The 230,686-nt window shown below is 43.7% G+C and carries 191 protein-coding genes, 10 tRNA genes, 3 rRNA genes and 1 pseudogene (2 of these 205 running past the window's edge); 118 read left to right on the forward strand and 87 right to left on the reverse strand.

Annotated features, from left to right (window positions below; genetic code table 11):
* A protein-coding gene (locus ABFV83_RS16835) for a stage 0 sporulation family protein (RefSeq protein WP_349945448.1) crosses the window boundary here: on the reverse strand, window positions 1-58 show its 5' portion. 851 nt of this gene lie to the left of the window's left edge; only the first 58 of its 909 coding nucleotides appear in the window; its start codon is at window positions 56-58; its stop codon lies off the left edge, out of view.
* Between the two features lie 3 nt (window positions 59-61).
* Window positions 62-1,051 carry a DNA polymerase III subunit delta' gene (holB, locus tag ABFV83_RS16840; RefSeq protein WP_349945450.1) on the reverse strand — a complete coding sequence of 330 codons (990 nt, stop codon included), beginning with the start codon at window positions 1,049-1,051 and terminating at the stop codon, window positions 62-64.
* Between the two features lie 258 nt (window positions 1,052-1,309).
* Between holB and ABFV83_RS16845 the strand changes: the two genes are divergently transcribed.
* The 3 genes from ABFV83_RS16845 to ABFV83_RS16855 are packed head-to-tail and all read left to right on the forward strand — an operon-like array spanning window position 1,310 to window position 5,417.
* Window positions 1,310-2,938 carry a response regulator gene (locus tag ABFV83_RS16845; RefSeq protein ID WP_349945452.1) on the forward strand — a complete coding sequence of 543 codons (1,629 nt, stop codon included), beginning with the start codon at window positions 1,310-1,312 and terminating at the stop codon, window positions 2,936-2,938.
* 17 nt (window positions 2,939-2,955) lie between these two features.
* The gene (locus tag ABFV83_RS16850; protein ID WP_349945454.1) at window positions 2,956-3,987 is read left to right on the forward strand and encodes a histidine kinase; all 1,032 of its coding nucleotides are present in this window, start codon (window positions 2,956-2,958) and stop codon (window positions 3,985-3,987) included.
* Between the two features lie 2 nt (window positions 3,988-3,989).
* Window positions 3,990-5,417, forward strand: a complete 1,428-nt coding sequence (locus ABFV83_RS16855) for a hypothetical protein (RefSeq protein ID WP_349945455.1) — start codon at window positions 3,990-3,992, stop codon at window positions 5,415-5,417.
* On the opposite strand, the gene ABFV83_RS16860 is transcribed toward ABFV83_RS16855, so the two are convergent.
* Window positions 5,414-5,548 carry a hypothetical protein gene (locus ABFV83_RS16860; protein ID WP_349945457.1) on the reverse strand — a complete coding sequence of 45 codons (135 nt, stop codon included), beginning with the start codon at window positions 5,546-5,548 and terminating at the stop codon, window positions 5,414-5,416. The genes ABFV83_RS16855 and ABFV83_RS16860 overlap by 4 nt on opposite strands.
* Window positions 5,549-5,639: 91 nt before the next feature.
* Between ABFV83_RS16860 and ABFV83_RS16865 the strand changes: the two genes are divergently transcribed.
* Genes ABFV83_RS16865 through ABFV83_RS16875 form a run of 3 tightly spaced genes read left to right on the forward strand, consistent with a single transcriptional unit; the run spans window position 5,640 to window position 9,157 of the window.
* Window positions 5,640-6,617, forward strand: a complete 978-nt coding sequence (locus tag ABFV83_RS16865; RefSeq protein WP_349945458.1) for a sugar ABC transporter substrate-binding protein — start codon at window positions 5,640-5,642, stop codon at window positions 6,615-6,617.
* Between the two features lie 36 nt (window positions 6,618-6,653).
* Window positions 6,654-8,156: a sugar ABC transporter ATP-binding protein gene (locus ABFV83_RS16870; RefSeq protein WP_349945460.1), complete on the forward strand. Its 1,503-nt coding sequence runs from the start codon at window positions 6,654-6,656 to the stop codon at window positions 8,154-8,156.
* Window positions 8,156-9,157 (forward strand): ABC transporter permease, encoded by a 1,002-nt coding sequence (locus ABFV83_RS16875; RefSeq protein ID WP_349945462.1) that lies wholly within the window; start codon window positions 8,156-8,158, stop codon window positions 9,155-9,157. The genes ABFV83_RS16870 and ABFV83_RS16875 overlap by 1 nt, the downstream gene beginning before the upstream one ends.
* 69 nt (window positions 9,158-9,226) lie before the next feature.
* On the opposite strand, the gene ABFV83_RS16880 is transcribed toward ABFV83_RS16875, so the two are convergent.
* The gene (locus tag ABFV83_RS16880; RefSeq protein WP_349945464.1) at window positions 9,227-9,814 is read right to left on the reverse strand and encodes a guanylate kinase; all 588 of its coding nucleotides are present in this window, start codon (window positions 9,812-9,814) and stop codon (window positions 9,227-9,229) included.
* Between the two features lie 45 nt (window positions 9,815-9,859).
* Complete coding sequence (locus ABFV83_RS16885) at window positions 9,860-11,335, reverse strand: decarboxylase (protein ID WP_349945466.1); 1,476 nt, start codon at window positions 11,333-11,335, stop codon at window positions 9,860-9,862.
* Window positions 11,336-11,502: 167 nt separating this feature from the next.
* On the opposite strand from ABFV83_RS16885, the gene ABFV83_RS16890 reads away from it, so the two are divergent.
* Entirely contained in the window at window positions 11,503-11,733 is a 231-nt protein-coding gene (locus ABFV83_RS16890) for a hypothetical protein (protein WP_349945468.1), read from the forward strand.
* Window positions 11,734-11,827: 94 nt separating this feature from the next.
* Here the strand turns inward: ABFV83_RS16890 and ABFV83_RS16895 are convergent.
* The 20 genes from ABFV83_RS16895 to ABFV83_RS16990 all read right to left on the reverse strand — a co-directional run bounded on the left by ABFV83_RS16895 (window position 11,828) and on the right by ABFV83_RS16990 (window position 24,926).
* A tRNA-Lys gene (locus tag ABFV83_RS16895) sits at window positions 11,828-11,900 on the reverse strand.
* A gap of 3 nt (window positions 11,901-11,903) precedes the next feature.
* Window positions 11,904-11,976, reverse strand: a tRNA-Phe gene (locus ABFV83_RS16900).
* 48 nt (window positions 11,977-12,024) lie between these two features.
* Window positions 12,025-12,098, reverse strand: a tRNA-Met gene (locus ABFV83_RS16905).
* Window positions 12,099-12,144: 46 nt separating this feature from the next.
* A tRNA-Tyr gene (locus ABFV83_RS16910) sits at window positions 12,145-12,226 on the reverse strand.
* 21 nt (window positions 12,227-12,247) lie between these two features.
* Window positions 12,248-12,320: transfer RNA gene (locus tag ABFV83_RS16915), tRNA-Thr, on the reverse strand.
* A gap of 36 nt (window positions 12,321-12,356) precedes the next feature.
* A tRNA-Val gene (locus ABFV83_RS16920) sits at window positions 12,357-12,429 on the reverse strand.
* 23 nt (window positions 12,430-12,452) lie between these two features.
* Window positions 12,453-12,526, reverse strand: a tRNA-Asp gene (locus ABFV83_RS16925).
* 90 nt (window positions 12,527-12,616) lie between these two features.
* Window positions 12,617-15,509, reverse strand: a 23S ribosomal RNA gene (locus ABFV83_RS16930).
* A 468-nt stretch (window positions 15,510-15,977) separates the two neighbouring features.
* Window positions 15,978-16,095 (reverse strand): 5S ribosomal RNA (gene rrf, locus ABFV83_RS16935).
* A 97-nt stretch (window positions 16,096-16,192) separates the two neighbouring features.
* Window positions 16,193-17,724 (reverse strand): 16S ribosomal RNA (locus ABFV83_RS16940).
* The 16S, 23S and 5S rRNA genes sit together here with 8 tRNA genes alongside, the layout of an rRNA operon.
* A 373-nt stretch (window positions 17,725-18,097) precedes the next feature.
* Window positions 18,098-18,185 (reverse strand) — tRNA-Ser (locus tag ABFV83_RS16945).
* An 86-nt stretch (window positions 18,186-18,271) separates the two neighbouring features.
* Window positions 18,272-18,985, reverse strand: coding sequence for a lysophospholipid acyltransferase family protein (locus tag ABFV83_RS16950; RefSeq protein ID WP_349945470.1), 714 nt, complete (start codon window positions 18,983-18,985; stop codon window positions 18,272-18,274).
* A gap of 6 nt (window positions 18,986-18,991) precedes the next feature.
* Complete coding sequence (locus ABFV83_RS16955) at window positions 18,992-19,543, reverse strand: Fe-S-containing hydro-lyase (protein WP_349945472.1); 552 nt, start codon at window positions 19,541-19,543, stop codon at window positions 18,992-18,994.
* A gap of 27 nt (window positions 19,544-19,570) precedes the next feature.
* The gene (locus ABFV83_RS16960; RefSeq protein WP_349945474.1) at window positions 19,571-20,413 is read right to left on the reverse strand and encodes a fumarate hydratase; all 843 of its coding nucleotides are present in this window, start codon (window positions 20,411-20,413) and stop codon (window positions 19,571-19,573) included.
* 181 nt (window positions 20,414-20,594) lie between these two features.
* Window positions 20,595-21,026: an Rrf2 family transcriptional regulator gene (locus tag ABFV83_RS16965; RefSeq protein WP_054741471.1), complete on the reverse strand. Its 432-nt coding sequence runs from the start codon at window positions 21,024-21,026 to the stop codon at window positions 20,595-20,597.
* Between the two features lie 193 nt (window positions 21,027-21,219).
* A complete protein-coding gene (locus ABFV83_RS16970) occupies window positions 21,220-21,492 on the reverse strand; it encodes an HPr family phosphocarrier protein (protein WP_349945475.1) in 273 nt (90 codons plus the stop codon).
* Between the two features lie 13 nt (window positions 21,493-21,505).
* Window positions 21,506-22,942, reverse strand: coding sequence for a glycoside hydrolase family 1 protein (locus ABFV83_RS16975; protein WP_349945477.1), 1,437 nt, complete (start codon window positions 22,940-22,942; stop codon window positions 21,506-21,508).
* 32 nt (window positions 22,943-22,974) lie between these two features.
* Window positions 22,975-23,316, reverse strand: a complete 342-nt coding sequence (locus ABFV83_RS16980) for a PTS lactose/cellobiose transporter subunit IIA (RefSeq protein WP_349945478.1) — start codon at window positions 23,314-23,316, stop codon at window positions 22,975-22,977.
* Between the two features lie 22 nt (window positions 23,317-23,338).
* Window positions 23,339-24,598: a PTS transporter subunit EIIC gene (locus tag ABFV83_RS16985; protein WP_349945480.1), complete on the reverse strand. Its 1,260-nt coding sequence runs from the start codon at window positions 24,596-24,598 to the stop codon at window positions 23,339-23,341.
* Window positions 24,599-24,620: 22 nt separating this feature from the next.
* Entirely contained in the window at window positions 24,621-24,926 is a 306-nt protein-coding gene (locus tag ABFV83_RS16990; protein ID WP_054741478.1) for a PTS lactose transporter subunit IIB, read from the reverse strand.
* 226 nt (window positions 24,927-25,152) lie between these two features.
* Here ABFV83_RS16990 and ABFV83_RS16995 point away from each other — a divergent pair, with 226 nt between their 5' ends.
* Window positions 25,153-27,072, forward strand: a complete 1,920-nt coding sequence (locus ABFV83_RS16995; protein WP_349945482.1) for a BglG family transcription antiterminator — start codon at window positions 25,153-25,155, stop codon at window positions 27,070-27,072.
* A 78-nt stretch (window positions 27,073-27,150) separates the two neighbouring features.
* Here ABFV83_RS16995 and ABFV83_RS17000 read toward each other — a convergent pair whose 3' ends face one another.
* From ABFV83_RS17000 to dnaA, 7 genes are all read right to left on the reverse strand, one after another.
* Window positions 27,151-28,467 (reverse strand): hemolysin family protein, encoded by a 1,317-nt coding sequence (locus tag ABFV83_RS17000; RefSeq protein WP_349945484.1) that lies wholly within the window; start codon window positions 28,465-28,467, stop codon window positions 27,151-27,153.
* A 190-nt stretch (window positions 28,468-28,657) separates the two neighbouring features.
* Window positions 28,658-31,219 carry a DNA gyrase subunit A gene (gene gyrA / locus ABFV83_RS17005; RefSeq protein WP_349945485.1) on the reverse strand — a complete coding sequence of 854 codons (2,562 nt, stop codon included), beginning with the start codon at window positions 31,217-31,219 and terminating at the stop codon, window positions 28,658-28,660.
* Window positions 31,220-31,233: 14 nt separating this feature from the next.
* Entirely contained in the window at window positions 31,234-33,147 is a 1,914-nt protein-coding gene (gyrB, locus tag ABFV83_RS17010; protein WP_349945487.1) for a DNA topoisomerase (ATP-hydrolyzing) subunit B, read from the reverse strand.
* Between the two features lie 21 nt (window positions 33,148-33,168).
* A complete protein-coding gene (gene recF, locus ABFV83_RS17015) occupies window positions 33,169-34,254 on the reverse strand; it encodes a DNA replication/repair protein RecF (protein WP_349945489.1) in 1,086 nt (361 codons plus the stop codon).
* 8 nt (window positions 34,255-34,262) lie between these two features.
* Window positions 34,263-34,472, reverse strand: a complete 210-nt coding sequence (locus ABFV83_RS17020) for an RNA-binding S4 domain-containing protein (protein WP_054741589.1) — start codon at window positions 34,470-34,472, stop codon at window positions 34,263-34,265.
* A 53-nt stretch (window positions 34,473-34,525) separates the two neighbouring features.
* Window positions 34,526-35,647 (reverse strand): DNA polymerase III subunit beta, encoded by a 1,122-nt coding sequence (gene dnaN / locus ABFV83_RS17025; protein ID WP_349945490.1) that lies wholly within the window; start codon window positions 35,645-35,647, stop codon window positions 34,526-34,528.
* Window positions 35,648-35,905: 258 nt separating this feature from the next.
* Entirely contained in the window at window positions 35,906-37,282 is a 1,377-nt protein-coding gene (gene dnaA / locus ABFV83_RS17030; RefSeq protein WP_349945492.1) for a chromosomal replication initiator protein DnaA, read from the reverse strand.
* Window positions 37,283-37,746: 464 nt separating this feature from the next.
* Here dnaA and ABFV83_RS17035 point away from each other — a divergent pair, with 464 nt between their 5' ends.
* The 9 genes from ABFV83_RS17035 (at window position 37,747) to rsmG (ending at window position 45,570) form a co-directional block, all read left to right on the forward strand.
* Window positions 37,747-38,376 (forward strand): ECF transporter S component, encoded by a 630-nt coding sequence (locus ABFV83_RS17035; protein ID WP_349945494.1) that lies wholly within the window; start codon window positions 37,747-37,749, stop codon window positions 38,374-38,376.
* A gap of 296 nt (window positions 38,377-38,672) precedes the next feature.
* Window positions 38,673-38,807, forward strand: a complete 135-nt coding sequence (gene rpmH / locus ABFV83_RS17040) for a 50S ribosomal protein L34 (RefSeq protein ID WP_013274848.1) — start codon at window positions 38,673-38,675, stop codon at window positions 38,805-38,807.
* 75 nt (window positions 38,808-38,882) lie between these two features.
* Window positions 38,883-39,230, forward strand: a complete 348-nt coding sequence (rnpA, locus tag ABFV83_RS17045; protein ID WP_349945496.1) for a ribonuclease P protein component — start codon at window positions 38,883-38,885, stop codon at window positions 39,228-39,230.
* Between the two features lie 4 nt (window positions 39,231-39,234).
* Complete coding sequence (yidD, locus tag ABFV83_RS17050) at window positions 39,235-39,450, forward strand: membrane protein insertion efficiency factor YidD (RefSeq protein ID WP_349945498.1); 216 nt, start codon at window positions 39,235-39,237, stop codon at window positions 39,448-39,450.
* 19 nt (window positions 39,451-39,469) lie between these two features.
* Entirely contained in the window at window positions 39,470-40,750 is a 1,281-nt protein-coding gene (locus ABFV83_RS17055) for a YidC/Oxa1 family membrane protein insertase (RefSeq protein ID WP_349945500.1), read from the forward strand.
* Window positions 40,751-40,761: 11 nt separating this feature from the next.
* Window positions 40,762-41,427, forward strand: coding sequence for an RNA-binding cell elongation regulator Jag/EloR (gene jag / locus ABFV83_RS17060; protein WP_349945502.1), 666 nt, complete (start codon window positions 40,762-40,764; stop codon window positions 41,425-41,427).
* Between the two features lie 82 nt (window positions 41,428-41,509).
* Window positions 41,510-42,889 (forward strand): tRNA uridine-5-carboxymethylaminomethyl(34) synthesis GTPase MnmE, encoded by a 1,380-nt coding sequence (gene mnmE / locus ABFV83_RS17065; protein WP_349945504.1) that lies wholly within the window; start codon window positions 41,510-41,512, stop codon window positions 42,887-42,889.
* Between the two features lie 37 nt (window positions 42,890-42,926).
* Window positions 42,927-44,828, forward strand: coding sequence for a tRNA uridine-5-carboxymethylaminomethyl(34) synthesis enzyme MnmG (gene mnmG / locus ABFV83_RS17070; protein ID WP_349945505.1), 1,902 nt, complete (start codon window positions 42,927-42,929; stop codon window positions 44,826-44,828).
* 10 nt (window positions 44,829-44,838) lie between these two features.
* The gene (gene rsmG, locus ABFV83_RS17075) at window positions 44,839-45,570 is read left to right on the forward strand and encodes a 16S rRNA (guanine(527)-N(7))-methyltransferase RsmG (protein WP_349945507.1); all 732 of its coding nucleotides are present in this window, start codon (window positions 44,839-44,841) and stop codon (window positions 45,568-45,570) included.
* 88 nt (window positions 45,571-45,658) lie between these two features.
* Here rsmG and ABFV83_RS17080 read toward each other — a convergent pair whose 3' ends face one another.
* Window positions 45,659-46,606, reverse strand: coding sequence for an alpha/beta fold hydrolase (locus ABFV83_RS17080; protein WP_349945509.1), 948 nt, complete (start codon window positions 46,604-46,606; stop codon window positions 45,659-45,661).
* Window positions 46,607-47,024: 418 nt separating this feature from the next.
* Between ABFV83_RS17080 and ABFV83_RS17085 the strand changes: the two genes are divergently transcribed.
* The 3 genes from ABFV83_RS17085 to ABFV83_RS17095 are packed head-to-tail and all read left to right on the forward strand — an operon-like array spanning window position 47,025 to window position 49,273.
* Window positions 47,025-47,795, forward strand: a complete 771-nt coding sequence (locus tag ABFV83_RS17085; RefSeq protein ID WP_349945511.1) for an AAA family ATPase — start codon at window positions 47,025-47,027, stop codon at window positions 47,793-47,795.
* A gap of 2 nt (window positions 47,796-47,797) precedes the next feature.
* A complete protein-coding gene (locus ABFV83_RS17090; RefSeq protein WP_349945513.1) occupies window positions 47,798-48,742 on the forward strand; it encodes a ParB/RepB/Spo0J family partition protein in 945 nt (314 codons plus the stop codon).
* Between the two features lie 24 nt (window positions 48,743-48,766).
* Window positions 48,767-49,273, forward strand: coding sequence for a DUF4446 family protein (locus ABFV83_RS17095; RefSeq protein ID WP_349945515.1), 507 nt, complete (start codon window positions 48,767-48,769; stop codon window positions 49,271-49,273).
* A 108-nt stretch (window positions 49,274-49,381) separates the two neighbouring features.
* On the opposite strand, the gene coaW is transcribed toward ABFV83_RS17095, so the two are convergent.
* Window positions 49,382-50,248: a type II pantothenate kinase gene (coaW, locus tag ABFV83_RS17100; RefSeq protein WP_349945516.1), complete on the reverse strand. Its 867-nt coding sequence runs from the start codon at window positions 50,246-50,248 to the stop codon at window positions 49,382-49,384.
* A gap of 624 nt (window positions 50,249-50,872) precedes the next feature.
* Between coaW and adhE the strand changes: the two genes are divergently transcribed.
* Entirely contained in the window at window positions 50,873-53,488 is a 2,616-nt protein-coding gene (gene adhE, locus ABFV83_RS17105; RefSeq protein ID WP_349948941.1) for a bifunctional acetaldehyde-CoA/alcohol dehydrogenase, read from the forward strand.
* A 61-nt stretch (window positions 53,489-53,549) separates the two neighbouring features.
* On the opposite strand, the gene nudC is transcribed toward adhE, so the two are convergent.
* Together nudC and ABFV83_RS17115 are read right to left on the reverse strand one after the other, a co-directional pair.
* Window positions 53,550-54,392, reverse strand: a complete 843-nt coding sequence (gene nudC / locus ABFV83_RS17110; protein ID WP_349945517.1) for an NAD(+) diphosphatase — start codon at window positions 54,390-54,392, stop codon at window positions 53,550-53,552.
* 235 nt (window positions 54,393-54,627) lie between these two features.
* Entirely contained in the window at window positions 54,628-55,215 is a 588-nt protein-coding gene (locus tag ABFV83_RS17115) for a biotin transporter BioY (RefSeq protein ID WP_349945519.1), read from the reverse strand.
* 244 nt (window positions 55,216-55,459) lie between these two features.
* On the opposite strand from ABFV83_RS17115, the gene ABFV83_RS17120 reads away from it, so the two are divergent.
* From ABFV83_RS17120 to ABFV83_RS17155, 8 genes are all read left to right on the forward strand, one after another.
* The gene (locus ABFV83_RS17120) at window positions 55,460-70,828 is read left to right on the forward strand and encodes a doubled motif LPXTG anchor domain-containing protein (RefSeq protein ID WP_349945521.1); all 15,369 of its coding nucleotides are present in this window, start codon (window positions 55,460-55,462) and stop codon (window positions 70,826-70,828) included.
* Between the two features lie 155 nt (window positions 70,829-70,983).
* Window positions 70,984-72,318 (forward strand): NADP-specific glutamate dehydrogenase, encoded by a 1,335-nt coding sequence (gene gdhA / locus ABFV83_RS17125; protein WP_349945523.1) that lies wholly within the window; start codon window positions 70,984-70,986, stop codon window positions 72,316-72,318.
* Between the two features lie 183 nt (window positions 72,319-72,501).
* The gene (locus ABFV83_RS17130) at window positions 72,502-73,389 is read left to right on the forward strand and encodes a DUF3881 family protein (protein ID WP_349945525.1); all 888 of its coding nucleotides are present in this window, start codon (window positions 72,502-72,504) and stop codon (window positions 73,387-73,389) included.
* A 113-nt stretch (window positions 73,390-73,502) separates the two neighbouring features.
* Window positions 73,503-73,576 (forward strand) — tRNA-Arg (locus tag ABFV83_RS17135).
* A 342-nt stretch (window positions 73,577-73,918) separates the two neighbouring features.
* Complete coding sequence (locus tag ABFV83_RS17140; protein ID WP_349945526.1) at window positions 73,919-74,233, forward strand: hypothetical protein; 315 nt, start codon at window positions 73,919-73,921, stop codon at window positions 74,231-74,233.
* Between the two features lie 476 nt (window positions 74,234-74,709).
* On the forward strand, window positions 74,710-76,002 hold the full coding sequence (locus ABFV83_RS17145; protein WP_349945528.1) for a glycoside hydrolase family 125 protein: 1,293 nt from the start codon (window positions 74,710-74,712) through the stop codon (window positions 76,000-76,002).
* Window positions 76,003-76,050: 48 nt separating this feature from the next.
* Window positions 76,051-77,829: a sensor histidine kinase gene (locus ABFV83_RS17150; protein ID WP_349945530.1), complete on the forward strand. Its 1,779-nt coding sequence runs from the start codon at window positions 76,051-76,053 to the stop codon at window positions 77,827-77,829.
* Window positions 77,819-79,429 (forward strand): response regulator, encoded by a 1,611-nt coding sequence (locus ABFV83_RS17155; protein WP_349945531.1) that lies wholly within the window; start codon window positions 77,819-77,821, stop codon window positions 79,427-79,429. The genes ABFV83_RS17150 and ABFV83_RS17155 overlap by 11 nt, the downstream gene beginning before the upstream one ends.
* Window positions 79,430-79,601: 172 nt before the next feature.
* Here the strand turns inward: ABFV83_RS17155 and ABFV83_RS17160 are convergent, their stop codons facing one another.
* A complete protein-coding gene (locus ABFV83_RS17160; RefSeq protein WP_349945533.1) occupies window positions 79,602-80,510 on the reverse strand; it encodes a CehA/McbA family metallohydrolase in 909 nt (302 codons plus the stop codon).
* A gap of 15 nt (window positions 80,511-80,525) precedes the next feature.
* Window positions 80,526-80,996 carry a DUF6669 family protein gene (locus tag ABFV83_RS17165; RefSeq protein WP_349945535.1) on the reverse strand — a complete coding sequence of 157 codons (471 nt, stop codon included), beginning with the start codon at window positions 80,994-80,996 and terminating at the stop codon, window positions 80,526-80,528.
* Window positions 80,997-81,203: 207 nt separating this feature from the next.
* On the opposite strand from ABFV83_RS17165, the gene ABFV83_RS17170 reads away from it, so the two are divergent.
* The 14 genes from ABFV83_RS17170 to ABFV83_RS17235 all read left to right on the forward strand — a co-directional run bounded on the left by ABFV83_RS17170 (window position 81,204) and on the right by ABFV83_RS17235 (window position 97,862).
* A complete protein-coding gene (locus ABFV83_RS17170) occupies window positions 81,204-82,115 on the forward strand; it encodes a hypothetical protein (protein ID WP_349945537.1) in 912 nt (303 codons plus the stop codon).
* 11 nt (window positions 82,116-82,126) lie between these two features.
* Window positions 82,127-82,906, forward strand: coding sequence for an endonuclease/exonuclease/phosphatase family protein (locus ABFV83_RS17175; protein WP_349945539.1), 780 nt, complete (start codon window positions 82,127-82,129; stop codon window positions 82,904-82,906).
* A 32-nt stretch (window positions 82,907-82,938) separates the two neighbouring features.
* On the forward strand, window positions 82,939-83,865 hold the full coding sequence (locus ABFV83_RS17180) for an ABC transporter permease subunit (protein WP_349945541.1): 927 nt from the start codon (window positions 82,939-82,941) through the stop codon (window positions 83,863-83,865).
* A 38-nt stretch (window positions 83,866-83,903) separates the two neighbouring features.
* Entirely contained in the window at window positions 83,904-85,652 is a 1,749-nt protein-coding gene (locus ABFV83_RS17185; protein ID WP_349945543.1) for an extracellular solute-binding protein, read from the forward strand.
* Between the two features lie 18 nt (window positions 85,653-85,670).
* A complete protein-coding gene (locus tag ABFV83_RS17190; protein ID WP_349945545.1) occupies window positions 85,671-86,660 on the forward strand; it encodes a carbohydrate ABC transporter permease in 990 nt (329 codons plus the stop codon).
* A gap of 18 nt (window positions 86,661-86,678) precedes the next feature.
* Window positions 86,679-87,632 (forward strand): carbohydrate kinase family protein, encoded by a 954-nt coding sequence (locus ABFV83_RS17195; RefSeq protein WP_349945547.1) that lies wholly within the window; start codon window positions 86,679-86,681, stop codon window positions 87,630-87,632.
* A complete protein-coding gene (locus ABFV83_RS17200) occupies window positions 87,629-88,993 on the forward strand; it encodes a glycoside hydrolase (RefSeq protein WP_349945549.1) in 1,365 nt (454 codons plus the stop codon). The genes ABFV83_RS17195 and ABFV83_RS17200 overlap by 4 nt, the downstream gene beginning before the upstream one ends.
* On the forward strand, window positions 88,983-92,114 hold the full coding sequence (locus tag ABFV83_RS17205; RefSeq protein WP_349945551.1) for an alpha-mannosidase: 3,132 nt from the start codon (window positions 88,983-88,985) through the stop codon (window positions 92,112-92,114). The genes ABFV83_RS17200 and ABFV83_RS17205 overlap by 11 nt, the downstream gene beginning before the upstream one ends.
* Before the next feature lie 16 nt (window positions 92,115-92,130).
* Window positions 92,131-93,483, forward strand: coding sequence for a leucyl aminopeptidase family protein (locus tag ABFV83_RS17210; protein ID WP_349945553.1), 1,353 nt, complete (start codon window positions 92,131-92,133; stop codon window positions 93,481-93,483).
* A 15-nt stretch (window positions 93,484-93,498) separates the two neighbouring features.
* The gene (locus ABFV83_RS17215) at window positions 93,499-95,076 is read left to right on the forward strand and encodes a hypothetical protein (RefSeq protein ID WP_349945555.1); all 1,578 of its coding nucleotides are present in this window, start codon (window positions 93,499-93,501) and stop codon (window positions 95,074-95,076) included.
* Between the two features lie 208 nt (window positions 95,077-95,284).
* Window positions 95,285-95,758, forward strand: a complete 474-nt coding sequence (locus tag ABFV83_RS17220) for a hypothetical protein (RefSeq protein ID WP_349945556.1) — start codon at window positions 95,285-95,287, stop codon at window positions 95,756-95,758.
* A 16-nt stretch (window positions 95,759-95,774) separates the two neighbouring features.
* Entirely contained in the window at window positions 95,775-96,587 is an 813-nt protein-coding gene (locus tag ABFV83_RS17225; protein ID WP_349945557.1) for a DUF1189 domain-containing protein, read from the forward strand.
* A gap of 285 nt (window positions 96,588-96,872) precedes the next feature.
* Window positions 96,873-97,508: a DUF4317 family protein gene (locus ABFV83_RS17230; RefSeq protein ID WP_349945558.1), complete on the forward strand. Its 636-nt coding sequence runs from the start codon at window positions 96,873-96,875 to the stop codon at window positions 97,506-97,508.
* A gap of 87 nt (window positions 97,509-97,595) precedes the next feature.
* The gene (locus ABFV83_RS17235) at window positions 97,596-97,862 is read left to right on the forward strand and encodes a hypothetical protein (RefSeq protein WP_349945560.1); all 267 of its coding nucleotides are present in this window, start codon (window positions 97,596-97,598) and stop codon (window positions 97,860-97,862) included.
* Between the two features lie 71 nt (window positions 97,863-97,933).
* On the opposite strand, the gene ABFV83_RS17240 is transcribed toward ABFV83_RS17235, so the two are convergent.
* The gene (locus tag ABFV83_RS17240; protein WP_349945562.1) at window positions 97,934-98,902 is read right to left on the reverse strand and encodes a helix-turn-helix transcriptional regulator; all 969 of its coding nucleotides are present in this window, start codon (window positions 98,900-98,902) and stop codon (window positions 97,934-97,936) included.
* 328 nt (window positions 98,903-99,230) lie between these two features.
* Between ABFV83_RS17240 and ABFV83_RS17245 the strand changes: the two genes are divergently transcribed.
* The 6 genes from ABFV83_RS17245 to ABFV83_RS17270 are packed head-to-tail and all read left to right on the forward strand — an operon-like array spanning window position 99,231 to window position 105,692.
* Complete coding sequence (locus ABFV83_RS17245) at window positions 99,231-100,163, forward strand: ABC transporter substrate-binding protein (RefSeq protein ID WP_349945563.1); 933 nt, start codon at window positions 99,231-99,233, stop codon at window positions 100,161-100,163.
* Between the two features lie 25 nt (window positions 100,164-100,188).
* On the forward strand, window positions 100,189-101,091 hold the full coding sequence (locus ABFV83_RS17250; protein WP_349945565.1) for an ABC transporter substrate-binding protein: 903 nt from the start codon (window positions 100,189-100,191) through the stop codon (window positions 101,089-101,091).
* A 33-nt stretch (window positions 101,092-101,124) separates the two neighbouring features.
* Window positions 101,125-102,153, forward strand: coding sequence for an iron ABC transporter permease (locus ABFV83_RS17255; RefSeq protein ID WP_349945567.1), 1,029 nt, complete (start codon window positions 101,125-101,127; stop codon window positions 102,151-102,153).
* Window positions 102,150-103,139 carry an iron ABC transporter permease gene (locus tag ABFV83_RS17260; protein WP_349945569.1) on the forward strand — a complete coding sequence of 330 codons (990 nt, stop codon included), beginning with the start codon at window positions 102,150-102,152 and terminating at the stop codon, window positions 103,137-103,139. The genes ABFV83_RS17255 and ABFV83_RS17260 overlap by 4 nt, the downstream gene beginning before the upstream one ends.
* 10 nt (window positions 103,140-103,149) lie before the next feature.
* On the forward strand, window positions 103,150-103,971 hold the full coding sequence (locus ABFV83_RS17265) for an ABC transporter ATP-binding protein (protein ID WP_349945570.1): 822 nt from the start codon (window positions 103,150-103,152) through the stop codon (window positions 103,969-103,971).
* A complete protein-coding gene (locus tag ABFV83_RS17270) occupies window positions 103,968-105,692 on the forward strand; it encodes an ABC transporter ATP-binding protein (protein WP_349945572.1) in 1,725 nt (574 codons plus the stop codon). The genes ABFV83_RS17265 and ABFV83_RS17270 overlap by 4 nt, the downstream gene beginning before the upstream one ends.
* Before the next feature lie 92 nt (window positions 105,693-105,784).
* On the opposite strand, the gene ABFV83_RS17275 is transcribed toward ABFV83_RS17270, so the two are convergent.
* From ABFV83_RS17275 to ABFV83_RS17295, 5 genes are all read right to left on the reverse strand, one after another.
* Window positions 105,785-106,576: a response regulator gene (locus tag ABFV83_RS17275; protein ID WP_349945573.1), complete on the reverse strand. Its 792-nt coding sequence runs from the start codon at window positions 106,574-106,576 to the stop codon at window positions 105,785-105,787.
* Window positions 106,569-108,293, reverse strand: coding sequence for a sensor histidine kinase (locus ABFV83_RS17280; RefSeq protein WP_349945575.1), 1,725 nt, complete (start codon window positions 108,291-108,293; stop codon window positions 106,569-106,571). Before ABFV83_RS17280 ends, ABFV83_RS17275 begins: the two co-directional genes overlap by 8 nt.
* Window positions 108,294-108,512: 219 nt before the next feature.
* Window positions 108,513-110,177 (reverse strand): iron ABC transporter permease, encoded by a 1,665-nt coding sequence (locus ABFV83_RS17285; RefSeq protein ID WP_349945577.1) that lies wholly within the window; start codon window positions 110,175-110,177, stop codon window positions 108,513-108,515.
* A complete protein-coding gene (locus ABFV83_RS17290) occupies window positions 110,174-111,274 on the reverse strand; it encodes an ABC transporter ATP-binding protein (protein WP_349945579.1) in 1,101 nt (366 codons plus the stop codon). Before ABFV83_RS17290 ends, ABFV83_RS17285 begins: the two co-directional genes overlap by 4 nt.
* A gap of 96 nt (window positions 111,275-111,370) precedes the next feature.
* Window positions 111,371-112,459 carry an extracellular solute-binding protein gene (locus ABFV83_RS17295; protein WP_349945581.1) on the reverse strand — a complete coding sequence of 363 codons (1,089 nt, stop codon included), beginning with the start codon at window positions 112,457-112,459 and terminating at the stop codon, window positions 111,371-111,373.
* Between the two features lie 314 nt (window positions 112,460-112,773).
* Here ABFV83_RS17295 and ABFV83_RS17300 point away from each other — a divergent pair, with 314 nt between their 5' ends.
* The 4 genes from ABFV83_RS17300 (at window position 112,774) to ABFV83_RS17315 (ending at window position 118,533) form a co-directional block, all read left to right on the forward strand.
* Window positions 112,774-115,017 (forward strand): glycoside hydrolase domain-containing protein, encoded by a 2,244-nt coding sequence (locus ABFV83_RS17300; RefSeq protein ID WP_349945583.1) that lies wholly within the window; start codon window positions 112,774-112,776, stop codon window positions 115,015-115,017.
* Between the two features lie 123 nt (window positions 115,018-115,140).
* Window positions 115,141-115,704, forward strand: a complete 564-nt coding sequence (locus tag ABFV83_RS17305) for a hypothetical protein (RefSeq protein ID WP_349945585.1) — start codon at window positions 115,141-115,143, stop codon at window positions 115,702-115,704.
* A 105-nt stretch (window positions 115,705-115,809) separates the two neighbouring features.
* Complete coding sequence (locus ABFV83_RS17310; protein WP_349945586.1) at window positions 115,810-117,060, forward strand: DUF6070 family protein; 1,251 nt, start codon at window positions 115,810-115,812, stop codon at window positions 117,058-117,060.
* A 216-nt stretch (window positions 117,061-117,276) separates the two neighbouring features.
* A complete protein-coding gene (locus ABFV83_RS17315) occupies window positions 117,277-118,533 on the forward strand; it encodes a hypothetical protein (protein ID WP_349945588.1) in 1,257 nt (418 codons plus the stop codon).
* 82 nt (window positions 118,534-118,615) lie between these two features.
* Here the strand turns inward: ABFV83_RS17315 and ABFV83_RS17320 are convergent, their stop codons facing one another.
* Window positions 118,616-120,379: a BlaR1 family beta-lactam sensor/signal transducer gene (locus ABFV83_RS17320; RefSeq protein WP_349945590.1), complete on the reverse strand. Its 1,764-nt coding sequence runs from the start codon at window positions 120,377-120,379 to the stop codon at window positions 118,616-118,618.
* Window positions 120,380-120,381: 2 nt separating this feature from the next.
* Window positions 120,382-120,846 carry a BlaI/MecI/CopY family transcriptional regulator gene (locus ABFV83_RS17325; protein ID WP_349945591.1) on the reverse strand — a complete coding sequence of 155 codons (465 nt, stop codon included), beginning with the start codon at window positions 120,844-120,846 and terminating at the stop codon, window positions 120,382-120,384.
* 86 nt (window positions 120,847-120,932) lie between these two features.
* On the opposite strand from ABFV83_RS17325, the gene ABFV83_RS17330 reads away from it, so the two are divergent.
* The 3 genes from ABFV83_RS17330 to ABFV83_RS17340 all read left to right on the forward strand — a co-directional run bounded on the left by ABFV83_RS17330 (window position 120,933) and on the right by ABFV83_RS17340 (window position 123,987).
* Complete coding sequence (locus ABFV83_RS17330) at window positions 120,933-122,225, forward strand: S16 family serine protease (protein ID WP_349945593.1); 1,293 nt, start codon at window positions 120,933-120,935, stop codon at window positions 122,223-122,225.
* A complete protein-coding gene (locus ABFV83_RS17335) occupies window positions 122,203-123,207 on the forward strand; it encodes a hypothetical protein (RefSeq protein ID WP_349945595.1) in 1,005 nt (334 codons plus the stop codon). Before ABFV83_RS17330 ends, ABFV83_RS17335 begins: the two co-directional genes overlap by 23 nt.
* Before the next feature lie 276 nt (window positions 123,208-123,483).
* Window positions 123,484-123,987 carry a hypothetical protein gene (locus ABFV83_RS17340; RefSeq protein ID WP_349945596.1) on the forward strand — a complete coding sequence of 168 codons (504 nt, stop codon included), beginning with the start codon at window positions 123,484-123,486 and terminating at the stop codon, window positions 123,985-123,987.
* 146 nt (window positions 123,988-124,133) lie between these two features.
* Here ABFV83_RS17340 and ABFV83_RS17345 read toward each other — a convergent pair whose 3' ends face one another.
* From ABFV83_RS17345 to ABFV83_RS17355, 3 genes and pseudogenes are all read right to left on the reverse strand, one after another.
* Window positions 124,134-125,663, reverse strand: coding sequence for a peptidoglycan-binding protein (locus tag ABFV83_RS17345; RefSeq protein ID WP_349948942.1), 1,530 nt, complete (start codon window positions 125,661-125,663; stop codon window positions 124,134-124,136).
* Window positions 125,664-125,741: 78 nt separating this feature from the next.
* A pseudogene (locus tag ABFV83_RS17350) lies at window positions 125,742-126,314 on the reverse strand (peptidoglycan-binding protein); the annotation flags it as partial.
* Between the two features lie 166 nt (window positions 126,315-126,480).
* Window positions 126,481-126,999, reverse strand: a complete 519-nt coding sequence (locus ABFV83_RS17355; RefSeq protein WP_349945598.1) for a YARHG domain-containing protein — start codon at window positions 126,997-126,999, stop codon at window positions 126,481-126,483.
* 332 nt (window positions 127,000-127,331) lie between these two features.
* Between ABFV83_RS17355 and ABFV83_RS17360 the strand changes: the two genes are divergently transcribed.
* The 10 genes from ABFV83_RS17360 to ABFV83_RS17405 all read left to right on the forward strand — a co-directional run bounded on the left by ABFV83_RS17360 (window position 127,332) and on the right by ABFV83_RS17405 (window position 139,047).
* Window positions 127,332-128,438, forward strand: coding sequence for a U32 family peptidase (locus tag ABFV83_RS17360; RefSeq protein ID WP_349945600.1), 1,107 nt, complete (start codon window positions 127,332-127,334; stop codon window positions 128,436-128,438).
* A 14-nt stretch (window positions 128,439-128,452) separates the two neighbouring features.
* Window positions 128,453-129,430: a GNAT family N-acetyltransferase gene (locus tag ABFV83_RS17365; protein WP_349945602.1), complete on the forward strand. Its 978-nt coding sequence runs from the start codon at window positions 128,453-128,455 to the stop codon at window positions 129,428-129,430.
* A gap of 213 nt (window positions 129,431-129,643) precedes the next feature.
* Window positions 129,644-131,452 carry an indolepyruvate ferredoxin oxidoreductase subunit alpha gene (gene iorA, locus ABFV83_RS17370; protein WP_349945604.1) on the forward strand — a complete coding sequence of 603 codons (1,809 nt, stop codon included), beginning with the start codon at window positions 129,644-129,646 and terminating at the stop codon, window positions 131,450-131,452.
* Window positions 131,445-132,002 (forward strand): 2-oxoacid:acceptor oxidoreductase family protein, encoded by a 558-nt coding sequence (locus ABFV83_RS17375; protein ID WP_349945605.1) that lies wholly within the window; start codon window positions 131,445-131,447, stop codon window positions 132,000-132,002. The genes iorA and ABFV83_RS17375 overlap by 8 nt, the downstream gene beginning before the upstream one ends.
* Window position 132,003: 1 nt before the next feature.
* Window positions 132,004-132,486, forward strand: a complete 483-nt coding sequence (locus tag ABFV83_RS17380; protein WP_349945607.1) for a hypothetical protein — start codon at window positions 132,004-132,006, stop codon at window positions 132,484-132,486.
* Between the two features lie 394 nt (window positions 132,487-132,880).
* Window positions 132,881-134,314, forward strand: a complete 1,434-nt coding sequence (locus tag ABFV83_RS17385) for a radical SAM protein (protein ID WP_349945608.1) — start codon at window positions 132,881-132,883, stop codon at window positions 134,312-134,314.
* Window positions 134,315-134,616: 302 nt separating this feature from the next.
* Window positions 134,617-135,924, forward strand: a complete 1,308-nt coding sequence (locus ABFV83_RS17390; RefSeq protein ID WP_349945610.1) for an ATP-binding protein — start codon at window positions 134,617-134,619, stop codon at window positions 135,922-135,924.
* 197 nt (window positions 135,925-136,121) lie between these two features.
* Complete coding sequence (locus ABFV83_RS17395) at window positions 136,122-136,835, forward strand: LytTR family DNA-binding domain-containing protein (protein ID WP_349945611.1); 714 nt, start codon at window positions 136,122-136,124, stop codon at window positions 136,833-136,835.
* 168 nt (window positions 136,836-137,003) lie between these two features.
* The gene (locus ABFV83_RS17400) at window positions 137,004-138,200 is read left to right on the forward strand and encodes a DUF6070 family protein (protein WP_349945613.1); all 1,197 of its coding nucleotides are present in this window, start codon (window positions 137,004-137,006) and stop codon (window positions 138,198-138,200) included.
* A gap of 94 nt (window positions 138,201-138,294) precedes the next feature.
* Complete coding sequence (locus tag ABFV83_RS17405) at window positions 138,295-139,047, forward strand: bifunctional 3-deoxy-7-phosphoheptulonate synthase/chorismate mutase (protein ID WP_349945615.1); 753 nt, start codon at window positions 138,295-138,297, stop codon at window positions 139,045-139,047.
* A 13-nt stretch (window positions 139,048-139,060) separates the two neighbouring features.
* Here ABFV83_RS17405 and ABFV83_RS17410 read toward each other — a convergent pair whose 3' ends face one another.
* From ABFV83_RS17410 to ABFV83_RS17455, 10 genes are read right to left on the reverse strand one after another with little or no spacing between them, the layout of a single operon-like run.
* A complete protein-coding gene (locus tag ABFV83_RS17410) occupies window positions 139,061-139,798 on the reverse strand; it encodes an ABC transporter permease (protein WP_349945617.1) in 738 nt (245 codons plus the stop codon).
* Window positions 139,795-140,532, reverse strand: coding sequence for an ATP-binding cassette domain-containing protein (locus ABFV83_RS17415; RefSeq protein ID WP_349945619.1), 738 nt, complete (start codon window positions 140,530-140,532; stop codon window positions 139,795-139,797). Before ABFV83_RS17415 ends, ABFV83_RS17410 begins: the two co-directional genes overlap by 4 nt.
* 27 nt (window positions 140,533-140,559) lie before the next feature.
* Complete coding sequence (locus ABFV83_RS17420) at window positions 140,560-141,534, reverse strand: MetQ/NlpA family ABC transporter substrate-binding protein (protein WP_349945621.1); 975 nt, start codon at window positions 141,532-141,534, stop codon at window positions 140,560-140,562.
* 34 nt (window positions 141,535-141,568) lie between these two features.
* A complete protein-coding gene (locus ABFV83_RS17425; RefSeq protein WP_349945623.1) occupies window positions 141,569-142,153 on the reverse strand; it encodes a UbiX family flavin prenyltransferase in 585 nt (194 codons plus the stop codon).
* A 27-nt stretch (window positions 142,154-142,180) separates the two neighbouring features.
* The gene (locus ABFV83_RS17430; RefSeq protein ID WP_349945624.1) at window positions 142,181-143,059 is read right to left on the reverse strand and encodes a UbiA-like polyprenyltransferase; all 879 of its coding nucleotides are present in this window, start codon (window positions 143,057-143,059) and stop codon (window positions 142,181-142,183) included.
* Entirely contained in the window at window positions 143,028-144,758 is a 1,731-nt protein-coding gene (locus ABFV83_RS17435; protein ID WP_349945626.1) for a menaquinone biosynthesis decarboxylase, read from the reverse strand. The genes ABFV83_RS17430 and ABFV83_RS17435 overlap by 32 nt, the downstream gene beginning before the upstream one ends.
* Window positions 144,759-144,766: 8 nt before the next feature.
* Window positions 144,767-145,840, reverse strand: coding sequence for an FAD:protein FMN transferase (locus tag ABFV83_RS17440; RefSeq protein ID WP_349945628.1), 1,074 nt, complete (start codon window positions 145,838-145,840; stop codon window positions 144,767-144,769).
* On the reverse strand, window positions 145,830-146,942 hold the full coding sequence (locus ABFV83_RS17445) for a hypothetical protein (RefSeq protein WP_349945629.1): 1,113 nt from the start codon (window positions 146,940-146,942) through the stop codon (window positions 145,830-145,832). Before ABFV83_RS17445 ends, ABFV83_RS17440 begins: the two co-directional genes overlap by 11 nt.
* Window positions 146,943-146,977: 35 nt before the next feature.
* Window positions 146,978-147,964 carry a polyprenyl synthetase family protein gene (locus ABFV83_RS17450; RefSeq protein ID WP_349945630.1) on the reverse strand — a complete coding sequence of 329 codons (987 nt, stop codon included), beginning with the start codon at window positions 147,962-147,964 and terminating at the stop codon, window positions 146,978-146,980.
* The gene (locus ABFV83_RS17455) at window positions 147,957-149,975 is read right to left on the reverse strand and encodes an NAD(P)/FAD-dependent oxidoreductase (protein WP_349945632.1); all 2,019 of its coding nucleotides are present in this window, start codon (window positions 149,973-149,975) and stop codon (window positions 147,957-147,959) included. Before ABFV83_RS17455 ends, ABFV83_RS17450 begins: the two co-directional genes overlap by 8 nt.
* 282 nt (window positions 149,976-150,257) lie before the next feature.
* Here ABFV83_RS17455 and ABFV83_RS17460 point away from each other — a divergent pair, with 282 nt between their 5' ends.
* The 5 genes from ABFV83_RS17460 to ABFV83_RS17480 all read left to right on the forward strand — a co-directional run bounded on the left by ABFV83_RS17460 (window position 150,258) and on the right by ABFV83_RS17480 (window position 154,267).
* Window positions 150,258-150,623 carry a NusG domain II-containing protein gene (locus ABFV83_RS17460; protein WP_349945634.1) on the forward strand — a complete coding sequence of 122 codons (366 nt, stop codon included), beginning with the start codon at window positions 150,258-150,260 and terminating at the stop codon, window positions 150,621-150,623.
* Between the two features lie 125 nt (window positions 150,624-150,748).
* Window positions 150,749-152,158 carry an ATP-binding protein gene (locus ABFV83_RS17465; RefSeq protein WP_349945636.1) on the forward strand — a complete coding sequence of 470 codons (1,410 nt, stop codon included), beginning with the start codon at window positions 150,749-150,751 and terminating at the stop codon, window positions 152,156-152,158.
* On the forward strand, window positions 152,142-152,831 hold the full coding sequence (locus ABFV83_RS17470; protein WP_349945638.1) for a hypothetical protein: 690 nt from the start codon (window positions 152,142-152,144) through the stop codon (window positions 152,829-152,831). Before ABFV83_RS17465 ends, ABFV83_RS17470 begins: the two co-directional genes overlap by 17 nt.
* A gap of 33 nt (window positions 152,832-152,864) precedes the next feature.
* Window positions 152,865-153,335, forward strand: coding sequence for a pyridoxamine 5'-phosphate oxidase family protein (locus ABFV83_RS17475; protein WP_349945640.1), 471 nt, complete (start codon window positions 152,865-152,867; stop codon window positions 153,333-153,335).
* A gap of 113 nt (window positions 153,336-153,448) precedes the next feature.
* Window positions 153,449-154,267 carry an alpha/beta hydrolase gene (locus tag ABFV83_RS17480; protein ID WP_349945641.1) on the forward strand — a complete coding sequence of 273 codons (819 nt, stop codon included), beginning with the start codon at window positions 153,449-153,451 and terminating at the stop codon, window positions 154,265-154,267.
* 100 nt (window positions 154,268-154,367) lie between these two features.
* On the opposite strand, the gene ABFV83_RS17485 is transcribed toward ABFV83_RS17480, so the two are convergent.
* The 4 genes from ABFV83_RS17485 to ABFV83_RS17500 form a co-directional block, all read right to left on the reverse strand.
* Complete coding sequence (locus ABFV83_RS17485; protein ID WP_349945642.1) at window positions 154,368-156,182, reverse strand: HAMP domain-containing methyl-accepting chemotaxis protein; 1,815 nt, start codon at window positions 156,180-156,182, stop codon at window positions 154,368-154,370.
* A gap of 226 nt (window positions 156,183-156,408) precedes the next feature.
* Window positions 156,409-157,815, reverse strand: coding sequence for an ABC transporter substrate-binding protein (locus ABFV83_RS17490; protein ID WP_349945643.1), 1,407 nt, complete (start codon window positions 157,813-157,815; stop codon window positions 156,409-156,411).
* Window positions 157,816-157,880: 65 nt separating this feature from the next.
* Entirely contained in the window at window positions 157,881-158,696 is an 816-nt protein-coding gene (locus ABFV83_RS17495; protein WP_349945645.1) for a carbohydrate ABC transporter permease, read from the reverse strand.
* The gene (locus ABFV83_RS17500; protein WP_349945647.1) at window positions 158,696-159,559 is read right to left on the reverse strand and encodes a sugar ABC transporter permease; all 864 of its coding nucleotides are present in this window, start codon (window positions 159,557-159,559) and stop codon (window positions 158,696-158,698) included. Before ABFV83_RS17500 ends, ABFV83_RS17495 begins: the two co-directional genes overlap by 1 nt.
* A 479-nt stretch (window positions 159,560-160,038) precedes the next feature.
* Between ABFV83_RS17500 and ABFV83_RS17505 the strand changes: the two genes are divergently transcribed.
* The 4 genes from ABFV83_RS17505 (at window position 160,039) to ABFV83_RS17520 (ending at window position 163,460) form a co-directional block, all read left to right on the forward strand.
* Window positions 160,039-160,992, forward strand: coding sequence for a cell wall-binding protein (locus tag ABFV83_RS17505; protein WP_349945649.1), 954 nt, complete (start codon window positions 160,039-160,041; stop codon window positions 160,990-160,992).
* Between the two features lie 125 nt (window positions 160,993-161,117).
* Window positions 161,118-162,209: an MBL fold metallo-hydrolase gene (locus ABFV83_RS17510; RefSeq protein WP_349945651.1), complete on the forward strand. Its 1,092-nt coding sequence runs from the start codon at window positions 161,118-161,120 to the stop codon at window positions 162,207-162,209.
* Window positions 162,210-162,236: 27 nt separating this feature from the next.
* Window positions 162,237-162,449, forward strand: coding sequence for a DUF3006 domain-containing protein (locus tag ABFV83_RS17515; RefSeq protein WP_349945653.1), 213 nt, complete (start codon window positions 162,237-162,239; stop codon window positions 162,447-162,449).
* An 18-nt stretch (window positions 162,450-162,467) separates the two neighbouring features.
* A complete protein-coding gene (locus ABFV83_RS17520) occupies window positions 162,468-163,460 on the forward strand; it encodes a 3'-5' exonuclease (RefSeq protein WP_349945655.1) in 993 nt (330 codons plus the stop codon).
* Here the strand turns inward: ABFV83_RS17520 and ABFV83_RS17525 are convergent.
* The 5 genes from ABFV83_RS17525 to ABFV83_RS17545 form a co-directional block, all read right to left on the reverse strand.
* On the reverse strand, window positions 163,457-164,167 hold the full coding sequence (locus ABFV83_RS17525; protein WP_349945656.1) for a response regulator: 711 nt from the start codon (window positions 164,165-164,167) through the stop codon (window positions 163,457-163,459). The genes ABFV83_RS17520 and ABFV83_RS17525 overlap by 4 nt on opposite strands.
* The gene (locus tag ABFV83_RS17530; RefSeq protein WP_349945658.1) at window positions 164,160-165,251 is read right to left on the reverse strand and encodes a DUF4118 domain-containing protein; all 1,092 of its coding nucleotides are present in this window, start codon (window positions 165,249-165,251) and stop codon (window positions 164,160-164,162) included. Before ABFV83_RS17530 ends, ABFV83_RS17525 begins: the two co-directional genes overlap by 8 nt.
* Before the next feature lie 17 nt (window positions 165,252-165,268).
* Window positions 165,269-166,828, reverse strand: coding sequence for a D-alanyl-D-alanine carboxypeptidase family protein (locus ABFV83_RS17535; protein ID WP_349945660.1), 1,560 nt, complete (start codon window positions 166,826-166,828; stop codon window positions 165,269-165,271).
* A gap of 86 nt (window positions 166,829-166,914) precedes the next feature.
* Window positions 166,915-167,625, reverse strand: coding sequence for a TIGR01906 family membrane protein (locus ABFV83_RS17540; RefSeq protein ID WP_349945661.1), 711 nt, complete (start codon window positions 167,623-167,625; stop codon window positions 166,915-166,917).
* 20 nt (window positions 167,626-167,645) lie between these two features.
* Complete coding sequence (locus tag ABFV83_RS17545; RefSeq protein WP_349945663.1) at window positions 167,646-168,296, reverse strand: trimeric intracellular cation channel family protein; 651 nt, start codon at window positions 168,294-168,296, stop codon at window positions 167,646-167,648.
* Between the two features lie 276 nt (window positions 168,297-168,572).
* Here ABFV83_RS17545 and ABFV83_RS17550 point away from each other — a divergent pair, with 276 nt between their 5' ends.
* Together ABFV83_RS17550 and ABFV83_RS17555 are read left to right on the forward strand one after the other, a co-directional pair.
* A complete protein-coding gene (locus ABFV83_RS17550) occupies window positions 168,573-169,931 on the forward strand; it encodes a citrate/2-methylcitrate synthase (RefSeq protein ID WP_349945665.1) in 1,359 nt (452 codons plus the stop codon).
* 116 nt (window positions 169,932-170,047) lie between these two features.
* The gene (locus ABFV83_RS17555; RefSeq protein ID WP_349945667.1) at window positions 170,048-170,686 is read left to right on the forward strand and encodes a lactate utilization protein; all 639 of its coding nucleotides are present in this window, start codon (window positions 170,048-170,050) and stop codon (window positions 170,684-170,686) included.
* Between the two features lie 158 nt (window positions 170,687-170,844).
* Here ABFV83_RS17555 and ABFV83_RS17560 read toward each other — a convergent pair whose 3' ends face one another.
* The 12 genes from ABFV83_RS17560 to ABFV83_RS17615 all read right to left on the reverse strand — a co-directional run bounded on the left by ABFV83_RS17560 (window position 170,845) and on the right by ABFV83_RS17615 (window position 182,271).
* Entirely contained in the window at window positions 170,845-171,630 is a 786-nt protein-coding gene (locus ABFV83_RS17560) for a hypothetical protein (protein WP_349945668.1), read from the reverse strand.
* The gene (locus ABFV83_RS17565; protein ID WP_349945670.1) at window positions 171,623-172,237 is read right to left on the reverse strand and encodes an RNA polymerase sigma factor; all 615 of its coding nucleotides are present in this window, start codon (window positions 172,235-172,237) and stop codon (window positions 171,623-171,625) included. The genes ABFV83_RS17560 and ABFV83_RS17565 overlap by 8 nt, the downstream gene beginning before the upstream one ends.
* A 185-nt stretch (window positions 172,238-172,422) precedes the next feature.
* Window positions 172,423-173,043, reverse strand: coding sequence for a V-type ATP synthase subunit D (locus ABFV83_RS17570; RefSeq protein WP_349945672.1), 621 nt, complete (start codon window positions 173,041-173,043; stop codon window positions 172,423-172,425).
* Window positions 173,044-173,054: 11 nt separating this feature from the next.
* The gene (locus tag ABFV83_RS17575; protein ID WP_349945673.1) at window positions 173,055-174,458 is read right to left on the reverse strand and encodes a V-type ATP synthase subunit B; all 1,404 of its coding nucleotides are present in this window, start codon (window positions 174,456-174,458) and stop codon (window positions 173,055-173,057) included.
* Between the two features lie 14 nt (window positions 174,459-174,472).
* Window positions 174,473-176,239: a V-type ATP synthase subunit A gene (locus ABFV83_RS17580; protein WP_349945675.1), complete on the reverse strand. Its 1,767-nt coding sequence runs from the start codon at window positions 176,237-176,239 to the stop codon at window positions 174,473-174,475.
* On the reverse strand, window positions 176,232-176,834 hold the full coding sequence (locus ABFV83_RS17585; RefSeq protein ID WP_349945677.1) for a V-type ATP synthase subunit E: 603 nt from the start codon (window positions 176,832-176,834) through the stop codon (window positions 176,232-176,234). Before ABFV83_RS17585 ends, ABFV83_RS17580 begins: the two co-directional genes overlap by 8 nt.
* Window positions 176,835-176,850: 16 nt before the next feature.
* Window positions 176,851-177,159: a V-type ATP synthase subunit F gene (locus ABFV83_RS17590; protein ID WP_025230563.1), complete on the reverse strand. Its 309-nt coding sequence runs from the start codon at window positions 177,157-177,159 to the stop codon at window positions 176,851-176,853.
* 3 nt (window positions 177,160-177,162) lie between these two features.
* Window positions 177,163-177,594 (reverse strand): ATP synthase subunit C, encoded by a 432-nt coding sequence (locus ABFV83_RS17595; RefSeq protein ID WP_349945678.1) that lies wholly within the window; start codon window positions 177,592-177,594, stop codon window positions 177,163-177,165.
* A gap of 22 nt (window positions 177,595-177,616) precedes the next feature.
* Window positions 177,617-179,545, reverse strand: a complete 1,929-nt coding sequence (locus ABFV83_RS17600) for a V-type ATPase 116kDa subunit family protein (RefSeq protein ID WP_349945680.1) — start codon at window positions 179,543-179,545, stop codon at window positions 177,617-177,619.
* Window positions 179,546-179,561: 16 nt separating this feature from the next.
* The gene (locus tag ABFV83_RS17605; RefSeq protein ID WP_349945682.1) at window positions 179,562-180,608 is read right to left on the reverse strand and encodes a V-type ATPase subunit; all 1,047 of its coding nucleotides are present in this window, start codon (window positions 180,606-180,608) and stop codon (window positions 179,562-179,564) included.
* A 4-nt stretch (window positions 180,609-180,612) separates the two neighbouring features.
* Window positions 180,613-180,924 carry an ATPase gene (locus tag ABFV83_RS17610; protein ID WP_349945684.1) on the reverse strand — a complete coding sequence of 104 codons (312 nt, stop codon included), beginning with the start codon at window positions 180,922-180,924 and terminating at the stop codon, window positions 180,613-180,615.
* 225 nt (window positions 180,925-181,149) lie between these two features.
* Window positions 181,150-182,271, reverse strand: coding sequence for an SH3 domain-containing protein (locus tag ABFV83_RS17615; protein WP_349945685.1), 1,122 nt, complete (start codon window positions 182,269-182,271; stop codon window positions 181,150-181,152).
* A gap of 495 nt (window positions 182,272-182,766) precedes the next feature.
* Between ABFV83_RS17615 and ABFV83_RS17620 the strand changes: the two genes are divergently transcribed.
* The 5 genes from ABFV83_RS17620 (at window position 182,767) to ABFV83_RS17640 (ending at window position 185,712) form a co-directional block, all read left to right on the forward strand.
* Window positions 182,767-183,192 carry a pyridoxamine 5'-phosphate oxidase family protein gene (locus ABFV83_RS17620; RefSeq protein WP_349945687.1) on the forward strand — a complete coding sequence of 142 codons (426 nt, stop codon included), beginning with the start codon at window positions 182,767-182,769 and terminating at the stop codon, window positions 183,190-183,192.
* A 370-nt stretch (window positions 183,193-183,562) separates the two neighbouring features.
* Window positions 183,563-184,408: a cell wall-binding protein gene (locus ABFV83_RS17625; RefSeq protein WP_349945688.1), complete on the forward strand. Its 846-nt coding sequence runs from the start codon at window positions 183,563-183,565 to the stop codon at window positions 184,406-184,408.
* 239 nt (window positions 184,409-184,647) lie between these two features.
* On the forward strand, window positions 184,648-185,286 hold the full coding sequence (gene trmB / locus ABFV83_RS17630; RefSeq protein WP_349945689.1) for a tRNA (guanosine(46)-N7)-methyltransferase TrmB: 639 nt from the start codon (window positions 184,648-184,650) through the stop codon (window positions 185,284-185,286).
* 87 nt (window positions 185,287-185,373) lie between these two features.
* The gene (locus tag ABFV83_RS17635) at window positions 185,374-185,526 is read left to right on the forward strand and encodes a hypothetical protein (RefSeq protein ID WP_349945691.1); all 153 of its coding nucleotides are present in this window, start codon (window positions 185,374-185,376) and stop codon (window positions 185,524-185,526) included.
* 113 nt (window positions 185,527-185,639) lie between these two features.
* A tRNA-Lys gene (locus tag ABFV83_RS17640) sits at window positions 185,640-185,712 on the forward strand.
* Window positions 185,713-186,041: 329 nt separating this feature from the next.
* Here ABFV83_RS17640 and ABFV83_RS17645 read toward each other — a convergent pair.
* A complete protein-coding gene (locus ABFV83_RS17645) occupies window positions 186,042-187,580 on the reverse strand; it encodes an FGGY-family carbohydrate kinase (RefSeq protein ID WP_349945692.1) in 1,539 nt (512 codons plus the stop codon).
* A 147-nt stretch (window positions 187,581-187,727) separates the two neighbouring features.
* Window positions 187,728-189,272, reverse strand: coding sequence for an amidohydrolase family protein (locus ABFV83_RS17650; RefSeq protein WP_349945693.1), 1,545 nt, complete (start codon window positions 189,270-189,272; stop codon window positions 187,728-187,730).
* Window positions 189,273-189,567: 295 nt separating this feature from the next.
* Between ABFV83_RS17650 and ABFV83_RS17655 the strand changes: the two genes are divergently transcribed.
* The 12 genes from ABFV83_RS17655 (at window position 189,568) to ABFV83_RS17710 (ending at window position 201,756) form a co-directional block, all read left to right on the forward strand.
* Window positions 189,568-190,380 (forward strand): BtpA/SgcQ family protein, encoded by an 813-nt coding sequence (locus ABFV83_RS17655; RefSeq protein WP_349945695.1) that lies wholly within the window; start codon window positions 189,568-189,570, stop codon window positions 190,378-190,380.
* A 296-nt stretch (window positions 190,381-190,676) separates the two neighbouring features.
* Window positions 190,677-191,471, forward strand: a complete 795-nt coding sequence (frlD, locus tag ABFV83_RS17660; protein WP_349945697.1) for a fructoselysine 6-kinase — start codon at window positions 190,677-190,679, stop codon at window positions 191,469-191,471.
* 1 nt (window position 191,472) lies between these two features.
* Window positions 191,473-192,135, forward strand: a complete 663-nt coding sequence (locus ABFV83_RS17665) for an SGNH/GDSL hydrolase family protein (protein WP_349945699.1) — start codon at window positions 191,473-191,475, stop codon at window positions 192,133-192,135.
* Window positions 192,136-192,206: 71 nt separating this feature from the next.
* Complete coding sequence (frlC, locus tag ABFV83_RS17670; protein ID WP_349945701.1) at window positions 192,207-193,037, forward strand: fructoselysine 3-epimerase; 831 nt, start codon at window positions 192,207-192,209, stop codon at window positions 193,035-193,037.
* A 26-nt stretch (window positions 193,038-193,063) separates the two neighbouring features.
* Complete coding sequence (locus ABFV83_RS17675; RefSeq protein WP_349945702.1) at window positions 193,064-193,966, forward strand: amidohydrolase family protein; 903 nt, start codon at window positions 193,064-193,066, stop codon at window positions 193,964-193,966.
* On the forward strand, window positions 193,960-194,388 hold the full coding sequence (locus ABFV83_RS17680; protein ID WP_349945704.1) for a secondary thiamine-phosphate synthase enzyme YjbQ: 429 nt from the start codon (window positions 193,960-193,962) through the stop codon (window positions 194,386-194,388). The genes ABFV83_RS17675 and ABFV83_RS17680 overlap by 7 nt, the downstream gene beginning before the upstream one ends.
* Window positions 194,389-194,485: 97 nt before the next feature.
* On the forward strand, window positions 194,486-195,847 hold the full coding sequence (locus ABFV83_RS17685) for an amino acid permease (RefSeq protein ID WP_349945705.1): 1,362 nt from the start codon (window positions 194,486-194,488) through the stop codon (window positions 195,845-195,847).
* Between the two features lie 105 nt (window positions 195,848-195,952).
* Window positions 195,953-196,675, forward strand: a complete 723-nt coding sequence (locus ABFV83_RS17690) for a GntR family transcriptional regulator (RefSeq protein ID WP_349945706.1) — start codon at window positions 195,953-195,955, stop codon at window positions 196,673-196,675.
* Between the two features lie 30 nt (window positions 196,676-196,705).
* A complete protein-coding gene (gene frlD / locus ABFV83_RS17695; RefSeq protein ID WP_349945708.1) occupies window positions 196,706-197,491 on the forward strand; it encodes a fructoselysine 6-kinase in 786 nt (261 codons plus the stop codon).
* A 59-nt stretch (window positions 197,492-197,550) separates the two neighbouring features.
* Entirely contained in the window at window positions 197,551-198,279 is a 729-nt protein-coding gene (locus ABFV83_RS17700; protein ID WP_349945710.1) for a GntR family transcriptional regulator, read from the forward strand.
* Window positions 198,280-198,294: 15 nt separating this feature from the next.
* Window positions 198,295-199,308 (forward strand): SIS domain-containing protein, encoded by a 1,014-nt coding sequence (locus ABFV83_RS17705; RefSeq protein WP_349945712.1) that lies wholly within the window; start codon window positions 198,295-198,297, stop codon window positions 199,306-199,308.
* Between the two features lie 429 nt (window positions 199,309-199,737).
* Window positions 199,738-201,756, forward strand: coding sequence for an alginate lyase family protein (locus ABFV83_RS17710; protein WP_349945713.1), 2,019 nt, complete (start codon window positions 199,738-199,740; stop codon window positions 201,754-201,756).
* A gap of 103 nt (window positions 201,757-201,859) precedes the next feature.
* On the opposite strand, the gene ABFV83_RS17715 is transcribed toward ABFV83_RS17710, so the two are convergent.
* Window positions 201,860-202,669, reverse strand: coding sequence for a lysophospholipase (locus tag ABFV83_RS17715; protein ID WP_349945714.1), 810 nt, complete (start codon window positions 202,667-202,669; stop codon window positions 201,860-201,862).
* A 552-nt stretch (window positions 202,670-203,221) separates the two neighbouring features.
* On the opposite strand from ABFV83_RS17715, the gene ABFV83_RS17720 reads away from it, so the two are divergent.
* The 8 genes from ABFV83_RS17720 to atpC all read left to right on the forward strand — a co-directional run bounded on the left by ABFV83_RS17720 (window position 203,222) and on the right by atpC (window position 209,509).
* Window positions 203,222-203,917, forward strand: a complete 696-nt coding sequence (locus ABFV83_RS17720; protein ID WP_349945716.1) for a F0F1 ATP synthase subunit A — start codon at window positions 203,222-203,224, stop codon at window positions 203,915-203,917.
* 23 nt (window positions 203,918-203,940) lie between these two features.
* A complete protein-coding gene (gene atpE / locus ABFV83_RS17725) occupies window positions 203,941-204,165 on the forward strand; it encodes an ATP synthase F0 subunit C (protein WP_174715246.1) in 225 nt (74 codons plus the stop codon).
* A 54-nt stretch (window positions 204,166-204,219) separates the two neighbouring features.
* The gene (atpF, locus tag ABFV83_RS17730; RefSeq protein WP_349945718.1) at window positions 204,220-204,720 is read left to right on the forward strand and encodes a F0F1 ATP synthase subunit B; all 501 of its coding nucleotides are present in this window, start codon (window positions 204,220-204,222) and stop codon (window positions 204,718-204,720) included.
* Window positions 204,701-205,204 carry an ATP synthase F1 subunit delta gene (atpH, locus tag ABFV83_RS17735; RefSeq protein ID WP_349945719.1) on the forward strand — a complete coding sequence of 168 codons (504 nt, stop codon included), beginning with the start codon at window positions 204,701-204,703 and terminating at the stop codon, window positions 205,202-205,204. Before atpF ends, atpH begins: the two co-directional genes overlap by 20 nt.
* Window positions 205,205-205,209: 5 nt before the next feature.
* The gene (gene atpA, locus ABFV83_RS17740) at window positions 205,210-206,718 is read left to right on the forward strand and encodes a F0F1 ATP synthase subunit alpha (RefSeq protein ID WP_349945721.1); all 1,509 of its coding nucleotides are present in this window, start codon (window positions 205,210-205,212) and stop codon (window positions 206,716-206,718) included.
* 3 nt (window positions 206,719-206,721) lie between these two features.
* Entirely contained in the window at window positions 206,722-207,618 is an 897-nt protein-coding gene (atpG, locus tag ABFV83_RS17745; protein ID WP_349945723.1) for an ATP synthase F1 subunit gamma, read from the forward strand.
* A gap of 63 nt (window positions 207,619-207,681) precedes the next feature.
* On the forward strand, window positions 207,682-209,076 hold the full coding sequence (gene atpD / locus ABFV83_RS17750) for a F0F1 ATP synthase subunit beta (RefSeq protein ID WP_349945724.1): 1,395 nt from the start codon (window positions 207,682-207,684) through the stop codon (window positions 209,074-209,076).
* 16 nt (window positions 209,077-209,092) lie between these two features.
* Window positions 209,093-209,509: an ATP synthase F1 subunit epsilon gene (gene atpC, locus ABFV83_RS17755; protein ID WP_054741467.1), complete on the forward strand. Its 417-nt coding sequence runs from the start codon at window positions 209,093-209,095 to the stop codon at window positions 209,507-209,509.
* Window positions 209,510-209,574: 65 nt separating this feature from the next.
* Here atpC and ABFV83_RS17760 read toward each other — a convergent pair whose 3' ends face one another.
* A complete protein-coding gene (locus ABFV83_RS17760) occupies window positions 209,575-210,381 on the reverse strand; it encodes a ZIP family metal transporter (RefSeq protein ID WP_349945726.1) in 807 nt (268 codons plus the stop codon).
* Between the two features lie 270 nt (window positions 210,382-210,651).
* On the opposite strand from ABFV83_RS17760, the gene ABFV83_RS17765 reads away from it, so the two are divergent.
* Both ABFV83_RS17765 and ABFV83_RS17770 read left to right on the forward strand, forming a co-directional pair.
* The gene (locus ABFV83_RS17765) at window positions 210,652-212,178 is read left to right on the forward strand and encodes a peptidoglycan-binding protein (RefSeq protein WP_349945728.1); all 1,527 of its coding nucleotides are present in this window, start codon (window positions 210,652-210,654) and stop codon (window positions 212,176-212,178) included.
* 15 nt (window positions 212,179-212,193) lie between these two features.
* On the forward strand, window positions 212,194-213,555 hold the full coding sequence (locus ABFV83_RS17770; protein WP_349945730.1) for an MATE family efflux transporter: 1,362 nt from the start codon (window positions 212,194-212,196) through the stop codon (window positions 213,553-213,555).
* On the opposite strand, the gene ABFV83_RS17775 is transcribed toward ABFV83_RS17770, so the two are convergent.
* The gene (locus tag ABFV83_RS17775) at window positions 213,545-215,812 is read right to left on the reverse strand and encodes a HAMP domain-containing sensor histidine kinase (RefSeq protein WP_349945731.1); all 2,268 of its coding nucleotides are present in this window, start codon (window positions 215,810-215,812) and stop codon (window positions 213,545-213,547) included. The genes ABFV83_RS17770 and ABFV83_RS17775 overlap by 11 nt on opposite strands.
* 8 nt (window positions 215,813-215,820) lie before the next feature.
* On the reverse strand, window positions 215,821-216,516 hold the full coding sequence (locus ABFV83_RS17780; RefSeq protein ID WP_349945733.1) for a response regulator transcription factor: 696 nt from the start codon (window positions 216,514-216,516) through the stop codon (window positions 215,821-215,823).
* A gap of 407 nt (window positions 216,517-216,923) precedes the next feature.
* Between ABFV83_RS17780 and ABFV83_RS17785 the strand changes: the two genes are divergently transcribed.
* The 7 genes from ABFV83_RS17785 to ABFV83_RS17815 all read left to right on the forward strand — a co-directional run bounded on the left by ABFV83_RS17785 (window position 216,924) and on the right by ABFV83_RS17815 (window position 223,868).
* The gene (locus ABFV83_RS17785) at window positions 216,924-217,181 is read left to right on the forward strand and encodes a hypothetical protein (RefSeq protein ID WP_349945735.1); all 258 of its coding nucleotides are present in this window, start codon (window positions 216,924-216,926) and stop codon (window positions 217,179-217,181) included.
* 304 nt (window positions 217,182-217,485) lie between these two features.
* Entirely contained in the window at window positions 217,486-218,631 is a 1,146-nt protein-coding gene (locus ABFV83_RS17790; protein WP_349945736.1) for a glycosyl hydrolase family 18 protein, read from the forward strand.
* A gap of 89 nt (window positions 218,632-218,720) precedes the next feature.
* Entirely contained in the window at window positions 218,721-219,701 is a 981-nt protein-coding gene (locus ABFV83_RS17795; protein ID WP_349945738.1) for a leucine-rich repeat protein, read from the forward strand.
* Between the two features lie 67 nt (window positions 219,702-219,768).
* Window positions 219,769-221,088, forward strand: a complete 1,320-nt coding sequence (locus ABFV83_RS17800) for a VWA-like domain-containing protein (RefSeq protein ID WP_349945740.1) — start codon at window positions 219,769-219,771, stop codon at window positions 221,086-221,088.
* A 14-nt stretch (window positions 221,089-221,102) separates the two neighbouring features.
* Window positions 221,103-222,617, forward strand: a complete 1,515-nt coding sequence (locus ABFV83_RS17805; RefSeq protein ID WP_349945741.1) for an AAA family ATPase — start codon at window positions 221,103-221,105, stop codon at window positions 222,615-222,617.
* Between the two features lie 54 nt (window positions 222,618-222,671).
* Entirely contained in the window at window positions 222,672-222,890 is a 219-nt protein-coding gene (locus tag ABFV83_RS17810; protein WP_312440923.1) for a DUF378 domain-containing protein, read from the forward strand.
* Window positions 222,891-223,487: 597 nt separating this feature from the next.
* A complete protein-coding gene (locus tag ABFV83_RS17815) occupies window positions 223,488-223,868 on the forward strand; it encodes a zinc ribbon domain-containing protein (protein WP_349945743.1) in 381 nt (126 codons plus the stop codon).
* A 36-nt stretch (window positions 223,869-223,904) separates the two neighbouring features.
* Here the strand turns inward: ABFV83_RS17815 and ABFV83_RS17820 are convergent, their stop codons facing one another.
* The gene (locus ABFV83_RS17820) at window positions 223,905-224,474 is read right to left on the reverse strand and encodes a nitroreductase family protein (RefSeq protein ID WP_349945745.1); all 570 of its coding nucleotides are present in this window, start codon (window positions 224,472-224,474) and stop codon (window positions 223,905-223,907) included.
* Window positions 224,475-224,582: 108 nt separating this feature from the next.
* On the opposite strand from ABFV83_RS17820, the gene ABFV83_RS17825 reads away from it, so the two are divergent.
* From ABFV83_RS17825 to ABFV83_RS17855, 7 genes are all read left to right on the forward strand, one after another.
* Window positions 224,583-224,909 (forward strand): MmcQ/YjbR family DNA-binding protein, encoded by a 327-nt coding sequence (locus ABFV83_RS17825; RefSeq protein ID WP_349948943.1) that lies wholly within the window; start codon window positions 224,583-224,585, stop codon window positions 224,907-224,909.
* A 342-nt stretch (window positions 224,910-225,251) separates the two neighbouring features.
* Window positions 225,252-225,560, forward strand: coding sequence for a hypothetical protein (locus tag ABFV83_RS17830; protein WP_349945747.1), 309 nt, complete (start codon window positions 225,252-225,254; stop codon window positions 225,558-225,560).
* Window positions 225,561-225,709: 149 nt separating this feature from the next.
* On the forward strand, window positions 225,710-226,456 hold the full coding sequence (locus ABFV83_RS17835; RefSeq protein WP_349945749.1) for an MBL fold metallo-hydrolase: 747 nt from the start codon (window positions 225,710-225,712) through the stop codon (window positions 226,454-226,456).
* Window positions 226,457-226,469: 13 nt separating this feature from the next.
* Entirely contained in the window at window positions 226,470-227,282 is an 813-nt protein-coding gene (locus tag ABFV83_RS17840) for a threonine/serine exporter family protein (protein ID WP_349945751.1), read from the forward strand.
* Window positions 227,283-227,284: 2 nt separating this feature from the next.
* Window positions 227,285-227,734 carry a threonine/serine exporter family protein gene (locus ABFV83_RS17845; RefSeq protein ID WP_349948944.1) on the forward strand — a complete coding sequence of 150 codons (450 nt, stop codon included), beginning with the start codon at window positions 227,285-227,287 and terminating at the stop codon, window positions 227,732-227,734.
* Window positions 227,735-227,759: 25 nt separating this feature from the next.
* Entirely contained in the window at window positions 227,760-229,046 is a 1,287-nt protein-coding gene (locus ABFV83_RS17850) for a dihydroorotase (RefSeq protein WP_349948945.1), read from the forward strand.
* 54 nt (window positions 229,047-229,100) lie between these two features.
* A protein-coding gene (locus tag ABFV83_RS17855) for a hypothetical protein (protein ID WP_349945752.1) crosses the window boundary here: on the forward strand, window positions 229,101-230,686 show its 5' portion. It continues 34 nt past the right edge of the window; the window shows 1,586 of its 1,620 coding nt (coding positions 1-1,586); it begins with the start codon at window positions 229,101-229,103; its stop codon lies beyond the right edge, outside the window.

Below are 230,686 nucleotides of genomic sequence, written 5' to 3' on the forward strand. Positions count from 1 at the left end.
GATCAAAGTAATATATCTTTCCTGCGTTGCGGAACCGAACGCCAATTACTTTTATCATCTATTAATTCTCCTTCATAACAAGCAGCATGAGCTCCATTGCCAGTTCCATATTGACATTGGCATTCAGACGGATTCTGGCCTTGTCTATGGCCTGTAAAATCATCTCAATGCCATCATAAGCGCTGGCAGCGCTCATCTCTTTCATTGTATTATATTCTTCCCTGAAAACCAGAAGATTGATATCCTGAGTCACCTTAAACATTAAGACATCCCGGTACCACAGCTGTATAAAATCGAGGCAGTCATAGATATCCAGATTTTCATCCTTCATCTTCTTAATGTAAAAAAGCAGCTCTACAATATCCATATCCTTGATGTGCTTCAGCATATGGATCAATTCCTTATACATCAGCTGGAAATCCTCAGAGGAAGCCAGATGAATCGCTCTTCCAAGATTTCCCCTGGCAAACGCTGCATAAATCTCCGCTTTGCTCTCAGCCATGGCTAAAGATCCTGTTAAATAGGATTTTATCACCGAATCCTGCAGAGGCTTAAGCTTTAACTGCACACACCTGGAAAGAATGGTGGGCAGAAATGCCTCCTGATTGGTCGTAAGCAGCATGATGACCGCATAAGCCGGTGGTTCCTCTATGGTCTTTAACAGCGCGTTCTGAGCCTGAACCGTCATCTTTTCCGCTTCATCCACAATATAGATCTTATAATAACTGCTATAAGGACGTATCATAATGGTGTTATGGATCTGTTCCCTGATATCGTCAACGCCAATGCTTCCCGGCTTCTCATGGGCCAGATAAATCAGATCCGGATGGTTTCCGCTCATGACCTGCTTGCAGGCATGACACTGCATACATGGCTCATTCTTTCCCTTTTCACAGAGCAGGGTCATTGCAAATGCATTAGCCAGGGACTTACGCCCCATTCCCGCTTCACCTGTAAGAATGTACGCATGGGAAACATGATTTGATTCAATAGCCTTTTGCAAATGTTCTTTGATTCTCTCATGGCCGATAATATCCTTAAACCCTGGCATAGAGACACCCCCTGTCGACGTTGTCTGACCCGCTTTCCTGTTCCATTTACACCGGAAAACGAATTAAACTAATTATAACATAGAACGTTTGCCACCACAAGAATGAAGTATTGGCAAATCCTTTATCATTTTCCTTTATTCTGCTCAATTTCAACCAATATTTTGCAGTACATGAAACTTTTTGAGTTGAGATTATAGATCTGGTGAAGTATACTGAAAAGAGAAGGTAAAAATCGTATTGGATTATAACTATAGGGGATGATTTTAATTTTAGGAATAATAATTGCAGACGACGAAAAGAAAATATGCAAACTTTTAGAATATTTGATCGACTGGGATAAAATAGGGGCTAAACTTTTGGGCGTTGCTTATGACGGCATTACTGCCCTTCAACTGATTCAGGAAAAGAAACCTGATGTTCTGCTTACGGATATCCGTATGCCGGGCATAGATGGCCTGCAGCTGATCGAAGAGGGCAAAAAACAGAATCCTGCCCTTAAATGCATTATCATCAGTGGCTATAAGGACTTTCAGTACGCACAGCAGGGAATCCGGTACGGCGTGCGGGATTATTTGCTGAAACCCATTAATCAGGATGATCTGACCCGCACATTAATGAAGCTTGTCAATGAAACCATGGAGCAGAAAAGCAGCCAGGAAGCCCGGATGCACCTGGAGAAAACCGTAAAAAACTATTCCGGTGAGTTCAAACGGGTATTTTTAAAAATAACGCTGGAACAAAAACCGGAGGAAGAGCCTGAAACAGTATTAAAAGAAGTCCGGAAAATCAATACCTCCCAGGTTGCCGGACAGGGCAGCCGGTGTCTGGTTGTAAAGCCGGACATAGAATATAAGAATTTCACAAAAGACGCCTATCAGCTTTTAATTGATAAAACCATTGAGATCCTGCAGGTTGAATTTGCTTCCGATGAAGGAGAGTTAACCATTGAGGCATCCCATGAGGGCATATTTTTATTGCTTTGCCAGGAACTTTCTCACAGGGAAGAACTGCTCAAAGCCGTAAACCATGTGAGAGACCGGGTCATGGGACTTCAGGACTTATTTCCAAAGATATACTTTACAGCCATCATCACGGAACCGGTGGATACGGACGAAGAGCTTATCCGGCAGATCCAGCACAGCCGGATTGCCATGTACAACCGACTCCTTACGGATACGGATACGGTTTCAGAACTTAAGATATTTGACACCGGATCAGAAGAAAAACATGCCTTGACCCGTCAGGTTTCAAGGCTCTTAGAAAACCGGCTGGAATCCTTTGAACTGGAAGAAATAAAAAAATACGTAAATGAGGCCAAACAGATCATCCATGCAGCAAAAGACATCTCCGGCCTTGACGTAAAAATGGAACTGCTCCGGCTGGTCTGCAATTATCTGGACTGGCTGGGACAGCTTGATACCCCTTTGGACAAAAACGGGAAAACCGCTTACTTTTCCGAAATGTATGAGCACTGCATCAGCCTTGACCAGGCATTTGAACTTCTGGAAGAAACGCTTACAAAAGCCTTGTTTGAAGTTCTGAACCATTTAAAAAGCCAGGAAATAAAGCCGGTTGCCTATGCCAAACATTATATAGAAGAAAACAAAGGCCTTCATATAAAGCTGGAAGAACTTGCTAAAAACGCCGGATTCAGCTATACCTATTTCTCATACCTGTTTAAAAAAGAAACAGGAAAAACACTGACCGAATACATCCAGATGGTAAGAATTGAGACCGCCAAAAAGCTGCTGGTGGAAAAAGAACGGAGTGTAAGCGAAATAGCGGAACTGGTTGGTTACAGTGATATCAAGTTTTTCACCAAGCAGTTTAAAAAAGCGCTGGGCGTCTCTCCCAATGAATACCGTAAAATGTTTCTGGAACGATGAACCAGGGAGGCGATTCTTTGAAAAAACAATGGTTGAAAAAACAGATTATGATCTGGATCAGGGCCATGATTTCATGGAGCTGTCTTGCCCTGATCCTGTTCTTTCTGATTCTGTATAAGCCGGAACTGACAAAATCCATTTTTTATACTGTTATGGCATGGAGTATGCTGCTTTCCTTTCTTCTGCTGCTGGTTATCGGTAAGATCAGGATCTTAGAGCCTCTGGGGACTATGAGAAAAAAAATAGAATTCTTTAACAACGGGATCATTTTCACAGAAATATTCAAAAACCTGGAAGGAATCTCGCCGGATACAGATGCCCTGCTTATAAAGGTACATGCCATCCTGGACAAGGACAAAATAATGGAAAATGCAAAACAGCAAGCAAGGTATCTGGCCCTTCAAAATCAGATCAATCCTCATTTCCTCTATAATGTACTGGAATCCATACGTTCCGATGCAATTATGGCAGGAGTCCCGGAAATCGGAAAGATCACAGAGGCCCTTGCCGTATTCTTCCGCTATACAACTTCAAAAATGGAGAGTCTCACCACCCTTCAGGAAGAACTGGCCAATGTAGAGAATTATTTTTTGATTCAGAAATACCGTTTTGATGATAAGCTGGAATTAAAAATCAAACTGCCACAGGAGGATAAAGAAGTTTTAAAAACCCGCATCCCAAAACTTACCCTTCAGCCAATCGTGGAAAATGCCATTAAACACGGATTGGAGCCAAAGGTTTCAGGTGGGACCGTTGTCATTGATATCGTACACAGCGACACCATCCTTTATCTTTCCGTGATTGATGACGGGATCGGCATTGAAGAAGCAAGGCTTGGCCGACTCAATGAAAAGCTTTCCCGCATGGATACCGGGGACGGTTCCGCCAATGAAGGAGGAAAGGGAGGGATCGCCCTCATAAATGTGAATTCCAGAATCCGTCTTCTCATGGGTGACGAATATGGGATCCACATCCTCAGCACTCCCGGAATCGGAACCGAGGTATGCCTCACACTTCCTTATATGTTTGAGCAGACAGAAGGGAGATGAGGATGAAAAAAGAACTGATCCGCTATGAAAACATACACTGTTCCATGGATGGCCAGTCCTGCTTCAACGGCCTCTTCTTTCGGGCCTTTGAGGGACAGATCTGCTGCATCATCGTCAACAATGCCATTGAAAAAGAAAATTTTCTCCAGCTTCTCCGTGGAAACTTAAAGCCGGACTACGGCTGGACCTATTATAAGGGGGAAAAAATAGTATCCTCTAAAATGCAGGAGAAGATGCTAAAGCAGACTGCATTTATCGGCCGCAACAAAGGAATCTTTTCTGCGCTAAGCGTGGCTGAGAATATTTTCGTGGCCAGCGGCCGGGTCCCCTTCTGGAAGCGGGTGAATCCTCTCTGCAGACACACTCCCGGCCTTCTTAAAAGTCTGGATATTTCCATTCCTTTGCTGGATAAGGCACATATGCTGGATCCCGGCATGCAAAAACAGGCAGAATTACTGCGCGCTTTTGTCTCCGGCTGCCATCTGGCCGTTATAACGGATATTGAAGTAATCATGACGGAAGAGCAGCTTAACAACTTCTTTCACCTGGTAACAAAATTAAAGGCCCAGGGAATGAGCTTTCTCTATGTTGTAAACAGCTCCACCAAATTATACGAATATGCGGACGAAATAACCATCATCAAAAAAGGCAGAACCATGGGACATATGTACCAGGAAGATTATTCCAAATTCCAGACCTATATGGAATTATTTGAAAAGTCCCAAAAAAACACCCTGAGAAAAAATGATCTGTCCCAAAAACAGATTGATAAAAAAACGGTTCTGGAGTTTAGAAATGTAAAGCTGCCTGATCTTCCCGTATTGAATCTATCATTAAATGCAGGGGAAGTTCTTAACATTCTGGACCTGGATTCCACAGAATGCCGGAATATTCTTCCTATCCTTCAGGGAGAATGCGGATTTGAAGCCGGCAGAATTTTATTAAATGGAAAAGAATATTCCTTCCAGTCCGTTCACAAGTCCATACGGGATGGAATCGCCTTCATTGAAGCAAGACCAATGGAAGAAATGCTGTTTTCCGATATGACCATCTTAGATTACATGACTTTCATGATCCAGCGAAACAAGAAAAAATACTTCCTAAGAAAAAAATACAGAAAAATGACCCGTAACCTGTTAGAAGGGATATTCAGCGAAGAGGAATTAATGAAAAAAACCTATATGGTCAGCGATGAATGCAAATTAAAACTTTTATATTACCGCTGGATCCTTGTCCGTCCAAAGGTCCTGGTATGCATAAAACCTTTTTCATCCGTTGATTTCCAAATGCGCCAGATCACCATCAATCTGCTGAAGGAAGTTTTAAAGTCAGGAATCGCTGTGATCATTATTACAAACCAGATTGCTGAGGCTTACACCATGGAAGGAAAAAATGTCACCTTTCACAATGGAACTATTGCTATGGATTAACGCTTTTTATCAAAACCTTTTTGTATACTTAAACCATAAAAAAGTCTTATTATCTCAATTAATAAGGCTTTTTTTATTATAAAAGGGCCACTTTCGAAAGATATACCCCCATATTGCACAAAACTTACCATTGTTTACTCCTGGTTTTACTGTTAAAATAACAAACACATATCATTCATTAGTTCTATCAAAATAATTGAAAGTAAGAAGGGAGATTAAAAAATGATGAAAAGAAAAATTTTATCCATCCTGTTGGTATCCGCTATGCTGGCTTCCATGACTGGCTGCGGAGGGCAAAAAACCGTTTCAGAGTCCGGTGCAACAGAACAAGCTTCTTCTGAGAGTATTACCGTAGGTGTCATTTTAAAAACATTATCCAGTGAATACTGGGGTTATGTTGCTGCAGGTGTTCAGGCTGCATCAAAGGACTTGGGGGTTAAGGTTGATTTACAGGGTCCGGCTTCTGAAACAGCTTATGATGAACAGAACAATATGATCGAAACCATGCTCTCCGGCGGAGTCGATGCGTTTGTCATCTCTCCCCTCCAATCCGACTCCGTAGCAAGCGTAATAGGAGATGTTAATATTCCTATTATAACCGTAGATACTGACGCAGAAATAGCCGGAAAAGTCTCCTTTGTGGGAACCGGTAACGACAATGCTGCTTACCAGGGCGGATTATTTGCTGCTCAAAAAGCCGGAAAAGGTGCAAAGGCCGTTATCATCGGAGGTGTTGAGGGCAATGCCACCAGCGATGCCCGTCAGGCAGGATATACCAAGGCTCTGGAAGAAAACGGTGTGGAAATTGTTTCCGTACAATATGCCCAGTCCAATCCTGATACAGCAGCAAATGTAATGGAAAATATCATAACCGCTCAAAACGGAGACATTCAGATCGTATGCTGCCACAACGATGACACAGCTGCCGGTGCATCCAATGCCGTAAAACAGCTTGGTTTAAAGGACGTCATTATCGTTGGTTTTGACGGTAACCAAAGCGGTGTTCAGAATATCATTGACGGCAACATAACCGCCACCTGCGCACAGGCTGCTTATACCATGGGCTATAAGGCAGTTGAAACAGCCCTTCAGGCTGTAAAGGGAGAAACCGTTGAAACCTTCGTTGATACAGGCTGCGAAGTCATCACAGCAGAAAATGCAAAAGAATACTTAGAGAAACTGAAAGGCTACTTAAAATAATTCATTTGAATACGTTAGGAAAGGTTTGGCGGCATTATGAGTAATTATTTGGTTGAGCTGGAAGGTGTTACAAAACGCTTCCCTGGTGTAGTAGCAATGCGAAACATGTCGTTGCAGATCAGACCTGGTGAGATCCACGGACTGATTGGTGAAAACGGTGCCGGAAAATCTACCCTGATCAAGGTCCTCACCGGTGTTCATATTCCGGAAGAAGGCACCATTTACATTGAAGGTAACAAAGTTTCATTTAAGAACCCTAATGAAGCTGCCACTGCCGGAATTGCCTGTGTATATCAGGAATTAAACATTGTAAAGCTCCTTTCTGTCACAGATAATATTTTTATTAACAAAGCTTTAAAAAAGAAAGGCAGCCCGTTTCTGGAATATGTCAAAATGCATGAATTAGCTCATGAGGTTATGCTTTCTCTGGGTCAGGACATTGATGTAAAAAAGGAATGCGGTTCCTATGGCATGGGAATCCAGCAGATGGTAGAAATTGCAAAAGCAGTCCTGATCGATGCAAAGCTTATTATCATGGATGAACCTACCTCCAGCCTTGGGGAAAAGGAAGTGGAACAGTTAATGAAAACGGTCCGTTCCTTAAAGGAAAAAGGCATTGCGATCCTGTTCGTGTCTCATAAGCTTGAGGAGCTGTTTGAGCTTTGTGACCGTGTAACAGTCATGAGAGATGGGGAGCACATCCTGACTAAAAATACTGATGAACTGGATAACGATTCCCTGATTTCAGCCATGGTAGGCAGAACTCTGGATAATCAATATCCAAAAGTTGATACAGAGACCGGTACAGAAGCACTCCGGGTGGAACATTTAAACTCTGCAGGTGTTTTAAGGGATGTGAGCTTTCATGCAAACCATGGAGAAATTCTTGGTTTTGCAGGCTTAGTAGGCGCCGGCAGAACCGAAACATTCCGGGCAATATTTGGTGCTGATCCCTATGACAGCGGAGAGATTTATGTAAATGGAAAGAAAGTATCCATAAAATCGCCCAAAGACGGAATCCGCTGCGGGATGGCGTTTTTAACAGAAGACCGGAAAGGACAGGGGCTGGTTCTTTCTCAATCAGTCCGGACGAACCTTATTTTAAGTAATATGAGAAGCTGCACGAAAGGCCTGTTCTTTGATGAGAAACAGATCGATCAGCTGGCGGAAGAATCGATCAGCGACTTAAAGATAAAAACTCCCACTGCCGATGAGGTGGTGGGACAGTTATCAGGCGGCAATCAGCAAAAGGTAGTTATTGGAAAATGGATCAATACAAATGCAGATATCTATATATTTGATGAGCCTACCAGAGGAATTGACGTAGGTGCTAAAGTCGAAGTATACAACATAATGAACCGTCTGGTCAGTGCCGGAAAATGCGTTATCATGATTTCTTCCGAATTACCGGAAATCATAGGAATGAGCGACCGGGTGATTGTCATGAGGGAAGGAAGAATCATGGGAGAACTTTCGAAAAAAACAGATGTCCTGAATCAGGAAATAATCATGAAAGCTGCCTGGGGAGGTGAAATTTAATGAAAAATAAGAAAATGAAAGATATTTTAGGAAAGGTAGCTCCTTTACTGGCTTTGGTTCTTTTGTTCATTGTATTATCACTAGCAACAGATAAATTTTTTACCCTTAATAATATGATGAATATTCTAAGGCAAACAGCTGTAAACGGGCTGATTTCCGCAGCTATGCTGGTGGTGCTGATTACTGCAGGCATCGACTTATCCGTTGGCGCCAATGCAATCCTGTGCGCATGCATGATGGGTATGCTGAAAACATCCTTTGGTATTACAAACCCATTTATATTGATTCTGGTCTGTATCTTGACCGGTGTTTCCGTTGGCTTTTTAAATGGCATACTGCTCACAAAAATGCATCTTCCCCATCCTTTCGTTTCAACCCTGGGTATGAAAAACGTGCTTTGCGGCCTGGCTTTGCTGGTAGTCTCAACTAAAACTATCTCCGACTTTCCGGCTGCCGTTACATTTTTAGGTTCCAGCAATTTATTTAAGGTATCCGGTGGATTCTCCGGGATTCCTTTATGCTTTATAATTTTGATATTGATTTATACCGTATATCATTTCTTTTTAAATAAAACCGCTCTTGGAAGAATGATTTACTGCGTAGGCGGTAATCCGGAAGCTGCCCGCCTTTCCGGGATCAATTCCGATAATATACTGATATTTGTTTACAGCTTATCCGGATTTATGTGCGCCATTGCCGGGCTGGTTATTGTGGGGCGTTCCGCAGTGGCCAATCCTTCTGCCGCTATTTCACCATATGATACGGATGCCATTGCGGCATGCATTATCGGCGGTGCCTCCTTTATGGGAGGAAAAGGAACCATCTGGGGAACCCTGATCGGCGCCCTGATGATTTCCACCATTCGAAATGGTTTAACACTCTTAAATACTTCAAGTTCCGTACAGTACGTTGTTATCGGCCTTGTAATAATCGCCGCTGTATTTATCGATGTAACAAGAACACGTATGGAAGCAAAAGCCAAACGGCTTGCAGCTAAATAAAAGTCACCATGAAAATAAGCATGAAAGACGCTATGGAGTTCCATACCTCTTTCATGCTTATTTTAACCATTACAGCTCTGCCTTCACAGCTTTAACGACCTCATTAAGGCACGTTTCCAGCTCCTGATTGCAGAATCGCTTATGTATTCCGCACCGAACGAGATTTTCTTCTTTAAAATCCTCTTCATCCGCCAGAAACCTTCTGCAAAGCTCCTTATATTTAGGTGTCTTCTGTCCCCGTTCCCGTTTGATCGCTCTTAAAAGCCGGTCTCCATCCTCAACCTCAATATAAATAGGAAACAGTCTGTCTTCTCCAAAATAAGCCCTTGTCTTTTCATAAGATTCCAGAGTTCCTATCATCAGATATCCATTCTGCCCTGCTAAATTAATCTGTCCGTCATCAACAGTAAAATAACTCCAGGGTCCATAGACCGTTTCATACGTCCTCTCCTCAATAAGCCTGTTTTCATTCCTGAATTTCTCCAGCTTATCACTGGTGGTAAAATAGTACTCCACCCCATCCCTTTCACCATCCCGAATTGGCCTGGTGGTATATAAAACTACTTTCTTTAATTGGGGAAGCCTCTTTAAAAGTCTTTTATAAATGGTATCCTTTCCAGAAGCGCTTTTTCCCATTACATAGAATATTTTGCCCATATCATCTGCTCCATCTTTTATCCTATTTTCATTCTGTCTTGTATTTTATTTCCCATTTAGCCCAGTTTCATCAACCACAAAAAGTTCTCTGGAATTCTCATCCTCCATCCCCTGCACTGCAAGGCCCAGCTCCTTATACTTCATGATCAGATCAATGGATTCCTTTTTTAAAATCTCCCCCGGTACAACAATAGGTATTCCCGGCGGATACACGTAAACAAATTCTGCCGATACCATTCCCTCTCCGTCAGGGATTGCAATCCTGTGCCTGGGCTCATCCATGGCCTCTGCAATGGTCATCCGGCATTCCGGCATTCTCTCAAGCTCCTTAAATAAGCCGTTTGCAGTTTCACAGTCTTCCTCTGGGGAAAGCCCGGAATCAATCTGAAGCAGAGCACTGCACAGCCTTTCAAGGCCTTCCTCAGTATCAGCCAGAGTCGTTATGGCAGTTACATAGTCCGAACTGCACATTTCCATTTCCAGATGATATTCCTTTCTTAGCCTGTCATCCAGCCAGGCTCCCGATTTTCCCGTACCCCTTGTGGAAATAATGATCTTGGAACAGTCCATGTCATAGATTCCGTACATCCCCTTTTCCTGATCCGTAAGGAGCCTAAGGTGCTTCAAACCAGTCAAAGCCTTCCGGACCTCTTCTATCTTACCGGAAAAGTGCTTCATCTCTTTCAGTCCTTCTCCAGCCATATAACGTATACAGCCCTCAATACCCGCCATCAGCACATAGGATGGGCTGCTGGTCTGATACATGTGCACATAGCGGTCCAATCTCCCCATATCCACATATCCTTCCCTGACATGCATGACAGCCGTCTGAGTAAAGGAGGGAAGGGTCTTATGAAGGCTTTGAATCACCACATCTGCTCCAAGCTCGAAAGCGGAAACCGGAAATCCTCCCTCTTTCCCAAAGGAAAAGTGAGCTCCATGAGCTTCATCCACAATAAGAGGTAAACGAAACCTATGAACCACCTCTGCAATAGCCTTAATATCAGATACCATTCCATCATAAGTTGGGGATACCACAAACACCGATTGAATATCTGGATGATTCATCAACATCTCTTCTATTTTTTCCGGAAGTAATCCACCTTGGATACCAAATGGCCGTATTATTTGTGGATAAATATATTCTGCACTTAACTGATTGAGGAAAACTCCATGAAACGCAGACTTATGACAGTTCCTGCTCATAAGAATGGTTCCGCCCCTTGATACGGTCCCGCTAATGGCGCTGAGTATTCCGCCGCTGCTGCCATTAATAAGATAATAAGTCTTATGGCTCCCGTAAATCCTTGAAGCCCATTCCATGGACTCCTTTAAAATCCCTTCCGGATGGTGCAAATTATCAAAACCGTCTATCTCCGTAATATCTATGGAAAATGGATTTGGAAAATTGGCTGCAAAAGATTCCTTATACTGCCTTTTATGTCCGGGCATATGAAAGGGATAAAAATCCGATTTCCCATATTCCATTAACTTCTTTAATAAATTCGGTGTGTCATTCATAGTATGAACCGCCTTTCGCCCTCATAAACCTATGGCTCATTTCCCTGTCCTTTTTACATTCTTCTTTATAAATCGACTCTTCTAGTATAGCATCCTTATCCTCTCTTTACAATTTTTTCTCACAGCGCTATAATATAGTTTTGGAAATGAAAAAGGAGATGGTTATTATGAGATTAATCGAATTTAAAATGGAGCGCCCCGGCCTGGTAAAAGCAGGAGATGAAGTTCAGATCATAGAGAGGGAAGGAGCCAGCAGCTACAGCTATATCATTGACCCTGCCGTGGCCATGTCCGGCTGCTACATGGGACGGGACAGGATCAAATCCGATCACGGGATTGTAAAAGAAATAAAGCACAATGACCGGGGGTATTATGTGATTGTAGAATTCAATGAATAAACCTGTTTTACAAGTAACTCTGCTTTACCGGAATCCCTTCACAAATCACTGCAAAATAAAAAGCCCTGAAACATCTCTGTTTCAAGGCTTGTCCTGAGACACCGGGGACTCGAACCCCGGACAACTTGATTAAAAGTCAAGTGCTCTACCACCTGAGCTAGTATCCCATATGCCCAAAGCCGGAATCGAACCAGCGACACGAGGATTTTCAGTCCTCTGCTCTACCAACTGAGCTATCTGGGCTTATGTACTATCATTAGTACACGTTTTCTTAAAATTACTCAAAAAAAATTGCGGGGGCAGGATTTGAACCTGCGACCTTCGGGTTATGAGCCCGACGAGCTTCCAGACTGCTCCACCCCGCGTTATTTAATTATATTATATGCAGTGATTATGATTTTAATCACTAAATGGATGGAGATGGATTCGAACCATCGAAGCGTGTCGCAACAGATTTACAGTCTGCCCCCTTTGGCCACTCGGGAACCCATCCATATTTTATTAAAGTGATGCAAGCCGATGATCGGACTCGAACCGATAACCTGCTGATTACAAATCAGCTGCTCTGCCAATTGAGCCACATCGGCACAAATCTTTTCATGCGTGTTACTTGGCATACTGAATGGGACCTATAGGGCTCGAACCTATGACCCTCTGCTTGTAAGGCAGATGCTCTCCCAGCTGAGCTAAGATCCCATATACAAAATTCAGTTGTAAAACGACCCGGATGGGATTCGAACCCACGACCTCCGCCGTGACAGGGCGGCGCTCTAACCAGCTGAGCCACCAGGCCAAACCTTTTTGAAGGCTGTTGCATATACCCTCAAAACCACACATTGCTACATATCTATCTTCATCCGTTCTTCCTCTTACCTAAACCAACCTGGTTAAGCCCTCGACCTATTAGTGACAGTCAGCTCCACATGTTGCCATGCTTCCACCTCTGCCCTATCTACCTCGTCGTCTTCAAGGGGTCTTACTCTTGCGATGGGATATCTCATCTTGAGGGGGGCTTCACGCTTAGATGCCTTCAGCGTTTATCCCTTCCCGACTTGGCTACTCTGCCATGGCTTTGATAGCCAACAGATACACCAGAGGTCAGTCCATCCCGGTCCTCTCGTACTAAGGACAGCTCCTCTCAAATATCCTACGCCCACGCCGGATAGGGACCGAACTGTCTCACGACGTTCTGAACCCAGCTCGCGTACCGCTTTAATGGGCGAACAGCCCAACCCTTGGGACCTACTACAGCCCCAGGATGCGATGAGCCGACATCGAGGTGCCAAACCACTCCGTCGATGTGAACTCTTGGGAGTGATAAGCCTGTTATCCCCAGGGTAGCTTTTATCCGTTGAGCGATGGCAATCCCACTTTATACCACCGGATCACTAAGTCCTAGTTTCCTACCTGCTCCACCCGTCGGTGTCGCAGTCAAGCTCCCTTATGCCTTTGCACTCTTCGAATGGTTTCCGTCCATTCTGAGGGAACCTTTGAGCGCCTCCGATACCCTTTCGGAGGCGACCGCCCCAGTCAAACTCCCCGCCTGACATTGTCCCCCAGCCAGGTCATGGCTGCAGGTTAGAAATCCAATACCGCAAGGGTGGTATCCCAACATCGGCTCCACAGAGACTGGCGTCCCTGTTTCATAGCCTCCCACCTATCCTGTACATGCAGTACCGAATCCCAGTATCAAGCTGGAGTAAAGCTCCATGGGGTCTTTCCGTCCTGGCGCAGGTAACCAGCATCTTCACTGGTATTTCAATTTCACCGGGTGCATTGTTGAGACAGCGCTCAAATCATTACGCCTTTCGTGCGGGTCGGAACTTACCCGACAAGGAATTTCGCTACCTTAGGACCGTTATAGTTACGGCCGCCGTTTACTGGGGCTTAAATTCAGAGCTTCGCGTTGCCGCTAACCCCTCCTCGTAACCTTCCAGCACCGGGCAGGCGTCAGCCCATATACCTCACCTTTCGGTTTTGCATAGACCTGTGTTTTTGCTAAACAGTTGCTTGAGCCTATTCTCTGCGGCCTGGTTTCCCAGGCACCCCTTATCCCGAAGTTACGGGGTCATTTTGCCGAGTTCCTTAACAATGCTTCTCCCGCCGGCCTTAGGATTCTCTCCTCATCCACCTGTGTCGGTTTACGGTACGGGCACATATCACACAATAGCGGCTTTTCTTGACAGCCCCTACAAAGACTTCCCTACTTATGTTCGGTACGCGTCACACCTTCCTGTTGCTGGGCGGATTTGCCAGCCCAGCCAGTCCAGTGCTTGCCCCGGTCTTTTCATTCCCGGGTTCTTCTTCGGTTCTGTGTCCCCACAGTTCTGATGATATGCGGTACAGGAATTTCAACCTGTTGTCCATCGACTACGTCTTTCGACCTCGCCTTAGGCCCCGACTTACCCAGAGCAGATCAGCTTTACTCTGGAAACCTTAGATATTCGGCCTGGAGGATTCTCACCTCCATCTCGCTACTCATTCCGGCATTCTCTCTTCTTAACACTCCACATCTCCTTACGGTAATGCTTCTGTGCGTTAAGAATGCTCCTCTACCAATGTGTATGAATACACATTCCACAGCTTCGGTGTCGTGTTTCAGCCCCGGACATTTTCGGCGCAGGACCTCTCGACTAGTGAGCTATTACGCACTCTTTGAATGTGTGGCTGCTTCTAAGCCAACATCCTAGTTGTCTGTGAAATCCCACATCCTTTTCCACTTAACACGCACTTTGGGACCTTAGCTGGTGGTCTGGGCTCTTTCCCTTTTGACTACCCAACTTATCTCGTGCAGTCTGACTCCCGTACATCATCTGGCCGGCATTCGGAGTTTGATATTCTTTGGTAAGCTTTGACGCCCCCTAGGAAATTCAGTGCTCTACCTCCGGCAGACTAATACGAGGCTAGCCCTAAAGCTATTTCGAGGAGAACCAGCTATCTCCGGGTTCGATTGGAATTTCTCCCCTACCCACACCTCATCGCCACCCTTTTCAACGGATGTGCGTTCGGTCCTCCATTTCCTTTTACGGAAACTTCAACCTGGACATGGGTAGATCACCCGGTTTCGGGTCTACCTTTACTGACTCATTCGCCCTATTAAGACTTGGTTTCCCTTCGGCTCCACACCTTAAGTGCTTAACCTTGCCAGTAACGGTAACTCGCCGGACCGTTCTACAAAAAGTACGCGGTTCCACCTTTAACGTGGTTCCACAGCTTGTAAACACAGGGTTTCAGGTTCTCTTTCACTCCCCTCCCGGGGTCCTTTTCACCTTTCCTTCACAGTACTATGCGCTATCGGTCACTAAGTAGTATTTAGCCTTGGGGGGTGGTCCCCCCGAATTCCCACAAGGTTTCTCGTGTCTCGTGGTACTTTGGATCCTGCTCGCTGACTATTGCTTTCCCATACAAGGCTTTCACTTTCTATGGCCGGTCTTTCCAGGACCGTTCTGGTAACAAATCGTCTCACTTATTGCAGTCCATAACCCCAGTATGCACGCATACTGGTTTAGGCTCCTTCCATTTCGCTCGCCGCTACTTTGGAAATCGAGTTTTCTTTCTTTTCCTCCGGGTACTTAGATGTTTCAGTTCCCCGGGTTCCCGACGTATGGCTATTTATTCACCATACGACAACTGAGGTTTGCTCAGCTGGGTTTCCCCATTCAGATATCTCCGGATCAAAGGATATTTGCTCCTCCCCGAAGCTTTTCGCAGCTTATCACGTCTTTCATCGGCTCTTAGTGCCAAGGCATCCACCCTGTGCTCTTTATAGCTTAACCAATTCGATGTTCACCTGCGGGTGCGGGCTACTGATCTAAGATACATAGCGTTGTATCTCTGGTCTTAGGTTGTTATTTCACCGTACGTTACGGTTACTTTAACGAGTTTTGTTTGGTTACATCGTTCGATGTAACACCTCGGATGTCTTGATATTGTCTTTATACTTTGACATATAAAAACTTTATCTAGATATATTTCAATATGTGGTTTTCAAGGTACATACAAGATGTCATCAGAAGCATAATAAAACACTTCCTTTTGGCATCCTCTGACTGAAGTTTATCAGTCATTCGCTTGCTCGATGAATTCGAACCCACGAATCACTGGTAAAAACCAGCTATATAAAACAGCACTGCCCTGCTGAATCAGGTTAACACGTTCTTTAACACAGGCTTCGCTTTTCCCTCCGCCCATTGGAACATATCCGTTCTATATAAAACACTCTTCCGAGTGATTTTTTTTATGTAATCTGGCACCCACCTGCTCTCCCATGCCGTCTCCAGCATAGTACCATCGGCCGCTTAAGTCTTAACCATCGTGTTCGGGATGGGAACGGGTGTCTCCCCTAAGCGCATCGGCACCAGAAATCTTTTGTCTTTCTTGGTGTTTCTATTATTCTTTTTTATTTCTTTGAAAACCAAAGACTCAACAGTATATAAAACCCTTACTTCTTCTTCCTTAGAAAGGAGGTGATCCAGCCGCACCTTCCGATACGGCTACCTTGTTACGACTTCACCCCAGTTATCAGTCCCGCCTTCGGCAGCTCCCTCCTTACGGTTGGGTCACTGACTTCGGGCGTTACCAACTCCCATGGTGTGACGGGCGGTGTGTACAAGACCCGGGAACGTATTCACCGCGGCATTCTGATCCGCGATTACTAGCGATTCCAGCTTCATGTAGTCGAGTTGCAGACTACAATCCGAACTGAGACGTTATTTTTGGGGTTTGCTTAAGATCGCTCCTTTGCTTCCCTTTGTTTACGCCATTGTAGCACGTGTGTAGCCCAAATCATAAGGGGCATGATGATTTGACGTCATCCCCACCTTCCTCCAGGTTATCCCTGGCAGTCTCCCCAGAGTGCCCAGCTCTACCTGCTGGCTACTAAGGATAAGGGTTGCGCTCGTTGCGGGACTTAACCCAACATCTCACGACACGAGCTGACGACAACCATGCACCACCTGTCTGGAATGCCCCGTAGGGAAGGCCCCGTTACGGACCGGTCATTCCGATGTCAAGACTTGGTAAGGTTCTTCGCGTTGCTTCGAATTAAACCACATGCTCCACCGCTTGTGCGGGTCCCCGTCAATTCCTTTGAGTTTCATTCTTGCGAACGTACTCCCCAGGTGGAATACTTATTGCGTTAGCGGCGGCACCGAAGAGCTTTGCTCCCCAACACCTAGTATTCATCGTTTACGGCGTGGACTACCAGGGTATCTAATCCTGTTTGCTCCCCACGCTTTCGAGCCTCAACGTCAGTTACAGTCCAGTAAGCCGCCTTCGCCACTGGTGTTCCTCCTAATATCTACGCATTTCACCGCTACACTAGGAATTCCACTTACCTCTCCTGCACTCTAGCAACACAGTTTCCAAAGCAGTCCCGGGGTTGAGCCCCGGGCTTTCACTCCAGACTTGCATTGCCGTCTACGCTCCCTTTACACCCAGTAAATCCGGATAACGCTTGCCCCCTACGTATTACCGCGGCTGCTGGCACGTAGTTAGCCGGGGCTTCTTAGTCAGGTACCGTCATTTTCTTCCCTGCTGATAGAGCTTTACATACCGAAATACTTCTTCACTCACGCGGCGTCGCTGGATCAGGGTTTCCCCCATTGTCCAATATTCCCCACTGCTGCCTCCCGTAGGAGTTTGGGCCGTGTCTCAGTCCCAATGTGGCCGGTCACCCTCTCAGGTCGGCTACTGATCGTCGGCTTGGTGGGCCGTTACCTCACCAACTACCTAATCAGACGCGGGTCCATCTCATACCACCGGAGTTTTTCACACCGTACCATGCGGCACTGTGTGCTTATGCGGTATTAGCAGCCGTTTCCAACTGTTATCCCCCTGTATGAGGCAGGTTACCCACGCGTTACTCACCCGTCCGCCGCTCAGTCAATTCAAAATTCATCCGAAAACTTCATTTGAATTGCTTCGCTCGACTTGCATGTGTTAAGCACGCCGCCAGCGTTCATCCTGAGCCAGGATCGAACTCTCAAATTAAATGGTGTTCAATCCGGGGTCAAAATCAACTAACTAGCTAATTTATTTCCCGTTTTACTTGTTGTTTGGTTCGTATACAATTACTTGTATTCGTTCTGAATTTTCTCATTCAAAGTCATCAAACATGACTTGTTTTATTAGAATTTTCAGGGTTTTACATACTGTTCAATCTTCTGTTTTCAATGTTCTTTGTGTTGATCTGTCTTAACAGCAACTCGTTTATTCTATCACAGCGTTTCTGTTCTGTCAACACTTTTTTTATTTTCTTTTTTTCACTGTTTTTCGACAGCTGGTATATAGTATCACATCTTTATTACCATGTCAACTACTTTTTTTACTGCCTAGAAGGAAAAAATAATCATTTGGAAATGAGCGGAGAAAGAGGGATTTGAACCCTCGCGCCGGTTGCCCGACCTACACCCTTAGCAGGGGCGCCTCTTCGGCCTCTTGAGTATTTCTCCGTAGTTCATAGCTTCCATATGATGTGTCTATCAAAGAAAATCTTTTCCAGACGCATTGACAATTATACAAGATATATTTCGACTTGTCAACCTATTTTTAGATTTATTTCTTCCTGTATTTTGTCGTGTACCATTTCCGCAATCTGGATGGTTTTCATCTTCTGATAATCCTCTGCATAAACCGGCTTTAAGAAACAAACCTGCACAGTCTGTTTTCTGGAAGAGTTCTCATCAAAGGGTTTAAAACAGTCGATCAGTGCCACCGGCACAATGGGACATTTGGCATTTACAGCACTTTTAAAGGTTCCTCCCTTAAATGCCAGGAGTTTATTTCCCTCACGGCTGCGGGTCCCCTCTGGGAAGATCACAAAGTTCTTTCCCATCTTTACCTTTTCCGCCATCTTAGTTATGATTTCCATAGAAGCCCTGATGTCCTGACGGTCAATAGAAAAACCATCAAGGGCTTTGATTACCTGTTTTACTAATATAAGCCTGGCAGCTTCTTTTTTTACTACCACGCTAAAAGGACTGGGGCAGGCTTCCATAAGAGCCAGCACATCAAACAATCCCTGATGGTTTGGAAACAGGATAAAGCCATTTTCAGAAGGAAGATTCTCAACCCCCTGAACTTCTACCTTAATACGTCCTGTTCTGTTTACTGTTTTCACTACATGGCGGAGGTAATCATAGCGCTGCTCATCGCTGTGGGTATCTTTCGGAAGTCCCATCCTCCATATACGGTAAAACCATACGGGGACACGAAAAAGATTTCTTATTACCATATAAAAGATACGATTCATTTTTCTTTAATCCTCCCTGTATCTTTCTATGGCTGTTTCATATAAATTGTTTCCTTTGCTGTCTATGACAACCACCACTGGAAAGTCTTTGATTTCTAAACGCCTTATGGCCTCTGTTCCTAAATCCTCATAAGCAATTACTTCAGAGGCAAGGATGCATTTTGAAAGAAGAGCTCCGGCCCCTCCCACCGCAGCAAAGTAAACGGACTCGTTTCTTATGATAGCTTCGATGACTTCTTTGCTTCTTTTTCCTTTTCCTATCATTCCCCCCATTCCCATATCAAGAAGAAGGGGCGTGTACTTATCCATGCGGCTGGCCGTGGTCGGCCCTGCGGAACCGATGGGGCGTCCTTCCCTGGCCGGGGATGGGCCCATATAATAGATCATGTTTCCTTTTATATCAAATGGAAGACTTTCATTTTGGTCCAAAGCTTCTTTCATTCTTTTATGAGCGGCATCCCGGGCAGTATAAATAGTCCCAGTCAGATAAACATAATCCCCTGCACTCAAGCTTTTTGCATCTTCCCCGCTGATCCGTACTTTTATGTGATGATCCATGGTTTCCTCCATTCTTTGCTCCACTCATTATATAACTCTATGTGCATGCCTGTTTACATGACAGCATATATTAACTGCTACAGGCATTCCGGCTATGTGGGTCGGATAAGTTTCAATGTTTACGGCCAGGGCAGTAATCCTTCCTCCCAAACCCCCGGGTCCGATTCCAAGCTTGTTGATTTTTTCAAGCATCTCTGATTCCAGTTCCTTTATATAAGGAACACTGGACCGTTTCTCAATATCCCTGGTCAAAGCCTGCTTGGCTAACTGAGCACATTTTTCAAAGGTTCCGCCGATACCCACTCCAACGACCATAGGTGGGCATGCATTTGGCCCGGCTTCCTTAACGGCAGTTAATATGGAATCCTTTATTCCTTCTAATCCATCCGCAGGCTTTAACATGAATATGCGGCTCATGTTTTCACTTCCAAATCCTTTGGGAGCAACTGTAATATCAATCTTATCTCCGCTCACAACCTCATAATGGATGACCGCAGGGGTATTATCTTTTGTATTTATACGCTCCACCGGCTCCACAACAGATTTTCTCAAATAGCCTTCCCCATATCCTTCTCTTACTCCCTGATTAATTGCATCGGTAAGATTGCCGCCTTCTATATGTATGTCCTGCCCTATCTTTACAAAAATTACTGCCATCCCTGTATCCTGGCAGATAGGAATCATATCTTCCCCCGCAATTTTTAAGTTTTCCTTCAACTGACAGAGCACCTGTCTGCCAAGGGGAGAGGATTCTTCATCCACTGCCTTAAGAAATACCCTTTCCATATCATTTGACAGCACATGATTGGCCTCTATGCACATTTCTTTCACGTTCTTTGTTATTTCTTCAATTCTAACCGTTCTGATCATATATTCCTCCAGATATGCAGGTCCCTTTGTTTTATTTCATCATAAATGATTCTTATTGTGAAATCAAGTTCAAACACAAAATAAGGCAGGGAATGCTTTATTTATCATTCCCGGCCTTATTTAAAGGAAAATCGGTTCACTTAAAATCCATCCAACGGCTGGTTTGCTTTCATTAAGAAAATCATGCCTTAGAATCGAGGCGATTCCGAATCAGCTTTTCCTGAATATCTTTTATCGTGATTTCTTCCATTCTTCTTCTGCAAAGCTCATTTAAATCCCCATAAATTTCATCCATGACCCCTGACATTCCGGAAGCAATCATACAGGGGGTATCTACATTTCCGGATTTCCAGGAAGAAGATACAAAGGTAACATCCAAAGCATCACAAATGCTTCTTAAATTTACTTCAGAGGAATCTTTTGCAAAATGATAGCCGCCCTCCAGCCCTTCCTTTGTTGTGATGATTCCGGCCTTTTTTAATTTTGCCATCACTTTTCTTACCCGGGCAGGATTGGTGCATACATTGGAAGCCAGCTCTTCACTGGAAATGGTTGTCTTCCTCTGGTTTAAATAAACTACTCCATGAACCGCTACTGCAAACTCACTTGTCATACGAATCCCCTATTTCATAGGCATGGTTTTCTAAATGAAGTCAAACGAAATACCGACCTGACTTTGAAAATCAGCCGTTCGATGAGCCGTTAAGCAAATCGAACCTCATTTATCTGTAATTGATATAGTTTCAGTTTATATTTTATCAATTTGGCAGATCAATGTCAAGCGGACTTCCTTTACTTCATGGAATTCAGCAGCTTTTGGATAATCCAATTTTTACTATCATGTCTTTCAGCTCCTCAATCGCCTGGTTTTCATCATCTCCGGCAGCTGTTATTGTAACCTCCTCTTCCTGTCTGACTGCTAATCTCATAATAGCCAGAGGATTTTTCAGATCAGCTTCCATTTTTTCTTTTTTTAAGAAGAGATGACAGGTAAATTTCCTGGCCGCTGCTGCCAGATCTCCTGCCGGCCTGGCATGAATTCCCATTGCATCCTGAACTACAAATTCAAACTGCTTCACAAAGCACCTCCTGTTAAGCCAGATCTTCACCACCCGATGCAATCACTTTTTTCATCCATGCATAACTGTCCTTTTTGATTCTTTTTCCTGTTCCCTTTCCATAATCGTCATAATCTACATAAATAAAACCATAACGTTTGCTCATTTCGCTGGAAGAGCAGGAAACAATATCAATAGGACCCCATGCATAATAACCTCTTAGATCTACCCCGTCCCGGATGGCTTCCTTCATCTGTTCAATATGTGCCCGGAGATAATCCACTCTGTAGGAATCATGGATTTCTCCATTTTCTACTTCATCATAGTATCCCACTCCATTTTCAGTTATATAAATAGGCTTTTGATATCTGTCATAAAATTCATTTAATAAAATCCTGAGTCCAATGGGATCAATGGTCCAGCCCCACGGATTTGCCGGCAGCTGTTTATTCCTGTATACCTCATTCCCCTTCTCATAGCTTTCCTTTGAACATATCTGAGTATAATAATAAGAAAAAGAGAAAAAGTCAGCCGTATTTTTTAAATCCTCTTCATCTCCGTCTTCAAATGTAAGCTTAATATTCCAGTCTTCAAAAAAACGGAATGCATAGCCGGGATAATATCCCCGAAGCAATACGTCGGCAAAAAAATACTCCATTTGATTATGCTTCAATGCAGCCAACACATCCTCGGACTTACATGTAGCAGCATATTCCGGCCCGCCGCACAGCATCATGCCAATCTGCATCTCAGGATATTTTTCATGGGCATATTTTGTGGCCCTGGCACATGCAACCATCTCATGATGAACTGCCTGATATTTTGCAGAAAGAAGGTCATCAACCGTATCTTCTGCAATTCCAAGGTGATTAAATGACTCATGACCAATTAAGTTAATCTGATTGACAATAATCCAGTACTTCACCTTACCGGAATACCGGTCAAATACTGTTTTGCAGTACTTTACAAAAAAATCAATGGTTTCTCTGGAATACCAGCCCTGGTATGCAGTGGTTAAATGAAGGGGCATTTCATAATGGGAAATGGTGATCATTGGCTCCATGCCGTTTTTAATGATCTCATCAAATAACTTATCATAAAATTCAAGGCCTTTTTCATTTGGCTGTCCATCATCTCCCTTTGGAAAGATTCTGGACCAGTTAATGGAAGTTCTGAATGTCTTTAGTCCCAGATCAGCCAGTATTTTTAAATCCTCAGGATAGGTATGGTAAAAATCAATGCCTCTCCTTTTGGGAAATTTTTTATCACTGCTTTCTAAGGCTTCTTCTATATATGCTCTGGTTATTTCCCCATTGGAACGCTTTTCAATGGGAAGATCCTTTTGAAACTCATTAATATCTGCCAGGCAAAGACCCTTGCCATCCAGGTCATAAGCTCCCTCCAGCTGATTTGCCGCCACAGCACCTCCCCACATGAAATCTGATGGGAAGCCTTTTGGTACTTTCTTCATGATATTCTCCTTTCCTTTCTGATTTTAATGGTTTATTCCTGATTTTCCAAGCGTATCAAACGCTTTTCCCAATTTTCAAAGATTTTGATCATTTGTTTTGCAATATTGATTTCACTGTATATGGTCATTAATGTATCCTGTGCATGGGCGAAAATCAATGAATACTCTGCTTTTTCTCCTCTGGTTTCTCCCTGGATGGCATCTGTCTGGATCCGATGTGCTTCTGTAATCTTTTTCTGTGCTTCCTTCATCTTTTCATTTGCCGAAATAAAATCCTGGTCAGCAATGGCTGTCAATGCTTCCTTGCACAGTAAGCGTGCATCTCCCGCATTCATAATAATGCTCATTGCAGATTCTAGTGTTTTTTCATCCATTTTTATCACCCTTCTTATTATTCTACTTCTTTTCCGCTGCTTTTTTCTCAACTTCTACTTCCTGGCTGTCATATATACGGAAGAATGGATACCATATTACGGTTGAAAGCAATGCACATACAGCCATTAAAATAATACCTTTGATACTTCCCGTTGTCAGCCATGTGGAAATGGGGAATGGACAATACCACATATCAAAAACCCTTGTTGGAATAGGTGCAAATGGAATTACCTTTGTAAAAATCCAGACTACTGTAGGAAGTACGATCCCAATCAGCCACATAGGGATCATCATAATGGGATTCCATGCAATACATCCGAATACTACCGGCTCATTAATATTAAAAATTGCAGGGGCTAAACAGGCGCGTCCCAATGCCCTTAATTTATTGCTTTTTGCAAATATGAGCATAATAACCAACGGCAATGTACAGCCGATTCCGCCGATCCATAGATAAGCAGAATATACCGTAGGATCAGTGACCAGATTCAAAGTCTCATGGGTAGCTGTTCCGGCCGCTGCCATACTTACATTAGCAGTAATAGCCATAAGCATTGCCGGTTTATAAACCGGTGTAAGAACCCAGCTTGAAATTCCCATAGAATATAAAAAGCAAACAAGAAAAAGGGCAAGGGCAAATCCCCATGGGGTCTGCATTATATTGGAGATCGGCATAAATAACGCCAGCAGAATATTATAAAGATCAATTCCAAGCAGATCTACCAAAACCCAGAGGGAACAAACAACAATACCAATCGGCAGCATGGAATCAAACCATGCCCTGACAAAATCCGGAATCACAGAATCCTCTTTAAAAAATGAGAACTTCCCGAAAATTCCCATTATAAAACCCGTGAAGACACCTGCGGTAATCGCTACAAACATGCCTCCGGCGCCTAAAGATGCATGGGAAAACCCTGGCACACCATCTTTGATCACCTGGGGAGAAATAATAATTAAAAATGCTACTACACCGGTAAGCGCCGCAATGATCCTTTGCTTGCGCAGACGCTTTTTTTCCATTAAATTAAATGGTATTAAAAATGCAATGAACAATGACAACAATCCCATTGTCCAGCCAAACGGTGTCCAGAAATTTGGCCACCAGTCCCAGCCGAACACTTCTCCCGGAACAGTTAAAAAACAAAATATTGATCCTAACAAAATAAACGGGAGCACCTGCATGATAGAATCTTTTAAGGTCGTAACCCAGACATTGTTATTAATTTTATTCATTTTCGGTGCAAAACTGTGCTCTAACCAATGAATTAACTGTTTCATTTTTCTCCTCCTCCTTATTCCCTCAGCTCATTTCGCCAAGCAAATGATCCAGGGCCATTTCTCCATTTAATGTAGAATAATATTCCGGCTTCATTAAGATAACCTTCACATCCTTTCCGCCTGTATATTCTTCAATTTCATCCAGAATATAAGCCAGGTGAGGTCCTACCATAAGAGCATCAATTTCATCAATATAGTTCTCAATTTCACTTTCCCCTCTGGCCTTTACATTGATCTCCACTTTTCTTGCGGCCACTGCCTTTCTAATATTAGCTGCCATAAACCCGGAACTTGCACCGGATCCGCAAACAAGTAAAACATTTAACATAAATAAAATCCTCCTTTATCTGTATACTATGGTTTATGAGAAGCAGTCTGTATCCCCTCATAAAAAGACGGTGAAAACATATTTTAGTTTTCATGATTTATTTGATGTATTCATTATGACTTTTTTTTATTTATAATTCCACCAGACATTTGCACCCTCCATGTGCAAATGTCTGGTGGAATAATCCTTTCTATACTCTTATAATAGACAGAAGGAGGATTTTACTATGGGGCCAAAACTATTAAAATTAATTCGTATTATGTTGATGCATACAAACGAAATGACTGCTTCTGCTTTAGCTGCTGAAATGGGGGTATCGGAACGCAGCATTAAAAATTACATTTCAGAAATCAATGACAACCATCCTCAGACCATCCGCTCTTCCAGGAAGGGGTATTCGATCCAGGCGGAGGCCGGAAGAAAAATATTAAATGATTCCGGAACTCACATTCCCCAGTCCTCTCAGGAAAGAATGGTTTATATTATCAATCTTTTAATCAAACAGGAAGCCGGCATTGACGCATACGATTTATGCGATACCATATACATCAGCTACTCCACTTTAAAAAATGAACTGGGAGCTGTAAAAAAGAAGCTGAACCAGTTTGATTTAAAGCTTGTGAACCAAAAGGACAATTTGTCCATTGAGGGACTGGAAAAAAACAAACGCCGTCTGCTAAGCTCTATTTTATACGATGAATCCAACATTAACTTTGTAAGCCTGAAAACCATACAGCATGTTTTTCCTGATATTGAAATTGAATATATTAAAAATACATTGCTGAATATTTTTGATAAATACCAATATTTTGTCAATGACTATTCTCTGATCAATATTGTTCTGCACATCACCATAGCCATTGACAGAATCAAAAATCACAATATCAATACTCAGGATGTGAAAGAGCTGGTACAGATACGGCATCACGAATATGAGCTGGCAAGCCAGGTAACGAAAGAATTGGAAGATCATTTTCATATCATATATAGTGAAGCGGAAATATATGAACTTGCTCTTCTGCTGATTTCCAGAGCCACCACCATTGATTATAAAAGCATAACCACTGCTAATTTAGAGGACTTTATCGGCAAGGAATGCTTTGACCTGGTGGAGGAGATGATCCAGTCAGTCAATGCCTATTACTATATTGATCTATCGGAACCTGAATTCCTGATCCGGTTTGCCATTCATATTAGAAATTTACTTCAAAGATCAAAGAACCAGCAATTTTCAAAAAATCCTTTAACCGAAGAAATTAAAACTTCCTGTCCATTGATTTATGATGTCTCCGTATATTTATCCGGAATCATCAAAGACCGTACAGGGATCATCATTAATGACGATGAAATTGCATATATCACCTTTCACCTGGGGAGCACTCTGGAAGCTCAAAAAAGCCTTAATAAAAAAGTGACTGCTGTTTTATACTGCCCGAACTATTATGATTTAAATATACGTCTGACAGATACCATCAATCAGCACTTCTCCTGTGAGATGCTGATAACCAACATCATAACGGATGATACTTTACTGGAACAGGTTCCTAAATGTGATTTTATTATGTCTACGGTACCGCTTCACGGCTATTATGGAATGGATATTGTCCATATCGGAATGTTTTTTACGGATAAGGATATTTCTGTGATCAGAAATAAAATTACATCCGTAAGAATCAATAAAAGAAAAGCGACCTTTAAGAATTATCTGGAACTTCTGATTATTCCTGAATTTTTTGAAAGAAGAAATGATTTAAAAACAGAAAGGGATGCAATCGAATATATGGCTGGTAAAATGCACCGGATGGGTTATGTAAACGAAACATTCCGGGAAGATATCTACATGCGTGAAAAACTTTCTTCCACCGCTTTTTATGATTTTGCAATCCCCCATGCAATGAAAATGCACGCAGAAAAAACCGGGCTTAACATATTAATTTCTGATTCACCTGTCTCATGGAACGGAAAGCCCGTTTCCTTAATAATCATGATGTGTTTTAACAAGAATGACCGGTACATTTTTAATGAAATTTTTGAGCCTCTTACCATGATGCTCACTGACAGGGAATTGATTAAAAAACTGATCCAGGTCAAAGACCATGAAACCTTTATTCAAATGCTGACCGATAACCTGGAAGTCACCTTCTAGTACAGATTTCACAGCCGCTCATAAAAAAAGTTGTCCTGGCTTTTTAAGCTGGACAACTTTTTTATGGGTATTTTAAAATTACTTATCCTTTATCCGGACAATCGCACTCTTTATTACTTTATCATCCATTTCTGAAATGGAATAATGATTTTTTTCATCCTCCAGCTCCAATGGAAGCTGAGATTTCATTGGAATATAACCAAGTATTTCGATCAGATATCCTGACAATGTATCGCAGGAGCTTTCTATTTCCTCATGAAGCACCTCATCTAAATCATACAGGGAAATACTTCCTGCCGCTTTATAGACATTAGGTTCTACTTCTATCAGTTCCGGCTCCCAATCATCATATTCATCCGGAATATCTCCTACAATTTCTTCTATCAGATCCTCCATGGTGATAAGACCGGAAACACCTCCGTATTCATCTACCAGGATGGCCATTTTGGTCTTACTTTTTTTCATTTCCAGAAATAAATCATCTGTCTTTTTATTTTCCGGTATAAAATAAGGCTTCTGCATGATGGTACGGATATCGATACCCGCCTGATCATACTTATTCATTTCAATGATAAAGTCCTTCATGGACAAAATACCGATAATATTATCAATCTCTTCTTCATAAACCGGAATTCTGGAATGTCTGCTGTCCAATATCTCATTAAGGACCAGCTCCATGGGCTTTTTGATATCCACTGCCACCATATCCTGTCTGGGGGTCATGATTTCTCTGGCTCTTTTATCATCAAAGAGAAAAATAGAAGTGATCATATCCTCTTCGATTTTATTGAACACACCGCTTTCCCGCCCCATCTGAAGCATGGAACGGATTTCTTCCTCAGAAATTTCTTCCTCCAGATTATCTGACTTCATACCAAGAAGCTTTAAGATTCCATTGGTTGACATAGAAAGAAGCTTGATGAATGGAGCCATGGCTTTTGATACGGTGTAAATAGGGCGTACAGCGAATAAGCTGAACCATTCTGCCTTTTGCAGCGCAATCCGTTTCGGAACCAGTTCTCCAAAGACCAGGTTAAAATAAGACAGGATAATGGTTACTGTCACCATGGCAATACTCCGGCTGTAGGGGATTCCCAAAGCCAGCATCTTTCCTCCCAATACCTGTGAAATTCCTGTTGCCGCCGATGCACTGGAAAAGAAACCGGCAAAGGTTATGGCTACCTGGATGGTTGAAAGAAAACCGGTCGAATCCTCGGAAAGCTTTTGAATCAGGGCTGCCTTCTTATTTCCGCCGTCAGCCAGCATTCGGATCCTGTTTTTGTTGACTGATACTACAGCCATTTCTGCTCCTGCGAAGAACGCATTCATTAAGGTCAAAGCAATTAATAATAATATCTGTGCGGCTATCTGCGCCGCGCCTGGGTCACTGTCCAAGCTGGTATTCCTCCTTTTTTAGGACATGTTCGTCCATGCAGGATTTTCCTGCTAAATTTCAATAAAGAAAAGACTTTGGATGCAGTAAAGTTAATATAGCTGCATTCAAAGTCTTTTACTGCTGATTATTGATAGTACATATTATAATATAAAAAATTATATATTACCATATCATTGGTGTTAAAATTTTTTATTTTTCTTCAGGAGCTTCTTCATTTTCAGCGATCTCTTCAGGAATCTCTTCATCCTCCATATCCAGTTCTTCCATGCCTTCACCGTCGGACTTGCTGCCGTCATCCCGTACCTTGGCAATGCTTGCAACACTGATATCAGACTCCTGGTCAATATTCATCAGCTTCACTCCGGAAGTGTTCCTGCCTATAACAGAGATATCATTGACAGAAATACGGATCACGATGCCTTCCGTTGTGATCAGAAGGAGGTCATGGTCATCCTCAACTAACTTGGCTCCCACAATATCTCCTGTCTTTTCTGTGATCTTATAGCACAGAACACCCTTTCCGCCTCTCCTCTGAGGAGTAAATTCTTCAATTGGGGTACGTTTGCCCATACCGTTGGCAGATACGATCAAAAGCTTTGGTCCCTGGGATTCCATCTGCATGCCGATAACCTGGTCATCATCATTGAACTTCATACCGATAACACCCATGGATACACGGCCTGTTATACGGACATCCTTTTCATGGAACCGGATGCACTGGCCCTTTTTCGTTACCAGGAAAATATCCTTTGTATCGTCGGTTGCCTTAACCTCAATCAGTTCATCATTTTCCCGAAGGACAATGGCTTGGAGACCGTTCTTACGGACATTGGCATATTCCATCATCGGTGTTTTCTTTACCATTCCGTTTTTGGTTGCCATGAATAGGAACTTATCATCGTCGTATTCCTTCATAGGGATGATAGCTGTAATGCTCTCACCTGGAAGCATCTGCAGAAGGTTTACAATTGCGGTTCCTCTGGAGGTTCTGCTTCCTTCCGGAATCATATAGGTTTTTAACCGGTAAACACGGCCTGTATTGGTAAAGAACATCAGGTAATGATGGGTTGTTGTCATCATCAGGTCTTCGATGTAATCCTGGTCAATGGTCTGCATTCCCTTGATTCCCCTGCCGCCCCGGTTCTGGTTCTTGAAGTTGTCAATCGACATCCTCTTAATGTATCCCAGTTTCGTCATGGCGACTATGGTGCTTTCATCAGGAATCAAGTCTTCCATGGACATATCGTATTCATCAAAGCCGATGGAGGTTCTTCTGTCATCTCCATACTTTGCAGAAATGATGGATATTTCCTCCTTGATCACTGCTAAAAGCTTTTTCTCATCAGCAAGGATGGCTTTTAATTCTGCAATCCTGGCTTCCAGCTCCCTGAATTCGTTCTCAAGCTTTTCTCTTTCCAGACCGGTAAGAGCTCTCAAACGCATATCCACAATTGCCTGGGACTGGACATCGCTTAAGCCGAAACGGCTCATAAGTTCTGCCTTGGCTGTCTGGACATTTGCCGAACCGCGGATGATCCTGATGACTTCGTCAATATTATCTAAAGCAATGAGCAAGCCTTGCAAAATATGGGCTCTTTCTTCCGCCTTATTCAAATCGTAACGGATTCTTCTGGTAACTACTTCCTTCTGATGATCCAGATAATAATTTAACATCTGAAGGATGTTTAACACCTTTGGCTCCAGAACGCCGGAACTGTTTTTAACAAGGGCAAGCATGATCACGCCAAAGGTATCCTGAAGCTGGGTATGCTTGATCAACTGATTAAGTATTACATTGGCATTGGCATCCCGGCGAAGCTCAATACAGATTCTCATTCCGGTACGGTCAGACTCATCTCGTAAGTCGGTAATACCGTCTATTTTCTTATCCTTTACAAGTTCTGCGACTTTTTCAATGAGACGGGCCTTATTAACCATGTATGGAAGCTCGGTAACAATAATCCGGCTTTTTCCGTTTGCCATAGCCTCAATATCGCTGACACCCCTGACACGGATTTTTCCTCTTCCTGTGCGGTATGCTTCTTCAATTCCCCGTTTTCCGAGGATGGTTGCTCCGGTTGGGAAGTCAGGCCCTTTGATGATTTCAAGGATCTCCTCCATGGTGGTTTCTCTGTTTTCTTCCACCTGGTTGTCAATAATATGAACGACCGCATTGATGACCTCTCTCAAGTTGTGAGGAGGGATGTTGGTAGCCATACCAACAGCAATGCCTGAGGTACCATTTACCAAAAGATTGGGGTAACGGGCCGGAAGGACATCCGGTTCCCTCTCTGTCTCATCAAAGTTGGGGCTGAAATCAACGGTATCTTTGTTGATATCCGCAAGCATCTCCATGGAAATCTTACTTAAGCGGGCTTCCGTATATCGCATGGCAGCCGCGCCGTCTCCATCCACGGAACCGAAGTTTCCATGGCCATCCACCAACGGATATCTGGTAGACCACTCCTGTGCCAGATTCACCAGGGCTCCGTAAATGGAGCTGTCGCCATGGGGATGGTATTTACCCATGGTATCACCGACGATACGGGCACATTTACGGTGTGGTTTATCCGGACCGTTGTTGAGTTCGATCATGGAATACAGGACTCTACGCTGAACCGGCTTTAAACCGTCTCTTACATCAGGCAGGGCTCTGGAAACAATGACGCTCATGGCATAATCGATATACGATTTTTCCATGGTCTTTTTTAGGTCCACATCATGAACTTTATCAAAGATATTTGGTTCCATTTTATTTCCTCCAATTAAACATCAAGATTCTGTACGTATTTGGCGTTGGCTTCGATAAATTCACGTCTTGGCTCTACCTGATCGCCCATTAAGGTGGTAAAGGTTAAATCCATTTCGGATGTGGTGTCCTCATTCATGACGACACGCAGAAGGACTCTTCGTTCCGGGTCCATGGTGGTCTCCCAAAGCTGTTCTGCGTCCATCTCTCCAAGACCTTTATAACGCTGGATCTTATTGTTGTTGTCACGGCCGATTTCTTTCAGGATGGAATTAAGCTCTTCATCGCTGTAGGCATACCATACCTTTTTATTTTTTTCCACCTTGTATAAAGGAGGCTGTGCCAGATATACATAGCCCTCCCGGATAAGCTCCGGCATGAAGCGGTATAAAAAGGTGAGCAGCAAGGTGCTGATATGAGCACCATCCACGTCGGCATCGGTCATAATGATGATTTTATGATATCTTAATTTGCTTAAGTCAAAGTCTTCATGAATTCCTGATCCAAATGCGGTAATCATTGCCTTTATTTCCGCATTGGCATAAATCTTGTCAAGCCTTGCCTTCTCCACGTTAAGGATCTTTCCACGCAGGGGAAGGATGGCCTGAGTATTCCTGGAACGGGCCGTCTTGGCAGAGCCCCCGGCACTGTCTCCCTCTACGATGTAGATTTCGCAATTTTCCGGATTTTTGTCGGAGCAGTCTGCAAGCTTTCCAGGAAGGGCCATCCCCTCAAGGGCGGTCTTTCTCCTGGTTAAATCCCTGGCTTTTCTGGCTGCGGCTCTTGCCCGCTGGGCCAGGATGGATTTGTCACAGATGGTTTTTGAAAGGCTTGGATTCTGCTCTAAATAATAAGTGAACTGTTCTCTTAAGAGGTTGTCCACCGCTCCTCTTGCCTCACTGTTTCCTAATTTCTGCTTTGTCTGGCCCTCAAACTGAGGCTCCTCAATCTTGACGCTTATAATGGCTGTCAGACCTTCTCTGATGTCCTCACCGGATAGGTTCGTTTCATTTTCCTTTAACAGCTTGTTCTTTCTGGCATAATCATTTAAGGTGGTTGTCAGGGCACTCTTAAAGCCAGCCAGATGGGTTCCTCCTTCCGGAGTATTGATGTTATTGACAAAGCTGTAAATATTTTCTGTATAGGAATCGTTGTGCTGCATGGCTACTTCAACATAAACACCATCCTTTGTTCCTTCACAGTAAAATACCTGATCATAAAGAGAGGTTTTTCCCTTGTTTAAATAGGTGACAAATTCCTTGATGCCCCCTTCATAATGGAACACGTGCTCATGGCTTTCTTCTCTCTCATCTTTCAGGACAATCTTCAAGTTTTTGGTTAAAAATGCAGTTTCACGGAGACGGATTTTTAAGGTATCATAATCAAAGATCGTTTCTTCAAAAATATCTTTATCGGGAAGGAAGGTAACCTTTGTCCCATGCTCATCCGGACCGCAGTCTCCAATGACCTTTAAGGGGTACATGGTCTTTCCCTTTTCATAACGCTGTTTATAGACCTTTCCATCCTGGCGGATTTCTACCTCAAGCCACTGGGAAAGAGCATTTACAACAGAAGCGCCCACGCCGTGAAGGCCGCCGGAAACCTTATATCCCCCGCCGCCGAACTTTCCGCCGGCATGAAGGATGGTAAATGCCACCTCTACTGCCGGTATCCCGGCCTTTTTCTGAATTCCTACGGGGATCCCTCGCCCGTCATCCACAACTGTAACGGAATTGTCAGGATGGACAATCACCTCTATGCTGTCGCAATATCCTGCCAGAGCCTCATCCACCGCATTGTCCACGATCTCGTAAACCAGATGATGAAGTCCCCTTGTGGATGTACTGCCGATATACATACCAGGTCTTTTTCTTACTGCCTCAAGACCCTCTAATATCTGGATTTGATCTGCACCATATTCTTGACTCATATTTGCACGCTTCCTCCTGAATTAATTTTCACTGCCTACGGTACCGCTTACCACCCGGAATATCTTATCAACTGGAAACCGGTTTCTTACAAATTCTTCCAGTCCCGTACAGGTGATCACGGTCTGTATATGATTGATTCCTGCAAGTAATTGATTTTGTCTGCTGCTGTCCAGCTCTGATAATACGTCATCCAATAAAAGGATGGGATAATCATATACTGTTTTTTCTACCAGTTCTATTTCTGCAAGCTTTAAGGACAACGCCGCTGTCCTTTGCTGCCCCTGGGAACCGAACCGGCGAATGTCGATTCCGTTGATGATGAAACTTAAATCATCCCGGTGGGGACCGGTAAGCGTTGTTTTCTGCTTGATATCCTGCTGCCTGCTTCGCCTTATGACATCTTCAAACGCATCCGCCTCTACATTTGGCTCATAAAGGATGCGCAGAGTTTCCTTTTCCCCGGAAAGATTCCCGTGGATGGGTCCGATGATACCATCCAGCTGCTCTATAAATGCCTTCCGGTAACCCATCATTTCTTTTCCATATTGGACCAGCTGCATATCCCATATGTCCAGGGTTTCCTCATAATCAGGCCGGAAAGCCATATCTTTTAACAGTTTATTGCGCTGCGTCACAATCCGATTATACTGCACAAGGGAATGGACGTAAAGCTTATTTAGTTGACATAATTCCAAATCAACGAACCGGCGCCTTTCGGCCGGTCCGTTTTTTATGAGATTTAAGTCTTCCGGAGAAAAAAATACAACGTTGACTATTCCAAACAATTCACTGGCTTTCCTTATGGGAACGCCGTTTACTGCCACGCCTTTGGCTTTATTCTTCTTCAAATGCATGTCAATCCGGTATGGAATATCTTTCTTTCTGATGTTTAGCTTGATATGCGACTCATCCCTGTCAAACTGTATGATTTCCTTATCCTTGCTCCCTCTGTGGGATTTTGTCGTAGCACAGACATAGATTGCTTCTAAGACATTTGTTTTCCCCTGGGCATTGTCCCCATAGAGTATATTGGTTCCCTGACTAAAATCCATATGTAATTCATCATAGTTGCGGTAATTCTTAAGCTCTATCGATTCAATTATCATGGATGGTGTTATTCCTCGATTTTGATGGTATTACCTTCAAACGTGACTACGTCTCCGGCTCTTAATTTCTTTCCTCTCTGGTATTCTACCTGGCCGTTGACGCGTACAAGTCCATCCTCAATGACAAATTTGGCATCAACTCCTGATCCCACCATTCCGGAAGCCTTTAAAGCCTGTCCCAGCTTGATGTATTCATCCCTTAACTTGATTGTCTCCATATTTTCCTCTCTATTTTCCAAATCCCATATTTCCCTTACCAGACATGGACAGTTTAAACCGCTGCCGCATTAAAGTTGACAGGAAGGATCAGGTAAATATATTTTCCCTCTTCATCCCGGATAAAGCAAGGGGATTTGGGATTCAGCATATAAAGGGTTACTTCTTCGTCATCAATGATCCTTAAAGCATCAATCAGAAACTTTGGATTAAAGCCGATCATGATGTCGCTTCCTGTTTTATGAATCGGAACCTGGGCATTCATGGAACCAAAGCTGGAATTCATCTTAAGCTGCATTTCCTGATCTTCAATATTCATGATCAGGGGCTTCTTATCATTTTCCCTTACCAGGATGGTGGCCCGGTCAAGACAGTCTAAAAGCTCTCTTTTATTGACTGAGGTCTTTGTCTCATAATCGCTGGAAAGCATCTGGTCAATCCGGAAATATTCACCTTCTATTAAACGGGAAACAACGATGGTATCATCAAATTCGAATAAAATGTGATTGGTGCTGAAGAAAATAAGCACTTCTTTTTCATTATCTCCGCCCAGGATCTTGCTGACTTCATTTAGAGTCTTGCCAGGAACAATGACTTTTATATCATGATAAGTATCTTTTAATTCAATATTTCGGATAGAAATCCTGTGGCCATCCAGAGAAACCACCTTTAACTGGTTCCCGGATACCTGGAAAAGCTCTCCAGTCATCATCTTATTGCTGTCATTGGGGGCAATGGAAAAAATGGTCTGGCGGATCACTTCCTTTAAAGAGAACTGGGAAAGGCAGATATAATGATCCCGTTCAATATACGGAAGATAAGCAAATTCCTCCCCATCCCGTCCCTGGATATGGAATACAGAGTTTTCACAGGAAATGGTGGTGGTAAATTTCTCATCGCTTTCAATGGTTACAAGGGAATCTCCTGCAGAAGAGAGTTTTCTTACGATCTCTGAAAGCAGTTTTGCCTCAAGAGCTATTTTTCCTCTCTCCAGGATGGTTCCTTCTACCTTAGTTTCAATTCCCAGCTCCATGTCATTGGCAGTCAGTTTGATCTCTGATCCGCTGGCATCGATGAAGATGCATTCCAGGATGGACATAGTTGTTTTACTGGGAACTGCTTTCAGTACGATATTAATGCCGTTTAGGATCTCATCCTGTTTAAATGTCAGTTTCATAATTGTTGATAACTCCTTTGCTCTAGAAATTGCAATAAATAGATGGATGATATAGTTAAATTCCGTAGTAGTAGTAGTAGGGGCTGTGGGTTTGTGTAAAAGCCTTAATAACCTATATAAAGGCAGATGTTTCCATGTTCATAACGATGTGAATAACGTCCACAAAATCTAAGGAAAACTATGAGGTTATCCACATGTAGATGAGAAACAGTTTTAGGCCCTTGATTATCCACAGAAGATTAACATCTAATACACACCTTATTGTGGATTGATTTTCTTTTTCAGAATTTCAATGGTGTTATTTAAAGATTCGTTTTTGGTCATGTTTGTGGTGATTTTTTCTATGCCATGGATGATGGTGGTATGGTCCCTTCCTCCTAAGTATTTTCCGATCATCTGCAAGGGGGTTCCAACCATTTCGCGGCAGAGATACATGACAATCTGACGCGGATAAACAATTTCCTTGTTCCGTTTCTGGGAAGAAATATCAAGAGGAGTAATGCCGTAGTGATCTGCAACTACCTGTATGACAAGTTCCGGCGTGATTTCCCGCTTATCGTTGGGGGAGATGATATCCTTTAATGCTTCTTCAGCCAGTTCTACAGTGATCTCCTTATTATCAAGGCGGGAGAGGGCTACGATTTTAGTCAGGGCGCCTTCCAGCTCCCGGATGTTGGACTTTATGTTGGTTGCTATGTATTTAATGACTTCATTGTCAATGTTATAGCCTTCCATTTCCTCTTTTTTCCGGAGGATGGCCATCCTGGTCTCATAATCAGGGGACTGTATGTCCACTGTTAAGCCCCATTCAAACCGGGAACGGAGCCGTTCCTCCAATGTTTCGATTTCTTTTGGCGGTTTATCAGAGGAAATGATGATCTGCTTTTTGGCTTCGTACAAGGTATTGAAGGTATGGAAGAATTCTTCCTGGGTACTTTCCTTACCGATGATGAACTGGATATCGTCGATCAGCAGAACGTCATTGTTGCGGTACTTCTCACGGAATTCCGTAGAAGAGAAGTTATTTTTGTTACGGATCGCGTCAATCAGCTCGTTGGTAAATTTCTCGCTGGTCACGTAGAGGACCTTTGCAGCCGGATTATTTTTTAAGATAAAATGACCGATGGAATGCATTAAGTGGGTCTTTCCAAGACCAACGCCTCCGTATATGAACAGAGGGTTATAGATTTCGCCTGGAGATTCCGCAACAGCCAATGAGGCAGCATGAGCCAGGTTGTTGTTGGCACCTACCACAAAGGTATCGAAGGTGTATTTCGGATTTAAATTTGCGGTTATGATGGCAGACTGGCTGACCTGATTCATGGTATTGGTAATAAGAGTGTTGCCTGCAGGTGCGGCTGCGGCCTCTTTTTGGATCTGGTTTTCAACGACAAAATCGACGCTGCACTCAAATCCAGTCACTTCTTCTATGGTAATCTTTAGAAGAAACCCGTATTTTTTGCGGATGTATCCCAAGAATTCCACATCCGGTACCGTGACGATGACTTTTTCGCCGTTTACAGAATAAACCTTCAGCGGAAGAAGCCATGTTTTAAAAGACACGTCCGTAATTTCGTGTTCTTCTTTTAAATTCAATAAGATTTCATCCCATTTTTCCTTTAACTTTTCTAACATTCTAAGTCTCCTACGTTTATAAAAATGCAAATATGCGCATTTACCCAATCTACAGTTCATTCTATACTATTTCGAAACAATTTTCAATGATAATAGAAAAAAATTGTGGATAAGTGTGTGCAGAGGATGTGTATTGCATGTGAATCATATGTTGATAATCATCCAGAGAGATAGTTGTCCACAAAAAAGGCAGATTTGGAAAGTTATGTTATTCACATCCCGGGAGTATGGAATTTATCTGGGCTTAAAGGACAGGCCTGTGAATAAAACGGCAATTATCAAGATAATATCCATAGAGTTTTCCACAAGTTATCCCCATAATGTTGATAAGTTTATGTAAATTAACAAAATGGGAGTGAATTTACTGACGCAGATTGACGGATAGTAACTTTCTATAATATAATGCACGTGTAACCAGATGCATTGTATCTTATTTAAAAGAACAGTAGCACAGGAGGTAAAAAATGAATATTGAAAACAAAACCCGTAGCCTGGTATTGGCAGCTGTATTTGTTGCCATTATCGTCATCATGGCGTTTACGCCCTTTGGGTATATCCCTCTGGGATTTATGAACGCCACCATCATTCACGTTCCAGTCATAATTGGAGCCATTATTCTTGGACCAAAATATGGCGGATTTTTGGGAATGGTATTCGGACTGACAAGTTTGTGGAAAAATACCAATATGCCCAATCCTACATCCTTTGTTTTTTCTCCCTTTATTAAAGTGGGAGAGTACGGCGGAAATATTGGAAGCCTGATTATTTGTATGGTTCCCAGAATTCTTGTGGGAATCGTAGCCTATTATGTATTCCGTGGAGTGTTAAAAGCTCTGGGCGAAAAAAGCGGAAAGAGGACCATTGCTTTAGGAGCCGCAGGGGTTGCCGGATCATTAACCAATACTCTTTTGGTAATGAATCTGATTTACTTATTTTTCGGAAAAGAATATGGACAGGCAGCAAAAGGACTGACGGAAGGAATTTATTCCGTTATTATAGGAATTATATGCATCAACGGAATTCCGGAGGCCATTGTGGCGGGAATACTTACGGTGGCGGTTACACAGGCCTTATTTAAGGCGATGAAAGGGTAATTACTGATAATAACAGAGCCATTTCTCCACGTATAAATCATTTTTGTGGAGAAATGGCTCTTAAAGTTTCCCGGTATATGGGAGTGAATGTTTGTTATGCATTTAATCCAGTATCTGGAAAGCCCCGCTAAAGCGCCGGGAGATGGCTGGTTTTAAAAGAAAAAAATACATTTTTCCCTTGACTAACCACCTTTTGTTCTATATAATTGAAACGATGTTTAATTAAAATAGTCTCAATATGTTTCATCATATTGCCTATGATAAGCTATTGTAACAAGAGGAGGTGTCCGTAGATTATGAAGATGACGTTTCAGCCAAAAAAGAGACAGAGATCTAAAGTTCATGGTTTTAGAGCCAGAATGAGCACTCCAGGCGGCAGAAAAGTTTTAGCTGCCAGAAGAGCAAAGGGAAGAGCAAAATTATCAGCTTAATGGACCAGGCCGCAAGTAATTGTGGCCTTTTCTTTTCTCAAATTCCTGGGAAACAGGAAAAAAGGAAAACGTTTCATGAAACATTTTAATTCAATTAAGAAAAGCCGGGATTTTCAAGAGGTTTATCAAAACGGAAAGTCCCTTGCCAACAGACTTCTTGTAATGTATGTCAGGAAAACGGACAGGCCTGAAACCAGAATCGGCATATCCGTCAGCAAGAAAGTAGGAAACAGCGTTGTAAGACATCATATAACCAGATTAATCAGAGAGAGCTTCAGGCTTCATGAGGAAATGGTAGAGGCAGGATTAGACATCGTAGTCGTTGTAAGATCAGCGGCAAAGGAAGAAAATTACAAAACAATCGAAAGTGCATATCTGCACTTGTGCGGACTTCATAACATTTTAAAAAAAGAATCGAAGTGATCTTATGGTAAAAAAAATCATGATTTTGTTGATCAGAGGATACCAGAAGTATTTATCTCCTCTGAAAATAAGAACTCACTGCATTTACACGCCTACGTGCTCTCAATACGCCATTGAAGCACTTAAAAAGTATGGTGTGTTAAAAGGTACATTTTTGGCTTGCAAGAGGATACTTCGGTGTAATCCATTTGCAAAAGGCGGTTATGATCCAGTTCCGTAACAGATGAGGAGGTAGTTCATTGGAATTCTTAGTATTGACTAAGGTAGGAGGCATCTTGGGGCCGTTTGCGACCGTTCTGGGTGTAATAATGGATTGGCTTTTTAAGCTGACCAGTACATTTGGTATCCAGAATATTGGTTTATGTATTATTTTATTTACTCTTGTAACAAAGCTTCTTATGTTTCCGCTGACCTTAAAACAGCAGAAATCTTCAAAGCTTATGAGTGTTATGCAGCCGGAAATTTCGGCGATTCAGGCAAAGTATAAAGGAAAGACCGACCAGGAATCTATGAGAAAACAGAACGTGGAGGTTCAGGCGGTTTATGAGAAATATGGAACTTCCATGACAGGAGGCTGTGTACAGCTTGTCATCCAGATGCCCATTTTGTTTGCCTTGTATCAGGTTATTTATCATATTCCTGCTTATGTACAGAGCGTGAAAGCGGTATTTGAAAATGTGGTGACATCCATCAATTCCCTTGGAGTGGATCATGTTGGGATGTTGACACAGTTTGCTACAGATAATAAAGTTAATATATCAAGAATCGGAAGTCTTACAACCAGCAATGGAATGGTAGATTTCTTATATCAGTTAAATCCAAGCCAGTGGAATTCTTTACAGGGATTATTTCCTTCCATTAAGGATACCATTGCAACCAATGCAGCACAGATTTCCCATATGAATTCCTTCTTTGGAATCAACCTGGCTTCTACGCCATCCAGCGTACTGTTTCCGCCAGGAGGGGGGTTCCATTTCAGTCTTGCCATTCTCATTCCGATTCTGGCAGGTTTAAGCCAGTGGTTCAGTGCAAGGCTCATGACAGTAAACCAGCCTAAAAATGGGAATGATGAAAACAATGCCATGGCTCAGTCCATGAAGAGCATGAATACAGTCATGCCGCTTATGTCAGTATTTTTCTGCTTCACCTTTGCATCCGGTATCGGTATTTACTGGATTGCCTCCAGCGTGTTCCAGATCATCCAGCAGGTTGCGGTAAACCGTTATTTGAACCGGATTGACATGGATGATATGATTAAGAAGAATGTTGAAAAGGCTAATAAAAAACGTGTGAAGAAAGGACTTCCTCCTCAGCGCGTTGCCCAGAATGCTACAGCCAGCTTGAAAAATCTTCAGGCGGCCAATGAAAAAGAGGAAGCTGAGATTAATGCCAAGGCTGAGAAAACAAAAGAACAGGTTAAGGCCTCCAGCGATTATTATAACAGCGGATCTTCAAATCCGGGCAGCATTGCGTCAAAGGCGAGGATGGTCGAGAAGTACAACGAAAAGCACAATAAATAGGAGGGTGACCTATGGATATGATTACAGTTTCAGCAAAAACCGTTGATGAAGCGATTACAAAGGCATTAATCGAATTAGGGACAACCAGTGATAAGCTGGAGTACGAGATTGTTGATAAAGGCAGTAATGGTATTCTGGGATTTATCGGTTCAAAGCCGGCTGTCATCCGTGCAAAAAAGAAAGAAACCATGGAAGACAAGGCTATGGCCTTTCTTTCCGATATGTTCGGCGCTATGGATTTAGGTGTCCATATGGAAGCTTCTTACCATGAAAAGGAAAAAGAACTTTCCATTAACATGTCAGGAGATGACATGGGAATTTTAATTGGAAAAAGAGGACAGACCCTGGATTCCCTGCAATATCTGGTAAGCCTTGTTATAAATAAGGAAAATGAAGATTATATCAGGGTAAAGCTTGATACGGAAAATTACAGGGAGCGGAGAAAAGAAACTCTGGAAACTCTTGCAAAGAACATTGCTTACAAAGTGAAGCGCACAAGACGTTCTGTTTCTCTGGAACCGATGAATCCTTATGAAAGAAGGATAATTCATTCCGCACTTCAAAATGACAAGTTTGTTATAACAAGAAGTGAGGGAGAGGAACCATTCAGACACGTTGTTATTTCCTTAAAGAAGGATTATTCAAAAAAGGACCGGAATCAGGAAAGAGATAAATAGACAAATAACTATGAGGGGTTGAGGCTGTCGGAAGGCACCCTCGCCCCTTTTCTTAAACAGGTGTTTATTCAGGTGATTGAATATGAAGATGAATACAATAGCGGCCATCGCCACAGCCATGTCCAGTTCCGGTATCGGAATTGTAAGGATCAGCGGCGAGGAGTCATTTCAGATTATAGATAAGATTTTTAAGGGTAAGGGAAAAGGGGAGAAAAAGCTTTCTAATGAGCCATCTCATACCATCCATTACGGCTATATTTGTGACGGGGATGAGGTCATTGATGAGGTTCTGGTTCTGATCATGAGAGGGCCAAGAAGCTATACGGCAGAGGATACGGTTGAGATTGACTGCCATGGAGGAGTTCTTGTAACGAAAAGAATTCTGGAGACTGTGTTAAAGTACGGTGCCAGTCCTGCGGAGCCTGGAGAATTTACGAAAAGGGCATTTTTAAACGGCAGGGTGGATTTATCCCAGGCTGAGGCTGTTATTGATGTGATTAATGCCAAAAATAATTATGCCTTAAAGTCTTCTGTCAGCCAGCTGGAGGGAGCTGTTTCCAGGAAAATAAAGGATATGAGGGATAAAATTATTTATCATATCGCTTTTATTGAATCAGCTCTTGATGATCCGGAACACATTTCCCTGGATGGGTATCAGGAGCTTCTTTTGGAGGCAATTAAGCCTTTAAAAGAGGAACTGAATCTTCTTATTAAGTCTGCGGATAATGGAAGAGTTCTTTCAGAAGGCATTGAGACTGTTATATTAGGAAAGCCCAATGCAGGAAAATCTTCCCTTTTAAATGTTCTGGTGGGAGAGGAGCGGGCAATTGTTACGGATATTGCAGGAACCACCAGGGATACCTTAAAGGAGCAGATCAGGCTGGAGGACTTAAGCCTTAATATCATTGATACGGCAGGAATCCGGGATACAGAGGATGTGGTCGAAAGGATTGGTGTTGAGAAGGCAAGAAATGCGGCCCAGGAAGCGGACTTAATTATCTATGTGGTGGATGGGTCCTGCCCCCTTGATGAAAATGATGAGGAGATTTTAGAATTCATTGAGAACCGGAAGGCAGTGGTACTCTTAAATAAGACGGATCTTATTCCTGTTGTTACAGAGGATATGCTTAAAAAGAAAACCGGACACCAGGTAATTCCCATTTCCGCAAAGGAAGGTATTGGGATCGGGAACCTGGAGGATGAGATAAAGGCCATGTTCTATCAGGGTGAAATTGATTTTAATGATCAGGTTTACATCACAAATGTAAGGCATAAGAATGCCCTTTTGGAGGCTCTTAAGAGCCTTTCTATGGTGGAAGACAGTGTGAAAGAAGGAATGCCGGAGGATTTTTATTCCATTGATTTAATGGATGCTTATGAGCAGTTAGGGACCATCCTGGGAGAATCGGTTGGGGATGATCTGGTGCATGAGATATTCCGTAAGTTCTGTATGGGTAAATAAGGAATTTTAATGGGGAGTGATAGGAAAGGAGAATGAAATGCAGCATTTAGAAGAATTTTATGATGTTGTCATAGTCGGTGCAGGCCATGCCGGCTGTGAGGCGGCCCTGGCCTCAGCAAGGCTGGGCCTTGAGACAATTATGTTTACAGTCAGTGTGGACAGTATTGCGCTGATGCCCTGTAATCCTAATATCGGCGGCAGCTCCAAAGGCCATCTGGTTAGGGAGCTGGATGCTTTAGGCGGTGAAATGGGCAAAATTATAGATAAAACCTTTATCCAGTCCAAAATGTTAAATCAGTCAAAAGGACCGGCAGTCCATTCCTTAAGGGCTCAGGCAGACAAGCAGGAGTATTCCAGAGCCATGAGAATGACCCTGGAAAATACGGAGCATTTGACCATAAGACAGGCAGAGGTTACGGAAATCATTGTAGAGGATGGAACCCTTACAGGTGTTAAGACCCTTTCCGGGGCAGTTTACCGCTGCAAGGCGGCAGTATTGGCTACGGGAACCTATTTAAAGGCAAGGTGCATTTACGGCGATGTAAGCGAATATACAGGCCCTAACGGCCTTAAGGCAGCCAATCATCTGACTGATTCCCTAAAGGAGCATGGAATCGAAATGCTGCGCTTTAAGACGGGGACTCCTGCCAGAGTGGATAAGAGAAGCATTGATTTTTCCAGGATGGAAGAGCAGTTCGGGGATGAGAAAGTGGTGCCCTTTTCCTTTTCCACGGATAGGGAAGTTTTGGAAAAGGAGCAGATTTCCTGCTGGCTTACTTATACCAATGAAAAGACCCACGAGATCATTCGGGAAAACTTAGACCGTTCTCCCTTATATTCAGGGGCCATTGAAGGCACCGGGCCAAGATACTGCCCATCCATTGAGGACAAGGTGGTAAAATTTCCGGATAAGGACCGTCATCAGGTCTTTGTTGAGCCGGAGGGCCTTTATACCAATGAAATGTACTTAGCCGGTATGTCAAGCTCTCTGCCGGAGGATGTGCAATATGCCATGTACCGGACGGTTCCGGGTCTTGAGAAGGTGAAAATAGTCAGGAATGCTTATGCAATTGAATACGACTGCATCAATTCCATCCAGCTTAAGTCCACCCTGGAAACCCTGCCGATCAGCGGGTTGTTTTGCGGCGGCCAGTTCAACGGAAGCTCCGGTTATGAAGAAGCGGCAGTCCAGGGCTTTATGGCCGGTGTAAATGCGGCAATGAAGATACTGGGAAGAGAACAGATCGTACTGGACCGTTCCCAGGCTTATATCGGCGTTCTGATCGATGATCTTGTTACAAAAGAAAATCATGAGCCATATCGCATGATGACTTCACGGGCTGAATACAGGCTGTTGCTGCGTCAGGACAATGCAGATATCCGTCTGATGAAGATCGGCCATGACATTGGATTGATCAGCGAGGAGCAGTACGAAAATCTGCTTTTAAAGGAACGGATGATTGAGGAAGAAATCAGTCGTTTGGAAGCTGCAAATATAGGAGCATCCAGAGAAGTGCAGGAATTCCTGGAAGAAAACGGGAGCACTCCTTTAAAAACCGGTACAACCCTGGCTGAGCTGGTGAGAAGACCAGAGCTTGACTATGTTATGTTAACTAAAATAGATAAAGACAGGCCCACTCTTTCTGAAGGGGTGATGGAACAGGTCAATATTAATATTAAATACGATGGATATATCCGCAGGCAGAGACAGCAGGTAAACCAGTATAAAAAGCTGGAGAATAAAAAGCTTGATGTGGAATTTGATTATTCCACGGTAAAGGGGCTTAGAAGAGAGGCCATCCAGAAATTGAATCTGTATAAGCCAATGTCCATTGGACAGGCATCCAGAATATCCGGTGTGTCACCGGCAGATATATCTGTTTTGCTCGTTTATTTAGAGCAGCTTCGATATCAGAAGAGCCTGGAAAAGAAAGAATGAGGAATGATATATGACAGGAGCATTTGAAGAAAATCTCCGGAAAGAATTGAATTTATTATCTATAGAATTGAAAGAAAATCAAATAAATCAATTTTACAATTATTTTCAGTTGTTAGTAGAATGGAATAAATTCATGAATTTAACTGCAATTATAGAAATGGATGAAGTGATCACAAAGCATTTTGTTGACAGCTTATCCCTGATAAAAGCAGTAGAGGAGATTGGTACAAAGGATTACAGAATCATTGATGTAGGAACCGGGGCAGGGTTTCCTGGAATTCCTCTAAAAATTGCATTTCCTGATTTAAGAATCACATTAATGGATTCCTTAAATAAAAGGGTGAATTTTTTAAATGAAGTAATCAATGGTTTGGGACTTGAAAAAATAGAAGCCATCCACGGGAGGGCAGAAGACCTGGGAAGAGACACTCTCCATCGGGAACAGTATGATTTTTGTGTCTCCAGAGCAGTTGCTAACTTAAGCACTTTATCAGAATACTGTATGCCCTTTGTAAAAGTGGGAGGTCATTTTATTCCATATAAATCCGGGAAGATTGAAGAAGAGTTGGCTGCCGCAAAACACGCCATATTTTTATTAGGCGGAAGTGTGGAGGAAGTGAAAACCTTTTTATTGCCGGGAACAGATGTGGAACGGTCATTGGTTAAGATAGTCAAGAATAATGGTATCTCTAAAAAGTATCCAAGAAAAGCTGGCCTGCCATCAAAGGAGCCGTTAAAATAAAATGTTTCACGTGAAACATCCTTAAGCTGTTAGATCAATAATTGAGCAGTGGATGTTTCACGTGAAACATTATTTTTTACTATTTTGATTAAACAAAGAACATTTGAATAATACGATACAGTTCAGAAGGATTTTCCAGCTGAGGAAGGTATTTGGAGTTACCGATCAAAGAACTTTCAATGGCCGGATTATATATCTGATATTCCCGGATCATCTCGCTAATGTTTTCCATTTCACATCCCCCAATAATATAAATGCTATTATTGATTTTCTTTAAAGCATTTGCAATGTTACACTTGGTATAATTACATCTGACACTGGCATACAAGGATTTAGGTGATTCTCCTAAATGTGCTGATTCATAGTAGGCATCAACCAGTGAGGTCTTCACGGAATAAGGATTATAGAAGTTATTAGAAAATTCTTCCATAATTGCCTGTTTACTGGTAGCAATGTGGTAGAGCAGTGTTCCCAAAACAGGCAAGTCCAAAATAAATTTATAAACTTTGCCATGTTTATTTGGTATCTGGCTGCAAGACAGTAAGGTATCCGGATTAATCAGCATAATCTGATCAAATAATTCCGGTGACTGATTGCATGCCATAACAGCAAGTGGTGATGAGGAGCCGGATGCAATGACATTGGTACGATGTCCAATTTCTGATTTGATGAAATCAGAAATCATCTGAACATATAGATAGTTGGTATAAGTCAGATCCGGTTTTTCAGAGCGTCCGCATCCTAAAAGATCCACAGCGTATACGGTATACTGCTCTTTTAAATAATCTATCATTTGATTCCATTCATATCCGCTGGAACAAGCCGTTAAATCATGAATGAGTAAAAGTGGCTTGCCGGTTCCTGTTTTTGTATAATGAATATTACCAAAACGCCATTTATAGCAAAGGGATTTTGAATCGGACAATATGTTTTTGGAGGTTGCGGAATATTTAATACATTTATTTATGACAGCAGTGGCAGTAGCAGTGCTGGCTGATAAAATAAGCAAGGTTAATAATTTGTTCTTTGTTTTCATATTTTACCTCCTGAAGTGAGTTTATCTTTTCTTATTATAATATAATCAATATGGACTTACAACGCCTAACATATTAATTTATTCTTAAAACTTGGAAAAACCTTACAGATATTCTTTTTTAGTGGAAGAACTTGACCATAAACCTGTTAAAATTTGTTGGATACAGCCTTATAACAGCTAAGTATAGGAATAAAACTGGCAAAATGTTTCACGTGAAACATTTTTTGTAATTTATAGATTTTTTTTACAGGAAACCATAGGAAAAAAAAATAAAGTATGCTATACTCTACTTTGAAATGCAATTTCCGGATGTTATAACAGGAAAAGGTTGAAAGGAAAAAGTCTTTTAACCTTGAATTTGTGGATCAACTGGATAAAAAAGCATATCCCCTTGATTCATTAGGAGGCAAAATTAAAAATGGGAAGAATCATTGCGATAGCAAACCAGAAGGGCGGAGTCGGTAAAACGACTACTGCGATCAATTTATCTGCTTGTCTTGCGGAATCAAGACAGCGGGTATTGGCTGTGGATTTTGATCCACAGGGAAATGAGACCAGCGGATTGGGGGTTGAAAAAAGTTCCATTGAGCGAACCGTATACGATCTGCTGGTAGGAGAGTGTGAAATTGAAGAATGCCTGATTACCAATGTTCAGGAAAACCTGGATTTGCTTCCTTCCAATGTGGATTTAGCAGGAGCAGAAATTGAATTATTGGAAATCGAGAACAAGGAAACACTCCTCAAAACATATCTTGAAAAAATCAAGAAACACTATGATTTTATTATCATAGATTGTCCTCCGTCATTGAATCTATTGACAATTAATGCCTTAACAGCTGCAAACACTGTATTAGTACCAATTCAATGTGAATATTATGCGTTAGAAGGATTGAGCCAGGTACTGAAAACGGTAAATTTGGTAAAAAAGAAGCTAAATCCCGCCCTTGAGATGGAAGGTGTTGTTTTTACCATGTATGATGCCAGGACAAACCTTTCCCTGGAGGTTGTGGAAAGTGTTAAAAATAATTTAAACCAGAATATCTATAAAACCATTATACCCAGAAATGTCAGACTGGCAGAGGCTCCCAGCCATGGAATGCCGATTAATTTATATGATTCCAGATCAGCAGGAGCGGAAAGCTACCGGTTACTGGCGGCAGAAGTAATAAGCAGAGGAGAAGAAATATAATTATGGCAAAGAGAACGGGTTTAGGAAAAGGCCTTGGAGCAATTTTTGGAGATGAAGTAATGGAATCTGCGGCAGAGGAACAGGAAATGAAGAACCATCCAAAGCCGGAGCAGACAATTGTAAAAAAAGAAACAGGACAAGAGGAACAAGAAGCCGGAAAAGGGTTGTTCCTCAAAATATCCTCCATTGAACCGAATCATAATCAGCCAAGAATGGAATTCAGGGAGGAATCCCTCATAGAATTGGCGGAATCCATGAAAGAATATGGTGTTTTGCAGCCACTTTTGGTACAAAAAAAGGGGGATTTCTACGAAATCATTGCCGGTGAACGAAGATGGAGAGCGGCAAAGCTGGCAGGTTTGAAAGAAGTTCCTGTGGTGATCCGGGAGTACACAAAGCAGCAGTCAATGGAAATTGCATTGATTGAAAATGTACAGAGAGAAGATTTAAATCCCATTGAAGAAGCCAAGGCTTATCAAAGGCTGATGCAGGAATTTGGATTAAAGCAGGAAGAAATCGCAGCACGCGTAGCAAAAAACAGGGTAACCATAACCAACAGCATGCGTTTATTAAAGCTGGAAAAACGAGTCCAGGATATGCTCATACAAAACCAGATCACAGGAGGACATGCCAGAGCGCTTCTGGCTGTTGATGATCCGGAAATGCAATTTCAGATTGCAGGAAGGATCGTTGCTGAAAATCTAAGTGTCCGTGAAGTGGAAAAGCTTGTTAAATCCTTATCGAAGAAAAAAGAGCCAAAGGAAAAAAAGGAAGAGGATGAAAGCATTTTTCTGATATTCAGGGAATTGGAAGACCGAATGAAAACTGCCATGGGAACCAAAGTAAGCATTAACCGGAAAGACAGTAATAAAGGAAGAGTGGAAATTGAGTACTATTCTGAGGCAGAATTGGAAAGAATAGTAGAGTTGATAGAATCCATAAGATAACATCATAGAAGCGAGGACGAAAGAATGGACAACAGTATATTGAATCAGTTACCGGTTGATCCTGCTTTTTTAATAATTGGATTAGCCGTAATTACCATGATATTACTGATCGTTGTAATCATATGTCTGGTTCAGATGAGAAAGCTGTATCGCAGATACGACTATTTTATGAGGGGGAAGGATGCGGAGACCCTGGAAGAGATTATTATGGAGCAGATGGAGGATATTGCGGAGCTTAAAGCGGAAGACCGCGCCAATAAGGATTCTCTTCGTAATACCAACAAGAATTACAGAAGTGCTTTCCAGAAATTTGGACTTATAAAATACAACGCGTTTAAAGGGATGGGCGGTAACTTAAGCTTTGCAATGGCAATCCTTGACTATACAAATTCCGGTTTTGTTTTGAATTCCGTTCATAGCCGGGAAGGATGCTATGTTTACATTAAGGAAGTGGAAAGAGGAGAAACAGATGTTTTGCTTGGAAGCGAGGAAAAGGATGCTTTGGAGCAGGCATTGGGATATCATTCATAAAAACCAGGTGCGGCAAAAGCTGCACCTGGTTTTTTATAATAGTAAAAGCGTTAGAATTTTTGATCAAAATCCATGAAAGAATTGATAGAATTTTGGTTTACAATAATTCTACAAAGGTATATGATCTGAGGGGCATATAATCTGCTTCATTTCCATATGGCGTTTCTCTGCAAGTGCTGCTCCGATGGCAGTACCGTATTCCGCCTGGTCCGGTATAATGAAATGGACATGAAACATGGGCTCAAGGATTTGGAATACGTCTTTGCACTGAGGGAATTTTGCCAGATTTCCGGTCATGACAAAATTGGTGATATTGCTGTTCAGTGAAGATAAAATAGCGGATTTCGCAATAACCTGGAGTACCATATTAATGATTCCCACGGCAATATCCTCGTCGGATACAAGGTTTCTTACCTTACCGAAATTAGAGGCTGTGGCGGAAAGAGGAAGGCCGGGCAGGGGAGTTCTTGAGATATCCTGTATCTGTAAGTCAACATTGCTTATATTCCCCCGGCTTGCCAGCTCCATGATCTGGGAGATATCCTGGGTTTTAAGGAGAAGGCTTGAAAGGCCGAGGATGGTTCCTCCACCTATGCCGATTCCTCCGGTATGAGTAATTTTATCTCCGTTTACCTGGACAAGAGAGGTTCCAGTTCCCATGCTTACCACGATTAAGTCGTTCAGTCCAGTAAAATATTGTCCTCCCAGACCATTGCAGGTGAATTCGTCTACCTTAAAAGTAGGAATTCCGTATAAGGGCTGTTCTACGTAAGCGCTGCCAACCCCTGTGATCATAATTTTTTCAATTTCATTCAACTGGATGTTGTTTTCATAGATGAATTTTCCAAGAGCTCCAAACAGAGAAGCTATTGGGTTATCAGCTTTAACAAAAGTAGGAATTTTTAATTTATTATCTTGAAATCCTACAATTTTAGTTGTGCTTCCTCCAAGATCAATTCCAATTGTAATTTTCATAATTTTAAAATCCCCTTAATCTTGTATATAAAAAATATAATCTTACCTGAGAAAAAACGATGTTTAAGGTAACATAATTATATTTCAGCGCAAATATGTCTGCGTTTCTAAGGCTTACTATATCATACATGATGCGCATTGCCAAGTTTTTAAATCCGTCCAAAAGCCGTTTATCCTCCTTTTTATAAGAATAAACCGGGAAATAGATGCTCAGAATATAACTTATCTGAGCTTGCAGCGCAAGTGAAGATAAAAGGGCTGCTTCTTAGCCCGTTCATCCGATTGTGAAAACAAAAGAGTTTTCACAATATAACTTGTCTGAGCTTGCAGCGCAAGTGAAGATAAAAGGGCTGCTCATCTGATTATGGGAAGTGTTTTGGCTTCCGTTAGCATGTTTAATTAGAAAAAGAGAAGGGCGCTCAGAAATAACCTTATATTATATTATATTAAATTTTAAAATATGAGATTTGAATAAAAAATAGCTTGAACCATGTATATTTTTGTAAAATATAACATTGACAAAAAAATAACAATAGCATATAATGAAATCACGATAGATCGTTAAAAAAATATCGATATAAAAATACCTATTTAACTTATTTTAAAAATTGGAGGAAAATCATGATGGCTAAGAAAGAACAACAGGTAAGAGTTCCTGAGATCATTGATAGTGTAGATGCTCTGATCGCGAAGATGGAAGCCATGAAAGAGGCTCAGAGAGTATTTGCTTCCTTCACCCAGGAACAGGTGGATAAGATCTTTTATGAAGCAGCAAGTGCTGCCAATAAGTTAAGAATCCCTCTGGCAAAAATGGCTGTAGAAGAAACCGGTATGGGTGTTGTGGAAGATAAGGTCATTAAGAACAACTATGCTGCAGAATATATTTATAACTCCTATAAAGACACCAAAACCTGTGGTGTGATCGAAGAAGATAAGGCATATGGCATTAAGAAAATTGCAGAGCCTATTGGTCTGATTGCGGCGGTTATTCCGACTACAAACCCGACTTCAACTGCTATTTTCAAAACCCTGATCAGCTTAAAGACCAGAAATGCCATCATAATTTCCCCTCATCCACGTGCAAAGAATTCTACCATTGCAGCTGCAAAGGTGGTTCTTGATGCCGCTGTTAAGGCTGGCGCACCGGAAGGGATCATCAGCTGGATCGACGTTCCTTCTCTGGAACTGACCAATGAGGTCATGAGAAGTGCGGATATTATTCTGGCAACCGGCGGCCCTGGTATGGTAAAAGCAGCTTATTCTTCCGGAAAACCAGCCCTTGGCGTTGGTGCAGGTAATACCCCTGTAATCATTGATGATACGGCTGATATTAAGATGGCAGTCAGCTCCATCATCCATTCCAAGACCTTTGACAATGGTATGATCTGCGCTTCCGAGCAGTCTGTAACGGTTCTTGAACCTGTTTATGATGCAGTTAAAAAAGAGTTTGCAGCCAGAGGTTGCTATTTCTTAAAGGAAGATGAACTGAATAAGGTACGTAAGACCATTATTATCAATGGTGCGTTAAATGCCAAGATCGTAGGCCAGAAAGCTCACACCATTGCAAAGCTTGCAGGCGTGGAAGTTCCTGAATCCGCAAAGATCCTGATCGGTGAGGTTGAGAGCGTTAATCTGGAAGAAGAATTTGCACATGAAAAGCTGTCACCGGTTCTGGCTATGTATAAGGCAAAAACCTTTGATGAGGCGATTGAAAAGGCAGAGCAGCTGGTTGCTGACGGCGGTTACGGACATACCTCTTCTCTTTATGTAAATGTAAATGAAAAAGAAAAAATGGCAAAGCATGCAGCGGCTATGAAGACATGCCGTATCCTGGTGAATACCCCATCTTCTCACGGCGGTATCGGTGACATCTACAACTTCAAGCTTCAGCCATCCCTGACTCTGGGCTGCGGTTCCTGGGGCGGAAACTCTGTTTCTGAAAACGTTGGGGTAAAGCATTTGCTGAATATTAAGACCGTTGCTGAGAGGAGAGAGAACATGCTGTGGTTCAGAAATCCTGAAAAGGTTTACTTTAAAAAGGGTTGTATGCCTGTAGCGCTTAGTGAATTAAAGGATGTATATAACAAAAAGAGAGCATTTGTAGTAACAGACTCCTTCCTTTACATGAACGGTTATACAAAACCGATTACAGATAAATTAGATGAAATGGGTATCGTTTATACCGTATTTTCCGATGTTCAGCCAGACCCGACCCTGGCAAATGCTCAGGCAGGTGCGGCTGCTATGAAGGCATTCCAGCCGGATACCATTATCGCCTTAGGCGGCGGTTCTGCCATGGACGCAGCTAAGATCATGTGGGTAATGTATGAGCATCCAGAGGTGGACTTCCAGGATATGGCCATGCGCTTTATGGATATCCGTAAGAGAGTCTACACATTCCCTAAAATGGGTGAAAAAGCTTACTTTGTGGCCATCCCAACTTCTTCTGGTACAGGTTCTGAGGTAACCTCCTTTGCGGTTATTACTGACCAGGAAACAGGGGTAAAATATCCTCTTGCAGATTATGAATTAATGCCGAATATGGCTATCGTTGATGCGGACAACATGATGAGTCAGCCAAAGGGCCTTACAAGTGCTTCCGGTATTGACGTTATGACTCATGCATTAGAGGCTTATGCTTCCATAATGGCTTCTGATTATACGGATGGTCTTGCACTTAAGTCCATGAAAAATGTATTTAACTATCTGCCTATCGCATACAATGACGGAACCAATGTAGAGGCCAGATGTAAGATGGCAGATGCTTCCTGCATGGCTGGTATGGCATTTAATAACGCATTTTTAGGTGTATGCCATTCCATGGCTCATAAATTAGGCGCTTATCATCACCTTCCTCATGGTGTTGCAAATGCGCTGCTGATCACCTTGGTTATGGAGTTCAATGCTTGTGAAGTTCCAGCTAAAATGGGAACCTTCCCACAGTATGAGTATCCTCATACTCTGGCAAGATATGCAGAATGCGCTCGTTTCTGCGGCCTGGATGGCAAGGATGATGCGGAACTGCTTAAGAAATTCATTGCAAAAATCGAGGAATTAAAGAAGGCAGTAGGAATCAAGGCAACCATTAAGGATTATGGCATTGATGAAAAGAACTTCCTGGCTACTCTGGATGAAATGGTTGAAAATGCATTTGATGACCAGTGTACAGGCGCAAATCCAAGATATCCTCTTATGAGTGAAATTAAGGAAATGTATTTAAAAGCTTACTACGGTAAATAAGTTTAAATAGGTAGCAAAAGGCCGTACCCGAATCGCGGGACGGCCTTTTGCATTTTCTTTTTTATTTTACCTTCCCATTTTTAAATAAAAGAATCATCTCATGGGTCAGGCTTAAATTGGTGAAGTCGTCAGGGATATCCTCCGGAGCCATCCAGTCTGCTGTGGATAATTCTGTTTCATCCAGGCAGACCTGTGGAGAACCATCCAGCTGGGCCCAGTATCCGACTAAAATGGAATCACTGAACCCCCATGGCTGGTTTTTGTAATAGCGTATGTTTTTGACCCGAAGGCCTGTTTCCTCCATTACCTCCCGGTTCACAGTATCTTCCAGGGTCTCACCAAATTCCGTATAGCCTGCGATCAGGGCATACCGGGTGTATTCTCTTCCCGCATACTTGGTCAGCAGAAGCTTTCCGTTGTAAGTAACAGCCACAATGATGGCCGGAGCAATCTTTGGGTAAACGGTATTGCCGCAGGAGGAGCAGACCATGGATCTTTCTTTTTTACTTTTCATCATGGGAGATCCGCAGCAGCCGCAGAACCGGTTGGAACTGTAAAACCGGTGAAGCTGTCCGGCAGAAACAGCTGCAAAGGACACCCACATGGGCTTTAGCTCCCTTAATGCGCCTGTTTTATAAAAGAAAAGAGATTCTGTTTCTGCCAGGCTGATATTGGTTTCATCTACAAGAAAAAAATCCATCTGGTCAATGGAAAAAAGATAGTCAGAGCAGGCTATGGCTTCTTTGCTTAGGTTTTTTAAGTCTCCGAATTGGGGGATTTTTGTGGAACTCTTGTGGTCAAGGAGGAGGCAGCCATCCTGGAAGTATAGAAAATAGCTGTCCATGTGCGGCGTTTTTATCTGAAATTCGTTATGAAAAACATGGGGAAAAATATCCTGAATCATCTGTAAAGAACCTTCTTTGGCATAATTTACTTAATGAAGGCAAGCAAAGCGCGCCTTCATTAAAAAAATCAGCCATCCAGTGAGCCAAAGGCAAACTGAACTTCCTTTCTAATTATTTACATTAAAGTATTGTAATCTATTTTAAATTTCAAAATGTTTCCTGTCAAGCCATTAGAATATAGTTAAAATATAGAAAGGCCGGCGCTTTTATCAGCGCCGGCCGCAAATATATTGATCATTGCCGTAAAATGGCTTTTCGGATAGGAATTCCGGTAATAACAGCAATCACTGTAAGTACAATATCCTTGGGAACAAATGCCACTATGGAATAGGAAAATACCCCTAAGACCGACATATCACCGGATAATGCTGCCCATTGAAGACCTCCTATGGTTTCATCTATTAAGGTGCCAAGAACCGGGAGCAGGAACATAAGAATCGTGTTAAGAGTCTTGCAGCTTGTTTTCGGTCTGACGCCGCAGAGGAGTACCATAATAAGCCAGCCCCATATGTAACCGCCGGTTAGCCCCATCAAGTGTTGGAGGCCTCCTCGAAAGTTTGAGAAGATGGGCAGTCCTACAGCCCCAAGAAGGATGTAAATAAGTGTTGCTAAAAATCCCAGCCTCCATCCTAATACGGTTCCTATAAGTGCTACTCCAAAGATCTGGATGGTTATGGGAACACCGGTTGGCAAGGGGATAGATATTTGAGAAATTACGGCAAGAACTGCCGCAAACATCCCGGCCAAAACTAATTCCTTTGTTGTAATCCGTCGTTTGGCAGGGGATGAAGTCTTTGTTTGAAATGTTTTTGCTGTATTCATGAGATCAGGCTCCCTTATGTAGTATAAGATTCTACTGGAATGGTAACACATGCTAAATTGATTGTCAACTAAAAAATATAATAGGTTAACAATTAAAAAGCGGTTACAAGGAAATTTTGAAATAAACTTGAAAAAATAACCAGTCTGTAACCGTTGAGAGATATACTGAATAGATAGAAAATACAGCTTTTAACTTATTAATAGATTTTATCTTAAGATTGAAATAAATAAGGAGGGTATAAGTATGAAAGGTATAGGGAAGAAAGTGCATCGCTTAAAAAGGGTGATTGCCTGGTTGCTGACTGTTGCGATTGTTACCGGAAATATATCACAGCTTTCAGTAACTACCGCATATGCCTCGGAGACTGCTGAGCGCAGAAGTGGATCTTCTGCCAATGCAGGGAAAGCATCTCCATCGGAGGCGACTCCGTCAGAGGCGGCGAGAGTTATTGACGTCCAGGTCACTCAGTCTGCTATTGAAAAGGTTCTTAAAAAGGATTTTGACAGCAGACCGGAATTAAAGGAAGATTTGGTTCCCTTTGAAGGAGATCAAAAGGATCTGGTCATAGGAAAATTATATGAAGAACTAGAGGGAAAAACTCTGGTGCTCCAGAAAAAGGTGGGAAAAGCCATGTATCTGGTGGTGGTATCAGATACCCTGGATGGAGAACCTTTTTTTGAAGCCGATAAATCCGAACGGATCAGGCAGGAATCGATCCTTAAGAATATTCAGATCATAGGCGTCAATGGCTATAAGGACCGGGATTGCGAATTCCGGCTGCGGATCGTTGGTGACGATTTAATGATCACAGATGCCCAGATGGAAGAATTTGCGGTCATCGGGGAAAATTCACAGGAAGAAATAGAAGAAAAATCTTCCTCAACCGGGAATCAATCCGGAAGCTGGGGAAGTTCTGGAAGTTCCGGGACCGGGGAAACGGCTGCTGTAACAGAGGAAGAGGCCAAGGATCAGGAGACAGAGACCCAGGAGACAGAGACTCAGGAAACCAGTGAGGCTCATAAGAATCTTTCAGAGCCGGCTGAAGAAGCAAAAAGCCAGACCGGGGAAGTGAAAGAGACACAGAGAGAAGAGAACTCCAGGGAAACCGAGAAAAAATCAGAAAATGGAGTCAAAGAAGATAGTAAAAAAGAAGAGAGTAAAAAAGAAGAGGGCGGAAAAGAACAGGGGGAAGATTCCAATTCTGATAAATCCGGGGAAGCTCTTTCTGTAAGCAGCATCGAAATAAATGGGATTTCAATAACAAAGCATGAGGTTCCGGTTCTTTTCAGTGCTGAAAATACACTGGCAACAGCTTCTGAAGCAGATAATTATTTCAATGGCGGAGAAGATGCTGATCTTGTTTCTGCAGGGAATACGAAGGCCCTGTCAGAAGAGGAACGGGCTGCCCTGATGGGAACCGATGTTGCCACCCTGAATGGAGAAGAAAGGAAAACAAGTTTATTCTCATTTCTCAGCCAGCCATCCTTTGGCATGGTGGTCCACAGCTATGGAATGACCCTGCTGAATACAGAGGTGAACAGTGAAGGCAGGCTCAGTCCTTATGAAACGGCTTTGACTTATTATGGGCCAGATGCTGCGGATAAGAAGGATACGGTTGAAGTGAATCTGTCACAAAGCCAGACCGGTTCCATAAAGGCAGGAATTTTATATACCTATACCATCACCTATACCATGCAGGCAGCACCTCTTTACGAATATGCCGCAGGAGGAAAGCTGCCCCTCTTTGATACTTATGAGAATGCAAAAATTCTCTTCACTGTGCCTGACGGCATTGTCATAGAAGAGCGGCCCGGAAAAGTAAAGCTGGTATCTTCTGATGATGGTGGTAAGATTTATGAAATCAGCGTGGGAGATGAGCAGAATGTAATTCGTCCGGGCAAATCAGACAGCATAACCGTGAACGCCTATATTGACGGGAACGGAAAAAGAGCGGTTGGCGAGGAATTTAAACTGCCTCAGGACAGCGTTGCTTTCTATGCTGACGTTAAGGTGGCTGATAAGACAGATAAGGAGAATGTAACTTATCCTGGCAATGTTGAAACAGTCACTTATGCGGCGCAGCCAGATGATACCACACTGACTCTTGTTTCCGATGATGCATGGCATATTAAAAAGAGAGTCTATCCAACGGATCATTCTTACACGGTGGTAAGAGACGGTGCAGGAAATCCAGAATTTGTGGACATTACCTATCTGATTGAAATGGGCATGTACGGAAGCTCAGGTGACATATCCAGGCAGCCTAACGGAACCATTTACCAGACTTATGGCCGTACGGGTTTTAAGGAGGCTTCTTATAAAATTACGGATTCTCTTAAGATTCTCACGGAAAATGCGCCTGAGGCCATGAAGCCGGTTTCCGTAACGGCCAAATGGGGAGACGGATCCAACGTCAGGATGATTAACAATGGGGATGGGTCGATTACAATCAATGAGTTCAAGAATCAGGGACAGAATGATGCGGATCATATTTACGTGTCAGACTTAGCACCAACCTATAGCTCTTATCTGGTAACAGCCCGTTATCCATATGAACCATTTTTGCTGAAGTACAATGATGAACGTATTGGGAATGAGACCGTATTTACGGTCAACAATAAGGCCCGTCTGGAATATGTAAAGCTGGGAACAGATCAGTTGGTGACAGAAGACTCTGATGTAAATATTGCAATTCATGAGGTCAACAAGCCGGCAGTTATCAAGATAAAGAAGGAAATCGACGAGGGACTGGGCTTTACCCAGAAGTATGGATTGACCATGGAAAAGGAATATCCCGGGATGGCTGGCTTTGAGATCAATTCTCTGGATCCTGACAACAAGCAGACGCCTTATGACAATTATACGGTTATAGACAGATATGGTCAAAAAATTAACAATAAAAACATTGCTGTCAATCCTTCAAGCGATAAAACGGAAAGCGGATTCTATGCAACGGGGGATGATGGTTACATCCGGATCCAGGTTGATCCGGGAACCTATGTGATCAATGAAATCGCAAATCCAGTTGGAACACAATTCAGCTCCGCTAAGGTTGGAACAAAGGCGGTTGCCAAAGGGGATGATATTAAGGTCACCTTAAAGGCAGGAGAAAACGCTGAGATTACGGTGGTTAACGAAGTCATTGGAAAGGGAGCCATTGAATTTAATAAGAAGGCCCGTACCTGGAACAGTGCAAACCTTAGTGAAACAGAATTAAATTCTTTGGAAGGCGCGGAATTCATTCTTTTTCAGAAAAATGAAAATGGAAGCCTTTCAGAAGTTAAAACCGTAAAATCAGACAGCAAAGGATATGTGTTGTTTAAGCCTCTTACACCGGGCAAATACATTGTAAGAGAAAAAAGCGCTGGAGGTTATATCCTTGACAATCATGATTATGAAGTGACCGTAGAGGCCGGTAAAACATCGCCGGTAAAAGGCGGAAATAACCTCCTTGTCAACACTTTAAATGAAGCAAGGGTAAATGTGACAAAGTGGATGCAAAATGACAAAGCTGGTTATATTAAGGTACCTGGAACTTACAGGGGGGACTTTAATAATAAATTCTGGTTTGAAAAGTATGCAGAGGGAACGTGGACAGAAGTGGGCATTGGCTCAAAAACCACCTACTCTCTGGACGGTTCAAGCCAGTTTACGGCGACTCTTCCAGTCTATGATGGAAGCGGGCAGATGATTAAGTACCGCGTAGTTGAGAAAGTTCCTGACGGATATTCTGACGGGAATGGTGCCGAAGCTGGTTTTTCACAGGAAATAAAAGGGAATAAGACTTACATTTATAAGACCTTTTCCCTGGAACCTTTAAAGACTGCTCAGGTTGACTTGAAGAATAATAAAGGGGGAACCTTAAAGCTTCAAAAGGATGCCTGGTCCATCAGCAGCGAAAGCCTGAATAAGAATGATTACAAAAATGGATTTCAGTTTAAGCTTTATTATAAAGACGGAAACGACTTCACCGAAGTACTGCCAAATACGGTCTATACAACAAATAGTAAGGGAGAAATTCTGGTAAAGGGCCTTGATGTAACAAAGGACTACTACTGGTCTGAAATCAACAGCAGCGGAAGGCTGGAAGCAGATGATTCCGAGAAGATGGTAATTTCCGGAAATCAGGTTTTTATTGGGCCTTATCAGGTAGTCAGAGAAAGCGATACCACCGCAAAGGCTTATAACATTCCTCAAAAGGTACCTTACTGGCTTTATAAGGTTGATATCACAAATAAGAACAATCCCATATCAGCACAATTTAAAATAACAAGAGATGCTGATAAGACAGTAGTTTTCAGCGGTTCGGTGACCAATAAGGGAAAATATGTGATTCTTGATCCCGGAACAGAATATACCATGGAAGAAACAACGCCTCCTGCTAACTTTGAAAAAGGGAAAGACATTAAGATCACTACTCCTAATGGACCTATTCAAAAAGCGGATTTGGAACGATGGTTTACCCAGGGCAATGAAGTGACTCGCCGGACCATTGAAAATAAACCATATAAATCTGTTTCCATTAAGAAGACACAATATGATGCAGACGGCACGGCAAATCCCAGCGCACAAATACAGTTTGACGCTTATGTAAAGAATGGCAGCAGCTTTACAAAAGCAACTAGTCTGATATCCAGTGTACCGACCCAGCTTGCTCCTGGAACATATTACTTTAAAGAAGTTGTTCCTGACGGTAATATCAATCCTTATTACCTGCTTTCTGATGCTGATAAAGAGAAAGGTACCCATCCGGGTAATCCTGGTTATGAGATTTCCGGAACCGATGTATACTACGGACCGGTAACCATAACCGCAGCGTCTACAAGCAGCGAAAAGAGCCTGAATATCTTTCTGGCAGGAGAGAATAAGCCCGTAGAGAATTACAAGGATAATGGAAAAGTAGCGGTTACTAAAATGGATGCGTTAAGGGATATCCCTGTGAACGGAGCCGTTTTTGGTATTTTTAGAGCAGATAAATTTCATATAAATGATTGGGCAAACAGCATCAAAAATCCAATTGAGAAGGTAACCACAAGCGGAAGCGGCCAGGCAATCTTCAGCAGTCCAGACCTTAAGATCTTTGACAGCAATGGAGACAGGATTTCCTATGTCATTGCCGAAATAACGCCTCCGGCCGGATATCTGCCATCCTTTGAGATATTAACTACGACCTTAAAGGAAGGCAAGGTAATTACTAAGGTCAATGGAGATGATAATGGAAGTGAGCTTGTTATTAAGAACGAACCCAAGCTGACCATCCGTACCCAGAAGTATTGGAGGGATGAATGGAATTACCAGTTCTATCCGGCGAATCATGTTCTTGGAAACGTGAAGCTGGCCCTCTATAGGATAAACGCAGACGGCGTTACGGCAGATTATGTAAAAACAGAAACCACCAATACCTATGACGGAATCGCAACCTTCTATGATATTAACCGGAATGATACCTACTATGTGGTTGAGGTCCGGGTTCCCACAAAGGAAGAAACAGGTTTTGATTTTGACCTGAATATGAAGGATAAGACACCTTTAGCAGAAGGAAATGTTGAACCTCCGAAAATACTTTCTGTTTCAGACCTGGAGGCAGGTAAATACAATGCAGTGAAATATACGGGTAAGGAGCTTGCAAAAACAGCGGACTCTTTAACCCAGAATACCGATCCACTTTATAACTATAAGCCATGGGTTCAGTTTAATATATTAAAAACCTGTGATGGAAAGGCATTTGATGGAACTCCCCATACAGAGGAACCTGTCAACGGAGCGAAATTTACCCTTTATAAGATGAAGGATGATGTGAAAAATCTTTCAGGAATTCATTTAGAGAATTTGGCGAATGAAGACAGGTTTGAGAAGGTAGACAGCTATGAGAGCGGCACCCGGATCAATCCGAAGACGGGAATCAGAGAGAACGGGGAATTTGATACCGCTATTTTAGAAACCGGCAAGGTATACTGGCTGGTAGAAGAAGAGGCTGCACCGGGCTATCAGCTTCCTGGCGGACGTAAGATCGTAGCAGTATTCGCACCAAAAGATTCCGGTTACACAGGATATAATGAAATGCTTCATCTGTATGAAAATGGTCGCAATGAACAAGTCGCTGTTGTGAAAAATCAGCATGGAGATGGCCTGGGAGGCCTTGATGCATACTATTTCCAGATTGCATTAAACAAATGGCTGAAGGATTCTTCAAAGCAAAATGCAGAACCAACCCTTTTAGGTGGAGCTAAATTCCAGATATGGCTGCTGGATCCTGATAATAAAGCAAAACTGCTTCCTGTCCAGGTGGTTGAAACCGGTCTGGAATCCGACAGTGAAAACAAAACAGGCTATGCCCTTTCCAGGATGATCAACATGGGTAAGCTTAAGGCAGAGCTTGAAAGCAAGGGATTTGATAAAGCAAGTATTGAAAGGATCCTTAAGCTTGAGAATGATAATGTAAAAGCCCTCTTTGGACTGGAAGAGGTATATGCACCTTCTAAGGTCCAGATGGATCCAACTCTTCACTACCTGGAAGTGACAATTCCCAAAAACCAGGATGTCATTGATTCCCAGTATTTCTGGAAGCAGGGAAAATCAGAGAAATACCGGCTGATGAACACAGTATTGGAGGAATACCCGGTAACTCTGGCTAAATACGGATACGTACCGGATTCCAGTACCTTTGGTAAAACGGATGAGGAACTGAATTCCTTAAATATCGTAAAAACTCCTTTAAGCGGCGTAAAGTTTGAAATCTTTCAGTACCAATGGGCAAACGGCCGTTATAGTTATGTAAGCATTGGAACTTATACTACGGAAAGCAATGGCCAGATAAAGATACCCAAGGGCTTAAAAGCAGGGCGGTACCGGTTAAAGGAAACCCTGACAACGGCCCAGGAGAGTAAGTATATTACCATGTATACCGGCGAGGACCGCGAGGAAAATCTTTGGAGATACTTTACGGTGGGAAGCACACCTTCCACTGTGAACGTTTATAACCCGGAGAAGCCGGATCTTGTAATTGAAAAGACCACATGGGCAGGAGATCCTTCCATAAACCTCCAGGGGATCACCTTTACCATTCAAAAATCAGACAGCAGCGAGATCAAGGCGGCTACTGTAAAACTTGAGAATGGAAAATATGCTGCCAACTTTAAAGATTTAGACAGCGGTGTTTACACCATTCAGGCAGAAGAGTTAGGAGACGGAGTGGCAAAATCTGTGACCAGCGGATATTTTGAAACGGCATCAGTAAATGTGGGATACAAAGCAAAGGCTGCCGGAGAAAAGGTATCTCTGGTACGCGTTGGAGACAGTGTAACAGGAAAGCTGGCAACAGCTGTAGTTAAGAATCCGCGTCTGGCTGATCTTGTTATTTATAAGACAGATGCAGAAACAAACGAAAGCGGTTCTGGTATGGCAGGTGCTTCCTTTAAAGTGGAGTACTTGATGTTCCGTTCCGGTACAGATTTGATCGAAGGGGTTCTGCAGAATGTAACGGATAAAGGATATAGTAAACCAGATCGGGACTTTAAAGAAATTTCAGGGACTCTGACTGATAACAAGGATGGTTCTTATACACTAAAGAGCTGTGCGCCGGGCTGGTACCGGATCACAGAGCAGAAAGCCCCGGAAGGCTATACCATTGACGCCCAGCCGATGATTGTGGCCGTAGTGGGAGATATGGCAGGCGGATACCAGGGGATTACTCCTGTGACCTTTGAAAACAGAAAGAAAGCAGAACTGACCGTAACAAAGAAGCTTTTCTTTGGCGATGGATTCATAAATGATGAGAACATTGCTAAAAAGCTTCCGGCTGAGATCGTATTTGATATTTACACCTATTCCAATAATGCCTATAAGCAGATGTTAGACGAAAGCAACAGGCCGGTACAGGTAAAGCTCCAGAGCTTTGAAACTCAGGATGGTTATTACACGGCAAAGGGAACAGCATTACTTCCTCAGAAGCCGGAAGGCGGCGCCTATTATCTGAAGGAGCAGGAAAACTCTGACTGGATGCTTTCAGCCTTAGGTGTGGAAGATAACGGTACCCTTCAGGAAGACGGATATATTAAGGTAGGCGGAGAATCTGATTTTACTTCCAAAAACCCGGTATCCATTACGGTGAACAACCAATATGCAAAAGCAAAGATACGCCTGACCAAGGTAGATGGGACGGATCCATCAAAGAAATTAACTGGAGCAGCCTTTAAGCTGTATTCTGATCCGGAACTGACAAGAGCGGTAGGAGATTTCACAGAGATAGGGCAGAGCGGAGTATATGAAATCGTATTTTCCACCAAACTTTACAGCCCTGGAACCTACTATATAAAAGAAGTGAATGCTCCTGCAGGCTATATTGCAATCACAACAGCCATACCGGCCGAGGGCCTGACAGCAGAAACAGGAAAAACAACAGAAATTACCGTGGAGAATCAGGGCGGTATTGATTTGCAGATTACTAAATACAGTGGAAATGGAGGTTCAGAATCCCTTAAATCAGGAATCGGCTTTGAGCTTTACAGAAAGTCCGGAGGCGCCTGGAATTATGTTGGGGAAGGAACCACCGATTCCGGGGGTAAGCTTTCTTTCCGGGGACTTGAGCTGAATGCAGGTGACGCTTACGGAGTTTATGAAGTGACGAAAAAGGAAAATGGCTTTGAAACATTCCGTATGGCTTCCTTTGAAGGAGAGGCGGGGACCATCCTTCCTATAACAGCGGAGGTGGTAAAGAACGGAGAAACCAAAACCGGTCTGGATCTTTATGTTCTGACAGGAGACAATACTGTTACTCCGGGAGTATATGACTTTAAGGCCCATAACCAGGAAGCGCTGCCTTTAAAACTCATTAAGAACGATGTAAATAAATCAGATAATCCCAGCGGATCCATGACCGTTTCCATGAAGATCATGGAAAAAGAAACTGGAAAGCAGGTTGGAGATCTGGTTGCAGTACCATACGGGGAAACCGGAATTACGGTGCCGTTGTTACCGGGAACCTATGTCATCGAAGAAATGGCAGTGATCCAGAACAACCAGGGCTATGTCATTAATAAGGATGATGTCAGAACTATTTACAGGAAAGAAGTGGAAGTTAATAAGGGTGCAGTTCCGGAGCCATGTGAATTTACTAACGTAAAGCAGAAGACAGGTGTGACACTGGATAAGACATCTGTAACAACCACATTAAAAGATTTATGGTGGAATGACGGCCAGACAGTGACCTATACCTTAACGCCTCATGTGGTCAACAGCATACCATTGGACCGGTTTGTAGTAACAGATACGGGCTTAAAGATGCTGGATGCAGGAAAGACAGTGCTTTCAGAGGCTGATTACACCTACGAAAAATATACGATCACCGGGGTTAAGCCGGGAAAAGCCACGGAACAGAACCGCATTAAGGGTGCAAAGACCGGAACCATCATGGCTGATGTGACCTTCTATGATTTTAACGAAAACCAGGTAGGAGAGGTGCAGAGCGTTGCGGTATCCGGTGACGGAGAGATCGGTCTGGTAAACCCGGTAAACGGCAAAAAGGTAAAATCCTTCCAGATCAGCTACCGGGATGACACCTTAAAAGGCTCTACGGAAAACCAATATGTCCTTGGAAATGATTTTGTCCCGGGAAGCATAGAGGTTACGGTAAAGCTGAACCGCCAGGATCCAAAGCTGTCTAACGGAACCTTTAAGAAGGAAATCAAATATATCCGCAACGTGGCCGATGTGGCTATGGAATTCAGAAAATGGGATACCAACGGAACGCTGGTTCAGGGCCAGGAAATGAGTCAGGCAGAAAAGGAATGGGATATTCCGGTCGTACAAAGCCAGGCACCGACGATTTCTGTGAAAAAGAGCGTTGATCCCATTAAGGGCATACAGCCAAGTGATATCCTGACTTATACGCTTTATGTAAAGAATGATACCACAAGCAATGATCCTGATATTGTTCCAATGCAAAAACCCATTCTCATTGATTATGTGCCTCTTGGAGTTACCGTATCAGGGGAGTCAGCCGGCGAAAACCGCCTGTTAAAGGCTGTGAGCTTAAAGGATGCCCCACAGGGCGTTGCCATTGAAAAGACTATTAAAAAGATTGATCCGGAGACAGGAAGGGAGACCTTATTCATCCAGTTAAGCGGAGTTCTGGATAAGGGTGAGTCCGTTACGGTTGAAGTAAAAGCACAGATTGCGGGAAGCATTATCAATTATGGAAAGAACATTCTCAATGAACTCTATGTAACAAGTGATGTTCTTCAGCCTGCGTTTTCATTAAACCAGACAGGTGCTTCCTTTATGATCAAAACAGATTCAGGCAGCAAATGGCCCAGTGCAGACTTGCCAAGGGCTGTGCAGCTGCCGGATGAAAAGTACCGCGGCTATGGTTATGCTTCGGATTCTGCGGAGAACACCATGAGCACTGGTACCGGAATTGTCCTTCATAAAGAGGTAAAAGGAAATTTAGACACCAGATTCGTATCAGGAACAACGGTAGGAAAGGTGGAAAAGAGCGGGGAGGATACGGATCTCGCTGATAAGGATGGTACCGTATTATACCGGCTCACAGTTAATAATGCTTCAGCCACTGATTATATCACCCAGCTTCAGCTTATGGATATCCTTCCGGTTAAGGGCGACTATAGTACCGGCAATTTTGAACGGCTTAGTGATTACCGTTTGAAGTTTGAGGATATTGTGTCCATTTCCATTGAGAACAGGACAGATAACAGGGAAGGAAGAAAGGTTAATGATTTCAGCAAAGAGGTGACTTATTCTGAAAAGGCAATTAACAATAAAGAAACGGCTCTGCAAGGAAAAGACTCTCTTTTAAATAACAACAAAAACGGGTTTTGGTCTGGAAGCTCCAGTGACCCCACGGCTATCCGCATTAAGATCACTGATCCCGAATTTTACCTGGCTCCGGGAGAAAACCTGGTGGTGATCTATAAAACGGTTGTACCTTATAACACAATGAAGGAGCTGGATGATGTAGCTTACGGATATGCGGTCAATGACTTTGCTACTTCCTTCAGTTATAAGAAGAAACTATCAGATGCTGCTGATATCAAGTTCGACCAGGTACAGACCAGCAACGCAGTCCAGGTAGTTCTGGTTCCGGGAAAAGTGAAGGTATCAGGACGGATATGGATTGACGACAACAATAACGGTATACAGGATGAAAGCATTGAGAACGACCATCTCCTTACGGATTTGCTTCCGGTGCTTCAGTCAGAGTACTTTAAGGTCAGTCTGTTGAAGTACAGCAGTAAGAGCGGTGACGAGGATGTAACAGGAGCAGTAGGAGTCAGCGATGCCAGATTCCTGTTTGAAAATCTGATACCTGCAAAGCCTTTTGGAATCACTGGGTCAGGATTCACCAAGGATCAGGAAAACAGCTGGTACAGCAACCAGTCTCTGATCTTATCAAAGCTAAAGGGTGATGATCCGGCCCATTACAGGATTTATGTGACAACAGGAACCATGCCGGAGGGATATGAAGATCTGGTGTTTAAGCTGGCAAAACCAACCATGCTTTCTACCGGAGAAAATCCTGAAGCCGGAAGATCAAGGCTGCCTGATACCCTGGCAGAAGGAGGAAGCAATTACGAAGAGAGCCGGGACAGCAACTTTAAGGAGGCGAAAGGCTCTTATGCATCGGAAGACTTCTTCTTATGGTCTACAGGAAGTGACTATGATAAGACAAAGGATATCGGTTTTGTACCATATCGGAATGTAACGATTAATAAAACAAATGAAGCCGGAAATCCGGTGGCAGGCGCTCATTTCAGCGTATACGGACCGTATACCAACGAGGAGATGGAAGCATTCCGGAAAAATGGAATAAAGGATGCAGCAGTTCTTGGAAGCCCGGCAGCCCAAGGCAGTACGGCCCTGACCGGCGGCGAGGCAGCTTGGAATGCAGGTGAACTACTTTATTACCGGAATTATATCGTTGTAGAGGATGGGGCACCTGTGGGATATGAAATTGCCGGTGCACAGTCCGATGATATGGTTCCAATGGATTCCTATCAGGTGGAGGGGCAGAAGGCCTGGGAGTTACTCAGCAAGGAATTTAAGACAGCTGGAACCCCAATACCAAGCACGATAACGGTTAAGAACCGCTATGTATCCGGAATTTTGGAATTTACAAAGCTGGATGGATTGACGGAAAAGGAGCTTGGCGGAGCAGCATTCAGGATTGAGAAAAAGGGTGCTGTGGTAGAGGATGCCTGGAAAGCATTTACAGATGCCATGAAGGCGGATCCGTCATCCATGGGAGTGACAAAGGTAACTGCAACAGACAGTGCAGTAGAATTTGAGGTGGTATCTGGTAAGGTAATATTGACCGGAATCCCATACGGAACCTACACCCTGTCAGAAATCCGGGTGCCGGATGGATACGATATTACAAAGAAGCAGGCTGATATCGAATTCCGGATCGAAACCAACGGGCAGAAGGCAGTGCTTTTCAATCTTGAGGGCAACCTAATTAAGAATACCAGAACCGAATACAGCTTGAGCCTTAAGAAGGCGGATAATGCAGGCAACGACAAGGTAGCCGGAATAAAGTTCGCCATAACCGGCCCAGGAAAATATGAAAGCAGTTCATGGAACCCGTTTAGCAAAGACAGATTTAAGTTAAATGATCCGTCTGAAAGCGGATATGAAGTAAAACAGACCGATGAAGACGGACGCATTACCTGGAATCTCCCATATGGAGATTACAAAATAGAGGAGCTTGATGCAGAGGGCTATGAATCTGTGGAGCCATTTTACGTAAGAATTACTGTGGATGGAACCGTTTCTCTGTTAGATGGGGAAGGACGGGGCGAGCTTACTTTAAATAGCTCAGAACAGAACCAGATCAACCTGAGTGTTAAGAACGTGATTAAAACCGGTTCCCTTAACTTAGAAAAGATTGACGGGGAAACCAGAAAGGCCATCGGTGGAGCGCAGTTTGAGTTAAGCGGGACCTCAGTGATTGACGGGGCGTTTGCCGCTTACCAAAATCAGGTACTAGGTCTGGGAGTATCCCATATATCAACAGGAGATGAGGGCGGAAGGCTGTGGATCAGGTTCCAGGTAGATGGAGCCGGAGATTCAAAGGCCGGTCTTCTGACAGAGATCCCATGCGGCAGCTACACCTTAAAGGAGATCAAGGCACCGGAAGGATATTTATTCAGCGGCGGAAGTGAATGGACCAGAGATTTTACCATTGAAAGTGCCGAAGGCGTGAGCTTTACAGGAGGCAATGGAATCGTCAATACGCCTCATGAGCTGAATATTGAAAAACGGGATCAAATGACAAAAGAGATACTTCAGGGTGCAGTGTTTGTGCTGATGACCGCAGACGGAAAGTATGTGGCTCTTGATGAAAACAATTCTTATACTGGATTAAAGGAAAGCCAGACGGAAGGTTCCGGGTTTACTACCGGAAGCGATGGAAGAGTCACTGTAAAACGTCTCCCGGCAGGAAACTATGTTTTAAAGGAAATTGAAGCTCCTGCCAACTACGGCGTATCTGCCGATCAGGAGATTTCTGTGCTCCAATCCGGCAATACGGAGACCGTAATGGTATATGATGTGAGGAATAAGGCCAAAATACGTATTAACAAGGCTGCATCCCACAACCATGAGATGAGGCTTGACGGAGCAGTATTTGAGATTTACTCCGACAAGGACTTAACAGCACTTGCAGGCACCATGACAACTGGAAACGGCGGCATTGGGGAATCAGAAATGCTTCCTTTAGGAACTTATTATGTGAAGGAGCAGAAAGCTCCTGCCGGTTATGAATTAAGTGACAGAGTATATGAAGTGACATTGACCAGTGAAAGAGAGGCTTATACGGTTCAGGCAGACGGAAATGACTTCGTTACCGATGATTATGGAACCGGATCTCTGGTATTTGATAAGGTTGACAGCTTAACAGGAGAAGCTCTTGGGTTTGCCAGGTTCTCCCTGACCAGGAAAGAATCAAAGGTAGACGGAGCATTTGAACATTTTGCAGAAGACTTAAGAAATAAGAGCCAGGATGAGCTGGAGGTAATGGGAATTAGCGGAGTTGAGACAGAAGACGGCAAGATCCGCTTTACGGCGGTAAACGGCCATGTTGACATGAAGGGAGTCCCATATGGAACGTATACTCTTAAAGAAGAAAAGGCACCAAAGGGGTATTTGAGTCTCAATGGAAAGGCAGAGTTTGATTTTACCATTACAGAGGACCAAAGGGAAGCTGACCTTGGATACGGCAATGCGGTAATTAATGAGCGGGCTCAGTTTGAGCTTCAGCTTAAGAAAGGGGATAATCTTGGAAACACCATTAGGGGAATCCAGTTTGAGATTTTAGGCCCGGGACGGTATGAAGAAAATGGAGTCTTATCAATTTTTGGAGCGAACCGGTTTAACACTGACGCGGACTCTGATGCCGGATTGTTTACGACGGCTGAGGATGGGAGCATTCACCTGGGACTTAAACATGGTGATTACCAGATCAGGGAAATTACTTCTGACCGGTATGATTCCATTGAACCCTTCTATATCAGGATCGACAAGGAAGGCAAAGTAAGTATCTTAAAGGATAACAGCAGCGCAGTGTCCGTTTCAAATGACGCTCTTGTGACCATTGCTGTGACCAATAAGATCAGCACCGGAAATCTGGAAATGGAAAAGGTAGACGGTGAAAATACCGGAAAGAGGCTTGAGGGAGCAGAATTTGTGCTGTCGAATCTTTCTACCCTGGTTCCGGGAGCCTGGGACAGCTACCGCTACCTGGCGGCGTCAGAGGGCGCTGCCTGGACGGCTGACCAGGTGGTGGGAAATACCATTACCTTTGTGCTGAACGGAAAAGGGGTTATCACAAACCTGCCATACGGCACTTACCGCCTGACTGAGAAAAAAGCACCGGATGGGTATCTTCTGGGAACAACTCCATGGACAGCAGAGTTTACCATCAATGACTCCAATAAGGAGATTAAGTATACCACACCAGGGCTGTTTGAAAAAACCAATGGACCGATCATGAATATGCCGTCAAAGATCACTGTGGTAAAAACTAATGCAGTCTTTGCGGATGTAAAGTTAAAAGACGCCGAGTTTATCCTGAAAGCTTCTGATGGAAGATTTGTAAAGCTGGATCATGGATCCTTTGCCGGATATACGGACGACAAGGCGGCAGCAGGAAGGTTTGTAACCGACAGTGACGGACAGTTTGTAGTAAAGAGACTGCCAAAGGACACCTACACATTCCTTGAGACAAAAGCTCCGGCCGGGTATCGTATCAACAACAATATACCGCCTGTGACATTAGATGGGGTCAACAGCTTTACGATTACCGTCCAGGATGAGAAAATCAGTGGCGGCGGAGGCTCATCGGGAGGACCTTCCGGAAGGGATAATCCCGGAGGCCCTGGAGCTGCGGTAACAATCGTGCCGGACCCAATCCCGCTTGCAAACCTGCCGGGAGATGGATCTGTGGATCTGCTGATTGTTGATGACGGAAACGTACCCCTTGCCAATCTGCCTAAGACAGGTGACAGGCAAAATGCCGCTGGTAAGATGATGGCAGCCCTGTCCGGCTTTATGTTAGCTCTTTATGCGGCACTTAGCAAAAAGAAGAAGGAAAATTAATAAAATAAAGGAAATCTGTTTATTGACTTTATTAAATGAACTTGTTATAATTTTTTAGAAGTTATGACGAGGCAAAGGGGCCGGAACTTAGAAGAGTTCTGGCCTCTTTTTGCCAATTTAAGCAGTTTATAAACCAATCCAAGGAGGAAAAAAATATGTCATATGTGGATGAAGTCTATGACAGAGTCGTGAACCAGAACCCAGGGGAAGCTGAGTTTCATCAGGCTGTTAAAGAGGTGCTTGATTCCTTAAAACTTGTCATCGATGCCAATGAAGAAAAATACCGGAAGATGGGTCTTTTGGAGCGTCTTGTGGAACCCGAGAGAATTATTTCCTTCCGCGTGCCGTGGGTGGATGACAATGGTCAGGTACAGGTGAATAAAGGATACCGCGTCCAGTTTAACAGCGCCATCGGACCATACAAGGGCGGACTGCGTCTTCATCCTTCCGTCAACCAGGGAATCTTAAAATTCCTGGGCTTTGAGCAGGTATTCAAAAATTCCCTGACAGGCCTTCCTATTGGCGGCGGCAAGGGAGGTTGCAACTTTGATCCCAAAGGAAAATCAGACAGAGAGGTTATGGCATTCTGCCAAAGCTTTATGACCGAACTGTCCAAATACATTGGGGCAGACCAGGATGTTCCTGCTGGTGACATTGGAGTGGGAGCAAGGGAAATCGGATTTTTATATGGCCAGTATAAGAGGCTGACCGGCTTATATGAGGGAGTTCTTACTGGTAAGGGCCTGACCTATGGTGGTTCTCTTGCACGTACCCAGGCTACGGGATATGGTTTGGTATATATTCTTGATGAGATGTTAAAGCATAACGGCAAGGAACTGGCCGGTAAAAATGTGGTTATTTCCGGTTCCGGCAACGTAGCGATCTATGCTACGGAAAAAGTACAGCAGCTGGGCGGCAGGGTCATCGCATTAAGTGATTCCAACGGTTATATTTATGATAAGGACGGAATTGATCTTAACCTGGTTAAGGAAATTAAGGAAGTACGCCGTGGACGGATCAAAGAATATGTGGATGCCCATCCAACGGCTGTTTATACAGAAGGAAAAGGTATCTGGAGCATCCCATGTGACATTGCCCTTCCTTGTGCAACACAGAATGAATTAAACTTAGATGATGCAAAAATGCTGAAAGCAAACGGATGCTTTGCGGTTGCCGAAGGTGCCAATATGCCTTCAACCAGAGAAGCAACGGATTTATTCTTACAAAGCGGAATGCTCTTCATGCCGGGCAAGGCAGCCAATGCAGGCGGAGTTGCGACTTCTGCTCTTGAGATGAGCCAGAACAGCCAGAGGCTTTCCTGGACCTTTGATGAGGTAGATGAAAAGCTTCACGACATTATGGTCAATATATATGCAAAGGCAGCTTCTGCAGCAGAGCGTTACGGTGTAAAGGGAAATTATGTTGCTGGTGCAAACATAGCCGGTTTTGAAAAGGTTGTTGAAGCCATGACAGCACAGGGAGTCGTATAAGATAATAAGGGGCCTGTGTTTCCTGAAAAGGGAACTGGCCCCAATTTTTAAAATACGAAAATTATGCTGGCATTATCATCATTTATAGTATATAATAATCGGTAAGGCTTGAGGCGGAGTGTTCTTCGCCTTATTGTTTTCCAGAAAGTTAATTTAGAAAGACAGAAAGCAGGTGATGATCCTATGCATAAATTCTTAAGAACCATTGGTTTCAGCCTTTATCAAAAAGACAGGGAAATAGAAAAGTTATTAGATGATCTCTGTGAAGATTTGACCGGCCTGAAACGGATTCAGATTGATGAGGAATCCAATCTCTGTGAGCTTCGCAGGGAAGTGGCTCCAGGTATGGGGATTGCTATCTTTGGAGAAATGGACCGGGAAGGAAAATTTCAAAGAAGCTATTATTATCCATATTTGAAAAGCAATGATATGACATCAGAAGTAGCCTGTTCCATCCAGCGCCATACGGAGCGGGAAACTTACGCCGGCCTTTTGGATGAATATAAGGTAGGGATTTCCCTCATATTCTATATAGACAATTCCTTTGATTGCAGGGAACGGATCATTGATCATCATCCGCTTGAAACCAGGGATGTCTATCTTACCGGCCTTGCAGTAAGCGGAAAAGTCCTTCTTCCTATTCAGAAAACAGAAATACAAAGGGAAAAGGCCAGAGTGGCGGCAAAAGACCGTAATACGCTTTTAGAGGCAGCAAAAAACGGCGATGAAGACGCGATGGAGACCCTTACCATTGAAGATATTGATTTATATTCCCAGGCTTCCAGAAGGGTATTGAAAGAGGATCTGTATTCCATCATTGATTCCTGCTTTATGCCCTGCGGTGTGGAATGTGACCAGTATTCCATTATAGGAGAAATCGTAAAGATAGATGAGAAGAAAAATCAGATCACCAAAGAAGAGGTTTATGATTTTACTTTAGAGTGCAGTGATCTTATTTTCCACGTGGGAATTGCTAAAAAAGACTTGGTGGGAACTCCGGAAATCGGGCGCAGATTTAAGGGACAAATATGGATGCAGGGAACCGTGAATTTTTCTGAGCCAGTGGAATAAGTATAAAATTGTCTTGACGAAACGTCGGAATATGAATATAATAGTAGACGGACCGTAAAGGAAAGCAGAGGAGAAAATCGATTCTGCCTGTTTCTTTGCAGTTTCATATAGGAGTTTCTGTAGCTCAGCAGGATAGAGCGTCCGCCTCCTAAGCGGAAGGCCAGCGGTTCGAATCCGCTCAGGAACATCATGAAAGACATAGCTTTCCGCTAAGAGGAAGTTATGTCTTTTTTTGCTTTATAGACTAACTATGAAATTATAGAATTCTATCCAACCAAATATGCCGTTGCTTTTAAGCGTTTTACGGAATAATAAACTCCAATTTTTCACTAACCCAGCCTGTATAATTTGCCTAACAGTAAATTTTTTATCTCACAACTACAAAAGGCATATTTTTTAAGAATGGAAAAATATGTATTTTTTTGTATAAAAAAGTATGATAGTATAAAAAAGGCAAAAAATAGACGGAAATTTGTCGTACTTTTGACTATTGATTATTTATATAACGAGACTGTAGGAGGTCACCCGAATGAAAATAATAGGCGCTAATGACTTGTCAGAATATGAGATAAATAACGAATTAAGAAATGGCGGTAAATTGGTTATATATCAATTTTGCATATCCATTTTAGTTATGACATTTAAACGCGGTTCCGATATTTATCTCATAAGGGCTGGAGAAAGTGCGTTTGTAAAAGGTCTGGGATATACTTTACTTTCCCTCATATTCGGATGGTGGGGATTCCCATGGGGGCCAATATATACCATTGGTTCAATAATAACTAATTGTAAGGGTGGAAAAGATGTGACGCAGGAAATAATATCTTCATGTTGTGAAGAGTAAATGTACATAATAGGAGCATGATAAAATTAACTCCAGTTTACCGGTCAAGCAATAGAGGGCACTTGCAGCCATAAAAAATCTTTTTTTCATTATTTCAAATGAAGCAGGTACGAAGTATGGAACAGTTTTATTAGACTGTCCAATATTTCGTACCTTTTTCTATGTCTCAAACCCTGTATTTACGGGGATTTGCATACTTGCTATAAAATTAAGACCCAAATTAATGATGTTTGAACACCTTTACCCAAGTTGGATAGAACTGATTCTGAAATTCCTGATACATGAAAAAAGGCCCCCAAAATGAGGGTACACGAAGAAGACCGTAAGAGCCGTCGAAACACCAGATAAAGAATTTGTGGAATCAAAAGATATTGATGTAAAAATGAATATGTTTCACGAGAACGTACATCTTGGCTCTAGCCAACATATCGCCCCCTCTGGTATAATAAAATCACAAATGGAAAGGACGTGAACAAATGCAGAAAATGTTAGAAAAAACACCGGATATTTTATTGTCAAGGGGAGCGAAGCTAGAGGAAGAATATAAAAAGGTATATCCCGAACTGGCGCCCTTAGTAAAACAATGCTTTTTAAATACCATGGATACCACTGTAAAAAGACTGGACGATGGCAGCTTTTTTGTAATTACCGGGGATATTCCGGCTATGTGGCTGCGTGATTCAGCTGCTCAGGTAAAACCCTATATAAAATATGCCGGAAAAGACAGGGAGCTGTGTCAGATTATAAAAGGCATTATTCGGAAGCAGGCAGAGATGATCTGTATCGATCCTTATGCCAATGCGTTTAATGAGAGTGCCAACGGTGCGGGACATAAAGATGATACAAAGTTAAATGACTCTGTATGGGAAAGAAAATATGAAGTGGATTCCTTATGTGCTCCTGTTTATCTTTCCTGGCAGTTCTGGAAAGAGACAGGAGAGACGGATATCTTTGATGAGAAGTATCTGGAGATGCTTCACAATATTTTAGAAGTATTTACTAAGGAACAGTACCATGAGACATCTGAGTACTTTTTCCGAAGAACCGACTGCGTGGAAACCGATACACTTCCTATGGAGGGAAACGGGAATCCGGTAGTTTATACAGGGATGACCTGGTCTGGATTTCGCCCTTCGGATGACCGGTGTGTCTATGGGTATCTGATTCCTGCAAATATGATGGCAGTGACCGCGCTTACCTATGCGGAGGAAATATGCAGAACGGTTTATCAAAATGAGGAACTGGCCCGAAATTGCCAAAAACTTGCGGGGGAAATCAGAGAGGGTATAGAAAAATATGGAGTTGTCCATCACGAAAAATACGGCGATATCTATGCTTATGAAACAGACGGTATGGGACATCATATTCTGATGGATGATGCAAATTCCCCCAGCCTTCTGGCTATTCCTTATCTGGGCTACAAAGATGCTTCCGATGAGATTTACCGGAATACCCGCAGATTCATTCTGTCGGAGGACAATCCTTATTTTTATTCCGGTACATACGCCCGGGGCATTGGAAGCCCTCATACACCAAAAGGCTTTATCTGGCACATCGGATTAACGATGCAGGCATTAACTTCCACTGACAGGGATGAGATACTGGAATGTCTGAGAATGATAGCGGCTACCCATGCCGGTCTTAACTATATGCATGAGTCCTTTAATCCGGAGAGCCCGGAGGAATTTACAAGGGAATGGTTTGCCTGGGCTAATTCAATATTTGCAGAACTGCTGGATCAATTATCAATTCAAGGGTTCTGGTTCTGAACAATTATGGATGAATTATAATTATCTGCACCGGGAGGAAAACCTGGAATGAAATTGGAATGGATACATTCGAAGTCTATATTTATGCAGCTGGTCGTTTTTTCTCTTTTGATCAGTCTGATACCAATATTGATTGTCAGTACTTTTTTGTTCAGAATGCTGGAAAATATGGTGATAAGTGAGATGGAAGACTACCATGCTCAGATCACTTCCCAGTATACGAAAAATATAGAAGAAAAGCTGGAACAATACCAGAAGAGTTTAAGATTTATTTCCAACAATACGATGATATTAAGTACGTTGGCAGATAAGAATCAAAACCCTTATGCCAGGGGGGAGATTATCAGTGAAGAGGTAACAAAATCTCTGTTGTTGGAAAAAAACAGCGAAATCAGAAACTGTATGGTTTACTCCATGGTTAAAGAGAATCCTGTATATGGAAACAGAGCTTCTATGATAGAAGAGGCCGGCAGGGAAATATGGTATCCAAAAGAACAACAGGTAGATGAGGGGTGGTTTTCATACTTTGTCCTGGGGGATAAAGAGCCTCTTTTATCCATAGTGAAAAAGGTAGAAAAGCTAGACACGGATAGTCTGACCAGAACACAGCTGGGAATTGTAAAGCTGGATGTTTATATGACAAAATTGTTTGCACCGGCCGCTTTAAGCCATGACAGCAATGCAGCCTATGATGTGATTGCATATAGCGGGGATTCGGAGATACTATATTCCACAGATGCAGATACTGCTCCGGTTTTGCAGGAATATTTAAAGAACCATGACAAAGAAAACCCAAAGAACGGTTCCATTCAGGAAATCAACACCTACGTGGTCGAGCAGAAAGACTTAGACAGCTACGGGATGAAACTTTTGTTCCTCTTCAACAATAAGGAAATACTGGAAAGAAGAGCTGAAATCCAGTGGATGGTGCTCCCGTTGATAGGAGTGCTGATCCTGATCATCATCGGCTGTTCCTATGTGTACAGCAGAAGTTTTTCCTCCCGGATTGCCCTTCTGCTTCAGAAGTTCCGTACAGCAGAAACCGGAGACCTGACCATACAGGCTCCTATTAAAGGAAAAGATGAGATTGCAGAACTGGATCACCAGTTTGACCATATGCTGCTGAAGCTGGATCAGCTGATTAAAAAGAATTATATCCAAGAGCTGGAAAATAAGGAAAACCAGCTTCTAAATCTGCAGCTGCAGATTAATCCTCATTTTCTATATAATACATTGGAGACAATCAGTTCTATTGCAGCAGTGAAGCAGGTATTCGTGGTGTGTGATATGTGTCAGAGGCTGGGGGAGATTTTCCGGTACAGCCTGGGAAAAGATTATGGTGAGATCGTAACACTGGAACAGGAGCTGGCCCATATTAAGAACTATATTTTTATTCAAAAAATCAGGTATGGAAATCGTTTTGAGGTTTTCTACAATATTGAGGTAGATGACCAAAAGTATTACCTTCCAAGGTTTATCTTGCAGCCGATTGTGGAAAATGCGATTGTTCATGGTCTGGGTGAACTGACCAGCACAGGAACTTTTGAAATCTCTGCTTATGAAAAAGAGGATATGCTCTGCATCTGTATTGAGGATGACGGAGTGGGCATGGACAGTCAGGGTGTGGAAGCCTTAAGCGCTTATATTAACAGCACCGAACCGGATAAAAAGAAGAATAAAAGCATAGGAATCAGGAATGTAAACCAGAGGATTAAATTGTCCTGTGGGGAGCAGTATGGAATTATCATAAAAAGCCATCCGTATCAGGGCAGCAGGTTTACACTTTGTCTTCCTGTAGTCAAAGGAGGTGAGACAGATGAGGCATAATTTACTGATTGTAGATGATGAAGAATTAATACGTCAGGGATTGCGGGCACGTCTGGAGTATTTAAAAATTAATACTTGTGAAATATTTGAAGCTGCAAATGGCATGGCAGCCCTGGAGGCTGTAGAAAATCATCCGATTGATATCGTGATTACGGATATCAGGATGCCTGACATGGACGGGCTCACCCTGATTCATGAAATAAAAAAGCTTCAAAAAGACATGCAGTTTGTCGTCTTGAGCGGTTATGCAGAGTTTTCTTATGCAGAAACTGCAATTCGCCTGGGAGTAAAGGCTTATCTGTTGAAACCTCTGTCCAATGAAGAACTGAAAAAGACATTTAAGAAGCTATATCAGGATATGGAGAGGGATTCCAAAATCAGAAGTGCCATGTTTAGGCAGACGAGAATGGATCGTGAAAAGCAGGAATACCTTCAGGAAAAGGCTATCAATGCACTGCTTTTTGACACATCAGCTGAAACCATGGATTATAAGGGCTTAAGCGAAGTCTGCGGGATAGATGCCGGTGACTGCAGCAGGGATGTGTTTATGATGCTGTCTGTTATCCATATCAACGGGGAAACCTATGACAATATGAAATTTCGCCGGATGGATTGTGATTTAATACGGTTTTCTGTTCGAAATGTTTTCCTTGAACTGGAATCTTCCTGCGGAAAACAGATTGTGAACAGCCTTTCTGACAATAATCAATTGTATGCGGTCTTTTTTATGGAGGACGAAAAGAGACTGAGGAATGAAGTGGAGCGTATTTTTCTTGAGATGCGGTCTGTTCTGGAAAAGAGGATGAAAATTTATCTGACATTAGGGGTAAGCAGATACACGCTCTTACTCGGAAGAAAATCAGCTTCAGAAGCACTTGGAGCCTTGAAACAGAGAATCATTTATGGAGATTCCAATCTATACTTCTATGAAGATACCGGGATATTCAGTGAACAGAAATTTCCGGTTTCTCAAATTCATCTGCTGGATTCCTATTTGGAGAAAAACGAGATTCATAAGATAAAAAATCTTTTGCAGGAAATTTTTTCTGAAGAACTGATGCGCAAGTATGGGACGCCTTATCTGAGAATTATGTGGGTGCGGATTTTAAATGTAATTCTTAAACATTATGATAAGAAAAGAAAGGCCTCCACCATGGAAAAACTGTTGATGAGCTTTAATCTGCCGGATCAGATTCAGTCGGCTTCTGAAATTCAACAGCGTATTATCGATATCATTATGGAGTGTGTCCGTGCAGAAGCTGTGAACGACATGAATGCCAGGAGTAAAATTCAGATGGCGGTCCGGTATATTCAGGAACATTACAGTGAAAATATCGCAATCAATGATTTAGCAATGAGCTATGGTATGAGTCCAAATTATTTCTCGTCTATATTTAAAGCGGAGACCTCACAGTCTGCTGTGAATTATATTACGGAACTAAAAGTCAAAAAGGCACAGGAACTGCTTGAGAATTCGGACCTCAGCGTGGTAGATATTGCAAAGCGGACCGGATATGAAGACAGTCAGTATTTCTTCCGGGTATTCAAAAAACACACAGGTATGACTCCTCTTGGTTATCGGGAACAAAACAGGAGGTAAAAAGGAAACACCGTTAAATTATGTAGAATCTCTACTAAAAAACGGTGTTTTTTCTATTATGTCAACAACATCAGGTTTTATGAATTCCATGTCATACCTTGTAACCGCAGTTTCGGCCTTTACCATCGGTAGTAACTCTGTCTGCGTTAGTACTATGCGCCTGGCCCCATAGTCATAGGTAAATCACCGGACTTACGCACACCAGGTTTTCCAAAATCGTTTCTCTTTCGTAAAGCTTTGGAATAATTATGGTATCCTTTCCGAATTCTGTTACCGGAATCCGGTCATACAAATGACAGGTTAAGGTGGCTGAACCGGATTTCAAAGTGATGATATAATCTTCCGGCAGGACAGGAGTATATCCCGATTTTTTTGTCTGGTAAACAGAAAAATGAATCATGCCATCCTCCCTATGGATTTCCAGCAAAGGGCCTTTGCATACCCAGGTTTTTTGCGTGTGTATGGCATCTGCCAGTTCCTGGCTTACATCACCGCCTTTTTCACCCTGGATGTAGGTGGCGTAATGTCCGGAAAAAGAGCTGTTGCCATGCAGATCCATGCCGCAGGCAGCAGATAGTTTTTCACCGGAAAGTACCAGAGATTCCCAGAGCATCACAGCCTTTTCATTTACCTCATGAAGGGGTTCGGGGTTATTGAAGATCTCGATAAAATCACAGCAGGAATAGTCAGTAACAGTCATTTCAAACCGGCATCCCTGGGCAAAAGGCCAGCCATAGGAAAAGGGATGGGCGATGCCCACCAGTGCGCCTTTGGCCCGGGCAGCCAAAAAGAGCAGCTCTGGTTTGTGTTTGTTGATGTTCTCCCAGGGGACATACTCCTTTAAGTTCAGGCAGAGAATGTGCCCATAGTAGGTTGTATATTCCATGCCCGGAATAAAAGATACGGGCAGGTGTGTTTCTTCCAGAATGGCCTGGATTTTTTTATGACCGGATATGGTGTTGTGATCGGTAAGAGCAAAAGCGTCCACTTGATCAGCTGCCATCAGCTCCGTCAGTTCACGGCAGGTGCAGGAAGCATCCGATTCGTTGGTATGATTGTGTAATTCCAGTCTTTTATACATGTCAGGTTCCTCCTATTATCGTACCCTTACAGTCAGGGTGTAATCTGTGTTATCAAGGAGCACGGAAAAAGCCAGAATTGTAACCTTTAAAACTCCTTCAATGGATGCCTGCGGAATGCAGCCTTCTGTAGCTTCTTCGGGAGTAAAGTGCATATGCCTGGTGGCCAGCTGCCGGTGGATGCATCCGATGAATTCATCGTTTAACATTGCCAGCGTATGGATCTCGGTTTTCATCTGATTATAGATGGCATCCTCAAGTTCTTCCGGGGAAGCTGGGGTTAAATCATAGGCTTCTTTGCAGTAATCAAGCAGCCTTTGTTTCAGCCCGGGAGTTATATCTTCGGGAGAAAAGTGCCGGGGCCCGAAGGAAAATTCGATATCCAGTTCTTCATAGGTTTCATCCAGGCAGACAGTATAGGAAATCTGCCCCACAAAATCTTTTGACAGTTTTCCCTGGACCTGATAGACAGTTTTCATTTCATCCATAGTCGTATATCTCCATTTATATTTTTTATTGATTCCAGTCAAGAATAAGCAATCATTTTTCCAATGTCAAGCATCGGAGAACAATCGTAGAAATATCCAGTTTTTTTGAAAGTTGTGTGCATTATGAGAAAAACCATGTTTTGATATACTACATATATTGGAAGACAATCAAGAGGCCCGGGTGAAGGGCCGGAAAGGAAGCTTTATTTGGAAAAGAGAACTCTGTATAAAGAGGGAAGCTATAAAAAAGGGAATCTTCATACCCATTCTACCTGGTCGGATGGAGTGAATACTCCGGAGGAAGTGGCAAAACATTACCGCAGCAAAGGGTATGATTTTCTGGCAATTACGGATCACTGGGTGTATGGAATCCATCCTGAGCTTTGCAGGGAAGATTTTCTGGTATTCCCGGGTACAGAACTGGATATAGAACTTCCTTTGAGAAAGGATCATCATCTGGTTGGGCTGGGCTTGCCGGAAACCAACAAAATTCCGGAAGGTTATACGTTTCTGGAGGAGCGAAAGAGAAATGCCTTAAGTACCCCTGAGAGGATCATAGAATATTTTGGACAGAAGGGAAATGTCACATTATATGCGCATCCGTACTGGTCGAAAGTGGACTCTGCTGATATTAAGTATTTACAAGGCCTGATAGGAATGGAAATCTATAATCATGGATCAGAATTTGAAACAAATAACGGCAACTCGGAAACCTACTTTGACCATTTTCTCTTTGTGAGAAACAGGATTAACTGTTTTGCCACAGATGATGCACATGATCTGGAAGAACATAGTCTGGGCGGTTTTGTGATGGTTAAGGCCAGGGAATTTACTCACAGAGGGATCATGGAGGCACTGAAAGATGGCAGCTTTTTCGCGTCCGGCGGTCCACTGATCCAGGACTTTTATGTAAAAGACCAACAGGCAGTGGTAACCTGTGGAGCCTGTCAGGACATCTACTTTCAGACCCCTCACCGGGGCGGCCATCTGCACAGTGATGCAGAAACCTTAACAGAGGGGAAGTTTGAACTGAAAGGCGACGAGGAATATGTACGTGTGACGCTGAAGGATTCCCATGGGAAAAAGGCATGGAGTCAGCCTGTATGGCTCTGGTTATAGGAGGGCTAAAGATGCTGAAACTCGTAACATTTAATATAAGATGTGATTACGATCAGGATAAGGACAACAGTTTCCGATATCGAAAATCACTGATCCTGAAACAAATACAAAAGGAGAAACCGGATCTGATCTGTTTTCAGGAGGTGCTTCCTCATGTGGCAGCGTGGTTAAAGGATGTGTTAGATGATTATTATGTGGTCGGATGTGGGAGAAGTGAAACGCTGGAGGATGAACAGGTGGCTGTGGCATACAAAAAGAAGCGGCTGAATCTGATTTCCATGGAAACTTTCTGGCTTTCTTTACAGCCTTACCGGCCTGCCAGCAGATATGAAGAACAGTCAATCTGTCCCCGGGTGTGCACGGAAGTCTTGTTTGAAGATCTGGAGGAAAGACAGGTGTTCCGTCTTTTAAATCTTCATCTGGACCATCAGGGGGTACAGGCAAGAATTCTGGGACTGAGGCAGGTACTTAAAAAGGCGGAGGAAGCAAGGCTGTTTCCCGAAGCGCCTGTGATTCTGGCAGGTGATTTTAATGCAGAGCCGGATGGCCAAGAGTTTCTTGAGATAAAGCAGTGTCAGGAGTATAAGAATATCACGGAAGGGATTGGAATTACTTATCACGGCTTTGAACCGGAAGATGAACCGGAGCGCATCGACTATATTTTTATCAGAAACTCAAAAGGTGAAAGTCCCGGTTTTAGATGCCGGTCTGTGGATAAATGGGAGGAGAGGGAAGATGGCGTGTGGCTGTCGGACCACTATCCTGTCTGTGCTTTGCTGGAATGGATTTAATGAAAAGGTCATTAAAAAAGGGGGGATATTTTATGCAATATGAGCCGATAAAACAGCCGCTTGGAAAAAGGCTGTTTCGTTACTGGCCGCTGTATGCAATGCTTCTGCCTTGTATTGTTTACTACATATTGATTTGCTATGTACCTATGGCAGGCTTGGTACTGGCCTTTAAGGATTATTCATTTAAGAAAGGAATCTGGGGAAGCCCATGGGTGGGACTTAGGTACTTTAAGACCTTCTTTTCCAGCTATGACGCTCCAAGACTGGTAAAAAACACCTTAACCGTGGGTGTGATCAAATGTATTCTGGAATTTCCGTTTGCCATAATACTGGCACTGATGTTAAATGAGCTTCGCAGCATGAAGTTTAAGAAGGTTTCACAGACGATTACATATCTGCCTCACTTTCTGTCTTCGATTATTATCGTTACCATGCTGCAGAGAATTCTGGCTCCCAACACAGGTGTGCTGAATCAGGCAATTTCAGCACTGGGAGGAGATGGAAGTACGTTTTTCCTGATGGATGCAAAATACTTTTTCCGCATTCTGTTTTCTATGGATTTGTGGAGGAATATCGGATGGGATTCCATCATCTATCTTGCGGCAATCAGTTCGGTAGACACTTCTCTTTACGAAGCGTCGGAGATGGATGGCTGCGGCAAGTTAAAAAAGATGTGGCATATTACACTGCCCAGTATACGGGGAACCATAGGCCTTCTGTTCATCATGGGAGTGGGGGGACTGCTTTCCTCCGGTGTAGAGCAAATCTGGCTTCTGCGCACGCCCGGTAACATGTCCCTGGCAGATACTCTGGATGTCTTTGTACTTCGGACCGGTATTCAGGGAGGGCAGTTTGGTTATGCAACAGCCATTGGCTTGATACAGGGACTTGTGGGCCTGGTATTGGTTGTAGTATGCAATAAACTCAGTAAGAAGGTTACTGAGGTGGGACTTTGGTAAGAGCTTTATAACTATATTTTTCTAGGGAGGTATTTAATATGAAAAGGGAAACCTTAAAACGTTGGCTGGCAGTGTCTATGGCCGGAGCCATGGCGCTCACAACGCTGGCAGGCTGCAGCAGCCAGGGCAATAGCAGCAGTACTGCAAAAAGCGAAGAAAGCAGCACAGATAATTCTGATAAGCCCGATACCTGGATTGCAGACCGTACCATTACGGTTCAGGCCTATGTAAATGATATCGGGGATACGCTTCCAGATGATTTTAACAACACCGAAACAATGAAAAAGATTACGGAGCTGACGGGTATCAAACTGGATGTCCGATATACGCCCGGAGACAGTGACTCAAAAGTACTGGCTTCCCAGCTTGCATCAGGAACTATCCCGGATGTGATTATCAGCTATCTGGATGATTCCACAAGAAAGGAATTCCCGCTGCTGTATAAGGCTGCCAGGGATGGCATGTTTGCAGATGTTTCCGATTATATGAAGAACAGTAAGGTGTATTCCAAATATTATGAAGATGGTTACCTTCCTCAGGATACCCATGATAATATTGTGTTCAGAAAAAATCTGGACGGTGTCTATATGTGGCAGATGAATATAGACGAGATTGACCGTTCTCTGGAATACAATGCAGAGGAAGAATATGTGGGCGGTATGTACATCCAGTCTGCCATTGCGGATGCTCTTGGTGTTGATCCGAGAACAATTAATACACAGGACGACTTTTATAACCTGCTGGTAAAGATTAAAGAAGGCGGCTTTAAGGATGATAACGGCAATGATGTATATCCATTGGGGCCGAAATACTGGGGTGGCTCTGCAGATCCTCTGAAATTTATCACTGCCGGATATAATTGGGGTGTCAGTGATAATTATAATCTGGATACAGATGGAAAAGTAAAACACATTGCTGAAACAGATTATGCCTATGACCAGATTAACTTTGTGAGAAAGCTTCTTAACGAAGGACTTATGAATCCTGAGTTCTTTACCATGGACTCCACCCGTGCGGAAGAGGTTTCCAGAAATCACAGCTCGGCAATCATGGCAGATGTTCATAACTATGAAGAAATCGTATACGGAAGTGATGACTGGGTACCTCTTGGACCGTTGAATGATATTCAGGGAGACAACAAGGAAGTGGTACATGGCAAGTCTCACCGTGGATGTATGGCAATCTCTGCAAATGCTGAGAATCCGGAGGAGATATTCAAATTCTTTGACTGGCTGTCTTCAAAGGAAGGGCAGATCATCGCCCAGTATGGCGCTGAGGGAGTATCCTATGACATGGTAGACGGCTATCCGCGGTTAAAGGATGAGGTTGTTAAAAAATTAAATGAAGGTGATACAGATTATCTGATTAATACAGTTGGTTCCGGCCTTGGCGGTTCAGGAAATTACTTTTTTGAATTTGTGCTGACCAATAAAAACAACATTGATAACTTTGGAGAGTCACGTCCCGGTGCATCCGCAGGTGAGTCCACTTTCGCAAGAAGTGTAAAGATTGCCAGAGATTATCCGGTGGAGAAGAAACTGGTTCCCGGGCTAGATGCCACAGCATACTTATCAGCAGATGAACTGGCGGATGTTAAGCTGCAGATGGAACTTCTGGACTGGAAGGAAACCTTCATACAGGCATGCTTCGCAAAAACAGACGATGAGGTGAAATCCATTGTTGAGTCCTTCCGTGCACAGCTTAAAGCAGCAGGTGTGGAAAGATTTGAAGATCATGTGAAAAAGGTTTACGATGAAAATCCGAAATCAGTGACGTTTTATAAATAAGATATGGAGAGGCGCAAAATGAAAAAATTCAATAAGATGTGGCTTACATCCTGTATGAAAAATTCATTTTGCGTCACCCCGAAGAAAGAGGAAAGGATTGGGCAGAGAATGAAGAACTATATAAAGACGAACCCAGTGGACCGGGTAATGCAGATACTTATTTATATTATAATCATTGCACTTTGTCTGATTATTCTGCTACCGTGTTTAAATGTACTGGCTCTTTCTTTTAATGATGGAAAGGATGCCGCCCGGGGTGGTATCTGGTTCTGGCCAAGAGAATTTACATTAAACAATTTTAAAGAGGTATTTAAAGACGGAAGCATCATGAATGCATATGGCATCACTTTGGCGAGAACAGGAATCGGAACATTTTTTAGTCTGATGGTCACTACGATGGCAGGCTTTGTACTGAAACAGTATGATCTTCCCGGACGTAAGTGCATCACGATTCTGATTACCTTTACCATGTTATTTGGTGGCGGTATGATTCCTACTTATATCCAGTATAAAAATTTGCATTTGCTCAACTCTTTCTGGGTATACGTAATTCCCGGCCTGGTGAGTGTAACGTACCTTATGATGGTGAGAAGTTTCTTTGAGGGGATACCGGACAGTCTGGAAGAGTCGGCAAAGCTTGACGGATGCGGATATTTTCAGATTTATACAAAAATCATGCTCCCTTTAAGTAAACCGGTAATTGCTGTTGTAGGACTTTATACGGCGGTGAATCACTGGAACGATTGGTTTGCCGGAGCATTCTATATGAATAATACGAAGTTATGGCCGGTTCAGACCGTATTGCAGCAGATGCTGACGAAAGCCATGAGTTCTCAGCGTGAGGTTACTTCCGTGGCCCAGGCACTGGCCCATAATACGGCCTCCGTAACTTCGGATTCATTAAAAATGGCGGCAGTTGTGGTAACCACAGTACCGATTCTCTGTGTATATCCTTTTATACAGAAATATTTTGCCCAGGGCGCTATGATTGGTGCGGTCAAAGGGTGAGTGTCCAGGGGAGTGAGAATGAACGAAAAAAGATGGGATTTATACGTTTACGGTGATGTAAATATTGATATTGTAATACCAGGTGTGGAAAAGTTCCCTGAGCCGGGACAGGAGGATGAGGTTCCGGTCATGGAGACTTTTGTAGGCGGCGGAGGCGCCCTGTTTGCACTGGGCGTGGGTAAACTGGGGCTGCATCCGGTGTTCCAGGGGGAAGTGGGAGATGATTTCTATGGAGCGTTCATCCGAAAGGTATTTCGGGAAAATAATATAGACGATTCCCTTCTCCAAACAAGCAAAACACAAAAGACAGGCATTTCTTTAAGCTTTACAAATGAGAAAGACAGGTCTTTTTTAACCTATCGCGGAACCAATGAAAGCATCAATATCGATACCGTGGATGTAGAGAAGGTAAATGATGCTTCTCATATTCATGTGACGGGCTATGGGGGTTCAGCAAATCACGATTCTTATTTAAAATTCCTCCGGCGAATCAAAGAGGAAACACAGACTACGGTTTCCTTTGACGTAGGATGGGATTCCACAGGGGAATGGAAACGGGAGATTTATCAGTTGTTTCCATATATTGACGTATTGTTTATGAATGAAACAGAAGCCTGCCATTACGGGCGGAAGGATGATGCCGGAGAAGCTGCACTGGATTTTGCGGCGTATAGCGGACTGGCAGTGATTAAGATGGGAAAACAGGGTTCCATTGCCGTAAAAGGGAAAGATATTTATGAGGCAGCCGCTTATACGGTGGAGGCCATAGATACCACAGGGGCCGGAGATTCATTTAATGCGGGGTTTCTGTATGGATTTTTAAAAGGAAAATCACCAGAGGATTCTCTGCGTTGCGGGAATGGCTGCGGTGCATTGTCAGTAACTGCACTTGGAGGAAACACAGGGTTTCCCACAGAGAGCAGGCTTATGGAGTTTATACAGACTTATCAGGAAGGGAGGATGGCAAAATGAAGATTGCAGTGATTGGAGGAGCGGGCGTACGTACCGTTATTTTTATAAATGGCCTTTTAAAGCGCTATAAAAATTTGAATATCCATGAAGTTGTTCTCTATGATATCCAGGAGGAAAAGCAGAAAATTATAGAAAAGCTCTGTAAGCATGTAGTAAATCGGGAACAGAAAGATTTGAAGGTATGGGCGGTATCTGATCCGGTGGAGGCCATAAAGGGGGCAGACTTTATTGTAACGACCCTTCGTGTGGGGGGAGATTCATCCCGGGGAATAGATGAGACAGTCGCACTGGACCTGGGGGTTATTGGTCAGGAAACCACGGGAGCAGGGGGATTTTCCATGGCTGTTCGAACAATACCGGTGTTGTTGAAATACTGCGAGATGATAAAAAGACACGCACCTGAGGCGTGGATTTTTAATTTTACGAATCCCTCGGGTCTGGTAACTCAGGCGCTGCACAATGCCGGATATTCCAGGATCATCGGAATCTGTGATGCTCCAAGCAGCACGAAATTCCGCATGGCAAAGGCACTGGGAGTGACGGAAGATGAGCTTTACGTGGAATTTTTCGGATTGAATCATCTCTCATGGATTCGCAGCGTAAAAAAGAACGGGGAAGAAATCCTGCCCAAGCTTCTGGCTGATGACGGGTTTTTAAAGCGTATACAGGAATTTTCCATTTTTGATCCGGAACTGCTGCGTTCGATTGGATTCCTTCCCAATGAATACCTATATTATTACTACCATAGGGAAAAGGCACTTGAAAATATAAAAAAATCGGGAGCAACCAGAGGAAAGACGATTGAAGCCGTCAATATCAGGATGATGGAGGAGCTGCAAGCCATGGATATGGAGGGGGACCCGGAAGGAGCGCTGCAGGTTTTCCTTTATTATATGCAGCTCAGGGAAAACTCCTACATGAGCATCGAAACCGGTCTTGAAAAGCGGCCGCTGATTGAAAAGGGACAGCTTGAGGTTCCTGAGGGCATGGGGTATGCCGGTGTTATGCTGGACTGCATCGAGGGAATGCAGAGTGAAGAGGGAAAGTATCTTGTGCTTTCCGTTGAAAATAACGGGAGCATTCCGGGACTTGAAGATCAGGACGTGATTGAAACCACCTGTCTGGTATCCAGGGCTGGTATTTGCCCGGTTAAGATTGAAGAGGTGCCGGAAGAATGTTATTTATTGATCCGCCTGATTAAGATGTATGAGAAACTTACGGTAGAAGCTGTAAAAACACAGTCAAGAGAAACTGCCATCAGAGCGCTGACGCTGCATCCCCTGATAAATTCCTATTCATTGGCAAAGCAACTGGTAGATAGATACGATGAGGTGTATGGAGGAACAAAAAATGCCATTTGATTTTCACAATCGGGACAGAATGAAAAATATCATAGAGGAGTTGGAAAACCTTCGATATCGAGACAGAAAAGACCTGGAAGGGTTGTTATTATGGGAGGATAATGGGACAATAGGCAACAGAATTCCCCAAGGGGCAGGACAGCCGGTGGAAACCGGTTTTTGCTGGAAGGGCTGGGATCGTTATAACTGGCTGACTGCTGACGTAGAAATCCCCCAGGAATGGATGGATAAAGAGGTTCTGGGACTGTTTGATTTCGGTGCCAGGATCGGAACGGGAAATAACGGGGATTTTGAGAGTTTACTGTACTTAAACGGAAAGCCTTATCAGGCAGTGGATGGAAATCACCATGAAGTATTTTTGGAGCCGGCAGTAAATGGCTATTCCCAGGAACTGAAATTTCGCCTGTGGTCTGGACTAAGCGGCGGAGGAATTCCGAAGGAAAAGATGATGGAAATCCGCCAGGCGCAGATAGGAATTCTTGATCATCCCACAGATGATCTGTATTATCTGGCCAAGGCAGCACTTGAGACTTATGATTTGCTGCCAATGGGAAATGAGTATAAAGAATGGATCTTGAATACTCTGGTAAGTACTTTTACCAGGATTAACTTTACAGAGCCGGGAAGTGAAGAATTTTATGAGACTGTGAAGATAGCCTGGCAGTTCCTTGACTCAAAGATGGATGGCAGGGGAAAGCCGGACGTGAACGTAAGTCTGATCGGACATACCCACATCGATGTGGCCTGGCTGTGGCGGCTGCGCCATACAAGAGAAAAGGCAGCACGTTCCTTTTCTACCGTGAACCGGCTTATGGAGAAGTATCCTGAATATCGGTTTCTTCAGACACAGGCACAGTTATACGAGTATATTAAGGAAGATTATCCTGATATCTATACATATATTCAAAAGCGTGTGAAAGAGGGAAGATGGGAACCCTCCGGAGCCATGTGGGTGGAGTGCGACTGCAACTTAGCTTCCGGAGAATCGATCATTCGTCAGATTCTTATTGGTAAAAATTTCGTCAGACAGGAATTCAGCTATGAAAGCGAATACTTGTGGCTGCCGGATGTGTTCGGATACTCCTGGGCACTGCCCCAGATTTTAAAAAAATCGGGTATCGATACCTTTATGACCACAAAAATAAGCTGGAACGACACCAATCGTCTGCCTTATGATACCTTCCGTTGGAAAGGAATGGACGGAACGGAAGTGACGGCCCATTTTATCACAACAACAGATCCCGGAGAGGACTACTATACTTATAATGGCAATACCAGTCCGGACGCCATAAGGGGTGTATGGGAGCAGTATAAAAATAAGGATACCAATAAAGATCTGCTGATTTCCTTTGGATTCGGTGATGGGGGCGGCGGCCCGACCAGAACCCAGATAAAGCAGGCAGAAGCCGCCGGCAAGATTCCAGGTCTGCCCCATGTAAAGATGGAGATGCCTACGGAATATTTCCGCCGTCTGAACCAGACATTAAAAGAAAACCCTATGGATGGCTATATACCCGTGTGGGATGGCGAATTGTATCTGGAGTTTCACAGGGGGACCTATACTTCTCAGGCCTACAATAAGAAGATGAACCGGAAAATGGAATATCTTCTTCGTGATACAGAGATACTTTCCGTATTGGCCGGGGCAGCTGCGGGAGCACCTTATGATTATAATAATCTTTTAAAGGCGTGGAAAATTGTGCTGTGTCATCAGTTCCACGATATTCTTCCCGGCTCTTCTATTAAAGAAGTGTATGAGGACAGTCATGTGGAATACGGCCGGGCCCAGCAGCTGATAAAGGAAACCATGGAAGCAGTAAATCAGACTCTTTATGCATCGGAAGCAGGATGCTATACGGTGTTCAATAACTCCAACTGGGTGAGAAGCGGAGCAGCCTTTATCCAGATGACCGATCCAGAGCTTTCTCATTATAAAGGGCATATGGTGATAGATGAAAACGGTCAGGAAGTAAAAGCAGTGTGGAAAGAAAACGGGGTGCTTATATGGGTTTTCCAGATACAGCCATTTTCATTTTCCACTTTCCGCTTTGTGACCCCAAAAGCCGGGCACACCGGTATGGAGCTGCCAGATTCTAAGACAGGAGCATCTCAGATTGAAACGCCATTTTACACGATTTCCTGGAATGAAAAGGGTCAGTTGAACCGTATCTATGATAAAAAAGCGGAGCGGGAGATTCTTCCTGAAGGGAAATGCGCCAACGTGCTTCAGATTTTTGAAGACAAGCCCAGATGTTTTGACGCCTGGGAACTGGAGCCTACCATTGACTTAAAACGAGAGATAGTGGAGAACTGCACTGAGGTCAGTACCAGAAAACACAGTCTGGGCTGGGACGTGGAGTTTTCCTGGCTGTATCATAAATCCCAGATCCGGCAGACTATGTGCCTGTATGAAGAAAGTCCGCGGATTGATTTTAAGACAATCGTAGACTGGCAAGAGCGTCAGAAATTGTTAAAGACCAGTTTTCCCGTGGATGTGCGTGCGGTAGATGCCCGGTTTGATATTCAAAATGGAAATATCCGCAGGCCGATTACCAGGAATACGACCTGGGAGGCTGCTAAGTTTGAGGTGGCAGCTCACAAATGGGTGGATATCTGGGAAACCGGCTATGGAATGGCCGTGTTGAATGACTGCAAATACGGCCACGATGTGAAAGAGGATACCATCCGCCTGACGCTTTTAAAATCGGCAGTGGATCCTGATTATACGGCAGATCTTGGAACCCATGAATTTACGTATGCAATTCTGCCTCATGATAAGGAATGGTATGAGGCGGGCATTGAGCAGCAGGCATTTGATTTAAATAATCCGCTGACCGGAAAGCCGGGTCAAAACAGGCTGGGAAGTGAAAGCTGGATTTCATTTAATCAGGAGAATCTGGTTGTGGATGCGCTGAAACGTGAAGAAAATGGAGAACGCATCATACTTCGTTTCCATGAGTTTGAGGGCAAAAGATGTTCTGTGAAAATCAGCAGCAGACTGCCGGTAAAACAATGGTGTGAGTGTAATCTGATGGAACAGGAGACGAAGTTTAACCCGGGAGAGATTCAAGTACCGCTGAAGCCTTATGAAATAAAGACATTGTTACTGGAACTGGAATAAAGAAGGAGCCGTGAACATGAGGATTCAAATCACCTGCAGCCCGGCCCCTGAAAGCAGGAACTCACAACCGGAACATGGAGAATCACTGTTTTCTTTTTTCAGAAAGCTGGGAAAGAAAGGTGGAGGTGACTGTCAGATTCGGCTGGATCAGTTGGGGTTCACAGCGGAAGAACTGACACAGGCCGTAGAACATGGAGTCTGCGGCCTGTATGATGGGGCCTATCGCTTTAAAAAAGAGGCATTAAAGGGTCTTAACCGCAAAGAGATTTATGAGAACCGTGATGGCCTGGCTGATTATGGAGAAACCTGTTATACCCTTGTTGTGGGTAACGGTGGGGCTATTGAAGACAAATATACAGGAATATCGGATGAAATGTGGAAACAGATTCTTTTCAGAGGGGAAAACATAGGCAGATGCAAGGGATATGCCCGTACTCTGGGGAATCTACCAAACAATTATTTACATACGGAGGATCTGGTCTGCTATGCCGAAGATCTGGCGAAAAACCTTGGAGTTTTCTGCCGGACGTTAAGGAATCGGGAACTGGAAGAGTTGAACTGCGGTGGTTTGCTTGCTGTGAACCAGGGAAGCAGCCGGGAGGCAGCCATGGTGATTCTTCAGTATGAAGGACTGCCGGGAGGCGAACGGATTGCCCTGGTGGGAAAAGGACTGATGTTTGATTCCGGCGGATACCACTTAAAATCCATGGATGGTATGTGCGGCATGAAGTTTGATATGTGCGGAGCAGCAGGCGTACTTGAAGCTTTTGAAATCCTGGTACGTAATAAAGTAAAAAAGAATCTTATGGTAATCTTAACTTTGGCAGAAAATGTCATCAGCTCCGACGCGGTAAAAATGGGAGATGTGATTACGACACTGGCCGGAAAGACGGTTGAGATTTATAATACGGATGCAGAAGGACGGCTGGTGCTCTGTGACGGCATTACCTATGCGCAGCAGCAGAAAGCAGCTTTTGTCCTTGATATGGCGACACTGACTTATTCGGCTCACGCTGCACTGGGAGATTCATTTACCGGGTTGTTTGTAAATGATGAAGATTTGCTGAATCCCTGGATGGAGGCTGCCCGGGAGTCAGAAGAGATGTTTTGGAGGCTTCCCTTGAACTCTTATTATCATAAGCTTCTGGAATGGAGTACAGTCGCAGATTTTGCCAATTATGCGCCGGGAAAGGGCGCCGGAGCCAGTGTGGCAGCCTGCTTTCTGGAGAAGTTTGTGGAGCCGGGAACCCGGTGGATCCATCTGGATATGGTAGGACCATCTGTGATACGTTCTGAAACTGAGGAAATGAGAGAGGGGGCCAGCGGGGCCGGTATTATTACTATAGTGAAATTTCTGGAAAAGCAGTAAGAAAGGAAACGATAGATGGATTTTGTATTTTATGAAAAAATATCAAGGGAAGTGTTGGAGAACTATTTGTCCCGCTGCGTAACTGCAGCGGGATTATTCGAAAGCGAAACCCTTACGGATGATCTGCGGGCTATTAAAGAAATGGGCGTAAAATTTCTGGGAAGGGCCTCCGGCATTTGGTATATGCCAATGGAGGACGAGGAGCATTTCCGTCTTTCCAGGGAACTGGCCGAAAAAGTCCATGCTGTGGATCCGGACATTATTCTTCAGGCCTGTGTGTTTGAATGGATTGTGGAGCGGATGGAGGAAATCAGGATACCGGCCTATGTGTTCAAAGCTTTTGGGATGAAGCCGGAAGAGAGAACCTTTCGGATGCAGGAGGCGTTATTTACAGATGAATCCTCCGGTTATATAAGCCGCAGACAGGATCCGTCTAAAAATGGAGGTATCCCGGATCTGTCCCGCCGGGAAGCCCAGATGTGGTTTTATTACCGGGCAACCAGATATATTGACTGTGGTTATGAAGCTTTGCATATGGGACAGGTGCATTTATACACGGCTCATGATCCGGGTATGGAAAAGACAGCGCAGCTTTTTACCATGATACGGGAATATGCCAGAGTACATGGGAGACGGCGCAAGGTGCTTTTAGATGCCCACACCCATGGAGTAAATATCCGTGGGAAGCTGCTGTTTGATTATCATGCCATGCCATTTACCAGAGTTCCTCTTCTGGAAGTACCCGGAGAGAAGCTGGTGCTGGTGAGAGAGGGCTACAGTGAAGGGGGAGAAAACCCCAATGGATGGTCTGCAGGCACCATGCCTTATTTGATGGAGTATGATAATTGGGGTGGTTTAGCGGTGGAAGACCGGGATTCCTATTCAAGAGAAGAGCTGGCATGGAGGGACTGGTGGGGATATGATCAGATTGCCTGGTTTGCCAATCAGTCAGAAGAGAGCCGAAATCATTTTTTGGAGTATACTTACAAATGGACGGAGATTAATAATCCCAATGCTTACTTTGAACTGCCATTTCGCCGGATGCTGGGAGATGGGGCGGTTACAGGAATAAGAGCTGACAACGGGGAATGGGACCGTCAGAATTTTTATCAGATAAACTGGAAGAGTTCTGATTGCCCCATGGGATTCAGCCAGGAAGAGACTGCGAAGCGATTATGGGCCACTGGGCATGAACTAAGAAAGAAAGCGGCCAATCCTGAGATGCTCATCCGTTATGGAGCCGGAGAAGTCTATGATGAAGGGACTGGAATGAAGCTGCCGGAGAAAATTGTGGTATATGGAAGTTTTCAGCCTCATGTGGGTGCAGTAAAAAATGATTCCAACAGCGAAGTGACCCGGATGTATTACATAGGTGACAACACCTATACACTGTCTGTGGTGATGCCGTTTGCAGGAACCTATGATTATTCGGTAGCGACTTACGGAACGCTGTCAGCTACCTATCAGGAAGACAGATATCCCAGAAGCGGCTCAAGCAATAAGGCACATTTTACCACGGAGAAAGATAATATGGCAGTGCGTTTTCAATACCGGTTTATTACAAATGAAGTTACAGTAGAGAAGTTTGATTGAATTAATAAGAATGGCGCCGGTGCTTAAAGTGCTATTTAAAAAAATCTGAAATTATGAAAGCATGATAAGGTATTTAACCGGAAAGTAGGGGAATAAGCTGTACAGATTAAGGATTTGAACCAGCACATTAAGAAAAGCCTTTTCCTTTTATTCATCACATGATAAGATAACCATGTATAAAAACACTTAAGAGAAAGGATACATGAGTATGGGTAAAGTATGGAAAGTAAAGGTTGATGAAAAGAATTATGAGATCAAGCTGAAGGGGAGTAAGGTTCTTGTGAATCATGAAGAAAAAAAACTGAAGGACTTCCTTGTTAAGCGAGAGTGGTTTCAGGCTGCTTATGCTATAGATGTTGGCACTAAAAAGGCTTCGTTGATTGTAAGTTCCCTGATTGGGGGAACGAAGCTGGTCATTGACGGGAAAGACTGTGCAACCGGTGAAGCATATGTTCCTGTTAATATCCCTAAATGGGCATATATTTTCATGGCATTGCACTCGATAAATCTTATAAATGGTCTTTTGGGAGCATTGATCGGTATAATCGGCTGTTCTGCTACTGTTTCTATTTCTTCCAACAAAAAAATCCATATAGCCGCAAGAGTGGCCCTGGATATTGTGGTGCTGATTTTGACTTATGTTTTGGTTTTTGGAATTGGATTTGCATTAGCACAGTTATAAGGAAGGAAAGATAAAATTGAATATATTTAAGGAACTTAGATTATCTCTTTATGATTTTAAATGCTTTAAGGAATTTATAAAAAATAAACGCAGCAAGGTTTTTTTAGCCGGAGTTGTTCTTATGGTCATATATTTTTCCCTGACCATGATTGTTCCTTTTATAAAATTTCAGTTCAAAACAGGCGGATTTGTCAAAATTATAGAAGACTATGTTCCTGATTTTGAGTTGAGCGGCGGAACTCTTTGGGTTGAGAAGCCTATCGAATACGAAAAAGATGGTACGTATATTTATATAGATACGGCCCCGGATATCTCTTTTTATGATGTGGATGAGATCAGGGAATATATTTCAGATTATTATCAGGTAGTCCTGATGGATTCAGAAAAGGTCATTGTAAAGAATAAAGGTGAAATTATGGGAAGATACTTTTCCGAATTTGACATGGATTTCAGCAGGGAGACGCTTCAGCAATGGGTACCCAATGCCTATCTGATTGTAACAGCTTTTATGGTTCTGGCATTTATATTTATGACGGCGTTGTTTTTCTTTGGAGTACTGGTCGTTGCTCTTATTGGGATGATAGTTGCCTCCTGTATGAAATACCGTCTGACCTTTGGACAGTTGTATCAGATGGGGGTCTATGCCAGAACGCTGCCTTTATTGATTAAGGCAATTATGTCCTTTCTGCCGTTTTCCATACCAATGTTCGGGATCATTAATTTTGGACTTTCCGTGTTATATATTGTACTTGCCATTCAGAAGATGAAGGAGTCTGATCTGCAAAAACCCATGGAATTTGTTTCAGAACAGGGTAATTATTTTAGATAAAGATAAGGGATACTACGAATTTTTTATAATTCGCAGTATCCTGTTTCACTTCTTTGTAAGATAATGTAAATGGTAAACCACATGTCCTGTGAATCATGACCACCCGTCAAATGAGTAGTCATGATTTCGTGATTTAATAAGTTCAATTGTGCTCAAATAAAAAGTGCATCCCTGAGACGCACCTTGTGCAATATAATATCACAAACAAAAGTATAAATCCTTAATTGAATGTAAAAGAAGCAAAGGGAAAATTGGATAAAATGACAGAAAAGGAATAGACAGACAATGATAAACAGAGAAGATATGCTGGAGCTGACAAGGCGGATGACCCTTGCCCGGACATCCTTTACAAGAATCGCAGGGTGTTATGTTGATAGGGAGGGAGAGTTTGATGGGAGTTTTAATACAAACTTTTTAAAATTATCTCCATCAGAGCGAACCCAAAAATTGAAGCTGGCAAAGGAGATTCCCTTTTCTGCCACCAATGTAAACTTAAAGAAATATGAATTTCCACAAAGCATGCGAAGGCCGGGGAGCATGTGGCAGCTGCTTATGGCGATGAATGAATGCGGATTAAAAAATGATGCCCTGATGGACACATTTTATGATGTAGTCATGGAAAGCTACCATACGGATTTGGAATATGCCATTTTACTTTTCCATGATCGCTATGATATTCCGGCAAAGGCTTCAGATCAGGAGAGATTGTGGGAATCGGAAGAAGTGTTTGAATATATGATTTGTGCTATCTGCCCGTTAGCAGGGGAGTATGAGCCGGGGAAACCGGAGTGTGGATTCTTATTCCCCGCATTTACAGACAGAAGCGGGGATCTGAATCATATTGATGTATTTCAGGCAGATGGGGACCGGCCCCACAAGGAAATCCTGGAGGCATTGGGAATCAGCAGTGCCAGAACTTGAAAAGAAGTGAAAAGCCCCTCGAAATGAAACATATACCATTTCTTTAAGTGGTATTGGCTGTAATTAACGAAAGGACGATCATATAAGATGAAAAACAGAAAAACGGCTATGGAACCGGCGGATTCCCAAGTAACTGCCGGGGAAACAGGGGCACCGAAGGAATCTTCTGCAAGTCAGAATGAAACCAGGAGCGAGAAAACAGATGATAACGATCTAAAACAGGTGCAGGAAAATCAAGCTTTGGAAACAGGCAGCATCTCAGAAGAGCAGAGCAATGCTTCAGAATCAATCTATTGCATCCACCTGCCAGGGAAGTGGTCTTTATACACGCAGCTCTATCTGGGAGGTAAATGAGTCCATGGACGGATTGCAGAAATTAGTGGGGAAGCAGTCCGAAAACTCATAAGCAAGTCCTGGGCCGTCTCTTATAAATTAAAAGCCTTCCTAAATTCGCTTGGTGTAATCCCATGAACATCCTGAAAAGCGGCAGAAAATTTGGAGGCGTTTTTATAGCCGCACAGCTCCGAAATATCCCGGATACTCAAATGGTCATCAGATAAAAGCTGCATGGCACGTTTCATTTTTTCCCTGCGGATATAATCATAAAGGGGAATCTGATAAATGTTTTTAAAGCTGAGGCGTAATTTGCTCTCGCTCATGTCTGCTATTTTTGTCAATTCTTCCATTGGCGGAACCTGGAGAACATTTTCGTCAATTTTTAGTTTTACTGAGTAAACCTTTTTCTCATTTTCCCACGTTACATAATTTCTGCGGCTGTTCCTTCGCTCTGGAGTTACAGGATAGTTTCTGGCGATTGAACATAGCAGATGAAGTACCATTCCTTCAAAGGCAAGGAGGGGCATATCCGCATTGCGCACTGCCCAGCGGATCTGTTCTAATACCATCATGGTATTTGGTGAGTTGTAATGTTCTGATTCCCATGCTTTTGCATCTGAAATGCTGATTTTTGGGGCATTGTTTCTTGTTTGCAAAAAGGGTTGTAAAAAGTCATCGAAAACAAGAACACTGGTAAAGCAGGTATGGATTCCTTTGGGAAAGGTCAAATGAAATGGCTGGTGAGGATTAACCAGAACGTGGGTCATGGGGGTGAAGGTGGTTGATGCTTTGCCTTGCTGGGAATATATCATGTTGCCGCAGTCAATACAAAAGATCCACAAACATGGCTTTTTCACGTCTATGGTGTGGATGGTTTTTTTGTCTGGAGTAAACCACGCGCTGGAAACAAACAGGCCTTTTGCAGGACATGCTTCAATGATCCATCCATTGGACCAGTGGGGTGGAAAGTAATATCCGGTTCCTGGTCCGTAGGTCCGCTGATCCAGGTTATATTTTTTCGCCATGGCTCCCCATGAGGCGGCTTGATATTCATTCATTGCATGATGGCTCACTTTCTAACTTTTATACCTTCAAATTATACATGAAAGAAGAAAAAAGGACAATGGTGTAATGCTCCAATTTGGTTTATTTGTACTCCATATAGCTGAGCATAGAATGAAAAAAACATCAGAAAACAGCGAAAAACTGTGTGTTTGCGCAGTTGCATGAAAAATAAACTTCCTCGTAATGCGCTCAGGCCATATTGACGGATATTTTATATTGTGTTAGTATTCTGCTTAGTTAGTTTAGACTAACATAAAGGAAATGAAAATAAGCTCTTAAGCTGTAAGAAGGAAAATTATCACAACTTTAAGGAGAATTGATATGAAGAAAATAGGGTCCATATTTTGTTTTATGTTTGCGCTTTTGTTTACGCTGACAGGATGCAGCAGTGTAAGCCGGGAAAGCTCTAATGCGACGGACATGCACACAATAAATACAGTAATGGGAGAAATAGAAGTGCCAAAAGAACCCCAGCGTGTAGTCGTGAACTGGTACATAGGAGAGGTGCTTTCTTTAGATTTGAACGTGGTTGGATACAATGCATGGGAACAGGAGACCATGCCATTTTATGGCAAGTTCTCTTCTGATTCCAAGCTGGAACACTGGGCAGCGGAGGATATTATGGCTGCAGAGCCAGATTTGATTATTACTTATCAGACAGAGGATTTTGAAAAGTTTGGGAAAATAGCCCCGGTACTGGTCATTCCGGAAGAAAACGTAAGCTCTGTTGAGCGTCTCCGCATCATTGGAGAGGCGGCTGGAAAGTCAAAAGAAGCAGAAGCCTTGATTGCGGCCTTTGAAGAAAAGCTTGCCGCAGCAAAGGAAGAGCTGCAAAGCGAAAAATACCAGGGAAAAACATTCAGCATTCTGGAAGACTGGGGTCCATCCGGTGATTGGAACGGTGTGGCATATGAAACTGGTTCCAGAGGAGGAACTTTGGTTTACAACTATCTTGGTCTTAAAAAACCGGAGAAGCTGGAGAAACTGGTTGAAGAATCCGGCAACGGCAGAGGGACCTTAAGCTATGAGGTGGCTCATGAATATTTCGGAGATTATATATTATGGTTCCAGCAGGAAGGAAAAGAATCAGAATATGCAAAGACAGATATTTGGAAAAGTATTCCTGCTGTTGCAGAAGGCCGGATTGCAGAAATTCCGGGAAAGTATCAGGGATTGTTTTACTATTCTGATGTAGCCAGTTTATCTGCACAGTTGGATTATACGGTTTCCGCAATTCAGGGAATGTCAGAATAAAGATCAGAGTGAAGGAGCAGTTCTCATGTTGAGGCTAAATAAATATAAGGCGGCGCTTTTTATGGCGCTTGCAGTTGGAACGCTGCTTTCTGGCTGCAGTTTAAAAGCGCAGACAGCCGGTGGCGAAACAAGAGTGATAAAGACCGTTCATGGAGAAGTTGAGGTACCGGTGGATCCCCAGAGAGTAATTGCAACGTATTGTATGGGAGACGTTTTGGCCCTTGGAATAAAGCCTGCGGCAACTTATGACGCTGCGGGAAAGGCATATGAAAAAGAAGTGGCAGATTTACCGGTTTGGGACAAATTTGAAGCAGAAGAAATTTTATCTTATGATCCGGATTTGATTTTAGTAGTGAATCAGGAGCAGTATGATATTGCTTCTAAAATTGCACCTACGGTATGGCTTCCTTTTACAGAACTGTCCTTAGAGGAACGGGTCCGTTTCTTAGGGGAAGTGCTGAACCGCCAGGATGAGGCGGAAAAGGCTTTGGAAAATTTTGAACAAAAATTGAAAGAGGCAAAGGAAGAACTTGCAGAAAAACAAATTATGGACAAAACAGTCAGTATTTTCGAGAGAGAAGCAAACGGCAGCATTTGGGTATTTGGTGATAAATGGGGCCGGGGCGGTGACTTGATTTACAGCCACCTGGGGTTTAAGGCACCGGAGATCGTTCAAAATGAAATCATCGCAAAAGACCAGTACCGGGATGTGTCCATGGAAGTGATCCAGGATTATGCAGGAGACTATTTAATCCTGTCCGGAGATATTGAAGAGCTGAATGGAAACACCATTTGGGAATCCCTCCCCGCAGTAAAAAATGGTAGAACGATTCCCATTGATTTTACTCTGTTTTATGATATCGACATCTACTCATCCAGTGTACAGCTGGATTATCTTTTGGATGCGATGTTAAATATGCCTGAGTAGCTTGATAGTCATTACGGAAAGGAACAGGCTTCAATGAAAACTACATCAATAAAGCGGCGGTGGAAAGGCTCTGCCGGCTTTACTATTTATATGCTTCTTGGATTTGGACTTTTGATTTTCATGTCGGCTGCATCCATTTCTTTTGGTGCTGCCGACATGCGCTTTACCACTGCCTGGGAGGCAATCTTTCGATTTAATCCAAATTTGACAGAGCATCAGATTATTCAGACCCTTCGGCTTCCACGTACCCTGGCAGATTTAATGGTGGGGTGCAGTCTGGCAATTTGCGGAGCAATTATGCAGGGAACAACACGGAATCCCCTTGCTGACTCCGGACTTATGGGAATCAGCTCCGGAGCCACCTTTGCCATGGCATTTTGTATGGCATTCCTGCCTGGGCGCACCTATGCCCAGACTATTTTGTTTGCATGTACGGGAGCCGCGGTTGCCACAGCAATGACCTATTTTATTGCTTCTCTTGGAAAAGGAGGAATGACGCCCCAGCGTCTTGTATTGGCAGGAATTTCTATTTCCATGCTGTTTGGAGCATTCAGCCAGTTCCTCTCCATTAAATACCGTCTTGGCCATGCCCTCGCTTATTGGACAGCAGGAGGAACAGCAGGGGCCAAATGGAGCGAGCTTATGATGATTCTCCCTCTTTTTGCAGCAGGAGTGCTGGCAGCGCTTTGGCTTTCTCCATCGGTTACTGTGCTGAGTTTAGGGGAAGATGTTGCAGCCGGATTGGGGTTAAAAACCAGATTGGTCAAAGGAATTTCTACGCTGATTGTGCTGCTCCTTACCGGGCTTTCTGTCATTATCGTAGGGCCGGTTGGTTTTGTCGGACTCATTACCCCTCATATTGTCCGATATATAGTAGGGGTGGATTACCGGTATATCATTCCGGCTTCAGGGCTTTATGGTGCCTTGCTTACGGTTTTTGCGGATTTAATAGGACGATTAATCAATAAACCTTATGAGACGCCAATTGGTATCATATTTGCTGTGATCGGTGTTCCTTATTTCCTTTATCTTGCAAGAAAGCAAAGGAGGGAATTTGAATGAAAAAACAGTTCCTTTTTCTGATTATGGTAATCTTAATGGCAGTAATCGCTGTGATCAGCATTAACTCCGGAAAAATGAATCTCACTCCAGGAGAAGTTTTAAGTGTGATCACAGGAAAAGGCACCCCGCAGCAAAATTTAATTATTTTAGAATTCCGCCTTCCCCGCATTGTTCTGTCAATTCTTGTGGGAGTGGGAATGGGCGTTTCCGGTTGTATCATGCAGAGCCTTTTGCGAAATGATATGGCAAGTCCAGGTACTTTAGGAATCAGCTCCGGTTCAGGGCTGTTTGTACTGATTTTTGTGGTATTGTTTTCTGCAAAGACGGTGTCATCTGCAATTTTGATGCCATTACTTTCCTTTTTCGGAGGAATGACCGCTGCAGGATTGATTTTTCTGCTTTCTTATAGAAGAGGGAAAGACATTTCCCCTACAGGGCTGATTTTAACAGGCGTTGCACTGGGAAGCGGATATGGAGCCTTAACTACACTGCTGACCCTTAAGCTGGATCAGAATCAGATGGATTTTATACAGCGCTGGAGCGCCGGCAGCTTGTGGGGAGATGAATGGCGTTATCTTGTAATACTGATTCCATGGACATTGATTTTATGCGGATATGTATTTTATAAAGCTCATATTCTAAACATTCTTAATCTTGGGAATGAAACGGCTTCGGGCCTTGGTGCTGCAGTAAAGCCTGAATTTATCGGTTTGACCGTAGCAGCAGTAGCACTTTCTTCAGGCAGCGTATCACTGGGTGGAAACTTCTTTTTTGTAGGAATGATTTCCCCTCATATGGCAAGAAAATTGATGGGGCCAGACCATAAATGGTTCCTTCCTGCCTCCGGGCTTTGCGGTGCGATCATTGTACTGCTTGCAGATACCATAACAAGAACCATCAGCCTGGGGGCAGATGTGCCTACGGGTATTGTAATTACGGCGCTTAGTACTCCGTACTTTTTATATCTATTGGCGAAAGCAAATTAAGGAGGACCGTATGAATAGTATCACAACAAAAAAATTAGATATTGCCTATGACAACGCCATGATTGTGGAGAATTTGGATATGGTAATTCCTCATAAAAAAATCACGTCCATCATTGGTCCTAACGGATGCGGGAAATCCACGGTGTTAAAAGCCATCGGGCGCATTTTAAAACCCAAAAACGGAATGGTTTATTTAAATGGAGGTGATATCTCCATACTTCCCACTAAGGAAATTGCAAAAAAAATGGCGATTTTGCCCCAATCGCCTTCGGCTCCCAGCGGGCTGACGGTAAGTGAACTGGTTGCATATGGGCGGTTTCCTCACCAAAGCGGGTTTGGGAAATTGACGCCTGAGGATAAAAAGATTGTGCGGTGGGCAATCTCGGCGACCAAGCTTTTGGATTTGGAGCATCGGGAAGTAAATACATTATCAGGGGGACAGCGGCAAAGAGTCTGGATTGCCATGGCACTTGCCCAGCAGACAGATCTGATTTTACTTGACGAACCCACTACTTATCTGGATCTGGCTCATCAGCTTGAAGTGTTGGAGCTTTTATACGGGCTGAACCGCAGCCAGGGCTGCACCATTGCCATGGTTCTTCATGATTTGAATTTGGCGGCACGTTTTTCTGACTATATGATTGCGGTCCGGGGAGGGAAAATCATCCAGCACGGCAGCCCGGAAGAAGTAATGGTACCTCATGTTTTAAAGGAGACATTTTCCATTGATGCTGAAATTGTCAAGGAACCAAGAACAGGACGGCCTGTGTGTCTGACCTATGCTCTTTTGCATCAGGAACGTCTGTCCCATAAGGAGGCGATTTCTGTATGAGAATAGCACTGCGGATATTCCGGGAGGCAAAAAGGTACAGGATTCATCTGATCTTTGCACTTTTAGCCCTCGTGGTATCTACGGCAGCCGGGTTTTATACGCCATGGGCCTTAAGGGAATTAACGGCACTTGCTACAGAGGGAATCAGTGATTTTCAGGCTCAGGCCCTGCGTATCGGACTGTCTCTTCTTGGCGCAGCTACAATCCAGGCGGCAGGAACTTCCGCGGCCGGATATTTAAATCATTATGCAGCCCTTCACTATGTGGCGGATTTACGAAAGAGGCTTTACGGCAAGCTGCAGCATATGAGCTTAAGTTATTTTCACAAAAGCAGGACAGGCGATCTCACCAGCCGTGTCGTGAATGATGCGCTGGATGCAGAGATACTTTTGGCACATGTGATTCCGGATTTTGCAGTCAATGTTCTTACATTTATAGGAGTGGGAGCTTTGCTGTTTACGATCAATGGAAAGCTTGCCATGGTAAGTCTGGTTACCATACCTTTTCTTCTGGGAATTACCATGTGGCAGAGCCGTCATGTATCCCCTACCTGGAAAGAAAATTCCCGGGTAAGAGGGGAACTTGCCGGAAAGGTCCAGGACAATCTTTCCGGCATCAAAGAAATTCAGATTTTTAATCAGCAAAGCCATGAGGAACGTAAGGTTGCAAATCTTTCGCTTCGCCACAGTTTAGCCTATCTTCGTGCAAGCTTCTTTTTTGAAACAACTTATCCTTTGCTTGCCTTTGTCACTGCACTGGGAACGGTGATTGTGGTCGTTTATGGCGGGTACCTGGTGGGAACCGGGGAAGTGGAGATTGCAGACATTGTTGGATTTGTTATGTATCTGTCCATGTTTTATGGTCCTGTAAAAAGCTTTTCTGCTCTTGCGGAAAGGGCGGGAGAAGCCGGAGCCGGGTGTAAACGGGTATTTGATGTTTTTGATGAAATCCCGGAAGTAAAGGAAAAGAAAAATGCAAAAACCCTTAATCGGGTTCAAGGTGAAATTGTGCTGAACGATCTCTCTTTTTCTTATCAGGAAGATATTCCGGTAATGAAGAATATTAACCTGACCATTAAGAAAGGGCAGACTGTGGCTTTGGTTGGGACTACAGGTGTAGGAAAAAGTACCATAGCAAACCTGATCAACCGGTTTTATGATCCCCAGGAAGGAGCTGTTTTCATTGACGGAGTTGATATCCGGGATGTGACGCTTTCCAGTTTACGGGACAATATTTCCATGGTGTTACAGGATACATTCCTTTTTAATGGAACTGTGTATGAGAATATTGTATACGGCTGGAAAGATGCGAAAAGAGAAGATGTTATTGCAGCGGCAAAGGCAGCAAATGCCCACGATTTCATTGAAAGGATGGAAAACGGGTATGATACGTTTATCGGGGAACGGGGCGTTTTACTGTCAGGAGGACAAAGGCAGAGAATTGCTATTGCCCGTGCGATTTTAAGAGATTCTCCAATCCTGATCCTGGATGAGGCAACCTCTGCTTTGGATACAAAAACAGAAAAGGAAATACAGGCGGCGTTGAATGAGATTTCAAAGGAGCGCACCACCATAATGATTGCACACAGGCTTTCTACTACCCGTGAGGCTGATTTGATTGTAGTGCTTGATGGGACCGGTATTGCGGAGATGGGTACTCATGACGAGCTGATTGCGAAGGGAGGAATTTTTGCCCGGTTGCATGGAGCTCAGGCATCGTAGGTAATAAAAAAAGACATTACCGGTTTCCTATTTTTAAGTAAAACGGACCATGGAAGAATTTTCTACGGTCCGTTTTATGATAAAAATGGCAGCTACTTTCCTTCACCCATCTCCATAAATTTAGCCGGAGAGCAGCCGATATATTTTTTAAACACCTTTATAAAATACTTATATTCAGAAAATCCCACCATCTCCGCGATTTCATAAATCTTATACTGATCTGATTTCAAAAGCTCCACAGCTTTCTGCATCCGGTATCGGTTCAAGAAGTCATTGAAGGTGTAGCCGGTCTCGCTTTTGAATTTGGTATTTAGGTAGGTACAGGAAAGATTATATTCTTCGCTTAAATCGGTTAAGGAAAGGCGGGAAGAATAATGCTCTTCTATGTACTTTACCATGGTGCTCACGTATTTATTTTTGAAGGCGACGGTTTCAAAAATATCTGTTTCTAAAATCCCCAGTTTTTTCTTTTCCATATGGATTTGCCGGATATATCCCTTCATCCGTGTATTCGCTTCCAGCTTTTCGGTTATCTTATGAATCGCATCATAAAGCTCTGTAAAATCTACAGGTTTTAGCAGATATTCTGTGACGTCAAGGCGAATCGCCTTTTTGGCAAATTCAAATTCACTGTATCCTGATACAATAATGGCTTCATAACCGTATTCTTTAATGCTTTCTTCCAACATCTGCAGACCGTTCATGATAGGCATGTTGATATCTACTATTACGATGTCGGGTTCGTTTTCTTTGATCTTTTGAATTCCATCGACTCCGTCTATGGCTTCACCTATAACTACGCAGTTAAGCTCCTGCCAATTTACCATGAACATCAGACCTTTTCTGATGATATCTTCGTCTTCTACAAGTAAAACTTTATACATAATAATCCTCCATATCTGCCGGCATGGTAACGGTGACCCGTGTGCCGGAACCTGGCTGGCTTTCGATTGTCAGGCCATATCCGGGACCATATAACAGCCGGACAACACGATGGGAATTATAAAGACCAATATGATCCTTATATTCATCCTCCGACTCCAGTCCGGTCCGCAGACTGGCAAGGCGTTCTCCATCAATTCCGCTTCCGTCATCCTCCACACACAGCTCCAACAGATCATCATGCACGCGTCCGGTGATGGTAATGGAGATGGAGTGGGTATCTTTCATGCCGTGGACCAGGGAATTTTCCACAACCGGCTGAAGCAGCAGCTTGGGAATCCGGTATTCCAGCACTTCCTCCGGAATATCAATATGATATTTCAAACGACGGTTATAGCGCATTTTTTGTAACAGGAGATAATCATTGATATATTCAATATCCGTTCTGAGTGAGACAATGGTGCTGCCGTAATAGATGCTGTAGCGCATGAGGCTGGCGAAAGACTGAACCATATCAGATGCTTTTGCTGCATCGATCATAATTTCATACCGGAGGGTCTCCATAACATTGAAGATAAAATGAGGGTTAAATTGTTCTTCTAATTGTTTGATTTCCATGGTCCGCTTTCGCTCGGACAGTTCACTGTTATAAGTAAGCAGTTCTTCCCGCTGCATTACCATGTGGCGGTAGGCATCATCCAGTTTCTGGAATTCATCAAATACCTGAGAACGGAGCTGATAGTCCATATTGCCTTTTCCCATCTGTTCGATGGATTTCTGGAGTTCATTGATGGCCAGCAGGTTTTTCTGGGTGATGTGTTCGGTTACAGGCAGGGAAATGATCACCAGAAGGATTCCTACGATAAGCATGAATATAAAGCCGTAAAACAGCAGACTCTTTTGATATTCAATGAAAACCAGTGTATATAAGATCAGAGAACTTCCGGGAAGTGAACTTTTTTGAATGTGATAATGCTTTCCATTGACCTTTACCACATTTCCTTCCTGCCAGTCCATCCGATATTTTCCGGAAGGGTATTTGTCCATGGGGTCGGTCTGCTGGCGGCTGATAGAAAAGATAAGATTATCATACCGGTCTGTGATGATAACATCATCCAGGGGATATTCGTGGATGATCTCATAGAGGTAGGTATCCAGCAGGTCAAAAAACAGATAGCCGGCAAGTGTGCCGTCTTTTAACACGGCTTTGCCAAGAATTAAATCTCCTGCCTGTCCATGGGCATAGTTTAAGCGGCTTGGCAGTGTGAAAGTCTTTTCGGGCTGTTCCTGCATCTGGCTGATCATGCGGTGGAAGGTGTCACTTTCCAGGAAAATATCCTGATTGCCGGAGAATAGATTGCTGCTGACAATGTGTTCATGCTGATCTAAGAGTACAAAGGTAGACCGGATTGTCTGGGCATTGGTGAAGTCATAAAGAAGCCGGTTATTTGCAGTGATGGCGGCAGAGTCTGTGCTGTTAAGGGCGGTCAGCAGATCCGGGCTTTGGGAAAGATCTGCCAGTCCCTGCTGATAGAGTAGGAGCTGTTGATTTAGGATGGCGGATAGCTGAACGTGATTTTTTTTGTTGGTACCGGAGATAATCCACTTTACATTGATGAATAGGAATAAAAGCACCAGTACAAATAATAGTGAGATGATGGAAAGAGCATATTTGATGAAGGATTTTTTTATGTAGTGTTTGTATTGGTTGCTTTTCATAAGGCGGGCCTCCGAATGTATACATGGTTAATAGCTAAGGTGGTTTAGAGCGTGTGGTTATAGTTATTATACCATAAGTCCGCAGTGCAGCTCATAAAACCTGCGGTTTCATGAGCTAACGGGCATTCTCCCTATGAAATAAGCCATAAAGAGATTTTCTTATGTGCAAGCACAACGAAAATCTTTTTATGACTTATTTCGCACTGCTCATTGCTTTCGCTAAATGCTGATATCATTGCTGCCCGTTAGTTTGAAGAACAAAAGCAGCGATAGGATACTGGTCAGAGTTAGGAGGGTTGAGTATGCAGCAGCATTGCCGAAGTTGCTTCTAATGACCTCTGCATAAATAGCTACGGTCAGTGTCTGGGTCTTGCTGGTATAGAGGATGATGGAAGAACTCAGCTCACTGATTAAGGTGATCCAGCTCATAATGGCGCCGGATAATACACCGGACATCATCATGGGAACTGTAATTTTTGCAAATGATTTCGTCTCTGAACAGCCCAGACTGATGGCAGCTTCCTCCACACTGGGGCTGATCTGTCCGATTATGGCAGTACTGGAACGGATGGTGTAGGGCATACGCCTGATGGCCAGTGAGATGATGATAATGAGTGCGGTGCCGCTGAGGAGAAACGGTTTTGTGTTAAATGCATATAAAAATGAGATACCCAGTACAGAGCCTGGTATGATGTATGGGAACATGGTGACCGTATCAAGGATATTAGTCAAAAATGATTTTTTTCGTACAGTCAGGTAGGAGATCAATATTCCCAGTACCACAACCACAGCGATGGCACACAGCCCGAATAAATAAGTGTTGAGAATTGCGCCGTTGTTATTCTTTGAAAACAGTGTGTTCCGGTAGTTATCAAGAGAGAATCCTCCGGTGTATACGCTTCCTCCTCCGGTAGCCAGGAAGGAAGTGAAGATAACAGTGAGCTGCGGAAGGATGGCCATGATAACAACCAGGTATACGAACAGGTGGGATAATACATTTTTAAGACCAGTGCAGTTTTCTGCTTCCATAGGTTTTAGTGCGGTCATGGAATAAGTATAGCGGTTTCCAAGATAGCGCTGGAAGAAGAATAACAGCAGGGTGATGCCGATGATAATGACACAGAGTGCAGCAGCAAAATGGTCATCGGTATTGACCTCGCCCATAAACTGGCTGTACATCAAAACCGGAAATGTTTTATAACCTTCACCGATCAGCATAGGAGTACCAAAGTCGGAGAACACTCTCATAAATACCAGGAGGGAGCTGGCAAGCATGGTGGGCATGACCAGTGGCACGATCACTTGCAGCACTCTCTGGAGGGCACTGCATCCCAGGCTTTCAGCGGCTTCATTTAAGGAGTTATCCAGGTTTTTAAGAGCGCCTGAGATATACATATAAACCAGTGGAAAGGATTGCAGAGAGAAGACCAGTACAATTCCTGCAAATCCATAAATGCCGTTTAACTTTACATGAAACAGATTGTTTAAGATCTTGGTGATAAAGCCATTGCGCCCCAGTAACTGAATCCAGGCATAAGCTCCGATAAACGGCGGAGAAAGGTAGGACATGACGATCAGGATATTTAAATACTTACTTCCCCTGATTCGTACACTCCGCAGAACATAGGCCATGACCAGACCCAGAGCAGCCGCCAACAGGGTGGAAACAATGGTGACTTTAAAACTGTTTACCAGAGTGCTCCAGTAATATTTTCTGGCGAAGAATTTACCGAAATATGCAAGACTGAAGGAACCATCCTCGGAAAGCACGCTCTTATATAATATCAGAATTAAGGGATAGACTACAAAGATGAGAAAGAGGGCCAGAATCCCCAGTGCCATAGCTATCCAGATATTGAACTTCTTTTCGCCGGCATATCTCATACCTGATCCCTCCTGACTACAAGATTTCTATTTCCGTCTTCGGTGTAAATGTTGATCTTTTGAGGCTGCACAGCAAGACGGATTTTAGAACCATCCGGAATGATATCCCAGATATCGGAATTCTGGATGACTTCGATTTCCTGACCGTCTGCCAGGGTAACAAAATAATGGGTGGTAATGCCAAGGAATACACTGCTTTTTACTGTCGCAGGGATGCCCGCACCGTCTTTCTGGTTGATGATGAATTCTTCGGGGCGGATGGATACCTTGATATTCTGTCCGTCTTTTGCTTCCTGGCTTAAGTGATCCATGGGTACGGTATAATCCTGAATCTGAATGGAAGTCTCACCGTTCTTAACCGATGTTTTACCGGACAGGATATTGGATAAGCCGATAAAGGTGGATACAAATAAGTTTGCGGGCCGCTGATAGATGTTCTTAGGCGTATCGATCTGTTGGATGACACCGCCGTTCATGACTGCGATCCGGTCTGATACGGCCAGAGCCTCCTCCTGGTCATGAGTTACATAAACGGTGGTGATGCCTATCTGCTGCTGAATCCGTTTAATCGCATTTCTCATCTCCACACGAAGCTTGGCATCCAGGTTTGACAGTGGCTGATCCATCAGGAGAACTTCGGGATGGATGACGATTGCCCGTGCTAAGGCGACACGCTGCTGCTGACCGCCGGACAGCTTGGCGGGCATACGGTTTTTTAAATGGTCGATTTTTACGACTTTCAGGATTTCATCCACCTGGGCCTCGATTTGTGATGCAGGTATTTTTCTGTTTTTCAGTCCAAAGGCCACATTATCCTTAACTGTCATGTGAGGGAAAATGGCATAGTTCTGGAAGACCATGCCCATGTTTCGTTTGTTGGTGGGGATGTTGTTGATTACTTTCTGGTCTACCTTGATTTCGCCGCCCTCAATGCTGTTAAAGCCGATGATCATCCGAAGCAGGGTTGTCTTGCCGCAGCCGGATGGTCCCAGTAGGGTGAAGAATTCCCCGGGTTTAATGTCCAGTGATAATCCATTGATAATGGTGTCTTTTCCAAATCGTTTTATTGCATTTTCTATACTGATTGCTACGCCCATAGTTTATTTCTCCTGGTATATTCCATATTTTTTGGTACAAAAAGACTGCCCCTGACTGAGTCCCAGGCAGTCTTTTGTTTTGCTTGATGCAGTTTGTTAATCCATGGATGTTTCCATGTGCTCACTGAACCGATTAGTGATTTCTAATTTATGCTCCGCTACCCATCCCTCATCATAGTTATCAAATAATTTAATCTCACTTTGAGGCTTCATATAATCAGCCAGAGTGGCGTCTTTCCTTAAAGGTCTTACGGTCAGTGTGGAACCGACTGCATTCTGGATCTTCTCAGACAGCATGTAATCAACAAATTTCTTTGCATTTTCCGGATGCTTGCAGTCTTTTAGAATCTGTACGGATTCCCCGGGGAAGATGGCTCCTTCTACCGGGAATACAACTTCTACTGCGGCACCTTCCTTGACATAGTTGGCAGCAGGATCTTCCCAGGTCAGACCTACTACGTATTCGCCTTCAGCCACGCCTTTGTATACCTGGCTGGAGCTGTTGCTCATTTTGCCGTCTAAGTTGGCGATGAACTTGTCTACATAGGCCCATGCTTCGTCTGAAAGGGGATCGCCGTCTTTGCCCATGCCGTAGAGCATAGCCAGCAATGACTGGAATGCGGAACTGGAGTTTACAGGATCGCCAAATGCGATTTTTCCTTTTAATTCCGGATTTAATAAATCTTCGAATCCATCAATTTTCATATCGCCTTTTAAGTCTTTGTTTACGATCATAACAGTAGGATCTGCAAATGCAGGGGTAAAGTAACCGGTAGTATTTTTAAAGGCATCGATCATGTTGGCATCTTCGGCTGATACATATTCCATGAATAAGTCTTTGGATGCGGATAACATGGTCTGGTCAGCGACCCAGAAGATATCGCCAAGAGGATTGGCTTTTTCTGACTGAGCTCTCTTTAAAAGCTCTCCGGTGCCGGCGACCACCACCTCGACTTTAATTCCGGTGTCCTTTTCAAATTCCGGAATCACGGCATTGTTTAAGGATTCCCCGCGGGCGGTATAGACGACCAAAACAGGCTCTTCCTCCCCTGGTGCCTGACTGGCGGCTTCGGTTTTTCCGGTATCTGCCGGTGCTTTATGATCGGCCTGTTTCCCGGAGCTGCAGCCGGTGGCTGCCAGTGCCATGGCTAATAAGACTGCTGATATTTTTGCTGTTTTCTTCATGTGATTCTCTCCTCCCTATTGGTGTTTCACTGGTTTATCTGATAGTTTCATTTTAGCTGTGGGAACAGGAAATGTAAATCCGACAATATCACACAAAGGTGTAAAATACACAACATATGTATGATTGTTGTAATAACATTGATGTATCTGCCATGTGGTTTGTAACCGAAAGCCAGCCTGCTTAATTCCTGTCAGCTGGCTGGCTTCTTTAGCACTTGTCAAGGTAAACTTAAAGTTTGTTTACACTTTTGCTTATAAATTCTTCTTTTTATATGTAAGCGCTTATAAAATAAATAAAATCAGGAGGAAACAAAATGGCAGACATTAATGTAATTAAAGCTCAAAAGTATCTTAACGCAATGTTCGGAGGTCATCCGAGCTGGGTGGCATTAGATGAGGACGGCTATACCGGTACTGCAGTAATGCAGGGAATTATTAGAGCGTTTCAGATTCAGAATGGAATTTCCAGTATTACGGGTACAGTGGGACCGATTACGATTAACAAAATGAAAAGTTTATCAGTGATTGAAAAAATGAATCCTGATGATGAAAGTAATATTAATGTATGTCTCATTCAGTGCGCATTGTTTTGTAAAGGGTACAATGCCGGCGGTATTACAGGTATTTATTATACTACAGGCGTTTCAGCAGTTAGAAAAATGCAGGCTGATGCAGGACTTACAGTAACAGGCAGAATTGACTGGAAAGTTTGGACAGGACTTCTTTCAATGAATTGGTTTCAAAAGGTGTTTAGAGGTGACAGTACCACACGATTGATTCAGCAGCAGTTAAATAGCGACTGGTCGGATATTATTGGCGTTGGGCCTTGTGACGGAGTGGTTTCAAGGCAGACAGCTTTGTCATTGGTAGGTGCACTTCAGGCGGCTGAAGGAGTTACGACAAATCTGATTACAGATTTAAATTCTGTAAATTTTGGAGATGCAACTACAAAAGCGTTTCCTGGGAGCCTTAAATCGGGGCAGAATTCCTCCGCGTATGTACCATTTAATAAATTAGTTCAGTATGGGCTATATTTTAACGGTTATGATCCGAGAAGGTTTGACGGAATCTTTGAAAACATAACTAGAAGCGAGGTTAAAGCTTTCCAGGAATTTTATGGTCTAACGGGAATTGGGCTTGTAACAGAGGGGGAAGTCAATGTTTCTACTATGAAGTCACTGCTGACAAGTAAAGGGGATACTGGAAGAAAAGCCAAGGCCTGTGATTGTGCCACTGTGTTAAACCGGCAGCAGGCTCTTGACTTAAAAAATGCTGGCTATACTCATGTTGGACGCTACCTTACGGGTTCTGTTGGGATTGAGCACATTCCTAAGTATTTAACTCTTGAAGAGATTGGCTTTATTGAAGCGGCTGGACTTAATGTATTTCCGATTTATCAAGATGGAGGATACTATCTTAAGTATTTTCAGAATCCATCACAGGGATCGATTGATGCGCAAACAGCAGTTTTAGCAGCTGAAAGAATCGGGATTCCGGAAAATACCACAATTTATTTTGCGGTGGACTTTGATTGCTACGAATACCAGATTACTACATTCATTATCCCGTATTTTAGACGCATTAACCTTTTCTTTAATAGTGCAAAAAACAGTAAGAAATACAAGGTGGGTATTTATGCTCCCCGTTATGTTTGTACGAAGATAAATGAACAGGGATTGGCGAAAACTTCGTTTGTGGCAGATATGTCAACCGGATTCAGCTGCAATTTAGGCTTCCCGATTCCCTCTAACTGGGCTTTTGATCAGTTTAACGAGCAGCAATTTACCTCTTCACCTTCTTTTCCAATTGATAAAGATGCATATTCGGGAAGGGATTCAGGGGTTTTCGGCTTCGATAAAGTAAAACAGAAAACAGACGAAGAACTTCAAAAGGAAAATAGGGAAGCTCTATTGGAAATTGCAAGAAATCAGTATATCTATGATGTATTAGATCCACTTGGCTATATGAACAAAGCGTTGGAAGTGGGCATTACCTACAATAAAAAAATTTTGCTTGATACCTATACAGTTGGAAAAAGTGTGGTTACAATCACGGCAGCGTACTCACAAGAAATGAAAACTGTGGCAGAAACAGATTACAATATTAAAGTCGGCATTGATAATTCAGGTAGTTTAACCATGGGATGTCAGGATCAAATCAGTGAGATAACGTCCGATATTGATCTTGGTGAACTTGGAAATGGGGCTGATTTCAGCAATGTTTTGACTAGCATTGCATTATCAGTTAAATCGGGTAACATTTCATTTGGATATGATTTTTTGACACCCAAACAGATAAAAGTTACAATTAGCGTTAGTTCCGAAGACTTGCTGCCGGAAGTTCCGGGTTTGGAAGCTGGAATTACCGTACAAATAGAATTTAAAATTACGATCAATAATGATAGCAATGATCAGTTTGATGCAAAAGAATTTGCTGCTGTTGCTTTAAAGACCGTTGCTGTTGTAGCGATTGTTGCAGTAATTTGTCTTGTCGCCAGTACAGGAGTCGGCGCCTTATTGGAATTCTTAGCTAGTGGGGGATTTTTAGTGCTTGCATAATTTAAATACAGCGCAATATTCTGGTATATATGAATGTTGCGCTGTACTTTACTGCATAAAATGGATTTTTCCTTGACGGACAAGTATTACGGGCGTAATATATAGAAGTAGGAGGGTTTCTTTATGAAATTTACTCAAGCTTTTACAGCAGATACTTTAGCTAAGTTAGAGGTACTGTTTCGTGTAAGAACCGGTACAAAAGGCAAAATGATTCAATATGGTAAAAAGAGTATGAAGCTGTTATATGGGGTAATATCGGTATTATATCTTTGCACAATCTTATTCTATTTACTTGAAAATGCCATTACAAATTTTATGAAGGTATGCTTTTTTACCGCCGCCGGGGCCACGGTTTATGCAATTTTTTTATTATGGTTTAGAAATTGGAACAGAAAGAGGCTGCAGGAAGTAATTCGTAAAAAATATGGTACTCCATTTTCAATGGAACTGGAGAAAGAGCATTTGATTTATAGAGAAGTTGTATATGGCTATAAAGAGATAACCTATATTATTTTTTATGATGTTTTTATCCTTATTTATGTGAGAAAAAGGATATTGATTATTCAAAACAGTGATGGGATTTCTGATACTATTAATAAAATAATAGATGAAAATAATAATATCATGAAAATTGAGCAAAAAGCACCATTTAACTTAGATGCTTACTTTAAAGCAGATGGAATGTAAACGCAGAAGGGTGGTGAAAGACGCCTAAGTATAAATATTATGCTTGTAATAGTTAAGAGAAGAAACGACAGAGAAAGAGAGGGTAAAAGATTATGAGGTATCAGGATGAAAGAATTGAAATGGTCGATAGAAAAAGAGCGTAAAATAATAAGGGGGATTTTGATAGTTTTATGTATTGTATTGAGTATGATGCTAAAATACAATCTATCCAATAACAAAGAGGGGGAAAGTTTATCCCAGAAAGAGTTATATGAGAAAGGGTATGACCTCCCAATAAATGAAAAAGACAAAAGGGAATCGGAAAAAGAATGCGAAAAAGTCATGGGGATTGTATACAAAATATATGAAAATTCAGATAAAGGAAATTCAATAAACATTACGATTCCCGAGGAAACTGTGAAACAAATGTATGATGCCATAGCTGCTGCAGGAATCCCTGTTTCGGATAGTGGAAATAAATATGGCATGGCAAATCATAAAAAAATGGAACAGTTTTTAAACCATAGTTCCAGTGGGATAAAGTCGGAGATTGTTGTATATAGAGTACTGACAAATGGAGGCATTGCAAGGCAGAAATTTATATTTGATGGTAAGGATATGTATTCGTTATATACAAATGCTGTATGGAACAAAAATATGTTGATTTCAATTACGGCTACATCTTATACACGGATAAAAGAATGGAGTTATACAGAAAAAGGCTGGTTCCGCTTCGCATATTGTGTACCGGAGTATCCCGAGGTAACGGAAATTATGAATGGAAATATGTTAATTAGAGTAAAGCCGTTTAATAGCAAATATCAAGAGATGACTGAAAAATATCTGGTGCCTGTCAGTTATCAGGGAAATAATATGCTATGTTCAAATTGGGATGAGGAACACATGGAACATTTGGATTATACTGGACTGTTTGAATCTCTTTATTTCATAAAGTATGGGGATAAGTTACCTTTTGAACAGTATTCCTGTGGAATACCAAGAGATATGTTTGAAGATCTTATGACGGAGTACCTGCCGGTATCCAGAGAGCAGCTGGAAGAGTATGCCGTTTATAATAAAAAGAATAAAGTGTATGAGTGGGATCGATTAGGATGCGGTAATTATTCTCCCAATGCTTTTAATTTTTCATATCCCGAAGTAACAGAAATAGGGAACAATGCGGATGGAACATTAACCTTGACGGTGGATGCTGTATGTGAAGCATCTGACAATGATGATGCACTCACTCATAAGATTACAGTGAGATTGTTTCAAGATGGAAGTATAAAGTATCTTTCTAATCAGATCGCTGGAGACGGGTTGCAGCGTATTCCAGCTTACCAATACAGGATTTCAAAGATTCCAGGAGATAGCTAATATAATTGACCCAATAATTGTTGCTGTTTTTTTCAGCCGATTAAAATATCTTTTCATGGTCAGTGCCTTCTTTCTTTTCTGCACCTAATATTTTATCATAGGGCCAGTCTATTATTAAAGAAGGTAATTAAACAAGACATGTAAATCATTTTTTGTATATTAAATAAAACTTATGATGGGAAATCAAGCAAACGCTTGAATTAAGGGGGAAAGACAATGGAGAAGAGCAAGCTTTTTGTTGCAGGATTGCTTAATAGCAACTTTTTTGAAGCGTACTATATTATTGACTTGGAAAAAAAGGAAACGAAAGAAATCCTCGTTGATAATACAAAAGAACAGGAACACCTGGTGAAAATGATTGAACGCCAGTTTCCAAAGGGTAAGCTGCCCTATGGAGCTCAGAAAACTGAGCAATTTCTTCCGTACTTGATCAATCCCCATAGTTGCTATAAGGTAGGGGATAGAATGCTGTCGTTTATGCTTCAGGCCCCTTATTTTAGAGAAATTAATGTGAATTCTCTTGAAACTCGTGCGATTACATATAAAGATCCCACTGATACCATATTCAGTGCTTCTTCCATTGGAAATAGAGATGATAATTTGATTTATTTATCTGTCAATTCCTCTGATGAACGTGCTGATATTTATAATGGTAAAAAGACTGAAATGGGGTTTGACTATTTAGAATACGATGTGGAAAGGCGAAGGTTTCAAGAGCAGAAACATATTGAAAAAGGTTTGATTGATAATATGCATCAGGTAGGATACTCCAAGGAAAGATTTTTGGTATCTTTGGATATGAATATTTCTGTAAATCTTGATGTCAGTGATATGCCTGGTTTGGATAATGAAGCAGTACGGATTGAGTATAATAATGCTGATTTTCCCAAAGGAAAAATTTTTCTTTGGGATATGCAAAAAGAGAAATCACTGATTATGGAACCGCCGCTATATACACCGGCTCATGTGGAATTTGACCGGGATGACCAGTCTGTTTTTTATGTGAGCTGTCATAACATGTCAAAGTTTAAGGGCAGTATGGTACTTCACGGCCCTGGAATGATTGTGAAATATCGATATACCGATGGCATTGTTGTAAATTTAGGCTGCTTCACGGATTCCGAATTTAACCGGATAACAACTCATAAAATTTTCTATTACAATGAAAAGCCGTTTTTGGCAGTGACAGGATACCCGAATTATCTTTATATCATTGATGCGGAGACAATGGTTCTTGCGAATAAGATAAAATTATTTGAGGCAGAACCGTCAGTATTATATCAAGATGGATTGTTTCCCTGCATTGGAAACCGAAAGGCCCCTCTGTATTTACAGGTAAACGCAGAAGGGACGGAAGTATATTTGGTTAATAGTGATACATGTTTCTCTGTATTGTGGTTGGAAAGCAGTGTGAGCAGCTTTAAATACACAGAAAATAATTTTGCAGTTTCAGCCCATTTTGAAATATTTTAAAGAGGTATGATCAAAAAGGGAATTGTATTAAAAAATAGGCTGGTCTGGGGCTGAACCGGCCTATTTCGATTTTGGGCGTTATTTAATAAATCTTCAAATCGGATAATATATTTAAAGAAATTTTAGCAGCAGTGGCACCATCGCAATGATCGGTGCCTTGAATATTTGATGCAAATACATAAGTTGTACTGCTGGTTTCAACATAACCGACAAACCAGCCATTTATGAATTTACCGTTAACATTACCGGTTCCTGTCTTCCCAAAGAGTTTATTACCTTGAGAATCAGAAATAAATATAGAGTTTTTTACTGCAGCGACATTTTGAGTATCAAATCCCCAGGTGTTTTTTTGAAAATCAGTTAAAAGTTGTACCTGTTCCAGGGGAGATATTAGGAGTGATGATTCAATCCAATAGTTGGAGATACCTCCTGAAAGATCCTTATTTCCATAAGAAATCATGTCAAAGAAACTTTGCAGGCGGGAATAACCGACATTTACATCCAGATTCTGAAAATACCAGTTCACTGATTTTGCCATTGCACTTTTTAACGTTTGATTTTGATTCCAGTTATTATGGCTGTAATGTTCCCCGGACCACGCCTGTACGTTGCTGCCCGGTGTTATTATATGGTTTTCTAATGCTGCAAGTGCACTATATATCTTGTATGTAGAATCCGGTGATGTACGGACTACGCATTTGTCTGCATTATAAAGGGAGTAGGTATCATTTTGGACATTGTACAGCACAAAGCTGCCGGCATAGCCTGAAAAATAGGAGGATAGATCCACCGTTTTATAATTCAGTTCTTTTAAACTGGCGGTATCATGAGTTGCCGCTAAAAGATTCACAGATGGTGTGATGCAAAAGATGAATGCTGCTACACAAGAAACCAGGATAAAATCTTTTAGCCTATGAAAAGAGGTGTATTTTTTGTAATGTACGATAGCCAGACTTCGTCGTCTGATCTGCTGATAGGAACCGCCAATATTGTATATCGCTGAAAACGTTTGTTTTGAGACTAATTCCGCAAAGTTGATCAAAGCATTCCCATAGTCAGAATAAGCATGAGATTCAATTTTGCTCAGAACAGAAGTGTCACAGGAGACCTCCTGCACCTGGCGTAGTTCTTTCAGAAACCAGTTAATAGCTGGATTGAACCAATACAAAATTTGAATCAGGCAGATAAAGCAGTTGATTAATATGTCCTTATGGCGGTAATGCTGCAATTCATGAAGGATTATAAATCTTAGATCACTTAAAGGGATTGCTTCTAAAGTATGTCTTGGGAGTAAAATACAAGGGTTGATTATGCCGACTATGCCAGGAGTATTTAAAGAAGCAATCTTTAAGGGTATCTTTTTATTAATTCCCATTTCTTTTAAACATTGTTCTAAAAGCTGGTTGATCGAAGCGTTTTGATTAGGAAGAGCGTATTTATTTAATAAATAAATTTTATAATTCGTATATCCGGCTTTAAAAAAGGTATAGATCATACCTAAAATCCATATGAGGAGTAATAGGTTGCCTATAAACTTCCAATTCATTTGAGACATACCTTCGGAATTATCAGAGAGTAAATTTAAATTATCCTCTGAAGCATTATGGCGCTCGCCTTGAAGCAGCCTTTCCTGGGACTCCCCGGATTCAAAATAAGACTCAAAAATATTCGCATTTGTATTATGCAGGGGAATAAAAGGAAGCAGCAGTGTAATCAGCATTACTAAGCCTAAATTGTAGTGAAATCCAGGCGATAAATATTTTTTAAATATATATACTAAGAAGTAAACAATGCCTATTATGCATGTGAGTATTATGTTGCATTTTATAAAGTTTATCGCAAACATATTTATTTCCCCCTTTCCTCTGGAGAGGTGAACAATTTTTTTAAAGCTTTTAACTGCTCATCTGAAATCTTTTCACTATGCATGTAATTGGCCATAAGTGCCGACAGATTACCATCAAAATACTGTCTGAGAAAAGTACTGCTTTTGTGTTCCAGATATTCCTTTTGAGTTATGAGGGGAGTATAAACGAAAACACGGCTTTCTTTGCTATATGTGATGGCTTTTTTCTTAACTAAACGATTTAATAGGGTATGAATTGTTTCTGGAGTCCAAGCTGTAGTGGCTAAAAGTTTTTCGGTCACATCATTGGTGTTAATCGGTGAATATTTCCATATGATCTTCATAACTTCGTATTCTGCATCTGATATTTTTGTCATATCCATTCCTCCATTTTTATTACGTCTGTAATATATTATATCTTTTTTCGTTTTGTCTGTCAAACGTGTCCCAGCTTCCAGATTATTCAATTAGAACCCCCAATTGTGCTTCACTCATGGAAAAAATGTTAAGGATATATTATCGTTATAAAAAACGTTATGGAGTGAATTAAATTATGGAGCACGAAAATCCTTTGGTAGGTATGCAATGGGGTATAGACATTTATCAATATATAAAAATGTGTCACACATTAGGTGAAAATCACTTTATAGGAATAAATGGACCAGCCGGAATCGGGAAAGGAAAATTAATAAAACAGATAAGCAAAGCAATTGGCCGGGAATTTATTTCTATAGATTATCCGGACTTTGATGGAAATACCAGTTTCCCGGATACATATGGAGATAAAAATAATGCTTTATTTTATATTGAAAATACGGCGGTAAAAAATGGTATGTATCCTAATACAGTTAGCCGTTTTATTAAAGCACTTAACATGACGGGGGATTTATCAGGTGCAATATTTGTATTTTCTTCCAATGCTATTCTCGGGACAAACACAGCGTTAAATGCTGAGTTCCGGGTGTTTCTTTATGGTTGTTTATCCATGCAGGAAAAAGTTTTGTATGCTAAAACTATTATTGAAAAGTGTCAAAAAAGGTGGAATTTAGAAAATGTACATTTGCCAGATAATACTATTGAAATACTTATAAAACATTATACAAAAGAAGCTGGGATCAATTATTTATCAGTATTGATTCGAAACTTATATGAAGTCATTTATTATGAAAATAAATATGAAAAGGATAAGAACATAGCTATTACCAATAAGATGATTTTTAACATGCTGGGAAGCGGATGTTATGTATTTGATGAACAAATTAAAAAAAGATGTTTACAAGGAGTTGGCATGGCTTGGACGAAATGGGGAGGAACCCTTTTACCAATTGAAGTGGCAATCACCAGAGGGCAAGGAAATATTGATTTTTCAGGTAATATAGGGAGCCTTATGAAAGAATCTGTTCAAGTCGTTTTCACTTACCTCAAAGTAAATTGCAGTAAATGGAAGATACCTTCTAATTATTTTTATAAACATGACTTCCATATCAATATATATGAACAAGAGATAAGCAAAGATGGAGTTTCAGCTGGCTTGACTTTCTTTGTAAAGTTGCTTTGTACAATAAGAAATATGAAATTCCAGCAGCCTATCGCTTTTTCCGGAGAGGTATCATTAGAGGGCCGGGTATTAAGAATTGGCGGATTAAAAGAAAAATTGTGTACGATTCAGGAACATGGGATTAAGAAAGTTGTTTTACCAAAGCAATCATGGCCGGAATATCAATTAATTCCGGTTGAATTGAGGAACAGCTTATCCGTGAGTTTTATTGATGATTTAAAAGAACTTGAAAAAATAATATTACAGGAAATGGGGAAATCAGGTTATGGGAGAGAGTCTTTATGTTGAAATTGTTACCGCAAATAGAATGTTTGATCAAATAGCTGGTAATATATTAGGAATCATTGAATATGGAGAAAAATCAGAATTTGCCAAAGAAGCAAATACAAAGTTTTTGCCTTATCAGTTTATTCAAGTGGAGAATGTAAGTGGGAACTTCTGCGAAGTCTGGTATACAACAGAATCGGTTTATTATAAGAAAGTAGAGGGCTGCAGCGTAGGAGAAAGTGATCATTTCTGCTTTCGTACCGTCACAGTGAATGATGAGATGGGGACACATCAGCAAAATGCTAAAAACGCCTACAATCAGATTTTTCTAGAATTAAATTTAGATGTTTATCACGTTGTTCGCTTTTGGAACTATATTCCGGAAATAAACGAAAAGGGAGAAGCCCAGGAGAGGTATAAGGAGTTTTGCGCAGGACGGGAAGAAGCATTCTCAGAATTTTATCAAAAAAATGGGAAGGTTTATCCTGCGGCAACGGGTATTGGAACAAATGGAAGTAACCTGTGTATTTCTTTACTCGCAATACATAAAAGTGCGAACAGATACAATATCGAAAATCCAAGACAGGTTCCGGCCTATCAGTATCCGGAGCAGTATGGCACTTCCAGCCCCAAGTTCTCTCGTGCAACATATGTGGAACTAGAAAACGAAAAAATACTGCTCGTTTCTGGGACAGCAAGCATCATAGGAACAACTAGTGTATATATCGGGGATGCATTTATGCAAACAAAAACAACGATTGATAACATTAAAATATTGTTGTCTGAAAAGAATCTTAGAGAATATTTCATTGAATGTTCGGAGGTTCGGGCACAATTACAATATTTAAAAGTATATATCAAGAACTGGGGAGACTTCCCGATTATAAAACAAATATGTGAAAGAAGTTTTGGAAACCAGAACATCGTGTATTTACAGAACGATATTTGCAGAAAAGAATTATTGGTAGAAATGGAGGGAGTATGGATGGGAAATCCTACATAATAAAATGTGCTTTTCAAGGATCATTTTATAAATGGCAGAATGGTTGCGCCGTTCTGCTTATAAAAAGCTGGGGAAAGCGTTGATATAAAGGGGAATATTTACTCCTGTATGCGTTTTAAAGGTAATACGGATTACATGATTAGTAGATTTAGTTGAAAAGTATAATGGGTATTTTCTTGAGTGTATTGGCACAATAATGAAAATACCCATTTTTTGATTTTTTAGTTTACATTTTTATCCCTACTTCCTTCTTAAAAGTTGAAAGTAGGGATGAAAATGGGAGAAGAATGTTTTTACAAATTAGTGGAATTATCAAAAAATGATTCCGATGCTATGATGCAGTTATTGGAGGTGATGCAGCCGCTGATTAAATCATATAAGAGAAAACTGTTTTTCCTTGAAGCAGCTGATGCAGAGCAAGAGATGTGTTTAGCAATAATAGAAGCAGTAAAAAATATAACGGAGTGCAAAACAGATGGTCAATGCCTTACATATCTTAATAATGCTGTAAAATTCAGGTTTGCATATATGTGCAAAAGAAATCTGAAAAAAGAGGAAATAGAGGATTCGTATAAAAAGGATTTAGATGAAGGGGTTTATTTGGAAAAATATAAGGATATTGAAACCTTTTATGATCTGCAAAGAAAAGTAACCTGTATGAATGAAATGCAAAAGAAAATCTTGAACTATCTTCTGCTGGATTATTCTGATAGTGAAATTGCAAAGAAAATAGGGATAAGCCGTCAATATGTAAATAGAATCAAGAAAAAGCTTCTTTAATCTTTAATTATTACGTATGTAATATAAAAAGCAGGAGTGCCGCTCCTGGCATGTAGCCATAATGGCTTCATGTTATTGTGCGGCACTCTCATTTTGTTACTGTTAATTAAGTAAATACTCCCAGTCTGTACATGGAATTAAGTGCCCTAAATAGTACTTATATCTCCTTTGGCATCAGAAATTGCATCTTCCAGAATATAACCGTACGAATTGCTGCCGTTTACACCATAACCTGTAATCCTGGAATCATCTGCATATCTCCACACCTTGCACACCTTGTCAGAAAAATTCCCTTCAATGGTATAAACCTTATTACTGCTTTGATCATAACCTACTACAATGGCAGTATGTGATGCATCTGTTCTTAAGAATAGAATATCTCCATATTTCGGAAGATAACTGCCCTTAACTCCAAACCGTGATTTTTCTTTGTACCATTCCATTCCTAAAGCAACGGAAGCATATTTAGGGATGATACCATTCACATTATTCGAAGTGGCTAATAGTCCGGCCTGATAAGCACACCATGATACGAACATAGCACACCAGGGTTTCCCGTTCATTCCATACCATTCTCCGTACTTTGTGATATTATCATATTTTTCTACGGTACCACTTTCATTCAACGCAATATTTACAAAGTTCTCTAAAGAAACACTGCCTTGATAAGCATTTGCAGCATTGTACGCATTTTGCCTTCTGCTTGCATACTGATTCATTATAGAATTGTTCATTGCAGCCTGATGAAGCTTATCTAAGGAAACCTCACCATGAATGCTCTCTACAATGAGGTTCGTCTGTTTAGGGCTTTGATTATACAGATCCGCATAATAGATCAATGCTTTTTCATTGGTGATACCTTTACTTTTACCGGTTTCAATATATCCTCCCACATCGCTTTTAGCCGTTTCATCCTGTACCTGATGGCTTTCTTTTGTATTTAACAAAGCGACTAATGCCTTTTTTTCATCAGCATTTAAATAGCGCCCCTTAAATACAGATCTATCCTGGCTCAGCTCTGCAAATAAAGCAGAACCTTTCCCTAATAAATTTTCTACAAGCTGGGAATTCATAGCTTTGATATTGCATAATAAATCATGTGCACGTTCCTGGTACCACTGCAGTATGCCAATGCTAATCGGATCTTTGTCATTGATTGCAGTATAATTCCCTTCACCTCTTAAAATCACCTGGATTGCATATTCCACAATATCATTTGTTCCTGCTATTACAGGGGGGATTGGTGTTTCTGCTTTATATTCTTTTGGACTTGCAGAATATAGCATGGCAAGGGTATTCGGGCCAGCTATTCCATCAACTGATAATCCATTTATTCTCTGGAAATCCCGCACAGAGCTATATGTTCCATTTCCAAAAACACCATCTGCGGTTCCAATCCCACAGTTGTAACCTAATTCTAGAAGCCGCAGCTGTAACTTTCGTACTTCTTCTCCTGAATCCCCTTTTTTTAATACAGTTGGAGCACTATATTTTATTGCATATTCAGAATAAATCTTTTTCAAAGTTTCCGGACCAGCAATGCCGTCTTGTGCTATGTTATTGCACTTTTGGAAGCTAATTACTGCGTAATATGTGGCATTTCCAAAAAATCCATCGGCACCAGAAGCCCCACAGGAATATCCCAGTTCAATTAATCTCTCCTGCAGTTCACGCACCTGCTCTCCAGACATCCCCTTTTTAAGTAACGTTGATGAGGAATAGGGCACCGCATCAGCTGAAAATAGCTTCTTCGAGGTATTGGCTCCAATTACTCCATCCTGTGTCAGTTCGTTCTGCTTCTGGAATGCTACCACTGCGTAGTACGTTCCACTTCCAAATTGGCCATCTGCCCCTGCGGCACCGCAGGAATATCCCAAAGCAATTAATCTCAGCTGTGCTTTTTTAACATTTTCGCCCTTGGATCCTCTTGATAATACATACGAAGCCGTGTTCTGGTTATCAGGAAAAAGCAATTTCATGGTTCCGGATCCAACCATACCATCTGGGGTTAAACCATGACTGCTCTGAAAATTCAGCACGCTGTTATAGGTTTTCGCTCCCGCAATACCATCAATCGTGCCAATGTCGTACCCGGCATTTTTTAACCCCTTCTGTATGGGCATAATCTGCTCACACAACACATTCCAAGTGGAATCATTAACGATTCCTGTAGCTGTTATCCCGTTCTTATTTTGGAATCTTATAACTGCACTCTCTGTACCACTTCCATACACACCATCCGTTCCATTGGGATTAATGCACACCATACGTAATCCCTGCTGTAAGCATTTAACGTTGTTACCTGAATCTCCCTTTTTCATTAACATAGCTTTTCTCCTTTTTAGTTATACGTTTTGAATGCGCATTCAACTAATAAAAAGAGGAAAGATCAGATTTGTAAACTGCATTACTTAAAAAGGTCACTATCTAAGTTTATTACTTAGATAATGACCTTTAACCTTGATAAAATAATTTACTTTTTCAAAACCGCCATTATTCCAGTGCTGATAATATATCCACTAGCACTCGAAGATTTGCTGTCTCATATTCATTAAATACATCATCCCTAAAATCTGATGCTTTGACAGTCGGCGTATACCAAACCTGCCCCTTAAAATAATTTCCTAATTCTTCATCCATGAATATATAACCATGTCTCGCATAGATCTCGTTTTTTGCCAAATAAAGAATTACCTTCGGAAAACCTTCAAGTTCACCTCTGTCATAATATTGACTGTCAGAATTTAGTATTGGTTCAAATACTCGATCCATTCCAGTTCTTAAATTCTTCTCATCCCAAGCGACAACCTCATTCCAATATTTACTTTTACTCCTTGCTTCTTCCGTTTTAAAAATTTCTTCCTCAATTTCACTTATTTCGTCAGAATTTGCCGCAGAGCTTACCAAATCGTTGTTGTCATCAGAATGGGAAGAATTATCCTCATTTTGTATTTGGATGTCACCTTTGCTACCATCTAAAATCACCTTAGGTTCATCTGCCATAACGTCCATGCTCACTCCCGTCGTTCTTCCACAAGCCGTTAGCCATATACTAAGCAAACATAATATGGGGATAAAAAATGTTATTGTATTGTTTCTCATTCATCAGCCTTTCTTTTTATGTTCATACTTTTTATATTATGAAGTTCTATATGTGTAGGATAACTGATACAAAGCTGAAATGCAATAATAAATTTAGAATGATATATTTTTGGACAAATTAATCAATCTGCATACCTAATGAATCATTTGACATTGAAAACAACAGATTTAAAGTGTATTGATATTAACGAACCAATATGATTTATGCATAAAAGATTAAAGAAGAAAGAGGGTATGTTTGAATGAAAGTGTTTAGTGTACCGGCAGATTTTAAGGAGAAAACCATATTGGAATACAAAGAATTGAACCAAAGTCATAACAATATAAAAATAAGAGAGACATATGGACAACTCACAGAAGGGTATATGCACATGTCAGGAAGAGCAAAAAGTACCCTACCACAAATATGTATGAAAGATTTGGAAAAATATGTTGAGTTTTCAAGTAAGAATAGGATTGAATTTAACTATACGTTAAATGCTTCTTGCTTTGGAAATTATGAGTTTACTGATGAAGGTATACAAGAAATCAGAAGGCTTCTTATTGACTTGCAAAATATAGGAGTTAAAAATTTAACGTTAGCAACACCTGCAATGATTGAATTGGTAAAAAGTATTGCACCTGATATGAATATAAAGGCTTCTGCAATATGCCAAATAAATTCAGTAAAAAGAATGAAGCATTATAAAAAAATTGGTGTGGAGCGCATCGTTGTGGATCCTGATCTGACTAAAAATTTTAAAATTCTGCGCAATATGGCAGAACTAGGTGCGGATAAAATAGAAATTATAATTAATGACAAGTGCGTGAAAGATTGTCCATATAAAACATTTCATTACAATCAAACAGCTCATGACAATAGTAACAGAGCCGAAAGCTATTTTTTTATGAACTGCGGAGTACAAAAATCCCAAGATCTTCAAGCGTATCTAAATCTTAATTGGATAAGACCAGAGGATTTACATCTGTATGAAAATATGGGAATTAAGTATTTTAAGGTAGAAGGAAGAGAATTCATGCAGCATGGAAATATGATGAGGCTACTTAAGGCATATATTAATGAAAGTTTTGATGGTAATTTATTAGACTTACTTCATATATTTGCCCCCTATGATACGGAGAATCAGCCATACATTGATAACAAAGCCTTAAATGGCTATGTAGAGGGATATTATAACAATAAGGTTGTATGTGATCAACAATGTGAAACGTGTGGTTATTGCGGGGGATTTTTAAAAAGGTCATTTAGGATTCCGGAAAATATGGCGTTAGAAGCAATAGAGTATTATAACGAAAAAAATAATTTTATTCAAAGACTTAAGCATGAACCTCAAATTACAATTAGATAGGGGAGGTATGTAAAATGAAAAAAAATATAGTTATAAGAAAGGCAGACTGTTTCGATATCTTAAAATTGGTCCAAATGAGTATGGATTTTTTGTATAAGGAGCAGGGAGAAGGTCAGGTTAAAAAATACATAGACTTAAATTTAAAAATAGAAGCCTTTTTCCGCAAATATCTAAATAATAATTTAGATGTTTTTCTTGCGGAATTAGATGGCAGAATAATAGCCGCTCTCGGAACATCATATTTGACACTATTTCCGCGTATGAATTCTAGAAATAATAAATGTGCTTATCTGTTATTTGCTTATATAGAGCCTTTGTATGAAAATAAAGAATTAAAAAAAACTTTGTGCGAAGAATCAATGGAAAATGCGAAGAAACAGGGAGCAGAAGTATATGAAATTGGAGTTGCAGAAAAGGACCTGCTGAGATACAAAGCGTTAGGATTTAAAGCAAGTGGATATTCGGCAATTCATTTAATGCTGGGAGGTAATTCGGTTTGTGATAAATGGGCAGATAAAGTAGAAAAGAATATAACTCTTAGAAAAGCAATTCCCTCAGATATTCCTCAATTAGTTGATATTCGGATGCAGTTTTTAAGTGAGGTGTCCTCCGTAGAGCCAATAGAAAAATCTAAAGACTTCAATAAAAGACTAAACCTCTTTTTGGAAGAGCATTTTGATAAGGATATGGATACTTTTGTGGCAGAATTAAATGGAGAGATTTTGTCAATGTGTTTTATGCTCTATTATGACAAGATGCCAGAGCCGGGACTTGTAAATGGAAAGATTGGAATTCCCATTAATAATTATACGAAGCCTCAGTACAGAAATAAGGGATTGTCAAAAGCTTTGTTTGAGGTTTTAATAAAGCATGCTGAGAAACGGGGAGTAGAAATGTTAGAAATGGAAATTCCCGAAAATGCTATGCCCTTTTACGAAGAATTTGGATTTAAGCCAATGAAGACCATATCTGTTTCCACTTTATTAATTTAATTAAAATAATTATGGCCAGGCGAATTGCCCGGCTTTTCAAGTTCAAAGTGGAAGGCCATGGGTATTCTTTCTTTTACGCAAACAGCCGTTTTTCACAAGGCGAGGATGTATTTTTAATATTGACAATGGCGGAGAATGTGAAAGGACGTGGCTATGTAGTTAAACGGACCAGAAAGGGATTGGAGAGCAGGTAGGAATCTAAGGAGATTAAACATGCAAAAGGAACTTATGATGGGAAATCAAGCAATTGCTTTGGCGGCTATTGACGCGGGAGTTACATTTGTTTGTGGATATCCAGGTACCCCTTCTACGGAAGTGGTTGAAGCGGTTTATAAAAATAAAACGGATGATATTTATGTGGAATGGTCAGTAAACGAAAAAGTAGCACTTGAGGTGGCAGCAGGAGCGGCATATTCTGGTTATAGGTGTCTTGTCACAATGAAACAGGTAGGATTAAACGCCTGCTCGGATCCTGCTATGAATTTATCCTATATAGGGGTCAAGGGAGGATTGGTCTTAGTAGTTGCAGATGATCCGGGCCCCATATCTTCACAAACAGAACAAGATACTAGAAACTTTGCTATCTATTCCAAACTTCCATTATTAGATCCGTCTTCACCGGAAGAAGCGTATCTTATGACGCAAGAAGCATTTAATATATCCGAAAAATATAGTACACCGGTTATTCTGCGGCCAACAACAAGAGTATGCCATAGTTATGCAGGGATATATCGGAAAAAAGTTAATTTGACTACAATGGAAAAAGGATTTGAGAAGAATAATAAATGGGTATGTTTTCCTGCGTTATCCTATTTAAATCATATTAAAGTGGAAAAAAGATTTGATGACTTGAAGAAAGACTTTGATTTGCTTCCATATTATAAGCCACATGGTACCGGTAATATCCTTATTATTGCTTCTGGTGTAAATTACGCTTATGCAAGGGAGGCAATAGACTATTTGCATCTGCAGGAAGAGCAATATATTTTACTGGAAGCTGCGACCATTCCTTTGCCAGAACATAGTATAATTTCACTTCTTGGCAAGGTAGAGCGTGTTGTTGTTATTGAAGAATTAGATGCTGTAGTTGAACGCTATATTTATTATTTATATGGGAAAGCAGGTATGTCTACACATCGGATATATGGAAAGCTTTCTAAAGATGTGAAAGTTGCCGGTGAGAATACGATTGACGAAATTATTCATCTATTTCAAAAGGTTTTTAAGCTTCCAGAAATTTCGGTAAGTGAATCCGATACCAGTGAAATTATTGAAGTAAAAAAGGCAACATTATGTGCAGGCTGTTCCCATCGTGCTGCTTTTTATGCAGTTAAACAAGCAATGAAAGGTCGTAAGGCTATATTTTGCGGTGATATTGGGTGTTATACATTGGGTAAAGCAGAACCGCTAAATATGGTAGATACATGTTTGTGCATGGGAGCCGGAATTACGATTGGGCTTGGATTACAAAAGGTCAATCCAAAAGATACGGTTATTTCATTTATCGGTGATTCGACTTTCTTTCATACAGGAATTCAAGGCGTACTTAATGGAATATATAACAATGGAAATTTGATGATAATTATCTTAGATAATTCATCAACGGCCATGACCGGCGGTCAACCAACGCCTGAAACAGGGCCAATTATGTGTGAATTACCTCAAATCATCAAAATAGAGCAGGTTCTTTTTGGATTAGGTGTCTCAAATGTATCTGTAGTATCACCCTTTGACCTTCAAGCGAGTATAAGAATTGTAAAAGAAATGGCAGAGTTAGACGGGATAAGGGTAATTGTATTTCGTTCACCCTGTAAGATAAAACAAAATTCCAAATATAAAGTACTCTTAGATAAGCGTATCTGTAATGGATGTGGGCATTGTGTTAAGGAACTGGGGTGCCCGGCAATGCGTATGAGTGATGGTATCCCGAAAATTGAGGAAACGGAATGTAATGGGTGCGGTCTTTGTGCCTCAATATGCAAGCGAAAAGCGATCGTATGTACTGGAGGTAAGAATGAATGAATTTATAGTTGCAGGCATTGGAGGACAGGGAGTTATTACTTGTTCTAAATTAATATTGGAAACGGCTTTGGATAAAGGATATGAAGCGCGAAGTGCAGAAACCATAGGAATGGCACAAAGAGGTGGAAGCGTTTTAAGTCATGTACGAATTGGAGAAAAAATATATAGTCCGTTTATTCCAATAGGAAAAGTAGATGAGGTGATTTCCATGGATTCATTGGAAGCACTTCGATACCAGAATTATCTAAAACAATATGGATTTGTAGAAGCCCCAGATGATTTGATGAGCAGAGCCATAGTTTCTAAGATACCGATCAGGTCTGATATTAACATCAGGTATTATGATCTGGGAAACAAATGGGAGAAAAAAGAGACTAAAAAGAATACCAATATTATAATGTTGGGAATTGTCTTTGCTGGCGATAGATATATTATTTCCAGTAAAGATATCGAAAAGACGATTGTAAAACGATTTACAGGGGTTATACGCAGTGATGCGCTTGAAGCGCTGCATTTAGGGATAGAGCTTGCAAGGGGAGGAATCAGTTAAAATGAAGGATATTATTTTAAGAAAGGCAGATAAGGCAGATATTGAACAGCTGGTAAATATGAGAATTGCATATCTAAAAGAAGATTTGGGCGAAGAGGTAGTTAATGGAGCTTCTGGATTGGAGCATAAATTAGCAGACTTTTTTAATAAGCACTTAAATGCAGATATAGATGCTTTTATAGCAGAGTACAAGGGGGAAATAGTTTCAACCAGTTTTACAGCGTATTATTACCGGCTGCCACATCCTGATTTTCCGGAAGGAACCGCAGGGGTTCCGATTAATGGATATACAAAATCTAAGTACCGAAAACTTGGTTTAGCAGGTTCACTTTTAAAAATGTCGGCTGAATATGCAAAGAAAAAGGGCGTTGAGTTATTGAACATGGAGGTGACAAAAAAGGGATTATCGGTAAGTAAGGAAATAGGGTTTAAGGAAATAGAATATACACCAGTTCAGATGATTTTGAAGACAATAAATGAATAGAAAATTCTAAATAATCGTTGTGAATACCGTAATATTCGTATTGCATTGAATTGAGTTAGGTATTTGATATGATATTAACAACAATTAAGTTAATAATAAAGGACTTAATTGTTATAAATAAAATGATTCATTGGAGAGCCAAAAGGTAATATTTTTAAAAAGTAGTTTTTTTGTTTTGAATTGATGGATTGGAGGTGAGAATAATGACGAAGGTAAACACAGAGGAATATAAAAACATTGATCCTAATGTAAACAGTGGTTGTGATTCAGGAGCTGTTGCATGTATTTAGTTGATACGAAGACCCTACATATATAAACGTGCTTGACAATGACCATTTTATAAAGGGCAGAGCGGTTACCGTACCGTTCTGTCCATAAAAAGCAGGAGGAAAGAATGCGAGACACATTAAAGGAATTAAAAAGTAATAAATTTTTTGTTGATAATTACCACTTTTCACATAATGGTATAAATATTTTACTGGATGTTAATAACTCGGATTTTTATTCAGTAGAAGATGTATATTGTGATATCGCTGATTACCTTAGTGATGCCGGGACTACTGCTGAAGAAATTCAAGATAAATACGAAAATAAGCAGATTCAGGAGGCATTAGAAAATCTCAAAACATTCGGATTTATTTGTGAAGAAGAACCGAAATACAAAGAGATTGCAATTGAACAGGACAAAGAAGTTATAAATTTGGTTGTAAATGTCTCCCATAACTGTAATTTAAGATGTAGGTATTGTTTTGCGGCATCCGGAAGTTATAACGGCGAGCGTGATATTATGAGCCAGGAAATGGCCGATAAAACGTTGAACTGGTTTGTAAATCAGGCCAAAACGTCGAAAGTACTTAATATAAACCTATTTGGTGGAGAACCATTAACAAATATTCCATTAGTCAAATATATGGTGAAACGATGCAAAGAACTTGAGGTGGAATATGACAAAAAAATCTATATTGTAATCAGTACCAATGGAACAATTCTGAATGATGAATTAGTACAGTTGATTAAGGAAAATGATATTGGATTGCAGATTAGTATTGATGGTGATAAAGAGATTCATGATGCGAATCGGCCGGCAGCAAATGGACAAAGTTCGTATGATATGCTTGAGAAGAATGTAAAAGTTCTTTTAAATGAAGTGGATAATTCAGGTCTGATTCCAAGAGCGACTGTGGCGAAGGGAATCACGGATGTGACAAGAATCGTTAATCATATGCTTGATGATTTGCATTTCAAATGTGTTGCGCTGACTCCGGCATTAGGCTCTTACGAGGAAACTTCGTATAGGCAGGAAGATTTAGATGAATATTTTAAAAAGTACGATGTATTGGCTGAGACTTTCTTGGAAAAGTTAAGAAATGGTGAGGAGTATAATATCTATCCGTTTGTTTCTGAAGTTGATGCAGTAAGTAAAGGAATAAGAAGAATTTACGGTTGCGGATCTGGGTTGGGATTTGCAAGCGTTGATATTAAAGGTAATATTTATCCTTGCATGCGTTTTATAGGAAACGAAGATTATATTATTGGCCATGTAAAAACAAGTTTTAATGATAAACGTCATATGTTTTTTGACAGAACAGTTTATAATCGTACAAAATGTAAAGATTGTTGGGCGAGACATTTATGCGGTGGGGCATGTGTAGCAATTCAGGTAGAGTGCGGTGAAACTCTCCAATCCTCCAATCCCATGGTCTGTCAGGTGGCAAAACGTATGGCCGAATTGGCTATGTATGCCAGTTCGGTAATTGCTAAAGAAAATCTTGACTTTGATATGCATAAATTAACGGTTAATGATTTCATTCGTAGAAGATTTAGTTAATAAACATGATGGATATTTTCGTGTATGAACTGGTGCCATAACGAAAATATCCATTTTTAAATTTATAAGTTAACATAAGCCTGGGATAAACCATCAATATTTTCATGGAAAACATTGGTAAATCTGTGGTATAATTTTGAATATAAGATTTTAATATTTTCAGGGGGGTTAAATTTATGTATAAAATGGATAAGGCTTTGTCTCAGTTAGGACAATTATATTTTCTAAAGAATTTTTTGATATGTTGATAGAAAAATCATCCGGGAAAGTGGTGAATTTGAAGAAATGAAGGATGATAAGTAATGGATAAACAGGCGATATTGATTGCAATCTTTGTAATGTTTATTGATACTATGGTACTGTTCTTTTATTTGAATTGTCATACTATCAAAGAGAGCAAGCGTTTGCAGGCGATTTCGGCGTATAGTTTGTATTTCCTTATCAATTGCATACTAGGAAGTATAGATTTTCCTTTGTTGTGCAAAGCAATATGTAATATATGTATGGTTTTAGCTATTAGATATTTTAACTACGATAAGGTAAGCCGCTATGAAATTGGAAAAGAAGCCATTGTTTTTATTTTATTGTTGGGAATCTCAGAAGTATTAATTCTCCCTTTGATTTTTTTATTGACAAAAAGTTTTGATATGGATATATTTAATGATTATTCCAGGCCCAATTTATGGCTGATATCAATGGGGCTATCTAGAATAATTGCTCTATGTCTGTTTATGCTGAATAGGAAAATTCAAAAGCGAAATTATGAAAAGTTAGATGAACAAGAGATCTTGATCCTTTATCTGCCATTATTAATATCCTTTGTAAGTTTTTTAGTTATAGCAAAGATACTACTGGGTTTTGATGATTTTGAAAAAGACGATTTCTTGGTACTATTAGCGGTAATTGCATGTATATTGGTTGTTTTTCCTTTGTTGCATATGATATTTTTTGAGAAGTATATTCATTATCGCAATAAAGATCAAGAATTATCTATGTTAAAGCAAAAGGATCATATTCAATATGAGTATTACCAGAATCAAATAGAAACTTTTGAAAATATTCGTATTATGCATCATGATTTAAAAAACCAAATGTTGGTTTCCACATTTAGCCCTACATATATGGAGAAAACAAAAGAGACGTTGAGTCAGTTTGAAAAGTTTTCAGATACAGGAAATAGGATATTAGATATTCTGTTGTGGAAAAAGTCTAATGAAGCAAATAAACTGGGGATAGAGTTGGAATCTGATATTGAAAAGGTGGATTTAAATTTTATAGATGATATGGATATTTGCTCAATTGCCGGTAATATTCTGGACAATGCAATTGAAGCCTGCAGCGAAATTGATCGCAATCAGATTCCGAAGATTTCTGTTCGATTAAGTAAAATAAATAATTTTGTTATATTTAAAATTGAAAATGATTGTATAGGCAGTATTCGGAAAAAACAAAGAGAAAATGTTTTTGAAACTACGAAAGCAGAAAAGAAAATGCATGGAATTGGACTTAACAGTATAACGCATGCTGTGGAAAAGTATAATGGGAATTGTGAGTTTGAGTGTATGGATAATAAATTTCTCACTGAGATATTGATACCAATTATTCGTTAACAATGCCTGATTATCCAAAAGAATAGTATTTTCTTAATAAGAAGCTTATTATAATTGAAAAAATTGCAGATAGATTTTCATGTTTTTAATTATAACATTTGTAGTATTTAAACTGAAATATGTGCTGATTAGGCGAATTTTATTCCGAAGACCTTGAAGAAAAAAGTGATTTTTAAGAAGACGATTGGGATGAAAAAATGAAGATTTTAATGTGTGATGATCAAGTAGAGTTTTTGACAATTTTAAAAAGTTCCTTAAATAAAATTTTGTCGGAAATGAATATAGAGATTTATATGGTATCATTTACAGATCCGGATAAGGTATTGGATTATATAAAAGAATACATGGATGTTGATATTGTTTTTATGGATATCCTAATGGGCGAAAAGAATGGCTTTGAGGTTGCGAAACAAATTAGCCTGATTACCCCTAAATGCAAGATTATATTTTTATCTTCAACATCAGCATATGCCTTAAAAGGGTATGACATTAAGGCGGCGTACTATTTGATGAAGCCTATTAAAAAGACAAAGTTATCATTAGTTTTAAATGATGTAATTACGGACTTGAGGTATAACGACGATAAATATATCGTTGAGCGGAATGACTTAGGAATACATAAAATTTTTCTTGATGAAATCATCTATATTGAAACGTGCAATAGAAATACAATGATTCATACTACGTCTGGGAATTATATAAGTTATAAGACTATGAAAGAGCATGAAACCAGACTTAATAAAAACTTCAATAGGTGTCACTCCAGTTATATTGTAAATATGGAGTTTATTAAACACTATCAAGTGTATGAATTATATTTACTTAATGATGATACAATATTTGTAAGCAAAAACAGAAGAAAAGACTTTTTGCATGCTTTAACTAAATTTTATGGAAAACAGTTAAAATAAAAAGTGCATGTGGGAGAGCATTGCGGAACGTATATCAGAACCAAAGCAAGAGGAAAGGTTCCGGGAGTTGTTGCCTGGGGCCTTCTTTCTGTTTGAATTTTATGCACGTAGTATTTAAATAGGTAATTTTGGGGTATGAAGGATTACTATTTACAAGGGGGTCTAATATTGAATAGAAGAAAATTGATTGCAGGGATAGCTGCTATTATATTTGTGTTAACAGGATGTAGAGGTGCTTCTAAAGATCCATTGACTGGGAAAGAGGCAATAGAATCTGAAGGTAACCAGCAAAATCAAGGGGAAGATGTCAGCATAGAGCTTGCAGAACTTTGTAAGGATATTTACCAACAATCTAAGAAAAATAAGACATTAGGGAGTTTAGAAACAGTTCAGAAAATGGTAAATCGGCTAGGTGAAAGAGGGTATGCTGTGGTCGATCAGGATAATCAATTAAATATGGAAAATCAGGAACTGGTAGAGGCATTTTGTAAGAACGTGGCTGAGAAACAGGATGCAGAATTATTATTAATTATTGTTTTGAATAATGGTGAGTTTGTACAATTCAATTTCAATACAAAAGAGGGTAAGGTAGATGTTTCTGCAAAAAGTTTATTCTGGCAAGAAAATGAACTTGTTAATCTTTATACGGACAATTATCAGCCAAATACATGGGTTTTCTCAGAATATGGATATTTATTTTTTGATAAATATTATATGGCTGGTTTTTCTGGTCCGTATGATCATGTGGCTGTCCGAGTGAAACCTCTGGATAATATTTATCGAGAATTAAACAGAAAATACATTTTGCCAATAGGCTATCATTTAAATAATTTATTTACGATCGACTGGAATGAGAATGAATATAAGAATCTGAATTTTTACGATTTATTTGATATACTTTATCAGTTAAAGTTTTCAACATATAATCCATATTCATCCGATTATGATGGGAAAATTTCTCAGATACCGAAAACGGAATTTGAGGGAATAATTATGGAAAACTTTAAGATAAGAAGTCAGATCCTGCAGGAGAAGGTCAAGTACATGGACAGTAACAGTATGTACGAATACAGACCCCGCGGGTTATATGACTGTGGTTCAGACACTGAAATTCCATATCCGGAAGTAATAGATTATGAGAATCAGGATGATGGTACCATAGAACTTACTGTAAATGCGGTCTGGCCGAAAATGAACTTAGAAACAGCGTTTCAACATAAAGTAGTGATACGCCCCTTGCCAGATGGTAAATTTCAATACGTATCAAATCAGGTGATTCCATCAGAAAATAATGTAGAGCCCACATGGTATGTAAACAGGCTGACCGAGGAAGAGTGGAAGGAATACTATAAAACTATAAAATAGTGGTAGAATAGGTTACGGTCTGCTGCTTTGGATTCTCAGTTAGATTAAAATTTGTAGAGAAAGCAGATAAATAATAAAAAGAGGGAATTTAAAAATGTACAAGATTGGTAGCGAGAGCTTGTGGGATAAAATAACTCTTGGAAAGTTGGGAAATATGATTGCTGGGCCTTGTGCAGTGGAATCAACTTCCCAATTGGAAAAAGTTTCAGCTTTTTTAGTAGAAAAACAAGTGAAGATATTAAGAGCGGGTGCCTACAAACCGAGAACATCACCGAAAACTTTTCAAGGGCTTGGAAAAGATGGAGTTAAAATTATCCATGAGACATGTGAAAAATATGGATTAATATCAGTGACTGAAATTATGGATATACGGGATTTGGAATATATGGAGCAGATGGTAGATATTCTTCAGGTAGGCAGCCGTAATATGTTTAATTATAGTATGCTGAAGGAACTTGGTAAAACAGATAAACCTATTTTGCTTAAAAGGGGTCTTATGGCCACTATCGAGGAATTTATTTGTGCAGCAGAGTATATTCAAAATGAAGGTAATACAAAAATAATTATGTGTGAAAGAGGAATTAGAACCTTTGAACACGAAATCAGAAATACGTTGGATTTGTCCTGTGTAGCTTTATTAAAACAAAAAACAAATTATCCAGTGGTAGTTGATTTAAGTCATTCACTTGGCAGGAAGGATATTATGATACCAATGGCTAAAGCATCTCTGGCAGTTGGGGCTGATATGATCATGGTTGAGGTACATCCAGAACCGGAAAAGGCACTTTCCGATGCAAAGCAACAACTAAATTTAGGTGAGTTTGAAAACTTACTAGTTAGTATCTAGATCCGTTAGGCGGTCACCTCGTACTCTTGCACAATGTCCACTGGATTCCGTCCAATATCCAGAACAATCCCGCCCCGACCACTGACATGATAACAATGCCGCCATACATCTGAATATAGTTGATCCTGGACCAGGCATCCAGGATGAAATAGCCGATTCCCCAGCGTGTTCCATAGGCTTCTACAATCAGGAGAATCGCTAGAGATGTTCCTGTTCCTATCCGGATGCTGGTGAATAGCTCCGGTAGTACCGCCGGCAGGGTGATATTTTTTAAAATACTTTTTTTATCAGCGCCGGCACTTTTAGCTACATAATAAATGCCCTGATCTATATGTTCTGCCGCATCACGGACAGCAACGATGATCTGGAATACGGTAGTCAAAACAATAATAAGAATTTTGGAACCATTGCCCAATCCTAAAAGCAGCATACAAACTGGAAGCAGTGCTGTTTTTGGAACCGGATAAGAAAAGTACACCAGAGGGTGCAGGAGGCGGTTTGCAATAGAGGATGAGGCCATGACAATTCCCACAGGGATGCCGATGAGAAGGGAAATGGAAAGACCTGCCGCCACACGGCCTAAGCTGGCTCCTATATGAAGCCAAAGCCTGGCCGTCGCCACCTGGCTGAATTTAGCGTATACCGTAAGAGGCCCCGGAAGCACCGGGGTGGATAAAATGGCGGCGAGAAGGAGCCATAATAAATTTACAAGTAAAAACCCTTTTAAAAAGACCCACATTTTTTTTCTCATATCTCATCCGCCTTAATGATATTTTCCGTGATCTGCTGTTCCAGTAACCGATAGGCTGGTTCTGAAGGACGTTTCAAACCCTGCCATGGATTTTCGCTGAAAAAATCAAAGGAGCCGCCCCGTTTCATCACTGCGATCCTGTGGGCAAGGTAAAGAGCGTCTTCCACCCGGTGGGTGACAATGACTGTGGTGGGCTTTTTTTCCTTCCAGACCCGCAGAAACAGCTCCCTTGCTGCCAATGCCGCGGCAATATCCAGGGCAGCGAATGGCTCGTCCATCAAAAGCAGTTCCGGATTCATAAGGAATGCCCTTGTGAGAGCCACACGCTGTGCCTGCCCGCCGCTTAATGTACCCGGATAACGGTCTAAAAGTCCGCCAATTCCCAGCTCTTTACACAGGTTGGTAAGATGCACTTCCAGGTTACTTGTATTACTCCGGATTTTGGCCGTGAACAGGCAGTTTTCCTTTACTGTCTTCCAGGGCAGCAGCCCGTAATTCTGTGGGATCAGCCCGATGGAGCAGGTTTTGGGGTCAAGGCTGGTTCCGTCCAGGGTGATGGAGCCTGTATAAGGCAGAATGCCTGCCAGGGCGTGAACCATGGTGGATTTTCCGCAGCCGGAGGGACCTGCCACAGCCAGAACCCTACCGGTCTCCAGCAGCCAGGACATCTGGTCAATTGCTTTATGTGTTCCGCCTTTTCCATATGTGACAGAGATATCTTTTACTTTCAGCATCTGGCTCCCTCCGATCTTCTTAAGTTTTTATTTCAATTCTCCGGTCAGCTGATCAGGCTTTAGATCCGGGCTGCATAATTCCTTCTTTGCTGCCCATTCCACAGCCGCCTGCAGATCAGAAGTCTTTGGCAGCTCATTTTTCCGGTATACAGGCAGCTTAATAGTTCCTGCCAGCTCTTCAGGATAGCCTGCCGCCTTGATGACTGTGGCTTCGTACTCGTTTAAAGGAGTATTGTTAAGATAATCAACTGCCTCATCGTATGCCTGATACATTTTTTTAATCGTATCGGATTTTTCATCGATGGACTTATTTGTAAATGCAGATACCGCAGGATACAGCCCGTCGGTGTTGGCACTTCCCAGGACTACCGCTCCATCCTTAATCGCCAGGGTGGAGAAAGGCTCTGGCAGAAGGACTAAATCCACTTTGCCGTTACGCAGCATTTCAAGCCTGTCAGGGATCCGGGGTACTACCTGTTTGTCTAAATATGTATCCTCCAACCCGGCATTATTTAAAATATAATCCAGAGAATACTCAATTAAGGTGTTTTCAGAGATTGCAATGCTTTTTCCCTCTGCGTTCTCTAAGGAAGTGATTCCCGTATCCTTTCCTGCAAGAAGTACATAATCCCCGTCCGTACATCCGGTGGCTTTCACGTCAAGTCCGGCATTCTGATACATGCACAGGCCGATGAAGTCAGTAAATACCCCGTCTAATTCCCCTGCCTGAAGCGCCGCATCCCGGTCTTTTGCAGAAGAGAATACCTGCATATCCAACTGAATTCCGTACTTCTTGTCAAGTCCCTGTTCGGTGATAATGGTAAGGGGGACGATATCGGAGGAGTACATGACTCCCAAATGAACGGTAGTGTCAACCGAAGTCTTTGCTTTGCCGGCGCATCCTCCCAGGATAACCGCTGCCGTACAGCCCAGTAATGCCATAAGAATTCCTGCGCGGCCTGATAAATTATGTTTCTTAGCATTATTTCCTGATTTTTTCATATATTCTCCTTTGGCTTTTTATTTGCCTTATTACTTATTCTTCTTCTTTCCATCTGGCGTACCGGTGATTTTCCACTCCCAGACAGTCCAATACCCGGCCGGCCATAAAATCCGCCATGTCATCAAGGCATTTTGGCTTCTGGTAGAAGGCCGGCATGGCGGGAACCATCAATGCGCCGCATTCTGCCAGAGTCAGCATATTTTTCAAATGAATCTGGGACAGGGGCGTTTCCCTGGGCATCAATACCAGAGGTCGCCGCTGTTTTAACGCTACATCGGCAGCGCGGGTCATTAAATCCGGTGTAATTCCTGCCGCAATGTGGGCCAGTTTTGACATGGAGCATGGGGCTACGATCATTCCGTCCGTCAGATGGGAACCGCTGGCAGCCGCGGAAAACAGATTCTTGTTATCTTCCAGGATAAGCTGACCGGTGAAACGTTTTTTAAAATCAGCGATCCATTCTCCTGCCTCCCGTCCTGTTTCGTAGGCCACAACTTTTTCTCCTGTTTCCGTCAGGATAAGCCGTACCCTGGCTCCGCTTTCAAGCAGAGCCTCCACCGTCCGTAGGCCGTAAATACTGCCGCTTGCGCCTGTAATTCCAACTACATATTGTTTCATAGTCTGCTTCATTCCCTTTCTATTGCATTATAAGTACACATCCAGAGTCCCGAAGACCAGAAGCACGATGCTGGTGATCTGGCTGATGCTGTATGACGCGATATTGACATTTTCCAGACGGTCCGGCGATACCATCCGGTGCTGAATCACCATGAGGACCGCGATGATCCCAAGGCCTGTTCCGTAAAGAACTCCAAACTGGGGATAGAGCAGCACTCCGGCAATACACAGGCAAAGCAGTGCGGCACAATGGAACAGAGTGCTGATCCATAATCCGCCTTTTACTCCAAATTGCACTGGAATGGAGTGGAGGCCGTTTGCCTTATCAAATTCATAATCCTGAGATCCGTATATAATATCAAAACCTGCGGTCCAGAGGCAGTTGGCAGCGCCAAAGAAAAGCGGTATCAGGGAAAACTTCCCCGTTACCGCCAGCCAGGCCCCTACGGGAGCGCAGGCGCATGTAATACCCAGAACCAGATGGCACGTCCAGGTGAATCGTTTCGTGTAGGAGTAGACAGTCATCAGAAACAGAGCCAGGGGGGACAGGATGAGACATAGCAGGTTTAAACGGGAGGCGCTGAACACCATAACCAGAAAGCAGGCAGCCACCAGGATTAAGGTTTCCTTTTTGCCAATCTGTCCCTGGGGAATCTGGCGGCTTGCTGTTCTTGGATTTTTCGCGTCAATCCTGGCATCCACCACCCGGTTTAAGGCGTTGGCGCCTGTTCTGGCGCTTAAAAAGGCAAGAGCAGCCCAGAATACCACCTTTGGATCCGGCCTGCCGCCGGAAACAGCCAGCAGGGCTACTGCGGCAAAGGCCAGGGAAAAGATGGTATGGCTGAACATGACCAGTTTTCCGTATTCATTTAATTTATTTACTATTTTTCCAGTGATCGATCCCATAAGTACTCCATTTCGCTGATACCTTGTTTTTGATTTCATCTGTCATCACAATATCCTCCGGCCAGGGACGGGAAAGCCCTTCCTCCAGCCGTTTTCTTGTGGCATCAAAAGCCGTCCGTCTGCCGGACCTAAACATGTCTCTGGTGACATCAATATTATTGAATACCCGCCACATGACTGTGGAATGATCTGACGGGTCCACATCCTCGTCCACAACTAAAATAAGGGAAGCCTTTTTTTCTTCCAGCATGGCCAGGGCTTTTTGCCTGCCATCCCATGGCTGTTCCTTTCGGATTGGCACGATCTCAAGTGCTCCCCCGGCAAAGGCTTCTTTTCCTCTGCTGGTGGCGTCTATGCCAAGCCGTCCTCCATACAAAGGATAATCAGAAGAGTGATCCAGAGCATCTAACGGTCCTTTGCTTATCACAAAATCTTCTTCCGGATGGGCATAACGCAGAACTTCCTGCCAGACAGCTTTTGCATCACTTGGATCGATGGTTTCATCCACCGCCACGATCATCTTGGCAGTTCTCATCTGTCCCATGCCCCAGATAGCGTTCATGACGGTTCTGGCAGCTCCCGGATAAGCCGGCTTCACCGATACCACTGCGCAGTTATGGAAGACGCCCTCAAAGGGCAGATGAATATCCCGCAGCTCGGGAATTGCCATTTTTAATATGGGAAGGAAGATGCGCTCCGTGGCCTTTGCCATATAGCAGTCTTCCATGGGAGGTTTTCCTACCACTGTGGCAGGATATACGGGATGCTTTTTGCGGGTAATGGTCGTAACATGAAATTTGGGATACCAGTCAGCCAGGGAATAATATCCGGTATGATCTCCAAAAGGTCCTTCCCAGACCAGCTCTTCCTGTGGATCCACATAGCCTTCCAGTACAAATTCCGCATCCTCAGGCACATAGAGATCGTTGGTAATGCATTTTACCATCTTTACCGGTCTTTTTTTGAGAAATCCAGCCAGCATCATCTCATCAAGCTTCGGCGGAAGGGGGGCTGTGGAAGCATAGGTTACGGCCGGATCGCATCCAAGTGCAACGGATACGGGCATTGGACAGCCTTTTTTCCGGTATGCTTCGTAAATACCGGCTCCATCCTTGTGCTTCTGCCAGTGCATTGCCGTTGTCCTGGAATCCAGCACCTGCATCCGGTACATGCCCATGTTCTGAAGCTTTGTATCCGGATATTTCGTAAAGACAAGGGGAAGTGTAAAGAAACGGCCCCCATCAAGAGGCCAGCAATGCAGTACCGGCAGCTTCCCAAGGTCAGGGTCTTTTTCTATTACCTGCTGGCAGCCGGGCTTCCTTATATGAAACCGGCTCCGGAAAGGAAAGCAGCACAACAGGCGCAGAAGCTTTGGAGCAAAGGAGAACAGCTTTAAAAATGATGAGTAATTTCCAAAATCCAGATAAGCTCCGATCTCTGCTGCGATATCATCTAAGTTATCCGCCCCAAGAGAAAGGGCCATCCGTCTGTCCGTACCAAAGGCGTTCATCAGTACCGGATAGGGAGAGCCCTCTACCTGTTCAAACAGAATTGCTTTGTTGTTTAAATCTTCCGCCTTGCAGACCCTGTCTGTAATCTCCGTTATTTCCAAAAGAGGGGATACTTTTGACCTTACCCGGATCAGTTCCCCTCTCTCTTCTAACATATGAATAAAATCCTGTAATCCTCGATACGACATATTGCCTCCTAACGGTCATTGCTGCGGTAAGCTTCATAGCCGCTGCTGGTTTTGATGCTGTTATCGGGGAGGACCCACATTGCCTCCACACCCTCCATGCTTTCAACTAGGGCCAGTCCTTTTTCATAGGGCAAATTGAATATGGCGGTAGAAAGTGCATCTGCCCAGCCGGAATCTATGCACACAACGGAGACCGCCCGGAAGTATGCTGCAGGCATCAAGGTGTCAGGGTTGATAATATGATGATATTTGAGCCCATCCACTATGTAATACCTTTCATAATCACCGCTGCTGACGAGAGAATCACCGTCTAGATTCAAAGTATCAATGGCCTTTTTATCACTGTCAAGATCCGGGTTTTGGATATCCAGCTTCCACGGCTTTCCGTCTGCCCGTATTCCGATGGCGCGGATATTACCTCCTACACTGAGAAGGACATGATCAATTCCCCTGGCTTCCAGAGATCTTGCAACCTGCTCCGTGGCATACCCTTTTGCAATGGCTCCCACGTCCAGCCGCATATCAGGATCCTCCAGATATACGGTGGAAGCTTCTTCATCTATAAGGACCTTTGAAAAATCAGTATGAAGGGCTGTCTCTTTCAGTTTATCCATAGGCGGAATCTCTGCGGTCTCCGGGTTTTCTATTCCCTTTGTACGATAATCGTGCCAGATGGATAAGACGCTTCCCATGGCTGCATTTACTTTGCCGTCTGTTTTTTCATAAGCTTCTCCGGCCAGCTTCAGCATATCAATGATCTTCTGATCCACCTTTACCGGATTTTTCCCTGCATTATCATTGATGGTCTTAATATTGGCAATGCCTTCATAGTCATTGTAAATATCATATAACTGGTGGTAAATCTCCAGCTCATCGTGAACATCTGTGGCGATTTGGGTAAATTCCTCTTTATTTTTTGAATATCCGACGATCTGGGTAACGGTATCAAAGAGATTTAAAAATTCAGCATGAAATCTTTGTTCCTTTTTAGCGCCTATGGCGGCGGTATTAACCGCCGCCATAGTAAGCGCTGCCAGAGTTCCGGCAATTATAATAAATGTTAGTACTTTTTTATTTTGCATTTGCTTCTGCCTTGGAGATGCCCTCTTGGAAGTCGCCAATACCAACGGTTACGCTGGCTTTTAAGTCGGCATCAGTAGGTGCACCTTCTGTTTCATCAATTGTAAGACCGGTGATCTCACTGGCTGTTTTGCCAACTGCATAAGCTGCGAAGCTGGCAGCCTGCTCATTCCACTCTTTGCCAATACCGGAAGCTTTTTTCATGCCATAAGCATCACCTAACTGATCCTTGGTCTTGAAATCAGTAGACTTTAAGTCGCTGGTGATTTTACCGGAAGCGTCAAAGTTTACGTTGACCTGAGAAGCGTCAAGTACACAGCTTGTGATTTTTCCGTCTACGCCAAAGCTTGCAATGGTGTAGGTAGAATAAGCCTGTGCTACGCCGTCAGCATCAGCATCTGCATCTTTGGACTTGCTGATACCTGTAACGATGCCGTATCCCAGCTTGTCGCCTGCCTGGGCACCTGTGCTCTTGGCATTTGCTGCAGCCTGCTCAACAACATTGATAAAGTCTCCGATATGAACGGTAATGGTAGCCTTTAAGTCTGCATCATCTGCAAGACCATCAGAAGAAACGGCAATTCCCTTTACTTCGTCAGCGGTTTTTCCGATTACGTACTGGGCAAAGCCGGCAGCCTGCTCATTCCACTCTTTGCTGATAGCGGAAGCTTTTTTCATGCCGTATTTTTCTCCCAGTTCATTCTTGGATTCAACAACAGTGCCAAGATCTGTAAGCAGTTTTCCTTCTTTGGAGAAATTTACTTTGGTCTGAATTGCATCGATTTTACAGTCTACGATTTTGCCGCTGCCATCTACCAATACGGCTGCGAACATGGTATCTACTTCTGCAAGTCCATCTTTTTCTCCTGCATCTGTGGATTTGCCGATGGAAGAAATTACTGCATAACCGGTAGATAAAGCGCCTTCTGCGGCCTCAGCCTTTTCAGCTTCTGTGGTCTCCGCCTGTGCGGTAGTTTCGGCAGTTGTTGCTGCCTCTGTCGGTGCAGCAGTAGTTGGTGCCTGCTGTAAATTGGATGAACATCCTGCCAGGATAGATGCTGCCGCCATAAGACCGCAGCCTAAAGCTAAAACACGTTTTTTCATAGAAATTACTCCTCCTTATGTTGCTTTATATTGTATTATTTTTTAATACCATAATAAGATTTATCCACCACGGTCATGATCCTGGCCTTCTTGGCTTCGGATAAATTAAGGCTTCCGATGGTGTTTACAGCTTTTGCATAATATCTGCCGGCTATTGTCTTAGTATAAGCAGTTCCCCCGGCTTCTAAAACCCTGTCATAGAGTTCCTTAGCGGTAACCAGGCCGTTTTTAACCTGCTTTAAAAAGTTCTCATCCTGTTTCATGGCGTGGATGAGAGGAAGAGTGACAACTCCTTCTTCATAATCAGACCGGACGTTCTTCTTTGCATCTCTTTCATCCATCTCATAATCAATGCAGTCATCCATAAGCTGAAAGATCATGCCTACGTCGTTGCCGGCCTTCCGGTACATACGAAGCTTTTTCTTATCCTTTGTAGACAGCGCAGCACCGCCGAGAAAGGAGGCTTCAAAAAGTGCCGCCGTTTTTCCTTTGATGATGCTTAAATATCGGTAAACTGATAAGTCCAGGTTTCCATTGTTAATTTCCTGTCGCAGTTCACCCATGCAGATCCGGCATAAGTAATTGGGCATATCCAGGGTTTCGTATTCGCTTTTTTTAGGAATGGAAGCCGCCAGCTTAAGCGCCATGGATAAGAGGTAATCTCCGCATATGACCGCTGCCTTTTTTCCGAATCTCTTTTGAAGTGTATCGATTCCACGCCTTGTATCAGCGTCATCAATCACATCATCATGGACCAGGGTTGCCAGATGCAGCAGTTCCACTGCTGATGCCAAGGTAATGGCTTCAGCAGGGACCTTATCCTCTTCATTCATGGAACAGGCCATCAGCCCATAGGCACGGATGAATTTACCTGTGGATTTTGCCAGATGGGCCGTATAAGTTCTGATGACAGGAGGCGCTGAAGATAAATGCTTTTCCACAGCCGCAGCCATTAAATCGAAAGCCTCTTCAAAGCCATACCGCAGGCTGTCTGCATCCTCCAACAATTCTCTATTAGTCATTGTATAAATACCACTTCCTTATAAAGGGAAGTTTTCTCCATTTTTTCTTAAGCCAGGGCATGAAATAATAATCAAGGCCAAGGGTTCTGCCGCCGCCGATCAAAATTGCTATGCCGGCAAAAATCATCCAGAACGTATTTAAGTAAAGACCGGTGGTGCAGACGAACATAAACTGAAGCACCAGGGAGGCAGCAGAGGAAAGGAAGTTGAATAAGCCCGCCATCAAAGCCAGACCGATCAGGATCTCCGCAATCACAATACCGCGCTGCATGAACAGCTGCAGTCCGCCGTTAGGCAGGATCACTGTGTTCACAAACCAGTTCATAGGAGCAAAATCCAGTTTAAAGGCATAATCAGACAGAGTCGAATGGGATAAGCCTTTGGAACTGACGAGGGTAGCGTCGATTAATCCTAAAATATGATAGGAGAAAACCGCAACACCGCTGGAAACTGCTTCTGTTGCAGCACCTGTGGCACTGGCTACCGCGTCTGCTGCTGCCGTAGTTGCGCTGGAAACCGCATCTGCCGAAGGAGCTGCCCCTCCGATGCCTGTGATTCCGTAGGGAGCCAGAATGTTGTTGAAGAATTGATTGGCTCCGCCAAAGAATCCGCTCAGCATGGGCTGATCCATCCAGCCTTCCACGACCTTCATAACACCTTCAAACACCCATACGGCGCCCAGCCAGACGCGCAGCGGTACCAGCAGGAAGCTTGGGGTCCTGTTGGAGAAATGGCCTCCCAGGAAGCTTCTGCAGTTACGTACGGTAAAGAATTCGTGGCGTACATAGCTCCAGACCTTATTCCAGCCTAATACCTGGATAAAATAAATCACATTAATAAAATGCTTGGAAAGCATGGCAAGGAATGAACACAGGTTAAACATGAGATTGGGAAGTCCCACCCGTGCGACTCCATAGCGGCCGCCAACAGAAACCATAACGCCGTGGAAGGATGGTTTATACTCCTCCATGGCTCCTGAGCCGGATATGGCACAGACCATATTATGGGCGGCGGTATGAGCGCTCTGCTCACAGTTTTCCACCATCTGGGGAACAGGTATCTCTTCTCCCTGCGGTACATACATCATGTTGTCGCCTACTACGTAGACTTCTTCATGGTCTTTGGCCCTTAAGAAGGAATCTACCTGGATTCTTCCGCGCCCTACGGATTCCAGCGTCTTGGCTGCTTCTCCGGTGATATCTGCGCTTTCAATACCGGCGGTCCAGATTACTGTTCCGGCCGGATAACGGTTTTTCCTGCCATTCTGATTCAGTTCAATGAAATCCTTGCCGATGGCGGTTACACCGGTTTCCATCATTACCTTTACGCCCATCTTTGCCAGGCGCTTTTCTACCTTGCCGGACAGTTTCTCAGGAAGGATGGGTACTGCCCTTTTTAAAACATCCACATTATGCATGGAGATAAGAGACGGATCTATTTCATACTCTTCACATAAGAAGGGCACATATTCTGCAAGTTCTCCAGCCATTTCCACACCGGTAAAACCGGCTCCTACTACGTAGAAAGTCAAAAGACGGCGTTTTTCCGCTTCATCCGGCTCACAGGCCGCCTGGCGGAATACCTGGTGGATCCGTTCCTTTAATAACACAGCATCTTCATAAGACCAAAGCTTATAAGAGTGCTCCTCTGCACCCTCCACACCAAAATAAGTGGGCTTGGAGCCTGCGGCCAGGACCAGATAGTCGTATTCGTATTCGCCCAGGCTTCCCGTCAGCTTCTTTTCTTCAATGGAAATCTGGCTGATGGTATCTGTGATGATTTCAACATTCCTTCCAGCAAATACTTTTTTCAGGCTGATGCGGATGCTGTCTTCCTCCACTCTTCCAGCCGCCACCTCATGCAGTTCTGTGAGCATGGTATGGAACGGATGCCTGTCAATGATGGAGATGCTTACCTCGCTGTCCATCTTCATCTTGCGGAATTTTTTTTCCAGTTTTTTGGCAGTTAAAATACCGGCATAACCGGCACCTAATACTACTATTTTCTTCAAGTCTTCCCCTCCTTGCGTGATAGCGGCTCACAAAACGCCACTTTGACATTATTATAACATATAGGATCGGTTTTTACCATAATTTTATCCCAAAACGATAATTTTTACCATTTTTATTTTTTTAAGAAAATCAACTGTCTAATGGGGCATTGGCGGGAATAAAAACTTACTCCGCAGATGCTTCTGTTAATGATTTTGGGCTTATTTTTATTTTATAAACAATGCAGTTATGTTATAATAAAAATTAATAAAATTACATGTAAGAGAAATATGAGGTAACAGATGAAAAATTTAAAAAAATTGACGGTAATACAAAAAAGAGAGCTGATTCTGGTTGGGGCCATTCTGGTGATATCAGGACTGCTTTCCGGGATATTTTATGCCAGAAACAGAAAACCGGCGGAACAGGTGGTGGTCACTGTAGACGGCAAACCGGTGGTAACCCTGGATCTTCATAAGGATACTGATATGGTTATTGACGGGTATGGCGGCACGGATCATCTGGTCATCAAAGACGGCTATGCCAGCATTACAGAAGCTTCCTGTCCTGATAAGGTATGTGTACGAACCGGCAAGATCCATAGAAGCGGTGAACTGATCGTATGTCTTCCTAACCGGGTGGTGGTAACAATTGAAGGGGAAGAATAGAGGGACCGAATATATATTCTTTTTGCGGTGAATCATATCCATTATCGGTATAAAATGTACCGCTATGTAAAAATATATACATTTTTAAGGGCTGATTTATCCTGTAGATCAGGAAAGGAGTTGATATGGGAGTGGTTCAGACAGTGGTTCGCATAAGTGAAATTGAATTAAAAGGATTTAAGAATACCCAGTACGGACGAATCATAATGCCGTCTGCCGGCAATAAGGATTTTTTCTCAAAAACAGCGGACATTCTCGGCATTTATGGACAGAATGGTTCCGGAAAAACGGCAGTGATTGAAGCAATGGGGTTTGTTCAGACCCTTCTTACGGGGCGGCCCCTGTCTAAGGAAGCGATTCACTATATTTCCAAAGACGCGGAAACCTGTACAATTACCGTTAAGTTTATTATTCAGACAGACAGTAAAAAAGCCATGGCAGAATATTTGGTCCAGTTAAAGAGGATTTCCAAAAGCGAATTTGAGATTATCCACGAAACCCTCAGTTCCGCGGCCTGGAGCGGAGAAAAATTTGAAAGCAAAAAAAATGTGATCGATTTCGGACTTCATTCAGAAGGTCCAATATTTACTCCAAAGTACCGGCTGGAAGATTTAATACGGGAGAATGATGAAAATAAGGTTAATTTAAGCGTTGCAAAAAAAATTGCAGGGAAAGATCTGGTTTCTTTTATTTTCGGGCCGGAAGGCAGAGGAGTATTTTTATCCGCTGCTAGTGGTGCATCTGAGGATTATGCTTATATCATCCAATCAATTTATCAATATGCAGGCATGAACCTTTTTGTAATTTCCAATGCCCATGCAGGAGCAATCAGTATGGATTTCATGATTCCGTTTGCTTTCCGCCTGGATCTTGGCGAGAAGATCGCAAAGGGCGATCTGCTCATAAGGCTTGATGAGCCGTCGGTGATCAGTAAGGAGCATTTTGAAATAGCCGGGCAGATTCTCCATGAGATGAATATCGTCCTTGACGCCATGATCCCTGGTCTTTCCATCGGCATTTACGACTTTGGCGAACAGCTTCTTGAACAGGGGGGAACAGGACACAGGGTCGAATTAATTTCAAAACGCGGTGATATTACAATTCCCCTGAAATATGAGTCAGAAGGGATCATTAAGATCATTTCCGTTCTGAATGTCCTTATGTGTGTTTATAACAACCCCTCCATGTGTCTGATTATTGATGAACTGGATGCCGGCGTATACGAATATCTTTTGGGAGAACTCCTTTCTGTTTTTGAAAAGGGGGCCAGGGGACAGCTGATTTTCACATCCCATAATTTGCGGGCATTGGAAATGATTCATAAAAGCAGCATTGTTTTTTCCACCACAAATCCCGCCAACCGGTATATCCGTTTGCAGAACATAAAGAGCAATCATAATTTGCGGGATATGTATTTGCGGAGCATTGTATTGGGTGGTCAAAAAGAAGCTATTTATGAGGAAACCGACAGCGTAGAGATTGGCCGTGCGTTCAGACGTGCCGGAAAGGTGGTAAGGGATGGCGGCCAAGACTAAAAAAGTAATCCTGTTCATCGTAGAAGGGCCCACTGACGAGGGGGCATTAAGTCCTGTTCTCAAAAAGACATTCCAAAGGGAAGATGTCCGTTTTCATGTGGTTCACGGCGATATGACAAGCAACTGGGCGGTGTCGGGGAACAATGCCGTTAAAACGGTTTATGAGCATATAGAGGTGGAAAGAAAGCGGTATGGCATTGAGAAAAAGGACATTCTTAAGGTGATCCATCTTGTTGACATTGACGGAGCTTTTATTCCGGCGGATAAGGTGATTCCCGGCACAACAGGGGCAATCCGGTATTTTGATGACCGGATCGAGTCAGCAGATCCTGATGGAGTGGTTGACCGGAATACAAGAAAGTCTCAGGTGCTGTACCGGCTTTGTACGGCAGATGCGGTTGGTAAAATCCCGTATTCCATCTATTATTTTTCACGGAATCTTGAGCATGTGCTTCATAATGACAATGGAGATTTGACTGATGATGAAAAGATAAATTATGCAGATGCGTTTGCAGACAGGTATGGTTCTGATCAAAAGGGATTTCAGGCATTTATTTCATCGGATGCTTTTGCAGTGCCCGGGGACTTTCGTGAGACATGGAACTTTATCATGAAGGGACTGAATTCATTACACAGATATTGTAATCTCCATCTGCTTTTTCAGGAAGGTTAACAGGAAGATAAAAACCTATAACAGGAGGGAATTATGAGTGATTATGAACGTGCAATGGAAGTAATGAAGGAATTGTTTTCAAAGGATTGTGTGTTTGCCCTGGCAACGTCAAACAACATAAGGCCGTCTTTAAGAATGGTTGATGCTTATTATGAAGACGGCTCATTTTATGTTGTCACATATGCCGGCTCTACCAAAGTAAAGGATCTGCTAGTAAATAAAAATGTCTCGCTTTGCAGCAAGGGGTATTGCTTTGAGGGCAGTGCCTGTCTGATCGGTCATCCTCTGGCTCTTTCCAATTCCCATATCCGTGAAAAACTCATACAGGTATTCGAGCCGTGGTATTTTAAACACAATAACGAAGGGGATGAAGCCATGTGCTATGTGAAGATTGATCTGGAACATGGCTTTTTTTATAAGGACGGAACGGGATATAAAGTAAATTATGCTGACCGGACGGCAGAGGTTTTCCCCTTTATTTTTGATATTGTGTTTCCGGATTAAAAATTATAGCTGGCGTTTACCGGAGTTGTATTTCCCCTTAAATTTGATAAAGCTGGAATGAGGGCTCTTAAAAGGGAATAACATAGATTAAACATATTGTGCAGAGCGAGATCATGGGATATTATATAACCGTTGAAAAGAATGTAAACATTTACGTGGAGGATCTTAATCCGGACTGCCAAAATACAATTTTATTTCTTCATGGCTGGCCGGGAAGCCATAAGCTTTTTGAATATCAGTTTGATGTGCTTCCTGCCATGGGATTCCGTTGTATCGGCATCGATACAAGAGGATTTGGGAATTCCGATAAGCCGTTTTGCGGGTATGATTATGACAGGCTGGCAGATGATGTCAGAGCGGTTATCGATGTATTGAACCTAAAAGATATTACCCTGGCAGGGCATTCCACGGGAGGGGCCATTGCCATACGGTACATGGCAAGGCACAGCGGTTATGGAGTAGCAAGGCTTGCTTTATTCGCTGCAGCAGCACCAAGCCTTATTAAACGCCCGAATTTCCCTTATGGACTTGATATGGATGCAGTGATTCAAATCATTAATGGGACCTATGCGGACCGTCCTAACATGTTAAATAATTTCGGCGATATGTTTTTCTTCCAGCATATTACCCAGCCCTTCTCCCAGTGGTTCTTCCAGCTGGGCCTGCAGGCAGCAGGCTGGGCGACGGCAGCCATTGCAAATACCTGGATCGAAGAGGTATTATTTTCGGATCTGGAGGCAATCAATGTTCCAACCCTGATTATTCATGGGATCCATGATCAGGTTGTACCTTATATCCTGGGTGAGATCCAGCATCAATGCATTAAAAACTCCAGGCTGGAATCCTTTGAATTCAGCGGTCATGGCGTCTTTTATGACCAAAAGGATGAATTCAATAAGGTTCTGTCCGAATTTGCCGCCGGAATTTGTTAGAAAGAGGGCAGCCGCCAGGCAGATGACAATTCATCTGCCTGGCGGCTGCCCTTAATCATTCTTTTACACAAATATGATTGCCTGGCGTTCTGTTTTTTTCTTAATATTTGTCATAGGACGTTTCTGTCCTGGTTTCATATTCGTATTTATTTGTATCTTCTGTCTCTGGCTTTTGTTCTGTATCCAGTTTGAATTTGTCTACTTCTTCCCGCAGTGTATTAGCCTGGGCGCTCATTTCCTCACTGGAGGCTGAGTTTTCCTCAGCAGTTGCTGCGTTTGCCTGTATAACCGCTGATACCTGCTCTAATCCTATGCGGATCTGCTCAATGGAAGATGCCTGCTCGGAAGCCGATAAGTTGATCTGATTGACGATATCATTGATAAAGTCGGTGGTTTTATCAATATCCTCCAGGATCTGCGCGGTTTTCTGAGTGATCTCAGTGCCTTCCTGAACCGCGTGTACGGAATTTTGTATCAGTTCTGCTGTCTGTTTTGCAGCCTGCCCGGATTTTGCAGCAAGATTGCGGACTTCATCAGCTACTACGGAGAAGCCTTTTCCAGCAGTACCTGCCCGGGCGGCTTCAATGGCAGCATTGAGGGACAGGATATTGGTCTGGAATGCAATATCCTCGATGACCTTAGTTATATTTGTAATCTGATCGGAAAAGGTGCCGATATTGTCCATTGCTTTTGTAAGCTGCTTCATATGAGTACCGCCGTTTTTAACGTTATGGCTGGTCTGGTCTACATACTCGGTTGCTTTTATAACATTTTTTGAATTTTCTGAGGCCTGTTCTGTGATGCTGGCGATGGCGGAGGAAAGCTCCTCTACGGAAGCGGCCTGTTCCGTGGAACCGGCTGCCAGCTGCTGCGCTCCGGCCGATACCTGTTCTGTTCCGGAACTTACCTGCTGAGCGGCAACATCAATCATGATGAGAGTATGGTTTAAAGAAGAAACTGTTTTTATAATTGCATTTTTAATGGCTGCAAAGTCTCCGACATAGTCTAAATCTATGGAAAAACGCATATCTCCCTGTGACAGAAGGTTCAGCTTTTCTGTAATGTCGCGGATATAGGAGGTAATGGCTGCGTTTGTATTTCTGATATTTTCGGCCATGCTTCCAAGCTCATCCCTGCTTACATAGGTAACCTGGGCCTGTAAATTACCTTTTGACATTTCTTTGTAAACAAGATCAATTTCCTTCACAGGATCCAAAATAGATTTTCTGATGATCATGGTAATGAAAAGGGTAAACAGCAGGGAGATCAGCAGGGATAAAGAAAGGGAGAACCATGCTGATTTTATGTAGCCTTGCGCTTCCAGCTTTTGGGAAGTGGCAAACTGCAACTGGATATTTGAAATGTTTGACAGGATTTCTCCGGCCTGATCAATGGCAGGTGAATAATTGTTTTTATAGGATTCATAGGCCTTAGTGCTGTTCCCTTTGGAGGAAGCAATAATCAGCCCTGAAATCTCTTCTCTTGCGGATTTGGTCTTTGATAACAAATCTCTCAGCTGCGCGATATCCTTATCTCTTGCGTTGGAAGACTGGTTGCTGACAAAGGCTTCCAATGCGTTGGAAACGCTTTCTTCCTCTTCCTGGGCCTTAGCCAGGCTATTCTGTACGGACTGCATATCATTGTCAAGAATTGCCTGTAAAAGATATTTTTGTGCCGAGGCCAGACTGGATCTCATGGTCCATGTACTGTTTGTGTTTGGTACGGTATAGCGGTAATAGCGTTCCACCTGGAATCCGAGATTTTTCGTGTTCATTGCAGATAAGGCGGTGGATGCCATGATTATCATAAGTATTACGCCAAAACCTAGAATCAGCTTTTTGCCGATAGATAAGTTTTTTATCAGAGAACCTTTTTCTTTGCCGGAATCTTTGGCATTCGTATTCTGTTTTTTCATCTTATCGTTCCTTTCGTGATTTTTTAGCCTGAATGTGTGGGGGCTGAAAAATGCTTTTAGTGCTATATAATATATCGGAAATATTCACCTAATCATAAGAATCTGTCCGTTATTTTTTTAACTTTACAGACGGCTTTTTATATTAGCGATTTAAGAGGGATGATTATAAAAAGGAGCAGGAAAAAGAAAGCCTCCGGCTTCATTTGCGCCGGAGGCTTTAGGATCATTACTTTGTAGATGAATTATAATTTGCGATGGCAGCATTCACTTTTTCGGCCAGGAAATTTACTGCCTGTTCCGGAGTATAGGTGCCGTCATAGGTCTTTTCCATTGCTTCGTTAAAGAGCTTTCTGGACTCGGTAGCGACTCCTGATAATACGCCTGCGGTGTATCCGCTGACAGGAGTATCCTTTAACTGGTTGATGGCTGTGGTAAAGTTGGGGTTCTGGGCAATGAAATCCTTCATGGCGGGAGTTTCATAAGCCTTTGGGTTAACTGCGAAGTATCCGGTGGACATGCTCCATGTGGACTGGGATTCCGGTGTGGTGGTGAACTCAATGAACTTCCAGGCAGCGTTCTTTTTCGCCTCATCCTTATTGTCCATCATCCACAGGGATGCGCCTCCGATGATCACGCCGCCGTCGGCAGCAGCTGCATCGATCTTTGGAAGATATCCGGTCCCGATCTCAAAATCGCTGCTGGCCGTAGCATTTTTAAGAATTGCCGTGGATTCAATGATCATGGCAGTCTGACCGGAGAAGAATGCGGTCTGGGTATCAGCAGTGGTGCTGCCGTAGTTAGCCGCATATCCGGAATCCATAAGCTTTTTCCAGGTTTCAAAAATCTTAAGTCCTGACCCGTTGTTTAAGAAATCGACTTCAGTAGCCGGTTCTTTACGCCCGTTTTCATTGTTTGCATAAAATTTTCCCTGTCCTGCAATCTGCTGTTCAAAGAACCAGCCGTAAATGGCCTGGGCATAGCCTACAGGAGCTGCTTTGCTTTCCACGATTTTCCTGGAGAATTCTAAGACCTCGTCAAATGTCTTGGGCGGGGTATCAGGGTCTAAGCCGGCGGCTTTAAAAACATCCTTGTTGTAGTAAAGCATTGGAGTGGAAACGTTAAACGGCATGGACATTTGTTTTCCGTCTACGGTATAGTAGCTGGTGATGATGTCCATAACGGTGGAAGGATCAAAGTTTGTGGTGGAAAACATATCCTGTACCGGTATGGCATAACCGCTGTCGGTCATGAATTTTGTGCCGATGTCGTACATCTGGCAAACATCCGGCATGTTACCGCTCTGCATGGCAGCTTTTAACTTGGTGATCAGGTCGTCATAGGTTCCCTGGTATTCACTTTTTACCTCGATTTCATTCTGGGATTCGTTAAAGGCCTTAACCAGAGCTTCGGTTGCCTCTCCGTTTACGCCTCCCATGGCATGCCATAAGGTGATGACTGTTTTTCCCCCTTCAGCAGGAGCCTTTGCATCTGCCGCAGCTTTGGTGTCAGCGGCTTCTGTAGAGCCTGCCGCTGTGGTTCCCCCGGAAGTGGAAGCACTTCCTCCGCATGCGGCAAGAGTCATGGACATGACTGCAGCCATCATTGCCGCCAGCCATTTTTTTCTTCTTTTCATAGATATCCTCCTTAAATTATATGGTTTTATCTCTATACAGCCCTCTTTGAGGCTGCATAAAATACTTATCCTTTTACAGAGCCTGAAGTGAGGCCGGAAATCAATTGTTTCTGCCCTAATATGAAGGCCAGGATGGAAGGGATCAGGATGATCATGGAACCGGCCATGACCGGGCGGAAGTCCGTGGATTCCGCACCCTGAAGCATACCAAGGCCGATCTGAACGGTTCTCATGTTCACAGAATCCGTCACAAGCAGGGGCCATAAATAATGATTCCAGCTTTGAAGGAATATGTAGATGCCCAGTGCGCCCATAGAGGGTTTTACAAGAGGAAGGGCAATGGAGCAGAAGAAACGGAAGTTGCTGCATCCGTCAATGTCCGCCGCCTCTTTTATCTCCATGGGAAGCTGAAGGAACGCCTGCCTCATGTTAAATACCGCAAAAGCGGAAGCAACGTTAGGAAGGATCAGAGCCGTATAGGTGTTCTTAAGCCCCAGGTCACAGATGATCAAGTAGTTTGCAATGATGATAGCCTGACTGGGAATCATCATGGTTGCAAGCATCAGTAAGAACAGGGCGTTCCGGCCGCGGAATTTCATCATGGAAAATGCATAGGCCGCCAAAGCTCCGGTGCCGATCTGTCCAAAAGTAACCGTACCGGACACGATCAGGGAGTTTTTGATAAAGGTAAAAAACGGGGCCAGCTGCAAGGCTTTTATGTAATTATCCGGGATCAGCTGCCGTGGCCAGAAGCCGCCGGAAAATACTTCCTTCATAGTCATCATGCTGACGTTAAAGCAATAGATAACAGGTGAGATGATGATGACAGCAAAAAGGATGTTTAAAGCATAAAGCAAATATTTTGCCAGTTTGTTTTTCATCAATAGGTCACCTTCTTTTCCAGTTTAAATTGAAGCAAGGTCAGAACCATGAGGATTATAAACAATACGATGGACTCTGCACAAGCCATGCCGAACCGGCTGTTTATAAAGGCCTCCTGATAGATCTGGTACACAATGACGTTGGTGCTTCCCGAAGGTCCGCCCTGGGTCATCATCTTAACCTGAGCATAAGCCTGAAGGGCGTTGATGACATTGATGATCAAAAGGAAAAACAGGGTAGGTGATATGCACGGGATGGTGATGTGCCTGTGCTTGGCATAAAATCCGGCCCCTTCAATAGCTGCGCATTCATACAGGTCTGTGGGAACGCTCTGCAAAGCGGCGGTAAGGAATATAAAGTTTAATCCGATGTTCATCCATACGGTCACAAGGGTGACGGCACCCAACGCGTACTTAGGATCCGTCAGCCAGCCAATGTGGGTTCCTAAAACCTTATTGATAATTCCCAGACTGCTGTGGAAAATAAACATAAAAACAACAGAAGCTGCCGCTGCGGAAATGGCCATGGGCAGGGCATAAATGGTACGGAATAAGTTTTTCCCTTTAATGTTTTCATTGCTTATGATTGCCAGGACAAACCCTATGACAATGGAGCAGAACACGGTCATGGCTGCGTATTGAAAGGATACCAGAAGGCTGTTTTGAAAGGCCTGGGAGGTAAAGATGGAAAGATAGTTCCCAAGGCCTACAAAGGAGGAAACTGCCCCAAGGGGAGTTGTCATGGCAAAACTGAGCCAAATGGTTTTGAGGAACGGCCAAAACAGGAAGGCCGTAAAGAAAAACATGGCGGGCAATAAATACAGATAAGGTTCGATCACCCGGAAAAGACGCTTCTTTTTCATGAAAAACTTATCCTCCTTTTTCTAAAAAGAAAAAGAGAATCAGCTTTACATCCCGTTTTAGAGATAATGACGGACATGTAACCTCTGCTTTCTCTTTTTCTCTAGCAAATGTTTCATTGACGTTAGTTTATCATACCGGTTGTTATAATGCAATATATATTTGCTTGAAATAACTATAAAATTAGTGAAATTTTGATGCATTATTAACGAACGAAAAGAAAATATGAATTAAATTCTATAATAAACAAAGATAAAATAAAGATAAATTATACTTAATACACAATGACAAGCCCTGGCGGCCCGACAGCTTCGGGAGCAGGAAGGAATAAATAGCTGTCGACCCGGTCTTCTGGATTTAAAAATAGCCGCAAAACCTTACGAAACCAGAATGGCTATTCACAAACGCCTGGGGATGAGGTATAATAAGCCTATTGCATCGCAATCTGAAATTGAAATGAAAGAAAGATGGGGGATTGTATATGAATTGTAAGAAAATCTTGTCACTGGTGCTCGCTGTGACTATGACAACAGGGCTTAACTGCATGACTTCCATGGCAGCATCCAGAAAGAAAATCACAACGGTGAACTTAACCGTCACTGCAAATATTGTACCGGGAGGCACGATATCTGACCAGCAGGCTGAGATAACGTCCAAGAGCAACAAGATTGATGTGGGAGAGTATGAATTTACCAACAGCGGCTTTCAGTGGTATGAGAACGATGTACCAAGAATGGAAGTAAAGCTGTATGCCCAGGAAGGATATTATTTTTCCGTAACAGAATCCGGTTTCACCATTGACAGAGGAACCTTTGTAAAGCAGGCAAGGGAAGATTTCAGCCAGACGCTGACGCTGACTATAGATCTTCCCAAGGTCGGTGAGTTTACCCAGGCCATAGAAAGTGCGTCATGGGGCTCTAAAACCCTGGCTGTCTGGAGTCCTGCAGCTGGAGCAGGAAGTTATGAAGTGAAGGTATACCGTGACGGAAAGCACACGGGAGGAGTAAAGACCGCCGTGGGAACGAGCCTGGATCTGGCTGAGTCCATGGGAAAGGTTGGAAACTATACCTTTAAGGTGCGGCCTGTCAATAAACAAAATGCTGAGAATAAAGGTGACTGGGTGGAGTCCTCCGCCAATTACGTTGATGAGGTGGCCGCAGGGCAAAACCGTACATTCAGCCAAAGCGGAGGCGGCTGGAATCAGGATGGAACCGGCTGGTGGTATGCAAACAACGACGGAAGCTATCCGGCTAACATCTGGCAGAATATCAATGGACAGTGGTATTTCTTCAATGAGAAGGGCTATATGGTTACAGGATGGATTGCCTGGAACGGGAAACAGTATTTCTGCGACCTTGCAGGCGGACAGATGCTGGTGAACACCATCACCCCTGATGGGGCTAAGGTTGGAGCCGACGGAGCGAAACTTCCGTAGGATTAATTAAAAAGGCGGACTGCTTTTTGCGGTCCGCCTTTTTGAACCCTGGAGCCTGGCCCTTTTAAAAATACTTGTAGGATTAAAGATTCTATCATATAATAACAAGGCGGAGGCAGACAGGAATGGCAGAAAAAAAGATAAGAAAATTTTATAAGCGGGTATTGGCGGCGGCGGCAGTCCTCCTGGTTTTTTGTATGGCAGGATGCAGCCCAACTGCAAGCTCTTTTCCATTAACCCAGGGACAATTGGGAAATGAGACGGGTACGGATCTAAAGGTGCATTTTATTGATGTGGGCCAGGGAGACAGCACCTTAGTAGAAAAAGACGGGCATTACATGCTGATAGACGCAGGAGAACGGGACCAGGGCGAGACAGTTGCTTCCTATCTGGAGAAGCAGGGAGTGAAGAAGCTGGATTACGTGATCGGGACCCATCCCCATTCTGACCATATCGGCGGGCTGGAGACAGTTATCCGGAAGTTTGATGTTCAAAAGGTATTTTTGCCGGAAAAAGAACATACCACAAAGGTTTATGAACGCCTGCTTGATGCGATAGCGGATAAAAATTTAAAAATCACCCTTCCTGAACCAGGGGACAGCTACACCTTAGGAGATGCAGCGTTCCAGATCATCGCTCCCAACAGGGATTATGGGAATGATCTGAATAATTGGTCCATAGGTCTGCGGCTGGTTTATGGAAATAACAGCTTTGTCTTATGCGGAGATGCAGAAAAAGATGCAGAAAAGGATATGGTGGCAAACGGCTTTCCTTTAAAGGCCGACGTGCTGAAGCTTTCCCATCATGGAAGTTCCACCTCATCATCCGAAAGCTTTATGGATCAGGTTGATCCGGAATATGGAGTGATTTCCTGCGGAAAGAACAATGATTATGGTCATCCTCACAAGGAAGTCCTGAATATGCTGAAAAAACGGAACATTAAGGCTTTGCGGACGGACCAGCTTGGAACCATAGTGGCAGTGAGTGACGGATCAAAGGTAACATTCCCGGAAATCAAGGAAGGAACTGGCGGAGACAGGACACAAAATACGGCAGCAGACCAGGATTATGTAATAAATACCAACACCAAAAAATTTCACCTGCCGGACTGCAAGTCGGCAGCTTCCATGAAGGAAGAGAACCGGAAGACCTATAAGGGCTCCAGAGAGGAACTGATACAGATGGGATATGAGCCGTGCCAAAGCTGCAACCCTTAGCCTGGCACAGAAGGAAGGGAAAAGGTTATGAAGTATACCATTGACAGAATCGGGGAAAAGATCGTTATCTGTGAGGATGAAAACGGAGATATGGTAAAGGTTCAGGCTGCCGCACTGCCTGAAGGCGTAAGAGAGGGAGATATCCTTACAGAGGCTGATGGGACGTGGACTCTTGAGAAAGAAGAGACGGAGAGGCGCAGGCAGAGGATACGGGAAAAGCTTAGAGGTCTGACAGAATAAAGGATTAAAGAGTGAAAAATGGAGAATTATATTGTACTGGATCTGGAATGGAACCAGAGTGCCGGAGGGAAGGAGGAGACGGTAGAACGCCTTCCCTTTGAAATCATAGAGATCGGGGCAGTAAAGCTAAATGAGGCCCTGGAAGAAGTAGAAGAATTTAAGCGGCTTATAAAACCTCAGGTTTATCCGGAGCTTCATGAAAAGATTTTAGAAGTGACCCACATGGATGAAAAGACCCTGATGGAAGAGGGCCGGAACTTTGAGGAAGCCGTAAAGGAATTCCTTATGTGGTGCGGAGAGGACGCTGTGTTCTGCACCTGGGGGTCCATGGACTTAACGGAGCTGCAGCGGAATATTGCTTATTATGGAATTCCAAATCCATTTCCCAAGCCCTTTCTCTACTATGATGTACAAAAGCTTTACAGCCTGCTTTATGGAGACGGCAGGGATAGGCAGTCCCTTGACATTGCAGTTTTAGAGCTGCAGGTCATGGAGGAACGGCCTTTTCACCGGGCCCTTGACGATGCCCATTATACCGGGCGGGTTATGAATCAAATGGATTTTGAAAGGGTCCGGGAATACTGGTCAACGGATTATTACCGTCTGCCGGAGAATAAAGAGGAAGAGGTATATCTGGTATTTCCCGGGTATTCCAAATACATCTCAAGGCCCTTTGATACAAAACAGGATGCCATTGGGGACAAAACCGTTACGGATTTAATCTGCTGCAAGTGCAACCGGATGCTGAGAAAAAAAATCAGATGGTTTTCCGTGAACCAGAAGTTTTACACGGCTCTTGGATGCTGTCCTGAGCATGGAAATGTAAAGGGCAAGATCCGCATGAGGCGGACCGATGACGGACGTGTCTACGTAGTTAAGACCATGAGGCTGGTGGGAGAGGAAGACGTCCGGGAGATTTACGAAAAAAAGGAAGAGACCAGAAAAAGACGGGTGGAAAAAACGAAAACCCGAAAGCATAATAAAAAGAAGGGGGATTCCCCCCTTTCCTAAATCTCGCTTTCCTTCATTCGGTATCCAACCCCGATTTCCGTGAAGATATACTTTGGCTCTGCCGGATTGTTTTCTATTTTTCTGCGGATATGGGCCATATTGACGCGGAGAATCTGATTGTTGCTGTCTGCGTAAGGTCCCCAGATGTGGCTGATAATGTAGTCATAGGTCAGGACCTTGCCGGAGTTTTCCGCAAGAAGGGAAACCAGCTTGTATTCGATCTGTGTCAAATGAATCTTATGTCCGCCAAGTGTGACAAGGCGCTTGGCAAAATCAATAAACAGGTATTCATTCTTGTAAGGGGTAGGTATGACAGAACCATCTACGGTACTGACGGTAGGCCTTCCGTGGCGCAAAGCAGTGCGGATCCGGGCTAAAAGCTCACTGGTTCCAAAGGGCTTTGTGATATAATCATCGGCGCCAAAATCAAGAGCAGCCACTTTTTCATGCTCCTGGGTCCTGGCGGAAATGACTATAATGGGAATCGAAGTCCAGCTTCGGACGCTTTTAATGATATCGATTCCATCCAGATCAGGAAGCCCTAAGTCCAAAAGAATCACATCAGGGCAAAGGGAATTGATCAGAGCCAGTCCATCCCGCCCGTTATAGGCGGTATTTACTTTATAATCATGTCTTTCCAACACGCTTTCAATAAAGTTGCAGATATTCTTTTCGTCTTCAATCATGACGATTGTAAACTTACTCATAAGCATTCTCCCCTAATGGTAATGTAAATGTTAAAACAGCGCCATGTTCTTCATTGGCGGCTGTAATTTTTCCGTCGTGGGCAGTTACAATGGCTTTGCAGATAGAAAGCCCGATTCCCATTCCCTTATGGGAATCATAGCTGCTGTTGGGTGATGAGGTATAACCGTCAAATAAAGTCTCCAGCCGTTCCGGAGAGATTCCCACACCGTGATCCCGGATCTGAAACCAGGCATATCCATCCTCTACGAAGATCGATAAGCTGATGGGGTCCGTTGAATTGGAATGATAAACGGCATTTTCCAGAAGATTTATAATAACCTGTTCAATTAAAGTGGCATCCATTGGAACCATGATAAACTCATCCGGTACGGTCACATGGACAATGGGTCCTGGCAGCCTTTTGTGAAATCGCTCAATGGCTTCGGAGGCCACCTCTTCCAGCGGCTCCAGGCGCTTTAAAACCTGAGCCCCGGTATCCCGGATCCTGGTGACACTGAGCAGATTTTCTACCATATTTAAGAGCCAGTTGGCATCTTCCCGTATATTGGAGACCAGGCTGTTTTTTTCTGCCTCCGGTATGGTGCCTGAGTTTTCCAGGTATGTGCTGCTGGCACCGATGATTCCTGTGAGGGGAGTTCGAAGGTCATGGGAAATAGCCCGTAAGAGGTTTGCCCTTAAGGCCTCCTTTTCCGCTTCCATTAACATCTTTTCCCTATCGTTTAAGATACGGCTCTGCTCCTTTAAATGGGTCGTAGTAGCGCTTGTAATGGTTGAAATGATTAACAGTGCCATGAAGGTAATGGGGTATCCTTCCATTGTAAAGTTAAACGCCATATATGGATAAGTAAATACGAAGTTTACACAGATCACGCTGATAAAGGATGCAATAACTCCCGGTATATAGCCGGTGGAATAGCGGGAGATCAAAACAACTGCCATCATATAGATGATTCCTACATTGTTAGTATATCCTCCCAGTATGTGCATCATATAGGAAAGGATGGTGGCAAACAGGAGGGAAATAGAGGTGATTATAAAATTTCGAAGCAGATCCCTTTTGGATATAATTTTATGTTTTCTCATAGAATACCCCTTGTTATCTAACGAAATTTGAAACGGCCTCCCCGCCGTCCTTTCCGTTTTGATGAATAGGAACTGCGCCTTTGTTCCAGAATGCTGTTGAATTCATCGGCTGAAACACCGGAGTCCCGAAGGCGTTTCATGCGCTGCTCCCGCCTTATAAGGAAATCCTGCTCTTCCCTGTGTTTCCGGTATATGAAAAATGCTGCTGCACATCCGATTAAAGCGATTGCTCCCACGCTTCCTAATATAAGCCAGGCGGCTAAGGGGATCTCAAAGGGCCTTAAAGCCTTTTCCCGGTAATCTTCCGTTTCCTTTTCCGGACGTTTTCCGGAAGGGTTTACGGAAGTCTGGGCGGCAGACGGGTCCAAAGCCTCGCCGGACTGGGAATCGGTTTCGGCATGAGGGATGGCGGCCATCCTGGTTTCTGCTTCCTTGTTCTGGAATAAGGCGTCATTTACCTCCAGGAAGGTACTGCCTACGACCCGGTCATTATAACGGTAGTTTATTTTTGCGATGGCATTTTCAGGGTCGCCTGATGAAATATCATAGCTGAGTTCTGCCTTTGCATCTGAAAAGTTTGCCGTTTTAGGAAGGATGATCCTGCTGTCAGGATCTAAAACCAGGGCCTCCGGTCTGGTGATAGACAGTCCGCTGAAATTTAAGTCGCTGGTAACGGAGCTGTATGTTTTTTCGTAATCCGCAGCTTTTAAGGAAACAAAGCTTTCAAAACCGAAATTTAAAAGATTTTTAGTGTCCGTCCAATACTGAGGAGTGGATCCCTTTAAGATTACGGTAATCAGCTTCATTCCGTTTTTTTCCGCACAGGTTACCAGGGTATTACCGGCCAGCGTGGTGTAGCCTGTTTTGCCGCCGATGATGCCCGGATAGTAGAAAGGAGTGCTTTTTCGCATCATTTTATGGCCAGGATAGATGGAAAGCCCTTCTTTGTTGATGGAGTTAGGCGGAAGCTTATAATAGGTTGTGGAATCGATTTCTTCAAAAACAGGATTATTAAATGCTGCTCTTGCAATGAGGGCCATGTCGTAAGGGGAAGTATAATGCTCCGGGTCATTTAAGCCGCTTGGATTGGAAAAGTGGGTATTGGTACATCCAAGCTCCTTTGCACGGACGTTCATCATATCGGCAAAGGCTTCGGTACTTCCAGCCACATGCTCTGCAAGGGCGTTGGCTGATTCATTGGCTGATTTAAGCAGCAGGGCATATAAGCAGTCCTTAACAGACAGCTTGTCCCCTTCATTGATTCCGGCATTACTGCTTCCTGATTCCACGTTAAATACGGCGTTATGGGAAAATGTTACTGTTTCATCAAGACTGCATTTTTCAATGACTAAAAGCGCAGTCATGACCTTTGTAATGCTGGCCGGAAAATATTCGTTGTGTATGTTCTGGCCCCACAGCACGGTTCCGGTGTCTGCATCCATCAGAATGGCTCCCTGCGCCTGGACCGACGGGCCGGAAGGCCAGTCTGCGGCCCCCATAGAAGTTCTGGTAAAGGAGGAAGTAAAAAAGAGCAGGCACAGAAAAAATATAAAATTTTTTTTAAAAAATTGAGTCATATTGAGTAATCTCTCCATAAGCTTTCATTCGGTTTCAGACAATACTTCAATCTACAGTATAGGTTATTTGCTGTTACAAGTAAAGATTATTTGCGATTTTTCCCGCATTTGTATATGGATGACTTGCCCATAATAAAGAGGCAGATGGCCCAAATAAGCAGGATGGAGAAAAGGTAGATAAAACCGATGAGAAAGACCGTATCCCGAAAGAAGCCTTCCGGTACGATGTTAATGAGCATATCGGTGGACGGATCCAGCATCCACAAGTCATTTTTAAAGAATATATGGTGGAACATAATAAAATATCTGGTAAAATCTGTGGAAATAATGAGGGCTGTGGCAGCAGACAGGAAAAAGAAAATCCCGGTGCCCGCGCACACGGCCCGGGGGAAGGTCCTTTTGAAATTGGTTTTTAATAAAAGGAGAACAATAAGGCATAAGGCCATGACCATGAGGCAGCCTGTCCGTATGGACAGGGCGCCTAAGAACAATCCGCGGACATCCTCCATATGGGCGATTTCACGGGCATTAAAAAATTCCCGCTCCACGCCTCCCATGGTGGTTTCTATGTGAAGATTGTCCCTCTTCCCCCGCAGATAAGACATCATCTCACCGGTAACGTCAAGGAGATCCTCCATTGTCATGGAGACTGCCTGGGTCACATTATATTTGGTATACTCTTTTTCGAAGTATCCTGGAGTCCAGTATATAGCGGCCTCCACAGAGGTGAATAAAAGCATGATCATAAGGCAGATGGAAAATATGATTCCGGCAGTATATTGAAGCAAACGGTTCATGGGATTCCTCCTTGAGGGAATTAATGTTTTGTTGCGGTAGGTAAGTTCCAGCAAAAGCGGGTCGCCAGAAGGCGGATCAAAACCACAGAGCATGCGCCCGCCAGCATGGCGATATTGTCATCAATACAGTTCATAAGCCAGGCGTAAAGGATGGCGCCTGCAATGGAAGCACAGGCATAAATATGCTTTCTAAGGACATATGGGGTTTGTCCGGCCATGATGTCCCGCAGAATGCCGCCGCCGACTCCGGTGATGACGCCTAAAAAGATGATGAGAAAATGGTAGTCCCCATAGCCGGAAAGCACTGCCGTATCGATTCCGACTACGGTAAAAGCACCAAGTCCGATGGCATCAAATATGTTCATAACTTTTTCATAGGTTTCCAGGGATCGTCCATCCAGTATTTTCTGGTTCAGTCTTACGATGATAAATAAGAGCATAACCGTTATAAAGGCCAGTAATACATAAATGGGGTCTTTAAAAAGGGCAGGAGGTACATTTCCTATGATAATATCCCTTAACATGCCGCCTCCCACGGCGGTGGTAACACCCAAAACAATGACTCCAAGAAGATCCAGCCGTTTTTTTATGGCAACCATGGCTCCGGAAGAGGCAAAGGCTATGGTACCGACAGCTTCTATAAAGAAAAACAGGGAAAATTCTATTTTCATGGAAAACCTCCGATACATTCCTCTAAGGGAAATTAAGGCAAGTATAAGATTTGGAGAGAAATTTGTCAATATATGTCGTTGCCATAAATACAGGGCTTAAGGCAATGTATAAATATTACTTGATTTTTTAAATAAAATTATATATTATATTGAAAAGTTCAAAAATGAACGTTTGAACGATTTTGCAGTAAAAGAAAGGGGTTGACGCAGGCTTAGAAAGCCCAATGGGAAGAATACAGTGGAACTAGATGACCTGATTTCAGAAAGAGGTGTTGCATGATGAACCAGAAAGATTTTATGAAAAATGTGGAAGAATGGTCTGATATTTGTTTGAATGACGAAAAAATTGACTTGGAAGCCTACGACAGGTTTGAGGTAAAGCGGGGGCTTAGGGATAAAAGCGGCAACGGTGTTGTGGCAGGTTTGACCAAGGTATCAAAGATCTTATCAAACAAAATCGTAGATGGGGAAAAGGTCCCATGTGAAGGCCAGCTGTTTTACCGGGGATATAATATTCATAATCTGGTAGACGGCGTTGTAAGGGAGGGGCGTTTTGGTTTTGAGGAAATTGCCTATCTTCTTCTTTTTGGAGATCTGCCAGACAATAGCCAGCTGGAACGCTTTACTAAGACCCTGGGCTACAGCCGGACTCTGCCTACCAATTTTGTCAGAGATGTGGTCATGAAGGCTCCAAGCCGCGATATGATGTCCTGTCTTGCCAGAAGCATTCTCACTCTGGCCTCTTATGATGAAAAGGCCGGTGACATATCTGTTCCCAATGTGCTCCGTCAGAGCCTGATGTTAATCAGCGTCATGCCGATGCTGGCAGTTTATGGATATCATGCATTTAACCACTATGAGAGAGGGGACAGCATGTATATCCACAGGCCGGATGAAAAGCTGTCTACGGCAGAAAATATCTTAAGGCTTTTAAGGCCCGATATGAAGTATTCCAAGGTGGAAGCCCATGTACTTGACTTGGCCCTGATCCTTCATATGGAGCATGGAGGAGGAAACAACTCCACCTTTACGACCCATGTGGTCACTTCCTCAGGCACGGACACATACAGCGTGGTCGCGGCTGCACTTGCCTCTTTAAAGGGACCGAAGCATGGCGGAGCCAACATTAAGGTTGTGGAAATGATGGAGGATCTGCGGAAAGAAGTCCATAACTTAAAGGATGAGGAGGAAGTGGAGAAGTACTTAAGAAAGCTTCTTCATAAGGAAGCATTTGACCGGAAAGGGCTTATTTACGGTATGGGACATGCGGTTTATTCCAAATCCGATCCCCGTGCAGAAGTATTTAAAGGCTTTGTTAAACAACTGTCAGAGGAAAAGGGGCGCTTAGATGATTTTAACCTCTATTCCATGATTGAGCGCCTGGCTCCCCAGGTAATTGCAGATGAAAGAAAGATCTATAAGGGCGTAAGCGCGAATGTGGACTTTTACAGCGGTTTTGTGTACAGCATGCTGGACATTCCCAATGAATTGTTCACTCCCATCTTTGCCATTGCAAGGATTGTGGGATGGAGTGCCCACCGGATCGAAGAGCTTATCAACATGGATAAGATCATCCGTCCGGCCTACATCAGTGTGATGCAGGAAGAGGAATATAAGCCTCTTGGAGATCGTTAAGAGAACGGATGATGGTTAAAATACAGGCTGTACTGCAGTAGTTTGCGTTGCGGTATAGTCTGTTTCATTTTCTTTATGGCTTTTCAGCCTTATGTTTAACTTGGGAGGAAAAATCTATGGATTTTTATTCACAAAAAAACGGGAAGGACATTCCCTTATTGATAAAACATCTTCAGCGGAATAATATGGCAGGTTATCTGGTTCAGGATAAAAATGAACTTCTGAAGCTTTTGAGGAGGCTCATTGCGGATGGGACGACCGTAGGCTGCGGAGATTCGGTCACCCTTGAACAGACTGGAGTGTTTGAGGATTTAAGGAATCGGGATGTGGACTTTCTGGATAAGTTTGACCCTTCCCTTGCCAGGGAAGAAAAACGGAAGATATACTTAAGGAATTTTTCGGCAGACACATTTATCACCGGAACCAACGCAATTACCATGGACGGGAGGCTCTTTAATATTGACGGCAATGGGAGCCGGGTGGCCCCCATGCTGTATGGTCCGGAACAGGTCATCGTGGTCGCAGGGGCCAACAAGATAACAAAAGATGTGGAGGCAGCCATAAAAAGAACCAGGCAGATCGCAGCTCCTTTAGATGCAAAGCGGCTTAACAAGTCAACTCCCTGTACCTCCCTTGGCCGCTGTATTGATTGCGGACACAGGGAAAGGATATGCAATGATTTTGTCCTGATTGCAGGCCAGTTTGTGAAGGACAGGATTAAGGTAATTATAGTAGACGAAGAACTGGGGTATTAAAATATAATACAAATGAGGAAGAGGCACTGCAGACTTTGGAACCTGCAGGGGTCTTTGCCTCTTACAAAAGGGCAGGTTTCCCTTTGTTTAACAAATAGCCCTTTAAATATCCGAAATATCCTTTGTCAGCTTCTTCACCTTATCAAACTGGTAATGCCTTACTTTGCATCTATGACTTCCTTTGCCATGCCAATTAAATCATCACAGCTCAAATCATCAAAGGAACTGAGAGAATATTCCATACCGTTTTCACTCCAGCTTACATAACGGTATACCTTACGCTCTTCTTTGTCGGTTCCGTAGCTGATCATCAGTTTGCCTTCTTCCTCCAGCTTTGAATCCTCTGCAGATGGATTTGCATCTGGCGGTAAAAACAGATAGTTATCTTCGTAGGCTTTTAAAGTGATATCCTGATAAACGTCCTGGTTTTTCACAGCAGAAGATCCTTGAGGAATCATGGCCTGATATTCATGGATGTCAAGTGCTACACGATTATTTTTTCCATAGCCTATATAGAGTTCCGGAAAGGAGAACAATGAATTCTGGTTCTCATCCCTTCCTTCTATCTTTGTAATAGAGCCTTCGTTAAAGGAAAGTCCATTTGAAAAGGCATCCACTAACTTTGGAGCGGTTCCCATCTGGCTTTCCGCTAATTGGATCAGCTCAGCTTTTGAATGGACCATTTCGTCCCGGGAAGTGGAGCTAAACAAGCCTGTAATTTTACCGCCTGCTATTGCCGTAACCGTTCCCATTACCGTTATTGTGCACACTGCGGCTAAAGCTGCCACCATTCTCTTTTTATTAAATTTCATAATTCCACTCCTCATTTCTATTTTTTTATGAATTTCTCTCAGACAACGATTCTCTGCCTGCGCATCCGGCGTTACCTGATCCAGCCCGGTCTTTATGATTTGTTTTAATCGGTCATCCCTGAAGTTATCCATGGCAAAAACCCCTTTCCATTTCTGTTTTTCCAGTGCCGTCAGCTTTCAATAAATCCTTCAGCAGTTTTCTTGCCTTATGCAGACGGGATTTTACCGTCCCTTCCATGGCTCCTGTAATATGAGCGATCTCTCTTGTGCTCAATTCATTATAATAATACAGAAGAATCACAGTACGGTATTTTATGTCCAGATGGCTGAGTGCTGCCTGGACTTCTTTTGCTGTCTCTGCCTCTAAAACAGATTCCAGTGGTTCGTCCGCTTTCTTGTCTTCCCGAATGTGCTCCCCACTCTTTTTTTCCTCCTCATTTTCTAAAATACCTTCATAGGAGATCTCAGCTCTTCCTTTTTTCTTTCGTTCAAGCCGCCAGGCTGTTCTGACCAGAATCTGATACAGCCACGGCTCAAAGCGATCCGCCTGTTTCAGTTTTGATTTGTAAAGATAGCATTTAACAAATGTTTCCTGTAAAATGTCTTCACTGTCACTATGGTTGCCGGTAATAAAATACGCCATACGGTATAGCTTTCCAGAATAGGAACGGTATAGTTTGTCAAATGCTGCTTCGCTGCCATTTATCATGCTTTCTACCAAAGCCCCTTTTTCTTCCATTATAACCTGTTTCCTTTCCTTTTTTAGATGCATCTGATAATAAGAGTCACCAAAGTATTATTTGGTTCATGTTTTACAGCTTTTATTTTAAAAACATGAAAACAAAGGATCGGAGACGGGAAACTGACTGCTGTCGTTCCCGTCTCCGATCCTTATGGCTTAACAGGCATCTGCTTCAGATGCCGCTAAATTTTACTTTTATTCCTCTTAATCACCTTAAGCCTGGTGAACTCTTCCCTGTCCTTTTCTTCCAGTGAATTGGTGATGTTCCTAGTAAGCGTCTCATACCTGGGAATCGTAATATTCTTTAAGGCGTTGGCCCGTTTCTGGGTCCTTTTAATGCTGTTTGCCAGACGATAGGCAGAGTTCTCAACCATGGAAAGCTTTACTGTCAGCTTTTTCACCTTTTCAAACTGGTAACGGGCCTCATCTAAGGATTCCCTGGTGTTGTAATAGGCATAAGTCAGGTTTAAAGGCATTTCATCATGCTCTACCAGGGGAATCTCCGTTCCCATGATGCTTCTGGTCTTGATGCGCACCGAATTGTCCACAGGGACTGCCATGGCAATGTCCTGCACATAGTTGATCCCCAGCTCAATGTTGGCCTTTTGCAGGGCCTTGTAAGCAGAAGTGAAGGTGACATCAATTTCCGACTGAATGCCTTTTGCTTCATCGATGAGGCTCATCAGCTCCTTGATGAGGATGTTCCGTTTTTTATCCATCAGTTCATAGCCCTGTCTGGCTAAAGCCAGAGAGCTTTTCGCAAGGATTAAATTCCCCTTGGTGGGAAATGTATTGGGATTCATGAATATCCCTCCTATTCTGACCAGCCTTCAAGGGTGGTTGGCTTGTAATACTGGTCTAAGACCTTGGTGTCGATACGGTCCAGTTCAGCTCTTGGGAGAAGCCCTAAAAGCTCCCAGCCGATAGTCAGGGTTTCAATGATGTTCCGGTTGGCATGATTTCCCTGCCCAACAAAACGGTTTTCAAATTCCTTGCCAAACACCAGGTATTTTTTATCAATGGGGGATAGTTCATCTTCCCCGATGACCGATGCCAGAGCTCTGGCGTCTCCTACCTTGGCGTAACAGGAGAAAAGCTGGTTTGCCAGGCCTTGATGGTCGGCCCTTGTAAAGCCTTCTCCAATGCCATCCTTCATCAGACGGCTTAAGGAAGGAAGAACGTTGATAGGAGGATAGACCGACTGGCCGTGCAAGCTGCGGTCCAGAACGATCTGCCCTTCCGTGATGTATCCCGTAAGGTCCGGGATGGGATGGGTGATGTCGTCGTTTGGCATGGTCAGGATTGGGATCTGGGTCACAGAACCATGCCGGTCCTTTACAATGCCGGCCCGCTCATAAAGAGAGGCAAGCTCACTGTATAAATAGCCGGGATAACCCTTTCTGGAAGGAATCTCGCCCTTTGATGAAGAAACCTCACGGAGAGCCTCCGCATAGGCCGTCATATCGGTCAAAATGACCAGTATGTGCATTCCTTTTTCAAAAGCCAGGTATTCTGCCAGTGTCAGCGCCACCTTTGGCGTGATCAGACGTTCCACAACAGGATCGTTCGCCAGGTTGATGAACATGGCCACGTGGTCGGAAACTCCGCTTTCCTCAAAGGTACGGCGGAAGAAGTCAGCCACATCGTATTTCACGCCCATGGCGGCAAATACAACGGCAAATTTTTCACTGGACAGAGCGTCATCTCCTAAGGAGGCCTGCTTTACGATCTGGGCTGCCAGTTCGTCATGGGGAAGGCCGTTTCCGGAGAAAATGGGAAGCTTCTGGCCCCGGATCAGGGTCATCAGCCCGTCGATGGCTGAAATTCCCGTGCGGATATAATCTCTTGGGTATTCCCTGGTAACAGGATTTAAGGGTTTTCCGTTAATGTCCAGACGGATTTGGGAGTTGATGTCTCCAAGACCGTCAATGGGCTCTCCGATTCCGTTAAAGGTACGTCCCAGCATGTCTTCGGACACGGCAAGTTCCATAGGGTGTCCGGTGAGGCGGGTGTGAACATTTCTTAAGGCCAGCCCATCGGTTCCTTCAAACACCTGGATGATCGCCTTATCCTCGTAAACCTCAATGATACGCCCCAGCTTTTTTGTCTTTTTTTCTACGGTCATTTCCACGATTTCGTCGAAAGCAGCATTCTGGACGCCTTCTAAAACGACCAGGGGACCGTTGATTGCACTTAGTCCTAAATATTCAATAGCCATAGTCTGCCTCCTCCCTATGCGTTGCGTTCGATGACGGAATCATAGAAGGCATCTACCTGCTTTTTGTAGTCATCAAACATATCAAGTCTGTCGTTAGGTACATCATATTTAATGGAAATGATCTTATCAAAGATCGGATCCTCCTTTAATACGGACATAGGCATTCCCATGGAAACCAGGGAACGTGCTTTCTTGTATAAATAAAGGATTAAATCCATCATCTTAAACTGTTTTTCCATAGGAACGCAGGTATCTTCCTTATGGAATGCGTTCTGCTGTAAAAACCCGATCCGGATCACCTTGGAGATCTCCAGTATGAGTTTCTGGTCATCAGGAAGCATGTCTCCGCCGATCAGCTTTACGATCTCCATCAGGCTGCTTTCCTGGGTCAGCAGAAAGACCAGCCGGTTTCTGTAGTCCACAAATTTTTTATCTACATTTTCCACGTACCAGGGAGCTAAATCGGTCAGGTACTCAGAATAGCTGCTGAGCCAGTGGATGGCCGGGAAATGGCGTTCGTTTGCCAGGTTCCGGTCCAGGCCCCAGAAGCAGCGGACAAACCGCTTGGTGTTCTGGGTTACCGGCTCGGAGAAGTCGCCTCCCTGAGGGGATACGGCTCCAATGATGGTGACTGAGCCTTCCGTACCGTTCATGTTCTGCATCATTCCGGCCCTTTCATAGAAGGCCGATAAGCGGGAAGCCAGATAAGCCGGGAAACCTTCCTCTGCAGGCATCTCTTCCAGACGTCCGGATAATTCCCTTAAGGCCTCGGCCCAGCGGGAGGTGGAATCCGCCATGATCGCCACATGATATCCCATATCCCGGTAATATTCCGCCAGAGTAAGGCCGGAGTAGAGGCTGGCTTCACGGGCGGCTACGGGCATGTTGGAGGTATTGGCAATCAGTGTGGTCCGGTCCATAAGGGGATTTCCGGAACGGGGGTCAACCAGCTCTGAAAACTCCTCAAGCACCTGGGTCATCTCGTTGCCTCGCTCCCCGCAGCCGATATAAATGATAATATCCGCATCAGACCACTTGGCGATCTGGTGCTGGGTCATGGTTTTTCCTGTTCCAAAGCCGCCGGGGATACAGGCAGTTCCTCCCTTTGCAAGAGGAAACAGGGTATCAATGATACGCTGCCCGGTGATAAGAGGCTTCCCGGCCGGGTACCTCTTTAAAATAGGCCTTGGCATGCGGATGGGCCATTTCTGGGTCATAGTGATTTTCTTTTCTGACCCGTCTAAAAGCTGAAGGGTCAGCAGGGGATCGGATATGGTATAGGAACCATCCTGGGCCACGTCAAGGACATAGCCTTCCATATCAGGAGGTATCATAACTTTATGGACAATGGCAGGGGTTTCAGGAACCTCGGCAATGATGGTCCCTGGCAACAGATGATCTCCCTTTTTAACTGTTATGTGAGTCTTCCAGAGCTTTGAACCATCAAGAGAGTCCACATGAACGCCCCGGTCAATGTATGCTCCTCCGGTCTTTGCAATCTCGCTTAAAGGGCGCTCGATTCCGTCAAAGATGTTGTTTAAAATGCCTGGAGCCAGTGTGACGGATACGGGGAAGCCGGTGGAGGTGACCGTTTCTCCCGGTTTTAGGCCGCTGGTTTCCTCGTATACCTGGACAATGGTGCGGCGGTCTGTAAGGCCGATGACCTCGCCGACTAAGTGGTCCTTGCCCACATGGACCATTTCATTCATTCGGAATCCGGAATCGCCCTTTAAATAAATGACAGGGCCGTTGATGCCGGAAATGGTGCCTGTATTAGTCATTGACCGTACCTCCCGTCAGATCATTTATGTCAAAGCGGAAGTCGCGCTTTGCCTCCGCCAGCTTGGTTTGAAATGAATTATCGATTAATATATGCCTGGAAGGGATGACTGCCCGGGTTCCTCCCAGAAAGGAGTATTCGCTCACCTGAATATCAGAGCCGCCTGAAATCGACAGTTCATTGATCTTTTCTTCATCTGCAGGATCGATGTAAATGGTTATGAATTCTTTTCCTGCCAGGGCCTTTGCTTCCTGTATCTGTTTTTTCAAAAGCTTTGTATATTCCGGGGATTCCATGAATGTGGCCAGTTTATCCCGAAGCTCCGAAAACAGCTTATCTTTCAGCTCATCCTGTTTTTTTCCAAAGACCCGCTTCATACCGATCTGTTCCAGGGAAAGCTTTTTGTTAATTTCCCGTTCGATCTGTTCGCTTTCTAAATCCACCTGATGTGCGGCCCTTCGCTTTGCATCCACCTGATGCTCTGAAAAGGTCTGCTCCAAGGCAGCTGTATATTCATCAAGCATCTTTGCACTGCGGGTTCTGGCATCTTCCATACAAAATTCCAGGAAATGCTGTAATTTTTCCTCAGTCATCAAGATGACCACCTCTTTCTTATAGTTTTAATCCGATGGCTTCGTTAACATAATCCGTGATAAAGTTCGGCTTGCGGCCGGTACCATGGCGGTCAGGGATTTCTATGATCAATGGGAGCTTACGGTTCAGCTTCACATCATTGATGATGTCCGGAAACTCTTTTCCGAACTTTTCTGTCAGGAGAATGATCCCGATCTCCTTATCGGCCAGGACTTTATCCAGTTCACGTTTCAGTTCTGCCTTTTCATGAACGACAGCGCCCTCGACCCCGGCTAATCTCATGCCGGTCCAGGTATCCACGTTGTCGCTGATCAAATACATTTTCATGAGTTACAGCTTACCTAAGATCATGAAAGAAATGATCAGACCATACAGACAAACACCTTCGGCAAGCCCTACGAAGATCAGTGATTTACCAAGTATGGAACCATCCTCACTGATGGCGCCCAGAGCAGCGCTGGCAGCTGCGGAAACGGCAATACCGCCGCCGATGCATGCAAGCCCTGTAGAAAGTGCAGCAGCTAAGTAGCCCATTCCTGCGATGCTTCCTGCGCCTGCGGCTGTGCTTTCCGCAGCGGCAGCCTGGCCGTTAAACATCAATACGCTGGAAACGATCATGGTTCCAAAAAACAAAAGCGTGTTGATACCAAGGGCGGTTTTATAGCGGCCCTTGGTTTTTGCGCCCATGGAAAAAACTCCGAAAGGAATGGCGATGCTTAAGATTAAGGCGATAGCTAATGTTATTTTTACTAAGGTTGACATAATATTACCTCCGTTTTGGTTTTTAAATTTTCTTTCCGTATGGTTTAAATGCACGGCCGGTTCCCCGATAGAAACGGCTGAATAATTCATAATATTCCAAACGCAATACCTGGATTCCAACGATCAGGCCTTCCATGCCGCAGACAAATAAGTTGCCAAGAACCACAACCAGCCAGTTTGGGCTGCCTGCTTCCGCACCGGACAGCATGAGCACCACCTCCATCATGGCCGCATGGCTGACAGCAAAGGCCCCTACACGGACAAAGGAAAGGGTGTTGGAAAAGTAGCTTAAAAGCACTTCAAACAGTTCAAAGAAGCCCTGGACCACAAACATGCCCTTTTCCTTTGGCATGATCTGCGCTTTCTTTTCCACCATATTAGTGAGAGGCTCCTTAAAAAACATAATAAGCAGCGGGAGGCCAAACATGATGACAAGGAGTATGGCTGCCGGAATGGGATTGTTTGTCATGTAAAGAACGATGGTGAGCACAAGGCTTGCGTAAAAGACAAGTCCTGCAGCACCGTTTGTGTCAAACAGGGTTCTTTCCGGATCCTGAAAGCGGATGCTGTTTATGATGTTGAGAACCATGGTCAACAGGATGATTCCCATACCAATGGAAACCGCAACGATAAATACGGTGTTCAGTCTTCCTATAAAGGGCAGGCTGGTCATGTGCTCCATGGGGCGGAGCCATACGGCCTTAATAATATCTTCGAATCCGAAAACACTGCCGAACAGGAATCCGAATATGGTTGAAAAAAAGCCGCAGCAGGATATAATAGCCGCCAAATTTATCTTTTTCAGCCGGTAGAGCAGGAGCCCTCCAAACAGAAGACAGATTCCCTGTCCCACATCCCCGAACATAAAGCCAAACAGAAAGGAGTAGGTGAGGCCGATCAATATGGTGGGATCGATCTCATTGTATGCCGGCAGTCCGTACATCTGAATGAACATCTCAAAGGGTTTAAAAAGCCTGGGGTTGTGCAGCTTGGTGGGCGGCTGGCTCATAATCTTGTTATGGTCATCCTCCACGATACAGAAAGTTTTTTCATCGCTGGAGATTTCTTTCTGAAAGGCGGCTGCATCCCGGTTGCTCATCCAGCCGCAGAGGATGTAAAAGGTGTTTACCTTCTGCTTGGTGCATGCGGCCAGCTTTCTCACGTTAAAGTTGGTTGAGAAAGTTTCCAGACTCCTTAGTGCCCCCAATAACTCTTCCTGCCTTGATACCAGCAGTCCGGACACCTGGTTCCGGATGCCGTCAATATCTGACTGGAGAGCACTTATCTTATCTTCCAGTTCATGAATGGCATCTAAAGGCGTGCCCTTGTATTCATCGGGTAAAAAGTAACGTTCAAAACGCATGGAGGCATAAATGGCGTCTATCTGGTTTGAAATGGTTTCCGGCACAAAGTAAACCAGCCAGACATATTCGTTATCCTCCCGGCATTTATAGAGGACAGTATCAATGGTATCGTATACGTAACTCACGAATTTGTCGAAATATTCATGAGAAATGCGTCCAAAACGGAATTTAATGTACTTAAATTGAAGGATGGAGCTTAAGTCATAGTTAAGTCCGGTAAATGGAAGGATACGTTCCAGGGATTGGCGGTAGGACTTTTGTTCGGATACAAGCGCCTCTTCCTTTGCCGTAAGCTCCTTTACCTGTGCCCCGATCGCTGTGACAATTCCGGCGGCCTGTTGGATGGGAATCTTTTTCCTGCCGCTTTTCTGAACATCCGGCGGGAGTAATTCTGCCAGCTCCATGGCTCGCTGGTAATCGTCTTTGTATGGATTGGTTTCAATATAAGGTCTTAAGTCTTTCACCGTCTTTAATTCCGACAGGGCATTTTCCAAATGGATTTCATATTTGGATAAATAAGTATCAATGACCCGGTCAATATCTTCCTTAGGTCCGGTGATGCTTAAGAATTTCATTTTTTCTATCACGAAAAAACAACCCCCTTTACTTTTTTACTACATAGGAGATGATTTCATCCGGGCTTACGCGGTAACGGATGCTCTCTATGAGGGTGATAATCTTTTGAATTTCTTCCTCCTTAAAATAAAGATAGGAATTCAGTGTGGCAATGGAATATGGATTCTGCCGGCTGGTGGAATTATATATTTTATCCAGCACTTCATGAGTCAGCTGCTCTAAGTCCGGCATGTCTGCAGCTTCCAGATCTGATTTCCGCCCATAAAAGGTGGTCCTTAGTACGGAATAGAACTCTGCCAGCGTAGCGGTCTCTGCCATTTTTCCGATCTGCTCCTTATTCAGGTGATAATTGATCGGGATGAGAAGGGAATAAATGTCGGCAGGCTGCAGATGATAATATTTTTTGGAACGGTAAATCCACTGGACATTCAGTAAATCCAGCTTGCTTCCAAAACAGCGTGTAAGCAGCTCCTTTTCCTTCCTGGTAAGATATTTGCCCATGACCTTCCAAATGGCCTTAAAGTAAAGAAGGTCTAAGTGAACCTCATAATCAAACAAGGTAGGCTGGTCCCTGTCATCTAAGTGGGACAGCAGGTTATAATAGACCGAACCCTCCAGATTGGCTATGAACTCATGTAAGTCTGTGGAGGATAACAGCTTTAGCAAATCCAGCCGGGAATGCTTATCAAAAAAGTCCTGGAATACAGAAAGATCGATATCCAGCCGGTTCCGCCCCATAGCATTGCGAAAGCATTTCTTCAGGATATCGATTTCAAAGTGCATAAAATACAGGTTCAGAAACTTACGCTGGGTTAAATTGGCGAACCGGTAGAGTTTGGCAAAATCCTGGTACAGGGAAAGGATCAGCCGCTGTTCAATGACTCCCCGGTGGAGCTCCACACCCTCCAGGTTTGCAAACAGCCCTTCATAGGCGGGAAGACGCCTTAAATATTCCACTGCATCAGAAACGGTTTCAAGGGCTGCCATTTCGCGAAACTGGCTGCCGGTGATCAGATGGCTCTCCATGGCTCTTACCTTGGTTGTAATGCCGCTGTAGGATAGTAAGTCTCCCATAGGATCACTCCTTTATCATAGTATTGAATAGTTCCCCCACATATTGAGTATGATGGTCTTCATAACGTTGTTCCATGGCTTCAAGGACCTTTTGGGAATCACTTCGCTGTTTTTCCAGGCGTTTGTTCATACTGATTTCCATGCCGGCCTGCAGCTCTTCAATCTTTTTGCTGGTTTCTGCTTCCAGCTGCGCATCAAATGCAGCGGTCCGTTCTTCCATATCTTTGGCAAACGCCTTTTTGCGTTCATTGGCATCATTCATAATGGAAGCCGCCGCCGATTCAATCTCAGATATCTTCTCGATCACAGTGTCCATACCGTGTCCTCCTTTTTATAATAGTACATTGAAAATATAATGCTAATTTATAATGATACTACAATTTTTTAAAAATACCATAGGCTGTTAGAAAAAAACAAAATATTAATGGAATTTTAGCATAAACATAAGTTACGCATCCAGGGTAACGGTTATGCATGTACAATAAAAAAAGCGAAGCTCAGGGGAGTGTTTCCCATGGATTCTTCGCTTTTAACGCTTTCTTTACTGGGTGGCAGCGGTTGTATTATCCGTTGCAGAGGTGGATTCCCCTGGGACCGTTCCTGTCCCGCCTTCCGTTATGGTCAGGAATTCGCTGGCAACATAAGCTTCTGTTCCTTCAAACATAATGACCGTCCATTTGTCGTCATAGGTCTTGACATATTCCACTACTGTACCGGAAGCAAGGCTTCCAAGCTTGGCGCCGTTGGTGGAAGGCTCGGAGCGGACATTAAGCTTGCTCTTGGTGGTATAAATCTTAGGGGCTTCTGTTTCTGGCTCCGCAGGCTCTGTGGGTGCTTCGGTGCTTGTTATGGCTTCGGTAGAGACCTCAGCAGTCGTCACGGCTGTTGTAGGCTCTTTTTTTGAACTTTTTCCTGGGATCAGTTTTACGATGATCAGGACAAGAACAAGAAGAACTAGGAAAATGAGAGCTGGTTTTAACAGTCCGTAGGTATCAAAGCCTTTCTTTTTGGTGCGCCGCCTGCTTCTGCTGTGTGAAGAGGGCCTTTGGCCGCTTCTGGAAACATTCCTCTGGGCCGGCCTTTGTCCGGGTTTTGTCCCATCCGGTCTTGTTCCAGTGCGCCCTGTTCCGCCGGTATGTTCCTGGGTTCTTAAAGGCGCAGTTCTTGCGCCGCTGTTTCTTAAAGTTCCGGTTCCCTGGAATTCACTTCTTGGAGCGCCGCTTCGAGGCGGATTATTCCGGGGAGAGGAAGAGATGGTCCTGACGTCTGCAGGCCGTTTATTGACGGGGGCTCCCCCGTGGCTTCCTCTATTATGAGAGTTTGCAAAGGCATTGACTTCCTGAGACAGAAGCTGGAAGGCTTCGTTGGCATCATAGGGACTGTCATCTCCTTCGTGGACTGCCTTATTTCCCAGCACGCGGATCCTGTGATAGTGGTCTTTGGCAGCCTGAGAAATAAAGCGCCCTTCAAATAGCTGGTCTATGCTGTCCGCCAGATCGCCTTCTACAATCAAAGCCCTTTCCCCAAGATAATTAACCATATATTCCAAGGTTTGCCGGGCTTTGATCATGGCCATGTTATACTGCTTCTGGCTCATGAGCTTTTCCGTTTCCCTTTGACCCTGCTGGATTCTTAGCAAGAAACTGTTGTCTGTAGTTCCCATATATTTCCTCCTTTGCAAAAACGGTTGTATTCCAATATACAGATATTATACTAGATTATTACAAATTGTGCACCTGTTATTTTGTCGTTTTTTGATTTGTAAGAGAAAAGTAAAAAGTAAACAGGAAATCCAAAGTTTTTCCTAATATCCATCAGGATTATCATGCTGTAAAGTTCCTATAAAAGGGAGGGCCGGCAAGATCGGAGAATCCTGCCGGCTGAGTATGAAAAAAAGTTCTTATTAAAAGGATATTACTTGTTACAAGTATAAATATACCGGGAGGATATGTAGAAAAAATGTGGAAGATGTGAACAGTTTGTGAAAGGAAAGCAGTGTATTGATAATTGATCGTTTACAGGCAATATGTATGATAAAGCAGGAACATAGCATGCTGAATAATCGGATAAAAATTTATGCTGTGCCAGGAATATGACATACTGTTGTCATGTTCAATGTGATATATTTGTTTCAAATAAAAAGCAGGAGGCAAATATAATGAATGAAGAAATTATTGCTAGAGCCGGAGAAATTGTTGCGGCAAAAACCGGTGGAGGAAACGAGGGGTTTTGCGTATTAGCGTTGATTGACAAAGACGGTTATCCAACCGCTTCTACGATATCCGCATCAAAGGCAGACGGTATCAACTGGATTACATTCTGTACTGGGCTTGAAAGCAATAAAGCCGATCGCATTAAAAAATGTAATCTTGCAAGTGTCTGTTTTAATGCAATAGACCACAATATCACACTAGTGGGTACGATAGAGATATTAACTGATCCGGATATAAAGAAAGAAATGTGGTACAAGGGTCTTGAAGATAATCTCGATGGACCAGAAGATCCAAACTACTGTGTTTTGCGTTTTAAGACAGAGCGTTATAATCTGCTGATTGATTGGAAGGAAGCAAAGGGGACTTTATAAAGAGTTTTTGGTTTATGAGTTTCTGGATTGAATCATATATAAGCTGAGAAAAGAAGGGGGATACCTCTATAAAGGAGAGGAGCCGGCAAGATTGGAGGAATCCTGCCGGCTATATGAAAAAAGTTTATCTAAAAGGATATTACCTGTAACAAGTATTAATATAATGATCAGTTGTGTAGAAAAGTTGTGGAAGATGTGAACAGTTTGTGAAAGAGGCTGTGCCTTTTTTGCTGAGGGACAATCCTGGATTTTCAATCATATTTTTATACTAGTGAATCCTGTGGATATGTTGTATATCCGCAGGATTCACAATCTCAGGGCTGAAGGCTGCTTTTCTTTCATGCCCTGCAGAAAAAAGAAAGGTGAGAATATGACATCTCAGGAAAAAAGACAGGCGGTATGTGATAAATATGCAACTATTATAGGCCGCAACATTTATAGTCTGGATCTGCGGGATTACTGTTTTAAAAAATATATTAATAACAAATATTACAGTGACTGCAGCAGTTCTATTTGTTATTCCTATAAAGAAGCAGGCTATGGTTTTGGCATCCTGACTACGGCTGGAATTTATCAGTCCAGTGCTCTTAGTGTAGTAGATGTGAATATAGCAAATGGCATTCCGGATATCTCCAGGCTGCGAAAGGGGGACATGCTTGAATTCGCCGGAACGGATGCCGAGCGGCCACTGAAAATCGGCCATGTTGAAATGTACTATGGAAATAATATTTTATGCGGCCATGGCAGCGGTACTCCGTCCTTTAAGGATCTCAAGGGCTATTGCACCAGCCGGTACAATTCCTGGGCTCCCGGAGGATGGCGTGAAGGTCTTGTATGCATCCGAAGATACATCCAGGACGATGGTGAGACAGAGACGGAAACGGAAACTGTCAGGTTATCAGGCTGGAAGAGAGAAGCTGATGGATGGCACTTTTACCTTGGAAATCCGGGAGAAACGGTAAGAAGTTCCTGGTATCAGGATACCGATGGGAAGTGGTACTGGTTCAACGCAGCCGGTGTCATGGTTTCGCGTATCTGGTACCAGTACAAAGGTGACTGGTACTATCTGAGAGCAGACGGAGCCATGGTCAAGGGACAGCAGGATATTGACGGCAAATGGTATTATCTGAATCAGGGTGGCAGGATAGCAACAGAACCGGTGAAGCTGACCCCGGATGAAAATGGGGCGCTGCAGTATCCGGGTATGACAGTGTAAGAGAAGAAGGCGGGCGCCGGTACAATTTATGTACTGACCCGCCTTCTTCTCTTACACTGCCATAATAATGAATATTTTTGTAAATAATATGGATTATCCTATGATCTTTATTGGAAATAATTAAAAAGTCCAGGAAGGAAAATAAACGGCAAACTTGCGTTCCCAGCACCATGTATGATACAATCGTTCAGGCGATGCATGTTTTCATTAAGATGAATTTATTTGGAGGAATTTTAAGTATGAGGTTACGTCATATACCAGGCTCGGAAGAAGAAATCGCGGGCAGTCCATATGTTGTCCAGGCTCCTTTTGAGAAAAAGGGCTGCTGGAAGGAAGTGTTTGGCAATGAAAATCCCATAGAGATAGAAGTTGGCATGGGAAAAGGCCGTTTTATCATGGAATTGGCTGCTATTCATCCGGAAATAAATTATGTTGGTATTGAGAGGTATCCCAGCGTTCTTTTGAGAGGTCTGCAGAAAAGGGCTCAGATGGAACTTGATAATATATTTTTTATGTGCGTGGATGCAAAAAACCTGGCAGATATATTTGCACCGGGGGAGGTTCAGAAGGTTTACTTAAACTTTTCCGATCCATGGCCCAAGGACCGCCATGCAAAGCGCAGGCTCACATCAGAGGATTTTATGGCGGTTTATGGCCAGATTTTAAAGTCTGACGGAACTGTGGAGTTTAAAACCGACAACAGGGGGCTGTTTGACTATTCCCTGGAAGCGATCCCAAAAGCCGGATGGAAGATTGAGGAATTCACCTATGACCTTCACCACAGTGAGATGGGAGAGGGAAATGTGATGACAGAGTATGAAGAGAAATTTTCCTCTAAGGGGAATCCGATTTATAAATTGATCGCAGGAAGAAAATGATATTTTTTAAATCCGGCATTCGGTTTCAATAACCGTGATGCCGGTTTTGCATATAATAAAGAAAAAGCAGATGCGGGAGCAGCAGTTATGGGAATGAAAGACAAGGTCACGAGCAAGCTTCTTCAGGCTACCAGCGATAAGACCGAATTAAATAAGAAAATGCTGGCTTGGAACAAATCTTTTGTAGAAGTGAACAAAACACTGGGTGGAAATGCACAAAAAAATAAGAAAAATAAATAAATTCGAAAAAGTTGTAAATTATTTGTAAAAAAGGTGTTGACTTTTGTTGGATACGGTTATATAATTACACACGTGCTCAAGACGAGAGCACAGTGAAAGAAAACAAAAGACATGCGCCTTTAGCTCAGTTGGTAGAGCAGTAGACTCTTAATCTATTTGTCCAGGGTTCGAGTCCCTGAAGGCGCACTCAAAAGTTCCGGTTTTGCAGACAGAGAGCTGCGGGGTTGGGGCTTTTACTTTGTCTGAATTTATGCGGATTTACAAGGTTTTGTTTCGTTTGAATAGAATAGATGGGGAAGCGGATGCCTGGAGGGTGTTCGCTTTTTTATTTAGGTCTATTTTGTAGTGAAAAAACCTGATTACCTAATATATGCGAATCGTTATATCCCGCGGAGATCCAAAAGCAGACGGTCTGAACCCTGTCAAAGCGTGTTGAAAATTATTGTGCCCGGAGAGCCGCTGTAAGACGGCCTGCCGGGCATAATAAACTTTCAGACGCGCTTTTTTTGTTGCTGTTACTGCTCTGCCAGTGCATGCATGAGTTCAGCTGCAGCAGGATAAAGCCTGTCATAAATATCCTGATATATCTTGTAGGTCTCGTGATTTTTTGCATCTGGATGGTAGGTTTTGCCGGGCTTGATAAACTTGGTCAGGGCGGCAAAATCCTCAAAACCGGGATGCTTTACGGCGGTAGCTGCCATCATGGCATCCCCAAAGCAGGCGCCGATGGTCACAAGCGGTGTATTGATCTCCTTGCCGGTCACATCCGCCACAATCTGCATCCAAAGTGGGTTCTGTACGCCGCCTCCTACGGCAAATATCTGGTCAATAATTACATTGTCATGGGCTTCCATAAGGCTCAGCTGCTGATTGACGGAGAAAGCCACGGATTCCAGGGCGCTGCGGTACATATGGGCTCTGGTGTGGGCCAGGGTCAGACCAAGCAGGCAGCCTCTGGCCAGGGGGTCATTGATGGGAGTCCGCTCACCGGCAAAATAGGGCAGTGTGATCAGCCCGCCGCTTCCCGGTGCAATTTGATCAACGCCCTCCAGCATGGTCTGATAGGCGTCCGGACCACCGTCCTGCTCCAGTGCCAGGGCATCCGGGAACAAGGTGTCACGGTACCATTTGGTCAGGGAACCGGCCGCGTTGGTCCCTGCGGAAATGTCACATAGGCCCGGAACGATAAATTCTTCCCGCCACAGGCGGTCATCGTCCACCAGTTCCTTTGTTCCCAGAATCATGTAGATGGAAGATCCGAACTGAATCATCATCTTGCCAGGAGCAACCACGCCGATGCTGATGGCTTCCGCGCCGGAATCATCGGTTCCCGTGATGACCGGAGTGCCCTCTTTTAAGCCGGTTTCTGCTGCTGCCCGGGAGGTCACTCTGCCTGCGATCTCGTTGGCCTCTTTGATCTCTGCCAGCTGGCCGGGGCGGCAGATGGGAGCGCACAGTCCGGGGTTTGGTACCCCGTCCCGGTCGTACAGGGGATTAAAGCTGGACAGTCCCAGGAACCGGTCCACCACATAATTCCCTGTCAGCCTGGCTGTGATGAAGGTGGAAGCTGTGATGAATTTGTATGTTTTTTCATAGATCAGGGGCTCATTGTTCTTGATCCAGAGAATCTTGGGCATCACATCTGAGGAACAGAGAGGTCGTCCGTACCATTTCTTGATCTGTTCCTCACCGTAAAGCTCTGTAAGCTGCGCCATCTCCCTTGTGGCTCTGGAATCGATACCATAGAGGATAGCTTTTCGCAGGGGGCGGCACTGTTCGTCCACAGGCAGGCAATCCGCGCCCAGTGCGCTGGCTCCCACAGCCAGAATGTCTGCAGGGTCCACCTGGCTTTCTGCGATCAGCTGCCGACTGATGGTACAAAAATCCTCCCACCAATCCTCATCCGCATCGTGCTCATAATAGCCGGGCCTGGCATTGGTCATGGCGTGTTCGGCAGTTCCGGTGGCGATGATGTTGCAGTCATGGTCGATCAGTACGCCTTTGCTGGAGTTGGTTCCCGTGTCAATACCCATAAAATATTTTTTACCAATCATGTTTACCTCCATAAGAAAATGTTGTTCAACTGTGTCCGCAGGTCTGCGGGACAGCTTGTGTTAGGAACCGATTATGTAACAAGTGAAAAATGCTGCGGCCAGGCAGGTCACGGGCACAGCCGGTCTCCTTTTAATTCGGCGATTTCCTTAAATCGTGCGATGGACAATTTTGCCGTCCACCAGAGTCAGGCACACTTTGATGCCTCGCATCTGGTCCATGGGGGTCTCAAACACATTCCCATCCAGCACTGCGATGTCTGCCAGATTACCGGCTTTGAGGGTACCCAGCTGGGATTCGCAGCCCAGGTTGTACTGGCCCCCGTAGGTCCAGGCCTTTAATAACTCAGCAGTGGTCAGGGTGTTCTCTTTATTGAAGGGCGCACCTCCTTCAGGGAACAGGGCGCCTACTGTGTGGTAGATGGACTCAGGAATATCGTCGTAAAGCAGCGGCAGGTCCGTGCCGCAGGAAATCGTCACACCACTCTCGGCCATTTTTCGGCGGTTCCAGTAGTTTTTGCCACGTTCCAGACCGATCTTTTCCTGAATCATTGCCAGCTTGCCGTCCCGGTCTGCGATGGACATGATCTGAGGATAGACCTCTGCCACTATGCCGAGAGCTCCCATGCGCTCCAGATCAACAGGATCCGAGCACTCCAGGTCTGTGATTGCATGACGGTTTTTCACCTTGCCGTCTGGTCCCCTTTGGCACTGGTCAAAGATATCGATAGTCCTGCAGATGGCTCCATCGCCCTGTGCATGGAGAGAAAAGCGGAAGTTCTCCCTGTCGGCTGCCAGGGTATCCCTTCTTAAGCCTTCCCAGTCGATATTTTTGGCGCAGCAGGTGTCCGCGCAGAGGTAGGGAGACTTCATTTCGCCTTCCAGCTGGCTGATTGATCCGTCGGTCATCTGGTTATAACCTGAGAAATGTACAAAAATGCCGGGAAAGAAATCCCGCATTTCCTTTCCGTATTCCAGATTCATGGGAAAGCCTACAGGCTGGCTCATGAAATGTACTCTGGCAGTCAGCGCGTTCTCCTGTTCTAATTTCTTAAGTTCTTCTGTAAAACCGTAGAAATCGTCAAACCCCATTTCCTTGACAGAAGTAATTCCTCTTGAATTCATCATGGACAGATATTTCCTGAATTCCGGTACGGAAAATTCCTTCTGTCCCAGAATATATCTCAGAAGGCGCCAGTAGCTTTCTGACCAGCAGGTGTCCGGGGTGAAACGGTACTCCCTGCGGGCGGCGCTGTTCATATAACAGCTTTCTCCTCCTTCCATAAAGAAAATGGCAGGCACGTCCCCAAACTCCTGGTCCAGCCGGTCGCAGCTCAGCTCTGTGAAACCGGGGCGTACCCCTCTTGCAAGCACAGTTGCGCCGGGGGACAGGCCTTCCTGGTAAGCCTTAGCTGCTGCCACCGACTGATCTGCGTTTTGGCATGCGCTTAAATCGGCGCCCGTGATGGTAAGCAGATATCCGTTGAAAAAACAGTGCACGTCCGTAAAGCCAGGGCAGATGAGCCGATCTCCTAAATCCATCACCTGGGTGTCCGGTCCGGCGTACTCAGCTCCGTCCGAGGAACCAGCGGCCAGGATGCGGTTGCCGGATATGGCTATGAAGCCTGCTTCCGGAGTGGAAGCAAGGCCTGAGAAGATAGCGTTGGAACGTAATAGAATGTCAACTTTCTGCATAATGCAGCCTCCTTTGATAAAAATAGTGATATTAATAAGTTGTCGACAATTTCATACCAAATCTAAAATCATCATAACACGGTAGGCATTTGGATTCAATCAAAAAAGCGTTTTGCGGGGAAAATTGTAATAAAAGTGAAAATACATATATAAAAATATACATATTGCACAAAAAATATAATTAAGTGGGTGAGAAAAGTGGAATGATGTTGACATTGTTTCTTTCGTCTGATATTGTAAAAGTGGTATTAAAATATCATAGACATATATAGTAAAATGGGAGGGAATAATACATATGCTTTGGACTGAAAAAATGTTTCATACGAAAAAACCGATTATTGCCATGCTGCATCTGGATCCACTTCCGGGAGATCCCATGTATTCTTCGGATAATGATATGAAGACAACGGTAGCGCACGCCAGGGAGGACCTTAAGGCATTGCAGGAAGGCGGTGTAGACGGGATTTTGTTCTCCAACGAATTCAGCCTTCCCTATGAACGGAATATGAGCTTCGTCACACCTGCCAGTATGGCGCGGGTTATCGGAGAGCTGATGAACGAGATCAGAGTGCCTTTTGGTGTGGACTGTATCTCGGATGGTCTGGCAACCCTGGAGCTGGCTGCTGCTGTGGGCGCCGATTTTGTACGGGGAACCTTTTGCGGCGTCTATGTGGGAGACGGCGGACTGTACAATAATGATTTTTCAAAGCTCCTGAGGCGCAGGGCTGCCCTGCCCCTTGAAAAGCTTAAAATGCTCTATTTCATTAACCCGGAATCCGACCGGAATCTGGATACCAGACCGCTGAAGGATATTGCCAGGTCCACAATTTTCAAGGCTAATCCGGACGGGCTATGCATCTCTGCCTCAGCCGCTGGGCAGGATGTGGATGATGAACTGATCGCACAGGTGAAGGCGGCGGCTCCGGAGGTGGTGGTTCTGTGCAATACCGGGTGCCGCAGGGATACCATAGAGCGGAAGCTGGCTACAGCGGATGCTGCAGTGGTGGGGACTACATTTAAGGAAAACGGCGATTTCTTCGCCCGCGTGGATGTGGTCCGCGTGAAGGAATTTATGGAAGCAGCAAAAGCATACAGGAAGAGTCTGTGAGCAAAAAACTAAGTAAAAAGATTGGGCTGGAGGCAGAGAAGTCATCCTGCGCCAGGCTGTACACAATAGCGTTCGGCGGGGGATGGCTTTTTGATATAAAAATACTTTGTACATATATAAATATAAATCGGTTGATTGGAAAAGAATTCCTGCGAATCAGATAATTTATGTATAATATGCACTATTATATGAACGTAATTATGTGAAAAATAGTAAATTGACACTAATATACTGATTTGATATACTTCAAGTGGTATGAAAAACTAAAAACATATATACATATTGGGAGAAGAAAAATGAAAGTTGCTGCTATCGGAGACAACTGCATTGACGTGTATGAGCGGATTCAAAAGAAATACCCCACCGGCAATGTGGTAGATACGGGAGTCAATATTCAGAAGCTGGGAATTCCCGTATCCATTATCAGTACCACCGGTTCTGATGAAAACGGAAGATGGATGGTGGAGACACTGTCCAGAGAAGGACTGGATTTGAGCCACTTCAAAGTGGGGAACGGGCCGACTGCCATTACTTACATGGATATGGACGGGCTGGACCGGGTGCATGGTGATTATGTGGAGGGGGTGCTGGAACATATTATGTTTGACGACGAGGATGTCCGCTTTGCCGCTGCCCATGACCTGGTGCATACTGCGCTGTGGGGAAAGGCAGAAGAAGCCCTGCCGAAGATCCGTCAGCTTTCCGATGTGCGGATCAGCTTTGACTATGCAGACCGGCTGGACCACGAACTGGTTGAGAAAACCCTGCCATTTGTGGATTATGGATTTTATTCCTACCACAAGGAGCGGGATGCATTTATTGAATCCTACTTAAAGGATAAGGTAGACAGGGGCATGAAGGTTGCGGTGGCCACCTTTGGTGATAAGGGGAGCCTGGCTTATGACGGCAACCAGTTTTATGAGGGAGGCATTTATCCTGCCTGTGTGGTGAATACTGTGGGAGCGGGCGACAGCTTTATCGCTGGATTCCTCTATGAAATTCTGAACGGGTCTGACATTGAAACGTGCCTGGACACAGGCGCGAAGATAGCTGCCAAAGTGGTCAGTACCTTCAATCCATGGGAGGAATGAGATGATAAGAAAACGGGTTCTCTGTTATGGTGATTCCAATACCTGGGGCTACATGCCCGTGACCGGAACCAGGTATGAGGAGAGTGTCCGGTATCCGGGAGTTATGGCTCAATCGCTGGGAGATGAGTACCGGGTTGTGGAGGAGGGGTTAAACGGACGGACCACTGTGTTTTCCGACCGAATGGAGCCGGAGCGCTGCGGAATTGAACACCTGCTTCCGTTTTTGCTGTCCCACCTGCCTCTTGATTATCTGGTGATTATGCTTGGAACAAACGATACTAAAAGCCATTTCCACGTCAATGCCAGAGAAATCGGATACGGTATGGAAGAACTTCTGATCCGGGCCAGGCACATTCTGGATACCAGGGGATTTAGAACAAAAATCATACTGGTGGCCCCGGTTCCCATTTATCCTGAGAGAGATCCCATGTTTGACCAGGAATCCTGGAGGAAGAGCGGGGAACTGGCACTGGTTTTCCGGGAACTGGCTCATACATACGGATGCCTGTACCTGGATGGCGGATCTGTCACCAGGGCTGTGGGAGAGGATGGAATCCATCTGAGCATACAAGGCCACCGGGCATTGGGAGAAGCAATTGCAGAGATCATAAAGGTACACGAACAATGCCAATTTACTAAGCATATGGGGAATCCGTCTGAGTAAGCCGGCATGTATTGCACACAAGTGGTCGGAATACAACCGCTTCGTGCTCATAACAAAGGGGGTAATTAATTATGAAACTTGGCATGTTTACTTCTGGTTATCAGCGCAATCCGCTGGAACACTGCTTTCAGGATGCAAAGCGTTTCGGCTATGACTTCATCGAGCTGTGGGGCGGCAGGCCTCACGCCTTTGCACCAGATCTGAAAGCAGGGGAGATTAAGGACTTGAAACGCCTGATCGATAAATATCAGATGCCGGTGCTGGGATTTACGCCAGAGCACAACGCCTATCCTTATAATTTTATGATTGGAAGCGAGCTGCAGAGGAGAGATGCAGTAGATTACCTGAAGCTGTGTCTGGATATGGCGAAGGAAATGGGCTCTGACTATATGCTGGTGTCACCGGCCCATGCCGGATATCTGGCAACCTATGAGGAGATCTGGTCCCGCATGGTGAGTACCTTAAGAGAGCTGACCGGCCACGCTGAGAAGGTTGGCGTAAAGCTGGTGGTGGAAACGCTGACGCCTTATGAGAGCAACGCGTTCAAGAGCGCAAATGACCTGATCGAACTGTTTAAACGCATTGATTCCCCCTATATTGTGGGTATGTGTGATGTAGTGCCTCCTTTTGTTCAGCATGAAAGCATCATGGCTTACATTGATAAGCTGGGCGAAAAAATGTATCACATGCACATTATTGACGGGGATCAGGGGACAGACAGCCACATTGTTCCCGGCGAGGGTTCCATACCGCTGCCGGAGCTGTTTAAAGAGTTAAAGGATGCCGGATATGAGAAGACTGCCACATTGGAGTTGGTGACAGGATATATCAACGAACCCAGGTTGTATGCCAGAAGAGCCATCGACAATGCCCGTGCCTATATGAGGGAAGCCGGTTTCTGACAGAAGGACGGGAAGGGAGACTGATCATGTTTATTGACATTCATGTACATCCGGCGTTTTATGAGCCGATCAATGAGGACGCCAAGCTGGAGGAGTTAAGGCATAATGCCCTGGACATCCACTTAAACGGAACCGCCCCTCTGCAGCACGTATTCAACCAGATGCGCTGCGCGGGGCTGGACCGCCTGTGCTTGCTGCCGGAGGATTACTCTGCAGAGTACGGCAGGCCGCTGGTGACAAATGAGGAGATCAAAAGGCTGGTGGATCTGGCACCGGACCGCTTTATTGGTTTTGCAGGGGTGGATCCCCTGGCAGAGGGAGCAGAGGACAAGCTGGAGCACGCTTTGGGCGATCTGAAGCTCAGAGGATTAAAACTTCATCCAGCCCGGCAGCATTTTTATCCGTCGGATAAGCGGCTGAATCCGATTTACGACATCTGCGAAAAGTATCACAGGCCTATAATCTTTCACAGCGGACTGTCCTGGGAACCCAATACTCTGGCGAAATATTCCAGGCCCATTGAGTTTGAGGAACTGGCAGCCGCAAGGCCGGGTCTTAAGATCTGCCTGGCCCACTTCGGCTGGCCCTGGGTGCAGGAGACCGCCATGCTTATGCTGAAATATCCCAATGTTTATGCGGATACGGGGCTTCTGTATTTTGACAATGCTTTGGAGTTTTACAAGAAGGTATTTAACCATGACATTCCCACTACATGGATTGACCGCAGTCTGCGGCACCAGGTAATGTTCGGAAGCAACAATCCTCGTTTCGAGCAGATCCGCATGGCAGACGCCATTTCGCGTCTGGGTTTCAGAGAGAGTACCCTGGAGCTGATTAAAGGCGGCAATGCCATCGAATTCCTGGGGGGAATAGAAGAAACTTTCATCAGCGGTGTTGCCGGGAAAGGTAAGGAGGGATACCAGTGGTAAGTACAAGTTCAATTACACTTTTGACAACGGAATACAACCAGATGATCCGGATCACCGGTGAAATCGAAAAAGCCGTGAAGAAAAGCGGAATTCAAAACGGGATTGTCAGCGTAATCAGCAGGCACACGACCACCGGAATTACAGTGAATGAGTCCCTGGAATGCCTGGAAAGTGATATATCGGAATTTCTGGCCAGGCTGGCTCCTGAGGACTGGCCATACGCTCACGCCAGGATGCTCCGTGACTATGGTTCTACGGCCGGCAATCCCACGGGTCATCTGAAATCACTTCTCACAGGAAACCACTGCCATCTGCTGGTAAGCGAAGGATGCATCCAAAAGGGTGGGGCTCAGGAGGTTTACTTTTGCGAATTTGACGGACCGGCCCAGAGAACTATATCCATCCAGGTAATGGGGGAGTAGGGGTTTCAAGCAACAGATGCACGTCCGAAGGGACATGTAGTCATATACGGTTAAGGGAAGCCTGTTAACAAAAATACGAATAAAAAGGAGAAAGAGTATGTCAAATGTTAAAACACCGGAACAAAGTGCCAACGAATTAAAACGGAAGCTTGGTCTTGGCACCGTAATCGCTCTTGGAGTCGGAACAACAGTTGGATCCGGAATCTTCTCATCACTGGGTGAGGTAGCGGGAGCCGCGGGAAGCAGCCTGTTTTTGGTGCTGTCTTTCCTGATCGGCGGAATGCTGCAGATCCCGGCCAACTTCTGCTATGCGGAGTTAGCCAGTGCCTTTCCTGAGGACGGCGGACAGTATGTTTACTTTAAGGAAGCGGGATCACGTCCTCTTGCATTCCTCTGTGGCTGGATCAGTTTCTGGGCCACCGATCCGCCGTCCATTTCCATTATGGCCCTGGCCATTGCTAATTACCTGGCGTTTTTTATTCCGGTTCACGGCTTGATTCTTCGCCTGGTGGCAGTTGGTTTCGTGCTGATTTTCATGGTGCTGCATCTGCGCTCTGTGGAAGGTGGCGGTAAATTCCAGACCATAATCACTGCTTTAAAGGTTATTCCCTTTGTGCTGATCATCGGAATCGGTATTTTCTTCATTAAAGGAGACTTATTCCTGTCTTCTGTGCCGTTGGCAGGAGTGACTGCAACCGGTTTTACCGCCCTTTTGGCCGGTATTTCCGCCACCACATGGTCCTTTGATGGCATGGCGGCTGCCTGCTATATGTCCGGAGAGATCAGGGAACCTAAAAAGAATCTGCCCAGAGGACTGATCCTCACTGCATTTATCGTACTTGCCCTGTATGTCGGCCTGACCCTGATCGCTTCCGGTCTGCTGTCTGTTGGTGAGCTGGCGGCTTCCGAGGCTCCGATTGCTCTGCTGGCCTCCAAGATCCCGGTTATCGGCGGATATGCGGGTACCGTCGTGGCGGTAATGGCAGTGATCGTGGTAATTGGATCTCTGTCCAGCTGTATTATGTTCCAGCCGCGTATTGAGTACGCCATGGCAAAGGATGGCCTGTTCTTCAAGGCTTTCGGTAAGATTCATCCCAAGTATGAAACCCCTTACTTCTCCATATTGGTTCAGTGTGCGGTTGCGATTGTTCTGATTTTCGCCACTTCTCTTTCTGACCTGCTTGGTTACTTCACTCTGGTAGCTCTGTTAAAGAACTTCCTTACCTTTGGCACTATCATTGTGCTGAGAAACAAGGCACACTACAAACCTGAATACAGGATGCCTGTAAGGCCTCTGATGGTTGGAGTGGCTATGCTGATCACAGGAACCCTGATCTGGTCAACCTTTATCTGGGCGCCTGTGGCAGGTATCGCTTGTGCACTGATCGCCGTGGTTACAGGACTTCCGGTATATTACTTCTGGGAGAGCCGGAATAAGAAGGCGGCGGCCATGAAATAGGGAGTCTCCAATTAGAGAGATTGACACTTTGAGGCAGATGTTCTAAGATTGAAGATACTGGAACAATATTTGTATTTTAATATAAAAATAAAAGGAATGTCTGCCATGAGTTTAGATCGCCAGAAGCCCCGTGATGAGGCAATGGAAAAAATTGAAAATTATATAATAAAAAATCATTTAAAACCTGATGAGAAGCTTCCTTCCGAGCGGAGCATGTGCGAGATGTGGGATTTTAACCGGTCCACTCTCAGAAGTGCGATCAAGCAGTTGATCCTGGAAGGCAAAATCTATAACAAGAATGGTTCGGGAACCTACGTGGCCAGGGAAAAATTAGTCCGCAACCTTCAGGATGTCTATGGGTTTTACCAGACAGCACAGATTGCGGGGCGAAAGGTTGATACAAAGGTGCTCCTCGTGGATTTCTGTGAGACTCCCAAGGATATCGGACGCAAAATGAAACTGCCGCTGGGGCACAAGCTGATGCGGCTTGTGCGCCTGCGCTATCTGGATGGGATACCGGTACTGATTTCTACCATCTATCTGGACGCTCAGCGCTTTGCCGGACTGGAACAGGTGGATTTAGACAAGGTTTCTCTCTACGCTGTGCTGAAGGAACAGTATGATGTGGAGGTTTCCGGCGGTATGGAGAAGCTGAGCATCGCCTACTGCGATGAGGAGGAAGCGGGATATCTGGAGATTGAAGAAGGTGCTCCTGTGATTTATCAGTCAGGTGTAACGATGGATCAGCAGGACGTGGTGTTTGAATATTTTAAGGAGATCACCCGATCAGAATACGTTTGCTTCGCAAGCGAGCTTACGAGAAGGTGAGTTCCTTTCTGGCAAATGGAGGAATAAAATATGAAACTGGCTGCAGTTGGCGATAACTGTATGGATGTCTATGACAATACCGGGAACGCTTACCCGGGCGGTAATCCTGTAAACGTGGCTGTGTATTTTGTACGGCTGGGAGGCAAGGCTTCCTACACAGGCGTGGTGGGTACAGATAAGTACGGCACGCTGATGAAGGAGAAAATTGCAGAAAAAGGCGTGGATGTGTCCCACATCCGTTTTATGGAGGGGAACACGGCCATCACCCATGTGGAACTGGTGGGTGGTGAGCGTGTTTTCGGAGATTACGAGGAGGGCGTGCTGGCCGGCTTTAAGCTGACCGAAGAGGAAAAGGATTTTATCTGTGAACATGATATGATTGTGACAGGACTATGGGGAAACATTCATGACGATCTGGCGCAGTTAAAGGAGCGGGGTATCAGGATTGCCTTCGATGCAGCCACAAGGCCGGGAGATCCGGCGGCTGTTGCGGCAATTCCTTCTGTGGATTACCTGTTTTTTGCCACTGACGACGGAGATACCGGGGAACTTCGGGAGGCCATGAAGGAACTTAAGGAAAAAGGCCCTGTGCTGGTAGTCGCAACAATGGGCGAAAAGGGCAGCATTGCCTATGACGGAACCGGGTTTACCACATTTGGGATTGTGCCCTGCAACGTGATGGATACCATGGGAGCCGGTGACAGCTTTATCGCAGGATTCTTAAAGGGTATCCTGGAAGGCAGAGAATTAAAAGAGTGCATGAGAATGGGTGCTGCCAATTCCAGTGTGACATTGGAGTACAACGGTGCCTGGTAATATTGTACATAAGCGGCAAAAGGACGACCGTTAAGTGTTCATAACAAGGAGGAAAAAAGTTGGCCAAAACAACAGAGGTAGCTTACAATTCACCTATTTATCTTCAGCTTCGGGAAGTAGTACGTTCTAAAATCGAGGATGGGGAGTATGCTCCCGGTACGGCTATCCCCTCAGAAAATGTTCTGGCAGGTACCTACGGAATCAACCGCCTGACCGTCCGCAGCGCAATTGATGCGCTGGTGAACGAGGGTTTGTTAAAACGCGTCCAGGGGAAGGGCGTATACGTTGTAGCCCAAATCGAGAGGGATTTAGAGGTATTGGGCGGATTTACCCAGACCATGGATGAAAAGCATGTGCAGAATAAGCGCAAGATCCTGTTGAAAGGCCAGCGGAAGGCCGGAGAGAAATACGCGGCAATCTTTGGAATCAACGAGGAAGATATGCTGTATTATATCAAGCGTCTGGACTATGCGGATGAAGATCCCATTGCCATTCAGGAAATCTATATTCCCTATAATCTGGTGCCCAAGATGGAAGGGATCGATCAGAGCGTGTTCAGCATGTTTGAAATCTATAAATTTTATGGGATTAACCCTGTGAGGGCATGGCAGACCCTGGACTTGGTTCAGCTAACCCAGTCCGATGCCAGACTGATTAATATCAACAAAGACCAGACGGTATTCCTGTTTTCCTGTACCACTTATGACGAGGATGACCGTGTGATAGAATATTCAAAATCTTATACCCGTGGAGATAAGTGCAACTTCAAGGTACATTTCCACAAGTAGAAGGAAGGAGCAGTTATGTTAAAGTTTGATGAACAGAAGCAGATTGACAATATAAACGGCGCTCTGGCGCTGCGGCCGGAGATAGAGAGAGTAGTGGACGAAATTCAGCAGAGAGGTTTTGATGGAATTTATTTCATCGGAATCGGCGGAACCTGGGCTTCCGGTATGCAGGTGGAGGTCTATATGAGAGGCAGAAGTTCCATTCCGGTATATGTGGAGAACGGTGCGGAGTTCATCACCACCGGCAACAAGCGTTTCACCAAGGATTCTATTGTGATCTTCTCATCTGTAACGGGAAGCACTGAGGAGATGGTAAAGGCCATTGAAAAGGTACGGGAAACCGGTGCTAAGGTGTTTGGCTTTATCGACAAGCCGGATGCCCCCATGGTGAAACTGTGTGACTGGTGCATTTCCTACCCTATGAATGAGCAGCTGAAGTTCTATATGGTGGCCAACCGTTTGATGTTCAACAACGGAGAGTTCCCTGAGTACGGCCGGTATAACGCAGAGATGGAGGCTCATCTGGCCCGGGCCCTGGTGGAGGTTGAGAAGGAAGCAGACCAGTGGGCGGCCGGGTTCGCCAGAGATAAATATGAGTATTTTAAGGCCCGTCCGGATATGCCCCACTACTTTGTGGGCGGCGGTAACCAGTGGGGAGCCACTTACTCCTATGCGATGTGCTACTGGGAGGAACAGCTGTGGATCCGTACCAAATCCATCACCAGTGCTGAATTTTTCCATGGTATGCTGGAGGTTGTGGACGCGGAGACTCCTGTCACTCTCTTCATCGGAGAGGACGAGCAGCGTCCCTTGGCAGAGCGCGTGAAAGGCTTTCTGCCTAAGGTCTGCAAAAATTACACTGTCATTGATACGAAAGATTATGAACTAAAGGGAATCAGCCCGGAATTCAGAGGCTCTGTTTCACACCTTGTGATGCATGCGGTGAACAACCGTGTGGATGTCCATATGGAGGAAGAGTTCTGTCATCCCATGGTGATTCGCCGTTATTACCGCCAGTTTGACTATTGATGATGGGAGGAAGGCAGAAATGCCGAAGATTACCATGGATCAAATCGGGGTAATGAGCGTTCAGTACGTTCATTATTCCCTTGAAGGAATATTTGCAGACGCTGGAAGCGTATGACTATAAAGGAATTGCGGATATGGAAATCAACGATTCCATTTGCTGGGCTGATCCTCATTGGAGGAATGAACTACACAATACTAAAATAACGAGATTGACGGATTCCGTTGGGATCCGTCTTATTTTTTACATTCCTACTACGGGCCAATATGTTTTATGTAAGGTGTTTTTATTTAGACTGGACTCCCAATTCTATAATTTTAAAATCTAAAAAAAGAATATGAATCTGAAAATCGTTCATTTCATTTCCTCAATTCTTCCTATATAATGATAGTAACTAACAAAATAATTAATTACGGAAGAGGTGGAACGAGATGTCAAAGGAACAGTATTTTGAAAACAGGAACAATTATATTGCCTGTGAGGACAAGGTGTGGGTCGCAGATTACTGTCAAAGGAACTGGCCTGAGGAAGTAAGCCATATCCTCCGCATTGCAGATGATGCAGTGAAGCATACATTTTTGTTTGATCTGCGGTGGGATATGGAACGAACCTATGTACCGGTGCATTTTGACCGGGAAGTGGTTTGGGACTACATGCCGGGAGATGATCCGGAATTTATTTTTCAGTTCAACCGCCACCAATTCTTTATATGCCTGGGACAGGCATATGCCATGACCGGCGATGAAAAATATGCAAAGGCTTTTGCAGAGCTTTTGAATTCATGGATAAAGAATAACCCTCTGACAGAAAAAACCAAACAAACTACATGGAGGAGCATTGAGGCCGGGATACGGGCGGAAACCTGGGTAAAGGCCATGAGCTATTTTAAGGACAGCCCTTCTGTGGATGACGGACTTGTAAAGGCATATATGGATTGTCTCACTGTTCATGCGGAATACTTAATGACAACCTACAAACATTTCCAGATCAAGAGCAACTGGGGAGTTATTGAGAACCGGGGACTTATGGAGATTGCACTGGCCCTTCCTATCTGTGACCGGACAAAGGAATACTTAGATGCAGCGCTTAGACGTCTTAATGAAGAGATGGATGTGCAGGTTACTGATGACGGAGTGCACTGGGAGCAATCTCCCATGTACCATAACGAGGTGTTTCACTGTTGTCTGGAAGTGCTGCGGTTGGCAAGGCGCTACGACATTAAGCTTTCAAGGAAAAAGACTGAGAAGGTCCGGCAGATGGCCTATGCAAATATTGCATGGAAAAAGCCGAATCATTGCCAGCCCATGCAGGGAGACAGTGATGAAACCGATCTCAGGGACTTATTGGCTCAAAGTGCCTGGCTGTTTGCAGATCCGGTGTTAAAGTTCTGCGCTTATGACAAGATGGATTATGACGGAGCCTGGGACTTCTTAAAAGAAGGAATCGAAGGCTATGGGAAGCTTAATGCAAAAGAACCGGATTTCTTAGACAGGGTCATGGAAAGCACCGGAAATCTTTTTGTCCGGTCCGGATGGGATGAAAACGCGGATTATTTCCACTTCCGCTGCGGTTTTCTTGGGGGAGGCCACGGCCATTCCGATAAGCTGCATGTGGATCTTGTGATCAACGGAGAAGATATCCTTATGGATACCGGGCGTTACTATTATGTGCCCGGTGAAGCGAGAACCTGGTTTAAAAGCGCCCTGGGCCACAACGTTCCCCTGGTAGACGGCCGTGACTATTTAAAGTGCCGGGATGCATGGGGCGTGGATAAGATGTCCGCTGCCTATTTTGGCGGCTATAAGAAAAAGGGCGGGTACCGCTATATTCAGGGAAGTCATGGTGGATATTTAAACGGAGAAGAGGGAAATGTGTGGATCACCAGAAAAGTGCTGGCAATTGATACGGACCTTTATCTGATCACCGATGAATTTTTCTCCAGTGAAAAACACACATACCAGCAGCTTTTCCATTTTAACAACCAGGGAAAGGTATCACGCTCCGGACGAACTGTGCGCTATTTTGGCAACAGGGCCGACGGGGAATTGACGGTTCTGACAGAGGGCTGTGAGCTGAAACTGTCAGATAGCCGGATTTCCAGAAATTATAACCAGATGGAAACAAGTAAGCAGCTTTTGGCCGGTAAAGAAGCAGAAGGCTTTACTTCCATTATTTCTGTTGTTTCAGGAGGGGGAAAAGGAAAATACAAATCACCGGAGCTTTCTCTTCTTCCTGTATTCGGGACGGATCCAACGGTTCCATTAGATCCTTCTGATGCGGAAGCGGTATCTGTTGGCTGGAAGGGAAAGAACTATGTGGTCATTTTGGCCCATCGTGATATCGGGGATTCTTCTGACCTGCTTACAGCAGGAGGCGTGAAGGGACTTGGAACAGTGATTGTATTTGATACGGAGAAGCAGAAAGTGGGAGGCACAGTACTTCACTGGTAATGAACTGAAAAGCGAAAGATATGAGAGAAAGCAGCGTTTATCCGAAAGGGAAAACGCTGCTTTCTTGCATTGGCCTGAGTATGTAAATCATGGCGTACTTATCTTAAAGGGAAATCCGTGCTTCGATCCAGTGCAGGACATCATTGATGACCTCATCCCTGCAGTATTCATTAAAGATCTCGTGGAACAATCCTCCGTAGATCTTTATCTGCTTATCTTTTGATGGAGCAGCAGCAAAAAACTGATAGGTGTCCTGAGCGCTTACCAATCCATCCTTTTCTCCGTGAAGCATGAGGATGGGGTATTCAAACCTTCCTACTGCCTCCTCAAACCAGGCAATTCCCTGGCAGATGGCGTAGCATAAGCCGGTGGTAAAGGTTTTGGAGTTATAGGGATCCTTGCCGTACCAGTCAACGACTTCGGCTACGGAGCACACGCCGGCTCCCAGTTCGTTGGGAAGCTTGGTGTGAGGATCCAGGTCTTTCGGAACACTGCTTATCAACCCCATATTATCCTTTGTCAATGCTCCGCTTGTGATAATGCCGCGAAGCCTCTTGTCCGGATATTTTGCACCGTATAAGGAAACGGTAAAGCCCCCCATGCTGTGACCGATTAAAAATACCGGGATATCCGGATTTTCCTTAATTGCCATGTCCACTACCACATTGGTGTCGTCAAGCAGCTCATGGAAGTCTTCATAATGGGCCCGTTCCCCCTCGGAACGCCCGTGCCCCCTGTGATCAAAGCGGTAGGTTCCGATCCCGGCTTTATGAAACACCTCTGCAAAATAATCATACCTTCCCTGATGCTCACATAACCCATGGACAATAACGGCTGCTCCCCGGGCGGCCTCTGGAACTTCTTTGTTTAAATACAACTTGGTCCCGTCAAATGAAGAAATCATTTCTCCCATAAAAATACCTCCTTTAAAACATTGGTTTACATTTCCCTTATTATACCAGAATTGTTTCTATTTTAATAGGAAGAAATCCATAAAAAATGGAAAAAGTTTTTTGCGTGACATTTGTAGGATTTGATAGCTATATAGGAAGGAATGGACGGGAGCATATCCTTTTTCTCTATCTAATCTTATCTATTTACAATGGTGTTAGGTACTAATGACGGTGAAATGAAAAAAAGCAAAAAAAACATAGTCAAATTTCACGAATTATTAGAAAAAAATTCAACATAAAACCTAGAAAAATTCGCTAAAAATAAGAAACTTTAGGATCTGAACATATTTTGGGTTAAAAATTTAATAATAATTTTAGAATTTCAGACGAAAAATTGTTTCAAATGTTCAAACAATTAACGGCATTAATAAGATGTTATGAAACTCGCAAAAAGTTGACAATTTCCGCAGATGAAAGTATGATACACGTTAGACCTCTGCAACATTGTATATTTAGGAGTACAATCTGTAAACCTGGTAATATATAAAGGGGAAGACAGTTTAAGAAAGGAAGTGAGCATTACGGAGGATTTGGCAGAGAAGTTATTAGAGGAACTGAACTGCGAAACGGTTTTTACCATTCCCATTTTCGGAGGTATTCCCATTGCTGAATCAGTAGTGGTGACATGGATTATCATGGCAGCACTGACACTCCTTTCCATCATTCTGGTGAGAAATCTTAAGGTTGAGAATCCTGGAAAGAAGCAGCTGGCGCTTGAAATGACAATCGGCGGAATTTATAATTTCTTTGAAGACTTAGTAGGAGAAGAAGGGAAGAGGTATATTCCTTATCTCATATCAGTGGGAATTTATCTCGGAGTGGCTAATTTGATTGGCCTGGCAGGCTTCAAACCGCCTACCAAGGATTTAAATACCACTGCAGCGCTTGCTGTCATGAGCATACTTCTGATAGAATATTCAGGCCTTCACAAAAAAGGGGTAAAAGGTTTTATTAAAGGCTTTGCAGAGCCGTCACCTATCATAGCCCCTATTAACGTCCTGGAATTATTTATTAAACCGCTTTCTTTGTGTATGCGGCTTTTTGGTAATATCCTGGCGTCATTTGTAGTTATGGAATTACTTAAGCAGTTTGCAGCACTCCTTGTACCAATTCCGTTCAGTTTTTATTTTGATATTTTTGACGGATTGATTCAGGCATATGTATTTGTATTTTTGACTGCCCTTTTCATTAAGGAATCGGTAGAGTAAACAATAGTAAATTAAAAGGAGAGATTATTATGTTAATAGCAATTGGAGCAGGAATCGCAGTATTCACAGGTATTGGAGCAGGAATCGGAATTGGAATAGCAACCTCTAAAGCAGTGGATTCCATTGCAAGACAGCCGGAGGCTGAAAGCAAGATCAGCAAGGCCCTGCTGTTAGGCTGTGCGCTTGCAGAGGCAACTGCCATCTATGGTTTCGTTATAGCCCTTCTCATCATTTTATTCCTTAAATAATTAACAAGGTCAGGATTAAGGTGGAAAAATTGAAAAGAAAGGCAGGCGGTACAGATGCTTAGACTGGATATGAACTTTGTGTGGACTATGGTGAATCTCATCGTCCTGTATCTTCTGCTTCGGCATTTCCTCATAGGGCCGGTTATGAATGTGATGAATAAGCGGCGGGAAATGATTGAGCAGAGCATTTCGGATGCCAGGAATAAGGAAGTTCAGGCAGCGGATCTTAAAAAGCAGTATGAAGAAAAGCTGGCTGCCTCCTCTGATGAAGGATCAAAGCTTATTGAAGAAGCGAAAAACCAGGCAAAGGCCCAGTATGACCGGATCTTAAAGGAAGCTGGGGAAGATGCAGGCCGTCTGATGGCCGAAGCCAGGAAACAAGCTGAGGCTGATCAGGAAAAGGCGATGCGTGAGGCCAAGGCGCAGCTTGCGGGCATAGTTATCGCAGCAGCGGCTAAGGTGGTTAATCAGGAGGTGAGCGCCAGGGCAAATCAGGCGCTTTACGATACATTTATAGCAGAAGCAGGTGATTTTCATGATGCAGGCAGCAATTAATTACGGGCAGGTGCTTTATGAGCTTTCTGTTCCTGAAACGGCCATTGAGGAAACGGCTTTGGCACTAAAGACTGTGCCGGAGCTTAAGCGTGCTCTTAACAGTCCTGTGGTTGCAAGGAGCAGCAAGCACCGGATTATTGACCGTGTATTTCCTGCTGAGATCAGAACCTTTTTAAAGGTTTTGGTGGATCGCCGGGATATAGATCTTGCAGATGATATTTTTCATGCATGGCGTACCTGCGTTTGCAGACAGGAAGGAATCCTGGAGGCTTCCCTTTTCTACGTGACAGAACCGGAGGAAGAACAGCTTAGCGAGATCAAAGCAATGCTGTGTAAAAAATATGAAAAACATGATGTAAGGCTTCGCCTCATTCAGGACCCCGGTTTGATCGGCGGATTTATTATCCGCGTCGGTGATATGGAGACTGACTGGAGCTTAAAGGGACGCCTTAGAGAATTGGAACAAAAAATAATGCGGAGGTGAAAAACGTGGCTTCCATCAATTCAGATGAAATTATTTCTATATTGAGAAGTGAGATTGAAGATTATGACGCTCATGCCAGGGACCAGGAAGTTGGAACTGTTATAAGCGTTGGCGACGGCATTGCAACGGTTTATGGAATTGACCGTGCGATGTACGGCGAAATCGTTATTTTTGATAGTGGAATCAAGGGCATGGTGCAGGACATCAGAAAAGAAGATATCGGATGCATCCTGTTCGGTTCCGACCGGGACGTTAGGGAAGGCTGTAAGGTAACAAGAACCAAAAAGCGTGCCGGAATCCCGGTAGGCGGGAAGTTCGTGGGAAGAGTGGTCAATGCTCTTGGCGCTCCCATTGACGGGAAGGGAGAGATCATCTCTGACGATTACCGTCCCATTGAATATGAAGCACCAGGCATTATTGACCGTAAGAGTGTGTCTGTTCCAATGGAAACAGGTATTCTTGCCATTGACTCCATGTTTCCCATCGGACGGGGACAAAGAGAGCTGATCATCGGTGACCGCCAGACCGGTAAAACTTCCATCGCCATTGATGCTATCTTAAACCAGAAGGGAAAAGGCGTGATCTGCGTTTATGTAGCGGTGGGGCAGAAGGCATCTACCGTTGCAAAGCTGGTGAATACCCTGTCAAATTACGGCGCCATGGATTATACCATTGTGGTATCTTCTTCGGCCAGTGAACCGGCGCCTTTACAGTATATCGCACCTTATTCCGGTACTGCTCTTGCAGAGTATTTCATGTACCAGGGAAAAGATGTGCTGATCGTTTATGATGATCTGTCAAAGCATGCGGTGGCTTACCGTTCCCTGTCTCTGCTTTTAGAGCGTTCTCCTGGCCGTGAGGCTTATCCGGGCGACGTATTTTATCTCCACTCCAGGCTTTTGGAGCGTTCCAGCCGGTTGTGTGAGGAAGCAGGAGGCGGTTCCATTACCGCACTGCCGATCATTGAAACCCAGGCCGGTGATGTATCAGCTTATATTCCCACCAATGTTATTTCCATTACTGACGGACAGATATTCCTGGAAAGCGACCTCTTTTTCTCCGGTATGAGACCGGCAGTAAATGTAGGCCTTTCCGTATCCCGAGTTGGCGGAGCGGCTCAGACCAAGGCCATGAAAAAGTCTGCCGGAAGCATCCGTATCGACCTGGCCCAGTGCCGGGAGATGGAGGTGTTTACCCAGTTCAGTTCAGATCTGGATCCGGCTACCAAGGAGCAGATCCAGTATGGAAAGGGACTTACGGAGCTGTTAAAACAGCCCTTATGCCATCCCTTAAGCCTTCATGCCCAGGTAATCAGCCTGATCGTGGCCAATAACCGTCTGCTTTTGGATATAGAAGTTTCAAAGATCAAAGAGTTTCAGAGAGAATTGCTGGCTTTCTTTGATGAACGTTATCCGGAAATCGGAAAGGAAATTGAAGAGAGCAAGGCGCTGTCTGACGAGCTGAAGCAAAAAATTCTTGATGTGACAGCCGAATTTAAACAGAAACGGGTGTAAGATATGGCAAATGCGAGAGAGATACAAAGCAGGATGAACAGCATCAAAAGTACCATGAAGATAACCAATGCGATGTATACCATTTCCTCGTCAAAGCTGAAAAGGGCAAGGAAAGCCCTGACTGATACGGAGCCTTACTTTTATGCGCTGCAAAGGACCATTGCCAGAATCATAAGGCATACGCCCGATATTGACGACCCGTATCTGGATACCAGGCCGCATATTAAGAAAGAAGACCGTAAGATCGGATACATTGTGGTAACGGCTGATAAGGGGCTGGCCGGTTCTTATAATCATAACATTTTTAAACTGGCTCAGGATCAGATTGACAAGGGCGGAAATCCCATGCTGTTCGTAGTAGGTGATCTGGGGCAGCAGTACTTTATGAAAAAGGGAATACCGGTGGAGCAGGATTTCCGGTATACCGTTCAAAAACCAAATATGAGCCGGGCCAGAATCATTGAGGAAAAGATCGTGGATTACTTCCTGTCAGGAAAGCTGGATGAGGTATATATGATCTACACCAGGATGGTGAATGCCATGAAAATGGAGGCTGAGATCGAACAGCTTCTTCCCATTCCCAAGCATCGGTTAAGCCAGAGCGTTCCCATTAACGTGCATCTGGAAGAGATCACTATGAAGCCATCTCCGCAGGTAGTGATTGATACCATTGTGCCCAATTACATTGCAGGATTTATCTATGGAGGTTTGGTGGAATCCTATTCCAGCGAACAGAATTCCAGAATGATGGCGATGCAGGCCGCAACAAATAGTGCCCAGGAGATGCTTGACGAACTGGCGATTACCTATAACAGGGTCCGTCAGGCGGCCATTACCCAGGAGATTACCGAGGTGATCAGCGGTGCTAAGGCCCAAAAGAAAAAAAGGAAGAAAGCGTAGTATCATCGGATGTTCCGGTTGACTTTAGAGAGGAGGAGTCCTCACGACTGTGAGTAACAGAATATGAATATAGGAAAGATCGTTCAGGTCCTTGGACCTGTAGTAGATGTTGAGTTTTTAGAGGGCAGCGACCTTCCCCGCATTAAGGACGCCCTTGAGGTGAATAATGAAGGGAAACGCTGCGTAATGGAAGTTGCACAGCATATGGGAAACAGCACAGTCCGCTGCATTATGCTGGCTTCCAGTGAAGGACTGTATAAGGGCATGGAGGTAACCGCTACCGGGGAAGGCATTAAGGTGCCGGTAGGTGAGCAGACTCTTGGACGCCTTTTTAACGTGCTTGGAGAGACCATTGACAACGGTGAAGCCTTAAAAGGAGGTTCGGAATGGGTCATTCACAGAGATCCTCCGGCCTTTGAGGAGCAAAGCCCTGTGGCAGAGATCCTGGAAACGGGAATCAAGGTCATTGATCTTCTTGCCCCTTATGCAAAAGGCGGAAAGATCGGTCTGTTCGGCGGTGCCGGTGTTGGTAAGACGGTTCTGATCCAGGAGCTGATCCATAACATCGCCACGGAGCATGGCGGATATTCTATTTTTACCGGTGTTGGAGAGCGTTCCCGTGAGGGAAATGATCTTTGGACCGAGATGGGAGAGTCCGGCGTTATTTCAAAAACTGCCCTGGTATTCGGCCAGATGAATGAGCCGCCGGGAGCACGTATGCGTGTGGCTGAAACAGGACTTACCATGGCGGAATATTTCCGTGATGAAGAGCATAAGAATGTACTTTTATTTATTGATAATATTTTCCGGTTCACCCAGGCGGGGTCTGAGGTTTCCGCCCTTCTTGGACGTATGCCGTCGGCGGTTGGATACCAGCCTACCCTGGCTACGGAAATGGGCGAGCTTCAGGAGAGGATCACTTCCACGAAAAATGGTTCCGTTACTTCTGTTCAGGCGGTTTACGTGCCGGCCGATGACTTGACGGACCCGGCTCCGGCAACTACCTTTGCCCATTTGGATGCCACTACGGTTTTATCCAGAAAGATCGTGGAACAGGGAATTTATCCTGCGGTTGACCCTCTTGCATCAAACTCCCGGATCCTGGAACCGGATGTGGTTGGAGAAGAGCATTATGAGGTAGCCCGTAAGGTACAGGAATTACTTCAGAAATATAAGGAACTTCAGGATATTATCGCTATCCTGGGTATGGAAGAGCTGGGAGATGACGATAAGACTACGGTTTACCGTGCAAGAAAGATCCAGAAATTCTTATCCCAGCCTTTCTCTGTAGCTGAGAATTTTACCGGTGTTGCAGGTAAATATGTTCCTCTTAAGGAAACAGTCAGGGGCTTTAAGGCAATTGTAAGCGGAGAGATGGATCAGTATCCGGAGGCTGCATTCTTTAATGTGGGAACCATTGATGAGGTAATTGAAAAGGCCAGGACATTAGAGGCTTAGCTTGGAGGTGCTGCCTGTGAGTAAAAATACATTTTTCCTTCAGGTCCTTGCCAGTGATAAGGTGTTTTACAAAGGCTCATGCCAGGAGCTTATCATTCCTCTTGCAGATGGAGAAAAGGCAATTCTTCCCCATCATGAGGATATGGTCATTGCAGTATCCATAGGGGAAATGCGTCTGTTGAATGAAAAGGATCAATGGGTTCAGGCTGTTGTTGGAAATGGCTTCATCCAGATCGTCAACAACCGTGTGACGCTCCTTGTTGATACTGCTGAGCAGCCGGAGGATATCGACGAACGCCGCGCAGAGGAAGCCAGGGAAAGGGCTGCCGAACAGTTAAGGCAGAGTAAAAGCCTTCAGGAGCATTCTCATTTTGAGGCTTCTTTAGCCAGATCCATGGCCAGGCTGCGTACAAAACACAAATATGGGCTTTGACAGGAAATGATGATAAAAAAAGGATATCCGAGAGGCAGTTTTTTGCCTCCCGGATATCCTTTTTCTTATCCCAAAGCCACGTCTAAAATCATCATGATCAAAAATCCAAACATAACCCCAAGGGTTCCCACATTGGAATGTTCTCCTAAATGAGCCTCAGGAATCAGCTCTTCCACCACCACGTACATCATGGCACCGGCCGCAAAGGACAGAAGCCATGGCATAAGCGGCAGGATGCTGCCTGCCACGATTACGGTCAGGATACCGAATATAGGCTCCACGATCCCGGATAAGCTGCCTCGCAAAAATGCCTTTCCCGTAGAAAGCCCTTCCTGCCTTAAGGGCAGGGAAATGGCAGCGCCTTCCGGGAAGTTCTGGATTCCGATGCCGATAGCAAGAGCCACGGCAGCAGTATAAAGGGACGGATCACTTCCATGCTGGGCAGCCAGGGCAAAAGCCAGTCCAACGGCCATGCCTTCCGGAATGTTATGAAGCGTCACAGCCATTACTAACAGGGTAGTCCGCTTCCAGGTGGAAGATAGTCCTTCCGCCTCATTGGTTCTGCTTCCATTCATGTCTGGATGAAGGTGAGGAAGAAGGGTGTCCAACAGTATAAGAAAAAGTACTCCAAGGACAAAGCCTCCGGCAGCGGGTATCCAGCCCGGAGTCCCGACCGCTTCGGCTTCCTCGATGGCCGGAATGAGAAGCGACCATACTGAGGCCGCGATCATAACACCGGCAGCAAAGCCGAGGAAGATTCTCTGAACAGACTGATTTACGTCCTTCCGGAAAAAGAATACGACCGAAGCTCCCAAAGTAGTCATAAGAAATGTAAAGCCGGTACCGCCGGCAGCCCACAAAACAGGCGTCATATTAAGCCCTCCTTTTCTGTCAAAAAAACAGCGGTTTTGACTGTATTTTCCCTGCTTTAACTATATCATAACCTCTGTTTGGACGCAATGAGATAAATTCCCTTTCCATTTCCGACAGATTTATGCTAAAATAGACCTGATTTTACATATGAAATACCCTTCGGGTAACCCTTTATGCCTCAAAAGCGAGGACGATAAATAGGAAACACCCTTCGGGTATCCCTTTATGCCCAAAATGCATGGGCAATAAATAGGAAAGGAATTTGGTTTATGAATATAAAAATAAGATGGGAAAGGCGTTCTGCCTATTCTGTGTTTCTGGCAGCAGCAACGGTTTCTTTGTTAGCAGGATGCAATAAAACGGAAACAGCAGCGGAGCTTGGAAAGGATGCCACGCCATCCATTGCCATATCGATAGAAAATGAACTGCAGCCTGTTGATGTACTTACTCCCGGAGGAGATCTGATGCCAAGGCTTCTTAAGGTACCGGAACAAAAGGAAAATCCTATCCCTGAGTATTTGCGGAATGGGGTAGAGCATCCGGTGGTTGCCAGCCTTCAGGAGCGTTTGATGAATTTGGGCTTTATGGATAATGATGAGCCCACCCAGTACTTTGGAAATGTGACTGAGGCTGCTGTTAAGACCTTCCAGCGCCAGAACGGCCTGGCTCAGGATGGAATTGTAGGGCCTGAAACCCTGACTGCCATTATGACGCCGGCTGCCAAATATTATGCTGTGTCAAAGGGTGTGGAGGGCGACGACATATCACGGATTCAGAGCCGCCTTTATGAATTGGGGTATCTTGCCGGTGCGGGCCAGGTATCCGGTTCTTTTGGAGATGAAACAGAGGCCGCGGTCATGAAGCTTCAGGAGGTCAACGGCTTAAACATAGATGGAAAAGTAGGACGTCAGACCATAAATCTTCTCTACAGTGAAGAGATTAAGCCAAACTTCCTGTCATATGGTGAAAAGAGCGATGTAGTTTTAACCAGCCAGCAGCGTCTTAAGGAGCTGGGGTATTTAACAACTACTCCGGATGGGGCCTATGGAAATGATACGGTGACAGCGGTGAAACAGTTCCAGTCCCGGAATGACCTGGTTGTGGATGGGTATTTAGGACCTTCCACCCGGATCACCTTAATGAGCGCAGGGGCGCAGCCAAACGGCCTGACCCTTGGTGAACAGGGAGAATCGGTTACCAGGATCCAGCAGCTGTTAAATAAATACGGGTACCTGGCTTCTGCAAATGTTACAGGATATTACGGTGAATTGACGGAAAAGGCGGTTAAGGAATTCCAAAACAACAATGGACTGAAAGCAGATGGTTCTGTGGGACAGCTTACCATGAGTAAACTTACTGGGAGCGGCATAAAATCCGCAGGCTCTTCCGGATCCTCAGGCGGTTCCTCCAAGGGCGGTACGGTTAAGGGCGGTTCCGGTGTAAGCGGTCTGCTTTCCATTGCCAGATCCAAGGTGGGACGCCCCTATGTATGGGGTGCCAAGGGCTCGGAGTCCTTTGACTGTTCGGGATTCGTCTACTGGTCTCTCAACCAGGCCGGCGTCAGACAGAGCTATCTGACCTCTTCCGGTTGGAGAAATGTAGGTAAATATACGAAGATCACCAGCTTTGGAAGCCTGAAGGCAGGCGATATCATCGTGGTAAGCGGCCATGTGGGAATCGTAGCCGGAGGCGGAAGCGTCATTGATGCTTCCTCCAGTAACGGGCGGGTAGTAGAACGTTCCTTAAGCTCCTGGTGGAAGAATAACTTTATCTGCGGCTGGCGTATATTTGGATAGGAATGGTTCAAAATAATGAGTATGAAAACACAGAAAAAAGCAATTAATATGGTAACAGATTCACCGGGAAGGGCCCTTTTGCTCTTTGCCCTTCCCCTGATTCTTGGAAATTTATTTCAGCAGTTTTATAACATCATAGACTCTGTGGTGGTTGGACGGTTTGTGGGGGAAGAAGCCCTGGCATCGGTAGGTGCCTCTTATTCCATTACAAACGTGTTTATTGCCATCGCGGTAGGCGGCGGAATCGGCAGTTCCGTAGTGGTGTCCCAGTTTTTAGGGGCAAAACAGACCGGAAACATGAAAACCGCCATATCCACCACTCTTATTAATTTCTTGTCCATAGGAGTGATACTGGGCGGTCTGGGACTTCTTTTCAATAACCGGATTTTAAGCTTCATGAATACCCCGGAGAATGTATTTTATGATGCCTCGGTGTACCTGGGTATTTATTTTATAGGGCTGCCTTTCCTATTCATGTATAATGTGCAGGCATCTGTTTTTCAGGCTCTGGGAGATTCGAAAACTCCCTTATATCTGCTGGTCTTTTCCTCTCTTTTAAATGTAGTACTGGATCTGCTGCTGGTGACCCAGTTTTTCATGGGGGTAGCCGGTGTGGCGATTGCCACTTTGATAGCCCAGGGAATTTCCGCTGTCATGTCTTTTCTCATTTTGATAAAGCGGTTAAAGGGGTATGAGACAACAGAGCCGTTTCGGCTTTATGACTGGAATATGATGCTCCATATGATGCGGGTCGCCATTCCCTCCACCCTTCAGCAGTCCATCGTCCATATCGGAATGCTTCTGGTGCAGTCTGTTGTCAATGTATTTGGTTCTGCGGTCATGGCGGGCTTTGCGGCAGGAACCAGGATTGAATCCATCTGCATTGTTCCCATGCTTGCCCTGGGAAATGCCATGTCCACCTTCACGGCACAGAACATAGGCGCAGGAAGGACAGACCGGGTAAAAAAGGGCTACCGTTACTGCTATCTCATGGCAGGTGTTTTTGCAGTTATCATATGTGTTATTATGGAAACTTGGGGAGATTGGTTTATACGAAGCTTTTTAAATGAAGGCAGTGCAGAAACTGCATTTCAGACAGGTATGGATTATATCCGGTTCATTTCATTCTTTTATATCTGCATTGGCTGCAAGGCGACCACAGACGGGCTTTTGCGCGGCGCAGGAGATGTGGTGGTATTTACTGCCGCCAATCTGGTGAATCTGGCGATCCGGGTGTCGGTGGCAGCTGTGTTCGCTCCCATTATTGGCGTCCAGGCCGTTTGGTTTGCAGTTCCAATGGGCTGGACGGCCAATTATATCATATCATTCCTCCGATATCTGACGGGAAAATGGGAGAGGATACGGCTTATTTCTTGACAGGGAAGGCCACACCTGCTTTAAATAGATCTCCGTCAATATAAAGCCTTAATTCTCCGCCCTGAAGCTCGGCCAGGCTTTTAGCGATGGAGATCCCCAGTCCGCTTCCTTCTGTGGTCCGGGCAACATCCCCTCTGACAAAGCGCTCGGTCAGCTCGTCCGCATGAATGTTTAACGGGTTTTGGGATATATTCTTCATGGTGAAAACCGCCATATCCCCTTCTACTGTAATCTCTGCGTATACCCGGCTGTGTTCCATGGCATACTTGAAGGCATTGTTATAAAGATTCTCAAGCACTCTCCACAGATACCGGCCGTCCGCCTCGATCAGGATGGTTTCGGCCGGAAGGGTGGAAACCAGTTCCAGGTGACGGAGGGCAAACTTTTCTTCAAATTCTCCGTTAGTCTGATGGATGAGCTGTACAAAGTCAATGCTGGTGATCTCCAGCTTTAAATTTCCGGAGCTTGCCTTTGAGGCCTCCACCAGATCTTCTGTCAAAGTCTTTAACCGCTGGGACTTCTGTTCCAGAACTTCTAAGTATCCCTGAATCTTTGGATCCTGAATCTTTTCCCTTTTTATAAGGTCCACATAGTTTATGATGGATGTAAGGGGAGTCTTAATATCATGGGACACATTGGTGATTAAATCCGCCTTTAAGCGCTCACTCCGTACCTTTTCCTGGAGTGCGGTTTCAAGTCCGGTGCTGATGTGATTGATGTTTTCTGCCAGTTCCCGCGCTTTTCCGTTAAATGTCAGGGTATCGATCTTATAAGTGGTATCCCCTCTGGAAATATTAAAAAGGGCCTCATTGATCTGATCAGTTTCCCATGCGTTTTTGTACATCTGATGGAATACCCAGTAATCCATGCAGAAAAGCAGCAGAGCAACCGCCCCCATAAGGAACCGGGACGCTAAGCTGTTATAGGTAAATAAAAGGAAAGCAAAAGCCATTGTCATGGCAATGTTAAAAATCAGGAACATGGCATAAGAAAGCATGATCCGGGTGGTGAAACGGTGATTTTTAAAATACAGGGACAGGTTATTTAGTCCCCGGTGCATAAGGCTTCCGGTCCAGAGGCTGCCTGCCTTATAACGTTTTAAAAGGCTTAAGGCGGCAGAAAGTCCGGCGGCGTAATAAATGAGGACCCGAAGGGCCAGCTCTCCATAATTCCATTGGTCAACGGCAAAAAAGAGGTGGATGATCTTATATGCCAGCCGGTTTGCCAGAAACAAGGTGATGATGGCAGCCCCGCAATACAGGAGCAGACAGCTTTCAGCAGGAAGCTGGTCAATCCGTTTTAAGGGACCCCGGTCCTGTTCCGTGTCAGGCTGTCCGGTCAGGCTTACCAGTGCGTACAGGGTCGCCATGCAGCCTAAGATTCCCAGGCAAAGGCTGATCATTCCGACAATGAATAACAGACGCATACGGTCATAGGAAGCGGAAGCCCGTGCGTAAGCATCACCATAAGGATAGGAAGTATCCACGGCTACTGTCATATGATAATTGCCGTTGTTATAGGGATTCATCTTTTCTAACAGGGAAGAAACATTCTTGGGGACAGTTGTTAAGTTGGAATCCACGTATAGAGCTTCTCCTGTTACGTAAAGGTATCTTCCCATGGCCTTAAAGTCATTGATGCCTTTGCCTGAAACGTTGTTGTATAACTTATAATCCTCCTCAGTGTTCTGATAGAGTACTTCAAACTTTAAATTGCTGGGATTCTGGATGAAGCGGTAATAAAAAGAGTAGTAGTTGCCCAAATGGGTCAGTACCTCATAGGCAATCTGATCCATAGTGAGAAATGCTTCTCCAGGCTCCGTTATCTTAAAATCCGGTTCATAGGCCCGGTAATCCACACGTACATACGAATCTGTGTCATCCGCAGCCGGCTGTCCTCCGCTCACCTTAAACTGCTCATTGAGATAATAGCCAAGGGATTTGGCCCTGCGCATCATCTCATCCACCGTATATTCCCTTATGGTTCCCGGGCCTTCCATGACCCGGACAATGGGCTTTGAATAGTCAAGCTTTCCGTTGGTCTCAAATATTTCCTTATATTTTACATAATTAAAAATATCATCGATATCAGATTTAAGCTGGCGGGTGAATTCAGGCGTGTCCTCATAGGTTTCATGGGTGACCCAGCGGATCCCCTCTCCGTAGTGGGAATTGCTGTACATGATGGAAACGCCGATGACAACAAGAAGGGAGAAGAGCATATGCATAAGAGCCGCAAAATCTTTTCTTTTTTTCATAAACGCTCCTATTGTTTCTCGATCTTATAGCCTACGCCCCATACCACTTTTAAATAACGTGGTTCTCTGGGGTTGATTTCGATCTTTTCCCGGATATGCCGGATGTGTACTGCAACGGTGTTGTCGGCGCCGATGGCTTCTTCATTCCAGATCTGCTCGTAGATCTCATCAATGGAAAATACTTTTCCCGCATTCTTCACCAGAAGCAGAAGGATGTTGTACTCAATGGGGGTCAGTTTGATCAGTTCCCCTTCTACAAAAACTTCCTTATTGTCGTCATTAATGGCCAGGCCTCCGCATTTATACACTTGTCCGGCAGGCTGCTGGTTCATATTGCCAAGCTGGGTATAACGGCGCAGCTGGGATTTTACCCTTGCTACCAGTTCCAGCGGATTAAAGGGTTTGGTGATATAATCATCTGCTCCGATATTCAGTCCCAGGATTTTATCCGTATCCTCGGATTTGGCGGAAAGGATAATGATGGGGATGCTGCTTGTCTCACGGACCTTTAACGTGGTCCGTATCCCGTCAAGGCCTGGCATCATCACATCCAGAATCATTAAATCCACGTCCTGTCCTTCCAGAAGCTTTAAGGCATCGTAGCCGTCATAGGCCTTAATCACATGAAACCCTTCTCCTGTTAAATATATATCAATAGCTTCCACGATTTGTTTGTCATCATCACATACTAAAATATTCTGCATACGAAAACCTCCTTTTTCAATATTATACAACGAAGGCTGTAAAAAAGCACATTACATTTTTATGACTTTTAAGAATCCTTTATTTATACGTGCCTGAGGGGCCCCTATTTTATCATTTGACTGCATAATAATATGACTCCAGTTTATCCACTTTTCTATCCATGTATCCCAAATGCGTGTAAGTGTTCAGGGCGGTTTTTATATTATCGTTCCCTAAGAGATATTGCGCCTGCAGAATATTGAAGGCAAATGGAAACGGAGCTGGTGACGCTCACGCCGGATCAGGCTGGCGCTCTGCAGTATCTGGAATTGGCCGAGCAAAATACAGGTGGTATTGCACTTACACACATCTTGTCTATCTGTCCCATATAATATAGTGTAGTTCGGTATGAAAGGAGTTAAAGTATATGAGCAGCGATACTTTTAAATGTAGATGTAAATGTTATAAGAAATGTGAGCCCAAATGTGAATGCAAACCTAAATGTGAATGCGAGTGTGATCATGGCAAAGACTGCGAATGTTTCAAAAAAGCATTAAAAGAGGCTTACTGGAGAGGCTTTAAAGACGGTTGCAGAAAATGCAGACGGAGAGAAAATGAATGTGGCGAATGCGAAAAGTACGAGGGATATGAAGAGTATGAAGGGTATGAGGAGTACGAAGAGTAAGAACGGTAGTCTTTGATTAGAGCGGGCTTGGGTATTCCGGGCCCGCTCTATTTATGGAATTTATATTATTTTCTGACTGTATGATGCTTGGTTTGACTGTTTTTAAGTGGTAACAGGTGGTGAAGTCAAAAGTCTCTTAAACCTTGATTTAAAGCCCTAAAATACAGATTTAAAGTGTTTGCTTATTTTTAATAAGAAAAATCACATTGCATTTTTCTAAAGAAACCTGAAATGGTGTCTGTTTCTGTCATGTTTCGGATTTTTTCATCATATGCTTTACCAACTCTGGTAAAAGGATGCTTCTATGAAAATATATGTGGTAAAGCGGGGAGACAGCGTGGACACCATTGCCGAATCCCAGGGCATTCCGGTACAAAGCCTTATATTTGATAACCAGATTGGTTATCCATACCGCCTGGCTGTAGGCCAGGCACTTTATATCAGGGATGACAGCCCTTCGGAAGAAAGGACTCCTCTTTATGTGTTCGGTTATGCATACCCGATCATCAGTCCGGATAATCTGGAGAACACCCTTCCATTTCTGACCGATCTATATGTCTTCTCTTATGGATTTACCATGGAGGGTGATCTGGTTCCCCCCATGAGCCCGGATGACTGGATGATTGAAAGGGCCTGGCAGCTTGGCGTGCGTCCGATTTTGACCCTTACTCCTCTCGGTCCTGACGGGCACTTTAACAACAATCTGGTCTCTGCGGTTGTACATAATATGGAGGTACAGCAGCGGCTGATCTGGAATCTGGGGCTTACAATGCTGGAAAAGGGATTCGGAGGCATGGATTTTGACTTTGAATACATTATGGCGGATGACCGGGAAGCCTATGCGGACCTTGTGAGGCGGACCACCCAGATCATGAACCAGTTCGGCTATCAGGTTACGGTTGCCCTGGCTCCCAAGACATCGGCAACACAGCCAGGGCTTTTGTATGAGGGGATTGATTATGCGCTTTTGGGCGAAGCGGCTAACCGGGTTTTTTTGATGACTTATGAATGGGGATATACATTCGGTCCCCCAATGGCCGTTGCCCCCATCAACATGGTCAGAAGAGTGGTAGAATATGCCGTGACAGCGATCCCCAGGGAGAAAATCAGCCTTGGAATCCCCAATTACGGGTATGACTGGCCGCTGCCCTATGAGCGGGGGGTGACAAGGGCAAGGACCATAAACAACTTGGAGGCGGTCCAGATTGCCATTGATCATGGTGTGGAGATCCAGTTTGACGAGGTTGCCATGTCCCCATATTTCCGTTATTGGCAGTATGGAGTCCAGCATGAGGTGTGGTTTGAGGATGTGAGAAGCTATAAGGCCAAGTTTGACTTAATCAAAGAGTTCGGCCTGACCGGGGCAGGGTATTGGCAGCTCATGCAGTTTTTCCGGGCAAACTGGCTATTGCTGGAGCAGATGTTTGATATTAAAAGGATTGGAGAATGATTTTACCAGTTTCCATGAAAAGTCCGTTGCAATTCTTCCATTTTTCTGTTATATTGATTTGTTAAACAGTTAGTGGAGAGGATTTCAGGATGTTTTTATATCAGATTACAGATGACCATGTACGGATTCTGGGTTGCCGGGGATATGACGGTTCCATACGGATCCCTGAGAATATCGGGGGTTTGCCGGTGACGGAGCTGGCTGCCTATGCATTTTCTGACGGCTGGGGGAAAAAAGAGATGCTTTCATTGGCAGGAAAAGAGATACGCCTGTGCGATGAAGAGGGCAACCCAATTGAAATAGAAGAAAAGGATATTCCGCCGGAGATAAGCTGTGAAAGGCTGAAAGATATATATTTACCGGATACGATTGGAAAAATAGGAAACTATGCATTCTATAACTGCTATGAGTTAAGACAAGTGGAATGCTTCAGTTCCATTTTTGATGTAGGTTCAGGACTTTTTACCGGCTGTACGGGAATCCGGTTTTTGGATATCCATATGATTGATGGAGAACGCTCCTGCATGAAAGAACTGCTGGCGGAATTGCGGCAGGAGCTTTATGTAAACTATTATAGCAGTAAGGGGAATGCAAGGCTGGTTTTTCCTGAAATGTTTGAGGAGTCTGTGGAGCATACGCCAGCTAGAATCATCCTCAGGGAAATGCATGGCTGCGGGCATATGTACCGTTACTGCTTTGACAAGACGGAGTTTCAGTTTCATAAATACGACGCCCTGTTTCCTCACATCCTGGTGCAGGAGCCGGAGCGGGTGACCGCAGCCCTGGTTCTGGGGAGGCTTTATACTCCTTTGGAACTTCTTGAAAGGGACAGGGAGGTGTACGAGGCTTACCTGATGGAGCACTTTATAGGAGCGGCGGGACTGGCGCTTAAGGAAAAGGACCCGGCCCTTTTCCTCTGGCTTGCTATGCAGTATGGACATAAGCAGGAGGACTTCGACGAAATGGTCGATATGGCAGCAGGTGCAGACAAGCCTGAGCTTTTAAGTGTCCTTATGAATCTCCGCCGCCAGCGCTTTACGGCAGGGAAACGGAAATTTTCCCTGACATAATTTACTTATTGAAGGCAAGGTGAATCGTCCTTCCTTGTATAGAATAAAACAGAAAGAGGGTGGAAACATGATCGATCCGGTGAGACAAAGGCAGCTTGATGAGCTGGCCGAGGTAGAACTGGGCCATGAGATCCTGACCAATGCCCGCAACGAGCTTTATTTAAGCTTCCGGTATCTGGATGTGGCCTTAAGCAGCTTTGAATTTGAGGCTGACTGGACAGGCCGGGGCGTGGGGACAGACGGGTTTGTGATCTATTATCAGCCGGAGTACTTGTTTTCCATATATAAAAGAAGCCGGGCTCTGGTGAACAGGGCCTATCTGCATATGCTTTTCCACTGCCTGTTCTGCCATTTGAATGGAAAAGGGGAACGGGAAAAAGAATACTGGGATCTGGCATGTGATATCACCATTGAATCCATATTAGATGGTTTTTATGTAAGACCCGTTTACCGGCACCAGACTCCTTACCGAAGGGAGGTATATGGCAGGCTGGAAGAAAAGCGTAAGGTATTTACGGCTGAAGGGATTTATAAAGAGCTTCAGGATATGAATCTGACCGCAGAACAATATGGACGAATGGCGGCAGAATTTTATGTGGACAACCATGACCGTTGGGAAGATGAGGCTCCTCCGGGATTTCAGATGGAGCGCCAGAATAAATGGCAGAACATCAGGGAAACGATGCAGACGGAAATGGAGTCCTTTGGAGAGAAGAATGAGGATTCGTCAAAAAACCTTCTGGAACAGGTGAGGATAGAAAACCGGGAAAAATATGATTACAAGCAATTTTTAAGAAAGTTTGCGGTGTTAAGGGAGGAGGCCGAAATTGACCCGGATTCCTTTGATCCTGTGTTTTATACTTACGGCATGTCTCTTTACAGGAATATGCCGCTTATTGAGCCTCTGGAAACAAAGGAAGTTTATAAAATTGAGGACTTTGTGATCGTGATCGATACATCCATGTCCGTATCCGGAGATCTGGTGCGGCATTTCCTTCAGGAAACCTATGGTGTCCTTGGGGAATCAGAAAGCTATTTCCGTAAGATCAATATCCATATCATCCAGTGTGACGAGGAGATCCGATCTGATGTGACCATCACAAGCAGGGAGGAGATGGAAGATTACATGGAGAATTTCTCATTATCCGGATTTGGAGGAACAGATTTCCGGCCGGCTTTCGAATATGTGAACGGTCTTTTGAGCAAAGGAGCTTTTAAGAAGCTCCGGGGTCTTTTGTATTTTACCGACGGAAAAGGAATATATCCGGTGAAAATGCCGCCCTATGATACGGCTTTTGTCTTTATGGAGGACCAGTATGAGGATATTTCCGTACCGGGCTGGGCGATGAAGGTGATCCTGACAGAAGAGGATCTGAAAGTTACATGACAGGAGATTTTAATATGAATATTAAACGAGCAAAAGAAGAAATTAAGAATACCATAGAAGCCTATCTGCTAAAGGATGCATACGGCGCTTATGAGATACCGTCGGTCCAGCAAAGACCGGTGTTTCTCATGGGGCCTCCGGGAGTGGGAAAGACCCAGATCATGGGGCAGGTAGCCAGGGAGTGCGGGATCGGACTGGTGGCTTATACCATCACCCACCATACCCGCCAGAGTGCGGTGGGACTTCCCTTTATAAACGAAAAGGAATATGGAGGAAATACTTACCGTGTAACAGAATATACCATGAGCGAGATCGTGGCCTCCATTTACGATAAGATCGAGAGCACCGGTCTTAAGGAAGGGATCCTTTTTATCGATGAGATCAACTGTGTGTCCGAGACCCTTGCGCCGACCATGCTCCAGTTTCTTCAGTATAAGACCTTTGGAAACCACAAGATTCCCGAAGGCTGGATCATTGTGACGGCTGGAAATCCGCCGGAATATAACAAGTCAGTCCGGGATTTTGATGTGGTGACCTTAGACCGGATTAAACTCATCTATGTGGAACCTGATTTTGAGGTATGGAAAGCCTATGCCTATGAGCAGGCCCTGCATCCGGCGGTCATTTCCTATCTGAATACCAGAACCGAATACTTCTGCCGGATCGAAACGACTGTTGATGGAAAGTTTTTCGCCACTCCCAGGGGGTGGGAAGACTTATCAAAATTTATTGAAATTTATGAACGCCTGGGCAAAAAGGTGGACCGGGATGTGGTGGGAGAGTATATCCAGTTCCTTAAGATTGCCAAGGATTTCACAAACTACCTGGAACTATATTATAAGTACCGGGATGATTATCAGATTGATGGGATCTTGTCCGGCATCATTAGGGAGAGCCTGTGCAACAGGCTGAAACGGGCGCCTTTTGATGAGAAGCTGAATGTCATCGGCCTTTTATTGTCCAGGCTGGGTCAAAGCTTCCGCGCTGTGTCCGATCAGGGAGACAGAACCGGCCTTTTAATGGAAGAATTGAAGAAAATAAGCCCGGAAACCAGCGGAAACCCGGAGGTCTCCATGTCAGCCCGTCTTGCAGACTTAAGGAACCGGTGGAATGAGGATTGGGACAGAAAAAGAAAAGCCGGACTCTTAAATAGAAGAGAAGATTATTTGCGCCGGGATGTGGAAGCCATTCTCCTTAAGTATGAGGAAAGCCTTCAAATGGAAGAAACCGGAGAGAATGAGTCAGCCTGGAGCCGGATACAAGAGATGTTTGAGGAAGAAGACGTCAGGTATGAGGCGCTTTTGGCAGAGGGAGGAAAAGCCATGGAACACGTATTTGATTTCATGGAAGCTGCCTTTGGAGACGGACAGGAAATGGTGGTATTTATAACGGAACTAAATTCCGGGTATTATAGCGTTAAATTTTTAAAAGAGTACGATTGTGAACGATATTATCAATATAATGAGCGTCTTTTATTCAAGGATCGGGAGAATGAAATAAAGGCCAGGATCGATAGTTTGGGAAAATAATGTATAAAAACCAGAAAGCTTCTCCATAATAAAGAGAGAAAAGGAGGTAGTGCCATGGGAAATAAAGCATTGAGTTATACAGCTCTGACCATAGCCATTATCGGCGCGGTTAACTGGGGGCTGGTAGGTTTCTTTAACTTCAACCTGGTGTCATTTATTTTCGGCAGCATGACATGGATTACAAGAATCGTGTATGCTCTGGTAGGAATTTGCGGGTTGTACCTGCTTACCTTTTTTGGCCGTTCAGAAGCAGGCGCAGAGGATAGCAGATAATTTAAACAAAGGCATTGCAGCATGGGTGGGACTACTTATCATGCTGCAATGCCTTCGCTCATTTCATTGGACATTTCTTTAGAAATACCAGGGAATTAACGGCTTCCGTTAGTTCGCCCAGCCTTTATCATATTAGACGAAAGGTCATTTAGATCCCTGTACATGGGCTATATATGAGTTGTAAGCAATGGGGAATTGTGATACAATATTGTCATGAAATATCGTGTGGCAGGGTGCATTCGCCTCTGTTCTTAAGGGCTGAGGGTGATGCTATATGAAATGAAAATTATTGACCTTTGGTCTTTTTTTCTTGTTATTGCTTGCATTCGTTTTTGCATTTTGTAAGCAGCTATACATAGAAACCATCCGGATGCTTGGCAGTTAAGAGGATGGTTTTTCTGCTCATATAATGATCAGCCGCCCTGCCTGCTCTGTAGGTGAAAGTCACAGGCATATGCTCTGACTTGCGCAGCGATATGATTGTCCCATGTCATAATGTGTAAAATCCTGCTTCATCCTGCAATGATTTTCCCGGCAACAGGCCGGCAGATCATCCTGTGAACAGGTAAAACCAGCATTCAATTTCAGGAGGGATTTATGTTCTTTATATGCGGAATGAGCCAGGGAAAGAAAATACTTGATTACACCAAAACAGTGATCTGCGGCCTGTGCGGAGGCTACGGCAGATATCAGGTGTTTATGACTTACAGTTATTTCAGTATTTTTTTCATTCCCATCATAAAATGGGGCAGACGCTATTACGTCCAGATGTCCTGCTGTAATACTATTTACCAGCTGGATCCGGAAAAGGGGAAAAGACTGAGCCATAGGGAATCCGTGGATATTAGCGAGCAGGATTTAACTCTGGTGCAGTCAGGTCACAGGGCCTCAGACTGGAAACGGAAGCAATGCTCTCACTGCGGTTATGAAACCACAGAGGACTTTGAGTACTGCCCCAAATGCGGACAGCGGTTTTAAGAGAGAGGAAGGAGAAGGAGCTGTTCCTGTTTCAGCCTAAATGATGATATCATCAAGGGCTCTTTTGGGAACATAATGCACCTGATTTTCATCCCGGTAATAATGGGTATCTCCGTCTTCTTTAACCGGGACAATGACCACCTGTTCTTTGGGCTTTCCAAGGGCAAGGACTAAGTCTAAGGAGTACCGGGAAGGGTCGATGGAAAGAGCGTCTGCCAGATCATTTCTCCGTACCGTCCCAAATATACATCCGCCATATCCCTTTTCCGCTGCTCCAAGCATGATGGTCTGGGCAGTGATTCCATCATCATACAGCTTATTTTTCCCAAGGGACAAGTCGCATAGAATGATGATGTAGGCAGATGGACGTTCCCCCTTTTCAGGGCCGTCCCAGTCCGGCAGAGCGCCGGCCCAGCTAAGGGTATCGAACACCCTGGCATTTTCTTCCGGAGTGTTGCACAGCCGGAACTTTAACGCCTGGGAATTGGCTGTTGAGGGGGTGAGTCTGGCTAAATCCACCAGCTCCCTCAAGTCTTTCGTGGAAACTGTTTCATCCTCATAAAACCGACGGCAGGTACGGCATTTTAAAACCAGTTCTTTTAACATATAAATTCCTCCTGTTTTGTCTGTATTTTATCCGTTTTCTTATTATAAAAGTATAGCAGGTATTGGTCTGTCATGCAATGGACAAGGGGAAGGAAGGGCGAGAATATGATGAATACCAAAGGGGAACTGATTGCTTATTGCCTAAGCTATCCTGATGTTTACGAAGACTATCCCTTTCGTGACCATCAGTGGGCGGTTATCCGGCACAGAAAAAACAAAAAGGTATTTGCCTGGATCTATGAACGGGATGGACTGGTCTGCATTAATTTAAAATGTGATCCTGAGTGGGTGGAATTTTGGAGAAATGCATTTTCCGGCGTGCTTCCAGGGTACCATTTAAACAAAAAATATTGGAACACAGTCCTTCTTGACGGATCCGTACCGGAAGAAGACATCAGGAGGCTGATTGGGGAAAGCTTTGATCTGACCATCTGACCTTCCAGTCTTGCCGGGAAAACAGTAGTTAAAATAAACAAAAAAATATTGATTTATTCATAATTATTGTGAAGTTTTCGGAGTGGACAAAATTGAAACATGTGAAATAAAAAAGTTCAAGAGCATTATTTCATAATTTATTGTGAAAACACACAGTGACAGTTGTGGTTAATTTTTAGATTCTGCCAGTTTTTGACTGGGGAAAAAAGCAAGTTGGAATCATTGACTTTATTTTCCTAAGGTGTTAAACTGAGACTTGGTTTCAGGGTCATAGGACAACATGAAACCGCGACAGATACATGAAACAATAAGACCTATGTAGTCGCAAGGAGGAGAATTATTATGAAATTAACAGCAAAAAAACTGGTACTTACAGGCGTAGCCGTATTAACAATGGCATCTATCTCTGCATGTGGAAGCACTAAGACTGCTGAAACAACAGCAGCAACTGAGGCTGCTGTTACAACAGAGGCTACAACAGAAGAAGTTACAACAGAGAACGAATCTAAAGAAGTTGCAGAAGAGTCTGATGCAGAAGATGTAACTTTAGAAGAGTCTTCTGAAGAAGAAAGCAATGAAGATGCAGCAGCAGACGAAGCAGAAACAGAGTCTGAAAAAGCAGAAGAAGAAACTACAAAAGCTGCTAACTAATCGGCAGGATTACCGGATCGGTCAGGAATGCCAAATTTACGGAGCGGGGACAATTGTCTCCGCTCTTTTTGCGTTCACCTGCTATGCAGAGTGATAGCTGTTGTGATATAATTTTCCCAAATAGCCATATAATAAGGAGGCCTTTTCCAATGAAAATCACTTATATCCATCACAGCGCATTTCTGGCGGAGCTTGAGACAATAAGCCTGCTGTTTGATTATACAGAGGGTACTCTGCCAAAAATCAATGATAAGAAACCTTTGCTGGTTTTTGCAAGCCACCGGCACGGGGATCATTATTCTGAAAAAATTCTGGAGCTTATAAAGGAGCATGAGAAAACCAGGTATATTCTTTCTGATGATATCTCAAAAGGGCGGCTGCCCAAAGAGCTTCTCCATGAAGTGGTCTTTATGAAGCCTGGGGAAAGGATTGGTTTTTCTATTTCAGAAGGGAATCTCACAGGCCCTGTCGTTGAGGAAGAAAAGGGGGATATAGAGGTTTTGACTTTCCGCTCCACTGATGAAGGTGTTGCGTTCCTTATAAAAGCGGAAGGAAAGGTTATTTATCATGCCGGAGATTTAAATAACTGGAGATGGGAAGGGGAGCCGGAAAGCTGGAATGACCAAATGGCAAAGCAGTATTCCAAAGAAGTGGACAAGCTGTCAGGCATACACATAGATGCAGCTTTTCTTCCTTTGGATTCCAGACAGGATAAGGCTTTTTTGCTGGGCTTTGACGAATTTATGAGAAAAATCCGGGTAAGCCATGCATTTCCCATGCACTTCTGGGGGGATTTTTCTGTGATCGGCAGGTTAAAGGACATGGATATTTCAGCCCCTTACCGGGACCGGATTATGGAGATCCGCGAAGACGGGGAAAGCTTTGAAATCGGGTAGGAGACAGGGGCTTATGGAAAACGAGAAGGAACAGTCAGGGGGGCTGACCCCTGAGGCGCAGAGAGATGTTTTAGAGGCCGCCATGAAAGCAGGTCATATTTTATTGGAAAATGGGGCGGAGATCTTTCGGGTGGAGGAGACCATGGACCGTATCTGCCTCCACTATGGAATAAGGTCCGGAAATTTCTTTGTCCTCAGCAATGGTATTTTTATGACCTCAGGCAATGAGATAGAAGAAATATTTGCAAAGGTCCAGCATATTCCGGTGAGCGGGACCCATTTGGACCGGGTTGCGGCGGTAAATCAGCTTTCCAGGGAAATTGAGACAGGATTCTTAAGTCCAGGTGATGTGAAGCACCGGCTGGATCAGATCCGGGTCATGCCGGGAAAACCAAAAACCATGCAGATCCTGGCTTCCGGCCTTGGAAGCGCCTGCTTTTGCTATCTGTTTGGAGGAAACTTAAGAGACAGCTTATCAGCTTTTGGCTCAGGGTCTCTTCTATATGTATATGTGATCTTTCTAAGCGCCCCCCATCTCTCTAAGATCGTAGGAAACATCGGAGGAGGAGCTTTGGTCACTTTTTTATGTACGGTTTTTTATCTGTTTCATTTTGGGGAGAATCTAAATTTTATGATCATTGGTTCCATCATGCCTTTGATTCCGGGGGTTGCATTTACCAATGCCATCCGGGATATTGCAGACGGGGACTATATCTCCGGCTCTGTCCGGATGCTTGATGCATTGCTGGTATTTTTCTGTATTGCCATGGGTGTTGGACTGGTCTTCAGCCTGTTCCACCGGCTGACGGGAGGTGTACTTCTATGAGCGTGGTTTTGGAAGCCGCGGCAGCGGTTGTGGGAACGATTGCCTTTTCACTTTTGTTTGGGGTTCCCGCCAGGTTTTATCCATATTGCGGGCTGATCGGCGGAGCAGGCTGGCTGGTCTATGGGGGGCTTATGAATAGCCTGTCGGCTCCGTCAGCCGCTTTAGCGGCCACTATTGTGGTAATTTTTCTTTCCAGGACTTTTGCCGTAAGGAAACGGTGCCCTGTCACCATATTTTTAATATCCGGTATTTTTCCCCTGGTACCTGGGGCGGGAATATACTGGACGGCTTATTATATTGTGACGGATGAACTGGCTCTGGCTGTCCGGACCGGTTTTCTTGCGTGTAAGGTGGCGGTTGCCATTGTGCTTGGTATTGTATTCGTTTTTGAGCTGCCCCAGAAATTTTTTAAATTTGCTGCAAAGAAACAGGAGAAAGCGGACGATAGATAAGAGAGAAAGGTAGGATTAGATGATGATTTGGATTAAAAATGCTCATGTAGTAGACCCTGGGAGCCAGGTGGAAGGAAATATGGATATCTGCATTGCAGATGGGAAGATTGCCGGTATGGGAGAACAGCTTAAGCCGGATGCCGTTCCTGTTTCAAAGGAGGATGTAGTAATCGATGCTTCCGGTTTTATCGTTGCTCCGGGGTTTGTTGATGTTCATGTTCATTTCCGGGATCCTGGTCTTACTTATAAGGAGGATATCCAGACCGGAGCCAGAGCGGCGGCAAAAGGTGGATTTACCGCAGTTGTCTGCATGGCAAATACCAGGCCTCCTGTGGACAACGTGGAAATCCTTCAATATGTAAAGCGGGAAGGGGAAAAAACAGGCATCCATGTGCTGCAGGCAGCAGCCGTATCTAAGGGCCTTCATGGGATAGAACTGACGGACATGGAGGAATTAAAGGCCAATGGAGCGGTGGGATTTACCGATGACGGGATTCCCCTCCTTGATGAGAAACTGGTAAAGGAAGCCATGGAGCGGGCGGCAAAGCTGGATGTTCCATTGAGCTTTCATGAGGAGGACCCTGCTTTTATCACAAATAATGGAATCAACCATGGCAAGGTATCTGATCAGCTTGGAATCTTTGGTTCCCCGGCATTGGCGGAGGACTGCCTTGTTGCCAGAGACTGCATGATTGCCCTTCACACCGGTGCGGCGGTGGATATCCAGCATATCAGTTCCGCTGCTTCCGTTAAGATGGTGAAGCTTGCAAAGGAGCTGGGGGCCAATGTGTATGCGGAGGTGACGCCCCATCATTTCACCCTGACAGAGGAAGCGGTATTAACCCATGGAACCCTTGCAAAAATGAATCCTCCCCTTCGGACGGAAGAGGACCGTAAGGCCATTATCCAGGGATTAAAGGACGGAAGCATTGACATCATTGCAACAGATCATGCTCCCCATAGTACGGAGGAAAAGTCAAAGAAGCTGACCGAGGCTCCGAGCGGGATAATAGGACTTGAAACCGCACTGGGGCTGGGTGTGACAAACTTAGTCCGGCCCGGACATCTGACTATGATGGAGCTGATGGAAAAGATGAGCTTAAATCCTTCAAAGCTGTACCGGCTGGATTTTGGCTGCATAGAGGAAGGAAACGCTGCGGATCTGGTGATTTTTGATCCCAATGAGGAATGGACGGTAGGAGAATATGTCTCCAAGTCTTCCAATTCTCCGTTTACGGGAGAAAGATTGTTTGGAAAGGTGAAATATACCATCTGCGGAGGCCGGATCGTTTACCAAGATGAAAAAGACTGATTTTTACCGGATCAATAAGACCTTTTGATAAAAGATCCAAAAGGGGGTGAAAACATGGAGATAAAGGCACAGGATCCGCCGTCTGCTGCGGCTCCCAAAGGCGAATCTGCGGCCGCAGACATTCAGCGGGCTGTGGTGGAAGCAGATATAAAGGCAAGGATCGAGGCCGGTGAACGGTTTATGGAAGAACTGAGCCGGAGCGCCGAGGAAAACCGTGAGAAAAAGAACGAGGATGGAAGTGAAAACAGGAGGGAAACCAGGACGCCCCGGGATACTGCCGCCCTGTCAGATGAAAGCGCCTATTATAAACTAAGCCCTGAGGAGCTTTCTGATCTTGACAAAATGTGGGGAAAGGAAGAGGCTGATCTGGCATGGGAGGATATCCTGGCGTGGAGTCTGTCTGCTATAAAGCCGTTTCCTGAGGAACTGGAGGGTCTTGCAGCGGTTTATAAGAAACTGCTCCAGGCCATTCTTGAGAATACTACAGCAGGAGTGCAAGAGGATCAGCTTGCCGCTCTGGAAGCTGCTTTATCGGATATTCTTATAAAGGTACTTGAGGGCCGTATGGGAGAACTGGAAACCCTCTTTGGAAGTTTCGGATCCCAAAGCTCCATGACGGCCTTAAAGGCGGCCCTTTACCGCAGTGTAACAGGTAATACGTTAAGCAGCGGGGAGCTGGAAAGGGTCTTTAAGGAACAGCCGGAAAATACCAGAGATACGGTTAAACTAACTCCCGGCAGCATTAGAACCCCGGTAAATGAATCTGGAAATGAAGCAGAACAGGGAATGATCTATCAGCCTGCCGGGGAAGGACGGATAAAGAATGATCCCCGGTATACCTGGCGGATTCGAAGAGAGACTCCTCTGGCTGTGCTGGAAGAAAGGGGTATACCGGGGAGTAAGACAGATAAGGCTTATGGTGCCCAGGCATCCATTTCTTCCATGGGAAAAAATACGGTTTATTCTCCTGCTGATCTTGAATCGGCTGAGGGATTTGCCGGGTATATGAACCACAGGGGAAATTTATTAAGGGCCTCCGGGCTTTCAGGAGACAGTGAAGAACTTTATGGATTTCTGGCCGCGTTGATGGCAATTAAATCCCAGACTTTTGGAGCTTATTCCGGAATCAATAAAGGACTGGCCTCTGACCTTAGGGAGTCGGTTGACCGGATGATCGATTTCTATATACAGGAGGCGTTTAAACAGTCTGAGGGCGTTATGAAATGGCAGGGAGGAAGAAATACACTCTTTCAGCCAAGAGCTGCTTACAAGGTCTATTATTATATGATGAACCTCTATCAGACCACCAGGAATCTGGGTGAAACAGCAAACAAGGGGATAAGGCATGCCTATCAGCAGTTCTTAAAGAAAAAGGAATATTTGGAAAACAGGGAAAATTCCGGATCCTTTTTTACAAAGGAGAAAAATGATCCAAGGGAAGACTGGAAAGAGGGAAAGCGGATTGTAGAACGGGATTGGAAGGAATTTCTGTCCTTTATGGGAAGAGAGGATTTAGGCGGGATCCCCCTGGGAATCATGGAGCTAAGCCCCTGGGGAATGCTTGCAGAACCGGAGCATACTGCCAGAGGAAGGGGAAGTGGGACAGGCCCTGTTTTCCTGACGGGAGCTTTGGCCGTAAT

The sequence above is a fragment of the Lacrimispora sp. BS-2 genome, assembly GCF_040207125.1.
GTDB lineage: Bacteria > Bacillota > Clostridia > Lachnospirales > Lachnospiraceae > Lacrimispora.

Excerpts from the sequence above, each read along its gene's own strand:
- holB (WP_349945450.1), bottom strand. The coding sequence starts at position 1,051 with ATGCCAGGGTTTAAGGATATTATCGGCCATGAGAGAATCAAAGAACAT.
- ABFV83_RS16845 (WP_349945452.1), top strand. The coding sequence starts at position 1,310 with ATGATTTTAATTTTAGGAATAATAATTGCAGACGACGAAAAGAAAATA.
- ABFV83_RS16855 (WP_349945455.1), top strand. The coding sequence starts at position 3,990 with ATGAAAAAAGAACTGATCCGCTATGAAAACATACACTGTTCCATGGAT.
- ABFV83_RS16860 (WP_349945457.1), bottom strand. The coding sequence starts at position 5,548 with ATGGTAAGTTTTGTGCAATATGGGGGTATATCTTTCGAAAGTGGCCCT.
- ABFV83_RS16865 (WP_349945458.1), top strand. The coding sequence starts at position 5,640 with ATGATGAAAAGAAAAATTTTATCCATCCTGTTGGTATCCGCTATGCTG.
- ABFV83_RS16870 (WP_349945460.1), top strand. The coding sequence starts at position 6,654 with ATGAGTAATTATTTGGTTGAGCTGGAAGGTGTTACAAAACGCTTCCCT.
- ABFV83_RS16875 (WP_349945462.1), top strand. The coding sequence starts at position 8,156 with ATGAAAAATAAGAAAATGAAAGATATTTTAGGAAAGGTAGCTCCTTTA.
- ABFV83_RS16880 (WP_349945464.1), bottom strand. The coding sequence starts at position 9,814 with ATGGGCAAAATATTCTATGTAATGGGAAAAAGCGCTTCTGGAAAGGAT.
- ABFV83_RS16885 (WP_349945466.1), bottom strand. The coding sequence starts at position 11,335 with ATGAATGACACACCGAATTTATTAAAGAAGTTAATGGAATATGGGAAA.
- ABFV83_RS16890 (WP_349945468.1), top strand. The coding sequence starts at position 11,503 with ATGAGATTAATCGAATTTAAAATGGAGCGCCCCGGCCTGGTAAAAGCA.
- ABFV83_RS16950 (WP_349945470.1), bottom strand. The coding sequence starts at position 18,985 with ATGAATCGTATCTTTTATATGGTAATAAGAAATCTTTTTCGTGTCCCC.
- ABFV83_RS16955 (WP_349945472.1), bottom strand. The coding sequence starts at position 19,543 with ATGGATCATCACATAAAAGTACGGATCAGCGGGGAAGATGCAAAAAGC.
- ABFV83_RS16960 (WP_349945474.1), bottom strand. The coding sequence starts at position 20,413 with ATGATCAGAACGGTTAGAATTGAAGAAATAACAAAGAACGTGAAAGAA.
- ABFV83_RS16965 (WP_054741471.1), bottom strand. The coding sequence starts at position 21,026 with ATGACAAGTGAGTTTGCAGTAGCGGTTCATGGAGTAGTTTATTTAAAC.
- ABFV83_RS16975 (WP_349945477.1), bottom strand. The coding sequence starts at position 22,942 with ATGAAGAAAGTACCAAAAGGCTTCCCATCAGATTTCATGTGGGGAGGT.
- ABFV83_RS16980 (WP_349945478.1), bottom strand. The coding sequence starts at position 23,316 with ATGGATGAAAAAACACTAGAATCTGCAATGAGCATTATTATGAATGCG.
- ABFV83_RS16985 (WP_349945480.1), bottom strand. The coding sequence starts at position 24,598 with ATGAAACAGTTAATTCATTGGTTAGAGCACAGTTTTGCACCGAAAATG.
- ABFV83_RS16990 (WP_054741478.1), bottom strand. The coding sequence starts at position 24,926 with ATGTTAAATGTTTTACTTGTTTGCGGATCCGGTGCAAGTTCCGGGTTT.
- ABFV83_RS16995 (WP_349945482.1), top strand. The coding sequence starts at position 25,153 with ATGGGGCCAAAACTATTAAAATTAATTCGTATTATGTTGATGCATACA.
- gyrA (WP_349945485.1), bottom strand. The coding sequence starts at position 31,219 with ATGGAACCAAATATCTTTGATAAAGTTCATGATGTGGACCTAAAAAAG.
- gyrB (WP_349945487.1), bottom strand. The coding sequence starts at position 33,147 with ATGAGTCAAGAATATGGTGCAGATCAAATCCAGATATTAGAGGGTCTT.
- recF (WP_349945489.1), bottom strand. The coding sequence starts at position 34,254 with ATGATAATTGAATCGATAGAGCTTAAGAATTACCGCAACTATGATGAA.
- ABFV83_RS17020 (WP_054741589.1), bottom strand. The coding sequence starts at position 34,472 with ATGGAGACAATCAAGTTAAGGGATGAATACATCAAGCTGGGACAGGCT.
- dnaN (WP_349945490.1), bottom strand. The coding sequence starts at position 35,647 with ATGAAACTGACATTTAAACAGGATGAGATCCTAAACGGCATTAATATC.
- dnaA (WP_349945492.1), bottom strand. The coding sequence starts at position 37,282 with ATGTTAGAAAAGTTAAAGGAAAAATGGGATGAAATCTTATTGAATTTA.
- ABFV83_RS17035 (WP_349945494.1), top strand. The coding sequence starts at position 37,747 with ATGAATATTGAAAACAAAACCCGTAGCCTGGTATTGGCAGCTGTATTT.
- rpmH (WP_013274848.1), top strand. The coding sequence starts at position 38,673 with ATGAAGATGACGTTTCAGCCAAAAAAGAGACAGAGATCTAAAGTTCAT.
- rnpA (WP_349945496.1), top strand. The coding sequence starts at position 38,883 with ATGAAACATTTTAATTCAATTAAGAAAAGCCGGGATTTTCAAGAGGTT.
- yidD (WP_349945498.1), top strand. The coding sequence starts at position 39,235 with ATGGTAAAAAAAATCATGATTTTGTTGATCAGAGGATACCAGAAGTAT.
- jag (WP_349945502.1), top strand. The coding sequence starts at position 40,762 with ATGGATATGATTACAGTTTCAGCAAAAACCGTTGATGAAGCGATTACA.
- mnmE (WP_349945504.1), top strand. The coding sequence starts at position 41,510 with ATGAAGATGAATACAATAGCGGCCATCGCCACAGCCATGTCCAGTTCC.
- mnmG (WP_349945505.1), top strand. The coding sequence starts at position 42,927 with ATGCAGCATTTAGAAGAATTTTATGATGTTGTCATAGTCGGTGCAGGC.
- rsmG (WP_349945507.1), top strand. The coding sequence starts at position 44,839 with ATGACAGGAGCATTTGAAGAAAATCTCCGGAAAGAATTGAATTTATTA.
- ABFV83_RS17080 (WP_349945509.1), bottom strand. The coding sequence starts at position 46,606 with ATGAAAACAAAGAACAAATTATTAACCTTGCTTATTTTATCAGCCAGC.
- ABFV83_RS17085 (WP_349945511.1), top strand. The coding sequence starts at position 47,025 with ATGGGAAGAATCATTGCGATAGCAAACCAGAAGGGCGGAGTCGGTAAA.
- ABFV83_RS17090 (WP_349945513.1), top strand. The coding sequence starts at position 47,798 with ATGGCAAAGAGAACGGGTTTAGGAAAAGGCCTTGGAGCAATTTTTGGA.
- ABFV83_RS17095 (WP_349945515.1), top strand. The coding sequence starts at position 48,767 with ATGGACAACAGTATATTGAATCAGTTACCGGTTGATCCTGCTTTTTTA.
- coaW (WP_349945516.1), bottom strand. The coding sequence starts at position 50,248 with ATGAAAATTACAATTGGAATTGATCTTGGAGGAAGCACAACTAAAATT.
- adhE (WP_349948941.1), top strand. The coding sequence starts at position 50,873 with ATGGCTAAGAAAGAACAACAGGTAAGAGTTCCTGAGATCATTGATAGT.
- nudC (WP_349945517.1), bottom strand. The coding sequence starts at position 54,392 with ATGATTCAGGATATTTTTCCCCATGTTTTTCATAACGAATTTCAGATA.
- ABFV83_RS17115 (WP_349945519.1), bottom strand. The coding sequence starts at position 55,215 with ATGAATACAGCAAAAACATTTCAAACAAAGACTTCATCCCCTGCCAAA.
- ABFV83_RS17120 (WP_349945521.1), top strand. The coding sequence starts at position 55,460 with ATGAAAGGTATAGGGAAGAAAGTGCATCGCTTAAAAAGGGTGATTGCC.
- gdhA (WP_349945523.1), top strand. The coding sequence starts at position 70,984 with ATGTCATATGTGGATGAAGTCTATGACAGAGTCGTGAACCAGAACCCA.
- ABFV83_RS17130 (WP_349945525.1), top strand. The coding sequence starts at position 72,502 with ATGCATAAATTCTTAAGAACCATTGGTTTCAGCCTTTATCAAAAAGAC.
- ABFV83_RS17140 (WP_349945526.1), top strand. The coding sequence starts at position 73,919 with ATGAAAATAATAGGCGCTAATGACTTGTCAGAATATGAGATAAATAAC.
- ABFV83_RS17145 (WP_349945528.1), top strand. The coding sequence starts at position 74,710 with ATGCAGAAAATGTTAGAAAAAACACCGGATATTTTATTGTCAAGGGGA.
- ABFV83_RS17150 (WP_349945530.1), top strand. The coding sequence starts at position 76,051 with ATGAAATTGGAATGGATACATTCGAAGTCTATATTTATGCAGCTGGTC.
- ABFV83_RS17155 (WP_349945531.1), top strand. The coding sequence starts at position 77,819 with ATGAGGCATAATTTACTGATTGTAGATGATGAAGAATTAATACGTCAG.
- ABFV83_RS17160 (WP_349945533.1), bottom strand. The coding sequence starts at position 80,510 with ATGTATAAAAGACTGGAATTACACAATCATACCAACGAATCGGATGCT.
- ABFV83_RS17165 (WP_349945535.1), bottom strand. The coding sequence starts at position 80,996 with ATGGATGAAATGAAAACTGTCTATCAGGTCCAGGGAAAACTGTCAAAA.
- ABFV83_RS17175 (WP_349945539.1), top strand. The coding sequence starts at position 82,127 with ATGCTGAAACTCGTAACATTTAATATAAGATGTGATTACGATCAGGAT.
- ABFV83_RS17180 (WP_349945541.1), top strand. The coding sequence starts at position 82,939 with ATGCAATATGAGCCGATAAAACAGCCGCTTGGAAAAAGGCTGTTTCGT.
- ABFV83_RS17185 (WP_349945543.1), top strand. The coding sequence starts at position 83,904 with ATGAAAAGGGAAACCTTAAAACGTTGGCTGGCAGTGTCTATGGCCGGA.
- ABFV83_RS17190 (WP_349945545.1), top strand. The coding sequence starts at position 85,671 with ATGAAAAAATTCAATAAGATGTGGCTTACATCCTGTATGAAAAATTCA.
- ABFV83_RS17195 (WP_349945547.1), top strand. The coding sequence starts at position 86,679 with ATGAACGAAAAAAGATGGGATTTATACGTTTACGGTGATGTAAATATT.
- ABFV83_RS17200 (WP_349945549.1), top strand. The coding sequence starts at position 87,629 with ATGAAGATTGCAGTGATTGGAGGAGCGGGCGTACGTACCGTTATTTTT.
- ABFV83_RS17205 (WP_349945551.1), top strand. The coding sequence starts at position 88,983 with ATGCCATTTGATTTTCACAATCGGGACAGAATGAAAAATATCATAGAG.
- ABFV83_RS17210 (WP_349945553.1), top strand. The coding sequence starts at position 92,131 with ATGAGGATTCAAATCACCTGCAGCCCGGCCCCTGAAAGCAGGAACTCA.
- ABFV83_RS17215 (WP_349945555.1), top strand. The coding sequence starts at position 93,499 with ATGGATTTTGTATTTTATGAAAAAATATCAAGGGAAGTGTTGGAGAAC.
- ABFV83_RS17220 (WP_349945556.1), top strand. The coding sequence starts at position 95,285 with ATGGGTAAAGTATGGAAAGTAAAGGTTGATGAAAAGAATTATGAGATC.
- ABFV83_RS17230 (WP_349945558.1), top strand. The coding sequence starts at position 96,873 with ATGATAAACAGAGAAGATATGCTGGAGCTGACAAGGCGGATGACCCTT.
- ABFV83_RS17235 (WP_349945560.1), top strand. The coding sequence starts at position 97,596 with ATGAAAAACAGAAAAACGGCTATGGAACCGGCGGATTCCCAAGTAACT.
- ABFV83_RS17240 (WP_349945562.1), bottom strand. The coding sequence starts at position 98,902 with ATGAATGAATATCAAGCCGCCTCATGGGGAGCCATGGCGAAAAAATAT.
- ABFV83_RS17245 (WP_349945563.1), top strand. The coding sequence starts at position 99,231 with ATGAAGAAAATAGGGTCCATATTTTGTTTTATGTTTGCGCTTTTGTTT.
- ABFV83_RS17250 (WP_349945565.1), top strand. The coding sequence starts at position 100,189 with ATGTTGAGGCTAAATAAATATAAGGCGGCGCTTTTTATGGCGCTTGCA.
- ABFV83_RS17255 (WP_349945567.1), top strand. The coding sequence starts at position 101,125 with ATGAAAACTACATCAATAAAGCGGCGGTGGAAAGGCTCTGCCGGCTTT.
- ABFV83_RS17260 (WP_349945569.1), top strand. The coding sequence starts at position 102,150 with ATGAAAAAACAGTTCCTTTTTCTGATTATGGTAATCTTAATGGCAGTA.
- ABFV83_RS17265 (WP_349945570.1), top strand. The coding sequence starts at position 103,150 with ATGAATAGTATCACAACAAAAAAATTAGATATTGCCTATGACAACGCC.
- ABFV83_RS17270 (WP_349945572.1), top strand. The coding sequence starts at position 103,968 with ATGAGAATAGCACTGCGGATATTCCGGGAGGCAAAAAGGTACAGGATT.
- ABFV83_RS17275 (WP_349945573.1), bottom strand. The coding sequence starts at position 106,576 with ATGTATAAAGTTTTACTTGTAGAAGACGAAGATATCATCAGAAAAGGT.
- ABFV83_RS17280 (WP_349945575.1), bottom strand. The coding sequence starts at position 108,293 with ATGAAAAGCAACCAATACAAACACTACATAAAAAAATCCTTCATCAAA.
- ABFV83_RS17285 (WP_349945577.1), bottom strand. The coding sequence starts at position 110,177 with ATGAGATATGCCGGCGAAAAGAAGTTCAATATCTGGATAGCTATGGCA.
- ABFV83_RS17290 (WP_349945579.1), bottom strand. The coding sequence starts at position 111,274 with ATGGGCGTAGCAATCAGTATAGAAAATGCAATAAAACGATTTGGAAAA.
- ABFV83_RS17295 (WP_349945581.1), bottom strand. The coding sequence starts at position 112,459 with ATGAAGAAAACAGCAAAAATATCAGCAGTCTTATTAGCCATGGCACTG.
- ABFV83_RS17300 (WP_349945583.1), top strand. The coding sequence starts at position 112,774 with ATGGCAGACATTAATGTAATTAAAGCTCAAAAGTATCTTAACGCAATG.
- ABFV83_RS17305 (WP_349945585.1), top strand. The coding sequence starts at position 115,141 with ATGAAATTTACTCAAGCTTTTACAGCAGATACTTTAGCTAAGTTAGAG.
- ABFV83_RS17310 (WP_349945586.1), top strand. The coding sequence starts at position 115,810 with ATGAAAGAATTGAAATGGTCGATAGAAAAAGAGCGTAAAATAATAAGG.
- ABFV83_RS17315 (WP_349945588.1), top strand. The coding sequence starts at position 117,277 with ATGGAGAAGAGCAAGCTTTTTGTTGCAGGATTGCTTAATAGCAACTTT.
- ABFV83_RS17320 (WP_349945590.1), bottom strand. The coding sequence starts at position 120,379 with ATGTTTGCGATAAACTTTATAAAATGCAACATAATACTCACATGCATA.
- ABFV83_RS17330 (WP_349945593.1), top strand. The coding sequence starts at position 120,933 with ATGGAGCACGAAAATCCTTTGGTAGGTATGCAATGGGGTATAGACATT.
- ABFV83_RS17335 (WP_349945595.1), top strand. The coding sequence starts at position 122,203 with ATGGGAGAGAGTCTTTATGTTGAAATTGTTACCGCAAATAGAATGTTT.
- ABFV83_RS17340 (WP_349945596.1), top strand. The coding sequence starts at position 123,484 with ATGGGAGAAGAATGTTTTTACAAATTAGTGGAATTATCAAAAAATGAT.
- ABFV83_RS17355 (WP_349945598.1), bottom strand. The coding sequence starts at position 126,999 with ATGGACGTTATGGCAGATGAACCTAAGGTGATTTTAGATGGTAGCAAA.
- ABFV83_RS17360 (WP_349945600.1), top strand. The coding sequence starts at position 127,332 with ATGAAAGTGTTTAGTGTACCGGCAGATTTTAAGGAGAAAACCATATTG.
- ABFV83_RS17365 (WP_349945602.1), top strand. The coding sequence starts at position 128,453 with ATGAAAAAAAATATAGTTATAAGAAAGGCAGACTGTTTCGATATCTTA.
- iorA (WP_349945604.1), top strand. The coding sequence starts at position 129,644 with ATGCAAAAGGAACTTATGATGGGAAATCAAGCAATTGCTTTGGCGGCT.
- ABFV83_RS17375 (WP_349945605.1), top strand. The coding sequence starts at position 131,445 with ATGAATGAATTTATAGTTGCAGGCATTGGAGGACAGGGAGTTATTACT.
- ABFV83_RS17380 (WP_349945607.1), top strand. The coding sequence starts at position 132,004 with ATGAAGGATATTATTTTAAGAAAGGCAGATAAGGCAGATATTGAACAG.
- ABFV83_RS17385 (WP_349945608.1), top strand. The coding sequence starts at position 132,881 with ATGCGAGACACATTAAAGGAATTAAAAAGTAATAAATTTTTTGTTGAT.
- ABFV83_RS17390 (WP_349945610.1), top strand. The coding sequence starts at position 134,617 with ATGGATAAACAGGCGATATTGATTGCAATCTTTGTAATGTTTATTGAT.
- ABFV83_RS17395 (WP_349945611.1), top strand. The coding sequence starts at position 136,122 with ATGAAGATTTTAATGTGTGATGATCAAGTAGAGTTTTTGACAATTTTA.
- ABFV83_RS17405 (WP_349945615.1), top strand. The coding sequence starts at position 138,295 with ATGTACAAGATTGGTAGCGAGAGCTTGTGGGATAAAATAACTCTTGGA.
- ABFV83_RS17410 (WP_349945617.1), bottom strand. The coding sequence starts at position 139,798 with ATGAGAAAAAAAATGTGGGTCTTTTTAAAAGGGTTTTTACTTGTAAAT.
- ABFV83_RS17415 (WP_349945619.1), bottom strand. The coding sequence starts at position 140,532 with ATGCTGAAAGTAAAAGATATCTCTGTCACATATGGAAAAGGCGGAACA.
- ABFV83_RS17420 (WP_349945621.1), bottom strand. The coding sequence starts at position 141,534 with ATGAAAAAATCAGGAAATAATGCTAAGAAACATAATTTATCAGGCCGC.
- ABFV83_RS17425 (WP_349945623.1), bottom strand. The coding sequence starts at position 142,153 with ATGAAACAATATGTAGTTGGAATTACAGGCGCAAGCGGCAGTATTTAC.
- ABFV83_RS17430 (WP_349945624.1), bottom strand. The coding sequence starts at position 143,059 with ATGGGATCGATCACTGGAAAAATAGTAAATAAATTAAATGAATACGGA.
- ABFV83_RS17435 (WP_349945626.1), bottom strand. The coding sequence starts at position 144,758 with ATGTCGTATCGAGGATTACAGGATTTTATTCATATGTTAGAAGAGAGA.
- ABFV83_RS17440 (WP_349945628.1), bottom strand. The coding sequence starts at position 145,840 with ATGCAAAATAAAAAAGTACTAACATTTATTATAATTGCCGGAACTCTG.
- ABFV83_RS17445 (WP_349945629.1), bottom strand. The coding sequence starts at position 146,942 with ATGAAAAAACGTGTTTTAGCTTTAGGCTGCGGTCTTATGGCGGCAGCA.
- ABFV83_RS17450 (WP_349945630.1), bottom strand. The coding sequence starts at position 147,964 with ATGACTAATAGAGAATTGTTGGAGGATGCAGACAGCCTGCGGTATGGC.
- ABFV83_RS17460 (WP_349945634.1), top strand. The coding sequence starts at position 150,258 with ATGAAAAATTTAAAAAAATTGACGGTAATACAAAAAAGAGAGCTGATT.
- ABFV83_RS17465 (WP_349945636.1), top strand. The coding sequence starts at position 150,749 with ATGGGAGTGGTTCAGACAGTGGTTCGCATAAGTGAAATTGAATTAAAA.
- ABFV83_RS17470 (WP_349945638.1), top strand. The coding sequence starts at position 152,142 with ATGGCGGCCAAGACTAAAAAAGTAATCCTGTTCATCGTAGAAGGGCCC.
- ABFV83_RS17475 (WP_349945640.1), top strand. The coding sequence starts at position 152,865 with ATGAGTGATTATGAACGTGCAATGGAAGTAATGAAGGAATTGTTTTCA.
- ABFV83_RS17480 (WP_349945641.1), top strand. The coding sequence starts at position 153,449 with ATGGGATATTATATAACCGTTGAAAAGAATGTAAACATTTACGTGGAG.
- ABFV83_RS17485 (WP_349945642.1), bottom strand. The coding sequence starts at position 156,182 with ATGAAAAAACAGAATACGAATGCCAAAGATTCCGGCAAAGAAAAAGGT.
- ABFV83_RS17490 (WP_349945643.1), bottom strand. The coding sequence starts at position 157,815 with ATGAAAAGAAGAAAAAAATGGCTGGCGGCAATGATGGCTGCAGTCATG.
- ABFV83_RS17495 (WP_349945645.1), bottom strand. The coding sequence starts at position 158,696 with ATGAAAAACAAACTGGCAAAATATTTGCTTTATGCTTTAAACATCCTT.
- ABFV83_RS17500 (WP_349945647.1), bottom strand. The coding sequence starts at position 159,559 with ATGAAAAAGAAGCGTCTTTTCCGGGTGATCGAACCTTATCTGTATTTA.
- ABFV83_RS17505 (WP_349945649.1), top strand. The coding sequence starts at position 160,039 with ATGAATTGTAAGAAAATCTTGTCACTGGTGCTCGCTGTGACTATGACA.
- ABFV83_RS17510 (WP_349945651.1), top strand. The coding sequence starts at position 161,118 with ATGGCAGAAAAAAAGATAAGAAAATTTTATAAGCGGGTATTGGCGGCG.
- ABFV83_RS17515 (WP_349945653.1), top strand. The coding sequence starts at position 162,237 with ATGAAGTATACCATTGACAGAATCGGGGAAAAGATCGTTATCTGTGAG.
- ABFV83_RS17520 (WP_349945655.1), top strand. The coding sequence starts at position 162,468 with ATGGAGAATTATATTGTACTGGATCTGGAATGGAACCAGAGTGCCGGA.
- ABFV83_RS17525 (WP_349945656.1), bottom strand. The coding sequence starts at position 164,167 with ATGAGTAAGTTTACAATCGTCATGATTGAAGACGAAAAGAATATCTGC.
- ABFV83_RS17530 (WP_349945658.1), bottom strand. The coding sequence starts at position 165,251 with ATGAGAAAACATAAAATTATATCCAAAAGGGATCTGCTTCGAAATTTT.
- ABFV83_RS17535 (WP_349945660.1), bottom strand. The coding sequence starts at position 166,828 with ATGACTCAATTTTTTAAAAAAAATTTTATATTTTTTCTGTGCCTGCTC.
- ABFV83_RS17540 (WP_349945661.1), bottom strand. The coding sequence starts at position 167,625 with ATGAACCGTTTGCTTCAATATACTGCCGGAATCATATTTTCCATCTGC.
- ABFV83_RS17545 (WP_349945663.1), bottom strand. The coding sequence starts at position 168,296 with ATGAAAATAGAATTTTCCCTGTTTTTCTTTATAGAAGCTGTCGGTACC.
- ABFV83_RS17550 (WP_349945665.1), top strand. The coding sequence starts at position 168,573 with ATGATGAACCAGAAAGATTTTATGAAAAATGTGGAAGAATGGTCTGAT.
- ABFV83_RS17555 (WP_349945667.1), top strand. The coding sequence starts at position 170,048 with ATGGATTTTTATTCACAAAAAAACGGGAAGGACATTCCCTTATTGATA.
- ABFV83_RS17560 (WP_349945668.1), bottom strand. The coding sequence starts at position 171,630 with ATGGATAACTTCAGGGATGACCGATTAAAACAAATCATAAAGACCGGG.
- ABFV83_RS17565 (WP_349945670.1), bottom strand. The coding sequence starts at position 172,237 with ATGGAAGAAAAAGGGGCTTTGGTAGAAAGCATGATAAATGGCAGCGAA.
- ABFV83_RS17570 (WP_349945672.1), bottom strand. The coding sequence starts at position 173,043 with ATGAATCCCAATACATTTCCCACCAAGGGGAATTTAATCCTTGCGAAA.
- ABFV83_RS17575 (WP_349945673.1), bottom strand. The coding sequence starts at position 174,458 with ATGGCTATTGAATATTTAGGACTAAGTGCAATCAACGGTCCCCTGGTC.
- ABFV83_RS17580 (WP_349945675.1), bottom strand. The coding sequence starts at position 176,239 with ATGACTAATACAGGCACCATTTCCGGCATCAACGGCCCTGTCATTTAT.
- ABFV83_RS17590 (WP_025230563.1), bottom strand. The coding sequence starts at position 177,159 with ATGAAAATGTATTTGATCAGCGACAACGTGGATACCTGGACCGGCATG.
- ABFV83_RS17595 (WP_349945678.1), bottom strand. The coding sequence starts at position 177,594 with ATGTCAACCTTAGTAAAAATAACATTAGCTATCGCCTTAATCTTAAGC.
- ABFV83_RS17605 (WP_349945682.1), bottom strand. The coding sequence starts at position 180,608 with ATGGGAGACTTACTATCCTACAGCGGCATTACAACCAAGGTAAGAGCC.
- ABFV83_RS17610 (WP_349945684.1), bottom strand. The coding sequence starts at position 180,924 with ATGGACACTGTGATCGAGAAGATATCTGAGATTGAATCGGCGGCGGCT.
- ABFV83_RS17615 (WP_349945685.1), bottom strand. The coding sequence starts at position 182,271 with ATGGGAACTACAGACAACAGTTTCTTGCTAAGAATCCAGCAGGGTCAA.
- ABFV83_RS17620 (WP_349945687.1), top strand. The coding sequence starts at position 182,767 with ATGAATGAAGAAATTATTGCTAGAGCCGGAGAAATTGTTGCGGCAAAA.
- ABFV83_RS17625 (WP_349945688.1), top strand. The coding sequence starts at position 183,563 with ATGACATCTCAGGAAAAAAGACAGGCGGTATGTGATAAATATGCAACT.
- trmB (WP_349945689.1), top strand. The coding sequence starts at position 184,648 with ATGAGGTTACGTCATATACCAGGCTCGGAAGAAGAAATCGCGGGCAGT.
- ABFV83_RS17635 (WP_349945691.1), top strand. The coding sequence starts at position 185,374 with ATGGGAATGAAAGACAAGGTCACGAGCAAGCTTCTTCAGGCTACCAGC.
- ABFV83_RS17645 (WP_349945692.1), bottom strand. The coding sequence starts at position 187,580 with ATGATTGGTAAAAAATATTTTATGGGTATTGACACGGGAACCAACTCC.
- ABFV83_RS17650 (WP_349945693.1), bottom strand. The coding sequence starts at position 189,272 with ATGCAGAAAGTTGACATTCTATTACGTTCCAACGCTATCTTCTCAGGC.
- ABFV83_RS17655 (WP_349945695.1), top strand. The coding sequence starts at position 189,568 with ATGCTTTGGACTGAAAAAATGTTTCATACGAAAAAACCGATTATTGCC.
- frlD (WP_349945697.1), top strand. The coding sequence starts at position 190,677 with ATGAAAGTTGCTGCTATCGGAGACAACTGCATTGACGTGTATGAGCGG.
- ABFV83_RS17665 (WP_349945699.1), top strand. The coding sequence starts at position 191,473 with ATGATAAGAAAACGGGTTCTCTGTTATGGTGATTCCAATACCTGGGGC.
- frlC (WP_349945701.1), top strand. The coding sequence starts at position 192,207 with ATGAAACTTGGCATGTTTACTTCTGGTTATCAGCGCAATCCGCTGGAA.
- ABFV83_RS17675 (WP_349945702.1), top strand. The coding sequence starts at position 193,064 with ATGTTTATTGACATTCATGTACATCCGGCGTTTTATGAGCCGATCAAT.
- ABFV83_RS17685 (WP_349945705.1), top strand. The coding sequence starts at position 194,486 with ATGTCAAATGTTAAAACACCGGAACAAAGTGCCAACGAATTAAAACGG.
- ABFV83_RS17690 (WP_349945706.1), top strand. The coding sequence starts at position 195,953 with ATGAGTTTAGATCGCCAGAAGCCCCGTGATGAGGCAATGGAAAAAATT.
- frlD (WP_349945708.1), top strand. The coding sequence starts at position 196,706 with ATGAAACTGGCTGCAGTTGGCGATAACTGTATGGATGTCTATGACAAT.
- ABFV83_RS17705 (WP_349945712.1), top strand. The coding sequence starts at position 198,295 with ATGTTAAAGTTTGATGAACAGAAGCAGATTGACAATATAAACGGCGCT.
- ABFV83_RS17710 (WP_349945713.1), top strand. The coding sequence starts at position 199,738 with ATGTCAAAGGAACAGTATTTTGAAAACAGGAACAATTATATTGCCTGT.
- ABFV83_RS17715 (WP_349945714.1), bottom strand. The coding sequence starts at position 202,669 with ATGGGAGAAATGATTTCTTCATTTGACGGGACCAAGTTGTATTTAAAC.
- atpF (WP_349945718.1), top strand. The coding sequence starts at position 204,220 with ATGCTTAGACTGGATATGAACTTTGTGTGGACTATGGTGAATCTCATC.
- atpH (WP_349945719.1), top strand. The coding sequence starts at position 204,701 with ATGATGCAGGCAGCAATTAATTACGGGCAGGTGCTTTATGAGCTTTCT.
- atpG (WP_349945723.1), top strand. The coding sequence starts at position 206,722 with ATGGCAAATGCGAGAGAGATACAAAGCAGGATGAACAGCATCAAAAGT.
- atpD (WP_349945724.1), top strand. The coding sequence starts at position 207,682 with ATGAATATAGGAAAGATCGTTCAGGTCCTTGGACCTGTAGTAGATGTT.
- ABFV83_RS17760 (WP_349945726.1), bottom strand. The coding sequence starts at position 210,381 with ATGACGCCTGTTTTGTGGGCTGCCGGCGGTACCGGCTTTACATTTCTT.
- ABFV83_RS17765 (WP_349945728.1), top strand. The coding sequence starts at position 210,652 with ATGAATATAAAAATAAGATGGGAAAGGCGTTCTGCCTATTCTGTGTTT.
- ABFV83_RS17770 (WP_349945730.1), top strand. The coding sequence starts at position 212,194 with ATGAGTATGAAAACACAGAAAAAAGCAATTAATATGGTAACAGATTCA.
- ABFV83_RS17775 (WP_349945731.1), bottom strand. The coding sequence starts at position 215,812 with ATGAAAAAAAGAAAAGATTTTGCGGCTCTTATGCATATGCTCTTCTCC.
- ABFV83_RS17780 (WP_349945733.1), bottom strand. The coding sequence starts at position 216,516 with ATGCAGAATATTTTAGTATGTGATGATGACAAACAAATCGTGGAAGCT.
- ABFV83_RS17785 (WP_349945735.1), top strand. The coding sequence starts at position 216,924 with ATGAGCAGCGATACTTTTAAATGTAGATGTAAATGTTATAAGAAATGT.
- ABFV83_RS17790 (WP_349945736.1), top strand. The coding sequence starts at position 217,486 with ATGAAAATATATGTGGTAAAGCGGGGAGACAGCGTGGACACCATTGCC.
- ABFV83_RS17795 (WP_349945738.1), top strand. The coding sequence starts at position 218,721 with ATGTTTTTATATCAGATTACAGATGACCATGTACGGATTCTGGGTTGC.
- ABFV83_RS17800 (WP_349945740.1), top strand. The coding sequence starts at position 219,769 with ATGATCGATCCGGTGAGACAAAGGCAGCTTGATGAGCTGGCCGAGGTA.
- ABFV83_RS17805 (WP_349945741.1), top strand. The coding sequence starts at position 221,103 with ATGAATATTAAACGAGCAAAAGAAGAAATTAAGAATACCATAGAAGCC.
- ABFV83_RS17810 (WP_312440923.1), top strand. The coding sequence starts at position 222,672 with ATGGGAAATAAAGCATTGAGTTATACAGCTCTGACCATAGCCATTATC.
- ABFV83_RS17815 (WP_349945743.1), top strand. The coding sequence starts at position 223,488 with ATGTTCTTTATATGCGGAATGAGCCAGGGAAAGAAAATACTTGATTAC.
- ABFV83_RS17820 (WP_349945745.1), bottom strand. The coding sequence starts at position 224,474 with ATGTTAAAAGAACTGGTTTTAAAATGCCGTACCTGCCGTCGGTTTTAT.
- ABFV83_RS17825 (WP_349948943.1), top strand. The coding sequence starts at position 224,583 with ATGAATACCAAAGGGGAACTGATTGCTTATTGCCTAAGCTATCCTGAT.
- ABFV83_RS17830 (WP_349945747.1), top strand. The coding sequence starts at position 225,252 with ATGAAATTAACAGCAAAAAAACTGGTACTTACAGGCGTAGCCGTATTA.
- ABFV83_RS17835 (WP_349945749.1), top strand. The coding sequence starts at position 225,710 with ATGAAAATCACTTATATCCATCACAGCGCATTTCTGGCGGAGCTTGAG.
- ABFV83_RS17840 (WP_349945751.1), top strand. The coding sequence starts at position 226,470 with ATGGAAAACGAGAAGGAACAGTCAGGGGGGCTGACCCCTGAGGCGCAG.